Annotated in this window: 222 protein-coding genes, 3 pseudogenes and 1 other annotated feature (1 of these 226 cut by a window edge); of the genes and pseudogenes, 111 read left to right on the forward strand and 114 right to left on the reverse strand. The window is 59.7% G+C overall.

The window, feature by feature from the left end; translation table 11 throughout:
- Positions 1 to 651: 651 nt before the first annotated feature.
- The 3 genes from A4A58_RS28080 to A4A58_RS28090 all read right to left on the reverse strand — a co-directional run bounded on the left by A4A58_RS28080 (position 652) and on the right by A4A58_RS28090 (position 4213).
- A complete protein-coding gene (locus A4A58_RS28080) occupies positions 652 to 2238 on the reverse strand; it encodes an MFS transporter (protein ID WP_068738523.1) in 1587 nt (528 codons plus the stop codon).
- Positions 2225 to 3406: an HlyD family secretion protein gene (locus A4A58_RS28085; protein WP_068738524.1), complete on the reverse strand. Its 1182-nt coding sequence runs from the start codon at positions 3404 to 3406 to the stop codon at positions 2225 to 2227. Before A4A58_RS28085 ends, A4A58_RS28080 begins: the two co-directional genes overlap by 14 nt.
- A 126-nt stretch (positions 3407 to 3532) precedes the next feature.
- Positions 3533 to 4213 carry a MarR family winged helix-turn-helix transcriptional regulator gene (locus tag A4A58_RS28090; protein WP_068738527.1) on the reverse strand — a complete coding sequence of 227 codons (681 nt, stop codon included), beginning with the start codon at positions 4211 to 4213 and terminating at the stop codon, positions 3533 to 3535.
- 142 nt (positions 4214 to 4355) lie between these two features.
- Here A4A58_RS28090 and A4A58_RS28095 point away from each other — a divergent pair, with 142 nt between their 5' ends.
- Positions 4356 to 4937 carry an amino acid synthesis family protein gene (locus A4A58_RS28095; RefSeq protein ID WP_068738529.1) on the forward strand — a complete coding sequence of 194 codons (582 nt, stop codon included), beginning with the start codon at positions 4356 to 4358 and terminating at the stop codon, positions 4935 to 4937.
- A 49-nt stretch (positions 4938 to 4986) separates the two neighbouring features.
- Positions 4987 to 6186, forward strand: a complete 1200-nt coding sequence (locus tag A4A58_RS28100; RefSeq protein ID WP_068738531.1) for an amidohydrolase family protein — start codon at positions 4987 to 4989, stop codon at positions 6184 to 6186.
- Between the two features lie 264 nt (positions 6187 to 6450).
- On the opposite strand, the gene A4A58_RS28105 is transcribed toward A4A58_RS28100, so the two are convergent.
- Complete coding sequence (locus tag A4A58_RS28105; RefSeq protein ID WP_068738533.1) at positions 6451 to 7956, reverse strand: 4-hydroxyphenylacetate 3-hydroxylase family protein; 1506 nt, start codon at positions 7954 to 7956, stop codon at positions 6451 to 6453.
- Positions 7957 to 8143: 187 nt separating this feature from the next.
- Between A4A58_RS28105 and A4A58_RS28110 the strand changes: the two genes are divergently transcribed.
- The 6 genes from A4A58_RS28110 to A4A58_RS28135 all read left to right on the forward strand — a co-directional run bounded on the left by A4A58_RS28110 (position 8144) and on the right by A4A58_RS28135 (position 13765).
- A complete protein-coding gene (locus tag A4A58_RS28110; RefSeq protein WP_068738535.1) occupies positions 8144 to 8830 on the forward strand; it encodes a MarR family winged helix-turn-helix transcriptional regulator in 687 nt (228 codons plus the stop codon).
- Positions 8831 to 9278: 448 nt separating this feature from the next.
- Positions 9279 to 10505, forward strand: coding sequence for an ABC transporter substrate-binding protein (locus A4A58_RS28115; protein WP_158005754.1), 1227 nt, complete (start codon positions 9279 to 9281; stop codon positions 10503 to 10505).
- A gap of 89 nt (positions 10506 to 10594) precedes the next feature.
- Positions 10595 to 11473, forward strand: a complete 879-nt coding sequence (locus A4A58_RS28120) for a branched-chain amino acid ABC transporter permease (protein WP_068738539.1) — start codon at positions 10595 to 10597, stop codon at positions 11471 to 11473.
- Entirely contained in the window at positions 11473 to 12309 is an 837-nt protein-coding gene (locus tag A4A58_RS28125; protein WP_068738541.1) for a branched-chain amino acid ABC transporter permease, read from the forward strand. Before A4A58_RS28120 ends, A4A58_RS28125 begins: the two co-directional genes overlap by 1 nt.
- Positions 12306 to 13058, forward strand: coding sequence for an ABC transporter ATP-binding protein (locus A4A58_RS28130; RefSeq protein ID WP_068738543.1), 753 nt, complete (start codon positions 12306 to 12308; stop codon positions 13056 to 13058). Before A4A58_RS28125 ends, A4A58_RS28130 begins: the two co-directional genes overlap by 4 nt.
- Positions 13058 to 13765: an ABC transporter ATP-binding protein gene (locus A4A58_RS28135; RefSeq protein WP_068738545.1), complete on the forward strand. Its 708-nt coding sequence runs from the start codon at positions 13058 to 13060 to the stop codon at positions 13763 to 13765. The genes A4A58_RS28130 and A4A58_RS28135 overlap by 1 nt, the downstream gene beginning before the upstream one ends.
- Positions 13766 to 13906: 141 nt before the next feature.
- Here the strand turns inward: A4A58_RS28135 and A4A58_RS28140 are convergent, their stop codons facing one another.
- Both A4A58_RS28140 and hydA read right to left on the reverse strand, forming a co-directional pair.
- Positions 13907 to 15022 carry a DSD1 family PLP-dependent enzyme gene (locus A4A58_RS28140; protein WP_068738547.1) on the reverse strand — a complete coding sequence of 372 codons (1116 nt, stop codon included), beginning with the start codon at positions 15020 to 15022 and terminating at the stop codon, positions 13907 to 13909.
- A complete protein-coding gene (hydA, locus tag A4A58_RS28145; RefSeq protein ID WP_068738549.1) occupies positions 15022 to 16488 on the reverse strand; it encodes a dihydropyrimidinase in 1467 nt (488 codons plus the stop codon). The genes A4A58_RS28140 and hydA overlap by 1 nt, the downstream gene beginning before the upstream one ends.
- Positions 16489 to 16587: 99 nt before the next feature.
- Between hydA and A4A58_RS28150 the strand changes: the two genes are divergently transcribed.
- The gene (locus A4A58_RS28150; protein WP_192855947.1) at positions 16588 to 17247 is read left to right on the forward strand and encodes an aspartate/glutamate racemase family protein; all 660 of its coding nucleotides are present in this window, start codon (positions 16588 to 16590) and stop codon (positions 17245 to 17247) included.
- A 250-nt stretch (positions 17248 to 17497) separates the two neighbouring features.
- Here A4A58_RS28150 and A4A58_RS28155 read toward each other — a convergent pair whose 3' ends face one another.
- Positions 17498 to 18427, reverse strand: coding sequence for an N-carbamoyl-D-amino-acid hydrolase (locus A4A58_RS28155; RefSeq protein WP_068738551.1), 930 nt, complete (start codon positions 18425 to 18427; stop codon positions 17498 to 17500).
- Between the two features lie 311 nt (positions 18428 to 18738).
- Here A4A58_RS28155 and A4A58_RS28160 point away from each other — a divergent pair, with 311 nt between their 5' ends.
- Genes A4A58_RS28160 through A4A58_RS28175 form a run of 4 tightly spaced genes read left to right on the forward strand, consistent with a single transcriptional unit; the run spans position 18739 to position 23820 of the window.
- Positions 18739 to 20352, forward strand: coding sequence for an ABC transporter substrate-binding protein (locus A4A58_RS28160; RefSeq protein WP_068738553.1), 1614 nt, complete (start codon positions 18739 to 18741; stop codon positions 20350 to 20352).
- Positions 20353 to 20376: 24 nt separating this feature from the next.
- Positions 20377 to 21354, forward strand: a complete 978-nt coding sequence (locus tag A4A58_RS28165) for an ABC transporter permease (protein WP_068738555.1) — start codon at positions 20377 to 20379, stop codon at positions 21352 to 21354.
- 4 nt (positions 21355 to 21358) lie between these two features.
- Entirely contained in the window at positions 21359 to 22189 is an 831-nt protein-coding gene (locus tag A4A58_RS28170; protein ID WP_068738869.1) for an ABC transporter permease, read from the forward strand.
- Positions 22186 to 23820 (forward strand): ABC transporter ATP-binding protein, encoded by a 1635-nt coding sequence (locus A4A58_RS28175; protein WP_068738557.1) that lies wholly within the window; start codon positions 22186 to 22188, stop codon positions 23818 to 23820. The genes A4A58_RS28170 and A4A58_RS28175 overlap by 4 nt, the downstream gene beginning before the upstream one ends.
- Positions 23821 to 24017: 197 nt before the next feature.
- Here A4A58_RS28175 and A4A58_RS28180 read toward each other — a convergent pair whose 3' ends face one another.
- On the reverse strand, positions 24018 to 25322 hold the full coding sequence (locus tag A4A58_RS28180; protein ID WP_068738870.1) for an NAD(P)/FAD-dependent oxidoreductase: 1305 nt from the start codon (positions 25320 to 25322) through the stop codon (positions 24018 to 24020).
- A gap of 123 nt (positions 25323 to 25445) precedes the next feature.
- On the opposite strand from A4A58_RS28180, the gene A4A58_RS28185 reads away from it, so the two are divergent.
- The gene (locus tag A4A58_RS28185) at positions 25446 to 26303 is read left to right on the forward strand and encodes a VOC family protein (protein ID WP_068738559.1); all 858 of its coding nucleotides are present in this window, start codon (positions 25446 to 25448) and stop codon (positions 26301 to 26303) included.
- Positions 26304 to 26461: 158 nt separating this feature from the next.
- Here the strand turns inward: A4A58_RS28185 and A4A58_RS28190 are convergent, their stop codons facing one another.
- From A4A58_RS28190 to A4A58_RS28210, 6 genes are all read right to left on the reverse strand, one after another.
- Complete coding sequence (locus A4A58_RS28190) at positions 26462 to 27847, reverse strand: M20 family metallopeptidase (RefSeq protein WP_068738561.1); 1386 nt, start codon at positions 27845 to 27847, stop codon at positions 26462 to 26464.
- Position 27848: 1 nt separating this feature from the next.
- On the reverse strand, positions 27849 to 29192 hold the full coding sequence (locus A4A58_RS28195; RefSeq protein WP_244499895.1) for an aspartate aminotransferase family protein: 1344 nt from the start codon (positions 29190 to 29192) through the stop codon (positions 27849 to 27851).
- Between the two features lie 40 nt (positions 29193 to 29232).
- Entirely contained in the window at positions 29233 to 30231 is a 999-nt protein-coding gene (locus A4A58_RS28200) for a phosphotransferase (RefSeq protein WP_204378217.1), read from the reverse strand.
- 345 nt (positions 30232 to 30576) lie between these two features.
- Positions 30577 to 30816 (reverse strand): DUF6719 family protein, encoded by a 240-nt coding sequence (locus A4A58_RS28205; RefSeq protein ID WP_068738564.1) that lies wholly within the window; start codon positions 30814 to 30816, stop codon positions 30577 to 30579.
- 5 nt (positions 30817 to 30821) lie between these two features.
- Positions 30822 to 30962 (reverse strand): hypothetical protein, encoded by a 141-nt coding sequence (locus A4A58_RS30990; protein ID WP_158005755.1) that lies wholly within the window; start codon positions 30960 to 30962, stop codon positions 30822 to 30824.
- A gap of 161 nt (positions 30963 to 31123) precedes the next feature.
- Entirely contained in the window at positions 31124 to 31492 is a 369-nt protein-coding gene (locus tag A4A58_RS28210) for a hypothetical protein (RefSeq protein ID WP_139069968.1), read from the reverse strand.
- A 297-nt stretch (positions 31493 to 31789) separates the two neighbouring features.
- Here A4A58_RS28210 and A4A58_RS30570 point away from each other — a divergent pair, with 297 nt between their 5' ends.
- Complete coding sequence (locus tag A4A58_RS30570; RefSeq protein WP_158005756.1) at positions 31790 to 32101, forward strand: hypothetical protein; 312 nt, start codon at positions 31790 to 31792, stop codon at positions 32099 to 32101.
- A gap of 32 nt (positions 32102 to 32133) precedes the next feature.
- On the opposite strand, the gene A4A58_RS28220 is transcribed toward A4A58_RS30570, so the two are convergent.
- From A4A58_RS28220 to A4A58_RS28230, 3 genes are all read right to left on the reverse strand, one after another.
- Positions 32134 to 33453 (reverse strand): UDP-glucose dehydrogenase family protein, encoded by a 1320-nt coding sequence (locus A4A58_RS28220; protein ID WP_068738570.1) that lies wholly within the window; start codon positions 33451 to 33453, stop codon positions 32134 to 32136.
- Positions 33454 to 33524: 71 nt separating this feature from the next.
- Positions 33525 to 34316, reverse strand: coding sequence for an FkbM family methyltransferase (locus A4A58_RS28225; RefSeq protein ID WP_068738872.1), 792 nt, complete (start codon positions 34314 to 34316; stop codon positions 33525 to 33527).
- Between the two features lie 125 nt (positions 34317 to 34441).
- Positions 34442 to 35209, reverse strand: coding sequence for a sugar transferase (locus tag A4A58_RS28230; protein ID WP_068738572.1), 768 nt, complete (start codon positions 35207 to 35209; stop codon positions 34442 to 34444).
- 460 nt (positions 35210 to 35669) lie between these two features.
- Here A4A58_RS28230 and A4A58_RS30995 point away from each other — a divergent pair, with 460 nt between their 5' ends.
- The 10 genes from A4A58_RS30995 to A4A58_RS28280 all read left to right on the forward strand — a co-directional run bounded on the left by A4A58_RS30995 (position 35670) and on the right by A4A58_RS28280 (position 47681).
- Positions 35670 to 35933 carry a hypothetical protein gene (locus A4A58_RS30995; RefSeq protein ID WP_068738574.1) on the forward strand — a complete coding sequence of 88 codons (264 nt, stop codon included), beginning with the start codon at positions 35670 to 35672 and terminating at the stop codon, positions 35931 to 35933.
- A gap of 94 nt (positions 35934 to 36027) precedes the next feature.
- A complete protein-coding gene (locus A4A58_RS28240) occupies positions 36028 to 36756 on the forward strand; it encodes a metallophosphoesterase (RefSeq protein ID WP_068738577.1) in 729 nt (242 codons plus the stop codon).
- Positions 36757 to 36905: 149 nt separating this feature from the next.
- Positions 36906 to 37487 carry a polysaccharide biosynthesis/export family protein gene (locus tag A4A58_RS28245; RefSeq protein WP_068738578.1) on the forward strand — a complete coding sequence of 194 codons (582 nt, stop codon included), beginning with the start codon at positions 36906 to 36908 and terminating at the stop codon, positions 37485 to 37487.
- A 309-nt stretch (positions 37488 to 37796) separates the two neighbouring features.
- Positions 37797 to 39221, forward strand: coding sequence for an outer membrane beta-barrel protein (locus tag A4A58_RS28250; RefSeq protein ID WP_068738581.1), 1425 nt, complete (start codon positions 37797 to 37799; stop codon positions 39219 to 39221).
- Positions 39202 to 41514, forward strand: coding sequence for a GumC family protein (locus A4A58_RS28255; protein WP_068738583.1), 2313 nt, complete (start codon positions 39202 to 39204; stop codon positions 41512 to 41514). The genes A4A58_RS28250 and A4A58_RS28255 overlap by 20 nt, the downstream gene beginning before the upstream one ends.
- Positions 41511 to 42932: a VpsF family polysaccharide biosynthesis protein gene (locus A4A58_RS28260; RefSeq protein ID WP_192855948.1), complete on the forward strand. Its 1422-nt coding sequence runs from the start codon at positions 41511 to 41513 to the stop codon at positions 42930 to 42932. The genes A4A58_RS28255 and A4A58_RS28260 overlap by 4 nt, the downstream gene beginning before the upstream one ends.
- Positions 42929 to 44011 (forward strand): glycosyltransferase family 4 protein, encoded by a 1083-nt coding sequence (locus tag A4A58_RS28265; RefSeq protein WP_068738587.1) that lies wholly within the window; start codon positions 42929 to 42931, stop codon positions 44009 to 44011. Before A4A58_RS28260 ends, A4A58_RS28265 begins: the two co-directional genes overlap by 4 nt.
- A 64-nt stretch (positions 44012 to 44075) precedes the next feature.
- Positions 44076 to 45182: an acyltransferase family protein gene (locus A4A58_RS28270; protein WP_068738589.1), complete on the forward strand. Its 1107-nt coding sequence runs from the start codon at positions 44076 to 44078 to the stop codon at positions 45180 to 45182.
- Positions 45183 to 45258: 76 nt separating this feature from the next.
- Positions 45259 to 46239, forward strand: a complete 981-nt coding sequence (locus A4A58_RS28275; protein WP_244499896.1) for an acyltransferase family protein — start codon at positions 45259 to 45261, stop codon at positions 46237 to 46239.
- Between the two features lie 2 nt (positions 46240 to 46241).
- Complete coding sequence (locus A4A58_RS28280; RefSeq protein ID WP_068738873.1) at positions 46242 to 47681, forward strand: polysaccharide biosynthesis C-terminal domain-containing protein; 1440 nt, start codon at positions 46242 to 46244, stop codon at positions 47679 to 47681.
- Positions 47682 to 47694: 13 nt separating this feature from the next.
- Here the strand turns inward: A4A58_RS28280 and A4A58_RS28285 are convergent, their stop codons facing one another.
- Positions 47695 to 48891 (reverse strand): endo-1,4-beta-xylanase, encoded by a 1197-nt coding sequence (locus A4A58_RS28285; protein ID WP_244499897.1) that lies wholly within the window; start codon positions 48889 to 48891, stop codon positions 47695 to 47697.
- 108 nt (positions 48892 to 48999) lie between these two features.
- Between A4A58_RS28285 and A4A58_RS28290 the strand changes: the two genes are divergently transcribed.
- The 6 genes from A4A58_RS28290 to A4A58_RS28315 all read left to right on the forward strand — a co-directional run bounded on the left by A4A58_RS28290 (position 49000) and on the right by A4A58_RS28315 (position 54517).
- The gene (locus tag A4A58_RS28290; RefSeq protein ID WP_068738592.1) at positions 49000 to 49794 is read left to right on the forward strand and encodes a WecB/TagA/CpsF family glycosyltransferase; all 795 of its coding nucleotides are present in this window, start codon (positions 49000 to 49002) and stop codon (positions 49792 to 49794) included.
- Positions 49791 to 51071, forward strand: a complete 1281-nt coding sequence (locus A4A58_RS28295) for a glycosyltransferase (RefSeq protein WP_068738594.1) — start codon at positions 49791 to 49793, stop codon at positions 51069 to 51071. The genes A4A58_RS28290 and A4A58_RS28295 overlap by 4 nt, the downstream gene beginning before the upstream one ends.
- Before the next feature lie 8 nt (positions 51072 to 51079).
- Positions 51080 to 52270: a glycosyltransferase family 4 protein gene (locus A4A58_RS28300; RefSeq protein ID WP_081422120.1), complete on the forward strand. Its 1191-nt coding sequence runs from the start codon at positions 51080 to 51082 to the stop codon at positions 52268 to 52270.
- Complete coding sequence (locus tag A4A58_RS28305; protein WP_192855949.1) at positions 52267 to 52674, forward strand: hypothetical protein; 408 nt, start codon at positions 52267 to 52269, stop codon at positions 52672 to 52674. Before A4A58_RS28300 ends, A4A58_RS28305 begins: the two co-directional genes overlap by 4 nt.
- A gap of 19 nt (positions 52675 to 52693) precedes the next feature.
- Positions 52694 to 53089 carry a hypothetical protein gene (locus A4A58_RS28310; RefSeq protein ID WP_068738599.1) on the forward strand — a complete coding sequence of 132 codons (396 nt, stop codon included), beginning with the start codon at positions 52694 to 52696 and terminating at the stop codon, positions 53087 to 53089.
- Positions 53090 to 53341: 252 nt separating this feature from the next.
- Positions 53342 to 54517 (forward strand): acyl-CoA dehydrogenase family protein, encoded by a 1176-nt coding sequence (locus A4A58_RS28315; protein ID WP_068738600.1) that lies wholly within the window; start codon positions 53342 to 53344, stop codon positions 54515 to 54517.
- Here the strand turns inward: A4A58_RS28315 and A4A58_RS28320 are convergent.
- From A4A58_RS28320 to A4A58_RS28345, 6 genes are all read right to left on the reverse strand, one after another.
- On the reverse strand, positions 54514 to 54972 hold the full coding sequence (locus A4A58_RS28320; protein ID WP_244499898.1) for a carboxymuconolactone decarboxylase family protein: 459 nt from the start codon (positions 54970 to 54972) through the stop codon (positions 54514 to 54516). The genes A4A58_RS28315 and A4A58_RS28320 overlap by 4 nt on opposite strands.
- Before the next feature lie 82 nt (positions 54973 to 55054).
- The gene (locus A4A58_RS28325) at positions 55055 to 55969 is read right to left on the reverse strand and encodes a branched-chain amino acid ABC transporter permease (RefSeq protein WP_068738604.1); all 915 of its coding nucleotides are present in this window, start codon (positions 55967 to 55969) and stop codon (positions 55055 to 55057) included.
- The gene (locus A4A58_RS28330; protein ID WP_068738606.1) at positions 55966 to 56826 is read right to left on the reverse strand and encodes a branched-chain amino acid ABC transporter permease; all 861 of its coding nucleotides are present in this window, start codon (positions 56824 to 56826) and stop codon (positions 55966 to 55968) included. The genes A4A58_RS28325 and A4A58_RS28330 overlap by 4 nt, the downstream gene beginning before the upstream one ends.
- The gene (locus A4A58_RS28335) at positions 56826 to 57521 is read right to left on the reverse strand and encodes an ABC transporter ATP-binding protein (RefSeq protein ID WP_244499911.1); all 696 of its coding nucleotides are present in this window, start codon (positions 57519 to 57521) and stop codon (positions 56826 to 56828) included. Before A4A58_RS28335 ends, A4A58_RS28330 begins: the two co-directional genes overlap by 1 nt.
- Positions 57522 to 57553: 32 nt before the next feature.
- Entirely contained in the window at positions 57554 to 58312 is a 759-nt protein-coding gene (locus tag A4A58_RS28340; protein WP_068738610.1) for an ABC transporter ATP-binding protein, read from the reverse strand.
- Positions 58313 to 58316: 4 nt separating this feature from the next.
- Positions 58317 to 59537, reverse strand: a complete 1221-nt coding sequence (locus tag A4A58_RS28345; RefSeq protein WP_204378219.1) for an ABC transporter substrate-binding protein — start codon at positions 59535 to 59537, stop codon at positions 58317 to 58319.
- 560 nt (positions 59538 to 60097) lie between these two features.
- On the opposite strand from A4A58_RS28345, the gene A4A58_RS28350 reads away from it, so the two are divergent.
- From A4A58_RS28350 to A4A58_RS28380, 7 genes are all read left to right on the forward strand, one after another.
- Complete coding sequence (locus A4A58_RS28350) at positions 60098 to 61105, forward strand: ABC transporter substrate-binding protein (protein WP_068738876.1); 1008 nt, start codon at positions 60098 to 60100, stop codon at positions 61103 to 61105.
- Position 61106: 1 nt separating this feature from the next.
- Entirely contained in the window at positions 61107 to 61922 is an 816-nt protein-coding gene (locus A4A58_RS28355) for an ABC transporter ATP-binding protein (protein WP_068738614.1), read from the forward strand.
- Positions 61915 to 62739: an ABC transporter permease gene (locus A4A58_RS28360; RefSeq protein ID WP_068738616.1), complete on the forward strand. Its 825-nt coding sequence runs from the start codon at positions 61915 to 61917 to the stop codon at positions 62737 to 62739. The genes A4A58_RS28355 and A4A58_RS28360 overlap by 8 nt, the downstream gene beginning before the upstream one ends.
- A 174-nt stretch (positions 62740 to 62913) precedes the next feature.
- Positions 62914 to 63885 carry a sulfonate ABC transporter substrate-binding protein gene (locus A4A58_RS28365; RefSeq protein WP_068738618.1) on the forward strand — a complete coding sequence of 324 codons (972 nt, stop codon included), beginning with the start codon at positions 62914 to 62916 and terminating at the stop codon, positions 63883 to 63885.
- The gene (gene ssuD / locus A4A58_RS28370) at positions 63882 to 65042 is read left to right on the forward strand and encodes an FMNH2-dependent alkanesulfonate monooxygenase (protein ID WP_068738620.1); all 1161 of its coding nucleotides are present in this window, start codon (positions 63882 to 63884) and stop codon (positions 65040 to 65042) included. The genes A4A58_RS28365 and ssuD overlap by 4 nt, the downstream gene beginning before the upstream one ends.
- Positions 65043 to 65101: 59 nt before the next feature.
- A complete protein-coding gene (locus A4A58_RS28375) occupies positions 65102 to 66493 on the forward strand; it encodes an LLM class flavin-dependent oxidoreductase (RefSeq protein WP_068738621.1) in 1392 nt (463 codons plus the stop codon).
- Positions 66494 to 66549: 56 nt separating this feature from the next.
- Positions 66550 to 67152: an RBBP9/YdeN family alpha/beta hydrolase gene (locus tag A4A58_RS28380; RefSeq protein WP_068738623.1), complete on the forward strand. Its 603-nt coding sequence runs from the start codon at positions 66550 to 66552 to the stop codon at positions 67150 to 67152.
- Positions 67153 to 67180: 28 nt separating this feature from the next.
- On the opposite strand, the gene A4A58_RS28385 is transcribed toward A4A58_RS28380, so the two are convergent.
- From A4A58_RS28385 to A4A58_RS28400, 4 genes are read right to left on the reverse strand one after another with little or no spacing between them, the layout of a single operon-like run.
- Positions 67181 to 68950 carry a dipeptide ABC transporter ATP-binding protein gene (locus A4A58_RS28385; RefSeq protein ID WP_068738626.1) on the reverse strand — a complete coding sequence of 590 codons (1770 nt, stop codon included), beginning with the start codon at positions 68948 to 68950 and terminating at the stop codon, positions 67181 to 67183.
- The gene (locus tag A4A58_RS28390) at positions 68947 to 69861 is read right to left on the reverse strand and encodes an ABC transporter permease (protein ID WP_081422122.1); all 915 of its coding nucleotides are present in this window, start codon (positions 69859 to 69861) and stop codon (positions 68947 to 68949) included. The genes A4A58_RS28385 and A4A58_RS28390 overlap by 4 nt, the downstream gene beginning before the upstream one ends.
- Positions 69858 to 70775: an ABC transporter permease gene (locus A4A58_RS28395; protein ID WP_068738628.1), complete on the reverse strand. Its 918-nt coding sequence runs from the start codon at positions 70773 to 70775 to the stop codon at positions 69858 to 69860. The genes A4A58_RS28390 and A4A58_RS28395 overlap by 4 nt, the downstream gene beginning before the upstream one ends.
- Before the next feature lie 8 nt (positions 70776 to 70783).
- On the reverse strand, positions 70784 to 72403 hold the full coding sequence (locus A4A58_RS28400; protein WP_068738630.1) for an ABC transporter substrate-binding protein: 1620 nt from the start codon (positions 72401 to 72403) through the stop codon (positions 70784 to 70786).
- 296 nt (positions 72404 to 72699) lie between these two features.
- Here A4A58_RS28400 and A4A58_RS28405 point away from each other — a divergent pair, with 296 nt between their 5' ends.
- Positions 72700 to 74037 (forward strand): LLM class flavin-dependent oxidoreductase, encoded by a 1338-nt coding sequence (locus tag A4A58_RS28405; protein WP_068738878.1) that lies wholly within the window; start codon positions 72700 to 72702, stop codon positions 74035 to 74037.
- Positions 74038 to 74101: 64 nt separating this feature from the next.
- Here the strand turns inward: A4A58_RS28405 and A4A58_RS28410 are convergent, their stop codons facing one another.
- On the reverse strand, positions 74102 to 74944 hold the full coding sequence (locus tag A4A58_RS28410) for a CmcJ/NvfI family oxidoreductase (protein WP_068738631.1): 843 nt from the start codon (positions 74942 to 74944) through the stop codon (positions 74102 to 74104).
- A 367-nt stretch (positions 74945 to 75311) separates the two neighbouring features.
- Between A4A58_RS28410 and A4A58_RS28415 the strand changes: the two genes are divergently transcribed.
- A complete protein-coding gene (locus A4A58_RS28415) occupies positions 75312 to 75515 on the forward strand; it encodes a hypothetical protein (protein ID WP_068738633.1) in 204 nt (67 codons plus the stop codon).
- 141 nt (positions 75516 to 75656) lie between these two features.
- Here the strand turns inward: A4A58_RS28415 and A4A58_RS28420 are convergent, their stop codons facing one another.
- Both A4A58_RS28420 and A4A58_RS31300 read right to left on the reverse strand, forming a co-directional pair.
- On the reverse strand, positions 75657 to 76730 hold the full coding sequence (locus A4A58_RS28420; RefSeq protein WP_068738879.1) for an LLM class flavin-dependent oxidoreductase: 1074 nt from the start codon (positions 76728 to 76730) through the stop codon (positions 75657 to 75659).
- A gap of 28 nt (positions 76731 to 76758) precedes the next feature.
- Positions 76759 to 76929 carry a hypothetical protein gene (locus A4A58_RS31300; RefSeq protein WP_204378220.1) on the reverse strand — a complete coding sequence of 57 codons (171 nt, stop codon included), beginning with the start codon at positions 76927 to 76929 and terminating at the stop codon, positions 76759 to 76761.
- Between the two features lie 251 nt (positions 76930 to 77180).
- Between A4A58_RS31300 and A4A58_RS28425 the strand changes: the two genes are divergently transcribed.
- The 6 genes from A4A58_RS28425 to A4A58_RS28450 all read left to right on the forward strand — a co-directional run bounded on the left by A4A58_RS28425 (position 77181) and on the right by A4A58_RS28450 (position 83590).
- A complete protein-coding gene (locus A4A58_RS28425; protein ID WP_068738880.1) occupies positions 77181 to 77969 on the forward strand; it encodes an ABC transporter permease subunit in 789 nt (262 codons plus the stop codon).
- Positions 77966 to 78679 (forward strand): ABC transporter ATP-binding protein, encoded by a 714-nt coding sequence (locus A4A58_RS28430; protein WP_068738636.1) that lies wholly within the window; start codon positions 77966 to 77968, stop codon positions 78677 to 78679. Before A4A58_RS28425 ends, A4A58_RS28430 begins: the two co-directional genes overlap by 4 nt.
- A 24-nt stretch (positions 78680 to 78703) precedes the next feature.
- On the forward strand, positions 78704 to 79714 hold the full coding sequence (locus A4A58_RS28435) for an NrtA/SsuA/CpmA family ABC transporter substrate-binding protein (protein WP_068738638.1): 1011 nt from the start codon (positions 78704 to 78706) through the stop codon (positions 79712 to 79714).
- A gap of 50 nt (positions 79715 to 79764) precedes the next feature.
- Entirely contained in the window at positions 79765 to 80985 is a 1221-nt protein-coding gene (locus A4A58_RS28440; RefSeq protein WP_068738640.1) for an acyl-CoA dehydrogenase family protein, read from the forward strand.
- 171 nt (positions 80986 to 81156) lie between these two features.
- On the forward strand, positions 81157 to 82524 hold the full coding sequence (locus A4A58_RS28445) for an LLM class flavin-dependent oxidoreductase (RefSeq protein ID WP_068738642.1): 1368 nt from the start codon (positions 81157 to 81159) through the stop codon (positions 82522 to 82524).
- 256 nt (positions 82525 to 82780) lie between these two features.
- A complete protein-coding gene (locus tag A4A58_RS28450) occupies positions 82781 to 83590 on the forward strand; it encodes a MetQ/NlpA family ABC transporter substrate-binding protein (protein ID WP_068738644.1) in 810 nt (269 codons plus the stop codon).
- A gap of 113 nt (positions 83591 to 83703) precedes the next feature.
- Here A4A58_RS28450 and A4A58_RS31770 read toward each other — a convergent pair whose 3' ends face one another.
- Both A4A58_RS31770 and A4A58_RS31775 read right to left on the reverse strand, forming a co-directional pair.
- Complete coding sequence (locus A4A58_RS31770; protein WP_349509594.1) at positions 83704 to 84156, reverse strand: serine O-acetyltransferase; 453 nt, start codon at positions 84154 to 84156, stop codon at positions 83704 to 83706.
- 14 nt (positions 84157 to 84170) lie between these two features.
- A complete protein-coding gene (locus A4A58_RS31775; RefSeq protein ID WP_349509595.1) occupies positions 84171 to 84647 on the reverse strand; it encodes a hypothetical protein in 477 nt (158 codons plus the stop codon).
- Positions 84648 to 85205: 558 nt separating this feature from the next.
- Between A4A58_RS31775 and A4A58_RS28465 the strand changes: the two genes are divergently transcribed.
- The 5 genes from A4A58_RS28465 (at position 85206) to A4A58_RS28475 (ending at position 89233) form a co-directional block, all read left to right on the forward strand.
- Positions 85206 to 85421, forward strand: coding sequence for a hypothetical protein (locus A4A58_RS28465; RefSeq protein ID WP_068738647.1), 216 nt, complete (start codon positions 85206 to 85208; stop codon positions 85419 to 85421).
- Between the two features lie 194 nt (positions 85422 to 85615).
- The gene (locus tag A4A58_RS31215; protein WP_086937164.1) at positions 85616 to 85768 is read left to right on the forward strand and encodes a hypothetical protein; all 153 of its coding nucleotides are present in this window, start codon (positions 85616 to 85618) and stop codon (positions 85766 to 85768) included.
- 58 nt (positions 85769 to 85826) lie between these two features.
- The gene (locus A4A58_RS28470) at positions 85827 to 86897 is read left to right on the forward strand and encodes an LLM class flavin-dependent oxidoreductase (protein WP_068738649.1); all 1071 of its coding nucleotides are present in this window, start codon (positions 85827 to 85829) and stop codon (positions 86895 to 86897) included.
- Positions 86898 to 87306: 409 nt separating this feature from the next.
- Positions 87307 to 87465 carry a hypothetical protein gene (locus A4A58_RS31000; protein ID WP_158005757.1) on the forward strand — a complete coding sequence of 53 codons (159 nt, stop codon included), beginning with the start codon at positions 87307 to 87309 and terminating at the stop codon, positions 87463 to 87465.
- 178 nt (positions 87466 to 87643) lie between these two features.
- The gene (locus tag A4A58_RS28475) at positions 87644 to 89233 is read left to right on the forward strand and encodes a CYTH and CHAD domain-containing protein (protein WP_158005758.1); all 1590 of its coding nucleotides are present in this window, start codon (positions 87644 to 87646) and stop codon (positions 89231 to 89233) included.
- A gap of 211 nt (positions 89234 to 89444) precedes the next feature.
- On the opposite strand, the gene A4A58_RS28480 is transcribed toward A4A58_RS28475, so the two are convergent.
- Together A4A58_RS28480 and A4A58_RS30575 are read right to left on the reverse strand one after the other, a co-directional pair.
- Positions 89445 to 91835, reverse strand: a complete 2391-nt coding sequence (locus A4A58_RS28480) for an Ig-like domain repeat protein (RefSeq protein ID WP_244499899.1) — start codon at positions 91833 to 91835, stop codon at positions 89445 to 89447.
- Between the two features lie 817 nt (positions 91836 to 92652).
- Positions 92653 to 92865: a hypothetical protein gene (locus tag A4A58_RS30575; protein ID WP_139069971.1), complete on the reverse strand. Its 213-nt coding sequence runs from the start codon at positions 92863 to 92865 to the stop codon at positions 92653 to 92655.
- A gap of 126 nt (positions 92866 to 92991) precedes the next feature.
- Between A4A58_RS30575 and A4A58_RS28485 the strand changes: the two genes are divergently transcribed.
- Positions 92992 to 93321, forward strand: coding sequence for a hypothetical protein (locus A4A58_RS28485; RefSeq protein WP_068738654.1), 330 nt, complete (start codon positions 92992 to 92994; stop codon positions 93319 to 93321).
- A gap of 1863 nt (positions 93322 to 95184) precedes the next feature.
- On the opposite strand, the gene A4A58_RS28495 is transcribed toward A4A58_RS28485, so the two are convergent.
- Positions 95185 to 95457: a hypothetical protein gene (locus A4A58_RS28495; RefSeq protein ID WP_068738658.1), complete on the reverse strand. Its 273-nt coding sequence runs from the start codon at positions 95455 to 95457 to the stop codon at positions 95185 to 95187.
- A 294-nt stretch (positions 95458 to 95751) separates the two neighbouring features.
- Here A4A58_RS28495 and A4A58_RS28505 point away from each other — a divergent pair, with 294 nt between their 5' ends.
- From A4A58_RS28505 to A4A58_RS28520, 4 genes are all read left to right on the forward strand, one after another.
- Positions 95752 to 96081, forward strand: a complete 330-nt coding sequence (locus tag A4A58_RS28505) for a hypothetical protein (RefSeq protein ID WP_068738662.1) — start codon at positions 95752 to 95754, stop codon at positions 96079 to 96081.
- 636 nt (positions 96082 to 96717) lie between these two features.
- A complete protein-coding gene (locus A4A58_RS28510; protein WP_192855950.1) occupies positions 96718 to 97101 on the forward strand; it encodes a hypothetical protein in 384 nt (127 codons plus the stop codon).
- Positions 97098 to 97292: a hypothetical protein gene (locus A4A58_RS28515; protein ID WP_068738664.1), complete on the forward strand. Its 195-nt coding sequence runs from the start codon at positions 97098 to 97100 to the stop codon at positions 97290 to 97292. The genes A4A58_RS28510 and A4A58_RS28515 overlap by 4 nt, the downstream gene beginning before the upstream one ends.
- A gap of 142 nt (positions 97293 to 97434) precedes the next feature.
- Complete coding sequence (locus tag A4A58_RS28520; RefSeq protein ID WP_068738667.1) at positions 97435 to 97674, forward strand: hypothetical protein; 240 nt, start codon at positions 97435 to 97437, stop codon at positions 97672 to 97674.
- Between the two features lie 817 nt (positions 97675 to 98491).
- Here the strand turns inward: A4A58_RS28520 and A4A58_RS28525 are convergent.
- The 4 genes from A4A58_RS28525 to A4A58_RS28535 all read right to left on the reverse strand — a co-directional run bounded on the left by A4A58_RS28525 (position 98492) and on the right by A4A58_RS28535 (position 100396).
- Complete coding sequence (locus A4A58_RS28525) at positions 98492 to 98713, reverse strand: hypothetical protein (RefSeq protein ID WP_068738669.1); 222 nt, start codon at positions 98711 to 98713, stop codon at positions 98492 to 98494.
- A gap of 376 nt (positions 98714 to 99089) precedes the next feature.
- A complete protein-coding gene (locus A4A58_RS28530) occupies positions 99090 to 99593 on the reverse strand; it encodes a ferritin-like domain-containing protein (protein WP_068738671.1) in 504 nt (167 codons plus the stop codon).
- Between the two features lie 215 nt (positions 99594 to 99808).
- A complete protein-coding gene (locus A4A58_RS31305; protein ID WP_139069972.1) occupies positions 99809 to 100021 on the reverse strand; it encodes a hypothetical protein in 213 nt (70 codons plus the stop codon).
- 99 nt (positions 100022 to 100120) lie between these two features.
- Positions 100121 to 100396, reverse strand: coding sequence for a hypothetical protein (locus A4A58_RS28535; RefSeq protein WP_139069973.1), 276 nt, complete (start codon positions 100394 to 100396; stop codon positions 100121 to 100123).
- Between the two features lie 427 nt (positions 100397 to 100823).
- Between A4A58_RS28535 and A4A58_RS28540 the strand changes: the two genes are divergently transcribed.
- A complete protein-coding gene (locus A4A58_RS28540; protein WP_068738675.1) occupies positions 100824 to 101003 on the forward strand; it encodes a hypothetical protein in 180 nt (59 codons plus the stop codon).
- Positions 101004 to 101070: 67 nt separating this feature from the next.
- Positions 101071 to 101334, forward strand: a complete 264-nt coding sequence (locus A4A58_RS28545) for a PepSY domain-containing protein (protein WP_068738676.1) — start codon at positions 101071 to 101073, stop codon at positions 101332 to 101334.
- 26 nt (positions 101335 to 101360) lie between these two features.
- Here the strand turns inward: A4A58_RS28545 and A4A58_RS31220 are convergent, their stop codons facing one another.
- Complete coding sequence (locus A4A58_RS31220; protein WP_192855951.1) at positions 101361 to 101528, reverse strand: hypothetical protein; 168 nt, start codon at positions 101526 to 101528, stop codon at positions 101361 to 101363.
- A gap of 85 nt (positions 101529 to 101613) precedes the next feature.
- On the opposite strand from A4A58_RS31220, the gene A4A58_RS28550 reads away from it, so the two are divergent.
- The 5 genes from A4A58_RS28550 to A4A58_RS28570 all read left to right on the forward strand — a co-directional run bounded on the left by A4A58_RS28550 (position 101614) and on the right by A4A58_RS28570 (position 107209).
- The gene (locus A4A58_RS28550; RefSeq protein WP_068738678.1) at positions 101614 to 101823 is read left to right on the forward strand and encodes a hypothetical protein; all 210 of its coding nucleotides are present in this window, start codon (positions 101614 to 101616) and stop codon (positions 101821 to 101823) included.
- Between the two features lie 777 nt (positions 101824 to 102600).
- Positions 102601 to 102816, forward strand: coding sequence for a hypothetical protein (locus A4A58_RS31010; protein ID WP_158005760.1), 216 nt, complete (start codon positions 102601 to 102603; stop codon positions 102814 to 102816).
- 258 nt (positions 102817 to 103074) lie between these two features.
- Positions 103075 to 103752: a Crp/Fnr family transcriptional regulator gene (locus tag A4A58_RS28560; protein WP_349509599.1), complete on the forward strand. Its 678-nt coding sequence runs from the start codon at positions 103075 to 103077 to the stop codon at positions 103750 to 103752.
- Between the two features lie 532 nt (positions 103753 to 104284).
- Positions 104285 to 106396, forward strand: a complete 2112-nt coding sequence (locus A4A58_RS28565) for a catalase (RefSeq protein ID WP_068738684.1) — start codon at positions 104285 to 104287, stop codon at positions 106394 to 106396.
- A 276-nt stretch (positions 106397 to 106672) separates the two neighbouring features.
- On the forward strand, positions 106673 to 107209 hold the full coding sequence (locus A4A58_RS28570) for a DUF4142 domain-containing protein (protein ID WP_192855952.1): 537 nt from the start codon (positions 106673 to 106675) through the stop codon (positions 107207 to 107209).
- 129 nt (positions 107210 to 107338) lie between these two features.
- On the opposite strand, the gene A4A58_RS28575 is transcribed toward A4A58_RS28570, so the two are convergent.
- From A4A58_RS28575 to A4A58_RS28580, 3 genes are all read right to left on the reverse strand, one after another.
- Positions 107339 to 107542, reverse strand: coding sequence for a CsbD family protein (locus A4A58_RS28575; protein WP_068738686.1), 204 nt, complete (start codon positions 107540 to 107542; stop codon positions 107339 to 107341).
- Between the two features lie 648 nt (positions 107543 to 108190).
- Positions 108191 to 108352: a hypothetical protein gene (locus A4A58_RS31225; protein ID WP_192855953.1), complete on the reverse strand. Its 162-nt coding sequence runs from the start codon at positions 108350 to 108352 to the stop codon at positions 108191 to 108193.
- A gap of 15 nt (positions 108353 to 108367) precedes the next feature.
- A complete protein-coding gene (locus tag A4A58_RS28580) occupies positions 108368 to 108619 on the reverse strand; it encodes a hypothetical protein (RefSeq protein WP_068738688.1) in 252 nt (83 codons plus the stop codon).
- Between the two features lie 150 nt (positions 108620 to 108769).
- On the opposite strand from A4A58_RS28580, the gene A4A58_RS28585 reads away from it, so the two are divergent.
- On the forward strand, positions 108770 to 109006 hold the full coding sequence (locus A4A58_RS28585) for a hypothetical protein (protein WP_068738690.1): 237 nt from the start codon (positions 108770 to 108772) through the stop codon (positions 109004 to 109006).
- 280 nt (positions 109007 to 109286) lie between these two features.
- Positions 109287 to 109342: a sequence feature (sul1 is cis-regulatory element that is thought to sense ions involved in sulfur or methionine metabolism; They are found in Alphaproteobacteria), on the forward strand.
- 67 nt (positions 109343 to 109409) lie between these two features.
- Positions 109410 to 110900 (forward strand): SulP family inorganic anion transporter, encoded by a 1491-nt coding sequence (locus A4A58_RS28590; protein WP_068738692.1) that lies wholly within the window; start codon positions 109410 to 109412, stop codon positions 110898 to 110900.
- 208 nt (positions 110901 to 111108) lie between these two features.
- Here A4A58_RS28590 and A4A58_RS28595 read toward each other — a convergent pair whose 3' ends face one another.
- The 13 genes from A4A58_RS28595 to A4A58_RS30585 form a co-directional block, all read right to left on the reverse strand.
- Complete coding sequence (locus A4A58_RS28595; RefSeq protein WP_349509596.1) at positions 111109 to 111849, reverse strand: hypothetical protein; 741 nt, start codon at positions 111847 to 111849, stop codon at positions 111109 to 111111.
- 647 nt (positions 111850 to 112496) lie between these two features.
- A complete protein-coding gene (xth, locus tag A4A58_RS28600) occupies positions 112497 to 113267 on the reverse strand; it encodes an exodeoxyribonuclease III (RefSeq protein ID WP_068738696.1) in 771 nt (256 codons plus the stop codon).
- A 109-nt stretch (positions 113268 to 113376) separates the two neighbouring features.
- Entirely contained in the window at positions 113377 to 115632 is a 2256-nt protein-coding gene (locus A4A58_RS28605) for a xanthine dehydrogenase family protein molybdopterin-binding subunit (protein WP_068738698.1), read from the reverse strand.
- Between the two features lie 20 nt (positions 115633 to 115652).
- Entirely contained in the window at positions 115653 to 116666 is a 1014-nt protein-coding gene (locus A4A58_RS28610; protein ID WP_068738701.1) for an FAD binding domain-containing protein, read from the reverse strand.
- A complete protein-coding gene (locus A4A58_RS28615; protein ID WP_068738703.1) occupies positions 116663 to 117172 on the reverse strand; it encodes a (2Fe-2S)-binding protein in 510 nt (169 codons plus the stop codon). The genes A4A58_RS28610 and A4A58_RS28615 overlap by 4 nt, the downstream gene beginning before the upstream one ends.
- Positions 117173 to 117926: 754 nt before the next feature.
- Complete coding sequence (locus tag A4A58_RS28620; protein WP_068738705.1) at positions 117927 to 118535, reverse strand: cysteine hydrolase family protein; 609 nt, start codon at positions 118533 to 118535, stop codon at positions 117927 to 117929.
- 433 nt (positions 118536 to 118968) lie between these two features.
- Positions 118969 to 119307 (reverse strand): DUF3147 family protein, encoded by a 339-nt coding sequence (locus A4A58_RS28630; RefSeq protein WP_068738709.1) that lies wholly within the window; start codon positions 119305 to 119307, stop codon positions 118969 to 118971.
- Positions 119304 to 119783, reverse strand: coding sequence for a phosphatase PAP2 family protein (locus A4A58_RS28635; RefSeq protein WP_244499900.1), 480 nt, complete (start codon positions 119781 to 119783; stop codon positions 119304 to 119306). Before A4A58_RS28635 ends, A4A58_RS28630 begins: the two co-directional genes overlap by 4 nt.
- A 154-nt stretch (positions 119784 to 119937) precedes the next feature.
- Positions 119938 to 120213, reverse strand: a complete 276-nt coding sequence (locus A4A58_RS28640) for a SemiSWEET family sugar transporter (protein ID WP_068738714.1) — start codon at positions 120211 to 120213, stop codon at positions 119938 to 119940.
- A 41-nt stretch (positions 120214 to 120254) separates the two neighbouring features.
- On the reverse strand, positions 120255 to 121115 hold the full coding sequence (locus A4A58_RS28645; RefSeq protein WP_068738716.1) for an SDR family oxidoreductase: 861 nt from the start codon (positions 121113 to 121115) through the stop codon (positions 120255 to 120257).
- 111 nt (positions 121116 to 121226) lie between these two features.
- Positions 121227 to 121388 carry a DUF2934 domain-containing protein gene (locus A4A58_RS29980; protein ID WP_081422126.1) on the reverse strand — a complete coding sequence of 54 codons (162 nt, stop codon included), beginning with the start codon at positions 121386 to 121388 and terminating at the stop codon, positions 121227 to 121229.
- A gap of 693 nt (positions 121389 to 122081) precedes the next feature.
- Positions 122082 to 122297, reverse strand: a complete 216-nt coding sequence (locus A4A58_RS29985; RefSeq protein ID WP_081422127.1) for a hypothetical protein — start codon at positions 122295 to 122297, stop codon at positions 122082 to 122084.
- A 96-nt stretch (positions 122298 to 122393) separates the two neighbouring features.
- Positions 122394 to 122618, reverse strand: a complete 225-nt coding sequence (locus A4A58_RS30585) for a hypothetical protein (protein ID WP_081422128.1) — start codon at positions 122616 to 122618, stop codon at positions 122394 to 122396.
- 683 nt (positions 122619 to 123301) lie between these two features.
- Between A4A58_RS30585 and A4A58_RS28650 the strand changes: the two genes are divergently transcribed.
- Together A4A58_RS28650 and A4A58_RS28660 are read left to right on the forward strand one after the other, a co-directional pair.
- Positions 123302 to 125224 carry a hybrid sensor histidine kinase/response regulator gene (locus A4A58_RS28650; RefSeq protein ID WP_244499901.1) on the forward strand — a complete coding sequence of 641 codons (1923 nt, stop codon included), beginning with the start codon at positions 123302 to 123304 and terminating at the stop codon, positions 125222 to 125224.
- Positions 125225 to 126190: 966 nt separating this feature from the next.
- A complete protein-coding gene (locus tag A4A58_RS28660) occupies positions 126191 to 126400 on the forward strand; it encodes a hypothetical protein (protein ID WP_068738720.1) in 210 nt (69 codons plus the stop codon).
- 145 nt (positions 126401 to 126545) lie between these two features.
- Here the strand turns inward: A4A58_RS28660 and A4A58_RS28665 are convergent, their stop codons facing one another.
- Entirely contained in the window at positions 126546 to 126773 is a 228-nt protein-coding gene (locus tag A4A58_RS28665; protein ID WP_068738721.1) for a hypothetical protein, read from the reverse strand.
- Between the two features lie 93 nt (positions 126774 to 126866).
- Between A4A58_RS28665 and A4A58_RS28670 the strand changes: the two genes are divergently transcribed.
- Genes A4A58_RS28670 through A4A58_RS29995 form a run of 3 tightly spaced genes read left to right on the forward strand, consistent with a single transcriptional unit; the run spans position 126867 to position 129315 of the window.
- Positions 126867 to 128006: an acyl-CoA dehydrogenase family protein gene (locus A4A58_RS28670; RefSeq protein WP_081422130.1), complete on the forward strand. Its 1140-nt coding sequence runs from the start codon at positions 126867 to 126869 to the stop codon at positions 128004 to 128006.
- Positions 128006 to 128743: a PIG-L deacetylase family protein gene (locus A4A58_RS28675; RefSeq protein WP_068738723.1), complete on the forward strand. Its 738-nt coding sequence runs from the start codon at positions 128006 to 128008 to the stop codon at positions 128741 to 128743. Before A4A58_RS28670 ends, A4A58_RS28675 begins: the two co-directional genes overlap by 1 nt.
- A 17-nt stretch (positions 128744 to 128760) precedes the next feature.
- A complete protein-coding gene (locus tag A4A58_RS29995; RefSeq protein ID WP_244499902.1) occupies positions 128761 to 129315 on the forward strand; it encodes a class I SAM-dependent methyltransferase in 555 nt (184 codons plus the stop codon).
- On the opposite strand, the gene A4A58_RS28685 is transcribed toward A4A58_RS29995, so the two are convergent.
- Positions 129248 to 130414, reverse strand: coding sequence for a glycosyltransferase (locus A4A58_RS28685; protein WP_081422156.1), 1167 nt, complete (start codon positions 130412 to 130414; stop codon positions 129248 to 129250). The two genes, A4A58_RS29995 and A4A58_RS28685, sit on opposite strands and share 68 nt — an antisense overlap.
- A gap of 233 nt (positions 130415 to 130647) precedes the next feature.
- Positions 130648 to 132339, reverse strand: a complete 1692-nt coding sequence (locus A4A58_RS28690) for an alpha-amylase family protein (protein ID WP_068738729.1) — start codon at positions 132337 to 132339, stop codon at positions 130648 to 130650.
- Positions 132340 to 133533: 1194 nt separating this feature from the next.
- Between A4A58_RS28690 and A4A58_RS31720 the strand changes: the two genes are divergently transcribed.
- Entirely contained in the window at positions 133534 to 133656 is a 123-nt protein-coding gene (locus tag A4A58_RS31720) for a hypothetical protein (RefSeq protein ID WP_283804914.1), read from the forward strand.
- Here A4A58_RS31720 and A4A58_RS30000 read toward each other — a convergent pair.
- Positions 133617 to 133859: a ribbon-helix-helix domain-containing protein gene (locus A4A58_RS30000; protein ID WP_081422132.1), complete on the reverse strand. Its 243-nt coding sequence runs from the start codon at positions 133857 to 133859 to the stop codon at positions 133617 to 133619. The two genes, A4A58_RS31720 and A4A58_RS30000, sit on opposite strands and share 40 nt — an antisense overlap.
- 355 nt (positions 133860 to 134214) lie before the next feature.
- Between A4A58_RS30000 and A4A58_RS31230 the strand changes: the two genes are divergently transcribed.
- The gene (locus tag A4A58_RS31230) at positions 134215 to 134526 is read left to right on the forward strand and encodes a hypothetical protein (RefSeq protein ID WP_192855954.1); all 312 of its coding nucleotides are present in this window, start codon (positions 134215 to 134217) and stop codon (positions 134524 to 134526) included.
- A gap of 78 nt (positions 134527 to 134604) precedes the next feature.
- Here the strand turns inward: A4A58_RS31230 and A4A58_RS30005 are convergent, their stop codons facing one another.
- Positions 134605 to 134832 carry a hypothetical protein gene (locus tag A4A58_RS30005; RefSeq protein WP_081422133.1) on the reverse strand — a complete coding sequence of 76 codons (228 nt, stop codon included), beginning with the start codon at positions 134830 to 134832 and terminating at the stop codon, positions 134605 to 134607.
- 831 nt (positions 134833 to 135663) lie between these two features.
- Here A4A58_RS30005 and A4A58_RS30600 point away from each other — a divergent pair.
- Both A4A58_RS30600 and A4A58_RS30010 read left to right on the forward strand, forming a co-directional pair.
- Positions 135664 to 135861 (forward strand): hypothetical protein, encoded by a 198-nt coding sequence (locus tag A4A58_RS30600; protein ID WP_139069974.1) that lies wholly within the window; start codon positions 135664 to 135666, stop codon positions 135859 to 135861.
- A 328-nt stretch (positions 135862 to 136189) separates the two neighbouring features.
- Entirely contained in the window at positions 136190 to 136516 is a 327-nt protein-coding gene (locus tag A4A58_RS30010) for a nuclear transport factor 2 family protein (protein ID WP_081422157.1), read from the forward strand.
- Between the two features lie 109 nt (positions 136517 to 136625).
- On the opposite strand, the gene A4A58_RS28710 is transcribed toward A4A58_RS30010, so the two are convergent.
- The 3 genes and pseudogenes from A4A58_RS28710 to A4A58_RS28715 all read right to left on the reverse strand — a co-directional run bounded on the left by A4A58_RS28710 (position 136626) and on the right by A4A58_RS28715 (position 139178).
- Positions 136626 to 136922, reverse strand: coding sequence for a hypothetical protein (locus A4A58_RS28710; RefSeq protein ID WP_068738735.1), 297 nt, complete (start codon positions 136920 to 136922; stop codon positions 136626 to 136628).
- A 36-nt stretch (positions 136923 to 136958) separates the two neighbouring features.
- Positions 136959 to 137261, reverse strand: a pseudogene (locus A4A58_RS31885) (RlpA-like double-psi beta-barrel domain-containing protein); the annotation flags it as partial.
- A 1740-nt stretch (positions 137262 to 139001) separates the two neighbouring features.
- Complete coding sequence (locus A4A58_RS28715; RefSeq protein ID WP_081422158.1) at positions 139002 to 139178, reverse strand: DUF3606 domain-containing protein; 177 nt, start codon at positions 139176 to 139178, stop codon at positions 139002 to 139004.
- Positions 139179 to 140035: 857 nt separating this feature from the next.
- On the opposite strand from A4A58_RS28715, the gene A4A58_RS28720 reads away from it, so the two are divergent.
- Entirely contained in the window at positions 140036 to 141046 is a 1011-nt protein-coding gene (locus A4A58_RS28720) for a DUF1236 domain-containing protein (protein WP_068738885.1), read from the forward strand.
- A 140-nt stretch (positions 141047 to 141186) separates the two neighbouring features.
- On the opposite strand, the gene mdoH is transcribed toward A4A58_RS28720, so the two are convergent.
- The 4 genes from mdoH to A4A58_RS28740 all read right to left on the reverse strand — a co-directional run bounded on the left by mdoH (position 141187) and on the right by A4A58_RS28740 (position 146345).
- The gene (gene mdoH / locus A4A58_RS28725) at positions 141187 to 143346 is read right to left on the reverse strand and encodes a glucans biosynthesis glucosyltransferase MdoH (protein ID WP_068738887.1); all 2160 of its coding nucleotides are present in this window, start codon (positions 143344 to 143346) and stop codon (positions 141187 to 141189) included.
- A 14-nt stretch (positions 143347 to 143360) separates the two neighbouring features.
- On the reverse strand, positions 143361 to 144824 hold the full coding sequence (locus tag A4A58_RS28730) for a glucan biosynthesis protein (protein ID WP_081422135.1): 1464 nt from the start codon (positions 144822 to 144824) through the stop codon (positions 143361 to 143363).
- Between the two features lie 579 nt (positions 144825 to 145403).
- Entirely contained in the window at positions 145404 to 146015 is a 612-nt protein-coding gene (locus tag A4A58_RS28735; RefSeq protein WP_068738739.1) for a hypothetical protein, read from the reverse strand.
- Positions 146016 to 146030: 15 nt separating this feature from the next.
- The gene (locus A4A58_RS28740) at positions 146031 to 146345 is read right to left on the reverse strand and encodes a hypothetical protein (RefSeq protein ID WP_068738741.1); all 315 of its coding nucleotides are present in this window, start codon (positions 146343 to 146345) and stop codon (positions 146031 to 146033) included.
- 263 nt (positions 146346 to 146608) lie between these two features.
- Between A4A58_RS28740 and A4A58_RS28745 the strand changes: the two genes are divergently transcribed.
- The 4 genes from A4A58_RS28745 (at position 146609) to A4A58_RS28760 (ending at position 148957) form a co-directional block, all read left to right on the forward strand.
- The gene (locus A4A58_RS28745; protein ID WP_068738743.1) at positions 146609 to 146848 is read left to right on the forward strand and encodes a hypothetical protein; all 240 of its coding nucleotides are present in this window, start codon (positions 146609 to 146611) and stop codon (positions 146846 to 146848) included.
- Positions 146849 to 148003: 1155 nt separating this feature from the next.
- Positions 148004 to 148408, forward strand: a complete 405-nt coding sequence (locus tag A4A58_RS28755) for a DUF1236 domain-containing protein (RefSeq protein ID WP_068738747.1) — start codon at positions 148004 to 148006, stop codon at positions 148406 to 148408.
- A 69-nt stretch (positions 148409 to 148477) separates the two neighbouring features.
- Positions 148478 to 148681, forward strand: a complete 204-nt coding sequence (locus A4A58_RS31015; RefSeq protein ID WP_158005761.1) for a hypothetical protein — start codon at positions 148478 to 148480, stop codon at positions 148679 to 148681.
- Positions 148682 to 148768: 87 nt separating this feature from the next.
- Positions 148769 to 148957, forward strand: a complete 189-nt coding sequence (locus tag A4A58_RS28760; RefSeq protein ID WP_139069975.1) for a hypothetical protein — start codon at positions 148769 to 148771, stop codon at positions 148955 to 148957.
- On the opposite strand, the gene A4A58_RS28765 is transcribed toward A4A58_RS28760, so the two are convergent.
- Entirely contained in the window at positions 148954 to 150294 is a 1341-nt protein-coding gene (locus tag A4A58_RS28765) for an ATP-binding protein (protein WP_204378221.1), read from the reverse strand. The two genes, A4A58_RS28760 and A4A58_RS28765, sit on opposite strands and share 4 nt — an antisense overlap.
- A 71-nt stretch (positions 150295 to 150365) precedes the next feature.
- Here A4A58_RS28765 and A4A58_RS28770 point away from each other — a divergent pair, with 71 nt between their 5' ends.
- A complete protein-coding gene (locus A4A58_RS28770; protein ID WP_081422136.1) occupies positions 150366 to 150998 on the forward strand; it encodes a response regulator transcription factor in 633 nt (210 codons plus the stop codon).
- Between the two features lie 259 nt (positions 150999 to 151257).
- Here A4A58_RS28770 and A4A58_RS31725 read toward each other — a convergent pair whose 3' ends face one another.
- Positions 151258 to 151392 (reverse strand): hypothetical protein, encoded by a 135-nt coding sequence (locus A4A58_RS31725; RefSeq protein WP_283804912.1) that lies wholly within the window; start codon positions 151390 to 151392, stop codon positions 151258 to 151260.
- Between the two features lie 247 nt (positions 151393 to 151639).
- Between A4A58_RS31725 and A4A58_RS28775 the strand changes: the two genes are divergently transcribed.
- From A4A58_RS28775 to A4A58_RS28790, 5 genes are all read left to right on the forward strand, one after another.
- Positions 151640 to 152479: a DUF1236 domain-containing protein gene (locus tag A4A58_RS28775; protein WP_244499903.1), complete on the forward strand. Its 840-nt coding sequence runs from the start codon at positions 151640 to 151642 to the stop codon at positions 152477 to 152479.
- 167 nt (positions 152480 to 152646) lie between these two features.
- The gene (locus A4A58_RS30020) at positions 152647 to 152886 is read left to right on the forward strand and encodes a hypothetical protein (RefSeq protein WP_081422159.1); all 240 of its coding nucleotides are present in this window, start codon (positions 152647 to 152649) and stop codon (positions 152884 to 152886) included.
- A gap of 205 nt (positions 152887 to 153091) precedes the next feature.
- A complete protein-coding gene (locus tag A4A58_RS31020; protein ID WP_158005763.1) occupies positions 153092 to 153430 on the forward strand; it encodes a hypothetical protein in 339 nt (112 codons plus the stop codon).
- A 159-nt stretch (positions 153431 to 153589) separates the two neighbouring features.
- Complete coding sequence (locus A4A58_RS28785) at positions 153590 to 154051, forward strand: low affinity iron permease family protein (protein WP_068738758.1); 462 nt, start codon at positions 153590 to 153592, stop codon at positions 154049 to 154051.
- Between the two features lie 1204 nt (positions 154052 to 155255).
- Positions 155256 to 156119 carry a hypothetical protein gene (locus A4A58_RS28790; protein WP_068738760.1) on the forward strand — a complete coding sequence of 288 codons (864 nt, stop codon included), beginning with the start codon at positions 155256 to 155258 and terminating at the stop codon, positions 156117 to 156119.
- Positions 156120 to 156724: 605 nt separating this feature from the next.
- On the opposite strand, the gene A4A58_RS28795 is transcribed toward A4A58_RS28790, so the two are convergent.
- Positions 156725 to 157741: an AI-2E family transporter gene (locus A4A58_RS28795; RefSeq protein WP_244499904.1), complete on the reverse strand. Its 1017-nt coding sequence runs from the start codon at positions 157739 to 157741 to the stop codon at positions 156725 to 156727.
- Between the two features lie 669 nt (positions 157742 to 158410).
- Between A4A58_RS28795 and A4A58_RS31025 the strand changes: the two genes are divergently transcribed.
- A complete protein-coding gene (locus A4A58_RS31025; protein ID WP_158005764.1) occupies positions 158411 to 158563 on the forward strand; it encodes a hypothetical protein in 153 nt (50 codons plus the stop codon).
- 64 nt (positions 158564 to 158627) lie between these two features.
- Here the strand turns inward: A4A58_RS31025 and A4A58_RS28800 are convergent, their stop codons facing one another.
- The 5 genes from A4A58_RS28800 to A4A58_RS28820 all read right to left on the reverse strand — a co-directional run bounded on the left by A4A58_RS28800 (position 158628) and on the right by A4A58_RS28820 (position 160406).
- Positions 158628 to 158831, reverse strand: a complete 204-nt coding sequence (locus tag A4A58_RS28800) for a cold-shock protein (protein ID WP_068738889.1) — start codon at positions 158829 to 158831, stop codon at positions 158628 to 158630.
- 73 nt (positions 158832 to 158904) lie between these two features.
- Positions 158905 to 159114, reverse strand: a complete 210-nt coding sequence (locus A4A58_RS28805) for a hypothetical protein (RefSeq protein WP_086937168.1) — start codon at positions 159112 to 159114, stop codon at positions 158905 to 158907.
- A 387-nt stretch (positions 159115 to 159501) separates the two neighbouring features.
- The gene (locus A4A58_RS28810) at positions 159502 to 159765 is read right to left on the reverse strand and encodes a hypothetical protein (RefSeq protein WP_068738765.1); all 264 of its coding nucleotides are present in this window, start codon (positions 159763 to 159765) and stop codon (positions 159502 to 159504) included.
- A 59-nt stretch (positions 159766 to 159824) separates the two neighbouring features.
- Complete coding sequence (locus tag A4A58_RS28815) at positions 159825 to 160097, reverse strand: hypothetical protein (protein ID WP_068738767.1); 273 nt, start codon at positions 160095 to 160097, stop codon at positions 159825 to 159827.
- Positions 160098 to 160178: 81 nt separating this feature from the next.
- On the reverse strand, positions 160179 to 160406 hold the full coding sequence (locus A4A58_RS28820) for a hypothetical protein (RefSeq protein ID WP_068738890.1): 228 nt from the start codon (positions 160404 to 160406) through the stop codon (positions 160179 to 160181).
- 1309 nt (positions 160407 to 161715) lie between these two features.
- Here A4A58_RS28820 and A4A58_RS28830 point away from each other — a divergent pair.
- Positions 161716 to 161901: a hypothetical protein gene (locus A4A58_RS28830; RefSeq protein WP_068738891.1), complete on the forward strand. Its 186-nt coding sequence runs from the start codon at positions 161716 to 161718 to the stop codon at positions 161899 to 161901.
- Here the strand turns inward: A4A58_RS28830 and A4A58_RS31890 are convergent.
- The 3 genes from A4A58_RS31890 to A4A58_RS28840 all read right to left on the reverse strand — a co-directional run bounded on the left by A4A58_RS31890 (position 161886) and on the right by A4A58_RS28840 (position 164316).
- Positions 161886 to 162215: a ribbon-helix-helix domain-containing protein gene (locus A4A58_RS31890; RefSeq protein WP_081422138.1), complete on the reverse strand. Its 330-nt coding sequence runs from the start codon at positions 162213 to 162215 to the stop codon at positions 161886 to 161888. The two genes, A4A58_RS28830 and A4A58_RS31890, sit on opposite strands and share 16 nt — an antisense overlap.
- A gap of 107 nt (positions 162216 to 162322) precedes the next feature.
- Positions 162323 to 163018: a helix-turn-helix transcriptional regulator gene (locus A4A58_RS30610; RefSeq protein WP_139069976.1), complete on the reverse strand. Its 696-nt coding sequence runs from the start codon at positions 163016 to 163018 to the stop codon at positions 162323 to 162325.
- A gap of 923 nt (positions 163019 to 163941) precedes the next feature.
- Positions 163942 to 164316, reverse strand: coding sequence for a septal ring lytic transglycosylase RlpA family protein (locus A4A58_RS28840; RefSeq protein WP_244499905.1), 375 nt, complete (start codon positions 164314 to 164316; stop codon positions 163942 to 163944).
- 231 nt (positions 164317 to 164547) lie between these two features.
- Between A4A58_RS28840 and A4A58_RS28845 the strand changes: the two genes are divergently transcribed.
- From A4A58_RS28845 to A4A58_RS28865, 7 genes are all read left to right on the forward strand, one after another.
- On the forward strand, positions 164548 to 164805 hold the full coding sequence (locus A4A58_RS28845; protein WP_139069977.1) for a hypothetical protein: 258 nt from the start codon (positions 164548 to 164550) through the stop codon (positions 164803 to 164805).
- A 162-nt stretch (positions 164806 to 164967) separates the two neighbouring features.
- Positions 164968 to 165135: a hypothetical protein gene (locus tag A4A58_RS31030; RefSeq protein WP_158005765.1), complete on the forward strand. Its 168-nt coding sequence runs from the start codon at positions 164968 to 164970 to the stop codon at positions 165133 to 165135.
- A 190-nt stretch (positions 165136 to 165325) separates the two neighbouring features.
- Positions 165326 to 165976, forward strand: a complete 651-nt coding sequence (locus A4A58_RS28850) for an outer membrane protein (RefSeq protein WP_068738774.1) — start codon at positions 165326 to 165328, stop codon at positions 165974 to 165976.
- Between the two features lie 27 nt (positions 165977 to 166003).
- Entirely contained in the window at positions 166004 to 166288 is a 285-nt protein-coding gene (locus A4A58_RS30615; RefSeq protein WP_139069978.1) for a hypothetical protein, read from the forward strand.
- 65 nt (positions 166289 to 166353) lie between these two features.
- Positions 166354 to 166593 carry a hypothetical protein gene (locus A4A58_RS30620; RefSeq protein WP_139069979.1) on the forward strand — a complete coding sequence of 80 codons (240 nt, stop codon included), beginning with the start codon at positions 166354 to 166356 and terminating at the stop codon, positions 166591 to 166593.
- 48 nt (positions 166594 to 166641) lie between these two features.
- On the forward strand, positions 166642 to 166866 hold the full coding sequence (locus A4A58_RS28860; protein ID WP_068738776.1) for a hypothetical protein: 225 nt from the start codon (positions 166642 to 166644) through the stop codon (positions 166864 to 166866).
- Positions 166867 to 166935: 69 nt separating this feature from the next.
- On the forward strand, positions 166936 to 167286 hold the full coding sequence (locus tag A4A58_RS28865; RefSeq protein WP_068738777.1) for a hypothetical protein: 351 nt from the start codon (positions 166936 to 166938) through the stop codon (positions 167284 to 167286).
- 391 nt (positions 167287 to 167677) lie between these two features.
- Here A4A58_RS28865 and A4A58_RS28870 read toward each other — a convergent pair whose 3' ends face one another.
- Both A4A58_RS28870 and A4A58_RS28875 read right to left on the reverse strand, forming a co-directional pair.
- On the reverse strand, positions 167678 to 168016 hold the full coding sequence (locus tag A4A58_RS28870) for an integration host factor subunit beta (RefSeq protein WP_068738778.1): 339 nt from the start codon (positions 168014 to 168016) through the stop codon (positions 167678 to 167680).
- Positions 168017 to 168368: 352 nt separating this feature from the next.
- Positions 168369 to 171551, reverse strand: a complete 3183-nt coding sequence (locus tag A4A58_RS28875) for a GAF domain-containing protein (RefSeq protein WP_068738779.1) — start codon at positions 171549 to 171551, stop codon at positions 168369 to 168371.
- Positions 171552 to 172212: 661 nt separating this feature from the next.
- Between A4A58_RS28875 and A4A58_RS28880 the strand changes: the two genes are divergently transcribed.
- Both A4A58_RS28880 and rpoH read left to right on the forward strand, forming a co-directional pair.
- Positions 172213 to 172665 (forward strand): Hsp20 family protein, encoded by a 453-nt coding sequence (locus A4A58_RS28880; protein WP_068738780.1) that lies wholly within the window; start codon positions 172213 to 172215, stop codon positions 172663 to 172665.
- A gap of 117 nt (positions 172666 to 172782) precedes the next feature.
- Positions 172783 to 173655 carry an RNA polymerase sigma factor RpoH gene (gene rpoH, locus A4A58_RS28885; protein ID WP_433993661.1) on the forward strand — a complete coding sequence of 291 codons (873 nt, stop codon included), beginning with the start codon at positions 172783 to 172785 and terminating at the stop codon, positions 173653 to 173655.
- Positions 173656 to 173687: 32 nt separating this feature from the next.
- Here rpoH and A4A58_RS28890 read toward each other — a convergent pair whose 3' ends face one another.
- From A4A58_RS28890 to A4A58_RS28930, 8 genes are all read right to left on the reverse strand, one after another.
- On the reverse strand, positions 173688 to 174377 hold the full coding sequence (locus A4A58_RS28890; RefSeq protein ID WP_068738781.1) for an alpha/beta hydrolase family protein: 690 nt from the start codon (positions 174375 to 174377) through the stop codon (positions 173688 to 173690).
- Complete coding sequence (locus tag A4A58_RS28895; RefSeq protein ID WP_068738782.1) at positions 174374 to 175618, reverse strand: DUF763 domain-containing protein; 1245 nt, start codon at positions 175616 to 175618, stop codon at positions 174374 to 174376. Before A4A58_RS28895 ends, A4A58_RS28890 begins: the two co-directional genes overlap by 4 nt.
- A gap of 28 nt (positions 175619 to 175646) precedes the next feature.
- Positions 175647 to 176204 carry an alpha-ketoglutarate-dependent dioxygenase AlkB gene (locus tag A4A58_RS28900; RefSeq protein WP_068738783.1) on the reverse strand — a complete coding sequence of 186 codons (558 nt, stop codon included), beginning with the start codon at positions 176202 to 176204 and terminating at the stop codon, positions 175647 to 175649.
- Positions 176205 to 176451: 247 nt separating this feature from the next.
- Positions 176452 to 177066, reverse strand: coding sequence for a cell envelope biogenesis protein TolA (locus tag A4A58_RS28905; protein ID WP_068738784.1), 615 nt, complete (start codon positions 177064 to 177066; stop codon positions 176452 to 176454).
- Positions 177066 to 177590, reverse strand: a complete 525-nt coding sequence (locus tag A4A58_RS30625; protein WP_139069980.1) for an autotransporter outer membrane beta-barrel domain-containing protein — start codon at positions 177588 to 177590, stop codon at positions 177066 to 177068. The genes A4A58_RS28905 and A4A58_RS30625 overlap by 1 nt, the downstream gene beginning before the upstream one ends.
- A gap of 1133 nt (positions 177591 to 178723) precedes the next feature.
- Positions 178724 to 179095 (reverse strand): response regulator, encoded by a 372-nt coding sequence (locus A4A58_RS28920; RefSeq protein ID WP_433993660.1) that lies wholly within the window; start codon positions 179093 to 179095, stop codon positions 178724 to 178726.
- A gap of 102 nt (positions 179096 to 179197) precedes the next feature.
- Positions 179198 to 180310: a PAS domain-containing sensor histidine kinase gene (locus A4A58_RS28925; protein ID WP_068738788.1), complete on the reverse strand. Its 1113-nt coding sequence runs from the start codon at positions 180308 to 180310 to the stop codon at positions 179198 to 179200.
- A complete protein-coding gene (locus A4A58_RS28930; protein WP_068738892.1) occupies positions 180303 to 181091 on the reverse strand; it encodes an alpha/beta fold hydrolase in 789 nt (262 codons plus the stop codon). The genes A4A58_RS28925 and A4A58_RS28930 overlap by 8 nt, the downstream gene beginning before the upstream one ends.
- Before the next feature lie 334 nt (positions 181092 to 181425).
- Here A4A58_RS28930 and A4A58_RS28935 point away from each other — a divergent pair, with 334 nt between their 5' ends.
- Positions 181426 to 182970 (forward strand): MEDS domain-containing protein, encoded by a 1545-nt coding sequence (locus tag A4A58_RS28935; RefSeq protein WP_068738789.1) that lies wholly within the window; start codon positions 181426 to 181428, stop codon positions 182968 to 182970.
- Positions 182971 to 183920: 950 nt separating this feature from the next.
- On the opposite strand, the gene A4A58_RS28940 is transcribed toward A4A58_RS28935, so the two are convergent.
- The gene (locus tag A4A58_RS28940) at positions 183921 to 184214 is read right to left on the reverse strand and encodes a hypothetical protein (RefSeq protein WP_068738790.1); all 294 of its coding nucleotides are present in this window, start codon (positions 184212 to 184214) and stop codon (positions 183921 to 183923) included.
- Positions 184215 to 184866: 652 nt separating this feature from the next.
- On the opposite strand from A4A58_RS28940, the gene A4A58_RS28945 reads away from it, so the two are divergent.
- Complete coding sequence (locus A4A58_RS28945) at positions 184867 to 185709, forward strand: universal stress protein (protein ID WP_068738893.1); 843 nt, start codon at positions 184867 to 184869, stop codon at positions 185707 to 185709.
- Positions 185710 to 186018: 309 nt separating this feature from the next.
- On the opposite strand, the gene A4A58_RS28950 is transcribed toward A4A58_RS28945, so the two are convergent.
- The 4 genes from A4A58_RS28950 to A4A58_RS28965 all read right to left on the reverse strand — a co-directional run bounded on the left by A4A58_RS28950 (position 186019) and on the right by A4A58_RS28965 (position 198924).
- Positions 186019 to 187377, reverse strand: coding sequence for an HlyD family type I secretion periplasmic adaptor subunit (locus A4A58_RS28950; RefSeq protein ID WP_068738791.1), 1359 nt, complete (start codon positions 187375 to 187377; stop codon positions 186019 to 186021).
- A gap of 18 nt (positions 187378 to 187395) precedes the next feature.
- On the reverse strand, positions 187396 to 189720 hold the full coding sequence (locus A4A58_RS28955; protein ID WP_068738792.1) for a calcium-binding protein: 2325 nt from the start codon (positions 189718 to 189720) through the stop codon (positions 187396 to 187398).
- The gene (locus A4A58_RS28960) at positions 189717 to 191492 is read right to left on the reverse strand and encodes a type I secretion system permease/ATPase (protein ID WP_068738793.1); all 1776 of its coding nucleotides are present in this window, start codon (positions 191490 to 191492) and stop codon (positions 189717 to 189719) included. The genes A4A58_RS28955 and A4A58_RS28960 overlap by 4 nt, the downstream gene beginning before the upstream one ends.
- 76 nt (positions 191493 to 191568) lie before the next feature.
- A complete protein-coding gene (locus tag A4A58_RS28965) occupies positions 191569 to 198924 on the reverse strand; it encodes a peroxidase family protein (RefSeq protein WP_068738794.1) in 7356 nt (2451 codons plus the stop codon).
- Between the two features lie 507 nt (positions 198925 to 199431).
- Here A4A58_RS28965 and A4A58_RS28970 point away from each other — a divergent pair.
- The 3 genes from A4A58_RS28970 to A4A58_RS28980 all read left to right on the forward strand — a co-directional run bounded on the left by A4A58_RS28970 (position 199432) and on the right by A4A58_RS28980 (position 202353).
- On the forward strand, positions 199432 to 200103 hold the full coding sequence (locus A4A58_RS28970) for a response regulator (protein WP_068738795.1): 672 nt from the start codon (positions 199432 to 199434) through the stop codon (positions 200101 to 200103).
- Between the two features lie 48 nt (positions 200104 to 200151).
- Positions 200152 to 201534 carry a sensor histidine kinase gene (locus A4A58_RS28975; protein WP_086937169.1) on the forward strand — a complete coding sequence of 461 codons (1383 nt, stop codon included), beginning with the start codon at positions 200152 to 200154 and terminating at the stop codon, positions 201532 to 201534.
- A gap of 159 nt (positions 201535 to 201693) precedes the next feature.
- Positions 201694 to 202353: a response regulator gene (locus tag A4A58_RS28980; protein ID WP_081422140.1), complete on the forward strand. Its 660-nt coding sequence runs from the start codon at positions 201694 to 201696 to the stop codon at positions 202351 to 202353.
- A 1649-nt stretch (positions 202354 to 204002) separates the two neighbouring features.
- On the opposite strand, the gene A4A58_RS30040 is transcribed toward A4A58_RS28980, so the two are convergent.
- The 5 genes from A4A58_RS30040 to A4A58_RS29010 all read right to left on the reverse strand — a co-directional run bounded on the left by A4A58_RS30040 (position 204003) and on the right by A4A58_RS29010 (position 208380).
- Positions 204003 to 204455 (reverse strand): 2Fe-2S iron-sulfur cluster-binding protein, encoded by a 453-nt coding sequence (locus tag A4A58_RS30040; RefSeq protein ID WP_081422141.1) that lies wholly within the window; start codon positions 204453 to 204455, stop codon positions 204003 to 204005.
- A gap of 521 nt (positions 204456 to 204976) precedes the next feature.
- The gene (locus A4A58_RS30640) at positions 204977 to 205399 is read right to left on the reverse strand and encodes a hypothetical protein (RefSeq protein WP_139069982.1); all 423 of its coding nucleotides are present in this window, start codon (positions 205397 to 205399) and stop codon (positions 204977 to 204979) included.
- Positions 205400 to 205534: 135 nt separating this feature from the next.
- The gene (locus A4A58_RS30045; protein ID WP_081422142.1) at positions 205535 to 205834 is read right to left on the reverse strand and encodes a hypothetical protein; all 300 of its coding nucleotides are present in this window, start codon (positions 205832 to 205834) and stop codon (positions 205535 to 205537) included.
- A 567-nt stretch (positions 205835 to 206401) separates the two neighbouring features.
- Complete coding sequence (locus tag A4A58_RS29005; protein ID WP_158005766.1) at positions 206402 to 207514, reverse strand: M20 family metallopeptidase; 1113 nt, start codon at positions 207512 to 207514, stop codon at positions 206402 to 206404.
- A gap of 41 nt (positions 207515 to 207555) precedes the next feature.
- Entirely contained in the window at positions 207556 to 208380 is an 825-nt protein-coding gene (locus A4A58_RS29010; RefSeq protein WP_081422162.1) for an IclR family transcriptional regulator, read from the reverse strand.
- 79 nt (positions 208381 to 208459) lie between these two features.
- Between A4A58_RS29010 and A4A58_RS29015 the strand changes: the two genes are divergently transcribed.
- Complete coding sequence (locus A4A58_RS29015; protein WP_068738803.1) at positions 208460 to 209752, forward strand: ArgE/DapE family deacylase; 1293 nt, start codon at positions 208460 to 208462, stop codon at positions 209750 to 209752.
- A 148-nt stretch (positions 209753 to 209900) separates the two neighbouring features.
- On the opposite strand, the gene A4A58_RS29020 is transcribed toward A4A58_RS29015, so the two are convergent.
- Both A4A58_RS29020 and A4A58_RS29025 read right to left on the reverse strand, forming a co-directional pair.
- The gene (locus A4A58_RS29020) at positions 209901 to 210377 is read right to left on the reverse strand and encodes an AtaL-like protein (protein WP_068738804.1); all 477 of its coding nucleotides are present in this window, start codon (positions 210375 to 210377) and stop codon (positions 209901 to 209903) included.
- Positions 210378 to 210416: 39 nt separating this feature from the next.
- Positions 210417 to 211280 (reverse strand): SDR family oxidoreductase, encoded by an 864-nt coding sequence (locus A4A58_RS29025; RefSeq protein ID WP_068738805.1) that lies wholly within the window; start codon positions 211278 to 211280, stop codon positions 210417 to 210419.
- A gap of 99 nt (positions 211281 to 211379) precedes the next feature.
- Between A4A58_RS29025 and A4A58_RS29030 the strand changes: the two genes are divergently transcribed.
- The gene (locus tag A4A58_RS29030) at positions 211380 to 212264 is read left to right on the forward strand and encodes a LysR family transcriptional regulator (RefSeq protein WP_068738895.1); all 885 of its coding nucleotides are present in this window, start codon (positions 211380 to 211382) and stop codon (positions 212262 to 212264) included.
- Between the two features lie 1057 nt (positions 212265 to 213321).
- Here A4A58_RS29030 and A4A58_RS29035 read toward each other — a convergent pair.
- Positions 213322 to 213843, reverse strand: a complete 522-nt coding sequence (locus A4A58_RS29035) for a host attachment family protein (protein WP_349509597.1) — start codon at positions 213841 to 213843, stop codon at positions 213322 to 213324.
- Positions 213844 to 214076: 233 nt separating this feature from the next.
- On the opposite strand from A4A58_RS29035, the gene A4A58_RS29040 reads away from it, so the two are divergent.
- Positions 214077 to 214307, forward strand: a complete 231-nt coding sequence (locus tag A4A58_RS29040; protein WP_068738807.1) for a hypothetical protein — start codon at positions 214077 to 214079, stop codon at positions 214305 to 214307.
- Positions 214308 to 214997: 690 nt separating this feature from the next.
- Here the strand turns inward: A4A58_RS29040 and A4A58_RS29050 are convergent.
- Complete coding sequence (locus A4A58_RS29050; protein ID WP_068738809.1) at positions 214998 to 215969, reverse strand: sensor histidine kinase; 972 nt, start codon at positions 215967 to 215969, stop codon at positions 214998 to 215000.
- A gap of 292 nt (positions 215970 to 216261) precedes the next feature.
- Complete coding sequence (locus A4A58_RS29055) at positions 216262 to 217266, reverse strand: alpha/beta fold hydrolase (RefSeq protein WP_081422163.1); 1005 nt, start codon at positions 217264 to 217266, stop codon at positions 216262 to 216264.
- Positions 217267 to 217537: 271 nt separating this feature from the next.
- On the opposite strand from A4A58_RS29055, the gene A4A58_RS30050 reads away from it, so the two are divergent.
- The 3 genes from A4A58_RS30050 to A4A58_RS29070 all read left to right on the forward strand — a co-directional run bounded on the left by A4A58_RS30050 (position 217538) and on the right by A4A58_RS29070 (position 218519).
- A complete protein-coding gene (locus A4A58_RS30050; protein WP_081422143.1) occupies positions 217538 to 217768 on the forward strand; it encodes a hypothetical protein in 231 nt (76 codons plus the stop codon).
- A gap of 261 nt (positions 217769 to 218029) precedes the next feature.
- Positions 218030 to 218212, forward strand: a complete 183-nt coding sequence (locus A4A58_RS29065) for a hypothetical protein (protein ID WP_068738811.1) — start codon at positions 218030 to 218032, stop codon at positions 218210 to 218212.
- A gap of 67 nt (positions 218213 to 218279) precedes the next feature.
- Positions 218280 to 218519: a hypothetical protein gene (locus A4A58_RS29070; protein ID WP_068738812.1), complete on the forward strand. Its 240-nt coding sequence runs from the start codon at positions 218280 to 218282 to the stop codon at positions 218517 to 218519.
- 223 nt (positions 218520 to 218742) lie between these two features.
- Here the strand turns inward: A4A58_RS29070 and A4A58_RS29075 are convergent, their stop codons facing one another.
- Complete coding sequence (locus tag A4A58_RS29075) at positions 218743 to 219471, reverse strand: PRC-barrel domain-containing protein (RefSeq protein WP_068738813.1); 729 nt, start codon at positions 219469 to 219471, stop codon at positions 218743 to 218745.
- 73 nt (positions 219472 to 219544) lie between these two features.
- Positions 219545 to 219898 (reverse strand): response regulator, encoded by a 354-nt coding sequence (locus A4A58_RS29080; protein WP_068738814.1) that lies wholly within the window; start codon positions 219896 to 219898, stop codon positions 219545 to 219547.
- Between the two features lie 156 nt (positions 219899 to 220054).
- Between A4A58_RS29080 and A4A58_RS29085 the strand changes: the two genes are divergently transcribed.
- Positions 220055 to 220471 (forward strand): hypothetical protein, encoded by a 417-nt coding sequence (locus A4A58_RS29085; RefSeq protein ID WP_139069983.1) that lies wholly within the window; start codon positions 220055 to 220057, stop codon positions 220469 to 220471.
- A 267-nt stretch (positions 220472 to 220738) separates the two neighbouring features.
- Positions 220739 to 220966, forward strand: a complete 228-nt coding sequence (locus tag A4A58_RS29090; protein ID WP_068738816.1) for a hypothetical protein — start codon at positions 220739 to 220741, stop codon at positions 220964 to 220966.
- A 245-nt stretch (positions 220967 to 221211) separates the two neighbouring features.
- Here the strand turns inward: A4A58_RS29090 and A4A58_RS31895 are convergent.
- The 7 genes and pseudogenes from A4A58_RS31895 to A4A58_RS29120 all read right to left on the reverse strand — a co-directional run.
- Positions 221212 to 221295: pseudogene (locus tag A4A58_RS31895) on the reverse strand (hypothetical protein); the annotation flags it as partial.
- 705 nt (positions 221296 to 222000) lie between these two features.
- Complete coding sequence (locus tag A4A58_RS29095; protein WP_068738817.1) at positions 222001 to 222294, reverse strand: hypothetical protein; 294 nt, start codon at positions 222292 to 222294, stop codon at positions 222001 to 222003.
- Positions 222291 to 223226, reverse strand: coding sequence for a WD40 repeat domain-containing protein (locus A4A58_RS29100; protein WP_139069984.1), 936 nt, complete (start codon positions 223224 to 223226; stop codon positions 222291 to 222293). Before A4A58_RS29100 ends, A4A58_RS29095 begins: the two co-directional genes overlap by 4 nt.
- A 65-nt stretch (positions 223227 to 223291) precedes the next feature.
- Positions 223292 to 224254 carry a CobW family GTP-binding protein gene (locus A4A58_RS29105; protein WP_068738897.1) on the reverse strand — a complete coding sequence of 321 codons (963 nt, stop codon included), beginning with the start codon at positions 224252 to 224254 and terminating at the stop codon, positions 223292 to 223294.
- Between the two features lie 102 nt (positions 224255 to 224356).
- On the reverse strand, positions 224357 to 225541 hold the full coding sequence (locus tag A4A58_RS29110) for a CobW family GTP-binding protein (RefSeq protein WP_068738819.1): 1185 nt from the start codon (positions 225539 to 225541) through the stop codon (positions 224357 to 224359).
- A complete protein-coding gene (locus A4A58_RS29115; protein ID WP_158005767.1) occupies positions 225538 to 225900 on the reverse strand; it encodes a Fur family transcriptional regulator in 363 nt (120 codons plus the stop codon). The genes A4A58_RS29110 and A4A58_RS29115 overlap by 4 nt, the downstream gene beginning before the upstream one ends.
- A 255-nt stretch (positions 225901 to 226155) precedes the next feature.
- Positions 226156 to 226596 (reverse strand): annotated as a pseudogene (locus tag A4A58_RS29120) (GTP-binding protein); the annotation flags it as partial.
- Between the two features lie 602 nt (positions 226597 to 227198).
- Between A4A58_RS29120 and A4A58_RS29130 the strand changes: the two are divergent.
- On the forward strand, positions 227199 to 227384 hold the full coding sequence (locus A4A58_RS29130) for a TonB-dependent receptor (protein WP_068738822.1): 186 nt from the start codon (positions 227199 to 227201) through the stop codon (positions 227382 to 227384).
- Positions 227385 to 227772: 388 nt separating this feature from the next.
- Positions 227773 to 228043, forward strand: partial view of a CobW family GTP-binding protein gene (locus A4A58_RS29135; RefSeq protein ID WP_068738823.1) — the beginning only. It continues 707 nt past the right edge of the window; the window shows 271 of its 978 coding nt (coding positions 1-271); the start codon lies at positions 227773 to 227775; the stop codon falls past the right edge of the window.

Consider the following 228043-nt stretch of genomic DNA (forward strand, 5'->3'; position numbering starts at 1 on the left):
TGCACCCTTGGGCCTGATGCGAATGCGGTCTTCCGCAAGGATAATGCATCAGGACTTTCGGAGGCGCCGAGCGATTGCCCGACGTTCCGCATACGGTGTTTTTTCGGTTGCTTGCGCGTTGCCATGGCGAACGATCCGATCACCAAAATTACAGTCCCAAGGCGAAGGGACAGGGTGCCTCAAGCGAGTAAGCCGAACGCGTTTTGACCTGGTCGTCCGTCACTTGATCTGCAGGGTCTTGCCATCCGAAGGCGAACCGTGCCGCCTGTCCCAGTGGTATCCTGACCACAGACGATCCGGCCTGCCCGAAGACAGCCCTCACCCACATCTCCCGTGACGCCGCATCTCCGGCGTCCACCGCATCCCACCCCGCGAACGTGACGATCGCGATCGCCCCTCTCGGTGGGGCAGGACGAAAGGGAATATAAACCTGACGGAGATATTGTCAACGGGAGATAGGAAAAAATGTTTGGCGCTGTGTCCCGCCGCTCCATCGTCATTCCGGGGCGCGGGCGCGCCTTCGCGTACGCGAACCCGGAATCTCGATATGGGAGTTTCTGATCGTGCAAAACACTTCGAGATTCCGGGTTCGCATTGCAGCGGCTGCGCCGCTTTCATGCGCCCCGGAATGACGAGAGAGAAGCTGTCCCCTCACCCCCGCGGCTTCGGCGTGAACGGTCCCTTCGGCGCATTTCCGATCAGCGACACGACGATCAGCGCCGCCATCGCGAACCAGAAAGTGAGCCAGAAGCCGTCGATATAGGCCAGCGTATTGGCCTCGCGCTGCACGAGACTTGCGAGCGTGCCGATGCCGCGCGCTTGTGCGAGACCCTCACCATGGCTGGCGAAGCGCCCGGTGAGTTTGGCAAGAATGCCAACGACATCGGCATCGCCGCTGGCGACATGCTGGCCGAGCAGATTGGAATGGATCTGCTCGCGCACGCGCAGCCAGGTGCCCATCAGCGCGATGCCGATCTCGGCGCCGCCGAGCCGGAAGACCTGGATATAGGCCGCAAAAGCCGTCGCGCGCGACGGATCGGAATTCGACAGCGCGATGATCACGATGGGCAGTAATGTGAAGCTTTGCCCGAGCGAATGCAGCAACACCATCGGGATGAAATCGCCGAGCGCCCATTCATGGGTAAGCTGCGTGCCGAGCAAGCCCGCAGCGGCAAAGGCGGCAAGGCCGATGATCAGCGTCAGCTTCACGTCGTAGTAGCGAATGAGCCAGATCGATAGCGGCACCAGCACAATCATCGGCACGACGGCATAGAGCAGAAACAACATGCCGGACTGTTCCGGCCGCAACAGCGCGATGTTGGTCAGGAAATTCGGCGCCAGCGACGAATTGGACAGGCTGGTCATGGTGTAGAGAATGATCGTCAGCAGCGCGAGGCCGATATTGCGCGACAGCAGCACTTCGGCATGGGCCCATGGCCGCTTGACCAGCGACTCATTGATGAAGAAGCCGACCGTCAGGACCGTACCGCCTGACAGCAGCGCCACCACGGTGCCCGAGCCGAGCCAGTCCAGCCGGTTGCCCTGATCGAGCCCGGCATAGATCATCGCCATACCAGTGCCGAGCAAGAGCATGCCGCCCCAATCGGCCTCGCATAGAACGAACCGGTTAATCGGCTCGCGCGGTGTGCCGAGCCAGACGAACAGCGCGAGCAGCGGCGCGATGATGACGTCCTGCCAGAACATCCACTGCCAGCCCAGATGATCGACATAGAAGCCGACCAGCGCGGTGCCGGAATTGAGCGAGAAGCCGACGCGAATGGAATAGATCGCAATGGCCGGTAGCCACCACTTCATCGGCAGATTGCGAAAGATGATCAGCAGCGTTGCCGGCACGAAGGTGCCGAGCAGCATGCCGTGCACGATGTTCAGCACCAGCAGCAGATTGTAGTCACGCACCAGCGGGATCATCAGCGAGATCGCCGCATAGACCAGAGCGGGAATGCCGAGCACGCGGCGCAGCCCGAACACGGTAGCCATCCAGGCCACCGCCGGCGCGATGAAGATCTGCGACGCGGTGCCGGCGGTGGAGAGCCACGCGCCTTCGTCGAAACTCAGCCCCAGCGCCCCGCGCAGATCGGCGAGGCCGATAGAGAAGATACGCGTATCGAAATTGGCGAGGAACGCGCCGAGCAGCACCGCGCCGACCGCAAAGATCGGATGGTGCGAAACGCCCCCGGTCGAGACCGGGCCGCTTTCGATGACCTTACTTTCCGCCATTGCCGGCCGCCGGCGCGTCGGTGTTGATGCTGGCGGTTACCGACATGCCCGGCAGCAACCTGTCCAACAAGGGTTGCCCCTTGTCGAGCGTGATGCGGACCGGCACGCGCTGAACGACCTTGGTGAAGTTGCCGGTGGCGTTATCCGGCGGCAGCAAGGCGAATTGCGATCCCGACGCCGGCGAAACCCGCTCGACGCGGCCGCGCAGGGTCTCCGCCGAGAACGTGTCGACCACGATATCGACGGGCTGACCGGGCTTGACGCGCGTGAGCTGCGTTTCCTTGAAATTCGCGATCACATAGACGTCGGGCAGCGGCACGATGCTGATCAGGCTGGAGCCGATATTCACATAATCGCCCGGCTGCACCTGACGCTCGCTGACCACGCCATCGAAGGGCGCTACGATCTTCGTGTAACCAAGGCGCAGCCTGGCGGCATCCAGCGTCGCCTTGGCGCCGAGCAGATCGGCAGCGCGCTGCTTGCGTGTACCGGCAAGCACTTCGAGCTGATGTTTCTGCGCGGCGATGACCGCGCCGCTCGCCTTCACATCGGCCTGCGCCTTGGCATAGGCGGCGGTGGCCTGTTCGAAGCGCTGCCGCGTGCCGGCTTCGGTCTGCGTCAGCGAAGCCTGACGTTCCCGCTCCTGCTGCGCCTGCACTTCCATCGCTTGCGCAGACACGCGCTGCGCCTCGGCCTGCGCGATGGTCGCGTATTGCAGTTCGACCTGGTTGGCGAGATTGTCCAGCGCCGCCTGCGCACCGGCCACGCCGGCTTCGGCCTGCGCCACTTGCGCCTCGTAATCCGCCGGATCGATCTGGATCAGGAGATCACCGGCTTTGACGTGCTGGAAGTCGCTGACGGCAACGGCCTTCACCGCACCGGCCACTCGACTCGACAGCCGCGTCGTCTGCGCGCGGATATAGGCATCGTTGGTGGTTTGCACCGCGCGGTTGCCCATCCAGATGTCCCAGCGCGTGGTGGCCAGAATGATGAAGACAAGCGCGGCAACAACGGCCAGCAAGGGAATCGCAAGACGACGCCAAGCCTGCTGCGCTGGCGTCAGCGCCGCAGGCTGCGCGGGCGGTTGCGCAGCCGGTTGTGCCGGTGTCGGCGCAACCGGTTGCGGTGGTGCCGGCTGTGGCGTTGGGGATGCATCAAGCTGGGACATGTCTTCCTCGCAGCGACCTGAGTGACATTATGTCTCATGTCGTCGCACGCGATTCAATCGCCCGATATTGGCATTCCATACCGGTGCCGCAGCATTCGGGTTCGATTCGTACCAAAGACCGCAGATTTATATCTTTTTGCGGCGTGGGGGCCTGTCGCCGTCACGAGATGGCGCCGGAGTATCCAGACCGCGCGGCTGCAGATAGCGTTGCAGCGCAATGGCGCGCTCGCTGGATTCGACCAGGCGTTCGACGCTCCCCAGCAATTGATGAAATTCGTCCGCGTTGAGACAATCGAACTGCACGTCGTTGACCTGACGCTGCGTCGGATTGAGGCTTGTCAGCAGCGCATCCCCCGCCTGTGTCACCGTAAGACGCAGACGCCTGCGATCGGCGGGATCCACGAGCTTGTCGAGCAGGCCCATCTGCTGCAGCTTGTTGGAGACGGTGGTGACGAAAGCGCCGCTGAGATGCAGATGCGCCGCGAGTTCGCGCACGCTGACATGGCCTTCAGCGGCCAGATATTTCACCGAGATCAGCACGGTGTATTCGATCCCGGCCAGGCCGATCGCGGCAGCGTGCCCCTCACGCACGGTCTCGTGTCGCGCCAGAAAGGCCAGCAGCGTATGCACGAGTTGCCGGAATGCATGATCGGAGCCATCGACCAGCAGCGCCTTGCGCGACGTGGTCAGTGCCGGCGCCGGAAGTTTTGCCTTGAGCGCGGTTTTGGCTCCCGCCTTCACCGCGGGCTTTTCGGATTTACGCAGTGCCGGCGTCCTGGAGAGCGGCGCAACCTTGGAACGAGACATACCGCTTCCCAGTGAACGATCGCTACAGGATTGGCTGGCGCTCCCTGCTTCGTCAAGCGATTCCGCATACCTTCTTAATGAAGCTATTGATCAAATGCATTTACTGGGTCAGGATCGGCGCCAAATCTGACGGGAGAACATCATGAAACTCGATATCAGGCGCCTGCTCTGCTTCACCGACCACAAGGAGGTCGAGGCCGGCCATCGGCACGACCAGCCGCTGCGCCGCGTCGCCGCCGTGGCCATCGTCGCCAACCCCTATGCCGGACGCTATGTCGAAGACCTCTCCGAGGCAATTGCTGCCAGCGTCGAGGTCGGCGCCGTGCTGGCGAAGCTCGCCGTCGAGGCGATGGGATCGTACAAGGTCGAGAGCTACGGCAAGGGCGGCGTTGTCGGCCTCGGCGGCGAACTCGAACACGCCAATGCGATGCTGACCACGACTTTCGCCACGCCGCTGCGCGAGGCCGTGGGCGGCGCCGAAGCCTGGATCCCCTCCTTCACCAAACTCGCCGCCCCCGGCTGCCTGATCGACGTTCCCCTGGCGCACAAGGACGCGCTCTATGTCCGCTCGCATTACGACGGCGTCTCGGTGACACTGCCGCCCGACGCGCCGGCGGCCGATGAAGTTGCGCTGATCGTCTGTCTCGCCAATCGCGGGCGCCTCAATGCGCGGGTCGGCGGGTTGAATGCCAGGGATATCGGCGGCAAGGACGGCTTGCGCTAGGCTGCGGTTTTGTGCGGCCTTGGACGGCCTTGAGATTGCGGAGACGGGTATGAAAACGGCCATCGTCAATATCGGCACCATCGTCACCGGTGATCTCAAAGCGCCATTCGCCGACGGCGATGGCATCCTGATGCAGGACGGGCGCATCAGCGCGATCGGCACGCTGTCATCGGACCAGGTCTCATCGGCCGATGTGGTGATCGATGCCGCCGGCACCACGGCGATCCCCGGCCTGATCGACAGCCACGTCCACATCACCTTCGGCGATTACACGCCAAGGCAGCGCGTGGTCGGTTATCTCGAAAGCTACGTGCATGGCGGCACGACGACGTCGATCACGGCGTCCGAGGTGCACACGCCGGGCCGCCCGAAGGATCCGGCCGGGGTGAAGGCGCTGGCGCTGGCGGCGCGAGCCTGTTTCCTCGACTATCGCCCCGGCGGCATGCGCGTGCATGCCGGCTCGATTATCCTTGAGCCGGGACTGACAGAGGCCGATCTGGAAGAACTGGTGAAGGCCGGTCTATGGCTCGCCAAGGCCGGCTTCGGCGCATTCGAGACACCGTTCGACTATGCGCCCTTGATGCTCGCCGCACGCAAGCTCGGCATGGTCACCACCATGCATACGGGCGGCTCATCGATCCCCGGCTCGTCGGGCATCTGGGCCGAACATGTGCTGAAATCGAATCCGAACGTCTCATTCCACGTCAATGGCGGACCGGTGGCGATGCCGGAAGCCGGCTTCGCGCGGCTGGTCAACGAAAGCGACATCGCGCTGCAGCTCTGCACTGCCGGCAATCTGCGCACCGCGCTGCTGACGGCGAAACTGCTCGACGACGCCAAACAGCCGGAGCGCCTGCTGATCGCGACCGACACGCCGACCGGCAGCGGGATCATGCCGCTCGGCATGTTCTACACCATCAGCCATCTCGCCAGCCTAGGCGGCATGCCGCCCGAACAGGCGATCGCGGCGGCGACGGGCAACAATGCAACGGTCTATCGGCTGAACAGCGGTTTCCTGAAACCCGGCAAGGATGCCGATGTGGTGCTGATCGACGCGTGTGCGGGTGGTTCGCAGGACAATGCGCTGTCAGCGCTTGTGAATGGCGACGTACCGGCGGTCAGCGCCGTGATCACCGACAGCGTGCCGCGCTTCGTCGGCCGCAGCCGCAACACGCCGGCGGGTATGCGGAATGTCTGCGTGGCGGAGACGAAGCTGCCGCGGGATTTCTCGGGTGCTGCGGCGCATTGATCGGGATTGCAGGGAAGCAGCGGCACGCACCGTAGGCTCCCTCTCCCCGTTCCCAGCGAAGCGAAGCTTCGCAAGGCGGGGAGAGGGTTGGGGTGAGGGGCGAGGCAACATATCCGCCGCATTTGATCCCCCACAGATCGGCACGTTCTCCGAACTGCACATACTGCGCTTGCGTTGAACACCGAGAATGCCCCTCACCCGCCGCGAAGAGGCGGCGACCTCTCCCCGCAAAGCGCGGGGAGAGGTTAAGGAAGTGGCCGTGTCCTACTTCGCGCCAAACTCCGGCAAATCATACTTCGCCGTCATCTTCTCGGCCATGCCGCCCGCCCGCTCCCAGTCATAGGTGCGGTAGCTGTGGCCGCGGGTGACGAACTGGGCGCCGGCATAGAACATCTCATATTGCAGATGGCGCGAGGCGAATTCGGAGCCGACGGCGTCCCAGGTCAGCTTCAAGAGCTTGACGCGGTCCTGCCCCGACATCGCCGGCGAGATCTGCGTCAGCGCAATGATGTCCGCGATCTCGGGATTTGAGAAATCATCCACCGACGATGGCAGCATCAACAGTGCACCGCCGGCGAGTTCACGGATGGCGCTGATGATCTGCGGATACATCTCCTGCGATTGTACCTGCGCCGCATAGAGCAGATGCTTGTTCGGCAGGAAGTAATCGCCGCGCATCGCGCCGCCGGCTTCCATGCCGAGCACCATGCCCTCGATCAGCGCCGCCTGCGAGGCGAGCTTGCCGAGCACATCCACCACCGGCGGGAAATTGATGGTACCGATGGTCTTTGCGATGCCGCGGGCAAGGCCGACCAGGAAGCGCAGCTTCACCGAGAGGCGGATCTGCGCCTGATAGTTCTGATAGACGTGAGCCGGAGTATCATGGAGCTGGGCGCGGCACATGTCGGTGTTGCGGAGCAGGAACACGCGCTCCCACGGCACCTTCACGTCGTCGAAGAACACCAGCGCGTCGTTCTCGTCATAGCGATAGGCCAGCGGGTTGTCGTACTCGTTCGGTGCATGCGCTTCGAAACTCTTGCGTGACAGCATCTTGAGGCCCGGCGTATTCATCGGCAGCGCGCAGGAGAAAGCCAGATGCTCCTCGCCCAGCCGCAGCGGCTGGCCGGAGCCGACGAAGATCTCGTTGGCCATGATGGCTGACGTGGCGAACAGTTTGGCGCCGCGGATGGTGACGCCCGACGCATCCTCGTCGACGATGCGCGCGACCATGTCCTGCGCATTCTTGCCCTGATCGCCGAACGCCTTGGAGCGATCGCCCTGCACATTGTTGATCACATAGGTCAGGAACAGGTCGCTCTTGCGGGCGTAGTCGTACCAGTCGCGGAACGCCTGCGCGCGTTTCGGATCGTAATTGTCGAACACCTCGATGCCCATCATCATGCCGGACATGGATGAGGCGACGTGATCGGGCGAGCGGCCGAGGAAGCCGCCAGACAGTTCGGCCCATTCCACCAGCGCCTTGCGGCGCTCGACCAGTTCCGCGTAGCTGGTCGGCAATTGCCAGGCGCGATTGACGCGGCGGCCGCCACCGATATCGAAGGTCATGCGTTCGATATTGGCGGGGTCGGCCTGATAGTCATACAACGCGCCGGCCGAGGCGACTGCATGGCGATAGGCCGGATGGGTCGAGACGTCGTCGACCTTCTTGCCGTCGAGATAGACCGCACGACCGTCGCGCACAGCGGCGACATGCTGGGCGCCGTTCTTGACGCCGGCAACTGTCGCCCCGGATCCAAATGCCTTGTTCATCACTCTTCTCCGTCACTTGCTGCCGGCCGCGTGCCGGTCATCACTATTAATAGCTATCATCCGAAGCTATTTTGAAACCGTTGTCAAGCGGACCTGTAGCATTCGGGGTCCTGCGTCGTTTGTCGTGATTGCAATTGCGCTGCGAAGCCGCCAAGCTCGGGCAAGTTTTAATACATGGGATCATCACGTGGCCAAATCCGCAGCGCGCTCCACTTCGATCGGCAAATCAGTAACTAGCAAGTCAGTTGGCAAGGAGATCAGCAAGAAGCCTGCCACAGGCCGGCCGGCGTCCCGCGCTGCATTGACGGTCTCCCGTCCGGAGCTGCTGGTGGACGGCTCGGACGCCCAGTTCCGCCGCCTCGTCCACAGCCTGTTCGGCTTTCTGGTCCGCCATCAGACCTTGCGCGAAGGTCACGCCGCCGTCATCGGCCTCGCCGGCATCGAATACACGACCTTGATCTCGATCCGGCATCTGTCGGCGCAAGGCGACGTCCATGTGCGCGCCGTCGCCGATCACCTGCATCTGAGCGGCGCCTTCGTCACCACCGTGACCAACAAGCTCGAAACCAAAGGGCTGATCACCAAGACCTCGCACACCGGCGACCGCCGCCGCATCAGCCTCGTGGTGACACCGCATGGCGCCGAGCTGCTGGAGCGACTGGCGCCCACGCAGGCCCAGGTGAACGACGTCCAGTTCGGTTGCCTCGGCACCCGGGAATTCCACCAGTTGCTGGACATGGTGCAGCGGCTCGTCGATTCCAGCGACCGCGCCATTGCGTTGCAGCGTTATCTGGCCGACACCAATGTGAAGCAGCTCTCCCCCGAAGCGCAATCGATCGCCGTCGCCAAGCGCGGCAAGCCGCGCAAGGGCTGAATCCTGCCTGCAATCTGACCCGTGTCAGGACCGGCGGTTGCACCCGGCCAAGGCCCCCGAGATAGCCACAGCCCGCGTCGCCATTGCTGCGACAAAACGGCACCGGGGAGCGCAGCCCCCGCCCGCCCAAGGGCGACGCGGGAATCAGCCGCGACGCGCCCGCAACATTCAAACACCCGTGAAACAGGCAGTTGCGCGCATTCCCGCCAGCTTCGAATTGCTGCATTTCCGGGCCGCACTGCCGCATAAATTAGCTTCTTAAGAGAACTATTTTATAAAGATACTCAGAATGACGATTGTCAAAGCCTGAAATTTATTGGACGATCCGACCAACGCTGTCATTCCGCTGTCACAGCTGGCGATGGCACATGGCGTGCATAGAAATCTTTATCTGGATTGTGCTGCGGATGACCGCAGCAAAAGCATCAGCAGAAGAGGACGATCGTCGATGTCACGGATCAAATCGAATTTGCCGCGCGTATTGGGTACAGTTGCCGCCGTCACGCTTTCCGCCATGGTTGGCGGTCAGGCATGGGCGCAGGAGATCGCCATCGGCGCGGTGGTGCCGAGCTCCGGTCCGTTCGCCGAGTGGGGCCGCAGCAACACCGTGACGCTGAAGATGCTGGAACAGCAGACCAACGATGCCGGCGGCATCAATGGCGCGAAGCTGAAGATCACCATTCTCGACGACGCTGCCAAGCCGGCGCAAGCCGCAAGCTCGCTGCGCAAACTGGCCGGCGACGAAAAGGTTCTTGCCGTGGCCGGCCCGCTGACCTCGAGCGCCGCCGAAGTGACCTTCCCGGTCGCCAATGAAATGAAGGTGGTCTCCACCTCGCAGGCCTCCTCGAAGCCGGGCGTGGCGAAGCTCAACCGTCCCTGGGCATTCCGCAACACCATCGACGAAGGCGTTCTCGCCAAGACCACCGTGCCTTTCTACAAGAAGGCCTTCAACATCAAGACCGTCGCCGTGATCTTCGACGCCAAGGACGCCACGGCTTCCACCGTCGGCAAGGTGATCATGCCGGCTGTGCTGAAGGCCAATGACATCATCGTCGCCAACGAGAACGATCTGCTGTCGTTCAACACCGGCGACCTCGACGTGTCCGCACAGGTCACCAAGCTGAAGGCCCTCAACCCCGACGGCGTCGTTGTCAGCGCCGATTACAGCCAGGCCATCACCGTGCTGCGCGAGATGAAGCGCCAGGGTCTGATCAAACCGGTCGTCGGTGCCACCCAGCTGATCTCGTCAGCGATTCTCAAGGCTGCCCCGGAAATCCCGGTGATCGCACCCGCGACCTTCTACGCCACCATGACAGGCCCGGCACCCGAGAAATTCACGGCCACCCTGACACCGCTGCTGCGCAAGGAATCCGGCCTGCCGAAGGACATCGAGCCCAGCATGTATGACGCCAACATCTACGAGATCGTCTCGATGTATATCGACGCGATCAAGAAGACCGGCGTCACCGGCAAGCCGGCCGATCTCGAAGCCGACCGCACCAAGATCCGCGATCATCTCGCCAAGCTCGAAGGCTTCGCCGGTCTCGGCGGCCCGATCGGCTTCAATGACGATGGCGACGCGATCAAGGCCTTCTATGTGCTGCAGGGCCAGAACGGCGCCTGGAACACCAAGGTCAAGGGTTGCAGCTCGGCGCCCGGCCACCCGGCCTGCTGATCTCTCACATTATCCACGCCGCTGCGGCCGGGAAGTCCTCCCGGCCGCAGTCATGATGACGACCACCTGATTTAACGATTGCGATTCCCATGCTGATACAGCAACTCGTCAACGGCCTGACGCTCGGAGCGGTCTATACGCTGCTGGCGCTGTCGTTCTCGCTCGTGATGGGCATTCTCGGCATTCTCAATCTCGCGATTGCCGAACTCTTCATGATCGGCGGCTATCTCGGCTTCACGCTGATCACCGCAGGCTTCCCGCTTCCGGTCGCCGTGCTCGGCGGCATGCTCGGCGCAGCCGTGATCGCCATCGCCATCGAGAAGATCGGCTACCAGCCGCTGCGCGACGCGCCGCTGGTGACGCCGATGCTGTCGACGCTGGGTTTCTCGATCATCCTGCAGAACGTCGCCACCAACATCTGGGGCTCGGATCCTGCCCAGCTCCCCGACGAGTATTTCGGCAAGCAATATGCGCTCGGCCCGGTCAATATCGGCGAGATGCAGCTGATCGTTCTCGTCGCCACCGTCGTGCTGGTCGCACTGGTTGCTTATATCGTGCAGAAGACCCCGATGGGCCGCGCGCTGCGCGCCGTAGCCGAGAACCGCGAAGTCGCAAGAATCCTGGGCGTCTCCGCTGACCGCCTGACCATGCTGGCCTTCATCCTGTCGGGCTCGCTCGCCGGCGTTGCCGGCGTGTTGATCGCGCTGCATTACGGCACCATCACGCCCTATCTCGGCGTCGAGATCGGCCTCAAGGCCATCGCCGTGATGGTGATCGGCGGCACCCGCCAGATCTGGGGCGCGCTGGTCGCAGGTCCCTTGATCGGCATCGCCGAAGTGCTGACTGTCGCTTACGGCGGCTCTCAGGTCCGCGACTTCGTCGTCTACGGCTTCATGATTTTGATTTTGTTGCTGCGTCCGCAAGGCCTGCTCGGCGGCGCACGATCCGATCAGGGGCAGCGCGTCTGATGTCGACCTATTATGCAAGCCTGCTCGCCGAGTCCGGCATTCTCCTGCTCGGCGCGCTCAGCGTCTATATCATCCTCGCCACGGGCCAGCTCTCGCTCGGCAATGGCGCCTTCATGGGAATCGGCGCTTACCTGTCATCTTACCTCACCGTCGCGCTGAACGTGCCGCTGACACTCGCCTTGCTGATCTCGGCGATCGCCGCCGGCATCATCGGCGCCATCGTCGCCTTCCCTGCTTTGAGGTTAAAAGGCATCTATCTCGCCATGGCCACCGTCGGCTTCGGCGAAATGGTGCGCAGCTTCTTCCTCAATTTCGACGCCATGGGCGGCTCCGGCGGCTATCGCGGCATGCAGCACATTTCGGTTGGCTATGTCTGGCTGTGGGCCGGCGGCATCCTGATCGCCGTGATGCTGCTGGAGCGCTCGCGCGTCTGGCTGGAAATGCAGGCTGTCCATGATGACGAGACCGCAGCGGGCCTGATCGGACTCAACACCACCGTGACCAAGATCGGCGCCTTCGGTGTCGGCGCCGCGGTGGCCGCCATCTCCGGCGGATTGTTCGCGCATCACAACGTCTATATCGAGCCGGCGAATTTCGGCTTCGATCGCTCGATCGAATTCGTGCTGGCCGTGATCCTCGGCGGATCCACTGTCGGACCGGGCTCGCTGGTCGGCTCATTGCTGCTGGTGTTCCTGCCTGAATTCCTGCGTCCGATCGCCGACTGGCGCCTCGCCGCCTTCGGCACGCTACTGATTGTTGTGCTGCTGGTACGGCGTCAGGGCATTCTCGATCGTTCGCTGATCCGAACGCTCACCTTCCGGAGGGCCGCGGCATGAGCAACGCGCTGCTTCAACTCACCGGCGTCACCAAGACGTTCGGCGGCATCCATGCGCTGTCCGGCATGGTCTGCGAAGTGCCGGAAGGCAAGATCGTCGGCGTGATCGGGCCCAACGGCGCCGGCAAGACGACACTGTTCAACACCATCACCGGCGCCTATCGCGCCGATGCCGGCGAAGTCAAACTCAAGGGCGTCGACGTCACGCAGTGGCCATCCTATCGCATCGTCCGCGAAGGCATCGCCCGCACCTTCCAGAATATCCGGCTGTTCGGCAGCATGACGGTGTGGGAACATCTGCTGGTGGCGCAGCCGCACAGCGAAAGCGCATGGCGGCGTCTGCTGCCGATCTCCTGGGCCAATCCGGCGGCGCAGGCCCGCGCCGAGGAAGTGATGGCGTTCTTCGGTCTCACCGAACTGCGCGACCGCCCCGCGAAATCCCTGCCCTACGGCATCCAGCGCAAGGTGGAAATGGCGCGCGCCGTCACCGCGAAGCCGAAGCTGCTGCTGCTCGATGAGCCCGTCGCCGGCATGAACCATGACGAGGCCGAGGAGATCCGCGCGCTGATGATCCGCTTGCGCGACACCGGCCTCACCATTCTCCTGATCGAACACGACATGAATTTCGTGATGCGGCTCTGCGACTATCTCTATGTCCTCGATTTCGGCGTGCTGATCGCCGAAGGCAAGCCCGAGGAAGTCCGCGCCAACCCGGTCGTCCTCGACGCCTATCTCGGAAAGGACAACTGATGCTCACGATCCGTGGTCTGCAGGTCCGCTACGGCGCCATCACGGCCTTGCGCGGCGTCGATCTCGACATCAAGCAGGGCGAGATCGTAGCGCTGCTGGGCGCCAATGGCGCCGGCAAGAGCACGATTGCACGGTCCATCGCCGGGCTTCTGCCGTTCCAGGGCGACATCACCTATCAGGGCGAGAAGCTCGTGCCGAATGCCGCCGAGAAGAATCTCCGCCGCGGCATCGCGCTGGTGCCGGAAGGCCGCGGCATTCTCGCCCGCATGACGGTCTATGAAAATCTGCTGATGGGTATCTACACCCGATCGGACAAATCCGAAGCGATGGCCGATGTCGCCAAGATGCTGGAACGCTTCCCGATCCTCGGCAAGCGCCGCGACGGTCTCGCCAGCCTGTTGTCGGGCGGCGAACAGCAGATGCTGGCCATCGGACGTGCACTGCTGTCGAAGCCGAAGCTGCTGCTGCTGGACGAGCCGTCGCTCGGTCTCGCGCCTCTGATGACCGACACGCTGTTCAAGATGATCGCCCAGTTCCGTGACGAAGGACTCACCGTGCTGCTGGTCGAGCAGAAGGCACGGCAGACGCTGAAGATCGTCGACCGGGCCTATCTGCTGGAAACTGGCCGCGTCGTGACCTCAGGCACGGCGCAGGCGCTGATCGACGATCCGACGGTGTCCGATGCGTTTTTGGGTGGGACGCATTAACTCGTCATTCCGGGGCGCGTGCGGCGCCAGCCGCATGCGAACCCGGAACCTCAAACTAGTTGAAACTCCGGGGAGCCAAGCCACTCTGAGGTTCCGGGTTCGCTCACCTGCGGTGAGCGCCCCGGAATGACGAGCGCGTGGCTACGCCCCATACCGCGCCAGCACCGGCCAGGTCTCCACGCCATTATTATGCCCGACCACATGATACGCCGCGTGCAAATTCACCGTCGGATCGCAATGCGTCGTCAGCAGCAGCACGCGGCTGCCGAGCTTCGGCGCCTCAGCACCATCAGGCATGGTGATCATGCCATGCTCGTCGCCGCCGAAGCGATAGGTCGAACCTTCCGGCACACCTAACATCAGCGACGGCACCGGCCCGTTGAAGGCCATCGCCTTGACGCCGGCATCGACGGTGAATTCGCCGGCACGATTCACCGACGTGACCGTCGCAAGAATGAACAAACTTGGATCGTAAGGCAGCGCACCACCCTCGTGCTCCAACTTGCCGTAGTCGGAATCCATGAACACGTAGGAACCGACCTGCAGCTCCGTAAAGGTGCCCGTGACATCATAGGCGCAAGCGCCCGTGCCGCTGCCGGTGACGATCTCCGCCTTGACGCCGGCTTCCGCCAGCACGTGCAGATGCTCATCGAGCATGGCGCGCACGCGCGCAGCACCCGCCCTGCGTTCCTGGGCATCGATCATGTGCTGCACATGACCGGCAAAGCCCTGGATGCCGCCGAATGTCATGCCCGGCGTGGCGTCGATCAGTTGCGCCAGCGCAAGTGTCGATGCTGTGTCAACGATACCGGTGCGGCGCTGGCCGACATCGATATCGATCAGCACCTGTAGCGGACGGCTGCCGGCATCGAGCAATTCATGCAGCACGTGAATCTGGTCGGCGTGATCGACGACGATACTGATATCGGATTGGTCGGCGACAGCGGCCAGACGCGCGAGCTTCGGTCGGTCGGCCACCGGCGTGGTCAGCAGCAGCCCTGTGATACCGGCCTGCGCAAAGGCCTCGATCTCGGCGACCGTCGCACAGGAGATACCCACCGCTCCCGCTTCGATCTGCAACTGCGCAATGCGCGTCGACTTGTGGGTCTTGGCATGCGGGCGAAGCGCAACGCCATTCGCTTTGGCGAACTCTGCCATGGCAGTGATGTTGCGCTGAAGGGCCGAGGCATCCAGCACCAGCGCAGGCGTCTGGATATCCGCGAAGGCCGGCAGATTGGGATCGAGCATGTTTGGCATCACAGCAGCTTCGCGCCAAAGTTCTTCGCCGGGTCCATTTCGGCAGCGAGCTTGCCTGACGGCGTCGCGGCCTTGCCGCCCTCGCGCAGCATCAGGCGTCCCTCGCCCGGCTTGCTGTTGAACGTATCGCCGTCGACAAGCACGCGGCCGCGCAACAACACCTTCTCGGGCCAGCCGGTGACGGTGCGGCCGGAGAACGGCGAGAAGCCGGTGAGATCGTGCATCATCTCGTCCGAGAGCGTGACCTTGCGCGCGGGATCCCAGATCGCAATATCGGCATCGTTGCCGATGGCGATGGAGCCCTTCTTTGGCAGATTGTAGATCTGCGCCGGCGCGGTCGATGTGAGTTCGACGAATTTCGACAGGCCCAGGCGACCTTTCGACACCATGGCGTCGAACAGCAATGGCAGGCGCACTTCGAGGCCCGGCAGGCCGTTGGCGACCTGCTTGAATGTCGGGTTCGGCCCCGCGCGCAGCTTGCCGGTCTCGTCATAGCGATACGGTGCGTGATCCGACGAGATCAGTTGCAGATCGCCCAGCGCCAGCGCGTGCCACAGCGCTTCCTGATCGTCCGGAGTACGCGCCGGGGGACTGCACATCCACTTCGCGCCTTCGGCGCCGGGCTTGTCCATGTCCTCGGCGGTGAGGAACAGATATTGCGGACAGGTCTCGGCGAAAATCTTGACGCCGCGGCCCCGCGCCTCGCGGATCACCGCGGCACCTTCGCGGGTTGAGACGTGGAAGATCATCACCGGCTGGTCGAGCAATTCGCTGAACGCGATCAGCCGCGTGAAGGCTTCGGATTCCGAGACGCGCGCATGGCTGATGGCGTGATATTTCGGCGCGGTGTAGCCCTTGTCGATCAGCCGCTTCACCATCCAGGCGATGACGCCGTGGTTCTCCGCGTGAACGCAGACCAGCGCCTTGGCTTCGCGCGCGGCGGCGAGAATATCCAGCAGCTTCTCGTCATCGACCTTGAGACGATCATAGGTCATGAAAATCTTGATCGAGGAATGGCCCTGTCTCACCAGCGCCGGAATATCCTCGGCAATGACCTTGTCGGTGACATCGGAGACGATGATGTGGAAGGCGTAGTCAATCATCGCGCCTTTCTTCGCCAACGCCGTGTAATCGGTCACGACCTCCTGCACATCCATGCCGACATGCTGGGCGGCAAAGGAGATCACGCTGGTGGTGCCGCCAAAGGCCGCGGACCGCGTCGCGCTCTCGAAAGTGTCGGCATTCATGATGCCGGCGGCGGAGAGCTGTTCGATATGGGCATGGGCATCGACGCCGCCCGGCAGAACCAGCTTGCCTGTTGCATTGATTTCCGTCTTGCCGGCTGCAAGCCCGCTGCCCAGCGCCACGATGGTCTCGCCGGTAATGCCGACATCGGCGGCAAATACATCGCTCGATGTGGCGACGGTGCCACCGCGGATCATGAGGTCGTAGACGGGATCGGACAAGGGCAAAACTCCAGGGACTAGATCGGATATGCGAACATTTTACAGGCTTTGATGACGCGCACTTTCCGGTAATACTGCTGTCCTGACAAGGAGCCGAATATGCAGCCCCGCAAGAAGATTCTGGTGGTCAATCCGAACAGCAACCCGCAGGTGACGCGCAACCTCGCCGAAGCACTGCAACCGGTGATGTTCGAGGCCGGGCCCGAGATCGAATGCGTCACGCTGGCGGAAGGACCATTGGGCGTGCAGACGCAGGCCGATCTCGAAAGCGTCACGATACCGCTGAGCCGGCTGGTGGCCGCGGACAATTCGGCCCATGCCTTCGTCATCGCCTGCTATTCCGATCCCGGCCTGCATGTCTGCCGCGAGGCGACGCAGCGCCCGGTCTTCGGCATCGCCGAATCCGGCGTGCTGACAGCGCTGTCACGCGGCGACCGCTTCGGCGTCATCGCAGTGGCGCAGGGCTCGATCGGCCGGCACCTGCGTTATCTCCGCCAGATGTGCCTGATGGATCGCTTCGCCGGCGAACGTCCGCTCAACATGAGCGTGGCGGAAGCGGCCTCCGGCGATGACACGCTGGCGCGTATGATCAAGGTCGGCCGCCAGTTGAAGGACGAAGACGGCGCCAACGCCGTGGTGATGGGCTGCGCCGGCATGTCGCGTCATCGCAGCGCGCTCGAGGATGCGCTGGGCATTCCAGTGATCGATCCGACGCAGGCTGCGGTGAGCATGGCGATCGGCACGGTGATGTTTCAGTAGGTCTTTCACTCCGGCGGGAATGCGCTCCCTCTCCCGCTCCGCGCGGGGAGAGGGTTGGGGTGAGGGGCGAGGCACAAGGCTCAACCGAAATTCTGCAGCAATGCACTGCGCAACGGTCGACATGATAGCGCGGCAATGACGCAATTGCGGTGAACCGCCCCTCACCCGCCGCGAAGGCGCGGCGACCTCTCCCCGTGCAGAACGGGGAGAGGTTAGGTCTGCGCTTCACTTAAGCCAAAGAGCGATTCACTTACTCCGGCGGCAACACCACACCCGTCTGGCTGGTGATCCGCCCATAGTGCTCGATCCGCCGATGGCGCTTGAAGTCGAAGATGGTGTCCTTGCCGAACTTCGTGTCGTCGAGATCGACAGTCGCCACCAGCAGCTCATCGCCTTCGGTCTTGGCTTCGGCGAGAATGACGCCGTTGGGATCGACGATCAGCGAACCGCCGATCAGGGGATGACCGTCTTCATCGCCGGCCTTGGCGACGGCGACGACGAAGGTCGAGTTCTGATAGGCGCCGGCCTGCACCGACAGGCGATTGTGGAACAGGCGCTGCTCCGGACCCTCGACCGACTTCTGCGAATTCACCGACGGCGTGTTGTAGCCGAGCACGATCATCTCGACGCCCTGCAGGCCCATCACGCGATAGGATTCCGGCCAGCGGCGATCGTTGCAGACCATCATGCCGAAGATGCCGCCCAGCGCGCGGAACACGGGAAAGCCGAGGTCGCCCGGTTCGAAATAACGCTTTTCCAGATGCTGGAAGGCACGCTCGGTATCGAATTCGACATGGCCGGGCAGATGCACCTTGCGATATTTGCCGACGATCTTGCCGGTCTTGTCGGTGAGAATCTGGGTGTTGAAGTGATGGCCGTCGGGCGTCAGTTCGGCATAGCCGATCGACAGCGCGATATTGGCCTTGGCGGCGGCGTCGAACAGCGGCTGCGTCGCAGCGTTCGGCATTTCGGATTCGAACCAGGTATCCACTTCGGTCTGGTCGGTCATGTACCAGCGCGGGAAAAATGTCGTCAGCGCCAACTCCGGATAGACGACGAGATCGGCGCCCTTCCCCCTGGCGTCGTCCAGCAGCGCCAGCATACGCTTGACCACAACCTCGCGGCTTTCGGCTTTCTGGATCGGGCCCAATTGGGCGGCGGCGACGGTGAGTTTGCGCATGGGATCATCCGGATTGGAGTGGTCAAGACATCTGCGAGAAATGCATCAGGGCTTGTATCAGGTCCGGCCGCTCGCTTCGAGCCGAATGGGCAGGCGTTCCAAGCCCCGATAAACCCGGAATTTGCTTAGCCGAATAGCTTGCCTGCCTAACAATCGGGCGCAGCATTCATGCCAGGGAACACCTTGGTTCTGCAAGAATTCTCCCTCCCCCACTGGATTAGAGAATGACTCCCTCCGGCCTTGTGCCGTAGGTTGCGCGGAACCTCGCGCCCTACGGTGCGCGCAGGCACGACGCAGGAGACTTCGACACCATGACCCGCCTGGAAATGACCCGCCGCACGGCGCTGCTGACCTCCGCCGCCATTGCTGCCAATGTCGCGAACCCGTTGCGCGCCTTCGCGCAGGAAACGCCCCGCAAGGGCGGCGTGTTCAATGTCCATTACGGTGCAGAACAGCGTCAGCTCAACCCCAGCATTCAGGCCTCCACCGGTGTCTACATCATCGGCGGCAAGATCCAGGAAGCACTGGTCGATCTCGACGCCAATGGCCAGCCGGTCGGCGTGCTCGCGGAGAGCTGGGAATCCACGCCCGACGGCAAGACTATCACCTTCAAGTTGCGCAAGGGCGTGACCTGGCACGACGGCAAGCCGTTCACCTCGGCCGACGTCCAATTCACCGCCATGAACATGTGGAAGAAGATCCTGAATTACGGATCGACCCTGCAGCTGTTCCTCACCGCGGTGGAAACGCCCGACGCGCAAACCGCGATCTTCAAATATGAGCGCCCGATGCCGCTCGGCCTGCTGCTGCGCGCGCTGCCGGACCTCGGCTACATCTCCGCCAAGCACCTCTATGAGAGCAGCAGCGACATCCGCCAGAACCCCACCAACCTCGCTCCCGTCGGCACCGGCCCCTTCAAGTTCGTCAAATATGAGCGCGGCCAATACATCATCGCCGAGCGCAACGAGAACTACTGGCGCCCGAACGCACCCTATCTCGATCGCATCGTCTGGAAGGTCGTGACCGACCGCGCAGCCGCCGCCGCCCAGATGGAAGCCGGCGACATCCAGTACAGCCCGTTCACGGGTCTCACGATTTCCGATACGGCACGCCTGAGCAAGGACAAGCGCTTCATCGTCTCCACCAAGGGCAATGAAGGCAACGCGCGCACCAACACCATAGAGTTCAACTTCCGCCGCAAGGAGCTGGCGGATATCCGCGTTCGCCGCGCCATTGCGCATGCGATCAATGTGCCGTTCTTCATCGAGAATTTCCTCGGCGATTTCGCCAAGCTCGGCACCGGCCCGATCCCCTCGGTCTCCACTGACTTCTATCCGGGTCCGGACACGCCGCAATATCCCTACGACAAGAAGAAGGCGATCGCGCTGCTCGACGAGGCCGGCTTCAAGCCGGGTGCTGGCGGCACCCGCTTCTCGCTGCGCCTGCTGCCCGCTCCCTGGGGCGAGGACATCTCGCTATGGGCGACCTTCATCCAGCAGTCGCTGGGCGAAGTCGGCATTCCCGTCGAGATCGTCCGCAACGACGGCGGCGGCTTCCTGAAGCAGGTCTATGACGATCACGCCTTCGACCTCTCAACCGGCTGGCACCAGTATCGCAACGATCCCGCCGTCTCGACCACGGTCTGGTATCGCTCGGGCCAGCCGAAGGGCGCGCCGTGGACCAACCAGTGGGACTGGAAGAACGAGGCCATCGACAAGGTGATCGACGACGCGGCCACCGAAATCGATCCGGTCAAGCGCAAGGCGCTCTATGCGACCTTCGTCAAGGAAGCCAACACCGAACTGCCGGTGTGGATGCCGATCGAGCAGATCTTCGTCACCGTGATCAATGCGAAGGCGCGTAACCATTCCAACACGCCGCGCTGGGGATCGTCGAGCTGGCACGATCTTTGGCTTTCCGCCTGAGCCAAACTTCGCCACAATAGCCAGATGCGCATCCTGAGCCTTGCGGGGCGGCGGCTCGCCGCCTCGATACCCACACTATTCCTGATCCTGATCGGCGTATTCCTGCTGCTGCAATTCGCACCGGGAGACACCGTCGATGCCATGATGGCGCAGATGGGCGGCGGCGATGCCGCGACCGCGCGCGAGCTGCGGAAGTTCTATGGGCTCGACCTCTCGATCCCGATGCAACTCGGCAACTATCTGTGGCGGCTGATCCGGCTCGATCTCGGTTTCTCCTCGATCTACGGCAAGCCGGTCGCCACCGTCATCCTCGAGCGGCTGCCGCCGACGATCCTGCTGATGACCGCGTCGCTGTCCTTTGCGTTTTTCTTCGGTCTGCTGCTCGGCGTCATCGCCGCGCGCGGCGTCAACAAATGGCCGGATACGCTGATCTCCACCCTCGGCCTCGTCTTCTATGCCACCCCGTCGTTCTGGTTCGGCCTGATGGCCATCGTGGTGTTCTCGATCTATCTGCAATGGCTGCCGGCCGGCGGTTTCGAGGATATCGGTGCCGCACAGACCGGATTTGGCCGCACCATCGATATCGCGCTGCATCTGATCCTGCCGACGCTGACGCTGGGCCTGATCTTCCTCGCCATCTATCTGCGCATCATGCGTGCCTCGATGCTGGAAGTGCTCAATCTCGATTTCGTCCGCACCGCGCGCGCCAAGGGTCTCGACGAGACCCGCGTGGTGGTGAAACACGTGCTACGCAACGCCCTGCTGCCGATGGTAACGCTGATCGGCCTGCAGGCCGGCACCATGCTCGGCGGTTCGGTCGTGGTGGAGAGCGTGTTCTCCCTGCCGGGCCTCGGACGTCTCGCCTACGAGTCCGTCGTGCAGCGCGATCTCAACACGCTGCTCGGCATCGTCTTCGTCTCGGCGCTGCTGGTGATCCTGGTCAATTTTCTCGTCGACCTTCTCTATGCCCGGCTCGATCCGCGCATCCAGGCGGAGGCATGAGATGATGGACGCGGTCAAACGCTATTTCCGCAGCCCGGCCGCCGTCGTCGGCCTGTTGCTGTTGCTGGTGGTCATCGTCATGGCGATCACCGCGAGCTGGATCTATCCGCGCGATCCGCTCGCGCTCGCGGGACGGCCGCTGATCTGGCCGTTCTCCAATCCACGCTTCCTATTGGGCACCGACAATTCCGGCCGCGATATCGCCGCGCAGATTTTCTACGGCGCGCGCATCTCGCTGCTGATCGGCGGTGTCGCGACTGTCATCGCCGTGGTCATCGGCGTGCTGATCGGCGCCTTTGCCGGCTATTATGGTGGCTGGGTCGACACGGTCTTGATGCGCATCACCGAAGCGTTCCAGACGCTGCCGAATTTCGTGCTGCTGCTGGTGCTCGTCGCCGTGTTCGGCTCGACCATCACCACCGTGACCATCGCGGTCGGCATCGTGTCATGGCCGGCACCGGCGCGATTGACGCGCGCAGAATTTATGTCGCTGCGCAGCCGTGAATTCGTGCAGGCCGGACGCACGCTCGGGATGAAGGACATTCAGCTTATTCTGGGTGAGATCCTGCCCAATGCGCTACCGCCGGTCATCGTCTATGCCAGCGTGGTGATGGCCCTATCGATCCTGCTGGAAAGCGCGCTGGCCTTCCTGCGGCTGTCCGATCCCAATGTGGCGTCATGGGGCAACCTCATCGGTCTCGGCCGCGACGTGCTACGCGTGCAGTGGTACGTCTCCGCGATCCCCGGCATCGCGATCCTGCTCACGGTGCTCGCGGTGTCGCTGGTCGGCCAGGGGCTCAACGATGCGCTCAATCCGAGACTGAAGAGCCGATGAGCGCCGTGGACAATCCGATCCTCACCATCGACGGGCTCAGCGTGAAGCTGCCGAAAGGCGCCGATCGCTCACACGCGCTTGGCGGCGTCTCCATGGCGATTTCCGCCAACGAGATCGTCTGCGTGGTCGGCGAGTCCGGCTCCGGAAAATCTGTCATGGCCAATGCCATCATGCGGCTGCTGCCCGGCGAAGTCGCGATCGATGGCGGCCGCGTGCTGTTCGAGGGCAAGGATCTCGCCAGCGCCAGCAATGCCGAGATGCGCAAGGTGCGCGGCGCCGGGATCGCGATGATCTTCCAGGAGCCGATGACGGCGCTCAATCCGCTGCGCACCATCGGCGACCAGATCGGCGAGATGTTCGAGATCCATACCGAACTCTCCAAGACCGAGATCAAGGCGCGCGTGCTGGCGTTGCTGCAAGACGTGCACATTCCCGATCCCGCGCAGGCCGCGCGTGCCTATCCGCACGAACTCTCCGGCGGCCAGCGTCAGCGCGCGATGATCGCCATGGCGCTGGCGCTCGATCCGCGCCTGCTGATCGCGGATGAGCCGACCACCGCGCTCGACGTCACCACGCAGGCGCAGATCCTCAAGCTGATCAAGGAACTGCAGAGCCGCAGGAATACCGCAGTGCTGTTCATCACCCACGATTTCGGCGTGGTCGCCGAGATCGCCGACCGTGTCGTGGTGATGCAGCACGGCAATGTCGTCGAACAGGGCGCGGTGAAGGATGTGCTGAGCAATCCGCAGCATCCCTATACGCAGCAACTGATCGCCGCGGTGCCACCGCTGACGGCGCCACCGCCGCGCGCACTGTCCGACGACATCATCCTGACGCTCGACAACGTGTCGAAGACCTATCGCAATGGCGGCTTTCTCGGACGCGGCGTGCGTGTGACCCATGCCGTGAAGTCCGTCTCGCTGAAACTGCCGCGTGGTGCGACGCTGGGCATTGTCGGCGAGTCAGGTTCGGGCAAATCGACGCTGGCCCGCTGCATCATCAGGCTGATCGATCCCGATGGGGGATCGATCGTGCTGGAAGGCAAGGACTGGGCAAAGCTCACGCGCGACGAGGTTCGCCGCGAGACCAAGCACATCCAGATGGTGTTTCAGGACCCGTTCGCCTCGCTGAACCCGCGCCGCAAGGCTGGCGATCTCGTCGCGCAGGGGCCGATCGTGCACGGTACGCCGCGTGCGCAGGCAGTGGCACAGGCGAAGGAGCTGTTTCGGCTGGTCGGCCTCGATCCCTCAGCCATCGATCGCTTCCCGCACGAATTCTCCGGCGGCCAGCGCCAGCGCATCGGCCTCGCGCGTGCGCTCGCGCTGAAGCCCGACGTGCTGGTGGCAGATGAAGCCGTATCCGCGCTCGACGTCTCCGTGCAGGCGCAGGTGCTGAAGATGCTGCACGAATTGCGCGAGCGGCTTGGGCTCTCGATCGTCTTCATCACGCACGATCTGCGCGTTGCCGCGCAGATCTGTGATCTCGTCGCTGTGATGAAGGACGGCGAAGTCGTCGAGCACGGACTGGCCGGCGAGGTGTTCGGCAATCCGCAGCACGCTTATACCAAGGCGCTGCTGGCCTCGATTCCCGGCGGCGACTTTGCGCGCAGCCGGAAGCCGGTGACGGTGTAGCTTTTATTTGAGCGTTGCTGAAATCGCGCGCCGGCCGTGCGCTCCCTCGCCCCGCTCTTGCGGGGAGAGGGGTGGGGTGATGGGCTCTTCGATCCGCGCGCGCCGGTGATGAGATTAGCATTGTGCCCCGCCCCTCACCCGCCGCGAAGGCGCGGCGACCTCTCCCCGCGCAGAGCGGGGAGAGGTAAGAAAGAGCGCTACGCCATCTCCTTCGCATCGCGCCGCCGATAGACCAGCAGCATGAACGGCGCTAGCAGGCGCATCAGCCCGTGGGCTGCGATCGGCACCGGCTCGGAAAACGGCAGCGCCAGTTCGCTCTCCGGCAAGCCGCGCACCACCTTCGAGAATTCATCGCCAAGCGCCACCGACAGTGCGACACCGCGGCCGTTGCAGCCGGTCCAGCCATAGGCATTGGGCCCGAGTCTGTGCATGCGCGGCAGGAAGTCCGTGGTCATGCCGACATAGCCGTTCCAGACATAATCGAACTTGATATCGCCGATCTGTGGCCACAGCCGCTTCAGCCGTTCGGCGACCATGACTTTCAGCCGCTCCGTCTTGTCGCCGAGCCCGACCACATTGCCGCCAGTGACCAGACGATTGCGCGCGTCGTAGCGCGCGAAATACAGTTCGCCATGCGTATCCGACATCGACTGCCGACCGGGGATGATGGTCTTGCGTGCCTCGTCCGACAGCGGCTGCGTCGCCATCTGCCAGGACAGCACCGGCATCACTTCGCTGGCGATGCCTGGGGAGAGTTGCTTGGAGAATTCACCGGTATAGGCATTGGTGGCGACGATCAGGCTGCGCGCGCTGATCTCACCATTCTTCGTCCTGACGATCCAGCGATCGCCCTTGCGCTCGTAACTCTCCACCGGCGAGCGCGCATAGATGCGGCCGCCCTGCTCCAGCACCACGCGCGCAAGGCCACGCGCCAGCGCCAGCGGATTGATATGGCCGCCGGTCTTGTTCCAGAAGCCGCCGAACCATGCATCGGAGCCGAGCAGCGTGCGCATCTGTTCGCGCGACAACAACTCGACCGGCGCGCCATGTTTCGACCACTGCCGTACGCGGCGCTCCGCGATCTTGATGCGGCCCGGCGAATGCACCGGCTGGATCCAGCCATTTTGTTCGGCCTCGGCCTGGATCTGATAGCGGCGCGTGAGATCGAACAGGATCGAGGCGCTGTCGCGGATCAGCCCGACGAGGCGCTCGCCGGCGGCGCCATAGCGCTTGATGATGTCTTCGGGATCGGGCCGCGACAGCGTCGGAATGACCTGACCATTATTGCGCCCCGACGCGCCCCAGCCCGGCTCCATCGCCTCGATAACAGCAACATCCACACCCGCCTCGCGCAGATGCAGCGCCGTCGAGAGCCCCGTGAAGCCAGCGCCGATGACGACCACATCGGCCTCGACCGGGCCTGTCAGCTCCGGCAAGTCCGGACCCGGAGGCGTGACGCCGGCCCAGAGCGACTTCGGCCAGGGCACGTTTGCGGTATCCATCGTCACGCCTTTCTGCAGCATCAATCGTGCATTGCGCCGCGCAACCGAACATAACCGTTCTCTTGCGGCACCCCTGCATTCTGCATAGTTTACGCGCCTGATCCATTGCAAGGTAATGAGCACGTGACGCTGAAAAACATCGTTGGAATCGACCACGCCGTGGTCGTCGTCAAGGACCTCGACGCTGCTGCTGCGAACTGGAAGAGCCTCGGCTTTACGGTGTCGCCGCGCGGCACCCACAGCGCCAAGATGGGCTCCGGCAATTACACCATGATGCTCGGCCCGGACTATGTGGAGCTCTTGGGCGTGCTCAACGAGACCGAGCACAATGCGCCGACGCGGGCCTTCCTCGCCAAGCGCGGCGACGGCATCGAGCGCATCGCCTTCACCACCACCGACGCCGCCGTCGGCGCCGAGGAAATCCGCGCGCGCGGCTATACGCCGATCGGCCCGACCGATTTCGAACGCCCGGTGACGATGCCGGATGGCAGCCTGAGCGCGGCGAAATTCGCCACCTATCAGTGGCCCTATGAGGAAGCCCCCGGCGGCCTCCGCATCTTCGCCTGCCAGCACAAGACCCGCGAGACCGTCTGGATTCCGGAGCTGCAGGTGCATGCCAATACGGCGAAGCGCCTGAAGAAGGTGTTCATCGTCACGCCGGAGCCGGAGACAGACGCGCAGCATATGGCGAAGCTGATCGACGGATCGGCGAAGACGGAAGCCGATGGCGCTGTGACCGTGCCGTCAGGTGGCGATCGTGCGGACTTCGTGTTCGTCACCAAGGATGTGCTGGCTAAACACTTCCCCGGCACATCGCTGGCCGGCATTCCGGAGCGCGGCGGCATTTCGCTGGTGTTCGGCGTGGCCGATATTGCGGCAGCCGAGAAAGCCGCGGGTTCGGCGGACAGCCGCAGCGATGTCGGCGTCGTCGTGCCGCCGAGCAAGGGCAATGGCGTGCTGCTGGCATTTGTGAAGGATTGATCTTGACTTACCTCGCCCCGCTTGCGGGGAGAGGTCGACTTTCACTTGCGCGAGCAAGTGGAAGTCGGGTGAGGGGGAGCCAGTGTTTCACTCGCTGGCTCCCCCTCACCCGTCTCCCCGCCTAGCGAAGCTTCGCTTCGCCGGGCGGGGCGAGGGACCTACGACGCCCGGCTCTTCACTTCACCCAGATCCCAGAACAGCCCTGCCATGATGTTCAACGCTTCCTCCGTCACCGGCAGGAGAATGTGCTCATCGGGCGCATGCTGCGAGCAGCCGGGATAGGAATGCGGCACCCACACGGTGGGCAGGCCGAGAATATCCGTGAATACGTCATTCGGCAGCGAGCCGCCGAAATTCGGCAGCAACGCCGGCGCGCTACCCGTGGTCTTGCGGACGGACTCGACGGCCCAGCCGACCCAGGGATTGTCGATATCCGTACGCGAGGCCGAAAAATATTGCGACTGGCTCACCTTGATATCAGCGAAGCCGTTTTCAGCGAGATGCTTCTGAATGGCCGGTACGACATTCTCGATATCGGTGCCGACGACGAAGCGAAGCTGCAGCACCGCATTCGCCTTGCCGGGAATGGCATTGGCGGGATTGTTGATATTGCCGGCATTGATCGCCAGCACTTCCAGCGTATTCCACGCATAGAGCCGCTCAGCCGGCGATAATCCGTCTTCGCCCCAATTGTCGGAGATTGCGGGTTCATCTGCGGTGGGCTCGACCACCACATCGGCCAAGGCTGCACGGATCTGATTGGTGATCCGTGGCGGCTTCAGTGCATCGAGCAGGATGCGGCCATTCTTGTCGACCAACGTCGCGATCGCCGAAGCAAGGATCGTCGCGGGATTGGCGAGCAGCCCGCCCCAATTGCCGGAATGATGCGCGCCCTCGCGCAATTCAATGTCCAGATGAATACGCCGGCCGCCGCGGCAGCCGAGGAAGATCGTGGGCCGCTCGGCGGAGAGCCGCGGCCCGTCGGAGGCGAGGAACAGATCGGCCTTGAGCGCATCGCGATGGGCTTCGCAGACCTTCGGCAGATCCGGCGAGCCGATCTCCTCACCCATTTCGATGATGAACTTCGCATTGAAGCCGAGCTTGCCGCCACGCGCTTCATGCACCGCGCGGAGCGCCGCGATATTGATGGCGTGCTGCCCCTTGTTGTCCGCCGTGCCCCGGCCATAGACGCGCTCGCCAACGGTTGTGCAGCGCCATGGATCGAGCCCATCGCGCCACTCGCCTTCCATGCCCGGCACAACATCGCCATGGCCATACATCAGCACCGTCGGCAGATCCGCGCTCTCGCGATAGTCGGCGAGCAGACACGGCCCCTTGCCGCTCGGTGACCGGACCAGCTTTGTCGTGAAGCCGAGCGCCGTGAAGGCCGGCGTCAGTTCCTGCTCGAGATAGGCGCGCAGATCGTCGGCGCGCTTGTCGCTCTGGCTCTCGGTCTTGTAGCCGACCATGCGATCGAGCGTGGCGAGGAAATCACCTGACGTGAATTGCGCGTTGACCCGCGCGATGGCATCGGTCCGCGTCATCTCAGAGCGACGCCATCACGGCTTCGGCCTCGGTCAGCAACCGATCAGCATTGGCTTCGGTGAAGACCAGCGGCGGGCGCACCTTCAGAACATTGGCATGGGGACCAGTCGCCGAAATCAATACGCGGCGTGCACGCAGACCATTGACCACGGCCGATGCAGCCGCAGCATCCGGTTCCTTGGTGCTGCGATCCTTCACGAGTTCGACGCCGACATACAGCCCCGAGCCACGCACATCGCCGATCTGCTCATATTTCTTCGCCAGCGTGTGGAAGCCGTCGCGCAGGATCTTGCCGACGCGGAGCGAATTCTCGACCAGTTTCTCGTCGCGAATGACGCTCAGCACGGCCTGTGCGGCCGCCATCGCCACCGTATTGCCGCCGAACGTATTGAAATAGCGGTTATCGCGGCCGAATTTCTCAACGATCTCCGGCAGCATCACGGCGGCAGCAACGGGGTAGCCGTTGCCCATCGGCTTGCCCATGGTGATGATATCCGGCGTGATGCCGTGGCGCTGATAGCCCCACAATTTCTCGCCGCTGCGGCCGAAGCCGGACTGCACTTCGTCGGCGATGAACACGCCGCCCGCCTTGTGCACGACATCAATCACCGGCTTCAGTACATCGGTCGGATGCGAGAAGATACCATCGGACGAGAACATCGAGTCCGCGATGAAGGCAGCGACTCCGACGCCGCGGCGTTGCAGATCAACGATCTGCTCCGACACTTTCTCGGCCATCCACGCACCGATCTTCTCCGGCGCGATGCGATAGGAATCCGGCGCGGGCACGCGGCGCACATAGGTGCCGAGCGGCGAATACGGCCCGAGCGATGGCGAGAAGCCCGCGGTCAGCTCCGAATTGCCGTGATAGGCCTCTTCGGTGATGATGATACCCTGATTGCCGGTGTGATGCTTGGCCATGCGGACGGCCAGATCGTTCGCTTCCGAACCGGTGCAGGTGAACATCGCATGGCGCTTCGGCCCATCGAAGGTGCCGAGCAGATCCTCGGCGTAATCGAGAATGCCCTTCTGGATGTAGCGCGTGTGGGTGCAGATGGTCTGCGCCTGCTGCGTGATCGCGTCGACCACGCGCGGATGGCAGTGGCCGACCGAGACCACGTTATTATAGGCGTCGAGATATTCGTTGCCTTCCGAGTCATAGAGCAGCACGCCTTTGGCACGCGCGACCTCGACGGGGTTGCTGTAGAACAGCCGGTAGGCCGGGCCGAGCAGATCGCTGCGGCGCTTCACGAGCTCGCGGCTCTCCTCAGTGAGGCCGGTCGCCGTTGCGGGGTCGAAGCCGTTGACCATCTTGCCGCGCGGCGCGCTGGTGACTGCGGTCATATTGTTGTTTCCTCTGGAAGCAGGGTCGGATGTGGCGGAGTTATTTAGCAAAGCTCATGAGTTGATCGGAGATCTCGTCCATCGAACGAGCGATGAACCAGTCCATCTGGACCCAGGTCTGCTCATTGTTGCGCAGGACATAAGCCGCAACGGACGGCACGCGGTTGGCCATGGCCGTGGACAGCAGCAGGCGCGTCGCCAGACGGGAGAAGATCAGATGCGGAATGAGGCTGAGTTCTTCAGCGGTCAGATCGGCGATGGAGAGATAGCCACCCAGGAGATCGCGGCCATCGGCAAAGACATCGCCGTCCATCGCGACAGGGAGCTGGTTAAGCATCGCCGTCGACGCATCGATGGCGATGGCGGTGCGGACCGTATCGCCGAAATCGATGATGCCGCTGACGAAACCCGGCAGCGACTCATCGACGACGACATTGGAGCGGGTGAAATCATTATGCAGCACCTGCGTACGGCACTGCTTGAGCCGGGTTTCGATCGCCGCGAAGCGCTCCAGCGCAGCCTCGACCTTGCGGCGCCGTGCAGCATCGGTGATTTCCGCCAGCAGATCGCGCAGCGTCAGCAGATTCTTCACGTCCCACGCGACAACCCGGGAATCCGACGGATGGCTGAAATCCGCCAGTGCGAGGCGGAGCCGCGCCAGCAACTTGCCGATCTCGGCCCGCCCCGATGCTGTGGACGGCACCTCACTCAAAGGCTGGCCTTCGAGATAGGACATCATCCGCACCTGCCGGCGCTGGCCGGCACGATCCAGATAATTGAAATGCCGCTCGCCCTTGTCGTTGGGGATGACACGCGGCACCGGCAGATCGGGCGCACGCGCCGCGACGTGATCGAGAACCTGCACCTGCAGATCAATCTCGGGGATGTCCTCGATGGGGTTCGCAACCTTCAGGATAAAGCGCGGCCCGCTTGCCGGCGCGATTCGGAAGGTGTCGTCCTTCTCGGTGGCAAAGCGCGTGGGACGGCCTTCGATGCCAAAACGCTCGCGGGCGAGATCGACGGCCTCATCATCCGTCATATTTATATACGATGCCGCGAGTCCGCCCTGCATTGCACCCGGACGCGCGGAAGGCTCAAATGTCACCTGAACTGATCCATCTCGATTCGGAACCCGGCACGTCGCGACCGGTACGCGCGACCATAGCAACGCTGTTCCCGCTTGTCAGGGCGTCCGCGCGGATGCGGGCATTTTCGACGAATTAAGCCCGTATTTTCTGCCTTTGCTGCCCATTTGGGCATGGATGCCACGAAAGCCACATCGCATACGCGCGGCCTCGATCCGCCGGGCGCCATCAACGCCCAAGGCGCTGGCCGACCGGCGATATAGCAGGCAACGGCGTAAGCGCCGTTGCGGTGCCCTTGACTATTTGCCTCTGATGGCACCGGGGCCGCGAACATCGCTGATCGGCACACAGCTCTTCTTGCGACGCTGGTTGTTCGGCGCACCTTGCACCTTCAGTACCTTGCCCGCCGAACACGACCCGTTGTCGACGAACACGGTCGCATACGGATCCATCATCAGAGGTTCGAAGGAGAGAAATTTTTGCGCGAAACACGGCTGGGCGACGGCCGTCAGGAACAGTCCAAGCAGAATAGTACGCACGACGATTATCTCACATAGATGACAAGACCGCCGATGATCACCAGGGCCGCGATCGCAAGAATATGGGCGCATGCGATCGAAACCGCCTCAACGGCGGAACCGACCTTCTGCCTGAGCTTCGACTCCTTGAATCGGAGCATAGGCATGCGAGACGCCACTTGCGCCTTGAAACGAGAGTCAGTCAATGAGCAGTCCCCAAATGCCGGCGCAAGATGTGTCCCACTTTGCCGACAAGCAAAGACTTGCGGTCAAATGAGGCGACAGTGAGTCAGGGCAACAGCCGCCAATGATCGCCGGGATTCGCCGGTCAGTTGGATTCCAGAATCCATGCCCTGCCCGCTTGCGCGACGGACGGCGCTACATCGCGGCCGCAGAACTCCGCAGCGCGCTCGAATTGTTCCTGAATTTCCGATGTTACCACCCCATTGGCGGCATCGAGTTCCCGCAGTGAGATGGTCGATGTAAAGGTTCCGGCAAAACAGCTGCAGAACTTTTTGGAATCGCTCGAAGGTTTGTTCGGCCGCTTGCGAAAGTGGTTCGAACAGCTTGTTTCCAGATTGTTCGCCATCTGATCGATTTCGTTCGCATAGGCCGGCGATGCGATGACGGCGGCAAGCGCCAATGCAAGTGCAGTCTGTTTCATGGTGCAATAATAACCTCGGTACTCCAGCAACACATCGTCACTCTGTCGTCATCCTCAGGTTCCACGGGAGAAGCTGGTGCTCACGCGCCTGTGTTCGGTATTCCGACATTCTGGGTTGAATTGTTGCAATTGTGACGGTTGAACAAATGAGCCGCATTGGCGATGTTCGCGAATGGGGCGGATGCCGAAAGTGATTGTGATTCTGCGATCAGCGGTCTGAGCGCCGCATTATTCGCTTATTCGATCGGTTCTCTGCTACGCGACGATCTCGGCATTTCCAGCAGACATGTCAGGTCGACAACGCTACACTGTCCGGGATTGATTGCGCTGTTGCTTGCGCTCGAATTCCTGAGCACCAACTGGACCACGCCGTTGCAGGATAGCGGCATGCCCCACAGGGACGCCTTCATGGACAAGATCGCTCCGCATAAAGTCACGAAGGCCGATATCGTCTTCTCAGTCGGCCGCGGCCTCGTGATGGCCGCAGCTATCATCGGCGCCACATATTTCCTCGGAAGCTGGTATCTCGGCGGCAGCGACCTGGAATCGATCTATCAGACCGAAAGCTATAACGACGCCTCCACGACGCCGCGAATCGAACATGCGACTGCGCCCGGAACAACGGAGGAAGCGACGCAGTAAGACACTGCGCGCCTCCCCCGCATTCGCGTAGACTAGTAGGCCACCGCTTGTGGCCGCCCGACGCCGCTATACAGAAAACCGTTCCGCGTCACTTCATCCGGCGAATAGATGTTGCGGAGATCGATGATCACCGGACAGGCCATGATCGCCGCCATCTCCTTGAGATCGAGCGCGCGGAACTGCTCCCATTCGGTGACAATGACCATGGCATGGCACCCGCGGGCACATTCATATGGGCCTTCGCAAAAGGTGACGTTTTCAAACACCTTCTTCGCCTGCTCCATGCCAACGGGATCGTAGACCCGCACCTCTGCGCCCATATCCTGCAAGGCCGTGATCAACGGGATCGACGGCGCGTCGCGCATGTCATCGGTGTTCGGCTTGAAGGTCACGCCGAGAATGGCAATGGACTTGCCGCGCAGATTGCCGCCGAAGGCATGCGCGACCTTGCGCGCCATCGCGCGCTTGCGCTGGTCGTTGACGGCAACCACGGTCTCGACGATGCGCAGCGGCGCTTCGTAATCCTGGCCCGTCTTGATCAGTGCCAGCGTGTCCTTCGGAAAACACGAGCCGCCATAGCCCGGTCCGGCGTGCAGGAACTTCAGGCCGATCCGGTTGTCGAGGCCGATGCCCCGCGCGACTTCCTGTACATTGGCACCAACCTTCTCGGCGAGGTCGGCGATCTCGTTGATGAAGGCGACCTTGGTCGCCAGGAACGAGTTGGCGGCGTATTTGGTCAGTTCGGCCGTGCGGCGATCCGTATACATGATCGGCGACGAGTTCAGATGCAGCGGCCGGTAGACTTCCGCCATGACATCCTTGGCGCGCTGATCGCTGGAACCGATGACGATACGATCGGGATGTTTGAAGTCTCTGATAGCAGCGCCTTCGCGCAGGAATTCCGGATTCGAGACCACGGCGAATTCGGCATCCGGATTCTCCTCGCGAATGATGCGCTCGACCTCGTCGCCGGAACCGACCGGCACCGTCGACTTGTTGACCACCACGGTGAACTTCTTGATGGCCTTCGCGATCTCGAGCGCCGCTGCATAGACATAGGACAGGTCCGCATGACCGTCACCGCGCCGCGACGGCGTGCCGACGGCGATGAACACCACCTCAGCCGCACCGACAGCAGATGCGACATCGGTGACGAATTTCAGCCGTCCCTGCTTGACGTTGCTCGCGACCAGCGCATCGAGACCGGGCTCATGGATCGGGATCTCACCGTTGTTCAGCGCATCGATCTTTCCCTGATCGGTATCGACGCAGGTGACGTGATGGCCGAAGTCCGAAAAGCACGCCCCCGACACGAGCCCCACATAGCCAGCGCCAATCATGGCAATTCGCATTGCATGTCCTGTCTTGTAAACAGTCCGCGGTCAGAACGACCCGGACATCCCCCGAGAATTCCGCATGCGCCTCAGCTGTTGAGGATCAACTCGCCGTCGAGATGCTGCGGAAAGAAAAAGAAGTTGTTGACGTAAGCTTGCCCGGGTTTACGGCCACCATTGGGCAGCAGCGCATCGGCGTCCTGCATTTCCCCAGCGTTGAAATGATCGATGGAGATCACCTCGTCGTCCTGAAGGAAGAAGCCGCGATAGGATTTGTCGCGAAAGAAATCGAACACCGAGCGCGTCGCCTCGGCACGGTGGCGATCCTCTGCCTCGACAAGGAAGACCGGCTGGCACCGGTCGATCAGGCCGACGGCTCCATGCAAGACGCTCAACTCGTGCCCCTCGACGTCCACCTTCACGAAGGACACGTCCTCGCGCACGACACCATCGAGACGCGCCAATGGAACATGCGTCGTGATCAGTTGCTTCACCGACGGCTCATATTGCTGTTCAAGCGATGCCCGCCCGTAAACAAGGCCATCCTCGCCTTGCGGCGTGTAAAGCTCGGCATCGCCTTCATGATCCGATAGTGCAACTTCATGGATGAGGACATTGGACGCCGAGGTGCGCCGGAGCAGATCGGCCATCTCATGCGACGGCTCGAACGCATGGACCTGACCGGACAGCCGCGCCAGTTGCTGGGTATAGAGACCGCAATTAGCGCCGACATCCACCGTGACAGCACCCTGCGGCACGATCTTGTCGAGATAGGCCAGTTCACGCTCCGCCGACTTGGGACGCTTCAGGAAGCGCCAGCGCAAATACATCGACGGGAAAGCGTCTTTCAGGAGCTGCTTGGTCCGTTGCGTCGCCGTCATGGCTGTCACCCTTGTTCGAGGCTGGTTTCAAGGCAAAACAATTCCGGGCGCCGGACGGAGGTCCGCCAGCGCAATGTCTGCAATGTGTGGTGTGATCGATGCCGCCGCTCAATCGGTCGTGGGCATCAGAAGGCATTACCGGAGAGGAATTCGCGCCGGACGGTTTGCACGATGATCATGATGTCCATACGCATCGACCATTTCTCGATATATTCGAGGTCGTAATCGATGCGCGAGATCGCCCGGGGCGCCTCGACAGTGCTGCCGCGGCAGCCGCTCACCTGGGCCAGGCCGGTGATGCCGGGCCGTGCGCTGTGACGCGTAAAGTAATACGGCACGAGATCTTCATAAAGCACGTTGGCGGCCAGCATGCCCGGTACATGGGGCCGCGGCCCAACCAGAGACATATCGCCCTTGAGCACGTTGATAAGCTGCGGAATTTCGTCGAGGCTGGTCTTGCGCAGCAGCTTGCCGATCCGCGTCACCCGGGCGTCGCCTTCGACCGTCTGCTGAATGCCGCGCTTGTCGCCGGCATCGGTGCGCATCGAGCGAAACTTGTAGATCTTGAAGAAGCGGTTGCGGTAGCCGTAGCGATACTGGGTGAAGAACACCGGTCCCGGCGAGGTCGCCTTGATGATGATTGCGATGGTGATCAGCAGCGGCGCGAGAAACAGCAGGGCCGAGCCTGCGGCTGCAATGTCGAACAATCGCTTGGCAATCGACTCCGACGGCTCGCACCGGGCAACCTGGTTCGTCCGGCGGCTGCGATAGGCGCTGTTCCGATAGGACCCGTGGCCGGCAAACTCGACCGGTCGCACTGAAATGAACTGCCGCTCCTTCCAGAGCGGCGTCACCTTGTTGCGATCAAAACCAACTGAAACTGTAGAGGCCATGCTCTCGCTCCCTGCTGGAACTTTGGTGCGCGAAAATCGAACAGAAACATGCCTATGTGGCAGGCATGCGAATTCAGAACCCTTCCCTTCGACGAACATTCGCAATTGCGAAACCATCTTCGTCGATCAGCAAGAACCTTCATCCCTGAAGATTTCTTAACTGTGCGAACGAATTAGGGCGGCAAAACGGTATTGGCGTGTAACATTACGCAGTCGCAATATTGATATAATTGTGCGGCGCGCAAAATTCTTTGTGCACGGAAGCGCTTAGATCGTTTTATCTGTTTGCTGCACTGCATCCAGCTCACGGCAGCCATGCAAAATAATTGCGCTACGCAGAGCGATGAATTGCATCGCGTCGTTGCGAGATCGGGTGCATGATCTTCGCAATTAACAAATCGCCACCAAGCGGCAATCGATTCGAGCTTGATTTTTCACTCGATACTAAAGCGCGCCCATTATGTTGCGCACTGAGAATGCTCACTCCGCAGATATTTTCGGCATCGCCATGGTCGCTCGACGAACACCTCAGATGACTACAGGGGACATTTCATTTCCCCCGCGCGCGATCGCCGTGGATAAGGCGGCGATCTCCAGCCCTGTGGATAGTTCTACCTGCGACGTTCACAACGCATCCGGCCGCAAACTGCGAAACAGACTTCTTCTTATCAATGCGGCCGTCTGGGTCGCTGTGATCGTGGCCTGCCGCATCATTTTCTTCTGAGCTCTTCGCTATCCCCAAAGCTTTATGAGTCCCAAGGCGTTGCGCGGTCGATTGAATTTGACCGCGACGGTTCCCTGATCGTAGTTTGCGCGAAATGCCGCGCTCCCCCTCCAGGTCAAGTTCGAACAAGGCGGCACTGCCGCCCGATACGCGTATCTATGCTATCGGCGACATTCACGGGCGCGCCGACCTGCTGCAGGAGACCATCGCGCGTATCGATGAGGACATCCAACGTCGCCCGATCACCTATGCGGCGGAAGTCTATATCGGCGATTACATCGATCGTGGCGCGGATTCGAAAGGTGTGATCGATTTGCTGGCAGTCCGTATGGTGCACAACCATGCAATCTGCCTACGGGGCAATCACGAAGCCATCATGGAAGACTTCCTGGAGGATGCCAGCGTGCTTGAGCACTGGCGCCAACTGGGCGGACTTCAGACTCTCGCGTCCTATGGCGTTTCTCCATCGCGCACGGCAACGGCGAGCGACGTGCAGAATGCCTTTCACGCCGCATTCCCCCCGGCGCATGGCGCTTTCTTGCGTTGCCTGCGGAACAATATCAGATGTGGCGACTTCCTGTTCGTTCACGCGGGCATTCGTCCCAATGTTCCGCTGTCGTCTCAAGATCCGCATGATCTGATGTGGATTAGGGACGAGTTTCTGGATTCAAAGCGCGATCATGGCGTCTATGTGGTGCACGGACACACGCCGGTTCCCCATGCGGATATTAGAGATAACCGTGTGAATATTGACACAGGTGCGTGGCGCAGCGGCATTCTCACGTGCATTGCCATCGAAGGCACCGAGATTCTGGTTCTCTAAGAAGACATTAGTACGCAATCTGCGCACTCTCTGAGTACGCCACATTCTTTCGCCGTTTTTTGCCGGACACTCTCGCGCAATTGTCGTCTGCATCAATTGTCATCGAATTGATGCAGATGATCACATTGATGTTGTGTTGGGGGTCTACCATGTTGCGAACGAACCGATGCGCCGGCATTTTGATAGTACCGGTGCTTTCATTTTTCCTTGCTGGCGTCGCTCCGTCGATCGCGCTCGCACAGGACCAGCGGGTTTCTGCGGCTTCGCCGTCAGGCACCTATCTTCTTGGACCAACTGACAGGATTCGTCTGAAGGTCTATGGCGAAGCTGATATCACCGGTGAATATGAAGTCGACAGCAACGGATTTGTATCGATTCCCCTTGCGGGCCACGTGAAGGCCGTTGGACTGACCACGCGGCAATTAGAGAAGGGCATCTCCTCCGCGTTGGCCAAGGGAATCGTGCGAGACCCACGCGTGAATGTGGAAATCGCGCTGTATCGACCCTTCTATATCCTCGGCGAAGTGAAGAAGAGTGGCGAGTATCCTTATCGCATGGGCCTGACCGTGATGGATGCCGTCGCGACCGCAGGCGGGTTCACCTACCGTGCCAATGAGAACAAAGTGTATTTGCGGCGGTCGGGCTCAACCGTCGAAGAGATCTATGCGCTCGATTCGCCAGTCCTGGTATTTCCCGGCGACAATGTGCGTGTCCCAGAACGATACTTCTGAACTCATCATTTTTGATTTTGTCTGATGTGTAGTGACCGATGCGCGCCTTCATGTCGCGCGTCGCCATAGTCTCGACTTTTTGCGGTGCGTATTCTTGTGCAGTGCGACGAACTTTACTTCGTACTTCGCATTGTGGGCAGCAAAGAGAAGGGCGTTTCATCAGACGAGTGTTGAGTGCGCTAGTGGGGGCGCGACATTCATCACGGGCTTGCTGAGTTTGTAAGCGCCGGGATGAATTTCTAAGCGGCAATCAAGTCTCGACGACAATTCGATAGCGGAGGAATGCATGTCCTTCGCAAGGGATGAGTGATGAAATGTACGTTTGTATCAGCAGGATCGGATGCGATCGGCGAAGGACCGGAGGGGCTGCGGCCGATTCCCGTCACGCGCCGCGTTCTCCGTATCGCGCCATGGCCGGTGACGGCGATTCTGCTTGGTATTGCATCACCCGCCAATGCCCAGGCGATCCCGGCAACCAGCGACGAGCTCGCGCCGCCCTGGAATGCGCAACGGATTTTCGAACCGTCCGCGCTGCCCGATCTGGTCGACCGGGATAACCGCGAAGCAGTAGCGCCAGAGGACATGCCAGTAAAAAAGCGACAGCAACCTGGTTATGAACCCGTCGGCATCCGCCAGGGATCCTGGATGTTCAACCCGTCGCTGATGACGGGCGCGCTCTATGACAGCAATGTGTTTGCCTCGAACACCCAGAAGCGCGGCGACGTTGCAGCGGTGATCGAACCCAGCCTGCGTGCGCACACGCTGTGGGAACGACACGGCATCGACATCAAGCTCAATTCACGAACCACGGCCTATAATGAAAACTCGAGCCTCGACCAGACCGATGTGAGCCTGAAGGGCGCCGGCTGGATCGATATCGCCAACGACATGGTCGTGCTGGGCAGTTTCCAGATCGCGCATCTCAATGAGGGTGTGGGTTCGCTGAGCTCGCCCTCCAATGCCGTGACACCGACTCCTTATAATCTGATGTCCGGCGACCTGACCGTCCGCAAGGAATTTAACCGGCTGGCGACATCGATCGGCGCACGCGTCGACTCCTACGATTACGGCACGGCGCGCGCACAGGATGGCAGTCTGATCGACCAGAGCAGCCGCGACGGCCAGATCTATGCGCTTCATGGGCGTGTCGATTATGCGTTCTCGCCTGTGCTCGGCTGGTTCGGCGGCGTCGAAGGCAACCAGCGCAACATCCGCGGCGTACCCGGCCAGACGCTGGACTCCACCGGCTATCGCGCGTTGTCCGGCTTGACCGTCGGTTTCGGCAATCTGCTCCGCGGCGAATTCGGCGGCGGCTATGTCGAGCAGCGTTTCGACAATCCTCTGATTGGCACCGTCGACGGGCCATCCTATCGCGCCAAGCTCACATGGAGCCCGACGCGATTGATGGACATCCACGTCAAGGCCGAACAACTGGTCACGCAGACATCCGATACCAGCTCGACCGGCGTGCTGGCCAATGCGGTGCAGGTCGGCGTCGACTACGAACTGCGTCGCAACGTCATCCTGTCGCTGGCGGGCGCCTATGAGATCGATCGCTTCTTCGGCCAGGCCCGCAAGGACCGCGTGACCACGACCAATGCCAGCGTGAAGTATTTGATGAACCGCTTCAGCGCGATCTCGGCCTATCACCGCTACACATCGCGCGACAGCGATATACCCACCTTCAGTTACGACAAACACCAGGTAGGGCTCAATGTTACAGCGCAATTTTGATCAGCCTTATCCGGCGGCACCGGAACCGGTTCCGACCGCCGTTGCCGGTTGGCAGGCGCCGACCGTCGATCTCCGGGAAATGGCGCGCATCCTGCGCCGGCGCTGGCGCGCGGTCGTGCTGCCCGCCGCTGTGCTCGGCGGTATCGCCCTCGCCTATGTGGCGACGGCGACCACACTCTATACTGCGAACTCCACCGTACTGGTCGATCCCCGGCGCGCCAATGTGGTCGAAACCAATCAATCGGTGCTGACCAATTTCGGCACGGACGATGCGACCATCGAGAGCCAGACGCTGCTGATCCAGTCGCTCTCGATCCTGCAGCGCGTGGTCGACAAGTTGAAGCTGACGCAGGATCTCGAGTTCATGCCAAAGCCCGGCCTGCTCGATCCGATCCGCAATCTGTTCCGCAGCAGCAGCCCGGTCGATGGCGTGAGCCCCGAAGACGCCGCGCGTGCATACTCTATATATCTGCTCCAGCGCCGCATGAAGGTGACACGACAAGGCACGACATTCCTGGTCGATATCGCCGTCAGCTCGGAATCGCCGCAGAAAGCCGCGACCATCGCCAATGCGGTGGCTGACGCCTATTTCGAGGAACAGGTCCGCGCCAAATTCGACGCGACGCGCATCGCAGCCAAATGGCTCGGCGGCCAGATCGATGCGCTGAAGAACCGCGTCGTCACCTCCGAACAGGCCGTCGCGGACTATCGTTCCGCTAATAACCTCGCGGTCTCGCAGGGCGTGACCGTCAACGACCAGCAGATCACCGATCTCAACAGCAAGCTGATTGCTGCCCGGGTGCAGACCGCCGAGGCGCGCGCCAAGTTCGATCAGGTGCAGCAATTGGCGAAAACCGGCGGCGATGCCGGCGGACTCAATGCCGCCGTCTCCTCGGAAATGGTCACCAAGCTGCGCGCGCAATATGCCGATATCGCCAAGAACGAAGCCGACCTGACCAGCAAATATGGTCCGCGGCATCCGCAGGTGGCCAATGTGCGGGCGCAGCTCAAGGACACGCAGCGGCTGATCAACGAGGAAATCGGGCGCATCGTGCAGGGCACGGCGCATGATTATGACGTTGCGAAATCGCGCGAGGCGTCGCTGCAGGACAGTTTCGACAAGCTGCAGGGCGTGTCCAGCACGTCCGGTCAGGCCGTGGTCCGGTTGCATGAGCTGCAGCGCGAGGCCGAGGCCAACCGCACGCTCTATGAGTCATATCTGGCGCGCTCGAAGGAGACGACGGCGCAGGAGAGCCTGGAGATGCCGGACTCCCGCATCGTCAGCTTTGCCAGCATCCCGCTCAAGCCCTCCGCGCCGAAGACCATGCTTATTCTCGGCTTCGCCATCCTGCTCGGCCTCGGCGGCGGCACGGTGCTGGCATTCCTGACCGACTATCTCGACGGACGGATCAAGACCCTCGAACAGGCCGAAGAGATTTCGGGCGTTCCCGCCCTGGCAGCCCTGCCGTCAATCAGCAGCCGCGAACTCGCCGGGCGCGCCAAACGCGGCCGCACCGAACTCGGCAATTACGATCCGCGCACCATGCGGCTGCTGCCGGCTGCATTGCAGCCACCACTGATGCGCTATGCCATCGAGGAGCCCGGCACATTCTTCGCCGAAGCGATTCGTGCCGTGCGTCTGGCGATCCAGCGTGCGCGCAAGATCGACACGGTCAAGGTCGTGCTGGTGACGTCGGGCCTCGAAAGTGAAGGCAAGACGACCTTCGCCGGCAATCTCGCATTGTCCTTCGCCACGCTGGGCATCAAGACGCTGCTGATCGACGGCGATCTGCGCAATCCCGGCCTGACCCGCGCCGTCAGCCCCAATGCCGATGCCGGTCTCCTGCAGGTGGCAACCGGCGAAGTGACGCTGGAGCGCGCCATCCTGCTCGATCGCAGCACCGGCCTCTCGATCCTGCCCTCGCCTGCCATCAAGGACGTCGATGCCATCACCGAGCTGATGTTCTCCGAGCAGATCGTCGAAATCCTCGACCGCCTGAAGTCGCATTATGAACTGATCATCATCGACTCGCCGCCGCTGATTCCGCTGGTCGACGGCCCGGCACTGGCCGAACTCGCCGATCGTATCCTGCTGGCCATGGCCTGGAATCAGACACCGCGCGAAGTCGTCGCCCACACGATGGAGCTGCTGGCTCCGGTGCATGATCGCATCCTCGGTACCGTGCTGACCCAGGTCGATCTCAGCAAGATCCGCTTCTACGACTATTATCGCAGCTCGGCCTATCTGAAGCCCTATGGCGTCGCCGCCGCCAGTGCGGGAGCTGCGCGTTGACATTGGCCCGGACCGCGCCGCTCAGGCTGCATCGCAACGGCGCCCTCGCCGCGGCGGGCTCGCGTGCACGCGTTCCGCAACGACGTCAGATCGTCAATACGGCCCAGCTCATCAATTTCATGATAATGGGCGTCCTGCTGGGCGCCGTCGTCGCGATCTTCACGCTGTCCGGCGGCGTTCTGACCAATCTCAAAATTCACTATCTGACACCCGGCGGCAATTTTCTGGAGAAGCTCCACCCCGGCACCTATGCGACTTTCATCGCGACGCTTCTGCTGCTGATGCGCGACGGTGATCCGATCGGCGAGATCAACCGCGCCTTCACCGACGCCAAGCTTTTGCTGGTGCATCTGTTCTGCTGGTTCGTCCTGCTGATCCAGATGTTCGTGCTGGAACGCCCGTTTACGGTCATCATCGACACGTTCCTGCTGCCGGTCCTGCTGTGCCTGCTGATCTGGCGGCTGACGCCAGCGCAGCGGCGGCCGCTGGTCTGGGCCATCCATGCGACACTGCTGCTCAACATCCTGATTGGTTATTACGAATATTTTTCCGGCCATCGCATCATTCCGCTGACGCTCGGCAGCGTGCTGGTGGTCGGTGAATGGCGCTCGGCTGCGCTTCTCGGCCATCCGCTGACGGCCTCGGGCATCGTCGGCGCCTATATCATGGCGCTGGTGCTGCGACCGGCCATCTGCCCGCCGATCATGATCCGCGTGCCATTGATCGCCTTCAGTCTGGGCTCACTGATGGCCTTCGGCGGCCGTACCGCGCTGATGACGGTATTGTTCGTACTGGCTTGCCTCGGTCTGCTTGAGACGATCCGGCTAATCCGCGGCAAGCGCGTGCCGCTGCTGTTCGCTGTCGGCGCAATCTGCTTTCTTTTTGCGGCGGCAGGCGTCGTGTTTGCTGCGCTCTATCTCGGCATCTTCGACAAGATGCTGCTGCGCTTCTCGTCGGACAAAGGCAGCGCCCTGGCGCGCTTTGCGACCTTCGACATGCTCAATCATTTCCAGTGGAGCGAATTGATTCTCGGACCCAATCCGGTTCGCGTGAACGCGCTGCAGTCGCAGCTCGGTTTGAATTATGGCATCGAGAACTTCTGGGTGTCCTGCATCGTGCAATTTGGCCTGATCCACACCATCCTGATCACGCTCGGCCTGACCTGCTTCTTCATCGAATTGCTGCGCCGGTCGGACCGCGCAGCCTTCGCCATCTTGCTGCTGATCCTGATGATTGCGGCAAGCTCGGTGAGCTTCTCGTCGAAGAACATCCAGCTCGCGCAGCTCGTTCTACTCATCGCGCTGCTGTTGCCGCGCGAACGCGCGCCGGCCGTGGCGCCACCCCGCCATGTCCATCAGCGGCCGCCGATGGCGGCCCCGCATGTCCGCGCCGTCCCCCGGGATCAGGAGTTTGCATGACCATCTATGTCGATCACACCCATCTCGGACGCCATGTGACCGGGCTCGAACGGATCACACTAGAGCTGTTTTCGCAGCAGGCGCTGGCGCCGCTCGATGTCGTGCCCATCACCTCGCGCGGCACCGGCCAGATGGTAGCGACGCAGACTTTCGGTCTGCCGATGCGCCTGGCATCTCCCTCGTCGTTCCTGCTGTGCCCCGGCTTTCCGCCAAGCCCGCTGCTGCGGATGTTTTCATCACGTGTGCTGCCCTATATGCACGACGACTTCCTGCTGACGCGACAGGCCGATCTCAATGCCCGCGCGCGACTCTATATGGCGACGCCTTTCAAGATCGCGCTCAAGAACTATCCACGCTTCCTGACCAATTCGCACGACACCCAGCGCAAGCTCGCCGAGCATTGCCGCCCGGACGCCGAGATCACGCTGTATCGCCCGCCAGTGCGCAACGTGTTCAAGCTGGAATCCGCCGAGCGCACCGAGCGCGAGCCCGAGACGTCGCCGCTGCGCGTCGTGGCGCTCGGCACCGTGGAGCCACGCAAGAACTTCATCGCCGCGGCCAATATCGTACGTGAATTGCGCCAGCACGGTTTTCCCGGCGCCACCCTCGACATCGTTGGCCGCAAGGGCTGGGGCGATGACTGGAAGACGCTGGAACGCATGTCGTGCGTGACCCTGCATGGCTATCAATCGTCCGAGAACGTGGCGCGCATTCTCAATGAGGCCGATATTTTCCTTTGCACCTCGCATGATGAAGGTCTCGGCCTGCCACTACTCGAAGCCCAATATGCCGGCCTGCCGATCGTGGCGCCGAATGCGCCCGTCTTCCATGAAGTACTGGGCACATCCGGCATCTTCATCGATCCGTCGGACCACGGCACCGCAGCGTCGCAGATCGGCGGGGCTATCGCGGCTTCGCAGTGGCGTCGACATTATGTTGCGGCAGCTACCGAGAACCTCGCGCGCTGGAACGCGCTGGCAGCGAGCGACCACGACATCGTCATCGACCTGATCGCCGAACTCGCCGGCGGGCAGTTGGCCGGCCGTCGTTCGGCAGCGAAGCCCAACGTCGCGCATTAAGATCGTGACGCCGGCGTCCATGCCGGATCGGGGCCACACCTGGTCCGTTCAACAGGGGACACTCTTGCAGGATATCGACACCAGCACACGACATCTGGACGGGCTGCGCATCGTTGCGGCCAGCGCCGTCGTGGTCCTGCATTATTCCGATTACATCAAGGAACTGCCAATTGGTCGCTTCATGGTGGACCACACCTGGCACTTCAATCTGTTCGTCGACCTGTTCTTCGTCATCTCCGGCTTCGTCATTGCCAGCCAGTATCTGGCGAAAGTTGACTCACCCGCCGCGGTCGGCCGCTTCCTGTGGCGGCGCCTCGCGCGGATCTATCCCCTGCATCTAGCAACGCTGGCTTTCTATATAGTGATCGCACTGGCGCTTCATGCCGGCATCGCCAAGACCGACAACCCGGCGCGCTATCCATTCTCCGATCTGCCGGCGCAGTTCCTGCTGCTGCACGCCATCGATGGCGACCGGCTGACCTTCAATTTTCCGAGCTGGTCGCTGTCGGCAGAATTCTTCTGCTACGTGCTGTTTCCACTGATGGTGCTGGCGATCGCGCGGAGCAGGACGGTGATTGTGGCCCTCGTCGTGCTGCCGCTGCTGGCCAACAGCATCTATGCCGTTGCCATGGGCACCGAGCCCTGGCCGGACTGGATCAACAAGGGCGGCGCCTTCCGCGCTTTGCCTGCCTTCAATCTCGGCATCGCCTGCTGGCTGTTTCGCGACCGGATTGCGCGGCTTCCGGCAATACCAGGCCTGCTGACCACGGCCCTCGTCCTGTTCCTGATCTTCGGCGCGCAGCTTCCGATCATGGCAGCACTGGCAGTCATCTATCTCATCGCCGCACTCGCCATCCATCACGACCTCTCCGGCCAGACCACCCTGTTCTCGCGCCTTGGCTTGGAGCGCTGGTCGTCGCTGACCTATTCCTCCTACATGCTGCATATTCCGGTCGCGACCGTCGTCCTCACGCTGGCGGCTCGCTTCCTTGCCCCCGTCATTCCCGGCGGCAAGCTCGCCCTGGTGCCGCTGGCCATCGCCGTTCTTGCCGCCGCCAGTATTCTGTCCCTGCGCTATTTCGAGACGCCCATGCGGCGCGCTCTCAATGAGGCTTATGATCGCCATTTCAGCACGCGAATTGCCGCGGCGACGGTGCCAAGGCAGACGTGACCTGATGGTGGATGCAACGCAGACAATGTCCGGGACGGCGCGGCCGCTGACTCAAACGAGGACGGCCAGCCGGGATGTGGCCATCGACAGCATGCGCGGCCTCGCCATTCTGATGGTGATCGGCATCCATTCGCTGCAGCAACCGCTCGATGCATCGTGGAAGACCATGCTCGATGCGGCGTTGCGTCCCTGTGTGCCGATCTTCCTGTTCGCATCCGGCTATCTGACCGCCCTGTCGGGCCGCGTTCCACTCGGCAAGCGCGTCATGGCCGCATTGATCCCCTACGCCATCGCTTTCGCTGCGGCCTATCTCTACATGGCGCTGCAGAACCCGGCGATGGACCACCGCCCGACGACAACGGCTGCCCGCTTCGTGCTCGCTTACGTGTTCGTGTATTATTATGTCTTCGTCTATCTCGGTTGTACGCTCATGCTCTGGCTGACCCTGTGGTTTGCCCATCGTGTACCCGCGCAATCCAACGAGCGACTGCGCGTCGCCCTGATGCTCGCCCTCATCTTCGGCCTGATCATCGGCAGCTATGTCGATCCCCTGCTGATCCAGCGCGGGCTGTCCGAAGGGCTGATCGAGGAAGTGCGCATGCGCGATATCCCGTTCTGGTTCAGCTTCGTGGCGCTGGGGATGTTCGTTGGCGGATCTTCGGTGAGGCCTGTCCTTCGCCAGATGCGCCTGACGCTAACCGCTGCGGCACTGCTGGCCTATGTGATCTATGCGGCAGCGAGACTGCTCAAGATCGGCGACGCAGCCGATTATGATTCGATGGCGTTCTTCGGCTATGCTGCGGCGCTCTGCGTCCTGTTGCTCGCACTCGGCATCCGCGCGCCGGTCCTGGCCATGCTTGGATCCGGCAGCTACTTCATCTATCTCTGGCATATTTTCATTGTCATGGCCTTGCGCGATCATGGCGGACTGCGCCAGTTCGGCCCGGTTGCGGGGACATTTCTGATGTATGCGATCACCGTCGCCTTGAGCCTTGTCGCGTTGCTCGCCGTGCAACGATGGGCGCCGCCGCGCGCGGCCCGCTGGCTCGGAGCCTGATCATGCTGCTGAAGCGCACGATCCTTTATCTTCCCGCCCAGATCGTCGGGCCGATGTTCCAGCTGGTCGCAATGATCGTGTGGACCCATGTGGTCAACGAGCATACGCTGGGTGTGATCACGCTGATCACTGCAACGCATGAACTGCTGCAGATCGCGTTCCTCGCGTGGTGGTCGCAATATGCGCTGCGCTTCTTCGGTCGCTATCAGGACGGCGAGCAGGCCGAACGATTCTATCGCACCGAGAATGTCGTCATTCTTGTTTCGCTGGTGCTGCAGAGCGCCGCCGTCATCGGCGTTCTCTATACAGTCATTGCCACGGACACCAACCCGGCACTGCTCGGCGCGACCGTCGCTTATGTCATCAGCCGCTCCCTGAATCTCTATATCGCCGAACGCGCCCGGGTCCGGCACCAGATCGGCGTCTACTCGATCCAGCAGATCGTCGGGCCGTCGATCGGCTTCATTCTCGGCCTGGTGCTCATCAAGCTGATCGGCCCGTCGCCGGAATGGCCGCTGCTGGGCTATGCCGCCGCGCAGTTCTTTGCCGCTTTGGTCGTCCTGCCCCATATCGGCTACAGCCGCCGTTTGTGGCCGATCGATCGCGAGATCATTCGCCATGCGGTGAGCTACGGCATTCCGCTGATCATCGGCGGCGCGCTGGGCTGGGTCGGCCTCAATGCCTCGCGCTTCATCGTCAACGACATGCTCGGCGTCGCCGCCGCCGGCCTCTTTGCCGTTGGTTATGGTCTGGGCCAGCGCGCCGCGGCAGTGGCCGCGATGCTGGTGACGGCAGCGGCTTTCCCCCTGGCGGTCAAGAGCATGGAGCAAGGCGGCAGCAAGGCTGCGATGCGCCAGCTTGCCGATAACAGTGCACTGCTTATCGGCATTCTGGCGCCAAGCATTGCGGGCATCTTCCTGCTACGAGCCGAGATCGTGCACCTGCTGATCGCCACGCCGTTCCAACAGGTGACGCTGGCAATTCTGCCTCTCTCGGCCCTGGCGGGTTCGATCCGCAACATCCGTGCCCATTTCGGTGATCAGGTGTTTCTCCTGCACAGCAAGACCCAGCTGATGATCGTCGTCTCGAGCATCGACGCACTGGTCACGATCGTGGCGAGCTTCATCTGCATCCACTATTGGGGACTCGTTGGCGCAGCCGGCGCAACAGTGCTGTCCGCCATTGCCGCAGCGCTGGTCAGTTTCATCATCGGCTTTTCCAAATTCGGCCTGACCCTGCCCTGGGCGCATCTCGCCCGCATCGTCCTCGCAACCGGGGCCATGGCGGCACTGCTGACGCAACTGCCCGAAGCGCCGAACCATGTCTTACTGGCAGCACATGTCGCCGCGGGTGCGGCGATCTACGTGTTGGTCCTTGCCATCCTTTACGGGCCGACATTGCTTCGGATGCTGCGCCGTCAACCGCAACTCTCCGAGCTCTGATGTCGCAAAATCGTCACGACCGTTTGGCGGTCTCCAGTGCACGGGCCATTGCGTACCACAGCGGCTTTTTCTGCATGTTCTCATCGAACGGGAGCGGCCGTGGCAGTCGCTCTGCGAGAGGATTCTTCTTTCTCGCGGCGTCCGTATAGAATGAATAGTGATCGGACAGCTGCCACGCAATCACGGCCTTGACAGCCGGGACCTGCAGCACCGTTTCGAGGAATTTCCCGCCGGTCTCCGCGATCATCTTGTCGCGCGTGGCCACGTCATCCGGGAACGTGTCGTCGCGGACATCGAATTCGGTGATGTAGATGTCGACCTTGCGTTCGGCGAGCGCGTGGACGAATTCCAGAAACCGCTGGGGATCATGCGGATAGCGCGGCTGCAAGTGGCCCTGCAGGCCGACGACATCAAGCCGGACGCCGGCATGCTGCAACTCGTCGACCAGACGCAACAATCCCGCGCGCACCGCAAGACCGACATCGTCATCGCGTTCCGCCTGTGCCTCATTGAGCACAAGTTTAGTCTTCTTATCCACAGCACCGGCCCGCGCGAAGGCGCGCCTGATATAATCAGTGCCAAAGGCATCGTACCACGGGCCGAGGCGATAGCCCCCGGGTGCCTTGTGACCGGGCCAGAACGGCTCATTCACGACGTCCCATGACTGCAATTGGCCGGCATAACGTCCTGCGACTTCATCGATATAACTATCGAAGAAGGCCTGACGCTCTGTATTGCTCATGGACTTGATCCACTGCGGAACCCATTCGTTCCAGATCAGACAATGACCGCGCATGGGAATGCGATTGCTCGCACAAAATTGTAGCAATCGATCAGCGCTCTCGAATCGTTTCGGACCAGCCATCGGCGCAAGCGTGCCCATTTTCAGAGCGATGTCCGTCGTTATAATTTTCGTCTGTGTTGTGTAAAGCTCACGATATCCCACATCCTTGTCGATCACCGGTCCCGCAGCCGCGCCAAACATCAAGCCATTTTTTGCCGCAATTGTACCAAGGCTCTGCGTTTGAGTCGCGCCGACTGCATGTCCTTGCATAGCAACTGTCGCGCCGGCGATGACTGCGAACGACTTTCTCCTTGAACATTCGAACATATCCACTCTCCATCGATTCAAAATCGTGACTGCTATCTTTTCCATGTTGCGCAACAGCATCGCCATCGTTGCGTCGCAATAGTTCGTTTTGATGTCCATGACGTCGAGGAGATGATTTTCGACTCACTTTTCTTCGCTGCATCGGCAGCAAGCAGGTGTGCACTTCGTTCAAGCGTACCTCGGCTACATCGTCATCAGGGGACCGACATGTCGAAGACGCAGGCGCCACACGCCAAAAATCTCACCGTTGACGGAGTCACCGTGAACGTTTCATCGCTCGACGAAGCCGTTTCATCGATCGTGGAAGCCGCCGAACGCGGCGATAACTTCAGTGTATGCACGCTCAATCTCGATCATGTCGTTCATCTGCAACAAAAGCCCGACTTTCGCGCGGCCTATCGGCGCGCACGCTTCGTGACTGCGGATGGCTTTCCGATCGTCATTCTCAGCCATCTGCTCGGCAGGCCTATTTCACGAACAACCGGTGCCGATCTTGCTGCTCCCTTGTGCGAAGCTGCAGGCAAGAAGGGGCTTCCCATCTTTCTGTTCGGTTCCGACAGGCCGACGCTGGACAAGACTGCAGCGGAATTGCGCAAACGATATCAGGGCTTGCAGATCGTCGGCACCTTCGCGCCTGGTCGCAACTTCGACGCCTATTCAGCGGAGGCCGATACAGCGATTGCACAGATCCGCGCATCCGGTGCAAAGCTCTGCTTCCTTGCACTGGGCGCACCGCGACAGGAAGTGTTTGCGTCGCGCTGTATCGATGAGTTGGACGGGACGGGCTGCCTGTGTTTCGGCGCGGCGCTGGACTTCATTGCAGGTACACAGGTTCGCGCACCGATGTTCACCCAGCGTGCCGGTCTTGAATGGGCCTGGCGCATGTTGCGGGATCCACGCCGCCTTGCGCCCCGTTACGCCCGCTGCGCTGCCGCCGTGCCACGTTTGATCGCCGGTACGCTTCCACAAATCCTGAATGCTCGCATGAGGAAAGCCGCATGACCTCGACACTTACTCTGGGCCTTCGCGCCCGGAACGCAGCGCCGGCCAAGCAACGCTATCAGATCTGTCTCATCCACCCGTTCGATCCGCGCGGCCAGAAGGTGGGTGGGTTGGAGACCTATATCCGCGACTTCATCACGTTCCATCCCACGGACACGGACATCCTATTCGTCGGCGTGGATTCGATCGGCGACCTCAAGCTCGGCGAAGTGCGACGGCTGACTTTCCGCGGGCGCGACTTCGACTTTCTCCCGATCCTGCACTATTCCGACCAGCAGGCCCGAGAAGCCGCGCGCACCATCCGCTCGTCACTCACCGGCCAGTTCTTCATGGCGTTGCTGCGCTATTTCGGCCCGGTGTCGCGGTTAATTCGCGAGCGCGGCTGCACGGTCGATCTGCGCCGCGTCGAGTTTTCCTGGTTGCCGACGCTGTTGCGTCGCCCGTTCATCCAGATGCTGCATGGCGAGGGTGCGCCGAAGCTGCAGATGGATTCGCTGCTACGCAAATATTCGTTCGTGCACAATATCGGCGAGCGTTTCGCGGTCACGACCAGCGCAAAATTTCTGTGCGTGAATCCGTTCATCACCGAACGGCTGCAAAAGACCTATCCCGGTCAGAGCGGCAAGATCGACACGCTGTGGACCTGGGTTAATACCGACATCTTCAAGCCACAGCCGTTTCCGGCGATGACCGAGCCGTTCCGAATCATCTTCGCGGGACGCCTTGACGAGTTCAAGGATCCGCCGTTGATGTTCAGCACCATCGCCCGCCTGCGCGAGCGGCTGCATGGCCATCTCGAATTCCATTATATCGGGACCAGCGATCCGCATCGCTTTGCCGAATTCGCTGCGATCGAAGACATCACGATCCGGCACGGCTTCAAGGACGCTGTCGGCATGGCCGCAACACTGGCCAATGCCCATGCAGGCATCCTGACGTCGGAATTCGAGGGCATGCCACGCTGCGTACTCGAGACGCTTGCCGTCGGCCGCCCGGTCGTCGCCGTGCACCTGCCGCAGCTGGAATCGGTGATCCATGATGGCGAGAGTGGCTATCTCATTTCCCGCAGCTCATCTCGCGACGAGATGATCGAGAACCTGGCCCAACGTTTCCTCGATACCCGCGATGCGATCGGCACCGGCGAGATCAACCCGACGCAGGTTGCCAGCGCGATCGATAATTTCACACCAGCGACACAGCTGGCGCGCGTCTTTACCTATCATCAGGATATCCAGAATGCGCGCAACATGACGATGACGCCCTCCGCGGCACACTGAGGTTATCTGTGAATATCCTGTTGCTATCGAGCGAATATGCTCCCGCACGCGGCGGGATAGGTACCTACGCCCACGAGATTGCATTGGCTGCAACACAGCTCGGCGCGCGGGTGACGCTGGTCGCTCCCGATTACGCACAGGATATGTCAGTCGACGATCGCGCCATGCCCTTCGCAATCCACCGCTTCAGCGGCGGATTGCATTCGGCCCGCGATTTGCCCGCCAAGATCATGCTGGCGCGCAGCCGCATCGGTACGGCTCCGTTCGATGTGGTGCATGCCGCCGACTGGCCCTTCTTCATTCCGGTCGCACTCGCGCGCGGCCGCACGCCGGCCCGGATGCTGATGACCGTGCACGGCACAGAGATCAATGAGACGCAGACGCCACTGAAGCGGCTGGCGATCCGCTTCAGTGGCGTGTTCGGGCCACGCACCGAGGTCGCTGCCAATAGCAACTTTACACGTGACCTGTTCCGCAAAAGATTCGCGATCGACGAACGCCGCATCCATGCCATTCGCCTTGGCGTCTCCGATTTCTGGTCCGGCCGGCGCAGCGACCGCGCTGCCACGCGCGCGATCTATGACATTGCGCCAGACCGGATCGTCATGGTCACCGTGGCGCGGCTCACGCGCCGCAAGGGACACCACCTCACGCTCGCCGCGCTCGCGCAGCTCCCTGACGAATTACGTCAGCGCGTCACCTGGCTGGTCATCGGTCCGCAGGGGGAAGCGGATTATGTCGATGAGCTTCGCGGCATGATCACGGCGTCGGACTGCGACATCAGGCTACTTGGCGCGCTATCGAATGAAGAAATTCGCGACATCTACGGTGCGGCGGACTTCTTTTGTCTAACCGGTGTGCCGGATTCGTCCGGCCGCGTCGAAGGCTTCGGTCTCGTCTATCTCGAGGCCGGTGCCACAGGCCTGCCGAGCGTCGCGAGCAACATCGGAGGCGTGCCCGATGCGGTGCTCGCCGGCCAGTCTGGCCTTCTGGTCGCTCCCCGCGTCGATATGATCACCCATGTGATCCGGCAATTGGCCGAGGACGACGCTCTGCGGGCGCGCCTCGGCGCTGGTGCCGCCGCACATGCGCGTGATCTGTCGTGGGAGCGCTGCGCCGCAGAAACCTATGGTTTGAAGCGGCCATCACCGTCGGAGGATGCCTTGCAGACCAGATCGGAGTTGAGGGCATCGGCATGAAACAGCTCGCTGCCATCGTCACACTGCTCGTGCTCACCGCAGGTGCCGCGCAGGCCGACAATTGCAACAAGAGCCGGGAGTATCTGCTCGGCGGCCTTGCAGGCGATCTCACCATGCCGCCACAGGCCTATGAAGGCCTGTTCAAGGTCTGCACCGCGACGGCGACGATGCCGAACGTCAAAGATGCCTACATCCTGAAGGATGGGGGCATCGCGGTGATTCCGAAACAGGACACGGTGGCCGCCACCGCCGCGACGCTATCGCGATTCTGCGACGCCAACCCCAGAGCCACGCTACGCTTCATCTCCGCCAAGGAGCTCGTGCTAACGAAATCGACATCGGGCATTGTGCAGATGTCGTCAGGCTCCGCAACATCGTGTAAGAAGATCAAGGGTCTCACCTGAGCCAGAGGGAAATGCCGCCATGCTGAAGCGCATCTTTCGCTCCTCGTCCGAGACATTCCGGACGCGCTCACCGGAGCGCGACCGCATCACCGATGAACGCCTGGTTCTTGCCATTGCGGCGACCATCGACTCCGGCCTGCGCAGCGCAGAATATGAGCATGACGGCCTGAAGCGTCGGCTGGAAGACGTCATCTCCATCGCCGCAATTGTCGGCGGTAACGAGATCGAGGACGTCAACAGCCAGTCGGACCCGCGGGCGGAACTCCTGCAGAAATCAGACGACGAGATCCGCATCGGCGAAGCACGGCTGCGGACGCTCGAAAACAATATCGAGAATTTCAGATCGCTGAAGCGGGACCTGAGACGGCGTTTCCCGGGCATCAATCTCGATGCCGCCGAGCCGGCACCGAAATAGCGGTTTTCCACCGGTCAAGACCAGCCGATCAAGATTCGGCCGATCAGCACGCCATGCGCGGGTCAGCGACGCCACGACACCCTTCAGGGTGATCGATGCCTCGTAGCCGAGTTCGATACGATCAGGCATACTGATCGTGTAAATGCTATCCCTCACCTCGTCGCTGGCCGCCACCCGTATTGTGATCGGCTGCGCATGACTGAATCCCGCCCCAAGGCTTCGCCAAGGGGATCGACCGGAGTATCCGCATCCATGACTGATCGCGCCGACGCCATTGCCGCCAGGATCGAGACCTTCATTCGCGCCGAAGTCATTCCCTATGAGAAAGATCCGCGGACAGGTGCTCACGGCCCGAGCGACGAACTGGTGCAAGAGCTGCGCGACAAGGCCCGCAAGGCCGGCGTTTTGACCCCGCACATTCTCGCGGACGGGTCGCATCTGACGCAGCGCGAAACGGCAAAGGCCCTGATCAAATCCGGTCTTTCGCCGCTGGGTCCGCTTGCCTGCAACACGATGGCGCCCGATGAGGGCAATATGTACCTGCTCGGCAAGGTCGGCACTGCCGAACAGAAGACGCGTTTTCTCGAACCGCTGGTGTCAGGGAAAGCGCGTTCGGCATTCTTCATGACCGAGCCGGCCGACGCCGGCGGCGCAGGCTCCGATCCGTCGATGATGCAGACCACCTGCAGGCTCGATGGCAATCATTGGGTCATCAACGGGCGGAAGAAGTTCATCACCGGCGCGGAAGGCGCCAAGGTCGGCATCGTCATGGCGAAGTCCGAGGACGGCGCCTGCATGTTCCTCGTCGATCTGCCCGATCCTGCGATCCGCACCCTGCGCGTGCTGGATACGATCGACAACTCGATGCCCGGAGGCCATGCAGAGATCGAGATCGACAACCTGCGTGTCCCCGCAGACCAGATGCTTGGCGCGTCAGGCGACGGTTTCAAATACGCGCAGATCCGCCTCAGCCCGGCGCGCCTGTCGCATTGCATGCGTTGGCTGGGTCTTGCGATCCGCGCCAACGAGATCGCGACCGACTATGCCTGTCGTCGCCATGCATTCGGAAAGGCCCTGATCGATCACGAAGGCGTCGGCTTCATGCTGGCGGAAAACCTGATCGATCTCAAACAGTCGGAATTGATGATCGATTGGTGCGCCGACGTGCTCGACACCGGCTCGCTCGGCACGGCCGAAAGTTCGATGGCCAAGGTGGCCGTGTCGGAAGCGCTGATGCGGATTGCCGACCGTTGCGTGCAGGTGATGGGCGGCACCGGCGTTTCCGGCGAAACCATCGTCGAACAGGCCTTCCGCGAGATCCGCGCGTTCCGCATCTATGACGGCCCAACCGAAGTCCACAAATGGTCGCTCGCCAAGAAGATCAAGCGCGACTGGAAGACTGATCAGCCAAGCATACCGGCCGCCTAGACGTCCACTTCGACTTGCAGGACGTCGTTGAAGCGATTGAACGCGCCGCACAGCGCGATCCGCCAGGTCAGTTCGACGATCTGTGCATCGTTGAAATGCGCGCGCAGGCGCTCGAACATCGCGTCGCGGATTCGATGCCAGTTGCTGGTGACCGCGATCGCGTATTCGACCACGAGCCGATCGACTTCGGTGAGTTCGGGATGCTTCTCCCAGTCGAGCAGGTTTGCCGCACCTTCCGTCGTGATACCTTCGACCGCGAGCTTCGGCGTGTGCTGCGCAACGCAGAAGTCGCATTGATTGACCAGCGAGACAGCGACAATGGCGAGTTCGAGATATCGCTTGGGCAACACGCCCTCATCGGCCAGTTGGGTGAGAAGGCGCCACATGTGCTCGAACACCGGCAGCCGGTTGGCCATCGCCGCGGCCTGCCCTTCGAACGGTCCATATGTGGTCATGCGATCCCACAAAGCCCTCAGGTGTTCGGGCAGTTGATCTCTTTTTTGCAGGGCGACGCGGGCCATATCGAAACTCCGGTTATCAGAAACGAGAGGATGTCTTGTCCGCGAGCGCAGAGCGCGGCTCACGGCCAAAACCATCCGGCTTGAAGATCAGCAGTGCCACCAGCCCCACGCCAACGAGGAACAGGCGAATGGCGGCAAGTTCTGACGCCCCAAGACCAGGAACGAGGTCTATCAGAAACCGGCTGCCTTCCAGAAGGAAGATCAGCGTGAAGGCGCTGGCAACGACGCCGCGGTTGCTGCCACGCCCGCCCACCACCACGGCCATGAAGGCATAGGCGGTGATGATCGGGCCGAATTGCGTAGGGTCGATGTAACTGTAATAGAACGCGTGCAAGCTGCCTGCGAGACCGAGGATCGCGCCACCGATGGCAAACACCCGCACGCGTACGCCGAGCACGGACTTTCCGAGCGCTTCCACGACGCCGGGGTCGTCGCGCGTCGCACGCACAAGGCGCCCGAAGGGGGAGCGAGCCAGCGCCTGCAGGACGGTGTAGACGATCAGCACAGCCAGCAACGCCAGAAGTAAAAAGCCTGTATCGCCCCAACCGCGGGGCCACCATGCCTGGAGCGGTCGTTCGATCCCGGAAACACCGAGCATGCCGCGGGTCAGCCAGCCTTCGTAGCTGATGACGAGGCGTAGGCATTCAGCAAAACCAAGCGTCACGATCGCTAGATAGTCTTCGGACAATCGCACGGAGATGAGCGCGCTGAGCGCACTCAGCGCTGCCACGCCGAGCATGGCCACCCCAAGAGCGACCAGAGGCGGCAACCCCTGCACGGTCAGCAGGCCGGCGATATAGGCGCCGAGCATGTAGAAGCCGAACAGGCCGAAATTGACCAGACCGCCCATTCCCCATTGCAGATTGAGCGCGAGCCCTGCCAGCGCCGCGATCGCAACAAGCGTCAGAGTGGCGATGAGATAGACCGTCATTTGGTAACCCACCGCGTTCCAAACAGGCCCCATGGCCGCACGAGCAGAAGCGCGACCATCACAAGGAATGTCACGATCATCCGGTAGTGCACGGGCATCACCAGCGTCGCCAGCTCCTCCGCGAGGCCAAGCGTCAGCGCACCAGCGACGGCAGCCATCGGATTGGCAATGCCGCCGAGAATGGCCGCCGTGAATACGGGCAGCAGATAAGTCCAGCCCATCTGCGGCTCGACATTGGCATCCAGCCCGACGAGCACGCCGGACAGCGTTGTCAACATTCCAGCGATCAGCCAGACATACGCGACGACGCGTGACCGCGAGATGCCGCGCACTGCTGCAAGGTCCGGGTTATCCGCCACGGCGCGCATCATTCGGCCAAGCCGCGTAAAGCGAAAAATGATCCACACCACAGCGAGCGCCGCGAAGACCGCAACGAGAATGGTGAGCTGTTCGTGGTTCAGCCGGATATCGCCAAAACGCATCGGTCGCGCCACGGGCACGTTATAGGCCCGCGGCAAATTGCCGGCAAAGAAACGGATCACGTTCTCCAGCGCGATGGCGACTCCCATCGAGGCCACCAGCAGCGTCACGCCCCCTCGATCGCGAAGCGGGCGATAGGCAAGCCAGTCGATACCGACAGCAATCACCGCAAAGAGTGCCGCGCCGGCACTAGCCGCAAGCCACAGCGGCATGCCCAGTACGACATTGCCGATATAGACGAGATAAGCGCCGCAGGAGAGATAGGATCCGACCGCATAATTGGCAAAGCGCAACACGCTGAAGGTCAGCGACAGCGCAAGCGCCGGTAATGCGAGCAGCAGACCGGCGACAATGCCGTTGACGAGAAGCTGACCCATCATGCCCCTCCGAGATAGAGGCGACGGATATCCGGATCGGCGAGCACCTCGGCGGCGGGCGCGGCAAGGCGTATCCGCCCACCCACCAGAACCACGCCGTGATCCGCAGCGCCGAGCCCGAGGCGCGTGTTCTGCTCGACGATCAGCAGCGTCACTCCCGAGGCGGCCACCCGGCCGATCACCTCGAACAAAATCTCCGCATTGCGCGGTGACAATCCGGCGGAAGGTTCGTCCAGCGCAAGGACGGACGGTTCAGGCATCAGCGCCGCTGCCATGGCCACCATCTGCCGCTGGCCACCACTGAGATACCCGGCCGTGCTACGCAGCTTGGCGCGAATTTCCGGAAACAGGTCCAGCACGGCATCGAGCCGCTTGCCGAACGATGGCGCCGAATGCGATGCCACGAACTCATAGCCGACCTGCAAGTTCTCCAGAACCGTCATGTTGCGGAAGATGTTAGCCTCCTGGGGCACGTTAGCGAGGCCCCGTGCGGCACGCGCAGGCGCACCGAGCGTCGTGACGTTCGCTTCACCGAACAGGACTTGGCCTGAGATCGGACGCAACAGGCCAACGGCCGTCTTCATCAGTGTCGATTTGCCGGAGCCATTGGGGCCGACCACGACAAGTGTTTCACCTGCGCGAACCGAGAAGCTCACACCATGCAGGATCGGGTGGCCGCCATAGCCAGCCACCACGTCGCGCAATTCCAGTCCTGTTGCGGAGGTCGTTATGACTGCGCCCCCAGATAGGCCGATGCGACCTCCGTATTGGCGATGACATCATCAAACCGGCCTTCGGTCAGCACCTGCCCCTCGGCCAGAACATAGACGTGGTCGCACAGCAAACGGACCATGCCCATATTGTGCTCCACCAGACCGAAAGTGGTGCCTTCCGCGCGCAGCGCCTGAACGAATTCCACGATCTCGCCGATCCGCGTCGGGTTCACGCCCGCACTCGGCTCATCCATCAACACGATACGCGGATCGAGCATCAGCGCGCGGCAGATTTCCAGCAGCTTCTTCTGCCCGCCCGACAGTGTGCCGGCAGGCGCGTCTGCAAGTTTCCAGAGATCAACGCGCTGCAGCAGTGCGCGGGCCTTGTCGATGGCTGCGTCCTCCTCGTCACGCACCGCGCGGCGGGACCAGAGCAGCGACAGGACATTTTCTCCGCGCATATGAGGCTGCGCGACAAGGACGTTCTCAAGCACCGTGAGGCTTGCTAGTTCGCGCGAAAGCTGAAACGTCCGCGCCAGCCCGCGACGCGCCCGCCATGCCGGGCCATGCTGCGTCACGATCTCGCCGCCGAGCCGCACCTCACCGGCAACAGGCCGCACCGCGCCGGCCAGCACCCCGAACAGTGTCGACTTGCCGGCGCCGTTGGGACCGATAAGTCCCGTGACGGTGCCCGCAGCGAGCTGCACCGACGCGCCATTCAGCGCCTTGAAGCCGCCTTCGTAGATCACACTGACGTTGACGGCCTCGAGCATCGGTTCAGCGGATCTCGCCAACCAGCTTGCTGTCGCCTGCCTTGATCAGGAAGTGCCCGAAAGTCAGGTCGGTCTGGTCGCCATTGGGGGCGAAGCGGAAATCCGACGCTGCGCCCGCATAACGGAACGGCTTGCCTGCACGCAGCGCCTTGAGCGCTTCGGCCGGATCGCCGATCGAGGGGGCGTCGGCATTCACCAGTGCAGGAACTTCCACGCCGAAACGGACACCATCAGTGCTCTTGGCCTTCTCGATGGCCAGTGCCGTCAGCACGATCTGGTCGAACACCTGCGCACCGAAGGTCATGATGGTGCCGTCCGGCTTGCCGATTTCCTTCAGATAGCGGCTATAGGCGGCGGATTTTCCGACAGGCACCTGCTGGGTGTGATGTACGCCTTCGGCGACTTCGGCCCCGACATTCTTGACGAACTGACCGTTGCTACCGGCAGCGTTGCCAAACGCATAGATCTTGCTGTCATAGCCCGAGCGGAAAGCTTCCTTGGCGATGGCACTGAGCTCGTTGATGTAGGCAGCAACGAACACGGCGTCCGGCTTCTTGCCGAAGATGCGCTCCACCTCGACCCGATAGGACGGCTGGCCAGCGTTGAAGCTGACTTCGTCCAGCACCTTGCCGCCGGCGTCCGTGAAGCTCTTGCGGAACGGCTGAATGGTGCTCTGCGTAAAGGGCGTCTGCAGCACGAGAATCGAGGCGGTCTTGATGCCGTCCTTGGCCATCGCCTTGCTGAAGGCCTCGCCCCAGCTCTTGCCATTGGTCTGGAAACGCCAGACCAGATTCTTGTTGTCGCCGTCGGTGATTTCATCGGCTGAGCCGTTGACGGTGAGAAGCACGCCCTTCTCAAGCGTGATCGGCTTGACCGCCAGTGCGACGGCACTGCTCCATACGCCTGCGATCGATGCGACCTTGTCCACGTCAATCAGCTTGCGTGCGGCAGCGACACCGGCGGTCGGCTGCGTCTCGTCATCCGCCACGATCAGTTCCAGCGAGCGACCGAGAACCCCACCGGCGTCGTTGATAATTTTCACGGCGGCGCGAGCCGCTTGCTCTTCCTCCTGGCCGTAAGGTCCGCCGATCCCTGTCAACGGAGCGAGCAATCCGATACGAATCGGTGATTGCTGAGCGAGCGACATTGGCGGTGAAGCGAGGCTCGCTGCGAGCGCAACCGATGTAGCCAAAAGAGCGCGGCGGGACAGATACGTGGTAAGCACGATGATCTCCAGGATGCGTCACGGGCGAGCCCATGGAACAGATCTCTGCCCATGCCGGCCGTCGAACGCTGCAAGCCGTGAAACAGCCATGACGTACATGTCAATGCTGCCCACGAAAGAAGCGCTTTTAGCCTCGTTTGTACCGCTATGGAACCTCGCGCGAACCGGGTCACAGCCGGGAAAGAGATTTTTATTCCCGCACTCATAAGACGCATAGTACTTGCAATAACCTGAATGGGTGTATCGATTTCGCGTCTCCAATCCGCCCGTATCGCGGGACGTCAGCACAACTTCCGGCATGGAAGGAGCCGCGGGCAGGCCTCGTCAAACAGACAAGCTGGCTCTTCATTCGGTCGCCTATCGAGAGCAAACCGCCTTCTCTCTTCGCAACGATTTCGAGAAAAACCGTCTCACATCGATCGTTGCGCCAGTGGGCTTGTTCTGAAGATGGTGCCATCGCATCTGCACGCTGGACGCGTTGCCTGATTTCCTGAAGTGTAGTTGCAACTTCTCCAAAGCGCACACTTATGCCGTATCAGCGGGCACCGAAGAGACATATCATGAAGACAGCAAGATTTCTGCACGTCGGCGCGCTCGCATTGGGCTTTGTCGCGGCGACCATGCAAGGCGTTCGAGCCGAGACGGCCCAACTCCGCATCGCGCAGCAGTTCGGGATCGCCTATCTCCCGCTCATCGTCGCGAGCGAACGAGGCTTGATCGAGGACGAAGCCAAGGCGCTTGGCATCACGCCGCCGAAGATCGAATGGCTGCGACTCTCGGGTGCCGCATCGATGAATGAAGCACTGATTTCCGGCGGTCTCGATTTTGCGACCGCCGGCATCACACCGATGATCCTGACCTGGGACAAGACGCGGACCACCGCGAAGATCATCGGCGTCGCCGCCTTGGGATCGATGGCCAATATCCTGACCACCAACAACCCGAACATCAAGACACTCGCTGACTTCACCGAGAAGGACCGCATCGCGCTGCCGTCAGTCAAGGTCGGCTTCCAGCCGATCGTGCTGCAGATGGCGGCCGACAAGGCGTTCGGCAAATTCGACAAGCTGGATGAACTCACCGTCAGCATGCCGCATCCAGATGCAACGGCGCAGATCCTGTCGGGTCGCTCCGAGATCACCGCGCATTTCACGTCGCCACCGTTCTCGCAACAGCAACTGGCCAGCGGAAAAGTGCACCAGGTGCTGAACAGCTACGACGTGCTCGGCGGCCCGCATACTTTCAACGTGGTCTATGCCACCACCAAATTCGTCAACGACAATCCGAAGACGATCCAGGCTTTCGTACGCGGCCTCGACCGCGCCAATGACTGGATCAAGGCCAATCCGAAGGAAGCCACTGCGCTTTACATCAAGGCGGAAAACTCGAAGCTTGCGCCGGATTTCGTCGAGAGCATCATCCGCGACAAGAACATCAACTTCACGACAATTCCCGAAGGCGCGCAGAAATTCGCCGACTTCGAGGCCAAGGTCGGCCTGATCAAGCAGGCACCGGCGTCGTGGCGGGATCTGTTCTGGTCCGGCCTCGGGGAAAAGCCGGGAAGCTGAAGTGAACGTCGCGCCGCGATCGGCTGACTTCGTCGGCGACGCCGTAACGGCGCCGCTGCTGGCGCTCGACCATGTCAGCATCAGCTATCCCACGCGCGACGGCATCCTCACCGCTGTCGAGGATGTCAGCTTCACGCTCTCGGCCGGCGAACGGCTGGTCCTGCTCGGCCCGTCGGGCTGCGGCAAGTCCACGCTGCTGCGCGCAGTCGGCGGTTTTCTGAAGCCAAGCACCGGCGAGATCCGGCTACACGGGCGGCGCATCGATGCGCCCGGCCCCGATCGTATGACGGTGTTTCAGGAATTCGACCAGTTGCTGCCGTGGCGCACGGTGCTGGGCAATGTCCGCTACGCGCTGCAACGCGGCAAGTCGCTGCCGCGCCCGCAGGCGGAAGAGGTGGCGCGCCACTGGCTCAGCCGCGTCGGGCTGAAGAATTTCGTCGATGCCTATCCGCATACGCTGTCCGGCGGCATGAAGCAGCGCGTCGCCATTGCCCGCGCCTTCGCGCTGGAGCCGGCGTTGCTGCTGATGGACGAGCCGTTTGCGGCACTGGATGCGCTGACGCGCCGGCAAATGCAGGACGAACTGCTGAAGCTTTGCGAGGAGACCGGCAGCACGACCCTGTTCGTCACCCATGGCATCGACGAGGCAATCCGCGTCGGCACCCGCATCCTCGCACTGACGCCGCATCCCGGCCGGCTGGCCGCGACATTCGACGTGCCGCCCGACACCCGCATCCGCGGCACCGCGCGCTTCGCCGAGCTGGAACGACAGATCCAGCAGAGCGTTTTCGCCGATCCGGAAACCGAACATGTCTGATATTGCTGCGCCGAAACTGGTGCGCGCGCCCGCTTTGCGGCGCGTGTTCGATGGTACGCCGTGGCGCCGCGCCGTGATCCTCGCGGGCTTTGCACTGATCTGGGAGCTTTATGCGCGCTGGCTCGACAACGCGCTGCTGCTGCCGACCATGGGCGCGACTTTGTCGGCGCTGTGGGCGGCTATCGTCTCCGGTGAACTGCCGGACCGCACCCTGACGTCGCTGCGCGTCCTGATCACCGGCTATGCGCTGGGCGTCGCCGTCGCCGCAGCGCTCACCACCCTCGCCGCGCTGTCGCGCTGGGGCAACGAGGCGCTCGGCCTGCTGACATCCATGTTCAATCCGCTTCCGGCCATCGCGCTGCTGCCGGTTGCGCTGCTGTGGTTCGGCATCGGCACGCCGAGCCTGATCTTCGTCCTCGTCCATTCGGTGCTGTGGCCGGTGGCGCTGGCCTGCTATGGCGGCTTCCTCGCCGTGCCGTCGACGCTGCGGATGGCTGGCCGCAATCTCGGCCTGTCCGGTGGCCGGTTCGTGGTGGAGATCCTGGTGCCTGCGGCATTCCCGCAAATACTGTCGGGCCTGCGGATCGGCTGGGCCTTCGCATGGCGGACCTTGATCGCTGCCGAACTCGTGTTCGGCGTCAGCGCGCGCTCCGGCGGCCTCGGATGGTTCATCTACACCAGCCGCGCACAGTTGGAGACCGCCAGCGTATTCGCGGGACTGCTCACGGTCATCCTGATCGGGCTAATCGTCGAAGGGGTGATCTTTCGCACCCTGACTCGCATCACAGTTCAGCGCTGGGGCCAGGAGCAAGCCTGAGCGAGCAATCTGCGGCGGCAATGCCAGGGGCACAACGTTCTCCGGATAGCGGCATTGTGCAGAGCGATCAACCCATGATCGTCCTGGTTTTTGGAATTCCCCAGATCGCCTGCTTGGGACTCTAATGCGTCATCAGTGATGGTGCCTTTCACGCCCCAATGCAGGACAACGACAATGCATGCCAGACGAATGATCTTGAAAGCCGCCATCGCCATGGGTCTCGGCGTGGCTGTCGTCTCCGCTCCCGCGCTGATCGGTTCCGCATCAGCGCAAGCGCAGGAAAAAACCGTCCGGATCGGCTTCCAGAAATACGGCAAGCTGGTTCTGCTGAAGAGCAAAGGCAGTTTGGAGCCGCGCCTGAGGGCGCTTGGCTGGAACATCAAGTGGACGGAGTTTTCGGCAGGCCCCGCGCTGCTGGAAGCGATCAATGTCGGTGCGCTCGATTTCGGCAACACCGGCGAGGCGCCGCCGATCTTCGCGCAAGCTGCTGGCGCACCGATCCGCTATGTCGCCTATGAGCCGCCAGCGCCCAAGGGCGAAGCGATCTTGGTGCCGAAAGGCAGTCCGATCAAATCGGTCACTGAGTTGAAGGGCAAGAAGGTCGCACTCAACAAGGGCTCAAACGTTCACTATCTCCTCGTCAAGGCGCTGGAGAAAGCGAACGTCAAATATTCCGACATCACGCCGGTGTTCTTGGCGCCGGCCGACGCGCGGGCAGCGTTCGAGCGCGGCGCGGTCGATGCCTGGGTGATCTGGGACCCGTTCCAGGCGGCCGCTGAAGCCGCGATCGAGGCGACGGTTCTCGCCGACGGCACCGATACGGTTTCGAACTATCAGTTCTATCTGTCATCGCAGAAATTCCTGGAATCCGATCCCAAGGTGGTCGATGCGATTCTCGAAGGCCTGCGGGAAGTCGACGACTGGGCCAAGACAGACATCAAGGCCGTGGCCGAACAGTTGAGCCCGTCGGTCGGCCTGCCGGTTCCTGTACTGGAGGTCGCGCTCAAGCGGCAGGCCTACGGGATCAAGCCGATTGATCGCAAGGTCATCACCGAGCAGCAGCAACTGGCCGATACGTTTCTCGCGCTCGGACTGATCCCGAAAGCCATTGCCGTAGCCGACGCCGCCGGGACACCCGCACCATGACCGCTGTCGACGACGCTCTCAAGATTCTCTGGTTCCTGCCGACCAGCGGCGACGGCCACTATCTCGGAACCACGGCCGGTGCGCGCGAGGTCGATTTCGACTATCTGCGGCAGATTGCGCGTGCCGCGGACAAGCTCGGCTATTACGGGGCTCTGCTCCCGACCGGGCGCAATTGCGAAGACTCCTGGGTCATCGCATCGGCCATCGCGCCGTGGACGGAACGATTGCGCTATCTCGTCGCCGTGCGACCCGGACTGCAGTCGCCCACGGTCGCAGCGCGCATGACTGCCACGCTGGATCGCCTGACCAACGGACGGTTACTCATCAACATCGTGACGGGCGGCGATGCCGTCGAGAACAAGGGCGATGGCGTCTTCCTCGATCACGACGAACGCTATGAGGTCACCCGTGAGTTTCTGAATGTTTACGCGCGGGAGCTCGCCGGCGAAGCCGTCACTGTCGCGGGCAAGCACATCACGGTCGAAGACGGTCGCATCCTCTATCCGCCGATCCAGACGCCTCATCCACCGTTCTATTTTGGCGGCTCGTCCGATGCCGGCATCGACGTCGCCGTCGATACCGTCGACAAATACCTGACCTGGGGCGAGCCCCCGGCGCAGGTCGCGGAGAAGATCGCACGCGTGCGCAGGATCGCCGAGCAGCGCGGCCGCAAGATCACGTTCGGCATTCGGCTGCATGTCATCGTCCGCCATACCAACGAGGCGGCATGGAAGGCCGCCGACGAACTGATCGAGCATCTCACCGACGACACGATCGCATCCGCGCAGCAAATTCTCGGGCGAATGGATTCCGTCGGCCAGCAGCGCATGTCGCAATTACACGGCGGCCGGCGCGACCGGCTCGAGGTCAGCCCGAACCTGTGGGCCGGCGTCGGCCTGGTGCGTGGCGGCGCCGGCACGGCACTGGTGGGCGATCCCGCCACCGTCGCCGCGCGTATCCGCGAATATCAGGAACTCGGCATCGATACGTTCATCCTGTCCGGCTATCCGCATCTCGAAGAGGCCTATCGGTTTGCCGAACTGGTATTCCCGCTGCTGTCGTTGCAACGGACCGACAATGTCCGGCAGTTCCGCGCCAATACCGGGCCGTTCGGAGAGCCACTCGCCGATCACCGCCGGACGACCGCAAAAGTTTGATGCGTCGCCAGGCTTGATCCCAGCGGCGCAATGACGCCGCGGCATCTGGAGGACACCACGTGACCAAGCAGATTCGCCTCAACGCATTCGCCATGAACTGCGTGGCCCACCAGTCGCCCGGCCTGTGGACGCATCCCGAGGATCGCTCCAGCGATTATAATCGCCTGCCCTACTGGCTCGATCTCGCGCGAACGCTGGAACGCGGACGGTTCGACGGCCTCTTCCTTGCAGATGTGCTCGGCGTCTACGACGTGTTCGGCGGAAATCCGGACGCGGCATTGCGCAATGCCGCGCAGGTCCCGGTCAACGACCCGCTGCTGCTGGTGTCGGCGATGGCCGCCGTCACCGAGAATCTCGGTTTCGGCGTGACCTGTACGCTGTCCTACGAGCCGCCCTATCCATTCGCCCGCCGGATGTCGACCCTCGATCACCTCACGGATGGCCGCATCGGCTGGAACATCGTCACAGGCTATCTCGACAGCGCCGCCAAGGGCATGGGCAAGGCCAGCCAGAACGCCCATGACGACCGCTACAACGTCGCCGAAGAATATATGGAGGTCGTCTACAAACTGTGGGAAGGTAGCTGGGAAGACGACGCCGTGCAGCGCGACAAGGCGCGCGGCATCTTCACCGAGCCGTCGCGTGTTCACCGCGTCCAGCATTATGGCGAGAACTACACGCTCGACGCCATCCATCTCTCCGAGCCGTCACCGCAACGAACGCCGGTGCTGTATCAGGCCGGAACGTCGCTGCGCGGAAAACTGTTCGCTGCGCAACACGCCGAATGCGTGTTCATGTCCGGTCCGTCCGCAAAGGTGATCGCGCCGCGCGTCGCTGCGATCCGCGCACTTACGGCAGAGACAGGGCGCGACCCGTCGGAAATCCTGATGTTCAGCATGATGACGGTGATCCTCGGCCGCACCGAGGAGGAAGCCGCCGCGAAACATGCGGAGTATCGCCGCTACATCAACCATGAGGGCGCCCTGACGCTGATGTCCGGCTGGACCGGCGTCGATTTCTCGACCTATGACCTCGACCAGAAGGTGGAGCACGTCCACAACGAGGCCGGCCGCACCGCGATGGACAACATCACCCACGCCGATCCCGATCGCACCTGGACGGTGCGCGAGGTTGCCGAGCATGTCGGCATCGGGGGCATCGGGCCAATCGTGGTCGGAACGCCCGAACAGGTGGCTAACGCTATCGAGGACTGGGTCGCGCAGACCGACGTCGATGGCCTGAACCTCGCCTTCGCGATCTCGCCGGGCAGCTTCGAGGACATCGTCGATCTCCTGGTTCCGGAACTGACCCGGCGCGGCATCTACAAGAGTGCCTACGCGCACGGCACGCTTCGCGAAAAGCTGTTCGGTGCCGGCCGCGCACGGCTGCAGGCGCCGCATCCAGCCTCCTCGTTCCGCCCCGCGCTGCCATCCGCTATCGCCGCGGAGTAACGACGCGACGTCGGCCTTCCGCTCGGGCTGGCACCAAACAGCAGAGGGATCGACGCATGCGGGGCGCTCTGATCATTCCGGGCCTTCACGGCTCACCGGACGGCCACTGGCAGACTCTGTTGCAGAGCCATACGCCGTTTGCGCGCCGCGTCGAGCAGGACGACTGGGACGCACCTGTGCTCGATCGCTGGATGGAGCGACTTCTGTCGAGCGCGGATGCCAATCCCGGCGCGATCGCAGTCGCCCATAGTCTCGGCTGTATCCTCATAGCCCATGCAGCGCTGCGGATGCCGGACATCAAAATCGGCGGCGCACTTCTGGTCGCACCGGCCGATGTGGAAACGAACACCGATGCATTCCCGCAATTGCGCAACTTTGCGCCGATGCCAACGACATCCCTACCGTTTCCGAGCATCGTCGTCGCCAGCAGCAACGATCCCTTCATGTCGCTGCAGCGGGCGCGCATGCTGGCCACGAGCTGGGGCTCGGACTTCGTCAACATGGGCAATGCCGGCCACATCAATATCGCGTCGGGCTATGGCTGGTGGCCGGCCGCGCACCACCTGGTCGATACGCTGGCAGCGAAAGCCGAGACGGCACAGCACCCACCACGGCCACTCCGAAACCGGACGACCGGCAAACGGGTGCCGGCGTCGTAGAGTATGTCAAGCCGTCTGGTCGTTCCGTTCAAACCGATCGTGCCGTCGAAAGGCCAGCTATCGCCGCATTTGCCGACGAACGCACGAAGGCACTCTCGATGGCGGGGATCGATGACAACAAGGCCCTGGTGTAGTCATCGGCCGGGTTGGAAAACACCTGATCGACCGGTCCGGATTCGACGATCCGCCCGCGGTGAAACACCAGCACTCGATCGGCGATATGCTGGACGACGCCCAGATCGTGAGAAATGAAAAGCAGCGCGGTACCGAGCCGCGCCTGCAGCTCGCTCAGCAGATCCAGCACCTGCGCCTGGATCGAAACATCCAGCGCCGACACCGGCTCGTCGCACACGATGATGTCCGGCTCCGCCGCCAGTGCACGTGCAATGGAAACACGCTGCCGCTGGCCGCCCGACAGCGACCGTGGATAGCGGCCGAGATGACCGGCGTTCAGACCGACCTGCTCGAGTAGCGCGACGATGCGGTCGCGCTTTGTGCGCGCATCGCCGGTCAGGTTTTCGGCGATCACATCGGCGACCCGGTAGCGCGGATCGAAACTGCTGAGCGCATCCTGCGGGATATATTGCAGCCTTGCGCGCAGGGCGCGCCGCTCGGCCTCCGCAACCCCGGACCAGCGCTGCCCGAGCAGGCGCACCTCGCCCTCATCCGGCGCGAGCAGTCCGAGCACTATCTTTGCGCATGTCGACTTGCCCGAACCGGACTCGCCGACAATACCGACAACCTCCCCGGCCTTTACAGCAAAACTGACCTCATCCAATGCCGGAAGAGACGGTTCGCGGCCCGCCGTCCGCCGCTGGACATAACGTTTAGAAATGCCCTCAACCTCGAGCACCAAAGCTTCGTCCGACGACTTTCGGACCGGAAGGCGCTCGCGGACGATGACAGACCCGACGGCGCCGTCCCCTTCGACGCTTGCAACGTCAAATCGGGCAGACGCGAGCAGATGTCCTTTTGAATCAGCGGATGGGATCGCAGCGAGAAGCTGTCGCGTATAGGGGTGGCGCGGACGGCGCAAGACATCCGCCGTGGCTCCGCTGTCCACGATGCGGCCGTCGCGCATCACGATCACCCGATCGGCGATTCCAGCCACGACAGCGAGATCGTGGCTAATCAACAGCAGCCCGGCGCCTTCCCGCACGCGCTCGGCCAATACGGCGAGCACCTGCGCCTGGACGGTGACGTCCAGCGATGTGGTCGGTTCGTCTGCGATGATGAGATCCGGGTCGGCCGCGATCGCCGATGCGATCAGCGCGCGCTGACGCAGGCCACCCGATAGCTGGTGCGCATATTGTGTAGCCCGGTGTTCGGGATCGGGAATGCCGACCTTGCGGAGCACATCGATAACGCGCGCGGCGACCGCATGACGGCCGCGCAGCGTCCGATGCTCCGTCAGTACCTCGCCGACTTCTTGCCCGATGGTGCGCAGCGGATCCAGTGACACCAGCGCGTCCTGCATCACCAGCCCGGTCATCGTCCCCCGCAGCCTGCGCCAGTCGGACTGGCGAAACCGCAGCGCGTCGTGGCCCCTGATCAGGAAGCGATCAGCGTCGACCTCGGCCCCATCGCCGGACAGGTTGAGCAGGCTGCGTGCCGTAATGCTCTTGCCCGATCCGGACTCACCGACCAGCGCCACGCATTCGCCGCGGCGGATCGTCAGGTCGAAGTTCCGGACGATCGGTGCGCCGCCATTGGCGCCGGCAAAACCGATCGAGAGCCCCTCGATGTCGATCAGAAGATCATCGGGCTGTGGAACGACTAAATATGGTTTGTCCGTCATGCCAGCCGTCCTTCAAACCGTTTCTGGATGGCATTGCCGACCAGCGTGAAGGCGATCACCGTCAGCGTGATGGCGAGGCCGGGAAATACGCCGGGCCACCACGCCACGCGCAGCACATCGCGGCTCTCCGCCAGCATCACGCCCCATTCCGGCGTCGGAGGCTGCGGGCCGAGCCCCAGAAAGCTGAGGCCTGACACCGCGAGGATGGTATTGCCGATATAGACCGTCGCGATCACCGGCACCGCGACCAAGACATTCGGCAGCACGTGGCGGAAGAAGATCTGCCAGCGGCCGAGGCCATAAACGACGGCATGCGTCACGTAATCGGCATCGCGCACCAGCTGCGTCTGCGCGCGAATGACGCGACCGAATTTCGGAATGCCGGCAATACCGACCGCGATGGCGATGTTGAGCATACCCTGTCCCAGAAAGGTGACCACCAGCATCGCAAGCAGCACGCCGGGGAATGACGATAGGACGTCGAACACGCGCGACGTCCCCTCATCGAGGAAGCGGTTGCGCTGTCCGGCGAGAATGCCAAGCACGATGCCGAAGGCCAGACTGATCGCCATGCCGCCGAGCCCGATCAACAGTGAATAGCGCGTGCCGTGGATGGTCCGCGCGAACACGTCGCGGCCAAGCCGGTCGGTGCCGAACAGATGCTCCCAGCTCGGCGGCTTCAGCCCCAGCGCATAATCGCCGATCAGCGGATCGAACTGGGTGAAGGCGCGCGGGAATGCCGCGGTCAGAAGCAGCACGAACAGAAACGCCAGAGAGATCGCAAGGCCCGGCGACAGCAATCGCGGCGCGATCACGGCGGCCGTCGTTACCGGTTCCACCGCACCGGGCGGGTTAACCTGCGGGTCAAGCGCGATGGACAGGTCCGCGAGCGGACGGGTTTGCACGTTCATTGCGCCCTCAGTCTCGGATCGATCAGCAGATACAGGATGTCGAGCACGGTCGAAGCTGCGACATGGATGAAAGCGGCCAGCAGCACCACGGCCAGCACCACCGGCACGTCATGGGTCAGCACGGCGCCGAGCGTCACGGTGCCGAGACCCGGACGCCCGAAGACTTTCTCCGTGATCACAGCGCCGCCGAGCAGTCCGCCGATCAGCCAGCCGCCGAGCGTCACCGCCGGCAGCAAGGCATGCCGCAATACATGGCGCGCGCGGATCACGAGCTCGCCGACGCCGCGCGAACGCACCGTGGTGACGAAGGGCTGATCGAGCGTCTTCTCCATCGCCTCACGCAGCACCTGCGCCAAGAGGCCCGCCGTCGGCAGTGCCAGTGTCAAGGACGGCAGCACAATCGACTTCCAGCCGCTGGCCCCGGACACCGGAAACCAGCGCAGCGTGAAGGAGAACGCCATCAGCAGCAGAATGCCGAGCCAGAACACCGGCGTCGATGCGAATACCAGTTCCAGAAAGGATGCGATCTGGCGCGAGATGCGCCCACGACCCGCCGTGAGCAGCGCGAGCGCGACTGCGATCACGATGGCCAGAAGCCCGCCGAGCAGCGCAAGCTGCACGGTCGGCATCAGTTGCGATCCCACGACCTCGGTGACGGGCTGACGCAGCACATAGGACGTGCCGAAATCGCCCTGCAGGATGCGCAGAAGAAAATCCAGGTACTGCGCGGGCAGACTGCGATCGAGCCCCCACTCCGCCGCAATCGCCTCGCGCAGCCCTGGATATTCCAGATCGCCCGCCAGGATATCCTGGATGCGCCCCGGCAAGGCGTGCAGCGCCAAGAATGCCGCCGTCACACTCGCCCAGGCCACCACGAGACTGGTGAGCAATCTGGAAATGATACGAGACCACATGATCTGGTCTACTTCGACAGCCAGAAGTCGTAGGCACTCGATGGCGAGTCCAGACCAGCCTCGAAGCTCAGCCCGTTGACGTTGTTCTTCGCCGCCAGAAACCAGCTCGGGGCGAACATCGGCACGATGAAGGCCTGATCGACGCCGAGCTTCTGGATCTCATCCGTGATGGCACGCTTCTTCGCCACATCGGTCGAGCGCAGCGCTTCATCGATCAGACCCGTGATCTGCAGATCCGGATTGGCGATGTTGGAGTACAGAAAGCCCTTGGAGCCGAGCATGTCCCACAACTCCCGCGCGGGATCCGATGGATTGTCGGTGTTTGGATAGATCGTCCAGGTGCCATTGGCATTGTTCTTGGCATATTCGCCGGCGGTGATGATGCGCAGGTTAAGATCGAAGCCGATATTCTTGCGCAGCGCGGCCTGGATGCCCTGGATCAGCACTTCGCGGTTGTCGCGGACGTAGGGCTGCGGATAACCGACGTCGATCTTCAGGCGTACGCCGTTCTTGGTGCGAAAGCCCTCAGAATCGCGGCCGGTCCAGCCGGCTTCATCGAGCAGCTTGTTGGCGCCTGCGATATTGTTGCCCCACGCACCGACCAGCGCCTTGTTATAGGCCGGGTTGGCCGGGCCGATGATGGACCATGCACGCGGCACCGTACCGAGATAGACCTGCTTGACCAGCGGTTCGAGATCGAAGCCATCACGTAGCGCGCGCCGGACCCGCACGTCATCCGCAGGCGGAATGGTGTAGTTGATGTTGAACGTGAACGACGTGCTGGCACCGGACGGGCCGGTCAGCAATTTGAACTCGGCCTGATCCGCGAACAGCGCCACGTCGGTCGGCTGCACGCCTTCGATCAGATCGACCTGTCCAGACGTGAGCGCACCGGCACGCACCGCAGCCTCCGGCAGGAAGCGCAAGGTCACGCGATCGAGATAGGCCGGACCGGTATGCACGGCATAACCCGGTCCCCATTTGTAATCCTTGTTGCGCACGAACGCCGCCGACTGGCCGCGACTGTAGCGCTCGAACACGAACGGCCCGGTGCCCGCCAGCAGCGGCCCACCGCCGCACAGGTCGCCCTTGGCAAGGGCCTTTGGCGAGATGATCCCGAGCTTGACGTTGGACGTGGACTCCAGGAACGTCGAATCCGGTTGCGTCAGGATGAGTTTGACGACATAGGGCGACACGACTTCGGCGCGATCGAAATATTGCAACAGCGCGACTGCATTGGTGGCGTTTTCCGGCTTCTTGACGAAATCGTAATTCGCCTTCACCGCCGCCGCGTCGAACTTTTCGCCGTCGTGGAAGACGACGTCCTCGCGCAGCTTGTAAGTATACTCCTTGCCATCCGGCGAGACCGACCACTCAGTCGCCAGCCATGGCGCGAAGGTGCCATCGGCCTTCTTGCCGACCAGCGAGTCGATATAGTTGCGCGCCACGAAAAACGCGGCCTGCTGCGACGCGCGATGCGGATCGAAGCAGCTCGGCTCTGTCGCAACGCCCCATGTGATGGCGCCGCCCGAAATCGGCTTGCCTTCCTGCGCCTGCGCAAGCTGTCCGCCCAGCATGACCGACGCGATGACGATCGCAGTGCGTGACGAAATACTAATCTTCCTCATTCGGGACCGTCCGTTGGTGTTTTTCACTACCAACCACAGCTGCAACGTCTCGCATTTTCTGAAGTGATCAATGGCATGGTGTTGCCACTTCATCTGAGCGCTGCAACGCGGTAGCAATTTGTAGCGCGATCTAAATCTGCAATTCGCGCAAAGACAATGCACATCACGCGATCTCACCGTCGCGACATCAAGTTTGAAAGATCATTCGCGATGCGATGCGATCAGTGGGCGAATGTCATACGCGCAAGCCCAAATACAACTGGATCGCTCTCCGCCTCGCCCATCAGGAATGCTCCATGAGTGAACGCAAACTGCATCTCAACGTGAACCTGCTCCATTCCGGGGTCTATGCATCGGCATGGCGGCTGCCGGACAGCGATCCCGGCGCATTCTACGACGTGCAGCATTATGTGAATGTCGCGAAGATCGCCGAGCGCGGAAAGTTCGACGCGATCTTTCTCGCCGACACGCCGGCCATCACCGACCGCATCGACCTGCGGCCTTTTCAATCCATGGAGCCGACCATCGTTCTGGCAAGCGTGGCTGCCGCGACCACGCATATCGGCCTGATCGCCACCGCATCCACAACCTATAACGAGCCGTATAACATCGCGCGGCGCTTCGCGACGCTGGACCATGCAAGCGGCGGCCGCGTCGGCTGGAATGCAGTGACCACGGCGGACGCGTCTGCGAGCCGCAATTTCGGTCTGTCGAACGTGCTCGAACACGGCTTGCGCTATGAGCGCGCGAAAGAGTTCGCCGAAGTCGTGCATGCGCTGTGGGACAGCTGGGAAGACGACGCCTTTGTCGGCGACAAGGCGACGGCGCGCTTCGTCGATACGTCGAAGGTCCACGCCATCGATCATCGCGGCACGCATTACACCGTTGCCGGTGCACTGACTGTGCCACGCTCGCCGCAGGGACGGCCGATCACCGTGCAGGCCGGCGGTTCAAGCGACGGCCGCGACCTCGCCGCGGCGCAGGCCGATGCGGTGTTCACGCTGTCGCAATCGATCGAGGATGGCGTCGCCTATGCGCGTGATCTGCGGGCGCGGGCCGTCGCCTATGGCCGCCCGTCGGATTCCATCGTGATCCTGCCGGGCCTCGCGACCATCATCGGCAGCACCGAGGCCGAAGCGCAGCGACGGCAAGACGAGTTGTGGGACCTGGTGCCGATCCAGTACAGCCTGTCGCGACTGGCAGGAACACTGCATGTCTCGCCCGACATCCTCGAACTCGACAAGCCACTGCCGGACATCCCACTGCCAGCCAATGCCAACCAGACGATGTTCAAGGGCACCGTCGCCATGGCTCGCAAGGATAATCTGACGGTGCGGCAATTGCTCAAGGCGCTGGGCGGCGGGGTCGGCCATCGGATCATTGTCGGAACGCCGGAGGCAATCGCGGACGATATCGAGACCTGGTTCAGGGCCGGCGCCGCCGATGGCTTCAACCTGATGCCTGACGTCTTGCCGACCGGTCTGGCCGCGTTCGTCGACGAAGTCGTCCCCCTGCTGCAAAAGCGCGGCATCTTCCGCCGCGACTACGAGGGAACTACGCTGCGCGACCACTTCGGACTCGAACGTCCGCCCAGCCGCTATGCAAAGCGTCCCGCAGCGGCCGTCACGGCGTGATATCACCATAGATGAATGCTCCCGCCGCGATCGACGGGAGCAGTCATGGTCGCGCTAACCTGCCCTATGGCGCGTGGAACACCAGCGCGCGCAGCTCGATGCTCTCGCGCGGCGGCGCATCCGCAGGCGCGGTCGGATCGGCGAAGGCCGTGTGCGGAGCGAAACGTGCGACGCCGTCTTTGGTCGAATCATAGCACTTCAGCAGCAATATCTCGTCGGGCGTCATATCCGGTACGTAGTACCAGCGATGCTGCGGATTGAATTTCACCGCGTAGGTTTCACCGACCCGGTGCTGATAGACCAGATCCGATCCGACGAGTTCGTCGAAGCGAACGGTACGTGCATCGGCGACCGCCAGTGGTGAATCCTTCAACGGGCCGCGGATCGGACGCCACAGATTGATGATCTGCACGCGCCCCTTGAGCAATTCCTCTGCGTCCTCCGGGATCAGATCGCGGACACGTTGCGGACCCGATCTATCGGTGTGATCGACATGCACCCGGGCGACAGGCTGGCGCGAGCCGTCGCCACGGTCATTGACGCCATCGACGCGCTTGCGCACGGTGTGATCGAAAATGAAGACACGGCTCGCGCCGGTGATATCTTTCAGCAGCTTCTCGGCTTCGGGATAGTAGACGTCCTTGACGTTCTCATCATCGTAGAAGTCGGAAACCGCGCTGTGCTGGTGCGCCACCGCAAAGCCGTGTTCATCGAGCGACCACTGATCGATGCTCGGTCGCGCATCATGGATCGCAACCGCATGCGGCTCCGGCTCCGCTGTGGAGCGCGGCTCGCCGGCCGGAGGATCAAATGTATAGGTACGAGGGCGGCCATAGATCGGTGCCAGGTAGTTCAGATCAGCGGTGACGAATGCACCGGCCGTGATCTTCTCGTTGAGCAGTCCCATGATGGTTCTCCCGATTGACATGGGCTCATCACATTTCATGCGGCCCATTTTCTTCAATCTGATCCCGGAGACCCGCCGCGCCAATGGGGCGCTTCAAATAAGAACGTCATTTCCCGGCAGCGTGAAAACGGATGATACGATTTCAGCATCGACATCGATTGAAGATATTTAATGTTGTGATCACGACCATCGTGAACAACGTTCGGCATCGATGTTCCCGCGTAAAGCAAGACGTTGCTCGCACGCGCAAGCATTTACGCCTCGTGACCGACGCTCCGAAAGAAGGATTGGGAGCCATTCGGCCCAACTTTGGAATTCCCAAGTGCGCTGTGTGGAGCGTTAATGGGCGCCTTCAGGAGCCGAATTGATGCCACATCCGCCACTTCTCGCCGTCGCCATCGCAGGCGCTCTCGCGCTTGCGACGGCCGTCGAGACCTATCACGCCGCCCATCAGCCCAAGCCTGACATGTCCCGGAATGCTGCGGCCACAGTGACGCCAGCCCAGCAACTCGATCGCGCCCTGCAGGCACTCCGCCTCGATGCTGTCAGAGACAACGCATCAGCCATGTAGACAGGAGAAGGGACCAAGGCATGTATCTCGGAAAGATGATCGCTTTGGTACTGGGACACGTGACGTTCCTCAGCCTGTTCGTGTGGTGGTTTCGCTAAGCGGGGCTCTCGCCTTCCGGCAAGACCGCTTCGCGGCGTCAACTCAACCGCGCGAGGCCTTCAGCAAAGCTGCCTCCCCCTTCACCCGTGGAAAGATTTGCTCGGCAAAACGCTGCATCTCACTCTCCAATGGCTGGAATTGCAGCATGAACAGCTCGATGCCGGCGGCATGGAACTCGCGGATACGGGCGGCGACCGTATCGTAGCTTCCCACCAGACCCGCAGCGGTGCCGCCATTGGTGCCCACCCGCGACGACTTCTGCATCGTCTGCATCATCACGACCTTGGGATCGGTATTAGCACGCTGGATGGCCTTCATCGGCGCGTCCTGCAGGGCGAGCGCCAGCAGACGCTGATGTGCCTGCTCGGCTTCTGCGTCAGTCTCACGCGCGATCACGAAGGCCGACAGGCCGAAACGCAGCGGTGCGCCGGCCCGCGGTCGTGACGCCACATTGGCGATCAGTGCAGCGACATCGGCCAGCGGCTGGCCGTTGATGAACCAGACATCACCATGTGACGCGACCAGTTCGCGCGCCGGTTCGGACTCGCCGCCGACATAGATCGCGGGCCGCGCGCGGTACAGGTCCTTCGGCCGCAGCGCGTAGTCTCGGACGTCGAAATTTTCGCCCTTGTGCGTCAGCCGCTCCCCGCTCGCCAGTCGCGCAACGATCGAGATCCATTCCTTGCCATAGGCATAGCGATCGTCATGCTCGGCAAAGCCGATACCGGCTTTCTCCAACTCGGGCTTGTTCCAGGCATTGACCAGATTGAGCGCAAAGCGGCCGCGGCTGATATTCTCGATCTGCAGTGCCATCTTGGCGAGTACGACCGGATGGAAGAGATAAGGCTTGATCGCCGCGATGATCTCGATCCGGCTGGTCAGCGCAGCCAGCGCCGCTGCAGAACTCCAGGTCTCAAGTTGATCGAGATCTTCCTGATGCGGATTGATGGTGTGCTGCGCGATCAGGGTCGAATCGTAACCTAGTGCCTCGGCCTGCAGGACCAGCGCCTTGTTGCGCTCCCATGATGCATGATACGGCTCTTCGGGATCCTGATGCGCCGCCCGTGGCCCATGCACCGGTGCCCAGACGCCAAATCGAAGAGGATTCGTACTCATTGTCTGCCTCATATTCACGTCGCTCTCGCTATAAGACGACCCGCGCATGACAATGCAAGCGCCGCCATACGCTCATGACATCGGCGGCAAAATAGCGCGGATCGAACGAGAAACTTCTTCTTCGCATGACGCGTAGCACCACAAGAAAATTCCACTGCGCTTCGCGCCGATTAAATTTCAAGGCAGCACGCAGCTTCATTTTCCAAAAACAAGCACTGCAAAAGATCGTTCGCCTCTCAATCGCGTCGCTCGGATATCAAACTGATCTAATATCGCATGGAGAATGGTTTCGCCGAAGAAACTGAAGACGCTGCGCTTTTCGTTGCTCTATCATCGCCGCTAAATTTCAGAACTGCAGCAATGGATGGCAGGGTGAGCAACGTCGACTACGTCATTCAACAGGAGTATCGCGCGCCCACAACGCCGGCACCCACGCGCCACACTTCCGCCATTGCCAAACCCGGCGTGAAGCCAAATCTGATCGTCCTGTCCTGGATCACGCCAGTCGTCCTCATCGTTGTATGGGAAGCACTGGCGCAGGCCGGTTGGCTGTCGCCGCAAGTGCTTCCTGCACCCTCGAAGGTGCTACGCACGGCATGGAAGCTGACTTTATCCGGCTCGCTGCTGAACGATCTCGGCGTCAGCCTGCTGCGCGCGGCCGCGGGCTTTGCAATCGGCGGCAGCATCGGCTTCATCCTCGGCACGCTGGTGGGTTTCTCGCGCATCGCCGAAGCATTGATCGATCGCAGCGTGCAGATGATCCGCGCGATCCCGTTCCTCGCCCTCGTACCGCTCGTCATCGTCTGGTTCGGCGTCGGTGAAGGACAGAAGATCTTTCTGGTCTCGCTCGGCGTCGCCTTCCCGATCTATATCAACACCACCCTCGGCATTCGGCAGATCGATCCGAAGCTGGTCGAGCTTGGTCGCGTCCAGGGGCTGTCCACGCTGCAATTGATCCGGCGCATCATCCTGCCCGGCGCGCTGCCGTCGATCCTCACCGGTGTCCGTTATTCGCTGGCAACGGCATGGCTGGCGCTTGTGGTGGCCGAGACCGTCGGCGCGCAATCCGGCCTCGGGTTCCTCGCCATGGACGCCCGCGAATTCCTCCGCACTGACGTGATCGTACTCACCATCGTGATCTACGCGCTGATCGGGGTTGCCGCCGACTCCATCGCCCGGCTGCTCGAACGCAAATTGCTCGCCTGGCATCCAAACTACGGCAAGGGCGCACGATCATGAGCCCGACATCCGTGACATCAAGCGAAAGTGCCGTAACCGTGAGCGGCCTGACGCGGGCCTATGGCCCGCGGGTGGTGATCGACAGGCTGGATCTTCGTATCGGGCGCGGTGAATTCGTCGCACTTCTCGGTGAGAGCGGCTGCGGCAAGACGACGTTGCTGCGCGCCCTCGCCGGTCTCGACCCGATCCAGGGCGGACATATCGATGCGCCCGGGCGACCTGCCGTGGTATTTCAGGAACACCGGCTACTGCCCTGGGACACACTCTGGCAGAATGTCTCGCTCGGCCTTCCCGGCGCGGATCCGCGCAAGCGCGCCGCCGCTGCTCTGGTCGAGGTCGGACTCGGCGACCGGCTGGACGACTGGCCGCGAAATCTGTCTGGCGGACAGGCGCAGCGCGTCGCGCTCGCCCGCGCGCTGGTGCAGGAGCCTCGGCTGCTGTTGCTCGACGAGCCCTTCGCCGCACTGGACGCGCTGACGCGAATTCGCATGCACGTGCTGGTCAAGGAGCTGGTCGCCCGCCACCAGCCAGGCGTTCTTCTCGTTACACATGACGTCGATGAAGCAATTGCTCTGGCCGACCGAATTCTGGTGATGCGCAACGGGGTGATCGCGTCCGAGCACCGCGCCGATACTCACGGCGGGCCGGCTGCATCCCGCGATCAACTGCTTCGCGAACTCGGCGTCGCCACCAATCTCCAGGTCGCCTGATTCCACCTCACAGGAAGCTTTCTCATGTCAAAACCGTTCGTCACATCGTCACGCCGGGATTTTCTCAGCCTCGCGATGGCTGGTGTCAGCGCCTATGCCGGCATTCATCTCGCCAGCCATGACGACGCCATCGCGCAAAGCGCCGGGCGAAAGACCGACAAGGTCCGTCTCACCTGGGGCTATCACGGCCTCACGCTGATCGCCAAGGAACGCGGCGAGTTCGAGAAGGCCCTAGCCCAGCATGACATCAAGGTGGAATGGCTCGGCCCATTCCCGAACCACGCGCCGACTTTGCAGGCGGTAACTGGTGACAGTGCTGATTTTGGCTTTGGCGGTAGCACCACGCCCGCGCTGGCGGCCATCATCGCCGGCTCGCCGCTCGTCTTCACCCAATTCGTGCTCTACGAGCCGCGCACGACGGCGATCATCGCCAAGGATGATTCCGGCATCAACAAGGTCGAGGATCTGGTCGGCAAGTCGGTCGCGGTCAATCGGTCCGGACTTGGCGAGTTCCTGCTCATCGCAGCGCTCGAGAAACACAAGGTCGACCGCTCCAAGGTGAAATTCGTCTATCTCAACCCGCCGGACGCAGCGCCGGCGCTCGCATCCGGCAAGGTGGATGCCTGGTCGATGTGGTCGCCGGGCGTCGATATCGCGCGGCTGGACTACAAGGCTCACGACGTTTTCCTTGAGGGACGCGACCTGCCGTTCCAGATCGACTTCTCCTCTTACGTGACGTCACGCAAGTTCGCGAAGGACAATCCGGCCATCGTACGGGCGCTCAACGCGGCCTACGAGAAGGAAGCGCAGTGGGTCAACAAGAACACGACCGACGCCGAGCATCTCATCCAGAAGGTCGCGAAATATGACGACCGGATTCGCGACCAGTTCATCGAGCGCAAGCGCAACTACACGCTCATCCCCGTGTCGGACAAGAAATTCGTCGGAGAGCTGCAAACCGCAGCGAACTGGCTGACCGAGCGAAAGGTCCTGCCCGAGTCTGTCACCGTCTCGGATCATCTGGCCAGTCTTTAAGCTTCTATCGCCGCTCGATCCTTCCCCTGGAATCGCCGAGAAAGAATCCCATGAACAAGCCCACACCGCATCACGCGTTCGACGTGTCGCAGCCGATCCGGATCGGCTCGTCCGATCTGCAACAATTGTTTGATCACATCGCGCAGGGCGAGGCAGAGCGCGAGCACGACCGTGTTCTGCCTTACGACATCATCGCGCTGATCCGCCGATCGCGGATCGGCGCGCTCCGCATTCCCAAAGCCGACGGCGGCGGCGGCAGTACCGTGCGAGAACTGCTCACTGCAGTCATCAGGCTGGCGGAAGCCGACGCCAATGTCGCGCATATCCTGCGCAATCACTATAGCGTGGTCGAGCGTCTGCTGGCCTCGCCGCCAAGCGCGCAGAATCGCAAGTGGCGCGACGACGTCGCGGCTGGCGCCATCATCGGCCTCGCCACCACGGAGCTGGGCAGTTCGCAGGTGGGAGACATCGCTCCCGCCACCACCGTCACGCCGGATGGCGACGGCTACCGCCTTAACGGCACCAAATATTACAGCACCGGCACGCTCTATGCGGACTACGTGCTGGTGCGCGTCGCGGACGGCAATGAAGCGCTCGCGACGACGATCATTCCGGTCAAGCGCGAAGGCATCGAGCTGGTCGATGACTGGGATGGCTCGGGTCAGCGCCTGACCGGAAGCGGCACCACGCATTTCCGCAACGTCCGGGTCGAGGCCGCCGAACTCATTTTCGATCAGCCCAATATCGGCTATGGGGCCGCCTATCAGAACACGTTCGCGCAACTCTATCTGACGGCCATCAATGCTGGCATCGCTGCAGCCATCCTGCGTGACGCCAGCGACCTGGTCAGGCGGCGTGCGCGCAGTTTCTATTACGCGCCGACTCTTCGCCCGCGCGAGGATCCCATCCTGCAGCAGACCGTTGGCCAGATCGCAAGCAATGCGTTTGCAGCAGAAGCAACCGTGCTGGCCGCGGCCGAAGCGCTTGACGTGTCGAGCAACGCCCCAAATCGAGAAGATACCAAGCCGGCGCTGGATTCCGCCCTCGCATCGTCCAAAGCCAAGATCGTCGTCGACGAACTGGCCATCCGCAGTGGCAGCCTGCTGTTCGATGCCGGCGGCGCATCCGCGACCAAGAAGTCCGATAACCTCGACCGCCACTGGCGCAATGCGCGAACGCTGTCGTCGCACAATCCGGTGACTTACAAGGCGCAGGCGATCGGTGCGTATGAGGTCAATGGCACGCCGCTGCCGGCCAAGGGCTTCTTCTAGGCCATCCGGAACGCTGCGGGGTCGTAGAACCGGCCCCGCTACGGACGCACCGGACTCGGAGGACTTCGCGGAGAGACGCTGGCCTTTATTCCAGCCGGATTGGGTAGCTAGTCTGGAGCCGGTAGAGTACGGGGTGTTCCCCCGCTCGCTTCCCTCCCGATCAGGAATTCCATGTCTCCTCGCCGTCAGCTCCGTTTCAACGCCTTCAACATGACCGCGCCGAGCCACAACTGGGCCGGTCTATGGTCGCACCCACGCGATGCCTCCATCAACTATAACAGCCTCGACTATTGGGTGGACTACGCTCGCATCGCGGAACGCGGTCTATTCGACGGCATCTTTCTGGCCGATGTGTTCGGCGTCTACGACGTGTTCGGCGACAGTGCCGATACCGCCGTCCGACATGGCGTCCAGCTGCCCAATGCTGATCCCACACTTCTGGTGTCTGCGATGGCGCTGGTGACGCAACATCTCGGTTTCGGCATCACGACCAACCTGTCGCTCGAGCATCCGTATCAGTTCGCCCGGCGCTTTTCGACGCTGGACCACCTGACGCGCGGCCGCATCGGCTGGAACATCGTCACCGGCTATCTCGACAGTGGCGCGCGCGGCATGGGCTTTGCGGCCGGCCGCGCCCATGATGATCGCTACGACGTCGCCGAGGACTTCCTGACGGCGACATACAAACTGTGGGAAGGCAGCTGGGAGCAAGATGCCGTGCTTCGTGACCGCACGACCGGCACGTTTAGCGATCCTGCGAAAGTGCACGCCATACGTCACGATGGCCCGCATTATCGCGTCGATGGCATCCATCTGTCGGAGCCATCGCCGCAGCGGACGCCGTTGCTGTATCAGGCCGGCGCCTCGAAGCGCGGACGCGCCTTCGCCGCCAAACATGCCGAGGCGATCTTCCTTAACGGCCAGACCAAACCGATTCTGGCCAAAGCTGTGCGCGAGATCCGGACGGCCACGAAAGACTTTGGCCGCGATCCCTACGATATCCGGCTGTTCGCCGGCCTGACGGTGATCGTCGCGCCGACCCGCGCAGAGGCCAAGGATCTGCATGCGGAATACAGCCGCTATGTCGACCAGCGCGGTCAACTCGCTTTGCTCTCAGGATGGACCGGTATCGATTTTTCCACTTACAGCCCGGATCAGGCGCTGCAATATGTCGAGAGCAACGCCATCCAGTCGATGGTCGAGAACCTGACCCTGCGGAGCGAGCAGCCCGTGAAAATCGGAGATCTGGCCAGCCTCAGCCACATCGGCACACGCGCGCCCTTTGTGGTCGGCTCGCCGCAGGACGTTGCAGACGAGCTCGCCGACTGGGCCGAGCAGACCGACATCGACGGTTTCAATCTGGTACGTCTCGTGGCGCCGGAATCGCTGGAGGCCTTCGTCGATCTCGTTGTGCCGGAGTTGCAGTCACGCGGACTCTACAAGTCCGAGTACAGTTCAGGCACGCTGCGTGAAAAGCTGTTTTCGGGCCGAAGCGCGCTCCTCCATGAGACGCATCCCGGCGCGCAGTTCCGCCGCTGACTCTCGCCGTCTCCGCCCGGCCGGCACTGTCGCGTTCTTCTGCGGAACGATCTGCATGGCGAACGCGGTACATTCACTCATCATGCGACGGCAGCCATCGAGACAATCTCCAAACGCATGGATATTGGAAATCCCATTTCATTGACGCGCTCGGTCTCGCCGGCCGATCATTCGAGCACACGTCAGCAGCTTCCCTGCAATTGCTGACACTGGCCTCGCCTTCCTTGCATTTGAACATTCCCAACCTGGACACATCATGAAAGCTGCATCTCGATTTCTCATTCTCTCCCTTTCAGCGCTTGCACTAGCGTTACCCGCCCTGCAGGTCAACGCCGCCGACAAGCCGATCAAGGTCGGCGTTTCGGCAGGGCCTTATGGTGACATTCTTCGCGAGGCCGCGCGGCTTTCCGAGAAAGAGGGACTGAAGGCGGAGATCATCGAGTTCAGCGACTGGAACCAGCCCAATGCAGCGCTGCAGGCAGGCGACATCGACCTCAACAACTTCCAGCACCGCTTCTATCTCGCCAATCAATCGAAGGCGCGCGGTTACAAGCTCTCCGCCCTCGATGAATCGATCCTGGTGCCGGCCGGCGTCTTCTCCAAGAAATACACCAAGGCCTCCGACATTCCCGACGGGGCTAAGATCGCCATCCCCAACGACCCCACCAATGCAGCGCGCGCATTGTTGCTGTTTCAGACCGCGGGACTGCTCAAGTTGAAGACCGATGCCGGCCTCTCGGCGAGCATTCTCGATGTGACTGAAAATCCGAAGAAGCTGCAGATCGTTGAAATCGACGCGGCCCAGTTGCCGCGGTCTCTCGATGACGTGGCAGCCGCCTTTGTGTCATCCAACTACGCCTATCTCGCTGGCCTGGACCTCAACAAGGCGCTTGCGGCCGAGACCAGCGTCGTCGAAGCCAAGCCATATTATACCCTCGTCTTCGCCGCACGTGACGATCGCAAGGACGATCCGCAGATCAAGAAATTCATCTCGATCTATCGTTCGCAGCCGGTGAAGGATTTCATCCGTACCAAGTTCAACGGCTCGATCCTCGCCGCCTGGTAATCCCAACGGGAGGGCAGCTCGCCTATCCTCCCTGATGCGATGTGGCATGGCCCGACCACGGGCCGTGCCTGTTGGGACAGCGGCAGTGTGCCAACGCAACGGCTATCCAACTGTCATCGCGGGCTGATCTTGCTGCGCACCGATGCCTGCGTCACGAAACTGTTGGGCGGTACGTCTTCGGTCAACCAAACATTGCCACCGATGGTGGAGCCACTTCCGACCACGATGCGTCCCAGAATGGTTGCGCCCGCATAGATGATGACATCGTCCTCGATGATCGGATGGCGCGCATTACCCTTGATGGCCTTGCCCTCGTGATCGGTCGGGAAGTGCCGGGCTCCAAGCGTTACCGCCTGATAGATTCGGACGCGATCGCCGACGATGGCGGTTTCGCCGATCACGACGCCGGTGCCATGGTCGATGAAGATGCTGGCGCCAAGACGCGCGCCCGGGTGAATGTCGATTCCCGTTGCGCTATGTGCCAGCTCGGCGATCAACCGCGCCACCATCGTCGCCCTGAGATTGTAAAGCAGGTGCGCGACGCGGGGATGGATGATCGCCACCATGCCGGGATAGCCAATCAGGATTTCGGGGAAGCTCGTCGCAGCAGGTCTCCCACGAAGGCAGCTCTGAGATCGCTGACCAGCCTGCCTCGGATCTCCGGCAGCCGGGCGGCGAAGTCGCGCGTCAACGCAACGGCATCCTCGAAATGTCGCTCGGTCGGCGCGCCGTCGGAAACGAAAGTCTGCCCGCGGTAGACTTGTTCGAGCAAGCCATCCAGCGCAGCGCCCAGTTTGCCTTCGACAAACGCGTCGATGCTTTCGGTACCGAAATCGGAACGGCCGTAATGCCGGGGAAACAATGCCTCGGTGAGGCTCTTGAGCACCTCCGCGAGGGCTTCGCGCGACGGCGCCCGTCTGCTCGGCCCACGCTGCCAGATATTATGGGCAACGTCGCGGGACTCGCGCAGCCCGGCAACAATCGTACCCAGGTCCCAAAGTGGCGCCGGACCGTCCCGATCTGTGTCTTGCTTGACGTCCTCGGCAACCCTCGACATCGCGGCTCCCCTGTTGCGATCTCACGCAGCTGCAACTGTGACTCATGAGCCGAGGACAAGGAATTCCAAAAGTGCAGCATTTTCGATACGTCCATGCTTCCTTCTCACGCGCCGACCTCACGTCACGTGCCCTTCGCTTCGGATACGATCGCGGTCGGGCACTGAACCAGCGTGCGCGCAGCTCCCAAGTCTGTGCACGCTGCGTGGCGGAACGATTTCACCGTGATCGGATGGCTGCTGCCGTCGCTAACAGTCGTTCATTCGCCGCACATGCCTGCGCGCAGCATCGTCGTCATTGCGGTGCCGATAAATTTGGATGGCCATTTCATTGACGAACGAACGCCGACGTCGGATATTCCTCACACAGATTATGCACTTCGGAATGCCTGCAATGACCGCATATGAGACAACAGTAGTGAGCCAGTCGCGCAAGCGCGTGACCTGCCGCTGCGTGTCCGCGGCCACCGGCGCGTGTTGTTGATTCCGGCGTAACGACTCACACCGAACATCCCATCACTCATTGATAGGATCGCTGCCTCGGCGGCGAACAGAACGCGCATGTCGAATGCCTATGTCATCGAAGTCTTCAATCGCACTGCCGGAATCGTCGTCGCCGAAGAGCGCGGATTTCGTTTCTTTTCATCAGAACCTGCCTTCGACACGCTCGAAGGCGACCATTTCGGATCGGCCCGTGCAGCGGAACGCGCAGCGAAGGCACTCATGGACCAGCGAAGTCATAAGGCTAGCCAATCCCGTATCGCCACGGCTCGCTGAGTTCGAGACTGTCCTCGCCGGACCGGAACGACAATCAGCGTCGAACGAACAAAATTGCCCGGCGCAGACGGCATGGAGAATATTACTCCACGCCGGAACGCCCCGGCGTGCTGATCATCATTATTTCTGGCACGCGCTTGCGTTGACCGGATTTATCGCCTTGTTATTTGCAAATGTTGCGTTGGAGAAAGATGATGCGTGAACTATCGGCGGAAGCCCGGTTGCATAACCGTGCGCGCGCGTCGTCGAACCGCACAGCGGTGCGCCTGCACACGGCCGCCGTTTACGGCGCATTTGCGTTGATCGCAGCCATCGTGTTCGGCGCGACATCGGTGCGCCCATTTTGATAACGGCACGGGACGGTGAGTTGCACGCAAAAATGCGGTCCCATCGTCAGGGGACATCATGAGCGATCGTTCGGAGTTTCTTTGGTACATCCCGAATGACGTGAAGGCAGGTCACCGTGGCGATGTCGTCGATCCAAACCACAACAGCGTTGAGACGCTTGCCGACCAGGCGCAAGCGTTGGAACGTCATGGGTGGAAAGGCGCGCTGATCGGAACAGGCTGGGGAAGGCCGGACACATTCACCGTCGCGTCAGTGCTGGCGGCCCGAACGACGAGTTTCGAGCCGCTTATAGCCATCCGCCCGGGCTATTGGCAACCGGCGCATTTTGCATCTGCCGCGGCCACACTGGATCAATTGAGCGGCGGCCGGGTTCGCATCAATATCGTCTCCGGCAAGGACAATCTGGCGGCTTATGGGGATGACGAAGCCGACTCGTCGCAGCGATATGCGCGGACCAAGGAATTCATGCGCATCGTCCGGCGGCTGTGGACCGAAGAAAACGTCACCTATTCCGGCGCACATTTTCGCGTGTCTGACTCGACCGCGGCGCCGCGACTAGTCCAACGCGGCAACCGCCGACATCCGAAGCTGTATTTCGGCGGGGCGTCGGACGCGGCCGAGCATGTCGCCGCAACCGAAGCCGATGTTCAGCTTTTCTGGGGCGAACCGCTTGGTGACGTAGAGCAGCGGATCGAGCGGCTCAATATCCTGAGTCAGCGCCTCGATCGGGATCTCCCGCCTTTGGAGTTTGGTCTCAGGATCACAACGCTTGTCCGGGAGAGCTCGGCCGAGGCCTGGGCTGCGGCGGAAGCCAAGGTTGCCGACATGGCGAGGAAAGCAGGCGCGGGCTGGAACGACCACGGCCCTGCAATCGCAATCGGCCAACGGCGACTGCTCGACCTGCAGGCCCGCGGCGACGTCCTCGACGACAATCTCTATACGGCACCAGGAAAATTCGGCGCAGCCGGCGCCGGCACCACCTGGCTGGTCGGTTCGGCATCCGAAGTGGCCAGCTCGCTGCAGAAATACCGCGATCTCGGAATCAAGTATTTTATCCTGTCCGACACGCCCTATCTGGCGGAGATCGAGCGGCAAGGCAAAATACTCCTGCCTTTGCTTCGAGATTGATTTGCACGGCACCATCTGTCCTGATCCGGATTGGCACCATCATTCTCTGTCCTGTTTGAACCAGCCTGTTGCTATCTCGATCTTGCGCTCGATACGTCTGAAGAAGACGCGCATTATATAATTGAGATCATTATGTAATTTCTGGGAACGCCTTCAGGCTCAATCGTGCCAAGGTCGGCTTTGCGGCCCATTCCCGCTTCCAGAAGGACGATGTAACCCGTCCGGAATGCAGCGCCAGCTTCCGCCGGGTCGCTTTCGCCCCGACGAGGTAAACCAGGCGGATATCGCTGCCCCGTTCGCGATACTCTGGCCCGCGAATTTAATTGCGGCGGCCTGCCGTAAGTGATTGAATTTTCAGCAACTCGACTCAACTAATGATGGAGATACTTTCGCCAGCGAGGTTACTGCCATGCTTGCCGAGAAGTTTTTTCTGGTGCTCGAGACAATCAGAAGTCACGCCTCCGATGATAAGCCATCCGGTGGTAGATCATCTCCAGTCGTGACCGGTCCCGTACCGCAGATCCCGATCAAGCCGCCAGGCGAAAAGCAAATCAAAACCGCCAACTGAGGCAGCGTTTTGCTTTTCACGAATGTGGGCGTTCGTACCATTCGAACAGCCCTGAGTCCCGCTGGTCCCGATCGATCCGGAAATTGCCGTCGTAATTTGCCGCGTCATGCCAACGCCAACTTGGACATGTCTTGTCGTTGTCATAGAATATTCACACGGCCTTCCGATGGAGTTACCGTTGAACGCCCAGCAGCCAATCTTGCCCGATTTCGGCGCGCCAATTGCCGTGCGACCGGGCGAACAGGCGGAAATCGAACTTAAGCTGCTGGCGCCGCAAGGTATCCTCGAAAAACTGCGCGAGATGCCCGTCATCGTGCAGCATGCGCGCAATCGCGGCGTGGTCCGCCGGCTGGAGACAATTTATTACGACACACCGGAGGGGGCGCTGTTTCAACGCGGCATGTCGCTGCGCGTGCGGCGCAGCGGCAAGCATTTCATTCAGACATTGAAGCTTCTGCCTGACATCGGGCGGCCGTTGGCGCGACGACAGTGGGAAACACCGGTTGACGGCATGACTCCCGATCTGGCGCGACTTCCTGTCGCCGAGATCGGCGATCCGCTGACGACGCTTACGCCCGATGCGCTCGTGCCAGCGTTTGCGACAAGAGTTCGCCGGCATGCACGGCAGCTCGATCTGCCTGATGCGTCAGTTGAGATCGCCTTCGACGTGGGGACTATCGAGGCCGGTACGCGTCAAGAAGTCCTGTCCGAGATCGAGCTCGAATTGAAGAGCGGCAACGCCGGTGCGCTGTTTGATCTCGGAACGCAGTTGCTCGACGCGGCGCCGCTGCAGGTCGGCACACGGAGCAAGGCGGAACGCGGCTATGCGCTGGCGTTCGACGTCGTGCAGCCGGCGACGAAAGCCGAACCCGTCAGCATCACTGCCGAGCACGCGGTTGACGACGTCATTGCGCTGCTGGGGGGCGCCTGCTGGCATCATCTCCTGCGCAATCATGCGGTGGCAAAGGAAGGATCCGATCCTGAAGGGGTGCACCAGATGCGCATCGCTCTGCGCCGTCTGCGCACGATCTGTGCGCTGTTCCGGCGCGAGATCCCGTCGCCCTCGTTCGAGGCGATCAACAGCGAAGCGAGGTGGCTGATGCGACAGCTCGGCCAGACCCGTGATTGGGACGTTTTCGCGACCACGATCGTTTCTCGCGTGGCGACGACCACGCCGGAGGTCGACTTCGGCGGCTTGCGCCAGACAATCGAGCGGCAGCGCAAATCGAGCTACCGCAGCCTGCAGGCGGTTCTCGACGATCCGCGCTACAGCCGTTTTCTGCTTTCGCTCGGGCACTGGGTCGAGCGCCGCCGCTGGCGCAACGATATCGACAGCGATGCGCTGGCTGTCCTGTCACAGCCGATGCCGGCGCTTGCCGACAAAATTCTGGCGCGACAGCAGCGGAAGGTGCGCAAGCGTGGCACGCACTTCCGGCAGCTCGACACCGCTGCACGGCACAGTCTCAGGATCCAGCTCAAGAGGCTGCGCTATGCGGCGGAATTCTTCTTGCCACTTTACACCGGCCATGCGCCCGCCAAGCGCTACGTGGCTCGGCTCGCCAGGCTCCAGAAGAGTCTGGGACGCGTGTGCGACATCGCAAGTATCCGCGGATTGCTCGGTTCCGTCAGGCAGGACGATCAGGCCGCGCTTCACCTCGCCATCGGCACAGTCACCGGCTGGCAGGCCCGCGACGACATTGCGGCCGCGAAAACGCTGCGCAAGAAATGGCGGCGCTTCAAGGCGACGCCGGCATTCTGGGGCCGGTAAAATTCGTCGCGCTCATCTACGGACGTGACAGCGCGCACCTAAAATTGTGCGACAAACGGCGGTCTTCGATCGAAACCAGAACCGCAGCAGTCAACGCCACCGCTGCTGGGATTCGTGGTTTTGCTCTGAATTGGTTGAAAAATGGCGCGCCATTCAGGATAAAACTGCGAACTCTTATGTTCCTGACATCAATGTGTAGTTCTACGTCGCCTCAAAATGGAAGCGATGCCCTTCCACGGAACGTCCAGATTTGCACGTTGCTGCCGATGCCGCCGAGCTCAGCGCCAAGAGCGACAGTGGCTTCGTTGCCGAGGCGCGCCGCCACCCCTCCCGTTGCCCGCGCGGACCAGCCATCGAGCAGCGGGACGGAAGCCAGCGGCACGGTCCCGGCCAACGCCAGGGCAGCGGCATCGTCGCCGGTGAAGTAGTAATCCGCATAGAAGCCGGCATAAGGCGCGAGCATCACGGTGGCGCTGGTGAGCCAGGGATAACTAAGCTTGACGCCGGCCGAGGCCCGCCCGGTGAAAAAAGTACGATCCGCCTGCAGAGCGCCAAGCGAATCCGTATAGGCGTTCTCGCGTTCCCACAGCGCATAGAACTTCGCCGAAGGCTCGATATCGAAGCCGTGAGTCTTGTAGTTGCCGGTCAGCCCGCTCGACACCAGCCAGCGATGACCGCTGAAGCTGCCTGTGGCGGTGCCTGCAGTGCCGTCATAGCCGATTCCGGAATACGCCGCGGCTGCATCGAAGCGCAGTCCTGGCGCGAACCTCCAGCCGAGATACGAACCGAGCGTCCAGCCGTCGCCCTTGAGATGCCCGTTCAAGGCGTCGGATCGGTAGTCGAAGGTCTCATAGCCGCCGAATGCCCCGACCAGAAAATTCGGTGTGACCCTGCGTGTAAGGCCCATGAGAGCATTAACCTGACTGCCGTACAGAATGGGTGCCGATGTCGATGACCCCCAGCGATCGATGCCGCTGCCTTTGACATCCGCCCACAATAGCCAGTCCTTCGGCGCGACGGTGCGCAACCCGGGCGCCTTGGCAGGCATCGCACTGCGATTGATCGCCGCGAAGGCATCATCGACACGAGATGCGCCCTGCGGCAATTGCGATTGCGCATAGCCATTGGCGCTACCCGGCAGGCCGCTGCCGCTTCGCCCATACAATCCATTCCATCGATCCGGCACGTCCGCACCGGCGGTTGCGGCCTGCGGTTGATCGGGATCGGCGGAGAAGTTGAAACGGATGCCGCCTCCACTCGGCGTAACCAGGTTGCCGCCATCGCTAAAGCCTTCGGAGATCGCGGTATCGATCGCGCCGGTAATGGCGGCGCCCGAATTTTGCGCCACGACCTTGGTTGCGATGACCTGCAAGGCCCGCAGTTTCAGACTGTCCTGCGGCGCATTCACCGCCTGCAGTAGCGCCGCCGACGTACTGGCCTTGAAGGTGCCGTTGCCGGCATAGACCGCGGTGATGGTGTGGGTGCCGGCCGTCAGCGCCGAGGTCGTCAGGGTGGCGATCCCGCCAGCCAAAGTCGCGCTGCCGATTGCAGCACCGCCGTCGTTGAAGCTCACCGTGCCGGCCGGCGTGATGCCCCCACTTGTCACGGTTGCCGTGAAGGTCACCGCCTGACCGGGAGCGCTTGGATTGACGGATGAGACAAGGACTGTCGTCGTCACCGCCGGGTTCACGATCTGGGGCCCAATAAACGTAACGGACGTGTTGTTGGTATCGCCGCCATAGATCGCGGAGATCGCATGGGTTCCGGCCGTCAGCGCCGACGTGCTCAATGTCGCCACTCCGCCGCTGAGGGTGCCGGTGCCCAGCGTCGTCGCGCCGTCCATGAACGTCACCGTGCCGGTGGGCGACGAGCCCGATATGGTGACGGTGAAAGTGACGGCCTGTCCCGGAAGGCTCGGATTGGGCGACGCGGCCAACGCAATACCGCTGGCCACCTGGGCGATAACGACGTTTTGGGTGACCTGGCTGGCGGCCGCGTAAATGCCGCCGCCAGCCTGATCGGCGGCCAGCGTGCAGGTGCCGGCGCTGATCATGGTCACGATACCGCCGGTAACCGTGCAGACGCCCGTGGTCAGCGAGGAATAGGCCACCGCCAGGCCGCTGCTTGTCGTGGCCAGCGGATTGACCACAAACGTGCCGCCGCTGACATAGGTCCGTCCTGCCTGGGCACCGAAGGTGATGGTCTGGCTGTTGACCGGTCCGACTGTATAATTATTCGAAACGGCAGTGCCGACCCCGGCTTCGCTGCCGACGTTCGTCACCCCGGTCAGGTTCAGAACGACCTGATTGGTTGCGGCCAACACGCCCGAAGCTGCAGTAAGGGTGACGGTGTAGGTGATGTTGTCCGTGGTTCCGAGAGTCGACAGAATAGCGTTGGTGGCGCTCAAAGCGGTGAGATTAAAGCCGGTCACAGCTTCGGAGAACACGATCGTCACGGTCGCCGTTTGACCGTAGGCGAGTTGATTTGGGCTGACGACGACGGTCGCCGTCGGGGGCGACGCATTGGCTGCTGTCGAAACGGCAAGACATGCGAACACGATAAGTGTGGCCAGCTTGATGCTGCCGACAATGCGACGAAACACTCCGACAAATTCCACCTGCACCACCTCGCGAGATCGCTTCAAGCCCTTAGCAGACCAGCCACCCGGCTGGTAACATAGAACGTCTCAGGTGCAGATTTCGGCGGAAACTGATGCATGCAGGCCACACGCCGAACTCGCACGGGGCGACCGGCACATGACCGTTGCCTGAATCTGCGGCAGCCGCTGCCACCCAACCTCGGAGTGATTTTCGGATGGCTACAAGCCGGCCCCGGTGTTGGCGCTCCGCCGGCCCTTCGAAATCGAGCCCGCCTGGTCTTGCCTCGCCGCGTGACGATGCGTACCGGGGCCCATGAACGAGAGCATGCCGGCGAACGACATTGAACGCGGCGGCCCGCGCGCTGCGGCGGCAGCAGGCGGCCACCGCAGACATCTGCGATGTCATCCCTTGACCACGGAGGCCACAGTGTTCGGCGCTGCCAAGGCGGGAATGAGCGGAGAACAACGAGGTCAACGCGCGACAGGACCTGCATGCTGGATCGCGGCACAAACCTCGATCGCTATTCCCGGGAATTGCACCAGGCGTCAACGGGATGCGAGGGCGCTGACCTGTTCTGAATGGCGCTCCGTAAGGGATACCAGCGGCCGGATAGAGACCAATTTCGCTAATAGAATCAATAGGCAAGGCTGCCGCATGGCGGGCGTGTAGGACGTCATGTAGGACGCCTGAAAAACCGCTTTGTTCTGCCCCCGTTTACGGTCTGGGACAGTGTCTCAGTTTGAAAACTGAACTTTTACTTGGGACTTGGAGGTATTGACCTGCTTCCGGCTTTTGAGAATGTCAGCTAACTAAGTCGCCTTAACCAGAACTGGCTTTTTGCCTAATGTCGCGCCGCCTGTCGCCGCGTCCGCTCGATCCCGTTGTTGATTTCGCCATGGAGGCTTCGACGGCCAGCTCCCGCGAGCGAAACTTCACCGGCCCCCGCACCGTGCGGTTGCCAGGATAGATGTTCCAGCGCCAAAGGCCCGGCTCGACCTCTTTGACATCATACTCGACCGTTCGATGCAGCATTCCGCGCGCCCAGTTCCCTAGCGAAGTATAGTACCGTCAAGGACTGCATTGGCTCTGCTTTGATCGGTCCGCTACACGACGCAGGCCTCTGAGGCTCAGGCCCTTCTGTTCGAGCCAGAGCAATGCATGCGCGATCTGTCGAAGCTCGTTACGGTCCGGACCTACCGGAAGTCTTCTCGCCCGCCGAAGTACTTCCGCGGCCTGGCGACGCATAGGCGAAGCGGAGCTCCCCGACCTATCGAGCTCTTCTTCTATCTCCAATACGAGCTGGCGAACCTTGGCAACTTCTATCTGATTCAGCGCCTCGCAGATCAGACGTTGGTAGTTGAGAACTACTTGTTCGACGTCGATCTCGTCTTCGACAATTGTCGCTCTTTCCAGCATCCGCGCCTCCTTGTGCACGAGGACGGTAAGAAAAATACAATTGAAGAGTTTGCGCAATCTCCAAAGTTATAAGACGGCTGATAAAAATGCTCAGCCTAATAAGAAAGTTCCTCATTCCCGTTTCTTCTTAAACGGCACCACCTGCCCCGGCCCCGGACGCTGTGGCAGCACTGGCTGTTTGGGCTTCGGCGGATCGTCAGGAAAGGAGCGCTTCCAGCGATAGGCAGCGTATCCGTAAAAGTAGTCCCACCAAGTTTCAGTAACGCTGGTGCCCACGGCATAGGATCTGGCTCTCCGTCATCGTCGTCCTCAGGGATCGCGATCGGGATCGGTATGGCCGGGCTCGCCCACATGATTCCACCAGGGCCCATGCGCGTATACTCGCATTCATCGGGCTCGGTGCATTCGTCAACGATGTCGATGAGCTGAACGATATTATCGGCAGAGAAGACCCCGACGAGATCGCGGGTCTCGATTATTCGAACGAGATAGGTTGGCATGCCATCTTACCGGCCCGGTAAGTTGTCCCCAGAGGCAGCTTAAGACAAGAATCTTCGCAGGTCACGCGCGGTCCAATCTCAGTCATGAAAGCTGACCCACTAAGCTCTCACCCAATGAGAAAACGGTCTCGGAATTTAGTAGATCGCGACATATGTGATCTGCTCATTCTACCGGAGGGGAAAGGTTTTTTAGTACCAATCAATTTTGAGTAGTTCCGGTAACCGCCGTGCGAAAATGCCGGCGGTTTTTTATGCGCGAACTCCGCGGCGATTTCGGACAAGCGAACGAGAACGCGGCGCCCATCCCCCGTGACGCCATGCTCCGCCTTTAACCCTGAGCCTCGCGAGGCGTTTCATTCTCATTGGCGATGGCGTCTCTAATCATTCGGTTCACAGCAGGGCTCTTAACCCCAAGCCGTTCTGCGATCAGGGACGAAAGAACCCCCGACCGATGTAACTCAAGAGCCTTGCGGCAGCGTGCCTGATAGTCTTTCACGTCGTATTCCCAGTCTCGTTGGAGCGGTCACGGCCGCCCCTCAGATGGGGGAATACTCTATAAGCTTGCCCGGGAAAGTCCTGTGCACTTTGTGCCAAAAACAGGCGCGCTCAAATACTACCTACTGCCCAATAAACCAGTAGGAGGACCAAAACCACGAATGTTGTAATCAGCCCGGCTATGCCGAACGAGAGAAGGACTCGGTAGAGCCTGTCTTCCCTTGTGCTCCCACGCCAATTCGCGCCTATTGTTCCGCCTGCCATGCGAGAGCCGATGGAGCAAGTAAAGGCGAAGGCATGAGTTCGCGATCAATCGGCCCATTCCATCAGGGGCGAAAAACATCCTGTACCCTTCGCTCAGGATGTAGGTCGGTCTTGTCTTTCGTCATTTTCTCGATCAGCCCGGTGATTGCGTTCCGGGCAAGCTGATCCGTGAGGACTACTGACATCCGCCGATAGTTTGCAATCTTGAAATCTAGCTCGGTACACTTTTCACACATGGCTCACCGCGAGATCAGGCGGGAGCGTAGAGCACTCTCAGTCACCGATGATTGCCGAGGAACGGGCGATGATTAGAAGACTTTACACCTGTCGCCCGGTTCCAGATATAGGAACGCATGGGCTGCTACCATTTTCGCACAGACACTACTTGGGCGGCTGCAACTCACCCTTTAACCAACCTACCACTTGATCTGTTTTAAGCGGGTCAGGTCGGTCGCAATTGAAGCATTGAAACGCGCGCGGCCCTTTGCCGCCCGGCGGCAGCGCCAAAATCAGATGAGCCCCGCATTGGGGACAGGCCGGTCGTTCCGCTTGACCCATGGACAGATTTTGCCGCCGGTTGGGAACTTCGTCAATTTCAAATTAGGTCCCGCCGAAGCCAACCAGATCACTGCGGCCGGAAACAAGCCACTACCCTGAGGCGGCCTTACTTCGCATTTCAATCTTTCGGCGATTCACGGAATCCAACGCAAAGACTATGAGGCTTCGCGTGAAAATATTGCGCGTCACCGGTGATCGTGCCGGCCATTTCGTCGATTGCTTTTTGCAAAGCGCGAGCAGAAACCGAGCGCGGGTTGTCATAGATCGCACCATATGTGTGCGGTCGAAGTTGGCGCATCAACTCCAGCATTATTACGTCGTGCGGATGTGGCTTGGCCGCTTCTTCCTCTCGGCGGCGCCGGCGCTTGTCCCGCGACCACTGCGAAATCATTTCGTCTCTCTATAATTCTCTGGTCGCCAAAGATGCGTGTGCACCCACCTACCCATGAACGCATTACGCAGCGTTTCTGCATCTCGATGATAGGTGAAGCAGAAAACAACCCATCGCGTGCCTTCATGCATCACGCTCGCGCCAAGCACACGCAGCGACAAGTGCTTCCGTGAACAGAAGCTCGTCGCCTCGATGTAAGTCTCGTCATCGTCAGGAATAGCGACCTGAAACGGCCAATTGCCGTGGATCTCCACCATGTCCCAAATAAGAACATTTAGAGAACATCGTCAAGTCTTGACCGACGAGTTTGGAATCGGATCGAACGGCAGCATGAGCAAGCCGTCCGAGAAATACGCCCAAGATCGTCCCTACGCAAAGCCTGAAGCTGCAGCAGCCAGACTGCTTGAGATCGCCAAGACGCTCCGCATCGACGAAGGCCGGATGTCGATCGGGGAATGGAACGGCACGTTCCTGCGCGGCGGAGGAAACGTCGCCGAATACACCATAGGCCGTGACAAGCTGGTCGCCGACGGCATCATCCAGATTCACGAGTGCGGAGGATTTATTATGTGGAAGACGGCGCCTGTAGCCGGCGAGCGGTCGGGAACCCAACCGATACCTTGAGAGTTTTAACGATACTCTGTGCCTTGTTGCGTAACAGCTCTAGTACGAGTATCGGCCATGCGACGCACCCGAACCCTACCCTGTCCAAATTGCGGAGCCGCCACCTATTGGATCAGATGCTCCCTCCCCGAAAATGGCTTCGTTACGCACACCTACGAGTGCCCAAAGTGCAGCTTCATCCATGCCGCTGTTGAGCCAGATTCAGTGGTTCAAGCAAAGGGCTGGTTGAAGGGCGAACTGCGACCGCCGGAGAATTAGCCGTGGTCAGGCGCCTGCTTGCGAAACGATGGGACACAGAAGACGTCGCCAGGCTGAAAGACCTGGCCGACAACGGAGCGTCTGCTCTGCGAGCAGCAGCCGCGCTCGGGCGACCTGTCCTGGCAGTAAAACGGAAGGCGCACGATCTTGGCATTCCATTGGCTAGCGTCCGCAAGCTAAGAGCGGAGTTGCGGCGCGATCGAGGAACGTCGACGCCGATAGGCGACTGAGAGCTTTGCGAAAGGTCGAAGCTACGGCCACGAATGCGCCAATGATGATGAGGCCAAGGATCACGGCAGCTTCATTCCGCGCTGGGTCCGGAACGAATCACGCGCACCAGTTTTGAATCCCAGTGATCAGTTGCGTTGGGAGTTACCTATGGGACAGGCGTGGACACCGTTGATCGCGCCACATGGTTTCGATGAAACGGTCTACCTTGTGGTGGACTGCTTCGGTCGCCGGGGTTGTGTATGGCGCGAAGCTGAGGTTCAGCACACCGATCTGGAAGCCGTCATTACCGACCTCATGGCCGGTCAGTATAGCGATCCGCAGCACGTGATAGCGCTCAACACTGCAGAAGGCTGGGCCCGCGATGTCTCGGTTGATGTCGCTCGAGAGATCCAGGAACGCGCCGATCTCGCCTATGAGGACATACCATCGTCGCTTGAGGAGTTCGTTAGCTATTATGTTGCGCCGCGCGGGAGAGGCGAACGTGAGCCCGCGGTGCTGCCTGATGATGCCAAGCTGGTGAGGGATCGATGAACACGCCTGACGTCGATACTGCATTACGCGCGCTTGAAGATGCCAGGCGCATTCTCGGGCAGTACATTAATCCCGGCCCACGAGATCCGGAGGGCACATTGGAGCGCTTAATGTCCGTTCTCGATCGCGACGATTTGGTGAAAGCCCTTGACCGCATCAATCGAAGGCGAGTGATCAGGCTGGTGGAGTAAAGTAAGCCCGATATCATTACAGGTGGGGCTTTATAATACCAATATTTGAACAAGTAGACGACGGCAGATACCCAAACGGAACCTTTCAACAATTCCGCCTATTATCCGAGCGTTCTGCATCATATGCGAACAGGAGGGTATTATGAAAAAATTTCTGATAGCAACCGCAGTATCCACTTTCGCCGCGACTTCGGCATTTGGCCAAGCAGCCGTCGTTTCGACCGAGTATTATGTTGTCCGTGATGCGACTACCAAGAAGTGCACCATCGTCGACAAGAAGCCGACCACAACCACCACGACGATCGTTGACAACGGTATCTTCAAGACCAGGGCTGAAGCCGAGACCGGCATGAAGACCATCAAGGTGTGCACTGAGAACTAACTTGCTCTGCGCTTCTGCCGCCCAACTCTAGCGGCAGAAGCTCGACCTGCCCGGCATTCGAGGAACATTGCTCACGCGATTTAGTTATTTAAAAAGCCGGATACCGTTCCCCCAAGATCACATCAAAATCCGGTCAGGCCCGACGGCATTGCCCCCGATGACGTCGGGCCGTCTGCTGGAAAAGAAGACCTGATCGACGCGTCTCCCGCCCCCTTCTTTTCCGGGCTGAATATATCGTCGCAGCACCAGAACGTTTGGACGTTGGTTACGGTTAACTCCGTCATCGAGTCATCGTAGCAACATTCTAGACATTTCGTCTCTGACCGCTTGCCGCAGAGGCAATACCCTGACTATGTCAGCTATCAGGTCCATCATTTCAACCGGTGATCAGCACTACGAAGGCGCAACACGCCACCTCGCGCTTCGCACGAACGATGGAATTTTCGTTCAAGAAACAAAATATAAAGCGCTGGCATTCGCACACGCAGAGCGCGAAAGTTCATAGCTGAAAAACTACAAGAAAATCACAGGTAAGACTTGATGAACTCTCTCGACCAAGCGTCTTTACTTCGAACCGACGCTCGCATCATCGCCGAAGACGACACGCACGCGGCCAAGCGCACACGGACATCAGCCCCTATGGACCTTCCCAGTCGGAATCCTGCTCGCAGATGATGCCGACAATGCCGATGGCCGGAAATTCCAAGACCGGCCCATTTCGTCTGGTCAAGAAATCGGCGAGCGACAAGGAGCGTGCTCACTCTGCGAAAGCGACGCTCCGTAAATCATTGCAGAAGCAGCGAGCTATGCAGCGCGGCTAGCTGTTGCGCTGAAGATCGTTCTGCCGAAGGAACGAGAGGCCATGCACCGTAAGACGGTGATGATCGGTCTCCCCCTCACTGTGTAGTTGGTCAAGATGCTGGGAAAGCTGGGCGCGGACGCCCGGTGCTTCCGAATGTCCTGAGAGGGCGCCATAAATATCGATGGCGCGGTCGACGGCCGGGATGTTCATGGCGAGCTTTCTGATGGCCACAGCCACCGTTCACCGTCGCCATGTGCGACAGTTGTCGGATTCAAGTCCCGTACTTTCGATCGTTCCCGACGTTTCTCAATTCTCGGTCGTATCCAGGAGATCTCACCGGATGATGGATCGAGTTGGCATTCAGCCAGTCCTCGTTGTCTGCAGCCGAGATCCAGTAGTGTGCCATCTGTAAAAGCCGGAGAGCTTCAGCCTGGTCCGTGGCTTCTTTTGCCTGTCTCGCTGCATCGGATGCCATCAACCGAAACGACGTACCTTGGCGCATTCTCGCTCTCCATTTCAGCGAAAACATAAGCCACTGTTGCGCTAAAGGTTTCTTCGACGGGTGGGAGGACTTACGTAGTCCGGCTCCGGTGACGGAGCCGGACATATAGTCTTAGAGATCTTGCTCTGCTTCGACGTTGACGACAGATTTGGCCAGCGCGGTCAACGCAACGTCGGTGGCCTTCTCTTCCTTCAGCGTGGCATCGAGAAGCGAGACAGCTTCAGGCATCCCAAGCTCCTTCGCCCAGGTCGCCAACGTGCCGTAGCGGGAGATCTCATAGTGCTCCACCGCCTGTGCCGCGGCAGCAAGACCGGCGTCGAGAGCAGGCATGCCCTTGTATTCGGTCATGATCTCTGCGCCTTCCTTGGTAATGCCCATGATGGCTTCACACTTCTTGGCGGTCGGCTTCTTGCCGAAAATCTTGAACACGCCTTCGAGCCGCTTGATCTGACCGGCGGTCTCTTTCTGGTGCTTCAGAAAGGCGGCCTTGAGTTCTTTCGATTGTGCGGCCTTCGCCATCTTCGGCAGCGTGGCCAGAATCTTCTTCTCGGCGAAATAGACATCCTTGAGGGTGTCATGGAAAAGGTCGGCGAGAAGCTTTGGCTTTTTGGCCATGGGAAATTTCCTCCAGTGGCCCCGGTGAGCTGGGGCAGCTTATTCACGCGACCCCAACAGACCGATGGAACTTAAGTTCCGATGAGGAGCTGCACTGCGCTCTTCTTTCCAAAGCGCGATGGCCGCATTCACCCAGCGCTAAGGTTCAGTTGCCCTTTATTGCGCCAACGAAAAAGGCCCCCATGAGGGGAGCCTTTTGATGAAGAGCAATGGGCTCAGCGGTGGCCGTGGTGGATTCCACGATGCATGTGACCATGACCGCGCTTCACAATAACAACCTTGTTGGCACGATGCCCGCGATGGTAGCCGCCGTGATGGCCGCCGCCGTGCCGCACCACTACGGTCTGAGCATCAGCCTGTGAAGTAGCGGCTGGAACGGCAATGCCGATGGTAGCGAAGGCAGCGAGAGCCAAAAGAACTTTGCGCATTATCTTCTCCTTTGAATGAGCGGAGATTGAATGCGCGACGGTACGGCCCGTTCCGTAATCTAAGGATAAATTTCCTGAACGATTGTTCAGGAAACGCCGTCAAACCTGCTCTTGCTTTCGCCGTAGCGCCTCTACTGCCGCCATACCCGCAGACACCATGCCGCCGAACGTGCGCTCACCCGCATTCACGCGCTTCAGTATTTTCTTGGCGACGAAACAGCGGTTCTTGTGGCTGTCCAACTCGCGCGGCAAGACCTCGCAGGCTTTAGTAAGGGCTATCTCCATCTCGAGAATTGTTCGCTTGTCGACTGTCTGTGCGACCAATCGCGGTGCGCTGGCGACTGGCCGTCCGGCAATTCCATCTTCCATCAACATGACGACCTCCCTTATTTTCTCCTATATCGCGCGTTCGGTGTTTTGGTTCCTTCAATGGGGCCTGCGGTGCTTGCGGCACCTACCGACCTTGGCAGCCCATTGATCACGCGCCACGCTGCAGCGCACCATCAATTCATTCTGGACCCTGCGAGCTACCGTCGCTACGCTTTGCACAAGTTCGCCTCGAGATGCGAGCGCCGACGATAGAGATTACAGGGAGAGACCATTGAACGTTCTTCAGAAGACGAATCGGAATACCCCAGATGAAGCCACTATTATTGCGTGGGGGCTTTTTTGCTTCATCTTAGTATCGGCCATTACCATGATTGGTCTCTACGTTGGCTTTCGGCATTAGATAGTGAAAGCCCCCGCGGACGATCCGGCGGGCTTTTAATTTTTCAACCTCTGCCGGCAACGGCTCAACTAGATGAAATACTGGAGAGATGATTTCGAGCTCCACTGGACGCTCCGCGATATCGGTGGCGGCCGGCTGAAGCTGTCCCCGATCACGGAAGACCAACTCAGCGAACTCCTGGAGATGGGCCTCGTCGAAATCGTGGACGACCAGGTCAAACTGACGGAGGCCGGAAATCGGAAGATCCAGTGAAGCCTTCCTACCGAAGGACGATCTTCCGGTGTTCTGATTTGGCTCACACAGAACAAGGGAGGTTGCGATGAACAGGCTTGCTGCAGTTGTTCTCTGTGGAGTCATACTAATCGGCGCATCGACTATGGCGCGAGCTGATCAGCCTGGACCGGATTGGATGCCCATGGAGCAAGTAAAGGCGAAAGTCCTGCAGTCCGGCTACTCGCAGGTTACCAAGCTCGAGGCTGATGATGGCCGATGGGAAGGTGAGGGCATCAAGAATGGTCGAAGGATGGACTTTCACGCAGATCCGAAGACTGGCGTGATCGTCTCTGAGAAGCTTGATGACTAGCCTTCGCGGTCTGCGGTGAAGGGGAGCTACTTCCTCACCTTCCCTTTTTTCTTTTCAGCTTTCAGAGCCTCGGCTTGCGCGCGGAATGCTTCAGCCAGGTTGTGCATCCGCTCAGCATGCTCGGTGTCTTCCGTGCGATAAGCGGCGGCCTCGGCTTTCCCAGCCTGCTTCCTGAGCGACTTGGTTGGTTTCATACGGAAGTTATGCCGCAAGCCGGGAAGTAGTTCCACCTGCTGGGCGGTCCTATCGCACGCCCTCCGGACAGCGTAGGCTTCCGGAATGAAACAGTCCGACACTTACCGCGCGAACGCACACAACTGCGCCGAGATGGCTGCGGCAGCCGACAACGAGCCGGCCAGGAATCGGTTCAAGCGCATGGAAACGGCATGGCTCGCATTGGCCGAAGAAGAGGACTGGCTCGATGGCGAGGCTTCGCCGAAAACTGATCTGCCGCGCAGCATGCCCGATCCCGATCCAGAAAAGAACTGAAACTTTCTTGCGCCCGTGTCGTATCCGGATTGATCATACCGCGAGGAGCACGTTTTTGACTTATGACAATCAGATCGAAACAGCGATTGCAGATCAGGACATCGATAGATTGATAAAATTTGCATACGGCGACACATGCAGGTGCACTACCGTCAAAGGCGAACCGATGTGCGTCTGCAAGATGTTGGCGACGGCACTTCGCTCCAAAGTTGTTCCACGTTCACTTTTCGAGAACAGGATTGAGCGAGTTTCCTCAATCTAACGGCTGATGGATTTACGATTGGAGTTAACGCAGGATGACAGCGACCGAATCTTGACCCCAGAAGCCTCGCTTCTGGTCGGCACGGCGGTGGAGCGACCCACTCGCCGGGCCTTTAAATAACGATGTTCCTTAACGTTGCTGTTCGAGCAACCGGACAGCATCCTCCAGTGTCGATGAGCCGGTCAGGCCCGACGCGCCCTGCCTAGCTCCCAAGGACGTCACTCTTCGATCGCAAGCTTCTGCTGATAGTCAATGGTTCTGGACAACGCAGCCTCAACTTGAGCCTCGGTCGAAGACGCTACCGATCACATGCAGAAGTCTGACACGGAAGGCACCAGGCGCAATTACATCGCCAGCATCGTGGAGACGACGCCGCGGGTGTCAAGGATCCGGGTGGCAAAACGGGCGAAAGGTGCACCAACATCGAGATCCGCTCTCCAGTAATTCGTCTCAAATGAGACGACGTCGCCTCCTGGCTTGTGGTTCCCTCCCGAGGAACCGTTGGAGGAACCGACATGAATGAGCGTCAGCTGATAACCCGCGCATGGCAAGATGCGGACTTGGAGAAGCTCAAACAGTTGCATGCAGAGGGGGCTACGCTTCTGCGAGCATGTGCGGCTATGAAGCGACCAATGGCTTCCGTCAAAAAGCGTGCTCGTGAGCTTGGCCTGCATTTCGCAAGTGTTCGAGAGGTTCGGCGCGAGATCAGCGCTCGCGAGCAAACCCAATGACAGTTATTGGGTCCGCAGCGCCGAAGTGCCCGAAGTGCAATCGCAAGATGACGTCATTTGAAAAGGGAGATTCGGAGTTTAGATGCGCGAGGTGCGAGGTCGATCCGATGGAGCGCAACAAGGGTTGGCTTTCGAGCGAGTTGAAGCCACCGTCAAGATGACTAGGATGCTGAGCGCAGCCGAACAGGTTCGGCGACGTGGGAGGCTACAATCGACCCTCTAGCCGTCCTTATAAAAAAACTGAAGGAACATTCGTCCCTGAGCCAAGAGGACCTTTTGGAGATCCGCCGGCTGCCGTGCTCTGTCCGCGAATTGGATAGTCATGAGGACTTCATTCGGCAAGGCGATCGACCCAAGGTGTCCGCAATCGTCGTCGAAGGAATGCTGGCTCGCTATCATCTCCTGCCGAACGGCGCACGCCAGTATTTGTCCTTTCATCTCGCTGGCGACATGCCGGATTCACAGTGTCTTTTCATCGAGGTGATGGATCATGCCGTCTGCGCGATCGGCAAGGCCTTCGTCGCCTCGGTCCCGCATCGGGACTTGATGAAGTTATTCGATAGTAGACCAAAGGTTGGCGCTGCAATCTGGCGTGAAACCCTGATCGACGCAGCCATCTTCCGTGAAGCGATCACGAACAATAGCGCGCGGTCCGCCCCTGCCCGCATGGCTCATCTCTTCTGCGAACTCTTCTACCGATCGCGGGCTTCCGGCTTGACGCGTGACGATACGTGTATTCTGCCGATAGGTCTTAATCAGCTGGGAGAGGCTCTCGGGCTGTCGCTAGCTACCGTAAACCGCGCTTTGGCCAACCTTCGAGACACCGATCTTGCCGACTTCAAGAGCGGGTCTCTCACCATCAGAAATTGGGCGGGTCTGGCGGACTGCGGCGAGTTCAATCCTCGCTACTTGCATCTGCGACGCGAGCCGTTCTGACATCGCGAATGTCAACGAATAGCACAATGGCGGCACCTATGCCAATCTCCAGACCGCTGTCGAGTTTGTAGAGAGGCTGCACAACGCGATCACGGTTCTTAGCATCTCGGCGGTCGTCGCGGCCTGGCCGACTCTAGTCTCTGACCGAATCCCGGTAACGCCTTCCCGGCGCTGGCGGAGATTATGCGTAGGCAGGGAAAAGGCCCGGCGTTCGCCGGGCTCCGGTCTTCTGAATTCAGTGTTCGGATTTACAAGTTTTGGCCGTCCCAATTGAAGTGATAGTTGATGCCGCCCTTCACAGTGCCGTTTTCGGCAGTACTGTTTTTTTGCCCAGCTGTTCCCGTCCCGACCGACGTCGGGAGATTGAGGGCGCTAGAATAACAAGCGCGCTCAAATTGCCCGCGACGCAAACATCTTCCTCCACATCGACTGAACTGACACCTCGCATAGCTTGCGGCGATCGGCGGAACTGAACCGGTTGGCTTCCGTTGGCAGTTTACAAGTTCGACCCCTTCAATGAGGCAGGTAACAAATGGCCAAAACAGCAAAACGAACCAGCGGTGGCGTGAAGATCCATGACCAAATGCTGATCCGGGGTGAAGGTGGAGAGCTTCACCAGATCACCGATACCGGCGACGAGGTGTTGACGACTGCACAAGGTGGCCCGGTGCTAGACGACCAGAACACTTTGAAGATTGGTTCCAACGGACCTACCCTTATCGAGGATTTCCACTTCCGCGAGAAGATCTTCCACTTCGACCACGAACGAATCCCAGAACGGGTCGTCCACGCACGCGGATACGCAGCTCACGGCTATTTCGAGAACTACAAACCGTTGGCTAAATTCACTCGCGCTGACCTCTTCGCGCGCGCTGGCGAGAAGACGCCGGCATTTGTTCGCTTTTCGACCGTTGCTGGAAGCAAAGGATCGTTCGACCTTGCAAGGGACGTGCGCGGATTCGCCGTCAAACTCTATACGCAAGAAGGAAATTGGGACTTGGTCGGCAACAACATCCCAGTCTTCTTCATCCAGGATGCAATCAAATTTCCCGACCTCATCCACGCGGTCAAAGAGGAGCCCGACAGGGCGTTTCCGCAAGCCCAGTCGGCGCATGACAATTTTTGGGATTTCATCTCACTGACGCCCGAAAGCATGCACATGATCATGTGGGTCATGTCCGACCGTGCCATACCGCGTTCGTTCCGTTTCATGGAGGGCTTCGGGGTTCATACATTCCGCTTCGTGAACGCCAAGGACGAGTCGACGTTTGTGAAGTTCCTCTGGAAGCCGAAGCTTGGTCTGCAATCGGTCCTATGGAACGAGGCCGTGAAAATCAACGGCGCGGATCCCGATTTTCATCGGCGCGATCTGTGGACCGCTATCCAATCGGGCAACTATCCGGAATGGGAGCTCCAGGTTCAACTATTCGATCAAGAGTTCGCCGACGAATTCGAGTTCGACGTTCTGGATCCGACGAAGATTATTCCGGAAGAGATCTTGGCGCCGATCCCAGTCGGGCGCCTCGTTCTGGACCGCATGCCCGAAAATTTCTTCGCGGAGACCGAGCAAGTCGCCTTCATGACGCAAAATGTCCCGCCGGGCATCGACTTCTCCAATGATCCCCTCCTGCAAGGCCGCAATTTCTCTTACCTCGATACCCAACTAAAGCGCCTCGGAAGCCCGAACTTTACCCATATTCCGATCAACGCGCCAAAGTGCCCCTTCGCCCATTTCCAGCAAGACGGCCACATGGCGATGCGCAATCCGGTCGGCCGGGCGAACTATCAGCCCAATTCCCACGGGATCGGGCCGCGGGAATCGATTGCAAAGGGCTTTAGGAGCTTCGCCGAAGCGGAGGAAGGTCAGAAGGCTAGATTGCGGCCAGAAAGCTTCGCCGATCACTATAGCCAGGCACGGCAGTTCTTCGTCAGTCAGACGGTTGGCGAACAGCAGCATATCGCTGCCGCGCTCACATTCGAACTCAGTAAGGTGAAGCTCCCGGAAATCCGCGAGCGCGTGGTGGCACATCTCCTCAACATCGACACCGACCTGGCCGGCAAAGTTGGACAGAAACTCGGTCTAGCGAAGATGCCGAAGCCGGCCGACGCGGCCGTACCGACAAGGCAGGACCTCGATGAATCGCCTGCCCTCAGCATCGTCAAAAACGGGCCGCAGCGGTTCGAGGGGCGCAAGCTCGGCATCCTGGTCACCGACGGCGTCGATGCCAACCTGCTGGCCGCTCTGAAAGCGGCGATCGTGAAGGAAGGAGCCGTGTGCGAAGTTGTGGCCCCAAAGGTAACGGGCGCGAAGGCTGACGACGGAAGCCTCGTCGAAGCGGATGAGATGATAGATGGCGGCCCATCGGTGCTTTACGATGCAGTCGCGCTGCTGCCGGGCGCAGCGGGAATGGCGGATCTGCTCCAGGAGTCGACGGCGCGCGATTTCCTTGCCGATGCATTCTCGCACTGCAAGTTCATCGCCTATGTCGAAGCAGCGATGCCCCTGTTCGCCAAAGCTGGGATTGCGGACGCGCTCGACGATGGCGTGATCCCGTTGGCTGCCAAGAAGGACATCGCGACGTTCGTGGGGCGATTGACTGAACTTAGATTTTGGGAGCGCGAAGCTAAGGTTAAGATGGGTTAGCTTGGCACCTTCAAGATCGCAATTGCGGAGCGGAGTCCCACCTCCGCTCTCGATGCGACGCGGACAGTCTCGTCAATCAAACTCGTAGAAGGACGCGCGAAAGTTGGCGCTCAGAAGTGGTGTAATGCGAGCTGATTGGAACGAGCGGTCGCCTTTGCGGTGATCTCCAATGGCGCAAGAGCTCCCATAAAAATATGGACGTGGAACTCGCTCCTCAATTCGGCATTGCACGTTCCAGCGAGCGCGATCCCGCGCCAGATAATGTTAGGAATCGACATGATCAGAATTGCAATGGTAGCCACCGCCATGACGATAGCTTTCGGGCCAGCCGCATTCGCTCAATCGGTGGGCGAGAAGACCGGCGTTAACTCAGTCCTGGGTGTCGCTCCGAGCACAGCAGATTTCGTCAGACAGGCCGCTATCAGCGACATGACCGAAATTGCCGCTAGCAAGATCGGCCAGGAACGTGGAAACGCGGCGGAGAAAACGTTTTCCGCACAGATGATCGCTGACCATACAAAGACGTCCACCGAGCTCAAGGCGCTTGTCGCAGGTGGGATAAAGGCCGACGTTCCGGCCGGACTGGATGAGGCTTCGCAGAAAAAGGTCGATAAGCTGAAAAGTGTGAAGGCGGAAGATTTCTCGTCCGACTTCGATTCTATGCAGGTTAACGCACATAAGGATGCGGTCTCACTCTTCGAGCGCTATGCCAAGGGCGGCGAGGATCCGAAGCTGAAGGACTGGGCGGGCAAAACGCTCCCGCACTTGCAGCACCATCTCGAAATGGCGCAGAATCTAAGTAAGAAGAGGTAACAATCATCAAGAACAAAAGCCCGCCCCTCCCGGTGGTACCGGCTGCTCGAACGAGCCTGCCGCCACCGGCCAACACAACCAGCCGCCCGGGCATTACACCGGACGGCTTTCGTCATTTAGACGTGCTGATTACCAACTCTGACGTCCATACCAGTCGTCGACTTCCTTCGTAGTCTGGTCCTTGGCGTAGCCATAACGCTCTTGAAGACGACCCTCGAGTTGCTCCCGTTTGCCGTTGATGACGTCGAGGTCATCGTCAGTGAGCTTGCCCCACTGTTCCTTGACCTTGCCCTTCATCTGTTTCCAATTTCCTTCGACCCTGTTCCAATCCATTTTTTCTCTCCCTTGTTAGTGGGATGAACGTCGTGATCGGGTCTTTGTTTCCCGTGCGACACTAAGACAGCGCCCGGCAGTCTAAGAAGCGCCCCGAAAATTTTTAGCGTCACCCCTTGACCGAAAGCAGCGAAAATCTACATCGCTAATCGCCTTTAAACGAAAGGAGTTAGGAGGCCCAGCATGACAAGCGCTGCCATCTCGATGAATGAAATCCACGCAAATTCTCTCCTCGCCAGCACCTTCACGCACCCGCGGGAGGTTCTTGCGAATCCCTTCTTAGGCACCCTGCAAAAGCGATGCATCCTAGCCGCTTGGGCATCGGATGCGTTTACTGTCGAAGGGAAGCCGTGGCTACGCCAAATTCCAGGCTCCCATGAGATTGTTAGGATCGGTGATATTCTCGCAGCTCTCCGATCCCTTGATGAGGATGGTCCCCCACCGAAGACGTCGCGAATGCCGTTGCCGGAAGCACCGATACGTGTCCGAGCCGTGGGCCAGACCGCAGGAGAGGATCGACGCCGCCGTTTAGCGGACATCCATCCATAAGGCGCGAAACCATTTTCGCAAAGAAGCCGCCCGAGCATATTGCTCGGACGGCTCAATCGCCGACCCATCGAACAGATCGATGCAAGTCCGTCGCAATCGTCAATGAGTGTCGGTCTTGTGCCATTTTTCAAGGTCCGGCTTTGCCCGATCTTGAACAAACTGTTCCTTTTCCGGCACGCCTTTCCAGGGCTTGTCGGTCTGTTTCGTCGGAGCCCAATCTGACTCCGTGCGGGGATCATCTTTGGGAGTTTCTTTGCTCATGGTCCCTCCGTAATGTTACTTGCCCGCGCCGATGTTGCCGCCCTTGATGTTGCCCAGCGAGTTGTCCCCTTGCCCCGAATTGCCGCTGTTCCCCTTCAGAGCGGCATTGCCGCCAGTGTATGTGCGGCCGGTACCGGTGGTCATGCCCTGACCGGAGGTGACGCCCTGCTGAGTGTGGTGTCGGCGGGACTTTTCGGCGGATGCCGGCGACATCGTGGCACCGGCGAGGAGAAGCGCCGTAGCGCTGATCGTTATAATCTTTTGCATTGAACCAAAGCCAATCTGTTCATGAAGCCCTTGTCAGTCGAACGTGGCGCTGGCTGACTCGTTCCGCATCGGGGATCCCCGAATCGACCGGCCAAGCACTTCTGCTAGAACAAAGCCACTGATGTTGTTTCAATCGTGCTAGAGGTAGGCATGCGCACGGGCACGACAGCTTTAATCGGAGCATTGGTGGCCATACTCGGCGCCGCTGGCTGGTACGCATACCAGGGTCTCATTGTACCCGGCGAGCCCATGCCTCGCGACGGCTATATCGCCCTGACGATCGGCGTAGTTCTTTCCATTATCGTCGGCGCCGGCTTGATGGCCCTGCTCTTCTTCAGTAGCCGGCGCGGGTACGATGAGCCCCCGACTTTCAAGAATGAGGATTAAACTTAGTGCACGCTGAGGTTACGCTATCAAGCTGCTGCCGGCGCGATGGACGCGCTGAACGCCACGAGCCATTGCCGGTATATCGAGCTTGACCGGTCGAAGAACTGATGGCGTGGGCTTCGCCCGTGAAGGAACCGACCCCACATTATCGGATATAGCTTCGGCGCAGCTGAACAGAGTACGCCTAGCCGTAGCGCCAAAGGCAAGCGTTGGCGCCGTATGATCGCGATCTTCGCTCGCTTGCCTTAATTATTGTATGTCGCTAGTAGTTTGTCATCGCTCTGGACCCGGTGAAACCCCGGGTGGCTCTTCCGGCCGCCGATCCGCCGGACCACGCACGCCGGCCCGCAGTCGTCCATCGCATCCTGCGGTGCACTGTTAGGCGCCACTGCGGAAACTATCCATGAAATCCTCGTCCTTTCCCCGCTACCACGCCGAGTGGGTTGGCGGCGCCATCAACATTCGCCGCGATGTTCTCGCCGGCATGGTCGGCACCTTTGCTTTGATCCCCGAAGTCATCGCATTTTCCTTCGTCGCCGGCGTCGATCCGGAAGTCGGATTGTTTGCGTCCTTCGTTATTGGCATCGTCATCGCCTTCGCCGGGGGGCGCCCGGCGATGATCTCCGGTGCCGCAGGATCAGTGGCGCTTGTCGCCGCGGCGTTGGTGGGCAGCCATGGCTTAAAATACCTGCTGGCGGCCACGCTGCTCGCCGGGCTGCTTCAGATCGTGTTCGGCCTGCTCAAGCTCGACGTGTTAATGCGCTTCGTGTCGCGCTCGGTGCGCACCGGCTTCGTCAATGCGCTGGCAATCCTGATTTTTTCGGCGCAGGTGCCGCAGATGCTCGGCGCCACCTGGCACACCTATGCGATGATCGGGCTCGGCCTCGCCATCATCTATCTGGCGCCACGCCTGACCACTGCCATTCCCTCGCCACTGATCTGCATCGTCGTGCTCACGGTGGTTGCCGTCGCCTTCCCGATGTCGATCCACAGCGTCGCCGATCTCGGCCGCCTGCCGAATGCGCTGCCCACCTTCAGCTTTCCGGGCGTACCGCTGACATGGGCAACGCTCAGCATCATCGCGCCCTATGCACTGGCAATGGCCGCGGTGGGGCTGCTGGAGTCTATGATGACCGCCAGCGTCGTCGACGACTTGACGGAGACCACCAGCTCCAAGGCCCGCGAATGCACAGGGCTTGGCCTTGCCAACATGGCTGCCGGCCTGTTCGGCGGAATCGCCGGCTGCGGCATGATCGGCCAGACCGTCGGCAATGTGCGCTATGGCGGCCGCGGCCGGCTGTCGACGCTGGTGGCTGGTGTCTTCCTGCTGATCGTCATGGTGCCACTGCGGCCGTGGGTGGCGCAGGTACCCGTCGCCGCCCTCGTCGCGATCATGATCATGGTCTCGATCAGCACCTTCTCCTGGGGCTCGATCCGAGACCTTGCCCGCCATCCGAAGGTCTCGGGCATCGTCATGCTGGCCACCGTAGCGGTGACGGTGGCGACCCACGATCTGGCGATAGGCGTGGGCGTTGGCGTGCTGCTCAGCGGCGTGTTCTTCGCCTTCAAGGTGACACGGTTGATGGAAGTGCAGGTCAGCCATGACGCTAAGGGGGACACCCGAATCTACGCCGTATCAGGCCAGATCTTCTTCGCCAGCGCCGACATCTTTGCCGATCGCTTCGATCTGCGCGACACTGTCGGCACCGTCCGCATCGACCTGACCGCGGCTCACCTTTGGGACATCACCTCCATCGCCGCGCTCGATGAAGTCGTCGGCAAGATGCGGCGGCACGGTATAGCGGTCGAGGTAATCGGCCTGAACCAGGCGAGCGCCGTGCTCGTGGATCGCCACGCGCCGCTGGTGCGAAACACCACTGCATCATCTGGATGAGTGCACTTTTCGATCCTTTAGACGCTCCCGGTCCTGACCCAATGATCCACGTCCATTCCAAAAGAATAACGGCGGTGCTTAAGCAAGAGGGGCAATGAACAAAGGCCCCGATTGCCGGGGCCTTTGATTTCATCGAAGCAGCAGAACCAGAATGATCAGTGGAAGCGGAATTCCAAGTAGCCATAGCAGAATAGGCATTGTTCTCTCCTTATCGCGTGCGACGCGTTTTCCAAGTTCCGTCTCGAAGCCCACCACCCTCGGTCGCCGCCAAGCTGGCAGAGAAAGCGCCGATCAGTAGTGAAGCCGTGAGCCAAAAGGCGAGCTGCATTGCAGCCTTGCGAGCAGTATCGGCTGCAGCCTTGGCATCATTGATGACTTCGGTAACGCGCTTATCCGCGTCGGGTTCGCTCAAACCGGTGCGAGCGGCCACGACTTTATGGACGTAAGCGCGATCAGCAGGCTTCAACTCACCGGTTCGGAGGCTAGAGGCCATTATGCGGGACAGTTCACCGCGCGCGTCAGCACTGTTGCCATCGCTAGAGGGTGTCGATGGACGCAATAGCGCGTCGATGTAGCCTTCGGCCGGCCCCGCCTGCGCCGCAGACGCGGTCGCACCGGCAGCAACTCCCGACGTCGCGCCGCTCAAAACGGTCGTCGCCGGTGAAGCGAGCAGTACTGCACCGAGCACCGTTGCAAACGCCCATGCCAGAAACCCATGCGCGGTGTCGCGGAAATAGACTTCATCTGAATGAACGCCAATCCAGCGCGACCGCAGGCGGCCGGCGAGATATCCGCCGATCGACGACGAGATCATGGCAATGACGATCAGATAAATTCCCGTCGTGATTTTGAAAGTCGTAGCGGATACGCTGGATGACCACGGTGACACGACTGACAAACCAAGCCCCGTCCCGAACGCGATAAGGACGAGTGTCAACGCGAGCGACACGACGGCGCCGGCCGCGACTGCAGCCCACGAGACACCCGCAACCGAAGGCTCGTCCAGACCAGTGGCAGCCGGCTGTACGACAACAGTATCAATCATTTTGAAATTCCCATTGGAGCGGCTCCGGAATAGATACCGATGCCCACACAATGTGCATTCAATAGTATGGTTCCGCCCACGAAGGCGAATTCGCATCTATTCAGCGAGTTCGGTCAAAGCAAGACTCGAAAATAATGCTGCCTGCCACGATCGCCTTTGCGCAAAGCATGTTTCGCGAAATGTCCTTCTGGGACTTGGGCTAGGGGCGAGCCTTGGCTGGCAGTGTTCTATCTGTGTGCTTCGCTATTCTGATAGCGGGTATTGTGGTGGAGAAATATTGGGATTGCCCCCTCCGGACCAAGCTCTCCCAAAGCGAGTGCCTTTGTGCTATGGGACCACTCCGAACTGGGCCTTACCGTCAAACGTCTCGCAGAAACAACGTCGCTCACGAAGCACGTGCCAGCGAGATAGCTGCCGGCACGATCGACAAGATGACGGACAAGGATGCAAGTGCGGACGATCAGGCTAGTCGTAAGCGGCGCCTGCTCAAAGGACCCGAGGAATTCCGCGACGTCCGGGTCGATCGGAAAGCCAAAAAGCAAGGAGTAGCGCTACTTCAGCACTATCCACGCCGGAGCATGGTCGCTTGGATCTGGCTTGCCGCGCACCTTTCGGTCGACGCCGGCCTGCTCAAGCCGCGGACTCAGCGCAGGACTGAGAAGCAGATGGTCAATGCGAAGGCCAGCGTCGCGCTCGTAGCGGTTCCGCCAATACGACCAGAACGTATACATTGGCTCATCCGGATGCTGCTTGCGCAGCGCATCGATCCAACCCTTCTTGAGGAGATTGCCGAACGCCGCCCTGCTTTCGGGCTGCACGAGCGCATCCTTGTCCCACGACTTGGTCGGGTAGATGTCGAAGGACGTTGGCACGATGTTGAAGTCGCCGGCGATAACGGTTGGAGCACCGGACTTGACCAGCTTGCCGGCGTGCGCGTTCAGACGCTTCAGCCAAGCGAGCTTGTAATCGAACTTCGGTCCCGGCTGCGGATTGCCATTGGGTGCGTAGACGCAGCCAACGAGGACGCCGTCGACGGCAGCCTCGATGTATCGGCTTTGGACGTCGCTCTCGTCACCAGGCAACCGCCTGCGCGTTACCACGATCTCGGATTCTCTAGCGAGGATTGCGACGCCATTCCAAGTCTTCTGCCCAACCCACTCGGCAGAATAGCCGGCCTTACGCAGCGCACGATCCGGGAATTCGGACTTGGCAGCCTTCAACTCCTGAAGACATGCCACGTCCGGCTTCGACGACTTCAACCACGCCAGCAGATTGGGCAGCCGCTTGTTAATGTTGTTCACGTTGAAGGTCGCAATCTTCACGCGCTCTCCTGATCCGAGGTCTACGGACATTTAGCTCAGTATGCGGCGGCCCCGGGCTCCAGTGGAACTCCATCGGCGTAAACCACCGTTGGGTCTGTACGAGATGAACTCAGGAGGGTCGTGGCGAGTTCAAAATCTTGTCTATCGTGATGGGGAAATCACGCACCCGCACACCAGTTGCGTGAAAGATCGCATTGGCGACGGCAGACGCGGTTCCCACGATGCCGATCTCGCCCAGGCCCTTGACGCCAAGCGGGCTAACCTTGTCGTCCTTTTCATCGACGAAGATCACTTCAATATCCTCGATGTCGGCATGGGCCGGAAAGTGATATTCGCCGAGATTGGCATTCATAATCTTGCCGAGGCGATGATCCGTCATGGCTTCCTCGTGAAGCGCCATGCCGATTCCCATCACCACACCGCCTAGGATCTGGCTGCGGGCCGTCTTGGGATTGAGGATCTTGCCCGCCGCCGCAGCGCACACGACGCGCGTCACGCGAACGACACCCAGATCTTCATCCACGCGCACTTCCGCGAACACGGCGGAATTCGTGTAGCTGATATATTTCAGCATCTGCCGCAGGTTCGGGCTGACTTTGCCCTGCTCGGTGATTTCCGTGAGCTCGGCGGCGTGCATGACTTCGAAAATGGAAAGCCCGCGCGCCGGATCATCCTTCCGGAAGATGCGTCGATCCCGAACCTCGACGTCTTTGAAACTGGCATCCGCAAGCGGCGAGTTGGCCATCTTCCTGGCTTGCTTGAACAGAGAATGCTTGACCGCATCACATGCGGCCTGAACCGCCGAGCCGTTTGACGCTGCGGTCCACGAACCTCCTTCGACCGGCGACATCGGCAGAGTCGAATCGCCGATCCTGGCCTGAACGTCTTCGAGTGGTAATCCGAACGCTTCGGCGCCGATCTGCGTCAGGATTGTCCAGGTCCCAGTGCCAATATCGGACGCCGCCGTTGCCACCTCGAGCGTCCCGTCCACCTTGAGAGTCGCAGTGGCCTGGGCCTTTTGCAGGAAGGCGTCCCACATTCCCGTTGAGACGCCCCATCCAATCAGCTCGCGACCCTCCTTCATGGCACGCGGCCTGGGGCTTCGCTTCTCCCATCCAAATGCCGCAGCGCCCTCGCTGTAGCATTCCAGAAGCGCCTTGGACGTGAACTGCTTGTTGGTGTTTTCGTCCTTCGAGGCGAAATTGATCCGCCGAATTTCGAGCGGACCGATACCGAGTTCGTATGAAAGTTCATCGAGCGCGCATTCGAGCGCTGTCACGCCGATGGCTGCGCCGGGTGCGCGCATGTCACACGGCGTGGCCGTATCGAGCTTGGCAAGCTGATAGGTCAGCTTGACGTTGTCGCAGTGATACATCATGCCCGACCAATTGACGACAGCCTCCTGATAATCCTCGTAATGGGAGGTCGAGGCAACGGCATCATGCATGATCGACTGCAGCCGCCCATCGCGATCGGCGGCGAGCGAGACGGTGTGGTAACTGTCCGGCCGGTAGCCGATATGAAACATCTGAGCACGCGTCAGCGACACCCGCACCGAGCGTTCGAGTTCGAGACTGGCCATGACGGCGAAGAACAATTGGTGCTGCGGCCGCAAGCCGGCGCCGAATGCCCCGCCCACATATTGATTGACCAGGCGGACATCCTTGCTGCGCAGGCCGAACACTGAGGTGACATAGCCCTGCGCATTCTGGGAGCCCTGCGTCTTGTCATAGATCGTCAGCTTGCCGTCGCCCTCGAACACGCAGGTGGTGGCGAACATCTCCATCGGATTGTGGTGCTCGGCATTGATCCGGTAATCGCGGCTGATCTTGACGGGCGCATTTTGAAACGCCTGCTCGGCATCGCCGCGCGGGTCCGGTGGCGGCGGAATACCGCTACGCTTCTTCGGAGGCGCATAGGCCTCTGCCCGCTTCGCCTCAAGCTCGGTACAATGCGCATCGACATCATAGGCAATGCGAACCAGGGAGGCCGCATCGCGCGCGGCCTCGAACGTTTCGGCGACAATCAACGCGACCGGCTGACCGTCAAACAGGATACGGTCCGAATTCAGCGGCCGGAACGGATGGCCAGGAGGCGCGACTTCGTCCCGCCAGCTACGATCAAGCCATGCCGCCTTGCTGCGATTTTCGTGCGTGAAGATTTCGACGACGCCTGGAAACTGCCTTGCTGCATCCAAGTCCATCGCCGCGATCCGTCCAGCGGCGGTCGTACTACCAACGATGTAGCCATAGAGCAGATCGTCAGCAGGATACTCCGCCGCGTAGTGCGCTTGGCCGGTCACCTTCAGTTTACCGTCGACCCGGTTGGTCGGACGTCCGATATGCGTGATTTCACCAACTGACATGCGATGGTCCCGTTAACTTTCTAGTGGATCGATTTGTCGGCCTGATCCTGCGGTGTGCCCGCAGCCGCCTGCTCCAGCGCACGAACGATAGCGCGGCGAGCAAGCTCGATCTTGAAGTCGTTGTCGCCCTGCCCCTTCGCATCACGAAGAATGAAATCAGCGACCTGCTTAAAGCTCTGGGTCCCGACTCGCTCGCCTTTCAGCGATCTTTCTGCGTCAAAATCCCGCCACGGCTTATGCGCGACCCCGCCGAGCGCGATCCGGACGTCCTGGATGATGCCCTCCTCCACACGTAGCGCGGCGGCGACGGAGATCAGCGCGAAGGCATAGGAGAGCCGGTCCCGGATCTTGAGATAGGTGTGATGGGCACCGAAGTCGGGCTTGGGGATAATGATCGATGTAATGAGCTCGCCGACCTTCAGCGTGTTGTCGCGTTCGGGCTCTCCGCCGGGGAGGCGGTGGAAACCAGACATCGGAATCGATCGCTTGCCGTCCGGCCCCTCGACTTCGACGGATGCATCGAGTGCAGCCATCGCGACGCACATGTCCGACGGATGGACTGCAATGCAGCTATCGCTGGCGCCGAGAATGGCGTGAATGCGATTGACGCCGCCAATGGCGGAGCAGCCACTTCCGGGCTGTCGCTTGTTGCAGGCTGTCGACGGATCATAAAAATAATAACAGCGGGTTCGCTGCATCAGGTTTCCCCCGGCTGTAGCTGCGTTTCGCAATTGCGGCGATGCGCCGGCAAGAATGGCGCTTGACAGTATCGGCCACTTTTCCCGAACGTCTCGATGCCACGCCAGATCGGTATTGGTGACCAGCGCGCCGATGCGCAGCGCTCCACTGGGAGTGATTTCGATCGATTTGAGCGGAAGCCGGTTGATATCGACCAGCCGCGACGGCTGCGCCACATCATATTTCATGAGGTCGACGAGATTGGTGCCACCCGCCAGCGCGCGCGCTGCAGGTTCATTCAGCGCCGCGATGGCATCGGCCACTGTGGCCGGGCGGATATATTCGAACCGGTTCATTCGGCGGCCTCCTTCGCCGCGATGCGCGGCATCAGCACGTCCTCGACCGCGTCGGCGATATTGGTATAGGCGCCGCAGCGGCACAGATTGCCGCTCATATGCTCGCGTATCTCGGCCCGACTAGGGGTGTGGCCTTCCGCCAGCAGACCCGCCGCTGAGCAAATTTGGCCAGGCGTACAGTAGCCGCATTGAAACGCGTCGCGCTCGATGAAGGCGACCTGCAGCGGATGCAGTTCGCCATTCTCGGCCAGCCCTTCGATAGTGGTGATCTCGGCGCCGTCGCGCGACACCGCGAGTGCCAGGCACGAATTGACGCGTTTGCCATCGACGAGCACGGTACAGGCGCCGCATTGTCCCTGATCGCATCCCTTCTTAGTCCCGGTGAGCGAGAGGCGCTCGCGCAACAGGTCCAGCAGCGTCACCCACGGCTCTACTTTGAGTTCGTGCAACGTTCCGTTGATCGTCAGGAAAATTGGGATCTGTGGGTGATGTGGGATTTGGTTCACGGGGCGCCTCGCTATGCGTTCGCCATCAGAACCATTCTAATCGTAGGATGTTCCGTTTTCTTCCGCCCTCAGGATCGGCTTGCCCGCACCGATCGGCGAGGCCAACCTTCCCGCTTCTGGCGTCTCACGCGCGCCGTCGGAAGGCCGCCAGGATGATGTCGGGGAACCGCCTCGGGCAAATGGGTGAAGGAGAAGCGAGTGTTGTTCCACTGTTGCGCGATTTCCCGCCAGGAACAACAAGCGAGCAAGTTAATTCATCCAGCTCGGGGCATGACAACGAACGAGGACGATATGAAGAAGACGTTGATAGCAGTTGCGGCAGCGGCACTGATGACTGCTCCTGCCGCATTCGCACAGAGCGGTGCAAATCCGAGCGCGCCTCAGGTCAATTCCGCAGGCAATGGCGTTACACAGCCCGGCACTACCAGTACGGGGACGGCAGTCGATCGCCCGACCTCGAGCACTCCACACGCGGCGCCGCACGCTGCAGGATCGCAGACTGGCAACAATGCCAGCTCCCTTAGTGGATCGAATGCAGCGACTGGAACTACCGGGTCTAACAGCTCTGCCGAAGGTCGCACTTCGGGCAGCGGTGCTGGTGGCGCAGGTGGTGGTGCCGGCGGCGGCAACTAGCGCGTGATGCCAACCAGAGGAGACCCCGATGATCGGGGTCTCCTCTTTGTGGGTCTTGGTCGCCCGCGCCGGTGGCGCGCGCGCCAAACACTTCGCCCGCCCAGCCTAGCCCTGACTGCATTCAAGCCTGCGACCATCTTTCAAGGATTTCGGCACAATCTGCCAGTTCGATCTGTAGGTCGAAACGCCGGGCGTACAAGCCAAGTAAGGCATCGTGAGTTTCGTCAGCTGAGCTGCACATCGCATCTTGCGCAACGACGATGCGATAGCCCAGATCAACAGCACTCAAGATGGTTGAGAGAACGCAGACGTCAGTCTCCGCGCCGCTCACAATCAAGGTATTGACGTTACCGTCTTGCAGAATATCGTGAAGCCTTCCGTTCGAGAACGCAGAATACGCAGACTTGTCGAAGACAATCGCCGGTGGGACATGTCGCTGCAAAGGCGGCATAAGCTCGAGGAGGTGCGGGTCCAGACGTTCGCGCGTGACCAACCGCCATTTTCGGAAGTAGCTCTGCCACATCCCATTTGCATGCTCGGGCGACGCCGGGGGAATAAAGCGCGTAAAGACAGTCCGTGCCGGGTCACGTTGGACGAGGCTTTCCACCGCCGGCATGACACGTTCGAGCCAAGGTGTCGGCCAAGGCCCTTCGGGACCGAACAGCCTCTGCATGTCCAGACACAAGTGCACTGCCCGACTTGTGTCTATTCTTGATCGGAGCTCGCCCATCTCAGGTCCACGTCCTGCGAAGTCTCTTGTAAGTCCACCAGCAAGAACCTGCGGTCGCCGCCCATACCAGAGATGCCAGCGCCAAGCTGCTCCAGGGAGCCGCGGCATTTACGAGGAAGACTGTGAGAGCGAACGCAACGAGGCCCATGCTTCCCAGAGCCGCTCCAGCGGCCTCGAGCGCAGCGGCGTCTTCACCACGTCTCTTGCCCTGCAGGCCAATTTCCCTTTTGCGGCGCCTTTCGTGCGCCTCGACCAGCGTGGCACTGGCGCAGAGCATGGCTGGAAATGCCAGGAACAGACCTCCGACGCCCGGACCCCAACGTGTGCCGATCAGGCCAGTTATTGCAGTCGATGCTCCGCCCAGCAGGAACCGGACGATGTATTCGTACCAGCGACCATCGCTCAACGACGAGAATGAGGCTCGAACAAGCATTCAGCCCACCATCCCATAGAGGCCAAACGCGACTACCAGCCACAGGGGAAACCCGAGCAGGGTAACAGATAGAACTGACAACCCCGTGCGTTTGAGTAAACGGCACGTCACGAAGCAGAACACGAGAAGAGCGGTCGCGCCGGCCATCATCGAAGCAGCCAGCGTAGAGACGTAGTCCGGTCCGTGCCTGGAGATTGCGAGCGCGAGCGAAACCAGGGCCACCGATGGCGCGGCGCCGAAGAGTCCCGCGAAGGACTTAGGCCGTAACACGTCTCCGAGCAGCGCGAATATCGAGACGACTGCCCCTCCAACGAAAAATCGGACAGCGTAATCCGTCATGGCGTCGTCGTCCCATTGCCGTAGCCGGTCCAGCGTCTCAATAGCCGATCAATCAGATATCCGCTGGCGAAGCCCGCGACCACATCGCTCGTCCAGTGCGCGAGAACATAGATCCTCGTCAGCGAGATACCGACCGCAGCCGTCCAGGTCAGCTCGCGATACGGCCGATCGAATGAGGATGCTGCGCTCGCGAGAGCCCCCATATGCATCGCGTGCCCCGAGGGGAACGCATCATTCGGGCGGCCTGAGATCGGTACTCCGTGTAGATGGCCAAGAATGGTGAGCCTATCCGGTCGACGTTGATTGAAAACATGCTTCAGTGCATGCGGCACAACGGCCGTGGCCACCGAGGCCGCCAGAAAATGCGTACCGACAGTTCGCTTCCGGGGGGAGCCGCTACGCGACAGGAGCCAGAAGGCCGCTGCAGCAACAACGAGAACATGCTCGTCCGCGCCCCACGTCAGAGCTTCGGCCACTTGTTCGCTTGCGGCATGTGCGTGCCGAACGGCGGTTGCTGCGACCTCGCGATCAAGGAGAGTGGGTGGTACCATTATTGGCCGCATGGCATCTCCGTATGACACCTAGATAACAGGCACTCTAAACCCTGATCATGCAGCCAGGTTCCGCTCCCTATGCAGAGTCCTCCCCGCGAATGTCTCGTATTTTACAGCCGAGCACGGTTGCTGTCAGCGCACAGCCGATACTGTTCGCCAGAACGATGATCCAGTCGCCCTTGAGTAGACCGTAGCCGATCCAGAGACCCAGGCCTGATGTCAGCACCACAAGCATCTTGAGCGACAGATCTTTGGTTGAGCTCCGGGGCAATGCTTTCCGGACCTGTGGAATGTACGACAGCGAAGTCAGGACAGCGGCGAACCCTCCCACCCACGGCAAAATGCTGGACACCGATGAGACCCCACTGCTTTGCCGCGAAACGCTCGATACGATTAGATGAAAGGTTTGCCGCCTGTAACGGCGATCGTGGCCCCGGAAACGTAGCTTGAGAGTGGATCTGCGAGCATCACGTAGGCGGTTGCAAGCTCTGCGGGCTGTCCGGGACGTTGCATCGGCGTCTGCTTGCCGAAATTTCTAACGGCTTCGTCTGGCATAGTGGATGGAATGAGCGGCGTCCAGATCGGTCCCGGTGCCACCGCGTTTGCGCGGATGCCCTTATCGGCCAACATCTGCGCCAAGCCGCCGGTGAAATTCTGAATGGCCCCCTTCGTCGTTGCATAGGCCAGCAAGGTGGGGTTCGGCATATCCGAATTGACCGACGCGGTATTGATGATCGCACTTCCGGGCTTCATGTGAGGCACGGCGGCCCTTGTCAGGTAGAACATTGCATAGATATTTGTCCTAAACGTCAAATCCCACTCGTCATCGGAAATGTCGCCGATGTCCTTGAAGGTCGCTTGATGCGCGGCGTTGTTAACGAGGATGTCGATCCCGCCCAATTCCCTTACCGCCTTATCGATAATCACGTCGCAATGGCGCCGATGCTGGATGTCACCTGGGACCATTATGGCCTTGCGGCCTTCGCGCTCGATTAAAGCTTTAGCTTCGAGGGCATCCTCGGTCTCATCGAGATAAGAAATCAAGACGTCGGCACCTTCGCGTGCGTAGGCCAACGCGACAGCGCGGCCGATCCCGCTGTCGCCACCGGTAATTACCGCTCTCATGCCCTGCAATCGACCACCCCCCTTGTAGCTGCTCTCGCCATGATCGGGACGAGGCTGCATGGCCTCCGTTCGGCCGGGCATCGGTTGTTTCTGGGAAGCAAACGGAGGCGCGGGATAAGAATGGGGCATGAACCAGCTCCTAGATAAGTGCCAATCGAAAACGCTTGATTGGATGCAGCGTTCCGCCGGTGGCGACATCGCCCGCCCAATGACGAAGGGGCGCTTGGGCAGCGCTTTTTCCTACTCTGGCATCGGTTTCGGGTCTTCGTCGCCAGGCGCATCGCTTTCGAGCTCGCTTTTGGCCTGGTGCCAGAAGTCATCGGCCTTACCTTCCGGGCGACCTTCCCTTTCCCAAAGTTTGTGAGCGTACTCTCGGATCTGTTCTTCAGAGTATCGGGGCATCGGCCTCTCCTCAAAAACGGATAATTGCGGCGGCGAATCGCTTTGGTACAGTCATGCAGGCGAGCGCATCGATCGCTATAATTGCTTGTGCGCTTAAGACGCCACTATGTGACCAGTTCCCCGTCCAAGAATATTCCGTTAGGACTGTCGCTCCCGAATGAACCTTTCTCTCGTCCGCGCAGCAAAGCGCTGCCACGAAAAAAGGGGACTCGCATGGCTTTTCGCGAATCCATCAGCCGGCTTTTTGGCCGCACCCTCACACCGGAAGCTGCCGAGCGTACCAATAGTTAATGCCTCGATGGACGAGTTCATCCGGCTACTGCATACCAACGGCTATGACAGCAAAAGCTCCGCCACGTTTGGAGCGATGGCAGGGCCATCGGAACGGCCACCATGCGAACAGGACGCTCAACCTCAAAAGAGGAAGGAATGTAAGTCGTTTCTAAGTAACAGGCGGCAACCTGATCGGCGTCTCCAAGCGGGTACGTCGCCACCAGCTGACGGTCGGCTAGGTTTTGAAAAACAGGAAATATACAACGGCAAAGGCGGCCACAACTAAGCCAAGGCTCCAAATTAAAACGTTGCGAACCGACGGCCCTGGCTCGGCGCCGCGTGCTTTGCGCGCTGACTTTACTTCGGCGCCATCATCATCTCGTCCCAATTTCATATCCTTTCACGCAGCTTGAGCCCCCGTCAATTTGTTGGACCGCCAAGCGCTGTCTTGTTTCCGGCTTCGCTGCTCGGGGCGCTGACATGGACTTCGTGTCCCTGGCGGATCGCAAGAGACGCTGCAGCCACGGCTGCTTCGAAAGCAGACTCTTTGGTCAGGAATTTCCCTTCCACGTCTCCATCGTGCAGAACGCCCCAGCCATCGTTAGATTCGATGACGGCATAAGTTGCTAACCCCATAGTGTCCTCCGGAATAACTGTCGGTCACAAGCCACTGCTAGATTCATGTTTCCCAAAAGCGTCACGCTCGACGATCTCAAAAGGCAACCGGCCTAATCATTGCCGCCGTGCCAGTGCCCGGCCAATGAGAAATGCTGCCAACAACATACCGAGCGGAGCTTCACGCGTAAGCTTGCTTAGTATGTCGAGCGGCTTGCCGGGCTTTTTGCCTTCCTCGATTGCTTCTCCTATTGTTGATGCGACGGCCTTGACACCATCCGCCACGGTGGCCTTCAGATCAGACCATTGGTCACTTACACATGGCGTCTCTTGATCGGTCATGGCGCGTCCTCATCGGGTCGTTGCACAAGCACTCACCATGAGTATTGTTCCGGGCAAGACGGTTCTTCCCGGTCCAAGATCATTCCCGTTGCGCTTTGAAAACCTGGTCGGGCGGTTCGCGCGAGCCGGCGTCACGCAGAATAAGCGCTCTGCCGGGTAGCAACGGCAGGGCTACAGCGCCGAGAATGTTGGGCCTAGGGAGCATCGCCTTACTTCTTCACGACTGGCGGAGAAGATCGCAACCGACGCGTGGCATTTAAAACCAAGTCAGCGATTATCGACGGCGAATCGTCCCGTTGGGGACGGCACAACAGATTTGTCCGTGCAGCAAAAGGCACTGCGAGCGGGCCGCCCTTCAGACCAACTAGCTGAACTGAGCGCCGTTCTCAGACCCAAGCCTGATCCTCATCGACAGAGCCCGCGCCCGCACAAGGTCGCGGCTTAGGCGATCCTCCGGCCGGCCGCCTTGCCCTCTTCTAGAAATTTGAATTTATCGCCGTAACGAGCGGCTAATCTGAGAAGGCAGAGACAATCCTTAAAGCAAACTTTGGTTCCAAATCTGACGGTAAAAGTGTTCTTGTGCCGCGTATGTGGGGGAGCCTACTCTGACCTGCGACTCCCGTGCCGCTAAACGATGGCAGTTATCGCCTCTACCAGAGGGATTGGTTCGCGGAAAGTGAATGATGCCAAAAACAAAAAACGACCGCAATCTTTTAGAAAGCGAACGCGCCTTCCGACTTCTCGTTCAAGGCGTCACAGATTATGCGATCTATCTGCTCGACCCCAACGGCATCGTATCAAACTGGAATGCAGGCGCCGAGACGATCAAAGGGTATGGCGCCGACGAAATCGTGGGCCAGCACTTCTCGGTGTTCTATCCGCCGGAGGATCGCGAAGCCGGACTTCCCGCCACCGCATTGGAGGCCGCACGCCGGAATAAGCGCTTCGAAGCGGAAGGCTGGCGGATGCGGAAAGACGGTACGCGGTTTTTCGCGTCCGTGGTTATCGACGCCATCTATGAAAACGATGTCCTTGTCGGCTTTGCCAAGATCACGCGGGACATCACCGAACGGATGCAAGCCCGCTCCGCATTGAGCGAAAGCGAAAATCTTTTTCGCCTGTTGGTGAGCAATGTCACGGACTATGCGTTATACATGCTTGATCCGGAAGGTCATGTCACCAGCTGGAACCTCGGCGGTCAGCGGATCAAAGGCTATCTTCCTGACGAGATTATCGGTCAGCACTTTTCGCGCTTTTATACCCCCGGCGACCGGGACGCTGGAAAACCAGCGCGTGCTCTCAGCATTGCACGTGAAAAGGGCCGTTACGAAGAAGAAGGCTTGCGCGTCCGCAAAGACGGCACGTTCTTTTGGGCGAATGTGGTCATTGATCCCGTCCGCAATGACGCAGGCGAGCTGATCGGGTTTGCCAAGATCACGCGCGACATCACAGAGCGACGTCAAGCAACGCAGCAACTTGAACGTATGCAAAAGCAGCTGGCGGAAGCGCAGAAAATGGATGCGCTCGGTCAGCTGACCGGCGGAGTGGCTCATGACTTCAACAACCTCCTTATGGCAATCACGGGTAACGTTCGGCTGATCAAACGGCATGCCATTGTCCCCCGCGTGATCGAGGCAGCAGGAGCGATTGAGGCAAGCGTTCGTCGCGGCGCGGCACTTACTCGTCAGTTGCTGACGTTTGCGCGGCGTCAGCAAGTCGCTCCGACGCTGCTCAATCTTGAAGAGACCGTGCAAGCTGTACGCGAGGTCTTGGCTACCGTTCTGGGTAGCGCGATCAAGCTCGAAATCTCCGTACCGGCCGGAGTTTGGCCAATCTTCGCGGATCCAACCGAGCTCGAAACTGCACTCATCAATCTCAGCATCAACTCTCGTGACGCCATGCCCGACGGGGGCACCTTGACGATTACGGCAGCAAATTACCGGGTCAGGGATGGAGAGGATAAAGGCGAGTACGTGCAGATCAAGGTGGCTGATACCGGCGCAGGTATTCCCGAGGACGTCATTGCGAAGGTGTTCGATCCGTTTTTCACGACCAAACCCGTCGGCAAAGGAACAGGATTGGGACTCTCACAGGTGCATGGCTTTGCCAACCAGGCCGGCGGTCGTGTCGAAATCCAAAGCAAGCTCGGCGCTGGTACGGAAATCACCATTCGGCTTCCGCGTGGCGAAGGCCATGCAGGTGCGCACGAAGCAGAGGTTCTGGCCAAAGGCGCCGGCAATGTCCTTCTTGTTGAAGACAATCCGGATGTTGCCACCGCCAGCGCCGTATTTCTGGAAGAGTTGGGATATCGCGTGAAATGCGTACCGGACGCGGAGTCCGCATTGCGCGAGATCGAGCACGACGGCATCGACCTCGTTTTCAGCGATGTCGTGATGCCTGGAAAAATGGATGGTCTCGGCCTGGCCCGACATCTTAGGCAGAATTACCCGAACATCCCCGTCGTTCTCGCAACGGGCTACAGTGAGGCAGCGCGGAAACTGGGCTCTGAATTTTTGCTGTTGCGAAAACCTTACGAGCTTCATGAGCTGAGTAGTGCCTTACAGACAGCCCTTCACCAAAGATCGAAGGGCGCTCTATTAAATTGAACCACAAACAATGCACCGGATCTTACGCCCACCTGTCTTGACTAGCGTCAGCCTCATCGGCTCATGACACTTTGCCTGCCATGGCGAGAGCCGATGGAGCAAGGCGAAGGTCCCTCATGGGTTCGCGATGCGACGATGCCTTCGATTGCGTGGCCGTAATTTTATCTAAATGCAGAGTGTTGAGAACGCAGTTTAGATTGGAACGCATCTGCGAAATGAACGTAGTAAGGGCGCCATGTCCCTTCTGTCAGACTCCACGTTGCAGATCGTCTTGCTTGCCGCCTTGTTCGTTGTCCTTGAGGGCCGCGGCGCCGTTTCGCGCCAGCTTTGGAACGTGCTTTTGAAGATCAAACTGTTTTCGCGTTCATCAGCGTGGAAGTGTTTGCCATGGTCACAAGGGACGGAACCACAATCCCCGGGATAGACGCCGAGCAGGTGGCCAAGCTTGAAATTGCACGTCGGATTTTGGAGCAGGCACGGGCTATCCTAGCAAAGGCGGCGAAGGACTAGGCCTCGCTCCCTCCTTCACGGCCTGCCCGGTTGCGCTCATCTTGCGGCCGGCGGTCGGCAACGGGACGCCAGTGGGCCCAGCGGATCGCCTTAATGGGGCGGGACTTCGGATCTTGGTGACGTTGACGCTGTCGGCCTGATTGCCGCCGCGGCAGTAGTAATAATTTGCATGGCAGGCGGCTCTGCTCGGTGGATGGACCAATGTCAGCGGTACATCTTGGGAACAACGCTAACAATTTTCACTTGGTCATACAGTGAAGTCGCCGGACGCTTGAACTCGCTTTCGCAGTCTCAACGATCAAGGTCGCCTAGCTCTCCGCCACTTGAGCCTTGGCTATCTAACGACCTTTTCCGGCGTGCTTGCGCCTGGGCGATGACTCTCTTGGATCTCTTTGGAGGCAGCGTCTTTGCCCACGATTCACCAGCAAAGGCCGTTAAGCGGCCGCGGAGCGTTTCATGAAGACTGCACTAGGAAGTGATCCGAGACTTAACGGCGATGGTCTCGTCGATTGTTTCAAAGATCAGTTGCTGATCGTTATGCTGAAGCGGCTTGGCGGCGGTCCATTACGGATTCCAATCGAGGAAATGGACCGGACTGGAACGGACCTAGCGTCGTTTCGCCTTGTCGGCGACGACTTCGTCGTAAGTTTATTCAAACCGCATTAGGATGGCCGCGGCCCGCTGGCGCCTACGGCCCTTCGCATGTGCGGTTGGTCCTTCGAACGATCGACTAGATAATGCTTAAAAAGAAAGGCCGCATCGCCCATGACGACGTGGCCTTTGTCCTATCTGCTTATTGTAGGACAGTGCCCTACCGGTTTCCGAAATACGCCTGAGCCTGCTTCAGAGCCTCGGACGGGTCGTCGAACTTGTCGCCGGCGAAACTCTTCATGGGGCTCCAGTGCGGTCCGTGAGCGGTGATATGGAACCACCCATCCTCCCCCCGTCGGACGCGTCCGACGATCTCCTGACGCTCGGCCCAGACGAGCAGCCACGTCTGGGAGTTCTCGTTGTGTGGCTGCAGCTCGATGGTCGCCATATAGTTCGTCCAAAAGGAGTGCCCGAGGACAACGCCAAGATTAGGAGTCGTTCCAGCAGATCGGAACTATCGGTGCGCTGCGGACTTCATCGCATGCTCGCCAACTGTCGTGAGGACACCGTCATTCTCGCCCCTTCCGAATGTCATAAGCTGCTGGAGAATGCGCAGGCCTTCGCCGCGAAGCTCTCAAGCCGCGCCTTTGATACGGACAGAACTGCTCACATCGCACCGGACGTCTGGACGGACTTCCGCTTCAGCGGATTGGCCATGAGCCCACTGCCTCACGAGCTCGGCGGCAGCAGTCTCTGGGACCCGCGGTTCGGCGCCGAACTCTGCACCATCCTGCGTCTGCTCGGCGCAGCGGACCTCTCGCTTGCCCGTATATTTGAGGGCCACGTCAACGCGGTGGGGCTGGTCTGCCGTTACGGAACACAAGCGCAGATCGAAGGTCTCGCGGGAAGCGTGCGTGATGGTGCGCTGTCCGCAGTATGGGGCGCCGACGACGCGCAGGGCCTGAGGATCACCCCGGAGCGGGATGGCAACGTCCTCAAAGGCCGCAAGATCCTGGCGTCGGGCGCCGGGTTCGTGACGCGTCCCCTGGTTACCGCATCAGCACCGGAGGGGCAGCAGATGTGCCTGCTCGACCTCGAGATCGGATATGCGCACGACACGTCCAGCTGGCAGGCGCAAGGCATGCGCGCGACGGCGACCGGGACGGTCGACTTCACCGGGCGACGCATCACGGATCGTGAGCGGATCGGCGCTCCCGGCGACTTCATGCGACAGCCGCACTTCTCGGGCGGCGCATGGCGCTTCTGCGCCGTCCATACCGGCGCAACGGAACGGCTAGTCGACCTGTTCCGAGAGCACCTTAATTCCTCAGCAAGGGGCGAAGACGCGTATCAGCTCGAGCGCCTTGCGACTTGTGTCGCCGACGCGACGACGGCGCGTTTTTGGGTGGAGGACGCCGCGCGCCGTCTGGCGGTCGAAGATGATCCAGAGAGCATCGTGGCTTTCGCCAACCTCACCCGGATGGTTGTCGAACGATCCGCCCTGACTGTCATGGAGACCGTCCAGAGGGGCATCGGGCTTCGGGCGTTTGTGCGTCCTCACGACGTTGAGCGCATCTGCCGCGACCTGGCGACGTATCTGCGGCAACCGGTGCCGGACCGCGCCATGAGCGATGGGGCTCAGGTCTTTCTGAGTTCGTCGCGGTCGGCAGGAGACTTTTAGTGAAGGTTTCGGGATATCTCGAAGTGACGAAGGCGCTTCCTATCATCTCGCGCGAGGCGCTGACGGAGGGTGCGCCCTTCTTAATTCTCTCGCCGCACCCGGACGACGAGACGTTAGGTCTTGGCGGTCTGATCGCTCAGGCCTGCCAAGCAGGCCAGAAGGTTCACGTCGTGGTTTTGACCGATGGTGCGGGTTCGCACCCCCGGTCGGTCCAGTACCCTCCGGAACGGCTGGTCGATCTCCGGAAGGCGGAAGTCAGGGCGGCAGGCGAAATTCTGGGCCTCCATCCGGCGTTCGTACGCCATCTCGACCTCCCCGACACGCAAGCCCCTCTGGAGGGACCCCAGTTCGACGCGGCGGTCCGCGCCGTGTCCGACCTTCTTCAGGAGACGGGCGCAAAGGCCTTGTTTGTGACGTGGGATCGGGATCCGCATTGCGATCATCAGGCGGCCGCTGCCATCGCCAAGGCGGCCGGAGTCGCCAACCCAGCTGTCAGGCTCTGGGCCTACCCCATCTGGGGGTGGCACCTCGATCAGGACGACGATGTCCCAGGCTTCCCGCGGGGCCACCGGCTGGATATCGCTGGAGAACGTGATCTCAAGCACCGTGCTATCGCGGCCCACGCTTCGCAGATGTCCACGCTTATCGAAGACGATCCAACGGGCTTCCGGTTCACCGAAGAGACGTTGGCGCCGTTCCTTGGCGAGCACGAGTACGTTTACGAGGTCTCCCGATGAGGAGGCACATAGAGAGTTTGCCCGCTTCATACTTCGAGGAACGGTACCGGCAGGATATCGACCCCTGGGGATTCCGAACCAGCGCCTACGAGCGGGAGAAATATGACCGCACTCTGTCGGCTCTTACGCGCGCCCATTACGATCGTATCCTCGAAGTTGGCTGCTCGATCGGGGTCCTGACGGCAAGGCTCGCGCAGCGCGGCGGAGAACTGCTGGCGATCGACGCGTCCCGCACGGCGCTGGAAGCTGCGCGAAAGGACGCGCCGCCGAACGTCGCCTTCGAGGAATGTGTGCTGCCGACCGAATTCCCGGACGGCGCCTTCGACCTCATCGTGCTGTCTGAAGTGTTGTACTACTTCAGCCGGGCCGATCTCCTTTCGGTGGCCGAAAACTGCTGCAGGGTCCTCGCTCCCGACGGAGAGATCGTCCTCTGCCACTGGCTGGGCGAGACTGACTATCCGCTGAGGGGAACGGAGGCCAGCGACGCTTTCGCCGACGCCGTCGTCAAGCGAGTTCCGGCTCGCCGGATCCTTCGCGATGAAGTCTACCGCCTGGAGCGGCTGTCCGCGTGATTGCGGCGGCCCTCAGGCTTGCGACGATCATTCTGGCGATCGCGATCTGCCGAGGCAGCTCCGAGGGGCGTAGCGTCCGGTGAACCGTGAGAACAGGACTTCTGCCCGATACGGCTTCCCATGCCTCACGAAGCGTCGCCTCCTCGGCACGGAGGTGACGAACGAAGTCGGAGGGAATGCACAACCGGGCGGACATCGGACCGTCTTCGAGCGCACTCTGCCACGCCCGGCGGAAAAGCGATCGGTACATGGCGCGACGGGCGATCTGCAAGGCGGGCTCAAGATCGTCGTCGCAAGGAGCATTCAAATCGGCGAGCCGGCGTTGCATGGTGTCGGCCGCTCCGCCATGCGCCCGCCCCAAGATCCGACAGGACGTCTGGACGACGACGTCGAGCGAGTGACGAACCTTGAATCCCGCCTCGTCCAACGCAGCCGTAAGGGCGGCGTCTTCGCCGAGAGCGCGTGCAGGAAGTCCTCCGATGGCCCGATAGGCCGCCACGGTTACGGCCAGGCTCGCGCCCGAAGAGACACGATGGTTCGGCCAGGGATCATGGGCTCGCGGATCACAGCGCGCGATGATTTCCGCGGCAAGGCTGAGGTAAGTATCTTCGAGCCTACCGCGGGACAGGAAATCCCGTCCAAGCGAAACGATCTCGAGCGGTTCTGCATCGATGTAGCCTGCCACGCACTCCACACCGTTCGCCAACTCATGGAGGTTAGACGAAAACCACGCGGGGCCGACGCAGCTATCGGCATCCGTGCTCATAATTACACCGCCCGGGCCGAGCGCATCGAGGCGGTCGGCCGCAAGGTCCATTGCACGCTTCCGCGCCCAGCCGGCGTTGGCCATCTCCGACGGCAATTCCTCCTCTATGACCACCACCCTCTGCGGGACCGAGTCGGCGAAACGTCTGGCGACTCCCGAGGTACCGTCAGTGCAATTGTTGGCGAACACCAGGATCTCGAACGCGTCCGCGGCAAGGGGCGCGCCGAAACGGTCGCGCTGGACGGCCAGCGCAGCGATACACCGCTCGATCCGGTCGGCTTCGTTGCATGCCGGAATGGTGACGATCGCGAAAGTCTCGATGTTCGTATTCATAAGGCGGAGCGTCCTGGCGTAGGTGCGCCTGCTAATCGCCAGGTTCGATGCATGTTCCCTCAGCTGGGCCGCAGCGGCTACTCTATCAAGAGACTGGCGCGAAGGCCTGTCCATGTTCCAGGTCGTATCGCTCTCCAGGTTTTAGAGCGAAGCTTCTTCATCTGCCTTCCGCTGATGTCGGCGTACTTGCTGATGGCCGCAGGCTTGGTCCCGCGATCCGGGCGCAGGCACCCTCACGCCGGATGCGCATCCGTATCACTGTCGATGTCACTGCGCCGGAGCAGATAATCTAGACCGCCGACGCGGTACCAGCGATAGGCATATGCTTCCAGCATCAGGTGGTGCTTGCCCTGGGCATCGGCGCGGTTATGGTCTTCCGTCAGAAGATTGATCAGGTGGTCGCCCTGCTTGCCATCGAGGCCGAGTGCAAATGACACTTCGCGTGGCTGTTCGTCGAGATTATGCACGAACAGCACGGAGTTGTTGCGCCAGTCGTAGCGGATCGCCAGCACGGCAGGGTTGCGCGTGGCGATGATGGTGAAGTCGCCCCAGCCAATTTCGGGGACCTCCTTGCGCATCCGGATCATGCGCTCGGTCCAGTTCAGCATCGAATTGGGATCGCGGCGCTGCTTGGCGACATTGACGTGATTGTAGCCGTAGGGGCCCTTGTCGATCACAGGATTCTTTGACTTCTCGCTCTTGGTGAAGCCGGCACGGGGTTCGTTCGACCATTGCATCGGCGTCCGCGCGCAGTTGCGTTCAGGCAGCGTGAGATCATCACCCATGGCGATCTCGTCGCCATAGCGCAGCACCGGCGTACCCGGCAGCGTGTACATCAGACTGTAAGCAAGCTCGAGCCTGCGTCGGTCGCCGCCGAGCATTGGCGCCAGCCGACGTCGGATGCCGCGATCGTAAAGCTGCATGTCCTTGTCCGGGCCGAATTTCGCGAACACCGTCTGGCGTTGCTCCTCGGTCAGCCGGCCGAGATCGAGCTCGTCATGATTGCGCAGGAACAGGCCCCATTGCGCCGTCGCCGGGCGTGGCTTGGTCACCTTCATCGCCGCAGCCAGTGGGCGCACGTCGCCGGAGGCCAGCGCATAGAACAGGTTCTGGTTGACGTGAAAGTTGAACATCATCTGCATGCGGTCGCCGTCGCTGCCGAAATATTCCATGTCGGTTTCCGGCAGCACATTGGCTTCGGCGAGAATGATGGCGTCGCCCTTGCGCCATTGCAGGAATTCGCGGAAGGCGCGCAGCATGTCGTATTGTTCGGTGGGCTTGTTGACCTTCGGTCCCTTGGTGGCGATCACGAAGGGCACCGCATCCATGCGGAAGCCGGAGACGCCAAGCTGCAGCCAGAACCCCATGATCTTCAGGATCTCGGCCTGCACATAGGGATTGGATGTGTTGAGGTCCGGCTGGAAGTCATAGAACCGGTGGAAGAACCAGGACTTCGAGGTCGTGTCATGCGTCCAGGTCGATTTCTGCACGCCGGGAAACACCATACCCTTGTTGGCATTGGGCGGCTTCTTGTCCGACCACACATACCAGTCGCGATAGCGCGAATCCCTGGCGCTGCGCGCGTCCTTGAACCAGGCGTGCTGGTCCGAGGTGTGATTGACCACAAGGTCGATGATGACGCGGATGCCGCGCTGGTGGCAGCCATGGGTGAATTCGACGAAGTCGCCTAGCGTGCCGTAGCGCGGATCAACGCCGTAGTAGTCGGAGATGTCGTAGCCGTCGTCCTTGCCGGGCGAGGGCTGGAAGGGCATCAGCCAGATCGCGGTGATGCCGAGGCCGTGAATGTAGTCGAGCCGCCGCGTCAGGCCCTTAAAGTCGCCGCAACCGTCGCCATCAGCATCCATGAAACTGCCTACGGAGAGGCAGTAGAAGACGGCGTTCTTGTACCAGAGGTCGTCGATCATGCGGCCCTTTGGTCCGTGGTTGTGTCGCGACCGGGTCGCGTCGATCAGCCGGGACTCACTCGGAATCGTTGGAGCTTGCGGACGGCGCACACGTCCAAAATCGCACCGCCATTTTCAGTCCTGAACCATGAGAGCTCGACGCGAAGGAAAGATCCATCGACTACACGAGCCGCAATTACTTTGGCCGTGCGGATGAAGTCGATTAAACTGCTGGTGCTATCAATGGTTCCCGTCAACACAGCGATCCTTATACTAACGGGGACGCAGAACGCGGCGCCCATCAGCCGTGACGCCCTCCCCGCCATCGGGTAAAATGGGGATATGCAGGACCGTATTTTCGATCTTCTAACGTTGGGCATCTTACTCTTTGGCATAGCGCTGATCCTTCAGACACACCAGGAGCCCAATGACGGCTCGTTCTGATGCGCGAGGGCGACACCCACCGGCCATCGTCTAAAGAGGTAGGAGCCGCGTTTTGATTTGGCGCGATCCGCAGACGTCACATCGAGTCACCATGAAAGAGGCCGCCAACTGAGGCGGCCGCTCAAATACTACCTACTGCCCAATAAAGCAGTAGGAGGACCAAAACCACGAATGCAGTAATCAGCCCGGCTATGCCTAACGCGAGAAGGACTCGGTAGAGCCTGTCTTCCATTGTGTTGCAATGCCAATTCGCGCCTATTGTTCCGCTTGCCCATCCCGACGCTCATCGAAATCGTCGCCGCCCGGACGGCGGCACGCCACGAAGGCGCTGTGATGCCCGCCCGAACTCTCCCGCCATCGCTCTCCCGCCCTGCTCGAGACATGGACATCCGGTACGGCGACGTAGACGTCGGCACCATCGCTCAGCAAGACTGGAATGCGAACCCGAAAAGGTCTGGCATCTGAAAATGGACCTGCGGCTTCTATGGGACTACATCGAGCCTAGGCGTCGCCACCCGCAGTCGGTTCTCCAGCGCATGCCTGAAATACCTGACCGTGACGATGCAAATCGCCGCTCTGGAGAGTTTGCAGAAGGGCTATGGCCAGTTGAGGATCGTAAACGAAGCCCCGGTCGTTGAGCGAACGGCTTCGATCACGACGTGAAAAGCTTCGACTTAACAGTGGGTCCGTCCCCGAGACATTTACCCGGCCCGTCTTGCCGCCAGACAACGAGCGCGCGCTTATTTCGCGGATTTTCCAGCGGAGGCATACATGACGATGGTTGAGCATTACCGGCCGGTTGCTGATGACCGCATTGAATTTCACAATGCGAACGTTGCCAACAGCCGGCTAAGTTACGCGGGAGACCCGTCCTTTATTTTGGCTTTGAAATGATGCAAGACGAACAGACGGACGGCCGAGGTTAAGTTCACCTGCGGCCCATTGCGGTCAACCAGTCTGACAAGGGCCGCTGGGCTCGTCCCTCGTTCACTGGCAATTTCCTTTAAAGCGCTCCAAAACTCAGGCTCAAGGCTGACGCTCGACTTCGATCCGTCGGCTTTAACGAGTCCCTGCTTTCTCCTTTTCGGCTGAGGCACGCTATTTCACCGTTTTGGTTTGCTGATCGACAGGTGCCTTACCTTCGTTTCTGATGACCGAGACCGCGGCTCCAATGAGACCCAGCAACAAGATGAAGCCGAGCGCGTAGCCGTAAATCGGTCGGATGGATCGTCGCGGACTCTTCAACATAGAGGCTACTTTCAAGGGTCCCCCGGCGCTCGGGGCGCCGCGGCGAGGCAACCAGAAAATTGAACGCCTTACGAAGACACACTCATGCGAGGCATTCTGAGAAATGCGAGAACCAGAAATTGTTCCCATCTAAAAGTGAAGTCGTTCGGGAACAGGTTTTGTTAGTTTGCATTTCTCGGTTGGGGCGTCACGAGAGGAAACGACATGCGAAAACTTCTTATTGCAAGTGCAGCACTGACACTTATTGCAGCGCCGGCGCTCGCCCAGACGACGCCGAGCTCGCCCACTGCACCAACAACGTCGGACCGGACGACCGGCGCAGTTGGCTCGGAACGCGGCAACAACGCCAGCTCTCTCAGCGGTTCAAACGCAGCTGCAGGAAAAGCCGGTGGCGCCAACTCAATGAACAACGTTGACCAAGGCCGCACTAGCGGCGGCGGCGCGGGCGGTGGTGCAGGCGGCGCAGGTGGTGGCGCAGGCGGCGGTGCCGGGGGTGGCGCGGGCGGCGGGAACTAACTGTCCAGTTGGACGGATGTACTCTACTGGACAGCTAGGGCCCCGGAGCAAGTGCCGGGGCCCTTCACCTGAGCACGCCTATTGGCCATGCTTCAATAACACTTGCCGACATGCCTTCGAAATGCGCGGCCTATTCTGCTGAAGGCAGGAAAGCACCATCATATCCCCGCCCTGAATCGCTTGTGCGCAATAGCGCTTCACGCTGGCACGGCACGCAGCCTGCTCCTCCAGCGTTCCGCTGCTTTGCGCGAGGGCTGTGCCGGAAAATACGATTGCCGCGGCTATTAAAAGGATCGAACGTGTCATCAGTAACTCCTATCTGCCCTTGATAACAGCTCTTCGCCTTGCTCTGTTCCTCCACGGCTCACCAATTGGAAACATCATCTGGCTGGCCACTTGGTCGGATCGCACCGCACCATCGAGCGCGATGGGATTGGAAACACCATTCGCACGTGCGAGTTGGACGGGCCCCCTGCTCGTGAAGAACATGAAACGTATTGCATCGATGAGCGTCTTCGCTCTCTACTTTCTAAGGAGCCCGCCTGGCAGAAAAGCGGCTGGACTGGCTACGATCCGGCGAGCAAACCTTCGATGCGGACGAGATGCGCAGAGAGCGCCAGCTGTATGGTTCTCTCTGACTGAGAAAAGGCCCGCTTCGGCGGGCTTTTTTTGTTAGCGTATACTTCGTCAGCAATCTGCCTCGCCTGTCGATCGGCCAGCCCGGAACGAATTATTCGGCCGGCTCTTAAAATCCCGGTCCGTGCGTGTGTCAGCGATGAATGCGGAGGCGAGAATGTTCCTGATGGGCCTTGGCGCGCTGCTAGTCCTAGGCGGCGTCTTGTACATGGCACGCGCCGCTATTTGGCGGGGATCGCTTAGCGGCCCAGATTCCTCCCGGCCAGTTCGCGACACTCTGGAGCCACCGCGGCGGGGCATGAGATTCTTGGGGCTCGGAACCAACTGGCCGGGCATTCTCCTAATGGTAATCGGCGCGGTTCTGTTGGTGTCGGGGGCCAGTTTCTAGACCGCAAATGTTCGCTCGGCTTGGCTCGATGCAAACCTTTTCCGATGGATGAACCCGTCTATCACTAGGGCAAGAAGGAGCCGGCGTGGCGCGACCAAGCTGGCGAGGGACCAATGAGTGAGCGAGATGAGATCGATCATCTGATACGTTCTGTGACCGCGGCGAGAAATCTTTTGAAAGACTACATCGGGCCGGGCTCGCGAAGTGCCGTTGATCCAGTCGATCGGCTGATCGACGTGCTCGACGATCGGGACTTCGTTGCCACGCTGGATCGGCTCTATCGGCGCAAAGTGATCCGATTGATCGAATGACGAAAAAGCCGCCCGGGCATGACACCGGCCGGCATCCTGATGCGGCTGCCGGCTCCCCGTCCGGTGCCGCAGCATTCTTGGATAGGTTGATCGAGCTTGGTTAGCGCATCGTTAAAGCGCTCGCTCGTGCTGTCGATCCGACCATCGGAGCAATCCCCAGATTTCAAAGTGCTAAGAGGACGGCGATCACCAAACACCACTAAACATACTGGTATACCGTCCACGGTGGGTTTCAGGCCACTTCCCTGAATAAACCATTCAGGACGCATTCATTAGACTACTTCTAAATCGCTTGTTAGACGCATACGTTTGGCAAGTAGGTGAGAAAATGTCCTTTGACCCGATGGCCGCGGTAGTTGATTGGCTAGATGCTTATCGCTCAGGCGACCTTGAAAGTATTCTCGGCCTTTATGCCGAAGCCGCTACGATCGAATGTGGTTGCGGCGGCGCCACGACGATAAATGGTCGCGAGGCTTTACGTGCATATTGGGAGCAGCGCCTAAGAGATTCTCCGGCCGCGGACTTGGACAATCTCGAACCGGCCCGTGATGGCGTTGCCATTACTTACGTTTGCCACGGCTCAAATATCCGGGCTGACTTTGAATTTGATGCTGCTGGCCAGATCACCTTCCAAAAATGTGGGCCGCCAAATTAGGGCCACTTGACCGCGCAAACGCGCTGAGGGTCATCAGGCTAGTCGAATAAAAAGCCCGGTCACCATCGCCGGCGCCGAGCAAGAGCGGCCGCAGGCTAATCGCGGGTACCTACCCGACTTCATCATCTGGCGGTTTTTTTTCGCTGCGCCAATCGGTGTTTGCCGTGTCGTCGTAGCCGCTTCTATTACTGTAGAACATCAAGGCCATCAGGCCGCATCCAATAACGAGTGAGAAAACCGTCCCGAGCGCCAAGGCGATCCAACCATGGATCGACATCTCAGCGTTCTCAGCTGACGTCCATGCCATCATCGACCAGACAATTGCGAAGAGCAGCATGGCGAACAGAACGATTAAAACGATGGCCTGACCAAAGTTAATCGTCCGGGATGGATTTTGCTCGCGCATTGCAACCTCCCTGTCGGCACCGTGCCTGTCCGGCTATTAGACACTCCATCGCAACGGATTACAAAAAGCCCGGCCTCCGTTCGACAGCCGGACAAGTTCCGGAGGCAAACACGACCGGGTCACCCGCTCCCGGACGGTGACGCGCGCGATACCACCCACGCCGATTGCATTGGCTGCTGCTCGAGACAGATCGATGCAACGACCCTTGATAAACGGGCCGCGATCCGTGATCCGAACTTTTACCGACCGATCATTGGCTTTATCATCCTGACGTGGCTGCCGAAGCGCGTGGTGCGGTGTGCGGCCGCCAGGGCGTAAGTTGAACCGTTCGCCCGAGGCCGTCCTGCGGCCGTGATAGCCATCTCCTACGCCATATGGCTAGCGATGCAGGTTTCCTCCTTGGTCATGGTGAGGTTGAGGGATACGACGCCTTCGAGGAAGTTCTAAGCAGCAGCAAGCCTGACGGAGAGCACGCACAGCCAGGCTGCCGCTAAAAGGTGGATTGAGTTTCCATTTGTGTTGATGCTAGATTTTCCCGGCCGGAGCGATCCCAAGAAGCACACGCGACGGTCGGCCCGCCGCTCAAGGATTCGGCTGAGCGTCGGGCCATTTCAATGGCTGCTATTTGATGGAACGAAATCTATTATTGCCGCTTTTTCCTGCGGTCGGCAGTTGTGTGGTGCTGTCGGCCGGGCTCGGCGGCTTCCCCACCCCCAAAACCCAACGCCGCCGAGCCTCCTATGATTGTACTCAGCTGATGTGCCCTGCGCCGCCGGTGACAGGCGATGGCGAAATCCGCTCCGCAAGCCGCGAGAAGCAGCTAACGAATTTCGCCGGTAAGGTTGAGTAGTTAGGTTAAGGAGCGGCTTGTGTTGTGCACATAAACGAAGGGCTTAGCGTCAAAAGTGTCGCGTGACGTTGCCGGACTTGTCGTTCGTATCGGCAACATTTCAATTGCGTGGCACGGGGTCGCTCAATTGCAATATGAGCGGCCCCACTAAGCTAGGCGGATGTTGACCGGAACGTTGTCGATCAGATCTGATTTTTGAGGAGCCGATGGTCGTTCTTCCAAGGTCATACAATCCGGTTTCCGTCGGCCCAGGACGGATTCCAAGAATTCTGTTCTTTCCGGCGGCTGGCAGATGATCCCTTAAGCTGTCGCCGGGCTCGGCGGCTCACCATGTCCCTCAACCTCAGGCGGCCGGGCCTTCCATTATGTTATTGGGGGCTTGATGAAGCGCCGCCGGAACGAAACCATTTGATCCCAATTGTCACGAGCCGGCAGCTTTTGCAGAAGTTGTTGGCCGAGCTCAGCGGCGTTCCCTGCCACCCAACTCAACCGTCGCGGAGCGTCTCCAGTTTCAATCGCTGGGCTCGGGATCATTCCGCACCGAGTTGAGGCGGCCGGCGGCGAAATCCATCCGCCGCCGGGCCGATCCTTCCCGAGGAACGAATTAGTTTGTGCTGATTTTTCACGGAGCCGGAAGCTTTCCTCGGCCCGTCGTCGAACGGCATTCCCATCTCATCTGGGCGAGAGGATTCCGGATACTGCGGTACAAAAGCGTCGCCGCTCTCCATTTCGGTTAGGACGCTATAATCCCGAGGAGCGCCGAGACACATTCGGTTCGGTTGAGCCAGCCCGAGCGTTACGTGAGCTTGGCCTCGACGTTGAATGAGGGCCCATCCAACGAGCATTGCGGCCAGAATGAGCGCAGACTTAGACCTGAGGACTTAGCCGGGGATCTCCCAGTTGGCGAAGGCCAAGTCGGCGTCAGACCTCCAACCTTCGGCGACGCGCGAAGGTTGGACCGGTAAGACTCCACGCTAGCCTGCTGAGCGCTTGACATCCCTTGGCGGGCCATTGGCCGCTCGAGATCGATATGCTGCGATGGCCCGATTGGATAACAGAAGGCGGCTCGTGATGCCCCCTCGCATCAGTCTGGCTACGTGAAATGTGAGGAACTGGTTAGCCTCACGAACATCGTCCAGGTCTCCAGAGCGCCGCAGAAAATCGAAAGCGATATCGACGGACTCATCAAGAAGCGCAGCGAGCGAGACAGTAGTCAGGGTCGCCTCCCATTATGAAATTGCGAGCTCTTTACGCACGGTCGCGGCAGAGTTGCCAACTTTTTCGACAACGCTTTGCAACTCCTCCTTCGTAACCTTGAGGTGCTTGGTCCAGTATCGAACTTCATGCTCTTCGTGCATGTTGATCTTGCTGCGATCTTGCCGAGTTTTCTTTTTAAGATCGTCCATAGCAGCCTCGATTCGCCTGTTAGAACAGCGGACAGCGGCATCAAGTTCCCGCCAAGACCGCTTCAAAGCCATCTGGCACGGTCAGCGAATTGCTGCCGCCAGTCGCGCAGGTTAGCGCTCTGTAAAAGCCTTACGATCACATAAAGGAGCCGCGCCAACCCAAAGGTCCGCGCGGCGAGTTCGTCTATGCAAGAGTTTGCGTGCATGCAAGGACGTGGGATCAAGAACTCTAATTGAGCGTTGTTCCCAGCGACTCACGTTTCGATGGCCCACATTTGAAAACGCTTATTTGACCTTCTACGTTGAACTCCAGCGTGGCCAGTACGAGTCCGTCGCGGGAAAGGTATGCAATTGCGACCCCGCTGCGGACCGGCTGAAGGTGGTCTAATTCCGAGGCCGGGCAGTCGTTGAGACTGCCGTTCCCAGTAGGCCCGCAATGCGTCCCGCCTACAAATATTTTTGGTCCCGCTAAAACACCATAATACGGTTCCCGTCACGTCATTGTCGGGCGATTGAGCCCTTTGCGAGCGTCGCCGGTGCACCACGAGCGTGTGTCTGCCTTGACGTACTCCCCAATTACAATGGTTGCTTGATTGCCGGAGCAGTCCGGCGGATTTTGCGAGAATACAAGGAGTGAGCCGGTTAGCAGGCTTGAACTCGCAGGGACGGTGATGATCAGCAGGCGCCGTGCAATTGCGGCAGGCCCTCGCTCTCCGGCTCTGCCACGCGGCCATCAATGCATACGCGACCGAGAAGAGACCCTTGTCATTAGAATTTGCCACTTATTCCCGATTTCCATCGGAACTGCCGTGTGTCTTCCTCGTTCACGATGACTACAAAAAATGGAGGAATTGATCATGAAGGCGCGTTTCTTATTTAGCACGGCGGTCGGCTTGGTGTTCGCCACCGCAGCAATTGCTCAGTCGCCAAGCGCGACAGCAACCTCCCCTAGCACACAACAAACGCAGTCCCCGAGCACCTCTTCGCCTACGACTCAGAAGGCACCCGATACGACCAACGATCGGTCCACGTCCACCTCACCAAGCACATCCACCAGCTCTTCGCAGGCGCAGACGACTGCTCCATCGTCGGCAGCCGGGTCTTCGACATCGCAGCCCCCGCAGGCGCGGACCAACACGGCGCCCGCAACGGCCGGCGGCCAGATGCAGGCTCCGACCAGCGGCGGTGCTAACGCTGCAGCGCAGCCAACGACAACGAATAATACGGCGCAGTCTCCTTCTAACAACGCGGCGCAAGCTCCCTCGACGAACAACAATGCGCAGTCGCAATCGACCAGCGTCAATGCTTCCGTCAATATCAACGACCAGCAGCGCACGCGTGTTACCCAGTCGATTTCTCGGCTCAACGTGCAGCCTCTTAACAACGTTAATTTTTCCCTGAGCGTGGGCACCTCTGTTCCTCGCGACACCCGTCTGCAGACGCTTCCCTCTGAGGTCGTCGAAGTCGTACCGCAGTATCGAGGCTACAGCTTCTTTGTGGTGCGCGACGAAATCGTCATCGTTGAACCTTCGACCTTGCAGATCGTAACTGTGCTGCCGCGCTCCGGTGGATCAACGGCCGCCGCGCCTGCACCGGCCCGCCCCAAGGTCTCGTTTACCGACAAGGACCGGGACGTTGTGCGCAAGCACGTCAAGACGAGGACAACTGAGCGCCAAACGACCGGCAGCACGGCCAAGACGGTTATCCGCCGCGGCGAGCGTCTACCGGAAACGGTCGAGATTGAAGAATTTCCCGACGTCGTTTACCGAGAAGCTCCTTCACTGCGCGACTACCGCTACATCCACCGCGAAAATCGCACCTATCTGGTCGACCCCGGAGAGCGCGTGGTGATCGACGAAATTGACTGACACGACTTCACAAAGTGAATCGAGGCGGCCAGTGTGCCGCCTTTTTTCGCAATGTCATTACAAAGGCCGAAACCTCGGGTGCGATGGCTGTCATATGGGGGCTCGCGCACTTTTCGGTATTATATTTTGGCAGGTCTTACTCAGATTGACTTCGTGGCGTGTGCCTTATCGGGCAGTGCAGCCAATTGCTGAAGCGCGATCCGACTGTTCAGCGCCGCAAAAGTCTCGCGCGTACTGAAGAAACTGACGGCCTCGTCAAAATCCTCAGCTTCTACAATTTTTGCTCGCGCGATGGCGAGGTCGGAATCGATCTGGCCACGGCTGCGTGGCTCATCAACCAGCGATCTCAAATGGGCCGCGCACAGATCCATGTCCTTACGCAGTTCGTGCAGCGAGCTTGCGCCGTAGATCGGTGCCGCCAAGGCCAACTCTTTTGCGCGAATCAGTACTTTCGGCGGTAGATTCTGTTCGGGAGTTCCGAATAAGCCGGCGTGCTGGCCTGGCTGCAGAGCGCGCGACGACACGATGGCCAGCGGCATCGACAGCCACAGACCTACGATTACCGGCGTCATCCACAGGAATAGCGGTAGCGACACCGCATAAGCGCTAATCGCCATCAGTACACCGAACACGGTCGGTACCGCGTACTTTCTGACCACTTCGCGGATCGGGACGACGCCGTCGTCGCGGCGCTGGACCTGCCAGCCGGCATCCCGACCAAGCAGAATCTCACCGACCGCCGACGATTGGAAGATCATCATCACTGGCGCGATCAGGCCGGACAGCAAAGTCTCGACGATGATGCCGGACAAAGCAAGAAAGCCGCCGCCGAACCGCGCTCGATTTTCGACCTGGGTGAGCAGCAAAACGTAGGCAAGCAGTTTTGGTACGATCAGAAGACCCATCGTGCCTGCGAAGACCCAGGCAGCGCGAACCGGATCTTGGGCTGGCCACTGCGGAAACAGCGAAAATCCCTTTGCGAAATATTCCGGACGCACGAACTGGGCCTGCAGCGAGATGAGAATCCCGAGCACCAGAAACATAAGCCACAGCGGCGCAGTTAAATAAGAACCGATGCCGGTCAGGAGATGCAACCGCGAGACCCAATGAAGCCGCGGCGCTGCCAGCACAGCCAGGTGCTGCAGATTGCCCTGACACCATCGGCGGTCGCGCGCTGCAAAATCGAGGAGCGACGGCGGACATTCCTCGAAACTGCCGCCCAGTTTCGGTGCCATGTGGATCGCCCATCCGGCGCGCCGCATGAAAGCTGCTTCAATGAAGTCATGGCTGAGAATATGGCCGCCGAACGGCTTGCGCCCGGGAAGTTTGGGCAGGCTGGCATGTTCTGCAAAGGCGCGCACGCGGATGATGGCGTTGTGTCCCCAGTAATTGCCTTCCGAGCCGTGCCACCAAGCGATTCCGGAGGCGATTACCGGGCCGTAAAGCCTGCCAGCGAATTGCTGCATCCGTGCGAATAGCGACCGCGCATTGACAACGATAGGCAGCGTCTGGATCAGACCGACGCCGGGATGCTGCTCCATGCCGGCGACCAGGCGCACGATCGTGTCACCAGTCATGAGGCTGTCGGCGTCCAGGATGATCATGTGATCATACCCAGCGCCGAACCGCTTGACCCAATCCTCAATATTTCCCGATTTGCGCGCGGTGTTGCGCATCCTATGGCGATAAAAGATGCGATCGCTGGCAGTCTCGCGGCGCAGTTTCAAAATGGCTTTTTCCTCGGCCACCCAGATTGCGGGGTCAGTGCTGTCACTCAGCACGTACCAGTCGAACTGCGCGGCGTAACCGGTCTCCGATATAGATTCCCACATCGCCCGCAACCGCGCCGTGATCTGATGGGGATCTTCGTTATAGGTCGGTAACAGCATCGCGTTGCGGCTTGAGATCATCGCAAGTGGCGTAAGCGGTTCTATGGCGAGCGGATCCCGTGCGCGCATCAACAGTAGGACGAAGCCGGCCAGCGCCGACATGAACGAGAACGCGACCCAGGCGAACAGCAGCACGAAGAGCGCCAGTACCATGCCTTCGAGGATGGTCACGCCGCCGACCTTCAGCACCTCGAACATCTCGTAGCCGCCGGCCGCGGTCAGGGCCACGGTGCCGAGGAGGATGTAAGCGCGCCGCAGAACAGTCGGCATGGGCCTGAACTGCGCGCGTCGTTGGGAGGAAGCTGGCCCTGCGAGCCCATCCGATATCATCGTCAGCGGCATCTCTGGCGGTAGAAACCTCTCGCCCGCGCCGGCCGGCAACGTAGCCGCAGGCACGGTAACCAACGGCATTTGGTTCTTCACATTCATGGTGTCCATCGATAGACCCAAACTTCGGAGATCGCCTGATCGTCCTGCATCAAAGAAGCGCGCAATTCGACCGGCGCCTTACTCTTGACCGGCATCTCGAAACTCAGGCGCCAGCCGCCGTTTTGCGGATTCCGCTGTGTTACGATATTGCGGATTTCAGCCTTTTCGGCCGTGACAACACCTTTGATCTTGGTGGGATCGATGGATTTGAGCTTGTCGCCAATCAGATCGAGCACAAATAGCTTGGTATCGTCCCCGCGCGCACCGATGCCGCTGCGTGAAAAGATCGCCAGCGCCGACGGCTTCGGTTGATCGGGCCCCCAATGCAGGCGGTAGGTAAACGCGAGTTCGCCCTTTGCTGGAAGCGGGTTTTTCGGACGCCAAAAGGTACCGATATTGTCGTGAATCTCTTCCTTGGTCGGAATTTCCAGCAGTTGCACCGATCCCTCGCCCCAATCGCCAATCGGCTCCACCCAGAGACTGGGGCGCCGTTCGAAACTTGATTCGAGATCCTGGTAGTCGGAGAAGTCCTTCTGCCGTTGCATCAGTCCAAAGCCGCGCGGATTTCGGTCTCCGAAAGAGCTGATCTGCAGATCGCGCGGGTTATGCAGGGGTCGCCAGAGCTGCTCGCCTCGCCCGTTGAAAATTGCCAGACCGTCGGAATCGTGCACGGCAGGGCGGAAATCGTCCACTTCCTTGCGGTCGTTCGGACCGAAGAAGAACATGCTCGTGATCGCCGCGAGGCCAGTGTTTTTTATTTCCACCCGCGGGTAAATGACCATTTCTACATCGAAAATGGTCGTATCGCCTGGCCGGATGGTGAACCGATAGGCGGCCGCGGCACTTTCACTGTCGAGCAACGCATGCACTACGATCGAGTTGGCGTTGGACGCCGGCTTCTCGATCCAGAAGGACTTGAACTGTGGGAATTCCTCGCCGGCCGCCTCGCCGGTGTTGATGGACAGGCCCCGCGCGGACAAGCCGTATACTTGGCCTTTGGCCACCGCGCGGAAATAGCTGGCGCCGAGAAAAACGCAGACCTCGTCATAGTAATCGGGCTTGTTGATCGGGGCATGCAGCCGGAAGCCGCCGAAGCCTAAGTCGGCGCCGGCCGGCGGGGGCGGCGTAGCGCCAAAGGAGAAATGCTCAGGTTGATAAGGGACTTGGGTCGCCTGGCCATTGGCCACTTCATAGATATCGACGCGATTGGTGTAGAACGAGCCACGATGAAAGAACTGCACCTCGAAGGGCAGCTTCTCGCCGCGCCACAAAGCCTTCTCCGGATTAAAGCGCAGCGCGCGGTATCGGTCGTAGTCCAGATCCTTGAGGGAGTCTGGCAGCTTGTTGTCTGGCGCCTTGAACGCCTTGGCGGCGGCTTCCCGCGCCATTTGCCGCACCACGGCGGCGGCGAACGGCACAGGCCCGGGAGCTGCGCGGGCGCTGCGCGGGATAATCGTCATCAATGGCAAAGCGGCCGAAGCGCCGAGAAGTTGTCTGCGGTTCAAGGTGTCTCCAAACGCCAGAGTGATATGCAATAACACGCGCTGCACCATCGAGTTCCGCGAGCTGGAACATTCAGCGCTCTGCGCTTGCCTTGATTGCCGGTGTTTCCCGACTCTACCTCACTAAACGCTGGCGTTTCCCAACCCGCGCTCGGCCGCTGTCAAATGCCAGTCGACGGCGCGCGAACTGACCATAGACGAGTAAAAATAGCGCTGTCCGGTTGTCGATAGACGTTGAATCACTCGGTCCACGCCGTGCGACGGCGCTAAGTCACCATTCAATGCGGCAGCCAATACGCCCCCTGCCGATGACTCACGAAAACCCTCAAGATCAGCTTTCAACGACGGACGCAGCGCTTCGACGATGCTGCATTGATCCGCATTGGTGCTGCCAATTTATCCCGCCGGTTGTTCATAATTCCCCGTCGCGTAGCCCGGTTTCTCGCATCGGCCGCCTGACACGCCACACCACTCCGCCCTGACTGCTGAGCTTGACCTCCGATGAAAAAAATGGCCCGCCGAAGCGGGCCATCGTTGTTATCGGGAACGACCGTACAATTCTCGCTCCTTGCGCACCTGCCCCGCATCGTAGGGCGGGCTTGCCGGGTCATACCCGCTCCAGCCCGACTTCTCCCAGGCCACACGGCGATCATTGAGATTGACTGACGATGGGCTCATCAGCGCCTCGAGGCGCGCGCGATCGGCCTCGTTGACCTTTGCCGAGACCAACGTGCCGCCGCGGCGAACGCCTTCCGCGTAAAGCGGTGCATCTTCCTTGGAGACGCCAGCCTCGGTCAGAGCACCAACAATGCCGCCGGTTGCTGCTCCGGCGGCAGCGCCGACTGCCGTGGCGGCAAGCCATCCTGCCGCGACAACTGGTCCAAGGCCAGGAATTGCAAGCAGCCCTAGTCCGGCTAGAAGGCCCGCAGCGCCGCCGATCCCTGCACCGATTCCGGCACCGGTGCCGGCTGCTTCGGCGCGATCATCGACGCCATCACCGTCGCGGTCCTTCTTGCCGTCGAACCAGCCCTCGGAGTTGTTGGCCACGATACTGATGTCCCCATGAGGAACGCCGGCGGCCTCAAGGCTTCCGACAGCTTTCTGCGCTTCCGTATACGAGTCGTACAAACGTGAAATGGTCACGGTCATGAGATTACCTTCCGGTTACTTTGCTGCGTTGACGTTGCCCTGGAAATCGACGCTGATCGCACTGGTCGAGCCACCCTTGGTCGCTTTGCCGCGCCATACGCCGTTGTCGTCTTTTTTCAGTTCGGTGACGTTCGTGTAGCCAGCCTTTTCGATGGCACTCTTGGCCTGCCCCTCGGTGAAGGAGTTGCGTCCGGCGACCGGCGCATTGGAGTTCTTCTGCTCGCTGTTGACGGCATTGTTGCCCGGACGATCTTTTGCCGCCGGGCTCTGGGCATGGGCTACTCCCGAGATCAAGAGAGCGGCGACACAGATAGTCGAAACGCGTTTCATAGGTCCCTCATAGGTTGGTGTTTGGGATCCTCCAACAAGCTGTTAGCTGACGCGTTCCATTGATTGCCGAAAAAAGGCCTGGACCTACGATAGCGGCGCGACATCCCTTGCTTATGCCATTCTTTCCCGTAACGGCGGATCATATGGCCGGCTTGCGTGCCTGTGTTTGACTCACCGCCACACCATGATCGGGAACTTTCGGCAATTGCGCGGATTGATTGACGCGTTTGCGTCTCGCAAATTTTGCAATTGGAGGATACACCATGAAAACACTTTATCTCGCCGGAACGCTAGCTGCTTTCGCTTGTACCTCGGCCTTCGCTCAAACGACGACGGTTTCCAGCGACTACTACGTGGTGCGCGATGCCACCACCAAGAAGTGCACAATCGTTGATAAGAAGCCAACGACCACGACAACGACGATTGTCGACAACGGAACGTTCAAGACCAGAACGGAAGCCGAAACCGGCATGAAGACCATGAAGGTCTGCACAGAGAACTGACGCGCGTCAGCACCCGTCACTTCGATCGGTGACGGGTGCTTGTGCCGACCGGTCACGGTATCGCGGTTCCGATTAGCGAGAGTCGACGCGACTAATCGCAAGGATGCGCAATCGCATGTCCAGCGCTCCACGACGTCTCGCGCTTGCAGCACATGTCGGCGCGGCTCGAGCCTTAGCGAATGGCAGTGCCCAGCCGCCTTCGCGCGTAGCGGAAAGCGGGACACGCATGAATCGATCACTCAATGGGTCCCGTTGCCGAAGTGCTAATCGAGTGGGCATCACGCCTCTGTTGCAATTTCAGGAGCACATCGATCGATTAAGGGAACCTCCGTCCGCGTGACACATCCCTCGCAGCGAGCGCCAACGCTAAGCGTCGTTCTAAGTTAAGCCTGCGATTTTCTATTGGCGGCTTGAAAATATTATCGCGAGCGACCACGCCTCGATGCTCGTCGGCTTGGATTGCATCGATGTTGCAATCTTCGAACGTGCAGTACGTGAAAGCGACGCTGGTGGTCCCCTCATCGAGCAGTATCTGGCATTTGACGAACTCACAGCAGTCGTATCTCAGGAAAACGGGACGCCCGCGGAAATCCAGTACCCTTCCCTGAAATCTCGTTTGGTAGATGACGTGTTCGTCCGCACCATTGTCTGTGTTCATTTCGCGCCTAGGATTTCTGTTTATAGTTCGGTCATGCATTAGTCGGCTATCGATCCCACTATTTTCTAACGTCAGAAAATCTGACCTTCCACCAGCTCATAGCGGTCGATCCCGGCATGGAGCGTCAGCCGCCTCGGCGATGTCGACAAACAATTCCTCCGACGCCGGATGCGCGTCCAAATCCCCGCGCTCTATATGCAGCTGTCTTCCTCCTCGGCAGCAATCGAGATACCAGGATTTCCCGCTCGTCTATTTTCGCCAGGGCTCATAATAGTCAGCACCACGCTTTCTGAATCACATCCAATAGTTATGATAGGTCATATAAGTCAATGTACTAACGGGTACAAACGTGGCGCGCGGTCCTCGATCACTCGGTTAGAAACCGTTTCCCCGCCTTCCACACGGTCGATGGAAAATGTCGGGATAAAGCGGCAATTCGACGGAACGACCTTAAGCGTTGGCAGTTTTCACTCCGCCAACACACCAGGAGGACGATCATGAAATTCATTTCCACGGCTGCCATTGCAATCGCTTCGCTGGCCTACTTCTCGCCTGCCCTCGCTCAGAATGGAGCGGCGGGCGGAGCCGTCGGCGGCGCAATCGTCGGTGGCGCCGTCGGCGGCCCTGTCGGTGCCGCCGTTGGCGCTGCCGCCGGCGCCACGGCAGGCGGCATTTCCGAGGCCAACCGTCCCCGCTTCCACAGCTACGTCACCGAGCGTCGTCACCCGTCATACCGGTATGACCGCGAGCTACGCGTCGGTGCCGTATTGCCCGACAGCGGCGTCACCTATTATGAAGTTCCGCGAGAGTACGGTTCCACTGCCTATCGCTATACGGTGGTCAACGATCGGACCGTACTGGTCGACCCGGGCACCCATCGTATTGTCGAAGTGATCGACTAAGCGCGCTTTTCGAGGCGGGCCGAAAGGGCCGCCTCGACCAGTTCGATGCGTCTTTGTGGGAGGATCATCTTGCCCATATTTCAATATTTCGTGTGGGTCGGCGCCGTACTGCTGGGAGTTCTATTTGCCATCGGCGAAAGCGACAGCTCTCCGACAAAAAGCTCCTCCGCAAAGGGCTGGAGGCCCACCGATTCACTGCGCAGCATGGCGCATCATCGTCAGCCGGAAGACCCGCCACGTGCCCGGGACGCGGCGTTTCGCATCGTCAAATAATAGATCGGAGGCCCCAAGCCCTGTCTATTCAACGTGCCGTTCCTAGAGACTTAAGCAGGTCGTTGCTTTGTTCAGGAGTTGCTAGAGGTGGATGACTTCCAGCTAATGACGATCATAGCCGAGGCTATTAGCACTTGTGCTATCGAGAACCGCAACGGAGAAAAATTGCCGATAACGAGCGAGCAAGCGACCTGCGTTGCAAAGGTAGTGATCACGGCTCTCTCGCTGGCCGGTTTTGAGATCACGCCGATGGCAAAGACGGCCGGTCCAACCTAATCCGGCGCTGCCAGCGGTAGGCTGCACCGGATTGTTGTCCATCCGTCGGCACGGATGTAGTCAAACTTTCCTTCTAAGGCGCGGAGGCGCTCCTGCATCCCCGTCAGGCCCCGGCCGAATTTCGGCTCTAGGGGCGCCCTCGCACCATTATCGGCAACCTCGACCAGAATAGCTTCGTTCGTCACCTCGGTCTTCACGCTCATCTTAGACGCACCGGCATGTTTCAGGACGTTGGTGATGCCTTCCTGCAGCAAACGGTATACGGTCTGAGCGACCACACTGTCCGCCGTGACGATCCGGGGATCGATCTCGAATGTCACGGCCATTTCAGGCACCTGCGTGTGTACGTCACGCAAAAGCTTTTGGATGCTAGCATCGAGACCCAGCTCTTCGATGAGCATTGGTCGCAGCCGCTCAAGAATGCGGCGGTTGGCGATTTGCAAAGCCTCCACCGCCTGCAGCACGCGCTCCTCTCCCATGGACCGGTTGGTGCCGCTGCCGCGGTCGTCGATCATAGCAGTAACGTTAGCCCGGATAGCAAACAGAAGTGGACCCAGTTCATCGTGCAACTCACGCGAGATGTCACGTCGCTCCTCATCTTGGATGGAGATTATCTTTCGTAATAGACTTCGGTTCTCTGAACTGAGGCGACCGAGAGTCAAAGCAAGCTCGTTCACGGACAAGCAGCTTTCCCGAACTTCAGGGGGGCCGGAACAATCGACTTTCTTCGAGAAGTCACCAGTGCGGAGCCGTGCCAGCCCCTCAGCGAGATCGCGTAAGGGCTGCAGCGCTGCGCCAATCGTCACAAACGACAAGAGGCCGGCAAGCAATGCCATGCCGACGAGTGACCCGAGAAGCGAGAGAAAGCCGATCCATTTCTCGTAGATCTGCGCAGAGAGATCTGGTTCGAAAATAAGATCGCCGACCCGGCGACCTTGGACCAGGACGGGAATATGCTGCGCAAGGTCAGGCACGAACAGCGCTTTCACGAACCATTCCGGGACCCTGCCGGAAGTCTTGCCCTGCTCCGGTGCATGCACCTCGCCATCACGGCGAAACCGGATCGCATCCGCAGGTGTCGAACCGAGCTGATCGACGAACGCCGCGAGGATTGCGTCGGGTCTTGTGGAGGCCGCGAGAGCGGCGTTCAAACCCGCCGCGACGGTGATCGCCGACCGCGCCGATGGCTCGTTTTCCTCCAAAATTTGATCCGAGGAGAAAATCCATAGCAAAGCGAGGCCGGCAATCAGGGCGCTCAGAAACATGCCGCCCAGCAGCACGCAAATGCGTGCACGCAGCGACAAAGTCGTCCACATTGGAATCATTAAATTGGTCAACCCGGCACCATTCCTCTGGTCAAAGCGTTGAAATCCAATATGCATAGCATAATTGCGAGATTGTCCCGCCGATGGCACAGCCTGTGAAGCTCCTGATTGTCGATGACCACCCCGTCGTGGTGTCGGGCTGCCGTTCGCTGTTTGCGTCGGACCCTACAATATCCATCGATGAGGCGGTCGATGAGAAATCGGGGCACCGCGCCTATCTATCTAAACGGCCCGACGTGACGATCATCGACATCAATCTGCCGGATCTTTCCGGCTTCGAGTTGATGCGTCGTATCCGCAAGGATGATCCCGACGCGCGTATTATCATGTTCAGCATGAATGACGATCCAGCCTTTGTGGTCCGAGCCATCGAGCTCGGTGCCCAAGGCTATGTCTCTAAGGGCGACGATCCGCGCCTGCTCATCAAGGCAGTACGCAAAGTGGCTGCGGGTGAGAACTTCATTTCTCCGCATCTCGCAAAGACAGTAACGTTCTCAGGCGCTGCTATCCGGGCAAATCCGGCCACCAGCATGTCGGCCCGGGAACTGGAAATTCTTCGGCTCCTCGGCCGGGGCGACAAGATCGTTGAGGTCGCCGACGCGCTCGGCATCTCTTACAAGACGGTAGCAAATACCACGTCCCTACTGAAGCAGAAGCTGGGCGCACGGAACCACTCCGATCTTATCCGTATAGCCGTCGAGATGGGCTTAAATTAGAGTTCTTCACGATCAAGTCTTGGCCACTTCTTTCGGCACAGCTCCCATCAGCCGCAGGCTTAAAGCCTAAGGACGTGGATCGACAAGTGGCTAGCGTTCCTATGACATGGGAGAAAGTGCCGCCACAGTCTTAGGGAGGCGCGACGCCTGTCGCCGGATCCGCGCGAAATTCACTGCGGAAACGCTGCTGCATTGCGTGCGTGAGCGCAGCGCAGCGCAGCGCAACAACAGCGCCAGGCGCGGAACGAGTGGCGGACGCTTAATCGCGTCCGCCGGAATTATCACCAATGATGACGATGACCGCGGCCGCGGCTCCAGCCGTAATGATGCCCGCGCCCGCGGGACCAGCCGTAATGATGTCCGAGTCCACCACGATGCATGTGGCCATGACCATGACCGTGGCCGCCCTTTATCTCGATCGCATCGCCCGAAGCTGTCATCGGCGCTAGCGGCATAGCGGCCACGGCCGCTCCACTTCCCGCCGTCAGCAAAAGGGCCGCGACCCCGGCGATCATCATCCGTTTCATATTGCTCTCCTTTGACCGCACCATGCGGCCGTTGACACAAATTCCCGGGCTGCGATGGGTTCCTGAGCTCGGCGTTACGAAGACAACTGCTGGCATCAGCGCGTCTTTTGGAATATGGCGCCGCCCGTATTGCTTCTTTTACCCGGAATCGTCATCCAAGAACGGAACCAAGAAACTGCTTTCGCTGTTGTTGCGCAAGACCGAATGAGCGGTCTCGACAGTGGAGGTCATAAAATGAATAGGAGATTGATGGGATCGGCTGCGGCCATTGCCTTGATTGCCACGACTGCTTTCGCTCTGGCGCAGGGCGGCGGCGCGAGCGGATCAAAGGGCGGCGATGCACCTGCCGCATCAGCACCGCGGGCCGGCGAGGCTCCTTCGACCAACATGCCCGCTGCAAAGGGGACGGCAAGTGACGGCAAGTCGATGACCGATACCAGGTCTGCACCTGATGCCAAGGCCGCCTCCGACCAGAAGGCCGCGCCTGCCAAACCAGCAACGACCGCCCAGGATAAGCCTGCCGTCGCTCCGTCGGATAAAGCCGAGACCTCTGCGCAAGAGCGCACCGACACCAAGGGCGCGAAGTCCGCGACGGACACCAAGTCGACAACTGATACCAAGGCTGCCACTGACGCGAAGACCGGCGACGGCAAGGCTGGCTCCGCGTCTACGACGGGCAATGCCGCGACGTCTGCAACCGTTGCCCTTCCTGCTGAAAAGCGCACGCAGATCACTAGTGCGATCCGGCAAGAAAAGGTCGAGGAAGTTCGCAATGTGAACTTCAACATCTCAGTAGGCGTGACGGTACCGTCTACAGTGCGCGTGCACCCGCTCCCAACGCGAGTGATCGAAATCTATCCAGAATGGCGCGGATACGACTTCATTCTGGTCAATGGTCGTTACGTTATCCTTCGACCGCAGACGCATGAGATCGTCTACATCATCGAAGGTTAGGCCCGGCGCCGCCTTGTGGCGCTAGACACTCGTTCCTCGTTCACTCTACTGCCCCGGGTCCACATCCGCGGGCAGTTTTTTTTGGCCTTGTGCGGATCAATGCAGCTACAGCGGAACGATTGCCACTTTATCCCGTTGGCGTCTCGGTTGAACAAGGGAGCTTGAAGATGAAGTTATCAACTTACGCATTTGCCGCTGCCGTCGTGGCGACCATAACTACCCCGACCTTTGCAAGTGCGCAGGACGTGCGCGTTCGCATCGGCGAGGATCACGGAATGTCCCGCGACTATGACCGCGGCTACCGCGGCCCTCGCGCGGAATATCGCCGCGATCATGGATGGCACCGCGGCTGGCGCAATCGCGACCGGGTGGTAGTGATTAAGCAGCGCCGTCATCGTTGGGATTGATCCTAGGAAGTGGCCCGCATGGGCCACCTCCTCCTTTTCTGACAAGGTTATCCGCATGACTTTTCTAAAGACATTCGATCGACGTGCAGCTGGCTTAATCATCTTCGCTGGTTTCATCACGTTAGCATTTGCGACCCAGGGCTCCGCGGTGCCTAATGCCCCCGCAGGAGCTTCTGACGCGCTAATCGCATCAGGCAGAGCGCCTATGGACCAAGACGCCGCACGGGTTTCGCAAACTGCTGCCGATAGCGTGTGCGAAAAGCAAAACTGGCCATACTACTCCGAAGAATGCCTGCGCGGCGAAGGCGGCGGATCCGCTCCGCGTCAAGTTCACCTACAACCGGCTGCTGTCGAGCCGGCGAAGCCGACACCTATCCTCGCCTCTACAAACACCGCCGAGCGCAAGCCAACTGAGTTCCGCCAAGTCACAGAAACGCCCCGCCGGCGTAAGATGCGCCAGACGCCGCACTATGCAAGCCGGCGCATTTCAAGGCCACAAGTGATGCAACGTGAGGATTCCAAGCAACTACCCTTGACCTGGTGAGCTTGCTACAGCGTTTGCGCGTAATGATTGTTGGGCTATTGAGCGTCAAATCATCCATGGGTGCCAAGAAATGTCGCGCCTGGCGTGCCCAAGCGCTCGAGCAATAAATTACCATCGCCTTGAATTTGCACGGCATGTTATGGAAGGTCGCACCGGAAAATGGATTCAATAGTGTCAAACAACGAACGCCGCAGCGGATTTTCCCGCTTTTTTGGAGACCTTGCTAACAAGACTTCTCAACTCGCGGGTCGAGCCACGACGTTCATCGTCGCAGCCGCCGTCGTGATCATCTGGGCCGTGACCGGTCCTCTGTTCGGTTACTCGGACACGTGGCAGCTTGTCATCAACACTGGGACGACGATTGTGACATTCTTGATGGTCTTTCTCATCCAGAACTCTCAGAACCGAGACAGCGCCGCCATTCAGGTGAAGCTAGACGAACTCATCCGAACGAGTGCCGCTCATAACTCATTCGTCGGCATCGAGCATCTGACCGACGAGGAATTAGAGGATATCCGGACCAAGTGCGAGGCACGCGCTGCTGCCGAGAAGGTCGGTGAAAGGACTGTGCAACGCATGGGCGAGAAAGCTCGCGAAGCCGCGGACGCCGCTGGGTCCTGATGGACGGATGATGCGGGTTCCGTCCTGGCTTCGCAAATCCCTTCATCGTAACTTTCGTCGTCGCCATGTCCATGCGCCGGCTCAGGACTAGACGACGCTCGGCATTCTGCCGACCCGTCACGGGCCGGGGTGTCAAGTTCGCCGCGACCTACAACGAAGCAAGTTGGTCAATCCGCATCGGCTAGCCTCCGAACACGAACCGCAGGACTGTCACGATGGTCGCGGAAATGAGGAATGAAATCGCGAGCAGTGTCCAATTCGGCCTTGTGCTTCCTTGAGCCCATCCAGCGAGCATTTTCATGCCCGTCAACATTCGTCTTGGGGAAGCCGGCGCAGGTGCGCTATGCCGAAGCTGGCGAGTTCTTCGGTATCGCTTTCTCGCGCTTCACGCCTCCTGTGCAGATAGCGCTCCAGCAGGCAGCGGCGGCTGTCCTGTGTATCGACGTCGGGATGCGCCGCCCTCTACACCGTCCAGGCTGTCTCTGCCGCCCTTCTCACCGCCACTTCGTCAACCATTCTCGCTCCGGCGATTGCTTACAGTCGGTGCCAACTCAGCACGACGGCGAAAGTTGCCAGTTCTTCCCGAAACGTCGGCCATAGCGGAGAAGCGCGCGGTATGTCGCCGTAAATTGACGTTCAATAGATCAGTACATTTTTGTCCCGCAGCCCGAACTGGGCATCCATTTGAAAGATGGTAGCTCATCGTTTTGCTCCTCGACGGCCCGGAAGCGCCGCCGTGGCGCTGGAGGCTAAGGACCGCCGCGAACGATCAATCAAGGAGCGAGCAGGCCGATTCGCCGTTTGGACGCGAGGTCGTTTTTACCGCCCGAAGACCATCCCGACGGGCGCCTTCGGCCACAATCATCTTTTTCCCAGTTGGGGAATACGTTGGAGGCCGAGAAGAGACAAGCGAGCGATGAGGATGCGCCGCAGCCCCTGGCGGCAGGTAGAGCCACCGTCACTTAAGGCCTCGAGCCTCAACGCGTCGGGAACAATAAGCAGTATTCGAGAGTTTGAAAACGCAGGGCAAAAAAAGTCGATTCATGCAGCAGACGGCCGAGCGATTGCTTTTGAAGTACTGCGGTGAGAACTGCAGGCTCTGACGGTAACAAAACGAGGAGAAGAACGATGAATGGTTTGATTTATCTGGTGGGATTAATCGTCGTCATCTTGGCCGTGTTGTCATTCTTCGGGCTGCGCTGAGATGGTTAAATCGATTGAACCTGCCGCAGCTTCCATTGCAGTCCCCTCAAGGTATTTGAGCTGGACGCCCGTAATCCTCGGTGCCCTCATAGCGACCGCGCTTTCGTCAATTCTGCTGGCCTTTGGCGTAACGATCGGACTTGGCGTTTCATCGACGGCTCCGACTTGGCGGGACGCCTCCGCTGCGCTTTGGATATTGTCGGGACTTTATCTCATTCTCCAAGCCGCGCTGAGTTTCGGAGTGGGAGGCTATATTGCAGGGCGGACAAATGTCGGTCTGGCTGCTTTGGATACCGCCGAAATTGAACAGCGCGATGGTCTACATGGACTCGCTGCGTGGGCGCTTGCCGTTGTTCTTGGCGTAGCGCTTGCGGCCTTCATTGGAAGCGCGACACTAACGCGGCCGAACAGTAACTCATCGTCAGCACGCACCAGCGCTGCGGAGCCTTTGCTAAGCTACGAGATCGACCGCCTGTTCAGGCCCTTGCGTCGCGCCGCAAACGTAGACCTTCTGCAGGAACGTGCGGAGGCGGGAAGAATTCTCTTGACCTCGTCGAGCCACTCGGGAATGAGCAGCGAGGATCGATCTTATCTTGCTCAACTCGTTGCCGCGAACACCGGTCTCGCCGGCGCAGAGGCGGAAAAACGGGTCGATGCCGCGATTGCAACCTCTCAAGCGTCGATAGCCAAATCTCGACGGAGTTCAGTGATACTGGCCTTCTCCGTAGCGGCGGCCATATTGCTGGGCGCGGTGATTGCGGTGACCGCCGGCAGCGTCGGCGGCAGCCACCGCGACGGTGCAGCGATGCCGCATTGGATGGGTGCTCGCGGATCTGGAGCTGCCTATCGACGTGAGGTCGCGTGAGTTAGGTGGAACGTAGTAGATCGAATTGAATGCGCCGATCTTCTCGCTAACCTTGGCTGCCGCAAGTCTTGTACTGAACAGCGGCTAAGGCGGACGACGGGGGCTTTAGATTTCGCTTGGATTTATTAGGCCAAGCCGTTCGATGGCGCGTATGACGCCTGTGGGCGAAACCTGAAGCAAGCCGTCTACGCGAGCCACATGCGGGCTGGAGGTCACTCACAGCAAGGCACTCAACCTCACAATGTGCCTTTCGTTGCCGCGTGGATTCGCCACTGCTGAGGGGCGCAATCTGGTGAACCCTCTAATCGAGTAATTCTTGCTTGGACGCGGCTCAACTCATTATTTCGTCGCCTGCGCGCGAGCTTCGCGGCGCTGAAGGTGAACTACATCAATGCCGGGGATTGGCTTGAGAAGTTAATTAACTCCAGCGCAGAACACCTTGACTTAAAGCTGATTCCTGCCGTGTTGGCCCCTCCCGCGGACCACGATCTTTGGACCATTACTGATGTTGTGACGGCAAAGGCACCTCCTCGGTTTGTTAGTAGCTAGCGTAGTCCATATGGAAATCTTTCATTTTGCGGAGCTCTTCAAGAAGGATCACAAAGTTACTGCGGCACTGGCCGGAAGATCCACTCGCGCCACACGGTCAGTAGTGCTGCCATAATGACAGGCCCTAGGAATAAGCCGAACAGGCCAAACGCAGCAATACCTCCGAAGATACCAACAAATGCTAGAAGAAAGGGAAGTCGCGCCGAACCACCGACCAGAGTGGGCCATACGAAGTGATCGCCAGCAAGCATAACGATCGCACCCCATAGAAACACCCCAGCGGCCGCAAACCCACTGCCTTCGCCGGAGACCAAAACTAATGCCGCCGCGGTGAAAGCCAACCAGGCCCCGAACGGTAACATCGCGAATGCTATGGTTATTATAGTAAACATCACGGGGGTCGGTACGCCGGCGACCAAGAATCCGACACCAATAAGCAATCCTTCGCCCACAGCGACGAGAATTGTACCGTTGACCGTGCCGCGCGTCGCTTCGACCATTTTCTCGACGAGTCCCTCTCCTGGATCGCCGATAAGGCGGTCGCACGTCTCGAGGAAACGGCTCGTGACAGCGCGACCATTACGGAGGAGGAAATACAAGGTCAGAAGCGAGAACAGCAACAGAAAAAGACGATGAAGCAGCTGTGAGCCGAATGTTTTAAACAACTCCGACGCATTATCCGCGTTAACAGTTTGAAGCCATGCCGCTGCAGCTTTTGGATCCGAAAGGTTGGCGCGCCACCAAGTTTGCAGAGTTTCCGCAACGAGCGGTAGACGCGCGACCCAATCCGGCACCTCAACACCACTCTCGCGGGCTTGCTTTAGCCACCTCACAAGAACGTCGCCTTGCTGCGCGATTTGGTAGATGGCAAGTGACAGCGGGGTGAACAGCACCAAAGCCACGATTGCGGTGAAGATGAACGCTGCCAGACTTGAATGACCTGACGAAAAGCGCCCCGCAAACTTAAGGTACAGCGGCCACAGGGCAACTGCGAGAATGGTGGCCCATATCAGGGCCGGCAGAAAAGCTGAGGCGGTCCATGTCCCGAGGCCGAAAAGGACCAGGGCAAGCACGACCCGGGAGTTCCTACGCGCGTCAGCTCCTAAAGGTAGCGGCTTTCGCTCTGCTTTGGGTGACGCTTGTTCGATGTGCACCATCCGTCGCTTGCGCAACGCTTCCGTTCCGGCCTTTTCTACCATCCATCACGCCCCCGTTTATCGGGGAAGAACAAAAAAGACTGTCGTTCAGTTCCAATCGGGAAAATGTTGCAATGCCATGAACGAGCACCGGATTTCGATTCTGAGGGTCGGACGTTCGAATCGCTCCGAGGCCAACATGAATTGCCCAACAAAATTCAGCTACTTCGCTCGGTATCGGCTTCGTTCTTTTGCGGATTTACGTACTGCATCTCGTATTTGCTAAACCCCTTCGATTTCGGGCTTTCCCTTTTAGTCACGATGAGTGCACGCAACACGGTATTCGCGAATCGCTCTATGCGCGGTAACGCCGTCGATGCGGCAAAATGCTGTGACGACACCTCCCGAAAACCAATCCATCCTGAGGTTCGCCGAACGGCCCGATGCCCCCCAGGGCTAAGGTTCGAGCGCGTGGCGGGGCCGTCTTCGTGGTCGTCGACGGTCCCGCTGTTCGTGCGCGGCCGCTATCGTCTCGTCAGCAAAATAGAACTGAACCTCTGCGACAGCTCGCCGCACCTATGAAGGCCAGCAACACAGGAGGCCATCATGCCAATCGCACTGAAGCAGCCAACGCCCTCGATCGTCACAGCACCCACAACGTCGCCTTGGATGCATCTTGTCTGGTTCGGGGCGGCCGGACTGTTCGTATCGATCCTTGCAATGACCTACGGCTTGGATCTCAGCCCGGGTTTCTTCTGAGCAAAGGAGAACCGCCGGGGGACTGGGAAACCGGCGGATCGATATTTCAGTCAGTTCGCCGCAATCAGCCGACGCGCAGGTTTTCTGCCGACGTCTTTCCGCGGTTTTCCTGCTCTTCATAGCTGACCTTGGCACCCTCGTTGAGCGTGCTCAGCCCCGCCCGTTCCACGGCCGAAATATGCACAAACACGTCCTTGCCACCTGTGTCCGGCTGAATGAAGCCGAAGCCCTTGGTCGCATTAAACCACTTTACGGTACCAGTCGCCACATCGCTCTCCCTGCTGCTATCGGCACAACGTCGCATGAAGCCACCGAGAGTCAAGAAGAGCACGCACGAGATACTAGGACGGCGAGTTATCGAATGTGGCCACGCCTGCCTCTATGACCTCGATTTCATTCTCGACAGCATCCAGCGGCACGCGAAAATCGAAACCGGTCCGGCTTCGCAGGTCCTTAGCGATGCGCTTTCGATGATCCAGCAGACCGACCAGCGCCGCCCGATCACCAACCTGGATGTATGCGCTGACAATAAGCTCGATTGCTGATGCCACTGCCGCCTCCAAAGAAAACCCGCCGGGTCGCTCCGGCGGGTCTGTCGTTTCGTCTACCAGCTAGCGGTAGGCATTACAGTGCCGCTGAGATGAAGCTATCGGAGGAACCTTAAAGAAGGATCCCGACCGCAGTGCGGTGATGATGCGGTCGATGGTTTGGACCGCGCGTTTCGCGACACAGGCCGGCTGTGGTATTCGCCATCCGCTACCATGCAGTTGTCCTGATCGACGGCACCTTCTTGCATCGGCAGGAATTGCTGGAGTGACGCCCGGCCCAAGCAACGGAAGCCGAGAGGCTTCCGCGCTCCTGACCAAAAGGTGCTGAGTTCACGATGCCTACTATCGTCGGAGCACTTGTTTTCTGGAACACGGCATTGCTCATAGGGCTTAATGCCGCTCGGAGAGCCGATCGTAGTTTTCTTTCACTATCGCTCTGAGGTCAGAGTAGACGTCTGATCGGGATGACCCAGCCGCAAGATCAAGGAACGCCTGACTGAAGGCTTTCGTCTTTTCACGGACCATCAGATCAGCCTCATTCCATGCGGCCGTCCCGCCCAGCATAAAAACTTGCATACGCAATGCGACGACCCGGCTTGCTTCGAAGTCGAGAAGGGAAGCTTCGGTCATTGCGACGAGAGTAGATGCAAACATGTTGGCTCCCAGCTTATGAGCTCCCGTTCAAACGGGACGGGACTACGTTGGAACATCTCCTATTCAGCATCGTTCCCTGCAGTTGCACCGGTGGTCGTGCGGCCGGCGCCGCGCGCCGCATTCAGCGCTGTGACGGCGATTTCTCGAAGTCGATCCCGGGGAAAGTTCAGCCGAAGCATAGCCTGGAAGCCGAGTTCGTAGTTGCCAAGGATCTCCCGCTCGAGCGCTAGCGCAATCGCTTCAATCTGAGCGGGGGAAGGCGGCGGATCTGGAACGTCATCGGCTGGCAACGTTTTGGTGGAACCACCCGCAGCGAGGAGCGCCTCAGCCATCAAGACACCTATCTGGACGCCAGCGCGCCTAGTTTCAACAAACCGTCGACAATATTGCGAGCAGGATCGTAACTCATCTGTCTACCAATGGCGCCGCCGCGCCATTGCTGCTCCGAAAAGAAAAGCAACTAAGAGGGCCCCCAATGGCGCGTCCCGTGTGACCTTTGCCAGAATGTCTAACGGTCTGCCGGGCTTGCGACCCTCGTCGATCGCTGTGCTGACCCGGTCGGCGGCGTCTTTGACGCCGTCGATGACGACATCTTTCAAATCTTCGGCCGGCTCTGCAGGTGGTAGCGTTTTGTCAGTCATGTCGTGATCTCCTCGCTGCAGCAGCACAAGCTTGCGATCCGGCATATCGTTCCAAACAGTCTCGGAACTGTTCTCCAACATTCGCTTTGAACCGGCTCAACAGGGAGCTCGATCATGTCATCCACAGCCGTCGCGATATTAATCTCGGCAATTGTCGCAATTTCAGCGCCTGCTTTCGCCCAAGGTGGTGGAGGTGGCGGCGGGGGAGGATCTAGCGGCGGCTCGGCGGGTGGCAGCGCGTCTTCAGCTGGCGGCGCAGGATCGTCTGGCGCTGGTGCCGGCGGAGCTACGGGCGCTGCCAACTCCGGCAACATCGGGACCGGCAACATCAACAGCGTCACCGCGGCGCCATCGTCCTCAGCCAGCTCGCAAACCTACGGACAGTCGCCGGCTGGCGCGGCTGCGACGAACTCGCTGAGCAGCACCAACACGGGCGTGATGGCCAATCCGAACGCTGGGCCGCCTTCTTTGAGAAATAGCGGCGCCAGCGTCGCTCCGGCCGGCCGGGTTGGGGACAAAACTCCGAGCCAAGATGCGAAGTGAGGCCGCGCACCAGCAGCCGCCTGTTTCCGAAGTTTCAGTTCAGACCATGCGCGGTAGCAGTCATACCCAGCGCTTAATCGACGTGGTGATTGCAGTCGGCCGCTAGCAGGCAAAATTCCCAGCGCCGAACAGGATTCACCAGCAAACATTCACGGGCACAATCCGCCAACCCCAACGGGTCCAAACCTGTCGATGACGAATACACGGGTCACGCCAACCCGGACCCCAACCGCCAATGCCCCAGCCAGCGCTCGCCAGGCCCAGACCAAATCCCGCGCCGACGAACGCCGGTCCCCCCCAGCCGCCGCGCCATCCACCGCCGCGCCACCCACCTCCATGCCATCCACCTCCGTGCCAGCCGCCGCCACCATGAAACCCACCGCCGCCGAAACCGCCGCGAGCCGAAGCATCGGTTAGTGGAAGCAGGCTCATGGCGGCAACAGCAACTGCAAGGATTACAGTTTTCCGTAACATCGCTTGTCCTTTCCCGGTCATGGTCGCTCCCGGGACGATGACGCAGTTCGGGCCGTTTTGTTTCAGGTGACGGCGGAAGCGATGGCCTGGTTTCCAAGGGCGGCGGTAGCAGAAAGAGCCGGTGAATGTGATCGCTTCTCCCCGGTCCTGCACCGGGCGCTCGGCTGTGTCGGTGACAATTGCGGACTGGTTCGGCGTCGGTGCCTACCCGGCGTCTCGCGGAAGATCGCTTTGCGACGGATCAAAACTGCCCCAGCTGAGTTTTTTATGGCTAACAGCACAGGAGATGAATATGAGCGTGGAAGGTAAAATCAAAGAAGGTGCCGGCTTCGTCAAGGAAGAGCTGAACGAACACGGCAAGGACGCGGAGAGCAAGAAGAAGGCCCAGCAAGGTCGCGACCTCCGCAACGAAGGCCGTGTCGAAGATGGCAAGGCTCCGAAGACGACACCGCCCGGCTCCGGTCATCCGGAAAAGTAATGTCGGCAATATCGAGAAAGCCCGCCCTCTCCGGGGCCGGCTTTCTGCTGCCTATCCGCATCGGCGCCAGTTGCCGAGCGGTATTTGGCAATAAAACGCTCCACAACAGAAACTCGGATAGCTGACGTAAGGTTGGAGTGGACTCGGTCGCGATCTATCCGCCTAGTCAGTGTTAACCGAGAGATACCTTCTTCGCTCGCAATCTCTGTCAACGCGTCCCAAAAGGCATCCTCGAGGCTAACGCTCGTTGACGTCCCGTTAGTTCGGGTGAAAGTTTGCTTTCGTGGCTTTATAGGTTTCCCCAGGTTAGCCATAGCGATTGATCCCCTTAGTGCGCGCAAAGCGGAGCTACGCCCTTCAGCTCCAACATCTCTCCATCGATCGCACTTCACTCCGGCTTTCTGGCTGCCTATCGCCGACCTCAATTGCCATGAGACGGGAGGACGGCGACACGCCCGAGTAATGCAACCAGCTCCGCCTGCCGCCTTGTTTGAGTTTTGACGAACAGAGAGGCCAGGTGTGAGCGGATTGTCGTCCGGCTCAGACGCCGGGAGCGAGAAATATCAAGCAAATTATGACCACGCGCCAATTCGACTGCAAGCTGGCTTTCCGCGGCTGTAAGGCCGAACAAGCGCCGCAGCGCCTCAGGCGTCGGCTCTGGATGAGCGTCAAGATCGAGCAGAATGATGGTGCTGGTTTCATCGGTCCAAACATTGATCATCTGGCTTACAAGCCTGGTGACGCCTTCCCTGAAGGAAGTCGCGAGCCATGATGTCGAGCCAACGGGAATTTGCGCTCCCGCGCGATTCACGAGTTGCTTGACGGCGCGATAGAGTGTTTCCCCGCTCGCGGCGCCACATTCGCGTTCCAATATCGCACGACCGATTGCGCTCACGTCAAGCAAACCGTCTCGTTTGAGTAGAACTTGCCCGCAGCCAATTCGCGCCAGGACCGCGTGTAGTACGTCACGTTGTCCAGCTAGGTCAGGCTTCTTGTCTGGATCAGCATCCGACCTGACGAGGGATGCGCGATTGGAAATGTTGAAGATTGATTCCCTGCATGGATGAAGGGATGCAATCGCGGCAGGCAATGCGGCACTCTGGGTCAAGTTCAACATTGCGGCTTTCCCTTTGCCTTTACGCCGTTTGAATGACAAGGCTTGATCGAGCCAAGAGCATTCCGACGTCAACGAGCCGTGTAAATGCTCCGCACGGAGTAATCCGACTGCACACCTCCCCGAGGCCTCGCAATCTAGTGCTCCGACTGACACAGAAAAATAGGAAGAGCGATGCAGAACCTTGCTCCCTTCTGCGCTAGCCCTCGGGCTAGAAGGCTCATGAACACTCGTACCCCATTGTGGCTACCCCCTGTGCCACGGGCGGTGCGACGTTTTCGCAAAGCGAACTAAATCTCAATAGAAGTATTGTACGCGGTTATTGGATGATGGGATGTGACGGCTGCACGACTGAGAGCGATATCTCGAAGGTGCGAAGAGTTTGCGAAATTCGGCGGGTATCGATCAGTGTCCGACCGGCTAAATGCTCTGGCGGTGAAATACCAGGAACGAGCGCGGAGAGTTGAGGAGCGCGCCGGAGTGTACTTAAATGGGGGCACGCCTGACGACAGGCCGTCGTTCAGTTTGCGGAGAAGGCGCCGCCGTTGTCCTGAATGACTGCCGACTGACCTTCTGCGATCGGCCACCGTCTGTCCAACAACTCTCGCACCTCTTGCCGGACCACTTCCGTACCCGAGTAGTAACCAAGGCAGAGGCCCGCATATCCGCCGATCAGAAAACAAGCGAAGCAAGCCATTAATGTTATCCACATCGCAGGGCCTCCATGCTTCATGGACCTTAGCTCTTCGCCGCATGTACACGAGCTTCGACGTCGAAACGGTATTCTCCCCGCCCGCAACCGGCGACGTCAATGATAACCGGATTTCTGTCTCAAGTCGCTTAGTTTCTCGCCGGCTGAGAATCGCTCCGTAAACAAGACCGGGTCATCCGGGTCACCCTCTCGGGCCTCGTGGGCTACTGAACGGTTACGCGCGCGATCCCGCCCATGCCGATTGCGTTGGCTGCTGCTCGAGACGGGTCGATGCAGCCCCTCGATAAACGGGCCGGTCCGTGATGCGGACCCGCACCGATCTGCCGTTGTTCTTGTTCGTGACCGTGACGTGGCTACCGAAGCGCCGGCTCTTGTGCGCGGCCATCAGGGCGTAGGCGTTGAACCGTTCGCCCGAAGCCGTCCTACGGCCGTGGTAGCCATCCCCAACGCCGTACTGGCTGGCGACGCACGTTTCTTCCTTGGTCAACTTGACGCCAATCGAGACAACGCCTTCGAGAAAATTCTGGGCAAACGCCGGTGAATTGAAAAATGCGCACAGCAAAACGCACGCGGAGAACAGGCGGATCAATGAGTTTCCTTGGGTTGCGATGCTATATGCGTTTGCGACACAGCCATCACGCTGTGGACTACGCTCTGTCGCTGGCAGAACACCGAACATTCTCGGGCAAAAAGGAGCGGATCGCGGCGGTCGAGAGCGTGCTCGATGGGCTGAGTGATGAGTGTCCCGCATGCTGACACCCAGCTTGCCAGATCTCATCGACTTTCCAAATGTCGTACTGCGCTCGGGTAAGCTCAAAGCATGACAAAGAAACCAGCGGCTTCCCTGCATGACAAACCACTCAACATGCCCGCCGAGGATGACCTCGAAGCGCTGCTGGCCCTCGACGTGGGCGTGATGTCGATACACGATTCCCCGCTCCTTGGTACTCTGACGTTAGTCACCCGAGATTGGCACTACGATTTTCTGATCAACGAACAGATCGCCAACGAACTGATCCAAGAAGCACGAGCTCTTCTCCGAGGCGATAGCCCGTCTCTGGTCGAACGTAACGAATAGTCAGATTGCCATTGGTCAGTAGAGCTTGTTGCCCACATTCCGAAGAACGGACTTCGAGTGCATCCAGGTGCGGATCGCCGACACTCGCAACAACAGTACATGATCGATGCAGCGCGAAAATCGAGGACGATAGACAGAAGAACGAGAGTACGGGTTAGAAAAATGCTGCGCAACGACATCACTAGCCCATTGAATGCGAAACCCGCCTCGCTCCGGGTGCAGCGGGCGGACAGCTTCAATACCGAAGTCTGGATACCGGCGGTGTCCGCCTCGATCCGTGCCCATGATCAGGCCTGTCACGCCGGCATGCTGCCATCAAGGCTTGCTTGATCAGCTGGATGCTCAGCGTCGCTCTTCCTGCGTATGGAACCAGACGGTAGCGGGTGCCGCACGCTTTAATTTGTTCCCGCCTGCAGCTCACAACTTCGGCGCGATCGTCCCCGTGTGTGCCTTTTGAGAGACGGTAGTGGGGCGGATTAGTTCATACGATCTCGCTACAGATTTAAAAATGGAGCGACACATGAAAAAGTACTTACTCGCAACGGCCGCGCTACTTTTCGCTGCAACGTCGGCCTCGGCTGCCGACATGGCTGCACGTCCCTACACCAAGGCGCCCGCAATGGCGCCCGCGATAATCTACAATTGGACCGGCTTCTATATCGGCGGTCACGTCGGCGGCGCCTTCCGCGGCAATTCGAACAACGTTCTCGGCGGCGGTGACGACGGTCGCTTCATGGGCGGCGGTCAGATCGGTTGGGACACGCAGTTCGCGCCTAACTGGGTGTTTGGTTTGGAAGCGAACTACAGCTTCATCGACACCAGCAGCAGCTTTGCAAACCGCGGTCTCGGTTCGGTTACCGGCCGTCTCGGTTACACATGGGGCCCGTCCCTTCTTTACGTAAAGGGCGGTTACGCCTGGGCCGACTCGCGCTTCACCAACGGCTTCACCGGTGATGGTGGCCGGGATGGCTACACAGTTGGCGGCGGTCTCGAATATCTGTTCAGCCAGAATTGGTCGGGCAAGGTGGAATATCAGTACTACGATTTCGGGACGACCAGTTTCGTCACTCCGACGTTTGCTATCGGCGGCTTCCGAAACGACGAGCACACGATCAAAGCGGGCCTGAACTACCGCTTCAATCTGGGCAACTTCGGCACCGGCACCTTCTAAACACTGACGTCAGTGAGAGGCCGGCAAATGAATGCCGGCCTTTTCTATTTGCCAGACGATTGGCGAGACAATCAGAACAATTACGGCCGCCGCGGACATCTCCGGGGCGGGCGCATTTCTTCACTCAAGGTGAGAGTTGTCAGTCAATATACCCTGAGCCAGCGCACATCGTTGATCGCCCTATCCAGACCTGCCCTGGTTCTGACACCTCATCTCGGAGTCGCCGAGCGCATCGAGCACGATGATTGCACGTTTGATGACCACCTTAAGGGCGGCGTGAAACATGGCGACAGAGTGATCATTCATTGCTGAACCTTCGCGACCGGGAACGATCCGCCACAGCGGCTGTTTTCTGGAAAACTCGCCGGAGCCAATCGATGAAAGTGATACTTTCTAAAAAGGAGCTGGAGCGCGAAGCCCTCGCGGAGATGAGAAAACGCCCAGGTTGCGAAACGCTGAAGGCAGTCGACGTCCAATACAGTGACCTTCGAGCCGATACGAATTGGACTCTGTATGCCTTCACAGAAGGTCGAATTGATCCAGGTGCTTTGCATAGCGCGCTGGAAATGACCGTAAACAAACTGCGCCATCAATATGAATTGCGCGCCCCGGAGTGATCCCTTACAGGAAGTCAGACTCCCACCTCGTTCTGAAGTCTGACCTCCATGCTTAAAAAGAAAGCGACCGCCAACGAGCTGATCTGGCTCTTTCACGAGAAGCTTGCAGGCTCCAACTTTCCCAATGCCGGGATTGCGATTATTCCAATCGGTAACGGCAATTGGTCCGCGCTGACGAATGCCACCGAACGCCGGCACTATCCCGATCTGGCAAAGACTGTGGTGCGAATAGAGAAGCAGCTCCGCGCTCGCTACCTCCTGAAAGAGGTTTGATCTGCCTTCACGGGCGGGAACTAAGCCGGCGATTGCCTGTTCTATGGTCCCATCGACCAAGGCTGCATCTTGAACAAGACCAACCAGTTTGACCTTCCTACGCTGCCACATGCCCAAGCCGCCGAGCGCTCTCGAATGAGCGACGACCAAAGCCTGATCAAGGCCCGTTACTGCAGATCGATCCTGAAGGTCGCCGCGATCAGCACCGAGCAGGAAGCCCGCATTTTGCTGAACGGCCTGGCCACCGAGCAGGTTACCACGAACACCTCTCCCGCGATGGCCGAGGCTGAACGAGTAGCTTTGACTGCGATCCGCGATCTGGCTGGATATCAGCACAGCCGAAGCGTCCCCCAAAGCTCCAGCGAGTGGATGCGTGCCGCGCGAGCAATCCAGTTGTGGCTAAACGTTCACGATCAATAGGCATCGTGCGCGCGGAATGCGGAGAAATGGACGCGTCCGATAGCAAACAGCAAAAGACATCTCGTGAGCTGTAGCTTCTGTATCGGAACGGCCTATTTTCGAAGCCCGTCTCAAAAACTTCATTAAAGGCACGCACCGCTAAGGCATCCGGCACCAGACCTTTGCCCTACGGTACGCAGTACGCAGGTGCCCCGTACCAGTGCTGCGTACCTCGCCGTCCATGAAATAGCTCAAGTGGCGGATGTCGTTGAGGTTTCCGCCTACTCGTTTTGTGATACGCAGTATGCATTTTCCCCAGACAGGAAAAATCTGCGCGTGAGGAGAGCGCCGGTCCTTAGCGATTGCGCCTAAAATGCTTTCAGACTTCCCCCTACGGTTAGACAAAGCTGGTTTAGCTCCCCGAAAAACCGGCGGCCGGTCTTGAGGCAGCGCTCATTTCCGGCGCAGCATTTTCGCGATTCAGGCGCTCGCGCATTTCCTTTCCGGCCTTGAAGAACGGAAGGCACTTTTGGTGCACGGTAACATGTTTTCCAGTACGTGGGTTGCGGCCTGCACGAGCGGGGCGATGCCTTACCGAGAATGCGCCGAAACCGCGAAGCTCAGCCCGGTCACCGCGTGCCAGCGCAGCGACGATCTCATCGAGAATCGCGTTCACGATGTTCTCAAGGTCCCGCTGGTAGAGGCGTGGGTTATGTTTAGCGATGCGTTGAACAAGTTCGGATTTGACCATCGTGACGTCGGAAATTTGGCGGGAGGCCGCATTTCCTCGATCTGGCTTGCACTGTCAAGATGCAATAAATTGGGGCATCGTCGAAAAAGCTGACGCGGCGAGACCTGTTGATCTGCACTCACCAGTCTTGGAGCGGAACCAAATCATCCACTTCTGTTTACATAATCCAAGTGCGATATCCCAATCGATTTCCTGTCTGTTCCCGATGTTGAGGCCTCCGTGCACCTTCGATCTGGCCGATGGGCATTAGCCGAGGAGCGTCAATTGATCGCGTTGATCGAGGGAATACGTCGGCAGCCAGAGCTCCTGTATCTGTTGTTTTCGTTCAGCTTAAGGCGCCGCAGCTTTGGTTTTAGAGGCCGTCAAGCAACGCCCTGACCTTTTCTGCAAGATCGTTGATTGTATAAGGCTTTGAGATGAGATGCGTACCCGCATCCAGAACGCCATTATGGACTATGGCGTTTCGCGTATAGCCCGTGGTGAACAAAATCTTGGCGTCGGGCAACAGCGGTTGGAGGACTTTTGCGAGCTCACTGCCTGTCATTTCGGGCATCACAACGTCCGTGAAAACCAAATCGGGCCGTGAGCCGTTCTCAATGAGGTGAATGGCTTCTCGCGCGCTTGCAGCTTCTATGACCGAATAGCCAAGTTCTCGAAGCGTCTCGACAGAGATCGCTCGCACGCGTTCTTCGTCCTCAACCACCAGGACCAGCTCTTGATGCTGCCCCACGTCTGCGCGCACCGCGCCAGTCGAAGCATCGGTCGTAACCTCGCCGTAGAAACGCGGCAGGTAGATTTTTACGGTGGTGCCAACATCAAGTTCCGAATAAATCTTCACATGACCGCCCGACTGACGCACGAAGCCGTATACTTGACTAAGGCCAAGGCCCGTGCCTTTTCCGACTTCTTTGGTCGTGTAGAACGGATCAAAAACTTTGCTCAGCACATCGCTGTTGATACCGGTACCGCTGTCGGTCACTGCGATGAGAACGAACTGTCCCGGTTCAATTGAGTATTGTCGGGCATACGCCGCATCCACAGACGCGTTCATCGTTTCGATCGTGAGTTTTCCTCCTTGAGGCATCGCGTCCCGCGCATTGACCGCGAGGTTGAGTAAAGCGCTCTCAAGTTGAGCCGGATCGGCTTGGACGTTCCACACCCCCGCTGCGAGCACTGTCTCGATTGCAATGGTCTCGCCCAGCGACCGATCGAGAAGCTCGCTCATACCCGCGATCATACGATTCACTACGATGACTTCTGGAGCTAAGGGCTGCAGGCGGGAGAAAGCCAACAAGCGCTGGGTTAAGGTAGCGGCCCGGTTAGCGCCGTCCAAGGCTCCGTCAATGAAGCGGGTGATGTCAATGTCACCCTTTGCCAGCTTCCGGCGGGCTAGATTCAAGCCTCCGATGATCACGGCGAGCATGTTGTTAAAGTCGTGAGCTATCCCGCCAGTCAATTGGCCAACCGCCTCCATCTTTTGGGCCTGTCGCAGCTGCTCCTCCGCCTTCGAACGTTCGCCAATCTCCGTGGCCACACGCTGCTCGAGATCGATATTGAGCGCCTGCAGCTCCGCCTCGGCCCGTTTCCGCTCGGCGAGCTCCCTTTCGACAGCCGCAAACAGCCTCGCATTGTCGATGGCCGTCGCCGCGTGTCCCGCAATTCCCAAGAGAGCAGCCTCATGCTCTTCTTGGAACTTGCCGGTTTCCTGATGGCCGAAGAACAGCCCTCCCAAAACGTCACCGGTGCGTGAGATGACCGGTACCGCAAGGTACGAGCGCACCGGAAGGTGGCCTTCGGGCATTCCTTTGCGGGGAGCGTTCTTGCCGTATCGCGGGTCGGCGAGGATGTTTTCTGATCGTACAACCGCCGTGCCAAGAAACGTCGGCTCAAACACTGCTGTATTCCGCGGCATCGGAAAATTCGCGAATGCAGACCGGGGCGCGCCGGAGAGCGCGTAGAGCATGTAGCTCTCGCCCTCGGGCGAGAGAACATTGTAGAAGAACGCGCCAAATTCCGCACCGCAGAGCTCCAGGCCGGCATCCGTAACGGTCTGGACGATGGTCTCGAGATTGCGTTCCCTGGCGACGGTTGCCCCCGTGTCATTCAAGATCCTGAGATGTCGTTCGGATTTCTTGCGCGCCGTGATATCGATGACAGTGCCAACAAAGCGCACTGCGTTGTGATTGACGAATATTGCGTCACCCGTTGCGGCGAGCCATCGTTCGATCCGGTCCTCGATTCCAATCGTCCGATACTCGATGCGATATGCAGCCGAGGAGGAGGGGTCCAAGGCGTTGGTCACCGCGCGATGAACGCGTTCGCGATCGTCAGGATGCAGCCCCGCAAGAAACGATTTTTCATATGAAATCTCGGCTTCGGATGAAAGGCCAAACAGAGCTTTGCATCTCGCGTCCCAGCGAAGGACGTTATTTACCGGGTCAAAGTCCCACGTTCCGATACCGGCTGCGTTGTTAGCTAGGCTGAGGCGTTCTGCGGCTTCTCGCGCGGCTTCTTCTGAACGGACTCGCTCGATATGAGCCCACGACCTTTCGGTAACCTCCGCAAGCAGGGCCAGCTCGCCAGCCGCCCAGCGATGGGCGGCCTGATGATGTATTGCCATCAATGCCGTTAAGCGGTCCTCTTTCACGAAGGGCATGCAAATAGTGGATCCGATCCCAATATCTTGGAAGGTTCGGGCTTCTTCCGGCTCCAATTCTTCAAGATTGTCATTGATGATCAGCGGTCGGCCGTTACCCAGCTCCTGAACAGCTTTTCTGCCGAAGTCAGCAAGGCTGTAGTGACCTAAGATGTGTTTCGCGCCAGGTGCTGCCCAGTCGCCGCGAATAGTAAAGCCATCCTGATCTTCATCCATGTCGGCATAGGCGCAGTTAGACACGTTGAGGTGCTGGCCTAGCATCCGGGTCGTGACTGATAGAATCTCGTCGGCCCTCCGGCACTTCGCAGTTTCTTTGCCGAGGTCATCCAGAAAGACAAGACGGGCTTCATTTGCCCGAATAGTTGCCTCTGCCCTACGCCGTTCTACCGCAGTCCGGGTCCGGTCAGCGACCTCCCGCATGAGGTCAAGTTCGGCGTCTGACCATTCTCGTGCTTCGGCATTGTTGAGATAGAGCAATGCCACCACGCCGTTTGGCTCAAGGATGGGCATGTTCACCAAGGCGCGTGCCGAAATAAGCTCAAGGGCCTTCGCCTGATCTCCTACCCGACCATCTTTTTCGGCGTCGGCGAACACCACGGTTACGCCGCGCTTCAAGTCCTCAATGTAGCTGCCGTAATCCCGGAATTGCAAAACCCCAGCAAGGCTTTTTATGCCCGGCGCATTCCAGTCCCGGCTTATCGTAATGGTTTCAGCGGAAAGGTCGATCGTGCCGTAACCCGCGCGGCTGACACCGAGAGCCCGCCCCAAGGTCTCCGCGGCGGCGTACGCAAGATCGTCAGGGTCTGATATCTGGCGGATATGATCGCCCAATGCGGATAGCACATCACTGCGCAGCCCCGAAGCCATCATTGCCGTCATGCGAAGGCCTCAGCTGGCGGCAGCTGTACAAGGTCGCGACGACTCGAAGCGTTTCGAACGGGACTGAGAAAAAGGCTCACGTGACCCCATAAATTCAATAAAATTCGGAATTTGGTCAATTCGTTGCCGGCCGTCAGGTTCCAATTATCCGTTTGGCCAGGTTAGCTGACCGCCGCGATTGCCAAATATTCAGCTGATAGGGTTTGCGGCTGTCAGAGAGTTGAGGAGTCCGTTCATCCCAGACAAGGAATGCGTTCATACCGCTTGGGCATCGGATGGCATTGCCGTCGAAGAAGGAAAGCCAGTGGTGAAACGCCCCCGTCGGCGCTAGGAGCCCGCCGCATCTGGCGGGATCAGTCGTCTCGACCGCGATCGGCTAATCGCCCCTTACTGGGCGTCATGGATCGACGTAAGCTTAGTGGTCGCCTCCTTCACTCCTTTCTGTTTGAGACGGCGATCAGCGATGTAGAGCGGTCGACTGGGCGGTCAAGAATTCGCCCGCGCGGAAGCCAAAAAAATTTGCCCCACCCCCCTTGAAACTTTCCGCCAGTTTTTTTTATTTTAGGTGCGCTGGACGCCAGAGGTTGGGTCCAGCGTGAGGCGGACGCCGGGGGTGTCCGGCGCCCGCTCATACCCATCTTGCTCATTGGAGGATTTGGCTATGAAGACTTACGACTTTGCTCCGCTTTGGCGCTCAAGCATTGGCTTCGACCGCCTGTTTGACCTCGTGGATGCCGCTCAGCGCGCGAACGAGGACAGTTTTCCCCCATACAATATCGAACGTGTCGGGGATGACCGATACCTCATCTCGCTTGCTCTGGCGGGTTTTTCGCCGGACGAGATCAGCTTGACGGCAGAGCAGAACGTTCTGACGGTCGAGGGCCGCAAAGGCGAACAGAAGCGTGACTTCCTGTTCCAGGGCATTTCTGGTCGCGCGTTCAAGCGGCAATTCAACCTCGCCGACCATGTCCAGGTAACCAGCGCGACTTTCGAGAACGGCCTTCTGCAGATCAACCTGATCCGCGAGATTCCCGAGGCCATGAAGCCGCGAAGGATCGCCATCAACGCAGGCCCGCGCTCAAACGTCGAGCAACTTGAAGCCAAGGCGGCCTGACGCCTATTCGATCACTTCGTGCAATCGTTCCGCGATGGCTTCGGCCGTCGCGGATACGCGCGATATTCGAATGGCGCGCTGATCGTCGTGAAGTCAACAGGAGGCAGTGATGACCCAATTCGCACTTCCAGCCTTGGCCGCTGGAGAAGGCCTTACAAACATCTCACCGCGATCAAGCAGTTTCCTCTCCTCAAACCTGAAGAGGAGTTCGCCTACGCCAAGCGCTTACGCGAAGGGGGCGACAGGGAGGCTGCCTATCATCTTGTGACCAGCCATCTCCGGCTGGTCGCTAAATTGGCTATGCGCTATCGCGGCTATGGGCTGCCCATCGCTGATGTCATTTCGGAAGGCAACATCGGCCTGATGCAAGCCGTGAAGCGATTTGATCCGTCTAAAGGTTTCAAGCTTGCGACCTACGCCACCTGGTGGATCAAGGCAACGATCCAAGATTACATCCTGCGGTCGTGGTCGATCGTCCAGATTAGCGCCAAGTCCACCCAAAAGCGGCTGTTCTTTAACCTGCGTCGCTTGAAGAGCAAGATCGCAGCGCTCGAAGAAGGCGATATGCAGCCCGACCACGTAGCAACGATAGCGCGTCGCTTGAATGTGCCCGAACGCGAGGTCATCGAGATGAACCGGCGGTTCCTCGGAGACATGTCGCTCAATGCGGCTTCACGAGTGGACGAAGAAGAAGGCGCTGAGTGGCAGGAGCGCTTGGCCGACCCAACGTCGAATTTTGAAGACGACGTCGCGGAACGCAGCGAACTTAACTGGAGGCGGCAGATCCTCGGGCAAGCGCTCGCCCATCTGAAACCGAGAGAGCAGCGTATCATCGAAGCACGATGGCTGTCGGATACCCCTCTTACACTTGACGACCTGGCCGCAGAACTGGGCGTGTCACGCGAGCGTGTGCGGCAGGTGGAAGTCAGGGCACTCGAAAAGGCCCGGGCGTATGCAGCTTTGCTCGCCGGAGACATGGGCGCGAAGTAATTCGATCCGAGCGGGCTCGACGGGGGGCGACATTAGCTTTCCAAGCGCTCCACCCATTGGGAGATGGTGAGCGCAATTTCCGCCACTACGTTCTGGTCGGTCCGTCCGCTGCGGGCCGGGATATGAAAGCCGTGATCGGCGCCATCGATTAGGTGAGAGGTTGCCCTCGATCTCAATCCCTTGCAAACTTGGCGAAGGAGCACGGGCTCCGCCAACTTATCACGCGTTCCCTGGATGAAGAGCATGGGGATCCGAATGCCTGCAAGGTGTTCGGCCCTTGTGATCGAAGGTTTACCGGTCGGATGCAGGGGGAAACCGACAAAGGCCAGCCCGCGTACATCTTCGATCGGATCTTCTGCTTGCGCCTGCGAGGTCATGCGCCCGCCGAATGACTTGCCACCCGCGATAATAGGCATGCCGCGGCATCGACGGCGGGCGTCCGCCACGGCCAATCGTATGGCCGCATGCGCAACAGCCGGGGTGTCGGGGCGTTTGCTGCCCTTCTCCATGAACGGGAACTGGAAGCGCAAGGTCGCGATGCCATGGCCATAAAGCTTTGCAGCGACATCTTCCATGAACGGATGCGTCATGCCTGCGCCTGCACCGTGGGCGAAGACGAAACAGGCTTGCGCGTTCCGCGGCTTCATCAGGAGGGCTGAAAGCGCGAGCGCGTCCTTGCTCTTCAGCGTCAGGGGCGTTACGCGCGGCAGCCGGGTGTTCATTTCGCTGCCGACCGCTCGCCGAATCGCTCCTCCTCCAAGCCGAAGACCGAGCGACCGCCGAGCGCGGAGGATGCCTGTAATTCGCCATCCACGAAATCCTCGAAGGACGGACCGCTTGCCGTTTGTTCGAGGCGGCGAGCCTGGTCGTCGAGCCGTTTCAGAGTCTGCATCTCCTCGTCTCGGCCGAGCTTGGCGTTCTGGACGGCTGTCTTCAGCACGCGGATGGTCTCGTCGTAGACCTTGATCGGCACCGGGTACGGGTGACGATCCTTGCCTCCATGGGCGAGTGAAAACCGCGCCGGGTCGCGGAAGCGGTACGGCGCGCCATGGACGACCTCGGCCACCATCGCAAGCGAGCGGACCGTCCGTGCGCCGACGCCCGGCGTGAGCAGTAGCTCGGGAAAGTCGAGCGGCCCGCGCTCGGCAGCCGCGGCGAGCGTGCCATGAAGGCGCCGGGTGAACACATCGCTCGAGCGGACATCGTGATGCGCCGGCATGACGAGATGCGGCAGGAGGGGCTGGGCAGGCGCGCTGCCAGTCAGCGCCGCGAACTCGTCGACGATGCCGTCGGGTCCCAAAGCCATCAGCAGGTCCAGTTGCGCTGTTCGGGAAGGCGCGGCGCGCCCATCCGTCAGATTGACGACGTTTCCTTGAAACGGACCATCGATGGCGCTGTGCGGTTCGTCGACGAAACTCGTCAGGTTCTCGGAATGCCAATGATAGCGACGGGCCTGTTTCTTGTCGCCGTTCATGCCCTGCTGGACCACCGTCCATTTGCCCTCGTCGGTGACGAAGAAGCCGTGCAGGTAGAGATCGAAGCCATCCTGGACCGCTGCGCTATCGACCTTGGCGACGAGACGGCTCGCGCGCGTCAGGGCGGCCCCGTCAAATCCGATGCGGTCGCCGAGCGCGTGAAGTTCGTCAGGAGTTTTCCGCGAATGCTGGCCCCGACCTCCGCAGACGTGGATGCCGAGTTCGTCCTGCAGCGGACCCAGGCCGCGCTTGAGAGCACCGATGACGCTGGTCGTGATCCCCGACGAATGCCAGTCCATTCCCATCACGGCACCGAAGGATTGAAACCAGAACGGATGGGACAGCCGCCGCAAAAATTCGTCGCGACCGTAATGGTGGACGATCGCCTGGGTGACGATGGCACCGAGCGCTGACATGCGCGAGGCCAGCCATGGCGGAACCCGTCCACCATGCAAAGGAAGATCGGCGCTGCCGGTCCGTTTCGCCATTCGTCCTCGATATCCGATTCTTTGCCATTTAGGGGCTACGCTCGACCATCGTCCGGAAGGTGATGGAGTAGCGTTTGGCTTCGACGGCCGGAATGCTGTGTTCCCATACCGACCGCGCCTCGCCGGACATCATGTAGATCGAACGGGACTTCGCTTCGAGGGTGAAACGCTCGAACTTGGTCGAAGCGGGCCTGCGAAATCGGAACTTGCATATCGCGCCCAGCGACAGGCCGAAGATCCGGTCGAAGTGCGGCTTGTCCCTGTGCCAACCGATCCCGACGCCGACGTCGTATTCGGTGCAGAGGACTTGCTGTATTCGCGTACTGGGTCCACCGAAAGTCTCGACGCGATGTGAGACATCGGAGAGCCATTGAGGAATTGGCTCGGCTTCAACGAGGTGGCGTGCCGTATAGTCGTAGCTGAACCCGAAGGAGGCTACGCGACGCTTGCCCTCATACTGGCCGAACTGAAACGGCTGGAGGGGCAAGTCGGCCACTTGGGCTATAAGGTCGAGCGCTTCCGCTGCCGAAACGAAGTCTTCGGCATACCGGAGTCCATCGGGACCTGGCGTGTTTTCCGCAAACAAACTGAATTGGTCGGACAGTGGATTCTACCAAGGCTGTGGATCTACGACCTAGTTATGGAGCCGCAGCGCAAAGTCAAAGGTCAGGGGGATCCGGCACATCATAACCAACCAAATAAGAACGGGGGCGTACGCGATCGCGAGGAGAATAAGCGCCAGTGGAAAAGCGGTTGCAATGAAGATTGTATCCATGTTGCGAGGCTGCATGGTTACGAAACCGAACAATCGGAATTCCGTTCCAATTCCCGCCTCAGTCGCCGCCCTTCTTGGCCCGACGTAGCGCGGCGCCCAGCTTCTCCCGTTGCTGCTCCCAGCGCCGTCGTTCGGCCTCCGTGCGATTGTCGATTTCGTCGCGTTCCGCCTGTATCGCGGCATCTCTCGCGTCGTGCTCCTGTTCAGCGGCATCAAAGGCTACTTGTGCGCTTGCAACCTGCGCTGCTTTCCGTTCTCGCTCCTTGATCCTGGCTCGCTCTTCCTTGCGCTGGTCGGCTTCGCGTTTCCGCTGCTGTTTGTCGAAGATGGCCGCGGCTCTACGTGCTTCCGCGTTGTCGACTTTGGTCGCTTTGGCCTGAGGAGCCACCCGCTTCCGCGGAATTGACACTTTCTTGCCGGCCGCAAGGCCTTTCGGAAGTTCGCTCGTCTCCTTGAACGCGCCATTGGTGCCGACTGCTCTCCGCAAAACGATGCCGGAATGCGCGATTGTTGCCGAGACGATTGCAGGGTCGTCGGTCTCCTCGGCGAAGCCCTGGTGAAACAGGTTGCTGTCGGCGCCCCAGATCTCGAGCGCGGCCTTCATGGACGGCGCGGCAACGGCCAGGTCGAAAAAGCCGATCGATGTCTGGTAGGTCTTGAGCTTCCGGGCCATCACTCGCAGGCCGGATAGGTGTCCGCTAGGCCATCGAGTACTTTCTCGATGGCTTTCACCCGTTGCTCCTTGTTCTTACCGGAGAACTTTCGATGTTCGGCGATCGATCTTGCATAATCCACGGCATGGTGGCTGTGACGAAGGCGCAGATAGCCGTGATCCGGACAGGGCGCGATGGCGTGGGCCTCAAGGAGGATATCCGTCGCCCACATGGATAGAGTCTCGGCGTCGTTCGTGTTCTTCGACATAGTCACGTCTCTCCAGTAACCGCCGAGAGTGTAGCCCTTGACGTCACTTTCGCCGGTGATGCCGTCATAATGAGTCACTCGCCCGTAGGCCCCGCCGAGAGCAAAATACAAACCGAGATGATCCCGGCTGCCATTGCTGTGTTCGCGGCGCACAAAGTCTTGGCCAGCCTGAAGGCCAAGGAAATCATATGTGTATTGCGGACCGGTGCCGTAAATGCCGCGCGCGTCCCCGTCGCGCCGCCCGGTCGTGCCAATAAAGCGTCCCCAGCCCCCAATAAAGGGCGATCGCTGCGCGGATTGCTATTGGGGGAAACCCTGAATGCCGGTGGAACGCCAGACCAGTCCGGCGTAGCGGAGGAAATCATGACTGCCGGCCAACGGGCGCGATCTTGTTTCGATTTTTAGGTCGCACAAAATTGCTTAGGGTTTCTGCCGATGTCAGATTATCGAATATTACCATATAGTTTGTTGCACGTGAGGATTGCCGCGAGGAGGCAACAATGCCGGATATCCCTAACCGTCGGGCATTCCTTCGTTTAGCGAGCAATGCGCTCGCGGTCGCGGCAATCGGCGCGGCTGGCATTCGCTTCATTGATATCGCAGAGGCCATGCCTGTCGCACCTGTCTTGGGCGCGACTGAAATGCGAACCGATCTCATCACGCCAGCGCAATGGGGGCCGCCACACGGACCCGGCTGGCGAAGACGCTCCCGGCGCGGGCGCCGTTGGGTGTGCTGGTGGCATCGCGGGCGCCGTCATTGCGGATGGCGATGGTAGATTATTTGGCGTTGTTAGGCCGAGCCGCGGGACGTTTTCTATTCCGGGGATATTTACGCCTCGCCTCGCCTGCGAGTGCATCGCGCTCATCCAACAAGAGATCGAGCTTGCCTTGGAGTCGATCGAGCGAGCTCTGAGCTGGGCCGACGTCTATCCCAATTCGTTGAAGCTGGATAATGTCATTCCGAACGCGAGATTGGCCCTAAGGCAATGGCAGCGAGAACATCATCCTCGGTCATTCGATAGCTCCAATTAACCCGGAAGCATGCTTCCTTAGGTTGTCACCCTAAGGAAAACAACCGACGCAGACGAGTTGTTCACGCAGCCTTATTGTTTCGGTTAAAATTTTCTTAGCGAGGGTGGGCCAATGCCTGGTGAGGCAGTCGGCGCGGTTGCCTTCCAACGCACTGGCAGTCCAGATCAAGGTGAGTTCAGCGACGCTGAGATATCGAGAGGTGGGAGGACTCCAGACGATCTTTCCGCTCTGTAGTGCGGGCGAATATCCGCGTGTACGGAAACGTCTTAGTCCCGAGGCTAGAGCGCGTCGCAGGAGCCACACGTGAGGTGGCGTCAAATTAGCAAAACCGGTGCTTTTTTAAGAGAGCAAACGAGTTGCCTCCTTTGAGGGGTGCTCTAATTGGCTGCGCCGGTCAACTCGCGCAGCGCGGAGACGAGTGCCTGACCACGATACGGCTTTGGCAGAAACAAGCTCCCCGCCGGCAAATCGGTTTCGCCGGCCACCACGTGTCCGGACGTTGCAATGATCTTGATCGGCGGCCAGCGGTCGCGGACGAACAGGGCAAGCTTCAGCCCGTCCATCGAACCCGGCATCTGGATATCCGTGAAGACGACGCGAATTTCTGAATGTGCTTCGAGGAGTGCGATGGCCTCATCGGCATTGGCTGCCTGGATGACTTCAAATCCGGCGTGCTCGATCGTCTCGGCGGAATCCAGCCTCAACAAAAAATCGTCTTCTACGATCAGGATCACCGGCTCTCCTGGCACCACTTACTCCTCCATTCCTTCTCTCTGCCAAGCGGTTAGGCAAGGATTTGTTCCGCTAAGTTGAGGGCTCAGGATGGTGGTCGCACGTGTTCATCACGATACCTATGGAACGAGCGGCATCGTGAAAACGAACCGTGTTTCATCTGGCGTCGAGGTGACGTCGAGCCTCCCGCCATGAGCTTGGGCAATTTGCCAGCAAATATGCAAGCCGAGTCCGAGGCCCTGGCGGCTGTCGCGAACGTCGCCCCGAAAGAAGGGCTCGAACAGCCTTTCCATGGCTGCCGCTGGGATAGGTTCCCCGGCATTCGCGACCCAGAGTTTAAATTTGCCGCTGTCCGTTTTTGCGCCCACACGCACCGGCTGGTCCGCGGCCCCGTGGGTGAGGGCATTGCCGATCAAATTCGACAGCAGCTGTCCGATCCGCGTGCGGTCGCAGTTGACGCGTTCCGTCAATTCGAAGGTGGTCTCGATCACGCGCTGGGGCGAGGCCGTCCGCAATTCGTCGACGACCTGTTCGAGGACCGGCTCTAGCGGCTTGGCGTCGCGGCTCAAGGTGATGCCGCCCCCGAGCCGTCCGCGCGCGAAATCCAGGATGTGGTCGATGAGGTCTGACATGCGGGTGACGGTGGTATTGATCATGTCGAGGACGCGGAGGTGCTTGTGCTCCTGCAGCGCGCCCGAGCGCTGCAGGATCCGCGCGCCGGCGCTGATGGCCGCAAGTGGATTGCGCAGGTCATGACCGAGGACGGCTATGAACTGCTCGCGCAGTTTCGCAGTCTCTCGCTCCGTGGCCAGACCTTTCTGAAGCTCCGTTCTCGAATCAACCAATTGACGCTCATAGCGCCGCCGGTCGGTCGCCTTGATGACCACGACCGCTGTAAACAGCAAGGTGCCATCGCCATCGCGGCGTTCGGCGGCGTTGGCGATCACCGCCAGCCGCTCGCCGGCGGCGGTCTCGAAGTCGAGTGCAAACTCGTTGAAAAAGCCCTGCATCCGCAGCAGGGGCGCGATGTGGGTTTCGTAATAGATGCGGCCGGCGATATTCAGGAACTGATGGAGACGCCGGCCAGCGAACTTGTCCTTCTCGATACCCGTCCAGGCCGTCAACGTTGCGTTGACCTTCGTGATGCGCCCGTCAGATCCGATAGTGAGGTAGCCGCAAGGGGCGTTCTCGAATAAATCCCTGTACTCGTCTCTGGGTTCGAATTCAGACATATGCCCGGATGGCCGAGACGACCTCTGCGGGAGCGCTCAGGTTCGGACAGTGCCCGGTCGCCTTAAGGAATACGATCTCGCTGCCCGGGATCCGGCTCCTTACGAACTTTCCAACTTCTTCGGAGGCAATGATGTCCTCGCTGCACTGGAGGATCAGAGTCGGAACGGTGACCTCGGCGAGATCGTCTCTGTTGTCAGACGTGAAGGTCACGCGTGCAAACGCCTTGGCGATCTCGGGATCGGTCCGGCAGAAGCTGTTGGTCAGTTCCTCGCCGAGTTCGGGCCGGTCCGGGTTGCCCATGATCGAAGGCGCCATCGCGACGGACCAGCCCATGTGATTGTCTTCCAAAAACTCGAGAAGCTCTACGATCTGCTTTTCGCTGAATCCGCCCACGTAGTCGCCATCGTCAATGTATCTGGGCGACGGTCCAACCAGCACCATTCGTCCAAACAGTTCAGGTGCCTTTGATGAAGCAAGAAGCCCGATCATTGCGCTGACGGAATGACCGACGAACACTGCGTCCTTCAACCGCAACTCCCGCATGATCTCAACGACATCATCGGCATAGCCGTGAAGCGTCGAATACTTGTCCTTGTTGTAGGCGGACAAATCGGACCCGCCCGCGCCGACGTGGTCAAACAGCACAACCTTGAAATCGCCCTCGAACTCCGGCGCCACAAATCGCCACATGTTTTGGTCGCAGCCAAAGCCGTGCGCGAAAACGATGGCCCGGTCACCCCGCCCACTCACGTGGACGTTGTTTCTCGCTTCTACATCCATGATTGGTCCGTGCTGATCTTTCACGCCAGTAAACCCCATGCCCCCCGAAGGCAGGTGGGGTCGCAATGGCGAGACCCCTCGGATCCAAGCGCCGGCGATGGTGTTTTGTTCCTATTCGGTTCCCGAATTAAACTTTACTGCCTCATCGCACGTGAATGTGCCGGATTCGGCAAAACCTCTCTTCGGCGGACCGCCGAACATCTTCCAACCCGGCGGGACAAACGTTATCCTACACCGAAAGCCTTATCCGGGAACTGTAACTCAAGAGATTGCAATGCAACCCTGGTCTCCTTCCGGCCTACAGACCGTACCCCATCTTCGGTGGGGGAGTCATGTGGTCCAATTTTTTGGGTCAGGCGACGAGCTTCGCGACGTGCTGGTGCCGTATTTCAAGGCCGGGCTGGAGAATAATGAACGATGCCTCTGGGTGACTGGCAAGGCGTTCAATGCAGAACAGGCTCGTTCCGCCCTGCGCGCGGCAGTGTCCGATCTCGACAAGCGCGAACGCGATAAGCAGATCGAAATTGCCAACGGCGACGAATGGTACGCAGCGGGAGAGAAGCTTCAGCCTCATGAGCTTGTAAAGGGGCTCGAGCAGCGCGAGCGGGACGCACTCGAACTTGGTTACGTTGGTCTAAGAACCAACGGGAATTGCGCTTGGGTGTCCCAGGATCAATGGGCGGATTTTCAGGATTATGAATCGTTGGTTCAGAAGGCCGTTCGCGGCCGACGCATGATCTGCATGTGCAGTTACTGCACGGATCAGGTGCAGGGCGCGCATTTTGAGGTCATGGAACACCACGACTTGGCGGTACCGAGTGCACTATCCTCGCGGCGAGGGTCCATCCCGAAGGGCGCGTTCGTTGACGTGACTGATGCCGTCCACGCTGTGACTGACGCGACTGAAACGACCCAGTCTCGCGACCGCCAACAACGTACATTCGATCTCGCCATGATCGCCTCGGAGATGGGCACTTGGCGTTACACGGTGGCCGATAATATCTGTATCTACGATGCGAACGCGCAGCGCCTTTACGGACTGTCCGACGCGCGCTTCCACCACGATGAAGAGGGCGTGAAGGCCAAGTTTCACCCCGATGACCTGGAACTCATGTGGTCGCGGGTGGCGAAGGCCTTCGCCCCCGAGGGCGACGGGCATTACGACGTGGAATACCGGGTGAAGCAACTGGACGGCAGTTGGCGATGGCTCAGCGCGTGGGGTCTCGTCGAATTCGAAGGGGAGGGCCCGCAGAGAAAGCCGGTGGCGATTGCCGGGGCGAGCAGAGACCTCACCAAGCTAAAACAATCCGAGGAATTACAGCGCCTGCTGCTCAACGAGCTGAACCATCGCATCAAAAACACCTTGGCCACCATTCAGGCAATCACTTCACAAACCTTGCGGTCGGCACGCGATCTGCCCTCCGCCAGGGAGGCGCTGTCTCGTCGCATCTGCTCCTTGGCTGAAGTTCATGACCTGCTGACCGTGCGCGCCTGGACCGGCGCGAACTTGACGGACGTTGTCAGGCGCGCCTTGGACGCATTTACCCCGTCCCAAGTTGAAACTTCCGGCAGCCCGATCGAGATTTCGCCAAAGCACGCCCTTGCGCTGTCCCTGGCCCTGCATGAGCTCGCCACGAACGCAATCAAATACGGCGCACTGTCACGTCCGGAAGGCCGGGTAGGCGTGGGGTGGACCGTCAGCGAAGGAATTTTACATTTAGATTGGGAAGAAAGTGGTGGACCCCCGGTAGCGCCACCGACCAGAAAAGGCTTCGGAAGTCGGCTGCTCGAAGAGTTCGTTGTTCGCGACTTAGACGGATCCACACAACTAAATTTCGACGTTTCCGGCGTGCGATGCAACATCACGGCTAGGCTTTAGGCGGCGAGTTATTCACGGTGAAGGTCTAGCCACCTTCGCAACAGATCGGCCCGACGTCATCGGAGGCAATGCGCGTCGGGCCTGACCGGATTATCGACCTTGGAGGATGCTGTCCGGCTGCTCCAACAAGCGACGTCACGGAACATCGTTTCTTAAAGGCCCGGCGAGTAGGTCGCTCTACCGCCGGGCCGACCGAAGCGAGGCTTCTGGGGTCAAGCTTCGGCTATTTGCATAATGCTGCAATGGCTAAGTTTCGCAAGCAGCTGCTACGCCGCGCCGTCGGTCCAAAGACACCTCAAGTTGAGGACCGTGCGAGATGCCGTGTGAGATTGGTTCTGCAGAGTTAGCGGTTCAGCTAACGATAGTGATGCCCACGCAGGGCGAATCACATCGACTTCACCGCGCTATTAATCGATGGCGCGTTTTTTTTGATGCAGTCGTCAAAAGAGGCTTCCGCTATGAGGTGCCGGATGCTCAAATAGAGAAAGAAATAGCCAAGCGCAGGGTGGTGACGTGAGGCCCCCTCTCTCGGCACTGCGCACCCATTCGCTCTTTACCATCAGGCGGAAGCCGATCTAGCTCGTCGCAAATCCTGCGTGTTTCGAAATCTATGATCCTGAGTTCGTATGGCATCCAGTGTCAAATGCACAGGGCTGCGAGCTCGCAACAAAGCAACAGCAGCTTCGGTTGAAGTCTGGGGCTGGTGGTGCGAGGGACATGGTTCACCGCGCAAAATAAGGCGGGAGCATTCCGGCTCTCAGTCACCGATGGATGCCGTGGCAAGGCGGTGATGTGGGTACTGGATTCTTTTTATCTCCCCGAGTCGATGAGAAAAGTTCAGTACTCAAACTGAAGCACTAGCCAAGGTCGCTCACAAAAATCATCACTATCTTTGAGAATAAGCTGGGCCTCACACGGAGTGTAAAGTGTGAGCCCTTAGTCCGAGAGGTTCATCGATCCCTCACTGGCGTATAACGGTTGCGCCACTTCGGGTCTTTGTCGACCGAGTGGTAAACCGGAGTGCCTTTGGGAAAGAGTGCTTGCAGCATGCCGAGGCGCGCGAACTCGATTGGCCCGCCATACTCAGCGGCCTGGATCAAGACGTGCATCGCGTTCTGCCACGGGGGAGTGTCGTGCGTTTGCTTTGGCAGCCGGGTGATATACTCACCGGCATCCTGCAGGGTGGCCAGCTTACCGCCGGCAGGCAGGACGATCGGATTTGGAAATCGAGTTGACCAGGACACAACGCAACTCCGCAACTGACGGCAGATTCAAGCGCGTCAGATAAGATCCGTTCCTGGGGAGGCTCAGACCTTTCGATAGGCGGATCCAGCCGCCGGATGTCTTGTGTGAATCAAGAATTTATAACCACTCCGGTTGTGTTATCCTCCACTGGGGAACGGGGAGTACGCACATTGTTACATCGAACAATTCAATACGACGTGCAGGAGGTCCAGCCGGGGCTTTGGCGCTGGAACATTTATTCGGACAATCGTGCGGTACAGGGGCCGGTTAAGTTTCGCTCGCGCGAACTGGCCGTTGAAGCGTGCCAGGGCGAGATCAATGATGGCATCGAACGGACCCGGCGACGGTCAGCTGGTCGCTAGCCTAGGTTTTTACTCCATAATGTAAGTTATGCGACTCCGCTCTTGTTGCAGAGCTACCTAGGCATTGCACAGCGAATTTGCCCGCTATCCGCTATTCGTTCAGCCGCCGTTCAGTCCCGCCGGGCCATGCTGCTGCTCGTGCAAAATGTCAGCCGACGTCCTCTTCATATCGGCACAGGCCAAGCCGCGTCTTGCATGTGGACTGGCCCGCCAGCGCGATCCGGGCAGATCGTTTGCACTGCAACTGGCAAAGCAGGCGCGCGACGCGGAATCTGATCGGATAGGCACTATGGCCCTCAAGTCTCTGATCGTTTTCGTCGACCCTTCGCCAGGAGGCGCGGCCCGGACCCGCTATGCCGTCCGCCTTGCTGCTGAACACGACGCTCACCTGATCGGCGTGTTCATTGCGCCCACAGGCTGGCGGCGAAATCCCGCAGATGGCTTCGTCGCCGGAGCCGTTGCCGTGCGCGAAATGGTGGAGCGCCATAGCCTGTTCGAACGCGAAGCGGCCGCGGGGGCCATCAAAAATTTCGAGGCCCTAGCCGGTCGCGAGCGCGTGACGTTTGAATTCAGATCCATCGAGGCCAACAATTCCAACGAACTGGCACGCCTGCATTCGCTTCACAGCGACTTAGTCATCGTTGGCTATCCGTCGCCAGGCGGCCTGCCTGCCCAGGGAACTCCTGCGGCCATGTTGTTGGCGACTGGTGTTCCGTTCTTGATCGTGCCGGACAGCTGGGGCCGCGACGGCGTCGCTAACAGAATCCTGTTTGCTTGGAATGCGAGCCGCGAAGCGCGGCGGGCAATTAGCGATGCGCTGCCGCTAATGACGACCGCGCAAGCCGTTACCGTGCTAGTGATTGATCCGACGAAGAACGCGTCCCACGGCGAACAGCCAGGCGCCGATGTAGCGCACTATCTCTGCCGGCATGGTGTCATCGCTACCGTCGAGCAACGACAGTCCGAAGGCAAAGCCATCGCCGACGTAATTCGCGAGTTCGCGACTTACGATGGATCGGATTTGATCGTGCTCGGCGCTTACAGCCATGCCAGAACCAGGGAGTTCATTTTCGGCGGCGTGACACGGTCATTGCTCAGGAACATCACAGTGCCGACTTTGATCGCCCATTGATCATATTCTTTGCGATGCATTGTAAGTGCACCGACGCAATCAATCATGTCCTCGCAAAAGGTTGCTCCCCGGGCAGTAGGCAAGAACAAACTCCAGGGGCGACGTGTTGAGTTTCATTAGAAGCTTGCAGTTGCGATGATGGCGAAATCGCTGCAATCAGCGTTGACCACGGAGCGAAGCCGCTCGCAACGTCACAGGAGTCAGAATTATGGCACAGAAGTCTCGTCTAAAATCCGACGTGTAACGCCTAATGAATTGGGCTCGGCGGCAGTATTGACAGTAAGCGAAACGCGACGCCGAGGCTATGTCTCACCGCTCTCTAAACGCCCGGTTCATTTGGTCAGCAAATGGCTTGACAAGGTATGACATTGCACTCCTCTCCTGCGTTGTCACAAAGACCTCCGCGGGCATTCCGGGAACTAGCCTGATCCCTTTTAACTGATTTAGCGCGTCCTCAGTTTTCAGCAAATGGACGTAGGCAATGTAATGCTCCTGGCCCGTTGTGGGGTCTCGCGAGGAAGCAGGCGAGACCATGCCCAACAAACCCTTCATTTCCGGCGTCGTGGTACGGTTAAATGCCGTGAGACGAACACGCGCGGCCTGCCCTTCACGAACCTGGTCAATGTCATTGGGCGAGATCTTGATTTCAAGTTTTAGCTCCGCGCTTTCCGGAACCACAGTGGCAATGCGCGCGGCTGGCGTAATGACGCCTCCAATTGTAAATGCCGAGAGTTCATTGATATAGCCAGTCACCGGCGATTTGATTTCTGTTCGCGATAGCCGATCCTCGATCGCAAGCTTGCGCTCGCTCAGTTCTGAGATCCGCGCATCGACGGTACGCAAATCACGCTGAGCTTCGGTGCTCGCGTTCTGGTCGACAGCAATGACCTGCACCTTGATTTCGCTGGCGCGAACCTTCGCTCTGGCGATACTGGCAGATATCTCGCCCCTTTCACCAAGTATTCTGGCCCAATCCCGATGAACTGAGTAGACACGAGTATACTCAACGATCTTCTTTTCGAAGAGACCGTCCATTTTATCACGCTCGGCGCCTACTAGTACTATCTCGTGTTCCTTGGCCGCAAGGCGAGCCTCCATTCCTTTAATTTCCTCTCCAGTTTGACTAATGCTGAGCCCAAGTTGCTCCTTGTGACTATCCCGGCCGATCTTGTTGCCGGCGAACAATCGCGTTTCGCCATGAACTACGCTGTCGGCAGAGGCCGAAAGGCGGAAGAGATCCGTGGGAAATTCGATGCTGTCCAAATTATCGCGCTCCGCGATCAGGCGAGCTTGCCGGCCCAATGCCTCGCCAAGTTGTGAGCGCACTATGAGCAACTCCGCCTTAATCTGAACGTCGTCTAGCGTGGCAAGCACTTGCCCTTCTTGGACGAGATCACCTTGTCGGACCGCAAGCGACTTGACGATGCCGCCGTCCCGATGCTGTACCTCCTTGAGGTTTTGATCGACCTTCACAACCCCGGAAGCGACAATCGCACCCTCCAAGAGGGCGAGCGCCGCCCAGCCTCCCAGTCCCACGATCAAAGCTACAACAAGCACCAAGCCAACAACCATTCTGGGCCAAAGCCGAAAAGTCTTCTCGTCCGGGACTGTGGCCTTAGAGCCAGTTGAGGCTGCTCCAGAGAAATGATCTAGATTCTGATGCTTCATGATTAATTCCACACTGAATCAGGTGATAGCTGCAGAAAATTGGAGATGGTGATGTCCGAGCAATTCAATCGAATAAAAATCGTCCGCGTCAGGGCGATCATGAACGTCGACCAATGTGACATCGACGCCGGCGTCACGGTTCTCAAACCGAAAACGAATCGGACGATTGTCAACCTCGCCAGATAGGTAAATGTCGTCGAATAGGTCGGCTACGGATTCGGCACCAACTTCTCCAAAATAGCTGATTTCGTAGGTTGCGGCGACGATCCGATCGCCAACGGTGAAATCGGTAATCTTACGTACGGTCATGGGCGATTGATCGCCTTCGCTCCGCTGATAGAATTCAAAAGTGTCGTCGCCCGCTCCTCCGCTCATGGAGACATCACCTGCACCAGCGATAAGGCGATCGTCGCCCGCCCCGCCGATAACCTCCTCGAAGTCAGCGATGAGATCCTCGCCCACGTCGGCCCCGCTTGCGGTGCTGCGCCTTAGATCAATCGTCACGCTCAGCGTGGCGGATGAATAATCCAAGGTATCGTGCCCATCACCGCCGCTGTAGTCGTCACTGGATGCATCAGCAGCGGCAACCACCCGATCAGATCCCTCGCCGGCATGAACCATATCGCGCCCTGCTCCGTCAGCGAGCAGATCATCGCCGGATCCGCCATACAGCACGTCGTCTCCCGCGCCGCCATCCATCCAGACTGCCTCCAGCGCATCGGCGGAAATGCGGTCGCTGCCTGATCCTCCGATGATTCTCTCAATGCTAGAGATCTCGTCGTTGCCCACGTCGATGCCGGTCACGTTCTTGGCCGTCAGGTCGGCCACAATGCCCGCTGAAGATGCGGAATAATCGAGCGTGTCGGATCCTGTCTCGCCTGCATAAATATCGTCGGCCGCGTCCGCTGCAGCGATCAGGTAGTCGTCGCCCGCACCGCCCCGAACCGCGTCGGATCCGCCACCATCGGAAAGAACATCGTTATCGTCTCCGCCTTCCAACAGGTCGTTGCCAGCTTCTGCGACAATAACATCGCGACCTGCCCCACCTGAGAGCTTGTCATTGCCGGTGCCACCATAGAGTGTGTCGGTACCGTCACCTCCTTCGGCCTTATCGTCTCCTTCGCCCGCCAGCAGGAGATCGTTTCCTGCCCCGCCGAAGATGACGTCGTTGCCCTCATCGCCCATCAACGTGTCGTCGCCATCTTCGCCGAACAGCAAGTCGTTGCCCGATCCGCCGAACACGATGTCATTGCCGGCGCCAGCGAACACGATGTCCTCCCCCGCGCCCGCATAGACGATATCGTTGCCAGAACCCGACACGATGTGGTCATCGCCAGCATCACCAGTGATGCGATCAGCCGCCTCGCGTGAATCAATATTGTCGTCGCCATCCCCGCCAAGAATGGTGTCGGCGCAATGCGTGCCGAGCAGGCTGTCGTCGCCTGTAGTACCTAAAATAGGGGGCGCTTCGACTATACTGAAATATGCGGTCTGAACAACGGACACCTGACCATCGCTAATCGTGTAGGTGAGCGTCACATCGCCAGTCATGGCACCGTTGCGGACGAATTCCCATTCGACGTCTGACGTCCGGGTGAGCGTTCCCGATGAAGACGACAAACCGACTACTGTGAGGGAATCTCCGTCTGCGTCCGAAGCTCCGGAGAGCAACGCCAGCAGCGGTATCAGGAACGTCTGACAACCGACCATGTCTTGCAGACGCACTGGTCCTGTTACCCGCGGCGAGCGGTTACGGGCTTGATCCGCATCCGTCGGCCCGGGCTCAAGAGCAGGAGGCTTGTCGACCACACCAAGTCGCGGCAGCGGCTCAGGACTCTGGCCGCCACCTCCCCCGCCACCTCCTCCGCCACCGCCATTTCCCGGCGAAGACGGGCCAAGCGAGCGATGATCGGTCGCCGTCTTCATTTCGTCGGCGAATGAGCCTGTATCTACCCGAACCACCGCCGGTCTTACGGACTCCTTGGGAGCCCGGCTCTCATTTACCGGAAATGCGGCATCCAACGGCGCCGAAATGCGAAGCGGGCTCACGCTGTCTGACGATTTCGCAAGAACCGGGGTGGCATCCTCGCTATCTGCGCTACCGATAACGGTGTCCTGCTCGGGTGCGCCTTGCTCGGATTCGTCGTCCTCTCGCTCTCCCTTATCGTCCCGGGCTTCAAGCCGGATTGGCAAAAAGCTCTTTAGATATGCCGCGCATGCGGTAAGGAAGAGCAGAAAGGTAAGGGGAATGATGCTGCGCTTGTCATTCTGCTGCTCGACAAAATCCTGGCGCGACGTCTGCTTTGGATGCGCTTGCTGCGTGAGAGCCTTTACGGTGATCATGCTGGCCTCCGTGCCTCGACGTTGAATGCAGATTCGTTCGGGACAGGGACAGCCTCGGAAGCTGAGGTTGCGGCCGGCCGCAAACCCGGAGTCATGATGTCGTGCTTGTCGCCGAACGCGACCAGGCGTCCGTTCTGTACAATCGCGACCAGGCCGACTGCGACCAGCGCGCTCGGCCGATGGGCAATGACGATAGTGATCCCGCCGCGCGCGCTGATACCCTCGATCGCCTTTGTCAGGGCCTCCTCGCCTTCCCCATCCAGATTCGAATTGGGTTCATCCATGATGACGATGAACGGATTGCCATAAAGCGCACGCGCCAGAGCAACCCGCTGCCGCTGTCCCGCCGAGAGCGCCGCGCCCTGTGGCCCAAGCTCGGTGCGATAGCCGTCAGGCATCTTCACGATCATGTCGTGAACACCGGCGGCCCGGGCCGCGTCGACAACCTTGCGATAGTCCGGGGCCGGTTCAAACCGGCAGATGTTCTCCTCGATGGTAGCGTCCATCAGGCTGACTTCCTGTGGCAGATAGCCGATGTGCTGGCCGACTTCGTCTTCGCGCCATTGAGTGAGATCAGCGCCATCCAGCCGGACGTTGCCGCGTAGCACGGGCCAGATGCCGGTCAGGGCTCGCACCAGGGTGGTCTTGCCACCGGCGCTGGGACCAATGATGCCGAGCGCCTGCCCGGCCTCGAGTTCAAAGCTGATATCGCTCAGGATTACCTGGCCCGAGCCTGGGACCGCAACCGTCGCTTTTTCAACGCTAAGACGCCGGCTCGGCACGGGAAGCTGCATCGGTTGATCGACGGACGCTAATGCCACCACCGTATCGCGAAGCCGCTGATAGGCCATCCGCGCGGCGATGAAGGACTTCCAGTTGCCAATCGCCAGGTCCACCGGCGCCAGGGCACGCGCAGACGCTACCGAACAGGCGATGATCGCACCTGCCGAGAGTTCGTTCTTGATCGTCAGATACGCACCGAGACCAAGCACCGCTGACTGCAACAGCATACGCAGCACCCGGGACACGGCGGCGAATGTGCCGGTGATATCGTTGGCCTTGGTTTGCAGTTCCAGATGTTCGCCGTTGGCGTCGTTGAAGCGCCCCACGGCGCGGCCGGCGAATCCCATCGCCTTGAGGACGTCTGCATTGCGGGCGTTGCTGTCTGCGATCGTGTTGCGCACGATCGCCGCCTTGCGGGTGGAAAGGCTGAGCCGCTTTGTGAGAATTTCGCTGACAACCGTCAGAACTGTGAGCACGAAGGCGCCCGCGAAAGTCAGAGCACCCAATGACGGATGCAAGAAGTAGATGAACGCTAAGTAGATTGGCATCCACGGCAGATCAAACAGCGCCGCCGGTCCCTGACTTCCGAGGAAGCCACGCACCGTATCGACGTCGCGCCCGCGCTCAAGCGCCTCAGACGTCGAGAACCCGAATCGTGGCATATCGATCGCCACGCGGTGCGCGAGCGGCGCCACTTTCTTGTCCAGCCGTGCGCCGACGCGCACCAGAACCTGGGAGCGGATCACGTCGAAGGCTCCCTGGAACAGATACAGGCCAATTGCCAGTGTCGAGAGCACCAAGAGCGTTGGAATGCTGCCGCTGGTGAGCGCCCGGTCGTAGATCTGCATCATGTAAAGCGACCCGGTCAGGGCCAGCACGTTGATCATCCCCGAGATCAGGAAGAGGAAGATAACGATGCCGCGGAAGCCGCGTGTCAGCTCGGCGAGGTTCCGCCGCTTGCCTGGCGTCAGTTCTTTGGACTTGGCCATGCCTATGCGTCCTGATTAGGGAATTGGAGAGAAGACAGGCAGGCAGGCGGCGCGGGGCGCCGCCTGCCTGTTGGTCTCAGAGACCGACGTTCGTGGCAGTCAGGTTATGGTGACCTGCAACCTCGAACTTGAAGTCCGCATCGGTATTCCCGTCGATGTTACCCTGGACGACAGTGAACTCGCCGTCTTCGCGCGTCTCGAAGGTCACCGCGAGTTGGCCCGCCGCGGTGAAGGCGGCGCCGCCGACCAGCGTGAAGCTCTGGTCGCCCGCCGCGCCGATGCTGGCGTCGATGGCCGTCAGATCGAGCCGGTCACCGGGTTCGAAGCTGAGAATGGTGTCGCCCTCGGCGGCCGAAGCCGAAGTGAACCTGAACGTGTCGCCACCAGCTCCGCCATGCATCACGTTGACTGCATTGCTCGCGGTGATGGTGTCGCTGCCGGACCCAGTATTGACGTTTTCGATGCCCCAGATGGTGTCGTTGCCCGTCTGGGAACTGGACGCCGTTCCGTTCGACATGAGCCCGGATCCCAGGTTGACTGTAACGTTCACGGTCGCCGCGGACATGTCGAGCGTGTCGATGCCGTTGCCGCCGTCACTGTCGTCGCCGAAGTAGACGTCGTTGCCGTCGCCGATCTCGGCCACGATCAGATCGTTGCCGGCACCGCCGAACACGGAGTCATCTCCTGCACCGGCATTGATGAAGTCGTTGCCTGCCTCGCCCAGCATGCGATCCGCACCTGCATCACCGTAGATGATGTCGGCATGGCCACCACCGAACACCTGGTCGTCACCAATGCCGGCGAAGATGACATCCCTGCCGTCACCACCATTGACGAAATCCGCTCCGGCGCCTGCCGAAATCGCATCGGCTCCAGCGTGCCCCATCGCGACATCGTCTCCGTCGAAAGCGACGATGTTGTCGTCCTGTGCCGTTCCGACCAGTACGTCGGCCTGAGCCGTTCCGGCTCGAACACCACCGGTTCCTGAACCGGCAGTATCGGTGTCATCGTCGTCGTCACAGTCATCATCGCTATCGTCATTGCCAGCCGTATCGTCGTTATCCTCGTCATCGTCGTCGTCATGGCCGCCGAACTGCGGCAGGCCATTGGGACTGGTGAAGGAGATACTCTGGCTGGCGCTCGTCATCGTCGTCACGCCGTTCGCATCGGTCGTGACCTCGTAATCGTCTGGAACTGCCCCTTCCGGCAGCCGGATCACGTCCTGCGGCCGCAACGTCCCGATGATCGTATCGTTACCGCCGTTCGAGCGGAACACGATGCGGTGCGCCGAGGTTAGGGCCGAGATGTCGACAGTATCGTCACCGGCATTGCCGTCGATGGTGATGGTGCTGAAGTTCAGGCTGGTGAACGGCGCATTGAAATTGCCGATGACCTGGATCGTGTCGCCGTTACTCGTACCTCCATCCGGAGTTGTCGGATTGTTGCCGTTGTTGATAGTAGTATTGAGCGTATTGACCGAAATCTCCTCGATATTGTCGAGTTCAGCAATGACCGTCGTCGTGCCGGCGACCGTGCGAGTAATGACGATCTCGCTATCGGCTCCGGTTACCTGGACCCCAGCCGCCAGGGCTGCTGCCCTGGCATAGATTATGAAAGTCTCGGCAGTGCCGGCTCGTCCGTTGACCACGAAGGTGTCGGTTGCACCGGCCTCGCCGTTGACCATGTCGAAGCCGTCGGTATCGCCCGCTGCATTGGCATTCCAGTTAATGGTGTCGTTACCGGTGCCGGCGAGGATGATGTCGTTACCGGTGCCGCCGCTAACCGTGTCGCCGCCGTCGCCGGCATTGATGTGGTCATTGCCGGCACCGCCGATAATCGCATTGACGGCGGTGTTGCCGACGATGATGTCGTTAGCTCCGGTGCCGGTGATATTGGCCGTGGTAACGCGGTTGATCGTCACCGTGGCCGGGTCGGTCAAAGTCCCGTCGCTGCCGGTGTAGGTGAAGGAGCCGCCGGCTGTCGCATCATCGGAGAGGGTGATAACCCCCGCCCCCAGTGCCGGTCCCGCTGCAAGGCCGGTGGCACCGCCCACTGCAGCGATGGTGATCGGGGAACCCTCGGGGTCCGTATCGTTGGCGAGCAAAGCTGCCTGCAAAATGGAGAACGAGGTGTTCGCGGCCACGTTGGTGATGACCGTGTCGTTATTGGCGGCTGGTGCGTCGTTCGTGGCGGTAACATTCACTGTTGTCGTGGCGACCGCGCTATCGAGCAGGCCGTCATTGACAGTGACTTGAAGGGTGCGTGCGCCAACGGTCGGATTCTCCGAGTTGTTGGAGTAGCGGACCTGCCCGATCGCTGTCTGGTAGTTGGCGAGCGAGGTGCTGCCAGTCAGGGTCAAGGTGATCTGACCGGCAACGCTGGTGTCGACCGCCGATGTGATGCCGCCCGGCAGCCCACCAAGTACCGTCAGCAGATCGCCTGCACTGGCATTGGTGAGAATGACACGGGCCAAGGCCATGGTCGCGCCGTCATCGGTGATCCGAGAACCAGCGGCGATTGCGACGGCAGCGCCATTTTCCGCGTAGTTCGTCACATAGTTGTTGCCTGGCGTGCCGGGCGTAGTGGTGGTCGTGGTGGTTGTGGTCGCGATGTTGAAGTTGTTGATCAGGACATATTCGCCGGCGCTGATCGCACTGGAGACGAACCGGATCGCCGAGTTCGGACCTGCACCAGTGAGGTTCAGAGCGACGCTGAACGTATCCGCGCCGTCACCTCCTCCTGAGGTTTCGTTGATCGTCGTCAGGACCGTGAAACTTCCAGGCGCAAACGATCCGGACTGAGAGTATTGAACTACAATGGACTCGCCGGCATCGATGCTGCTGGTGCCGTTGTTCCGATCGTAATCGAATGAAAGCGTGGCAGTCGTCACGCCGCTGAGATTGACAGTGCGCGTGATCTGCGCGCCGTCGCCAGCGGTGAAGCGCAGCTCGTTGGTTCCATTGTCGAGCTGAATCTGGCCACCGGTGACCACATTGCCGGTCGTGGTATCGTTGGTCTCGACCCAGGGGGTCCCCCCCCAGGCTACGCTGCCGTTGCTGTTGTTATGAGCGGCGGTATCGAACGTGTCGCGATAGGCCTGCGCAGCTGTCGTGGTTGCCGTGGTGGTGACATCCCCGTTGAGATCCAGCATCGGGGCCAGCAGCGAGATGTCCTGGTCGGTAAAGTCCAGGACCTCGATGTTACGCAGCGTGTCCGTACCGTCGGTCGCCAGACCCCCGGTATGGGCTACGGTGATGGTGCCATTGGGATTGAAGGTGATGTCATATTCGGCCCGTGCGCCGGAGAAAACGGCCGTGTCGACGTCTGCGACGCCGTTGCTGTCGACGGTTTCGCCATTGGCTTCCTGCGTGGTGCTGTTCCGGATCGTGCGGACGATACCCAGCTGGCCCGGATTGATGGTGCCATTGAACATGCTGGCTGCAAGGGTGGTCATGGAATTATGCAGCGCGATCGGGATGCCCGTGTGCTCGGTATCGCCAACTGCGAAGACGCCGATCTGCACGTCGAGCCATTTATCGCCGTCGATGATGTCGTCGCCGGCCTGGCCGGTGATACGGTCGCTGCCGTCGCCGCCAAGAATGATGTCGCCGGCGCTATATTCAGTGACGCCAGCGCCCAGGACCGCCTGCAGACCGTCGATCAAGGCGATACTTTCGGCGTCGAGTGCACTGCCCTGGTAGCCTTCGGTCCCCCCCTGGAGAGTAGGGAGGCGATCGGCAGCAAGCAGGTTGGTGCCCGTCAGCACGTCATTGAACCGAGTGCCCGACAGGCCTTCGACCGACTCATACTCGTCGAGCGCAGCATTCTGGGGCAGCGTCGGGGCCTCGTCGAATATGATCGGGATCGACAGGTCGGCGTTCACGAAATTCGGATTGTCCTTGTAGGTTGCCCAGTCAAAGCCGGACATGCCCACCATCTTGCCACGGCCGGCGCTACCGACGAAAATTTCGTCGCCGCCCTCGCCGATGAACTCGTCGAACCCGCCGTCGCCCAGGAATACGTCGTGCCCGTCAATGGTGTCGTGCGAGAAGATCTCGTCGAAGTTATCGCCCGGCGCGCCGTCGAAGGTCCCGGTTTCGATCCAGTCATTGCCCTCGTTGCCGAGAATGCGTTCAGCGTTCTTGTTGCCGTAGATGAAGTCATTGCCGGTTCCGGCGAAGACCTCCGAGCCCATGTCGGTACCTAGGAAGATGAAGTCCTGACCGTCATTGCCCATGACGAGATCAAGGCCGGGTCCGGCATGAACCACGTCGTTGCCGGCGCCCGCCTTGATGTTGTCGTCGCCGCCGCTATCCTTGATGATGTCATCGCCCTCGCCACCGTTGATGATGTCGTTGCCGAAGCCACCTTCGAGCTTGTCGTTGCCACCGTCGCCGAACAGCGTGTCGTCACCGATACCGGCAATCAACGTGTCCGCGAGCTCAGTGCCGCCGAGAACCACGTGTTCGCCGCCGGTGTAGCGCAGGTAGTTTGTGTCTGTGCCGGGGGTCGTCGGGTCGTTGCGGACCACCAGGGGTGTCAGGATGCCGCCGCCCACCGGATCGGAGCTCTCAAGAATTCCGTCTCCGTTCAGGTCGTTGAACTGCCGGGTTGTATCCACTTCCAGGATGAGACCGGGAGTGGAGAACACATCCGACGGCAGGTGCGTCGCATCGGTATTGCGCATGATCAATGCGGCGAAGGAGTTGTTCTCCATTTCACCGAACAGATGCAGACCATCGAGGCGCTGCAGGTAGTAGAACCGGTCGCCGCTCTGCAGGTTCTCCATCTGGACTTCGAAGACGAAGTTAAAGGTCGAGCCAAGCATGCCACCGAAAGGCATAGTCGCTTCGGCAAGGCCGCCGATCCAGAGGTCGACGTTGTTAAGACCGCCAAGCGCCCCGGCTGCGCCATAGGCGCCCAGACCGTTGAGGAAGTCAGACGCGTCTGCCGGAACCGCAAGGCCGCCGACAGAAACGCCGCTGATGATGGTCAGCGCCGCGTCGCGCTTCCCCTCAAGTGTCGCCTGACTCGTGATCAGCGCATGGGTGCCGTAGGAGGCGATGAAGTTGATAATCGAGGCTTCGTTCTTGAGGTGACCGGCGAAATCGACCCAGCTTTCATAGGGCTTGAGCAGGGAATCTTCGTTGGTTGCCTCATAGAACTGCTGCCGGGCCTCGTTCAGAGTCGGCACGCCGGTGTCACGGCCGCGAGCGAGGTTGATGGTCGCGAGATCGAGCGGCAGACCCAGTAGATTGTTGCGCAAGGCGCTGGTGACGAACTCGTCGATCTGGTTGCCCGCCTGTCGCGTCATGCCGCGGATGATGGCGCCTGCCGCGATGTCGGCATCGACCGTCCCGGTGGTGCCGTTGTTCATGAACTGCAGCGGATTGAGGAAGCCCTCGATCAGGCCGATATGGTCGGCGTTGAAGGTTGGGTCGAAGCGATCAATCGTTTCGGTGAGCATAGAGTGACCGAAGCGATAAACCACATGAGCGAACTCGGCGACGATCGAGGGATCGAGCGTCACGTCATAACCGTCGGGAACCAGGAAGACGTTGATGTTGGGCTGGATCTTGCGGGCGAATTCCTCGAACACCAGATGCTGATACTGCATCTCGGTGCCGAACTTGGCCGCTTGGAACAGGCGTTCGCCATCCCAAATGAGGTCTGCCGGGCTGGCCGGCACGCTCGCCACGTCATCGATCAGCCATTCGTTCAGGAAAGCGACCGCCTCCGCCTGCGATGCACCACCGTCGAGCAGAGCTGTAGCGTCGGCCAATACGACGGCCTTGGTGTGTTCGGCGAGCCGGTTGTGCTCAGAGTGGAAAACATGGTGGACGGCGGTCAGGCCGATGTTCTCGTTGGCGCGGCCGTCACCGGCGACGAAATGCGCGTCGAGGAGTTCGTTGTCATAGAACCCGTCAGTCGCGCTGCCGTCACCATTGCCGAGCCCGATCTCGATATCGCCATCTTGGAGGCCTGTTGGAACCGCATTGTGAGCGATGTCGGCAAGGAAGGCGTGGCCGGTGCGGACTGCCAGATGGACCAGGTCAGGCAGCGCATCGGCGTCCGGACCATCCGGCACGGTATTCACGAGACTCAGCGGAGCGCCAGGGGTGCCCGAGGCCAAGAACTGTGGCGGCCCCGCCATCACGACCTGCGGGAAACCTGTAATAGGATCCGGGATGAAGTTGCCGTACTGGTCGGTAGCAAGCAGAGGCAGATTGCCGACATGAGCGTCGACCAGTTCGATTCCCAGGATGTTGCGTGCCTGAGCCTTCAGGTCGGCCCAGGTCGCCATCCCACCATTGGCGCCCTCGATGAGTCGGCCGGTTGCAACCGGCTCGCCACCGGCGTTAAGCTCATATTCCCGCAGGAACACCTGATGCGACGGGTGCGAGGTATAGGTCTGGTTCTGGTCAACGAACGAGGTGGTGGTGTTGACGGGACGGTCGGTATCGTCCGCAGTTCCCATCACGCCATCGGCGCCAGGTCCCGCCAAGGTGGCTCGGGTCAGCACCATGAAATTAGTCGTACCACCGGGAACGTATAGCGGATCGTCCGGCATCAGCGGGATGAATACCGTGCCGTTGCCGCCCTTGGCGACAAGGTCGAGCCCGTGATCGAAGAACTGGCCGAAGAGTGTGAACCATGAGTTGAAGGGCGCCGACAGGCCCTCGTCCGGGGCCGTGTTGGTGATCTTGACGTTGGCTCCTTCGAGCTCGATGCCGTTGGCGGTGAGCAGCGCCATCAGGTCATCATCAACAGTATCCAGCGCCGCCTGTGCTGCCGACAAGGCCGCCGCGGTGGCTGCCGCGGCAGCTTGAAGATCCGGATTGCCCGGGCTGGCGGATAATGCAGCCTGCGCTTCCGCGTCCGCCCGTTCGGCGTCGGACACAGCCTTGAACTCATCAGCGAGCGGCGCGTAAGCCGCCGAAATTTGCGCCGTGACAGCCATCTGGTCGGCCGGCGCCACGATCCCGGCGCGCTGCAGCCCGGTCAAAATGGCCGACGGGTTGCCCAGCGTCTGATCCACGATCAGGTTGGAGATCGTTCGGACATAGGGATCGAACACATCGCCGGGACCGGCGGATCCGGGGCCGTCATTATCGACACCCGGCGTATAGGTGATGGGCACCATCGGCGCGGGCCCCGGCCCGTCGGGATCGACCATGATGGTGCGGAATTGGGTGCCCAGCCCCTCGGGAAATTCATTGTCTGCGGCGCCCAGTTCCGGATTCAGCAAGTTATTGTATGTGCCATCGACCGTGCGCAGGCCCCAACTAAGATTGTAGGTCGGTATGGACCCGGTCGGTCCGAACAGGGGTTTGCCCTGAGCACCGCCCGTCCGTTCGAACAACGCATGGTCCTCAGCGATCTTGATCTGCGCGAGGATGAAATCGAGATCGCTTCTGATGTACGAGACCATAGTGCTCTCCTGTTGCTAGAGCCATGCCGTCATTGGCCACGGGTCTGGCCATTTTTCTGACGGTCGAGATGCTCTACAAGTTGCGCCTGCTCCGGCTTCGGAGAAACTGAGAAAGGTCTGAGCGTCGCTAAGTCAAAGGTCGCACTATCATCGGACCTTTGTCTGAGGATCGGTAAATTGATAGCGATCCGAGCTGCAGCGGGAGAATCTGGTGCACCGCGAAGTCAGGCGGGCATTGCCCGACACCCAGCAACTTGACCACAAGCAACCAGACGATAGAGAATGAGGAACAATCGTCCCCTGACATTCTTTCTAATGCGATCTTCACGAACATTGTCTCGCCGGCCGTGAAGTCACGTCAACTACATCGGCGGTGCCGGCACAGAATACACGGAACGTCCCCGACGGCGCGTTTTCTAAGCATGCAAATTGCCTGACACTCATCAATGCTCAGCGTTCTCGACAAGCTGATCGTCCTTCGTTGATTATTTAGCGAGGCCAAAAGCAATGAAAGTGGTGGATATTGCTGTGGTGGACGGCCATCCACTGATGATCGAGGCGGTCAGCGCTCTGGTCGGCCGAACGCCGGGCGTTAAAATCGTAGATACCGGGACAAACGCTAATGACGTAATTTGTGTCGCGTCCAGAAGCCGGCCGCGCGTTTTGATAACTGATGTCGATCTGCCAGGAAGCATTTTTAGCGCAATAAAGATTGTGACCCTCTTGTCGCCCGAAACGAAAGTACTGATTTTTACCGCCGCCTCCGGCGTAGCGCCTGCTGTGCGGGCACTAAACGCGGGCGCGATGGGTTATGTACTTAAACTCAACGCTACAGCGGACCTTCTGAGTGCCATCGTGGCTGTTGATCAAGGCCAAACATATATCACGAAAGCTTTTTCGGCTCAGGCTGCCTTTTATTTAAAAAATGAAACGCTTCGTCGAAGAGCTGCGGAAGCGGTAACGTTGAATATGCGCGACGAACAGATCATTCGATTACTTGTACGCGATCAGTCCAATGAGGAGATCAGCGACGCTCTGCGGATTTGCAAGACGGATGTTGAGCACCACGTGGCACGCCTGACGCAGAGAATGCACGCTAGAAATCGGCTCGAAGCATTAATCTCCGCCTGCCATCTGAAAAAGACGGCCAACAGAGTAAAAGCCCCGACAATCAACTGAAAATTTAAAATTGCCTAGCTCGCGACCATGCTGCGCAATGGAGGCCGAATGTTTTTGCAATCCGGCGGTCTTGGCAAACGACCAAGACTCCTTCGGCAGTTCTTGAGCGCAGCCGCCGCTACTATTTTCCTTTCGATGGCTCTCCTGTCCTTCTTCATCTCCCGCCAGCTTGAGTCCAGCCTGATGCAGACTGCTGCGGAGGAAGGCGCAATTGTAATCGACATACTCCTCGGCCCGTCCCTCCAAGAGCTTGCTACGTCCAAGACGCTTTCGCAGCCGCAGACAGAAAAACTGGACGAATTATTGAAAATAGCACTTGGCGACCGCACCAAGGCTGTAAAGATCTGGTTGCGGGACGGCACGCTGATATTTGCGACTGACAAACAGCTAGTTGGCCAGAAATTTCCGTCGCTTCAATTGGACACTGCCTTTCGTGGCAGCGCATTTGGCTCGCTGACCAATTTAGGAAAGGAAGAGAACCAAGCAGAACGACATCTGGAGCTGCCTCTTATAGAGATATACGCGCCAATTTATCGAAGCGGTACACGTGAAATCATTGCCGTAGGTGAAATTTATAATAGCGGCCTTCGCTTGCAGTCTGAATTGAAGTCGTTTCGCTGGGCTGCCATAGGTGTCGTAGGCGCGGTAACTGCCCCAATGATGCTGGCTCTTCTATTCCTGGTGTGGCGGGCTAGCGCCATTGTGACTGACCAGCGACGGGAACTTCAAAAAAGGGTAACCGAAGCCACGGCGCTGTCAATTCAGAACGTTGAGCTTCGACAAATCTCCGAGGCGCTTAAGGACGATGTATTTCACTCAAACGAGCGCTTGCTGAGTCAGATCGGTCAAGACCTGCATGATGGTCCAGTGCAACTAGTCAGCATTCTTGCTCTCAAGCTCAGCGAACTAAATTATCAAAATCACTCGGAGCTGGACATTGATAGATCAGAAAGCGAGCTAAAAACCAATGTCGAAGATCTTACAGCCACCATTCTCCGGGAACTGCGCGACATCTCAGTTGGCCTCGTGTTACCCGAACTCGATGGACTTAGCATCGCCGAAACCTTGAATTTTGCTATTGATCATCATGAGAAGATCACAGGCACATCGGTCAAACGCACAGTAGGCCCAATAGCTTTTGAAGCTTCCGCAGCACTTCGTGTATGCGTATTTCGCGTAGTTCAGCAGGGGCTGAATAATGCTTACATTCACGGAAAGGGCCAAGAGCAGCGTTTAGTCGCATACGAAACTAATCAGTGCATCACCATCACCATCACCAACCGTGCGCAATTTGCGTTTGAGAACAAGATGCGCATAGGCGGACTAGGGCTGCCCGGGCTGCGCCGCCGTGTCGAAGCCTTGGGTGGCAGCTTCAGTACAAATCGAACCGAGGAAACAATGTGCGTGAAAGTCACCTTTCCGCGGCATTAGCGGTCGACTCAAAATGGCCACCGACAATGCCCGAAAGGCGATGAGGTTGGCCGCAAGAATTTCTATTTACACATTGATCTTGGAGAGCTTAGTCTGTGTGCATATTTTTTATGCGCGTTTATTCATAGAGATCTCGGCCATATTGTGAGGCGTCCGGACATGATCTCCATTGCTTTGATAGACGACCATCCTTTGATGGTCGAAGCAGTTACCTCATTGCTCCTGCGAACAGGCGGGTTTCAAATTCTGGCCACCGGCGGTTCAGCGGACGATGTGCTTGAAATCTGCAGGACGACAAGACCACAGGTCATGGTGGTTGACCTAAATATGCCTGGAGACGTCTACGCGGCCATAACTTCAACAGTCACTTTGGAACCTTCGACTAAGGTTATTGCCTTCACAGCCGCAACAGGGGTTGAACCAGCAATTCGGGCGCTTGATTCAGGCGCAAGCGGCTACGTGTTAAAGGGCAGCAGCGCTCGCGAACTCATAGACGCTATAATGGCTTCCGTTGGTGGTGAGACTTACATTACTCAGCATTTTGCAAGCCGCGTTATTGCGGCACTGAGAGACACGTCATTGCGCCGACGGGCTGCGGAAGCGGTCAAGCTTAGCACGCGCGAACAGCAGATCGTCCGTCTCCTGTTGCATGGAAAAACAAACAAGGAGATTGCACTGACAATCCATATCAGTGAAAAAACCGTGAAGCATTACATGACACTCCTGATGCAAAAGCTTCAGGTCCGCAATCGCCTCGAAGTCGTAATCGCTGCGCAAAAGCTAGATGCACGTTCTGGAACCACGGCCCTGCACTCATAGAGCCGCTGTGCATTCACCAATGCCTGCAGCTCCAACATGAACCCAAGCTCTTTCTTAGCCGACGTTGGTCCTGGTCGCAACGCAGCACTAAACTAGGTGAATCGGGTTTTATCGGCGGCGGCCGAAAACGATCGTGTCCCAGGTGTTCGAAACTTGGTGGAACCTAGGCTTTCCTGTCCCTCGCCCGATGGGAGTTGGAGTTCCGATGGCGTACTAGCAAAGTGCAAATGTCACCTTCGCAAGAGTTGACCGCCGGCCGCATCGACCAAGCCTTGCAGGCTGGCCACCGAGCCCACGCTCTCAACAACATGCGAGACGACGTCCACCGTTTAACCATGCAGGCGCTGACACCAGGGGCTGCAGGACCGAAGCGCTGACGTATTATACTTGCTCGATGCCCGGCGCTGTCCTTGAAGTCGTCATATCGGTGCCGGTCGGATCTAGGTTGACGAGCGAATGTATAATTCGCCTGGACACGGCGTTCCGACGTCGTCTCGCGCAGGCCACAAAATAACAACAAAAGATGTGACGTCGGTCACAGTGGCCCCTCCAAACGCTTGCTATAACCATGGCAAGCCGTGGAGGAATTCCATGAAGCGCTTTCTACAAAATCTCTCGTCAGAGGACCGTCGTACGCACCGCAAGTGGGCCGTATCCGTAGTTGCGCTCTATACAGCGGCCGTTATCCTTGCACTCGTCATCGCATCGACGCTACCCCCGACTGATTACGCTCAACGTGAAGCCGCCAATCTCGTAAAGGCGCAGACGCCGTCTTTGCGCCAAGCCCGGTGAGATGACAAACGTATGAGATTTTGGCAAAAACGGCAGAGCGCTGCGGCTCTACTGCTCTGCTTTGCCACGACACCTTCGCTCGCCGCGACGACAACTGTTCCATCCCATCATCAGTTGTGCTGGGTCTTAGGAGCTTATGACCAAACAGTCTATTATGCGGAGATCGGAGATCGCCAAAATCGCGAAGAGAGCTTCGCGGTTCAGAGTACTTCGGAATAGAGCACACTGGCGTACAGTGTTACGATTACCTTGCAACAGTTTATGAAAACCGACGTGCTGCTATGTTCGAGTATTGGCGGTCAAAGAAGCTAGAGATCGTAAGTACGACGTTTCTATCGGATCTCGATTATTAAGCAGAAAAAGCCACTCGATGTCGTCGCTGGTGCTTATCGCAGACATCGCCATGGCGTGCCGTAAGCGGCAATTTTCTCAAACCGCGCCTTTCGCAGCCCTACCCACCTTAGCATCTAAGTCGGCTACCCGCTGAAGTCGGAGCGCATTCCATTCTCGCCTGGGCTCGTTGTCGACGCGCGGCGTTGCCCTGTACCGACCCACCAATGACTTAGAATCGCAGGACTGCGCGCGTCGCGCTAAGATTACGATGGTATCGGGATCGATTGCCACCAGCTCCGCGCGGTCCCGGTTTGTGCGACGGCCGTTAAGCGGACTCTGGCCGAAGTCTGTATAATGGACGCAATTCGCCCTGAATCTGCTCGACCGCCCGCTTGATGTCGAGAGCATCGTTGCGATGCTTTTCAAGGACGGATGCGCGCCAGTTACTGCTAGCTTCGGGATCGTTGATCTCAGAGATGCTGACGTCGGATACGGTTTCGAAACCCGGCCTTTGCCGCAAACGATCAAGAACTTCTTTTGCAAGCTCTTGCCGACCAACTTCGCGCCGCTGTTGCATTCGACGGCGATCCAAACTCGTCGTGGTCCATTTTTTCGTAGTGTGGCAGCACGCTACCTTCGTGCATCACGGCGAGCGTCAGACAGGAATTGATGCGCTGGCCGTCGACAATCACCGTGCAAGCGCCGCACTGGCCATGGTCGCACCCCTTCTTGGTGCCGATGAGATGCATATGCTCACGGAGAGCCTCCAGCAGCGACGTACGGGTGTCGAGCTCCAGGGTTTGGGCCGATCCATTCACCCTCATGGTGACATTAGCCGCTACCGGGGCAGGGGTGGCTGGGGAGGGGAAGCTCTGCTGCGCCTCCGCGGGACGGGATGTGGCACTGGCTGCGACGGAGGCGCCGGCGACGATCAGGAGATCGCGGCTGGAGATGTTGAGATGGGCCGGTCTGTCCATGATATGGCTCCTTCTGCAGCGGCGTTACGGCCGCCTTGAACGGATTTCCCTCAGGCGACGTCACGATCGCCACAATGGAAGTATTCCAGACTAGTTTAGTTGCAACCGACGGGGCCGATAACGCCTTTCAAACTGCATGGACCTATCTAATGAATTCATGAATTGTGCGCGCTTTTGCCGCCCCTTCAGAGTTTTATGGGCGTCGTTACTAGACCGCGATGCAGTACTGAGCACCATGAAGACACTGTTGTCGGTAGACATGGGATTTTGCGAGCTTGTTTTGATGCGCACGACAACGTTACGGCCAACGGCGGACATTCGCTATTCGGATGTTATGGAACACCGGGGGGCAATGAAGGCCTGCTATAAATTGGCGGAGCCATTTCACAAACTCATATTTTCCGTATAAGCGGCAAGTTGCGATTTACGCCGCTTTTTGCAGCACTTTTCGGACCGTTTTTTTGCGAGGTTTTCCGTATAGGCACGAGTAGGTCAGCGTGCTTACAGCATTCAAAGGGAGGCTAAAGTGCCTGATCCAAGCTGGCCCTGACGACCGAGGCGCACATGGTCTTCCACTGGCCCGGCCGGCAAACGTGGGCGCAGGCCTTTCCATAGGTTGCTTGCCTTAAGTTTGCGCGATTTGCCTGTTCTTTCCATCGAAAATTCAATGTTGACCGCTGCCGCAAAGGCGGATCGGAGACGCTCATCGGAAATCCGCGCCAGATGCTCTGCAGAACGACTGTGCGATGTTCATCGGCTTCGCTGACCACCGCCAGGCAAATTGCAACGCTGGTTCGCTGGAAGAAGTTGAAGCACTGTTCGAAACTTGGTCCGCTCGATCCTTGTCGGTTAAGCTCAGCAGCCACCGCAAGGAACACCAGCTTGTCTTCGCTCTGCAGCGTCACGGCAAATCGAAGGGAAGCAAGTAGCCAGGAGCGCAGCATAATCTGAAGCTCCTTCGTCGTCGAATGTTGCGGCTGACATTTCTCACCTAGCAAACCCTTGTTGAATCTAAGGCTGCGAGCGCTATTCATTCCAGTTCATGGACGAGAGCGTGAAGGCGTTCCGCCGTGGCGGGATCATTTACTCCAGCCACTAACCGTCGAGACTGGGCAAGCCGTCGATAAAGTTCTTCCTTGCATTTCCCAGCCAAGCACTATCTCCAATGCAGTACTAAAGACATTGAGCGTTTCACACAGTTCGCGGTTCTTTGCGAGCGAGGACGATGATCTTCGGTCGAGATGCCAAACTTCGACATCGTGACCATCGACAAGCTTTTTAGCCATTGCGATGGCCTCCTCGTCATCCTCAGCGATGATGGACTCAAATGTCTTGAAGTGGCCGTCGTGTCCGACGATGTAGGCTCTGTAATCGGTCATGACGCTACTCTATGGGGGGTGGCGAGCATTGCGGGCGCTCAGTCACGGCAGCCGATTTGATCGCCCCGGTCGGTGAGAGTAGTGCATGTTCTATTTTTCGTCGGTCCGCTGGATGACACAGGAAGCGCATGACTTTCGCCAGCGGAAGTTGTGGCGCGGATCAGTCCCAGGGACATAACAACAACTGAATAAGTCGTGTCGGGGTTAGCAGGGGGGGTGCCTTTACAATCTTCGCTGATCGAAAGACGAATTAGCCGCTCGCTCGTTAGAAATGTCGGCGGCAGATGCGGAAGCCAACGAGCGCGGTAAGTACTCCGATCAGGCGGCCGCCGGTTTGATAAATAATTGGCCGCTGTGGGCGCGAAGCGGACACGCCTATCGTTTGCGTTCTGTCCGAGCTACCGTCGGCGGTTCTGAGCCAGCAACAATGTATGCAGCCTTGCCTGCCCGCCTGGAGCATAGGACAATATTCCATACTGCATGTTATGCGATTCCGATTGCCTTGAAGCGCAGCGCGCCTCAAGGCGGGGTGCCGGCTTGAGAGGCCATTACCTCCCCACACAAGATTCACCTGCAGATACGATCTATAAGCTGAGTGTAGATGTGGAATGCCTCATCAATTCGCTCGACGTAGCAGAACTCATCGGTTTGGTGGCATTGCGCCGCTTCGCCGGGACCGATGACGACGGTTGGCACATTGTTAAACCCCGGCACCAAGGCAGAGGCATCTGTGAAGTAAGGAGCGCCGGCCGGCACAGCGGGAGCGCCCAGTCGAGCGGCCAGGATGTCCATCAATGGTTCAATCGCAGGCTCGTCGGGTGCAGTCGCGAACCCTTTGAAATCGGTGACCAGCTGTATCGATGCTTCAGCTCCCAATCGCTCTTGGATGTCAGCAATAAGCACCTGGTGATCATGTGCTGGCACTGTGCGGAAATCGACCGTAAAGCCTGCCGAATCAGGAACGGAGTTGATGTTTTGACCGCCGAAGATCGTGGTGACCGAGGCGGTCGTTCTCCCTAGCAACGGGTGTTCGTGCTCAGGAAACTTCAGAGCTTCGATAAGTCCGACCCAGCTCGCAACCTTATACACAGCGTTTTCGCCCAGCTCAGGCATCGAAGAATGCGCTGTCTTTCCTGTGGCCGTGATTCTCAGCCTGATCGAGCCTTTATGCGCAATGATAGGAAGATTCGACGTCGGCTCCGCAACGATCAATAGCTCTGCGCCCCCAAGGGCACCCTCGCGTGCAAGGTGGAACGCTCCTTCGCACCCCGTCTCCTCACCTGCGGTGATGACCAGCGTGATGCCGCGTTTCAAACGGCCTTTTTTGGCCGCTTCGACTGCAGCAACAATGAAAGCCGCGACGCCAGCTTTCATATCGCTGGCTCCGCGCCCGATGAGCTTGCCCTCACGGATTTCCGCCGCGAACGGCGGTGCCGACCACGGCTTTTCTCCAAGCGGCACCACATCAATGTGGCCTGTGAAGACAAGTGGCTTTAGTGCCTCCGTGCCAGACAACCTGGCGACGATCGACGGGCGTTCCGGCGCGAACTCGTAAGCTGTAACGGCAAGGCCGGCATCCCGCAGCAAATCGGCAATATAACCTGCGCAATCCTTTTCTCTGCCGGGCGGGTTGAGGGAATCAAATCGCACCAAGGCTTGTGCAAGTTCAACGCTGTTCATTCGATCCTCACTCAGCTTTACTAAAGGGCTATCTCGGTCGGTCATCGTGCGTCGCGGCTAAAAAGCTTCGCGCCAATCTCAGCACTGACCTTCTTGATGAGGTCAAGGTGACGTGGCTTTGCACCTTCGACCAGCTGCGCAGTCAATGTCGTGATGCTGATGCTTCCGGCTAGATGTCCCTGGCGATCGAAGACAGGCACGCCCAATGCCGCCAGGCCTACAACGAAATCATCAACGGCCAGCTCCCAGCCTTGCTTTTGAATTCGCACGGCCTCGGCATTCAGGGTTTTGATGTTGGTCTGGCTTTTCGGCGTGCGTTTCGCAAGCTCAAGCGAAAGTGCGACGGCTCGCTCCTCCGTTGAGATAAAGCTCAACAACGCGCGGGGCCCTGCCCCGCAGTTAAGCGGCGCCCTTGATCCGACAGTGAACCAGGCGGCATCGACATTTGGAATTGAGGCTCGCACGCGCTCGACACAGATGGCGCTGCCCTCATGATGAACCCAGAGATAGGCGGTGGTTCCAGTTGACTCGCTGAGCTCGCTCAGTAAGGGCGCTGCAATCTCTCGCAGCTCCCTCCCCTTTTCCACGGAGGATGCGAGCTCAAGCACGCCAACACCGAGCGAATACAGACCGCTTGAGGGATCGTGATCAATCAACCCGCTGCATTGAAGCGTGTGCAGCAGTCGTCGCGCAGTCCCTTTGTCCAAATCGGCCGCCGCCGACAGTTCGGTCAAGGTTTGACGAGGTCGTGCGATATGGAAGGCCTTGAGGAGCGCGATGCCCCGGTCCAGTGCTCTTACGATGGGAACGCCTGGCTTGTCTGCGATCGTTGCTGGCAGCCATCCGGCAAGTTGGTTCTGTGTCATGGTGTGACACCATACATCATCAGTTGACACGGACAAGGGCCCGGCACAAAGATGCTGCGTCTCGCACCGGATGGCAGCCATGGCTCTCGACGATACGCTCCGCAAAAAACTGATTGCTTCGGTCGAACACGGATTTGCCGAGCAGATCGCCTACACGCAGGATCTCATCAGGCTGCAATCCGTGCGCGGCGACGAATTCATTATTCAGGACCGCGTTTTCAATGAGTTGCGTAATCGCGGATACGCGATGGAGCGCTTCGACATGGACCGGGGAGCCATCGAGCGGCATCCCGGCGGCTCCCCGTTCTCAGACGATCATTCACGCGCCCCGATCGTTGTTGGAACACATCGCCCCCGCGACGAAGCCGGTCGGTCCCTCATCTTGCAGGCCCACGTTGACGTCGTCCCTCCGGGACCAGAGAGCCTGTGGACCCATCCACCTTTCGAACCGGTGATTGAGGGCGACTGGCTCTATGGCCGAGGTGGCGCAGACATGAAGGCGGGCCATGCGGCGAACCTTTACGCTCTCGATGCGCTGCGCAGGATCGGGCTGCAGCCGGCTGCGACCGTCTATATTCAATCCGTCGTCGAGGAAGAATCGACGGGTAACGGCGCATTGATGACGCATCTTCGCGGCTACAAAGCCGACGCCGTTCTCATTCCAGAACCAGAAGATGAGAAGCTGGTACGCGCGAACGTAGGTGTTGTGTGGTTTCAGGTGGAGGTGCGGGGTCTACCCGTCCACGTCCGTGAGATGGGCACGGGCGCCAACGCGATCGACGCGGCTTACCGCATCATAGGTGAGCTCCGCATACTGGAAGCAGAATGGAACGCTCGGAAAGCGGGGCGTCCAAACTTTGAAAACGAAGAACATCCTATTAATTTGAACGTCGGCAAGATCGAGGGCGGCGACTGGGAGTCGTCCGTTCCCGCATGGTGTCGAATCGGCTGCCGCGTTTCGATCTATCCTGGCGTCAGTGCCAAGGAGGCAGCTGCTGAGATTGAGCAGCGAATTGCAAAATTCGCGCGGGAAGACTCGTTCCTTTCAAACATTCCCCCGTTGGTGACTTTTCACGGCTTCCACACTGAAGGGTACGAACTGCCGCCTGGCTCGGAGGCAGAAAAGGTGCTCGCGGATGCTCATTTAGGGGCGACCGGCAAGAAGCTCGAAAGCTTCATGACTGCCGGTTATCTCGATACCAGGGTTTATGCGCTCTACGACAAGATTCCCGCGCTATGCTACGGCCCCTACTCCCAAAATATTCATGGCTTTGATGAGCGCGTCAGTATCGCGTCTCTCAAGCGCATCACTACTGCGATGACACTGTTCATCGTCGAATGGTGTGGCGTTGAGCTTGCCACACCTGAGTGAGCAATAGGCAGCCCAGTTGAAAGACAACGTTCGCCTAACTTTCTTAGAGGCATTTTCATATGAAGGTTACGCGAATTTAACTTGCCCGACCGTGCCTTCTCGAAAGGGGGCGCCTCTCTTAAGACAGCCCCCTTCATTTTGTGAACTCTCAGAGCCGTCCATCCGCGAGTAGCTCGCGGGTGCGCTTTAGTGTCGATAACAGGGCGGCTTTGTAGCCCTTATCTTCGCTGTCGAACTGCGCCTGCTCAGCTTGTTCCTCAGGGCCATGAGGCTTCTTCCCGCGTAAGCCGGTGTAGCAGTAGAAGCGGAGCTGGAGCGCTCCGGCCTCATCCACGAACAACTCATTGATAATTGCACCTTCGCGCGGACCACTAGCCTGGAAAAAGGTCACCTTGCTTCCTTTCTCAAGCACGATGATCTCCCGCAGGTCTGCTCCGGCAATCGTGGCCTCCCGCACGAAGTGGGTCGCGCTTTCCTCGACAACATGGCAGCGCGTGCACAGGCCCGGCGGCAGGAATTCACGGGCATCGCGGGCCTTGAGCTCCAGACCCTTCCAGGCCTCTTCGCGAGTAAGTTTGGTTTCCCCCTCCGGGTTTACCGGAACGGTGGCGGTCGAATAGATCATGATAGTTCTCCTTGGATTGTTAAATGACGTCGCGGCGAGCTATGCCGTGATCTGCGCGACGTGGTCGCGATACGAGCGGAGCGGGCGGCCGAGCAGCGCGGTCAGCCGCTCGACGTCGCCGACGTCCGGGACCATGCCTTCGGTCAGAAACCGCTCGGCCATCAGGCGCATGTCGAAGGCCATCCAGCTCGGCATGAACTGGCGCAGGTTCTGCTCGAACCGGGCGGTGTCGTTGCCGGGGAAGGTGATCGTACGCCCAAGGATATCCGACCAGATCGCCGCTGCGTCTGCGCCGGTGAGCGTGTCGGGCCCAACCACATTGATATAATCGAGCGGAAGGGACGTGGGCGATTGCTCACGGCGGATCAGTTCGATCGCGGCGACCTCACCGACGTCGCGTGCATCGATCATGGCGAGGCCCTTGTCGCCGATCGGCATCGGGTAGATGCCGTAGCCGGTGACTACGTCCTTGATGGTGATCTCGTTGTCCATGTAGTAGGCCGGGCGCAGGATGGTGGCGCCGAGCTTCATCTGTTCGATCATGCGCTCGACACCGAACTTGCCTGCGAAGTGCGGGACGTTCACGTAGCGGTCGCTGTGGATGACGGACAGGTAGACGAACCTATCGATCCCGGCTTCGCGGGCGACGTTCAGCGCAATCAGCGCCTGGGTATATTCGTCGGCCACGACACCGTTCAGTAGGAACAGCGTGGATACGCCCTTCATGGCTGACCGGGGGGAATCGACGTCGAGCAGGTCGCCCTGGACGACCTCCACACCGTCTGGAAATTTGGCCTTGGAGGGATCGCGGACGAGGGCGCGCACCGAGGCGCCACGCTTTGCGAGCTGTTCGACGACATTGCGGCCGATATTGCCGGTAGCGCCAGTTACGAGGATGGTCATGGGATATTCTCCTATTGGTTGATCACCCCTGAATATGAGTGGTTCACATATGGTCCGATAGACAGTATATTTGGACAGACAGTCTCATAGATGGAACAGATGGATCTACTCGCCCTCGCCGATTTCAACCTGGTCGCCCGCCATGGCGGGTTTGGCCGCGCGGCACGTGCGACGGGTCACCCGAAGGCAACCCTGTCGCGACGGGTGGCGGAACTGGAGAGCATCCTCGGCCTGCGCCTGTTTGAGCGCGGCGGGCGAGAATTGAAGCTTACTCAGGAGGGGCGATCACTTTACGAGCGGACAGGGACCCTGCTTACCGAGCTAGACGAAACGGTAGCCGCGATAGCTTCGCGCGGCGACAAACCGCGCGGCAAATTGCGGGTTAGTGCTCCCCTCCTGTTTTCACAGATTGCCATGGGCAAGCTGGCCGCTGGGTTCGCGCTCAAATATCCGGAGGTGCGGCTGGAGATCACGACCGAAGACCGCCCCGTCGACATGGTGGAAGAAGGTTACGACCTGGTCATCCGCATCAATCCAGATCCGGATGAAAGACTCGTCGGACTAGCCTTTCTGCGCGATCGGCTGGTAGTCGTTGCGAGTTCAAGTTTGGCTCGACCCGCCGACTCGCCTGTCCCAGCTGTTGTGCGTGGAGCAGGTGGGGAGACATCCTGGGATGTAACAACACCAACAGGAAAATCGCGCATCACGGTCGATCCGGTCCTCTCTCTTTCATCGATTGTCATGGTGCGCGACGCGGTCCGCGCGGGCGTTGGCGCAGCACGCCTTCCGATATCACTCGTAAGTCATGATCTGGCTGCTGGGACGTTAGTGCAGTGGGGCGACGTAGGCGGACCGGACATCGCTCTGTGGGCTCTTTATCCCTCTCGGCGGCTGCTGAGCGCTCGTGTTTCTGCCTTTCTGGACTACCTGAAAGAAGCTTTCCCGATGGGAACGCCGGACGAACTGGCCGCCTTCATGAAATAATGGAACGTCCTTTTGCGCGCTAATCACTAGACGCTTGGGAAGTTTACAACGATGCGGGGTATATATACGAAGCCCCACTCGCAGGCCTACTCTGTTGCACGGCCGCGGCTTTTAGAGCGAGTTCAGCGGGTAGAAGCGATGCAAGATCGCAAAAATTTTTGGTTCCCCTCTTGACCGAGGATTGTAGAAATCTGCATCGATTGTCGCCTTTAAACGAAAGGAGTTAGGAGGCCCACATGACGACATCTGCCATGTCGATGAATGGAATCCACGCAAATTCCCTCCTCGCCAGCACCTTCACGCATCCGCGGGAAGTTCTCGCGAATCCCTTCTTAGACACTCTGCAAAAGCGATGCGTTCTTGCGGCTTGGGCATCAGATGCTTTTACGGTGGAGGGGAAGCCATGGTTACGCCAGATCCCCGGCTCCAATGGGACGGTCAGGATCGGCGATATTCTCTTAGCGCTCAGCTCACTTGATGAGGACGACAGTCCCCCGCCGAAGATGTCGCGAACACCGTTGCCGAGAGCGCCGATACGTATCCGTGCCGTGGGTCAGACTGCACGAGAGGATAGACGCCGCCGATTAGCGGACCATCCATAAGGCCAACAGTTCACTAAATGCAAAAAGCCGCCCGAGCGATCACTCTGGCGGCTGCAAATTCAATCAGTGATTCCCTAGCCGGAGACAAGCGCCAGAGGCGGCCCTTCACGAAGTGCCCGCCATCTGGCGTCACGGGATTTTGCAGTGTCACCGTCGCGACCGACGATCGGTGGCGTCTTCAGGCCACCGCCTTCTTGTTGACGCCCTTACGAAGCGCGATGGTATTCAGTTTGGTGTTGGCCGCAAGCCGTGAAGAAACATGTCTTCCATGGTCTTAATGTCTTTAGTGAACAGACCCATCGCATCCTCCTGTTATCGATACCTGCCGTATCCGGCGGCGGATTGCGAACGCGGATTTCAACGGAGAGTTCCCCGCCGATCGGGCTCATCCTTCGCAATTCCTGGAACTCGCCAGATAAGGTGCCTGGTCCAAGTGGCTGGTCGAGGATCAAAAGCTACGCAGCAAGTATCGTCTTCTCGATATCCGCTATCGAGTGACCAGTCAGGTCCTTCGCGATTTCGCCGACCAGAGCCTCATCGAGCTTTTTGTGGTAATGTTTGCGCATCTCACCAAGCGTCTTCGGCGCGGCGATGATCACGATATTGCTGAACTTATTTGTTAGCACCTGAGCATTCAGCATTTCGATGATCCCAGATGCAAAACCGTCTTCTTCCGCCCGACTCTGATCAGGGTTGGCGGAGCTGCTATTCTGTCCACCACTGCCGCTGACCGACTCGACCTCCTCACCGGGAGCAGCGACCAAGCTCATTTCGGTTTCGGTGCCGACATTGCGGAAAAGGTTCAACTTTTCACCGTCGGCAACAGCAACGATGGTATCCGTTGGGAGGATCATTCTATTTCCTGACATGTTGAGTTTGGCGCCGTTGTCCAAGTTGGCCGCGAGCCAAAGAGCAATACTTCCGCCTTCGCGAAGTTCCCGACTCAATGAACCGCCGTGAACGCGCGCCGGATTCACCGCACTTGAAGAAATGGCCCGCTTAGCGGGCCATTTCAGTGTTAGCTGCCGTATAGGCAGCGCTCTTTGTTTTCCTCACTAGTCAGTGACAGGGCGCTTCTAACTGACCGAAGATGAACCTGTTCCGTTCGCGATCTGATTATCTAGACAAATGCCGGCTTGCTTCCCGCATGTGGTTCTGGTCGGGAACAACCTGCGATCCTATCGCTTGAACCGGCAACCAAAGGACCAACATGCTCAGATTATTTACCGCGGCTCTGACGACAATTGTTATCTTCTCCGGACATGCTCTCGCGCAGCAGGGAGGAACCGAACAGGAGCGGCAAGCTTGTGCACCTGACGTGAAAAAATACTGCGCTGCTGTCCTCGATCAGGGCGACCTTGTGATCCTCAGCTGCCTCCAGCAAAACCGCTCCAAAATCTCGCAGAGTTGCAACCGAGTCCTAGTTGATCATGGCCAATAGTCTTCGACGTGCAATTCTTATGGGTCGTTTCCTCGGACTTTATAGCCTTAGGATTCTGCTCGTTCCTGCCTGCAGACTGAAGAAGGAAAACACCATGCCCAAGACCCCGAAGAACGGACATGGGATCGAGCTTCACAGTCGTAACGAAGAGCCCCCCGAGGACATCGAGCGTGCACCGGACCTCACAGCTCAAAGGCGCAGGATGAAGAGGAAGGCAACAGTTCGGGTGGGCAGAGCAAGAAGCCCGACGACGGACAGAACTAAAGAAGATCACCGAATTGTGTGACGTATACGCCGAGTGTGAGATGGCCATCACGGGCGAACGTCGCGACTTTCTGGCTTGACGCGACAGAAAGCATGGTAAGCGCGGCAATCGAAACGTTCCAGGCCTCCCGACCGCTCCAGGAAATTGCAGGCGATCTCGTTCGCTTCTTCCAAAAGAACTGCGGGATTGAAACTCTAGTGAACTGAGGCTGAACGGCGCTAATGCTTGTGTTCCTTTACTGCGACGAGCAGCACGCAGCGTAAAGGGCGATCGTTACTGGCCGCCCTTCAATAGCACCTTGGAATGGTCGGAGTCTTACGCTCTGTGGATGCACATATAGGCTTCGTCAAACCCGGTCGATTGGGTACGGTCATTGGTACGCACACCGACGCTGACGATAATCGCAATATGCCTTACACGCTTGGTCACGTAGCGAGCCTCTCTCTATCCATCTTTATTGTTACAACGACTCCCTCTTCCTGCCACTGACGGTCTATCGATCCACCAAGCTGAGATGTCATGCTTCGCGCAACGAGTTTGCTTCCAAAGCCGCCAGCCCCAACTGGCGGGGAGACAGTAGGTCCGCCACGCTCCGTCCAGACGATGATGACTTCGCTGTCGGGGCTTGAACATGCGACGTCAAGCGTTCCCGTCGGGGCAGACAACGCACCGTACTTCAGTGAATTGGTAGCAAGTTCATGCACGACCATGGCCAGTGTTGTCGCGGACGCTTCTCCGACGCCCATACGTGGTACCGACACGCGAATTCGTCCGCTGAATGCACCGAGGTCGTCATAGGGTGCTAACAGCACAGTTAACAAGTCGCCGAGCAAAGCTGCTTTGCCTTCATGCCCTGGAATTGGACGGATAAGATCGTGGGCTCGTCCAAGGGCGGATAACCGCTGGGTCAACTCTTTCGCCATTTCGACGCTCGTTGTCGTCGACCGTGACGTGATCGCCGTCAGGCCCGACGCAATCGCCAGCAGGTTTTTAACTCGGTGACTCATTTCTCCGGCGAGTAGTTCATGCCCCTCCTCGGCCTGCTTACGTCCGGTGACATCGATAAAAATTCCAGACATTACGCGATCTCTAATGCCTGCGTCGTCGCCCTTCCCCCGGGCGGAGATCCACCTGATTTCTTCCTCTATGATGATACGGAAATCAATTTCATAGGGTCCAACAATCCCCCGTGTGGCGGCAAAAGCCGCCCTGACGCGGTCTCGGTCCGCAGGGTGTATATGAGCTGAAAGATCTTCGAAAGTTACGCTGTCGCTCCTTGGGACGCCCCAAAGGTCAAATGCTGCGTCATCCATCGTGAGTTCATCGGAGTCAACATTCCAGGTCCACAAGGTCACGCCTGCTGCGGCGATTGCTTCAAGAAGCTGTTCGAAATCCATCGCGTGCGCTTTACCAGGAGTTTTAGGCACGGCGGATCTCCTACGTGGTTGCGTACTTAAGCTAACAGTTTCCCGGCCTGTAGGGGAAACATTCACCGCTTGCAAATCGGCGACCACGCGTGCAACTTCGTCGTTATCGCCTTGTTGTTCTGTATGTTAAAGTTCTTTCTAATATTAATGCTGGCGGTTATCGCGGGTTTGATTGCATTAGCAGCGCTTATCGTCCTCCTGTGACGGTGCTGATATGGGACGTAGTCCCAAACCGATCTTCCAGATCCCGCCGTCAGTTGTTTTACGTGTTGACGGCAGAGGCTGGGGTGCTGACCTCACCAATCGCATCGACGACAGATTGAGTTGCCGTCTGGTGCACCATGTGCCCGGTCTCCGGGATCGAGTGAAACCTGCTTTGCGCGACATCCTGATGTAAACGTCCAGACTGTGAGACTGGATCGATGAGACGATCATTCTGGCCTACGATAATGGTCACAGGCATCAACAGCTCTTTATAATGACCCTCGGAGCGGGCAGCATTGAGCACGAGCAAACCAGATTCTTCGGCCGCAGCGTGGATTTGCGAAGGGCGAATTGCCATCTCTTTCGGAAACCGCCTAAATTTGGCTGGCACTGCAGCCGGGCCGAACAGCTTGGCGACGAGTGCTGGCCACATTAACCGACTGACTATCGGCGATACGGTCACACTCATCAGATTACCGATGACAGGTACAGCAGGCGCAGACATCGCGGCAAAATCCGGACGAAAGCTCGGGTAATAATAGCCGGACACGAGCACAAGCGCATGTACCGACGCAGGATGGCGTAATCCCATTGCGACCGCGACTGAGGCTCCCCACGAATGGCCAACAATAATTGCGTTCTGAATGCCGAGGCCTTCGAGAGCGATTTTAATCAGATCGGCCTGCTCGTTCGGACCCCACTTCACCGCGTTTCGAGGCCTGTTGGTGTGACCAAAGCCTGGTCGATCAAATACTACGACCCGATGATCGCGGGCGACCGCGTTGATCAATCCACTCGAGTCAAAGTCTTGGATCATGCTCCCATTGCCGTGCAGCAGTACGACAGCTGGTCCGACGCCGCGCTCGATATAGTGCAGATCGACGCCGTCGACGTTGATGAACCTGCCAGTTGGTGGGTTGTCGCGCTCCGCCTTCTTTGCGAGGAAGCGATTGATAATAGCGGAAGCCGCTAGGCCCGCTGCGCCGACGATTGCCGCCGTAAAATAGGGATTGGTTGACTCTCCACGCGGTCGATTAACTCGTTGTCTTTCTGCCAGAAACATCATTTCATTCTACAAATCGGAGGACCCACACGATAAGCGAATGCCGGCCTTTTCGTTCGCTTCTTGATCGATCTAATGCAAATAGGGTCGCGTTCCGATTGGACGCCCTGAAAGACAGCCATCTAGCAAACAGCAGCTCAATTGGAGTTAATCGATTGGAACCGACATCGAAGCAGTTCGTTGTCCATGATCACCGCACGTCTGTGGCATATATCGGTGACGAGACCGCCTGTAGCGCTCCCGCCTTCATAAGCAAGGAGCGTCGCGTCTCATGAAAGATTTTCTGGCTTCGATCGAAAAACTGCGGATAGATGCTACAGAGGCGGGTCTGGTGCGGGATCTCGCAACAGATCCTACCAAACGCGCAATGTATGCCCGGCTGCATGATCAACTGATGCGCCTGGCTGATGAAGTGCAAAAAGCATCCCTGCGATCTGCAATGCCGCCGATGCAGCTACCGCCTATCGAACCAGAACACCCAAAAACTAAAAGCCAGGCTTAGTTGCAGCACCCGAAACAGAACTATTTGCACCCTTTAGCGTATTGATTCCGCGGAGGGAAATGCAATGCATACGAGGCGTACTGTCAGGGACTGCGCGAGAAGGTCGAAAAGTATCGCGCTATGGCGCGTTTGGTTTCCGACCCGGAGGTCCAGCGAAACATTCTCCAGCTGACGGACGAATTGGAACAGCAGGCCCGCGACATTGAGCGCGGCAAGTAAGAACGCTGTGACCCGAAGAACGACGAGTTATAGGAGGATGAAATGAAGCTTGCAGACACCTTCCGTGAGAACGCCACGAATTGCTCCCAGCTAGCCGATGCAGCGACCAGCCGCCCGGCGATCGCACGCTACAGACGAATGGAAAAAGCGTGGTTGGATTTGGCCACCGAACAAGACTGGCTCGATGGCGAGACAGATCGGCCCCCTGCGCGCTACGTCGCATAGGATATGTCGCGGCTTTCGCTGCATCCGTCAGTGAATGAACTGCCTGCGGGCGTTGTCTGGAGTTTTAATGAGTATTGTTCAGCGCCACCTGGCCGAGCACGAAGAACGACTCGTTCTAATCGAGGAGATTTGCATCGATACCGGTGCTCTCGTTCTGGACACCGCCACCGACGAAATCTATTTCTCTGCTGACGAGGTCGCCCACAAGACTGCCTACGTGACGGTATTCCAAGCATGGGCAAAAGGAACGATCAAAGGCACTGCGGAACAGGTGTTTGTCGCTACAAAATCTATTCTTGAGGACTGAGCGTAGGCGGCATTCATGTGAAATCGGGCGGAAGATTTTCCGCACTCACGTCCGGTCGGCGGTCTGGTGCCAGAGTTTATCTCGCATTGGGCCGCCTGTCTGATGGAGTGTGGCGGACCGAATGCCTGCTTCCTGAACTCAGTTCACGGGAAAATTGTAGCTACTGTCTATTTCAAGCCCCGTGATAGCCGAGAGGCGTAGGATTTACCCATTCATCAAAACTTCAGTGCTTTTGGAAGAGGGCATCGTTGCGCGTGCGCCACGTCGGATCGGACAACCAGTTGTAGTCAGGATCAGGCATAAGCGGCACGGCTTTCATGGCCTCCTTAGTGATTGAAAGATAGAAGCTGCCGCGGTCCTGCGAAATCATCAGTGACCGAACCGGGACGACGATACTGTCCTTTCCGGTCGTAAAAAATCCGCCGGAAGCCACGACCGCATAATCGCGACCGTCTTTTGTGCCAAATACAATGTTCCTCACTTCGCCGACGATCTTGTCGTCGGAACTGCGGACCTCCGAGCCAATCATTTCGTCAGTCCTTAACCCCGGCGCAAGTTCGTCTATCCGCAGAAGGGGCTTCGCATCTTTTTTGTTGCGAGTACCGGTAGCAGCCCCGCGCTTCACCTTCGGCTCACTCGCGGCATTCTGCTTGTCCGCTTCCTCCTCGTCGTTGTCGCCCAGCAGTCCCATCGGCGGGCCTGCAATCAGTTCGCGGATATTTGCAAGAAGCCGCTCGCAATCCTCGTGACGTCCGTAAGATCGAAGCGTCAATGCGGCGTCCCGCAGATTGCGGAGATCGCGCACATACTGGCTGTTAGTAGGGCCACGAAAACGGGGATTTTGCTGGACCGCTTCTTCTAGCTTGGCATCACCAATCTCGCACTCTGCCGAAGCCGCCGTGATACCGCTAACCGCGATGAAGGCGCAAAGAATTGCTGTCCGCATGATCATCAGTCTTTCCGATCTCGGTTTCGAAACAATCGTCTTAAACGACGCGTGGCGGCGATCTACGCCGCCGAAGTAATCAGCGCATGTTGTCGAATGTCCGCATCGCGGACACCAAGGCTCTGGTAAGGTAGGGCTTGGGGATGAACAGCGCATTGGCTGGAATGGTCATCGGCCTTGCCTTACCGGTCGTGATGATGATGTGGACGGGTGGCCACCTGTCCCGCACTGCAGCAGCTAGCTTCAGGCCATCCATCGAACCGGGCATGTCGATGTCAGTGAACAGGAGGTGGATGTCCTGACGGGCCTCCAGCACGGCTATAGCTTGGCTGGCGTTGCCGACCTGCAGTACCTCAAATCCTGCGTCGCTTAGCTCTTCGCTGACCAAATCCCGGATAAGGGTTTCATCTTCGACCACGAGGACTGTCGGCATTCCCACCTCCGGTGGGCACGAACAGGCCACAACTGTATTGCGAAAAGTCCAGTCTCCTTTATTCGTTCCGCCCTTTGGGTCGATGGGCGACATTTCACGGTATTTATTTCACGAGACGCTTGAGCTGTGCATGAGGAGTCTGAGAGGATGTGATGTATGAGTTTCTGCGCACGTTTCCCGCTGATGGAATCATTGCTTAATAAACGCGGTGCCGATCGGAACGGGATGGCGCCAGTGCTGGCCGCGTTTAACATCCTGGTCCTTAGCGGGAGAACCGAGATGCGTAAGTCCTTGGTGTCCAAATATGCCCTTGAGCATGCGGCATTGGTCGAAATTCGCGCCCTGTATGGCTGCGAAAATGTGACAGGCGTAGAGATCGATTTCATCTACGACCCGCGATTTGAAACCAACTGGAAAATCGCCGCGCTGCGAAGGCCCAACGACACAGATGTCGAAGCATCGCCACTGAATCTGACGAGCACCATCCATGCCATCGAAGCCACACAAAGGAAGCTCCGAGAGCTCTACAATCTGGAGCCGAGTGGCCGCCGCGATCCTGGAACAGCGCGATAGCTTGCATCCCCACTCACCTTACACGAGGATCGCTCGTAGGATTTGCCCCGTATTTCCGGCTTGTAGCGCTCTAAACCGAAAATCCGAGCATCGCGATGGCGACTGGTCGGCGGTTCACTCTCGATCGGATGAATCTACGGGATGCTTAAGAGCGTCGACTGCACAAAACGCTCACCGATCTCGACTGGCTACCAACTCGATGGTTACATAGCCGTTCGACTCGGCTCCCACCTATCAGAGCAGGCGAACAATTCTGGGAGAAGTTGAATGGAACTGCCTGAGCGCGAAGAGACAAACGAATTGCTATGCGTGATCGTTCGCAAAAATGGAGCCGTCGAATGCTTGCCCAATGGCAAAATCAAGCAGGGTGACAAGCTTCCCATGAAGAACGACTGGTACTCTGTCGGCGGCATGGGCTGCCAGGTGGCCGGTCACGCGTATACTCCAAACCTGGGGTTTACCTGGCATCTGTTTCTTACGGAGATCGGCCCCTAGCAAAGTTCGCTCTTACGGGTTTTGAATCCACGGCAGGCCGCTCGGATATATTGGCGATTAAAAGGTCGTCTGGCTTCTACTGCACTATCAGAAAGTCCGAGGCCGAAACCTAGTCAAACTGGTCCAACTTAATACGGCTGTTTACGGCGACGTGCCCTTTGCAGCGGCCTGGTCAGATCAGGCGCATGGAAGCCCATCACCCAGTCCGGGAACAATCGGTATCCGCGGATATCCGATCAAAGGTTTTAACAACCTCGCGCGAGCGCTTGAAGGAACACGTCATTGGAGAAAACCAGCATGCCGGTCACGTCGGCGGGCCGATTGTTTGACCGAGCCGCGCTAGCAGGTCAATCAGAAGGAGCGGCGGGAATTCCTGCGCGGCAGTGCAGATGTAGATGATGCGAAACATGGTTTCCCCATCTTTGTGCGTCTTAAAGTTAGCAGGTGAAATCACTAGATCGCAGCCCCGCCGGTTCCTAGAGCCAAAAAGTTCCCTAAGGCTAGGTGGACGCAGGGTGATCTGGCTCTTTAGGAGGCCTCAGTGGCGTAGGCCTCCCGCCGAGGATGCCGTCCCGCTGCATTTCGATAGGGAATCCGGTCTTTGACCCGGAAGAGACTGGTCGGCTTCGTAGGGCTTGCGAGGCATGCGGCTTTCTCCGAAATTCAGCCAATGAGCCCACCCATTATTGATTGCAGACCTGCGAAATTCCAGGAACAACGATTGATTGTGCCGATTGATGGCACATGACACGATATTTCTTTCATCTCGCAGGCGCCATCAGCGCGCACGACCTATTAGGTCGGGAGTGCGCAACCATAAGGATGCGAAGCAACATGCGAGTGTCTTGGCCCACGGGTGATCCACAGGGAAACCAGCACCGCGCAACTGAGAAGACGGTGATAATGTTTGGCCAATAGATCGCACCATCGGCCGCCTTCAACCGGTGCCGCTACTGGCGACGCTGGTGCTGCTATTCGGCTTTCAAGGCGAGCAGATCATTGCCCAGCCGACGGTGATCGCCGGTCATCCGATGTCAATCAGGTGCTGGAAACCGTAATGCATCGATTGCATTGCTGAGATCGGTCGACGTGACCTCGGTGATCGTCTTGTGAACCCGGGATATCTGGGGCTTTCTGTCAGGCCGAAACACGGCGATGACCGTCTCCACGTCGGGGCAGCCGGGGTCGCTGCAGGAGAGCTCACTCACGGAAACCGTCGTGTCATCGTCAAGACGCAGCGCAGACCGCGTCTCGGCCTTGATCCAAGCGACGGCCTCGCGATAGCCCGACTTCGTCCTGCGCGGCGAGAGAAATAGGTTCGGTTTCATAACATGTTCCTCAAATGCGCCGAACCGACGGCGCCGCCTGCGGATCCATAGATCAGGCGCTCGCCCTCGGCATCGAATCTCAACGCGGTGATCTCGTCGTTGGTGGGCCCCCGGACCGGACGGACAATGCGCACCTTACGCCGTGCGAGCACCACGCTGCCGTCGCGGTAGCCGGCGGCAATGAGATCCGCGGAGGGATGACACGCCACGGTGCTGACGAGGGAACGGCTTGGCGCCAACATGACCGGCGCCTTTCCACCAAGCCCTCCTCTGGCCGACATGGGCCAAACGATTAGTCTCGTCTCGCCGGAAGTCGCAAGCCACTTCCCGCCGTCCGCCCAAGCCATCGAGTTAGGCTTCGCCGAGTATCCGCCCATCTTGCTGGGTGCGCGGTCGGAGAGACGCCAACAATTCAGGCTGCTGTCGAGCGCGGCCGTAACGAGAAACCGTCCATCCGGGCTCGCCGATATAGCGACATGGCCGCCCACCGAGGGCAAAAACTCCTCCGTGAGTATTGCATCTTCCACGGCGCCGACCAGCGTCACCCCGTCGCGATGCGCCACCGCGCAGCCGAGCTCCGTGGCGACGATGGCATGCACACTGCCCATCATCTGCAGGGAACGTCTTGCGCCGGTCGCCTCGACGATCGTCAGGACGCGGCCATGCGCAAAGGCGTAGGCTCCCGCGCGGCGCGAGGCGACGGCGTCGATCCATTTCGACCCTTGGAAGAGCGTTTCCGTACCATCCTGCCTCGTCAGACGAAGTCGGCCATCATCGCCGCCGGACAGGAGACCGGATTCTTCGGTCGCGGGGGCGGCGCACAGGATCGCCCCTGCGTGCGCTTCAACGGTCCTTCTCTGGCCGAGAAAGACGATCCTCCCATCGCCCAAAGTGGCGACCGGCTCGCCGTCCAGCAGTTCGATCGACGTCACGCAGGCGCTCAGTTTCCGCTCCCCTATGGAAGCCCGTCCGCTGGAGCCGTCCTCAAAAGAAGATTTTAAAGGCAGCATTTTTGGAAGCCGTCCCTGAGCAGTTCCTCCGGCAGGCGCCGTCCGATGAAGACGAGACGCGACTGCCGCGACTCATCCGTTTTCCAAGGTCTCTGATGGATTCCTTCGACGATCTGATGCACCGCCTGAACGACGAAACGATCCGCGTCGTCGCGCAGCGCGAGAATGCCCTTCATCCGTAGAATATCCGGCCCGAACCGTTCGATCATCTGCTGTATCCACGGGAAGAACTTGTCGGGATCGACTTCCCCGGGGTGGCCGATCGAGAGGCTTCCGATCCCGCCGTCGTGGTGATGATGATGGTCGCCGTCGAGGAAATCCGGCTCCGTCTCTAGAATGCGGTCCAGATCGAACGATCCCAGGTCTAGAACCTCGCGCAGATCGATGGCGCAGCGTTCGGCATGATGGACGCGCGCATACGGATTGAGCTTTCTGATGTGCCTATCCAGCGCGACAAGCTGAGAAGGGAGGATGAGATCGCACTTATTCACGATAATCACGTCGGCGAAGGCGACCTGTTCTTCCATCGTATGAGCGAGGCGGACCTCGTCCAGGAAGTGCATGGCGTCGACAACCGTGACGATCGCGTCGAGCTTGGTCTTCCTGCGGACGTCTTCGTCGATGAAGAAGGTCTGCGCGACGGGAGCGGGATCGGCCAATCCCGTTGTCTCGATGAGAATTCCGTCGAACCGATCCGGCCGCTTCATGAGGCCGCCGAGGATGCGGACGAGGTCGCCGCGGACGCTGCAGCAGACGCACCCGTTGTTGAGCTCGATGATCTCTTCGTCGGCATCGACGATCAGATCGTTGTCGATGCCGATTTCTCCGAATTCGTTGACGATCACCGCATACCGCTTTCCGGTGCTCGCAGTCAGCAGTCGGTTCAGCAACGTCGTTTTTCCTGCACCGAGATAACCGGTCAGCAACGTGACGGGAATCTGCGCCGGGATGGCCTCGTTCAGTTGGCTCATTTCTTTCGTCCGATGTTGTCGGTCAGGTCGATGCCGATTTCAGGTGAATTGAGAGGTGCGGTCCGGGCCGTTTCGCTTTCGTCAGGCCGCGTGAGACAGGAGGCGGGGCAGCACCAGGCAGAGGAGCGCTCCGATGCCGAGAAACAAGACGGCTACCGCCACGGCCAAGGCGAGCGTCTTTCCGCTCGGAGGACTCTTCCCTTCACCGCTCAGGGCATCGAACAGCTTCTCGACCGCGTTCGGATCGATGTCGTGACCGATCAGAACGAGCCGCGTCCGTCTATCGGCGGATGGCCACGCATCGAGCCTCAGGAGGGGGTGCATGTTGTGCTGCACGGCGTGCACGACCAGTGGGGTTTCGGTTTCGCCTTCGACGGATACGATGCCCTTCAGCCTCAGTAGCCGCGTTCCCGCGGCGTTCTTCAACAGTTCTAGGAACAACGAAAGCTGCGCGTAGGTGACGCTGGAATTGCGGATGAGGCTGAAAGATCGGATGCGCCCATGGCGAGGTGCATCGTTGCCGGCCGGGACGCGCCCCTCTTCCGCGAGAACCCGTTCCAATGCGAGCCAATCGTCGACATCCCCGCTCAAGTTCGATGGCGCGTAGATCCTCGGCTCGAAGACGTTCGCGACATCGAATCCGCGACCGTGACGGTCGACGATCGTGGCAACCGGATTGATCGCCCGCAACTGTCCGATGACATGCGATATGTCGCCGGCGAACAGGTCGCCCTTCGTGAGGACAAGGACGTCGGCGAAGGCGATCTGCTTGGCGCATTCGAAATGCTCGTCCAAAGTCCTTTCGACCGACGTCACATCGACGACACAGATGCATCCGGCCATGTGGAACCGGCGAGCGACGACGTGATCGCGCAGACCGAATGCGGGGGCGCCGCCCGGGATCAACTGATTCACGACCGGCGCCAGGTCGACAAGCCCGGTCGTCTCGACAACGACGCGCGCGAGACGCGCGCCGTTCATCCGGTTCTCGACGTCAAGGAGTTCGTGCAGCGACGATCGGATGTCGCTTCCGTAGGAGCAGCAGATGCATCCGCTGGTCGTTACCACCCGACCCTTTTGTCCAGACGCTTCGCTTCGTCCGATCGACACCAGGTCATGGTCGATTGGCACCTCGCCGAACTCGTTGATGACGAGAGCCGTTCGCTCGGCCTCCGGTGCCGTCAGAAGTTCGCTGAGCAGGGTGGATTTGCCCGCTCCTAGAAATCCGGAGAGGACGAGGACGGGGATCGACGGTCCTTCGTTCACGTCGGCGTCTCCGAGAAGCAGGCGCCGCAGCGCCCCTTCACCTCGATGATCGATTGCTCCACGTGGAAACCGATCTGGTCGATTTCCTGCTTCAGAGAAGACAGAGCGCCATCTTCAGGAAGTTCCTCGACGGATCCGCAATCGTCGCAGATTGCCAGCACGATCGCGACATCAGGCGTCGGATATTTGCAGACGATGTATGCGCCGATGGACTGGACACGTCGGACCTTCTTGCTTTCGATCAGCAGGGATAAAGCCCGATACACGGTCAATGGGGATCTGATACCCTCCTTGCGGACGGCCTCCAGCGCCTCGTATGCGGTCATCGGCTTTCCCGAAACCTTCAGCGCTTCGAGCACCAGCTCCGCATTCGCTGGACCTTGTACCGGTCTTCTCATCGCTGGTCTCCCGCCATCGAAAATGCCGTCGCTAAGCGTCGATTACGTGGCTACCGAATGGAGCGGTCGTCACGAGGCTTCGTCGGCCCGACGCCATTTCGGAAATGGACCGGACAACTTCGCCCAGGTCGCGATCTCCGTGCCCGGCTTCGCTTCCACCAAACATGCATCGAGGCGTCGCCGAAGATTCACTTCGTCCATGTCAGTACCGATGAACGACGAGTAGTCCTTCAGCAGATTCACTGCATCGACCACCGTGACCATCGTATCGAGCCGGGCGACGTCGGACAGACTGTCGCCGTCCGCGTCGCGAAAATCGAAGGTCGCCGCCACCGGCAGCGGCTCGGCGATGCCTGTCGACTCGATCAGAAGGTAGTCGTAGCGGCCGCCCTCGGCGAGCGCGCGGACCTCCTTCAGAAGATCGTCGCGCAACGTGCAGCAGATGCAGCCATTCGTCATCTCGACGAGCTTTTCGTCCGTGCGCGACAGATTCGCACCTCCGTCGCGGACGAGATCCGCATCGATGTTCACCTCGCTCATGTCATTGACGATCACCGCCACCTTCAGACCGTGGCGGTTGTCCAGGACGTGATTGAGCCGCGTTGTTTTTCCAGCTCCCAAAAAGCCGGACAGCACGGTGACCGGAAGTTTGCGCACTCAGAAACCTCTTGCTGAAACTAGAACCGATCGATATGTGTAATGTTATAACATTACGTTCGACCAGTCAATCGATCCATCCCATGATCCCTGTCGCGCCAACCCCAGAATCCGAGCCGCACTCAGAGGCCGCGCTGACGAGAGAAACATGTCTCAACGCGGCGAACGTCTATGCCCGCCTTGCCCACTCGGCTCCAGACGGCTTCGAGAGAGCGATCATGATCCAGATATCCCACCGGCTTAGACGGCTCGCCAATCACAAGAGAAAGGGGACAAACCGAAGCCAGCAGGCGGCGGTCGGTCCGGAGCCGCTACAGAAGCGTCGAACGACAAGCTCCTGAGTCGAACCTACGCGGGGTCACACCTCCCCCGGAAAATCATTCAAGTTCCAACAGGAATCCTATGCTCCTCGTCTCTGCAAACGCCGCGTCGCGACTTCGATGTCTACAGTCCTCGGGGTCCTGTTCATGACCCTCGACCATACAGTTGCTCATAGCGCTCGATGCACTTTTCGAGGCTTTCGGAGATGGCCATCAGATAGTGGCCGAGCGTGATGGGCTGAGCCTCCTTTCTGTGGGTTCAGCGCGGACAATCTCCAGCGCGTGCCGGACTGGGCGAGAGTCGATATCGGCGCACGCTACGTCACCGCATTGGCTGGTCACCCGACGACGTTCCGGGCAACCGTCACAAACCTGCTGGACAAGCGCTATTGGGTCGCCAATCCGAGCGGCTACGTGATCAGTGGCGCAGCGCGCACGGCGCTGCTGTCGATGACCATCGATTTCTGACGGAATGACCTCGCGACGCCCTCGATCCCCAAGCCGGATTGAGGGCGTCGTCTATGCGGTCGTCGGCATCGTGGCCGCGCGTTCCTCGTTCGGCGCGCGGTGACCGGTCGGTCGCAGGCGACCACCAGTGCGGTAAATGGCGTTAGCACCTGAGGCGACGCTTCATCTCCATCCGATGACAACCGGGATGGCCGAAGTACGGGCGACCGACCCTCTCCAGGCACCTGTCTACAGCGACAATTTCGATGATTGCGCGTGTGATCCGCTGCCACCTTGCTGGTCTGCCGTGTTGGACACCCCGAAATGATGATCGCCTAATCGCTCTTTTCTCAGGCTTCGTAATGTTATAACATTTCACCCAGATAAACTGCCTATTGGAAGGTGCCCGATGCAACAGGTTTTGGCGAAAACTCCCGTGACGGTGCTGACCGGTTATCTCGGCGCGGGGAAAACCACCCTTCTCAACCGCATTCTTACTGAAGATCACGGTAAAAAATATGCGGTCATAATCAATGAGTTCGGCGAGGTCGGAATCGATAACGAGTTGGTCGTCGACGCTGACGAAGAAGTCTTCGAAATGAACAATGGTTGCATCTGCTGCACAGTACGCGGAGACTTGATCCGCATCATCGAAGGGTTGATGCGTCGCAGAAACCGGT

The organism is Tardiphaga robiniae, from assembly GCF_001618955.1.
Classification (GTDB): domain Bacteria; phylum Pseudomonadota; class Alphaproteobacteria; order Rhizobiales; family Xanthobacteraceae; genus Tardiphaga; species Tardiphaga robiniae_A.

Excerpts from the sequence above, each read along its gene's own strand:
- A4A58_RS28080 (WP_068738523.1), bottom strand. The coding sequence starts at position 2,238 with ATGGCGGAAAGTAAGGTCATCGAAAGCGGCCCGGTCTCGACCGGGGGC.
- A4A58_RS28085 (WP_068738524.1), bottom strand. The coding sequence starts at position 3,406 with ATGTCCCAGCTTGATGCATCCCCAACGCCACAGCCGGCACCACCGCAA.
- A4A58_RS28090 (WP_068738527.1), bottom strand. The coding sequence starts at position 4,213 with ATGTCTCGTTCCAAGGTTGCGCCGCTCTCCAGGACGCCGGCACTGCGT.
- A4A58_RS28095 (WP_068738529.1), top strand. The coding sequence starts at position 4,356 with ATGAAACTCGATATCAGGCGCCTGCTCTGCTTCACCGACCACAAGGAG.
- A4A58_RS28100 (WP_068738531.1), top strand. The coding sequence starts at position 4,987 with ATGAAAACGGCCATCGTCAATATCGGCACCATCGTCACCGGTGATCTC.
- A4A58_RS28105 (WP_068738533.1), bottom strand. The coding sequence starts at position 7,956 with ATGAACAAGGCATTTGGATCCGGGGCGACAGTTGCCGGCGTCAAGAAC.
- A4A58_RS28115 (WP_158005754.1), top strand. The coding sequence starts at position 9,279 with ATGTCACGGATCAAATCGAATTTGCCGCGCGTATTGGGTACAGTTGCC.
- A4A58_RS28120 (WP_068738539.1), top strand. The coding sequence starts at position 10,595 with ATGCTGATACAGCAACTCGTCAACGGCCTGACGCTCGGAGCGGTCTAT.
- A4A58_RS28125 (WP_068738541.1), top strand. The coding sequence starts at position 11,473 with ATGTCGACCTATTATGCAAGCCTGCTCGCCGAGTCCGGCATTCTCCTG.
- A4A58_RS28130 (WP_068738543.1), top strand. The coding sequence starts at position 12,306 with ATGAGCAACGCGCTGCTTCAACTCACCGGCGTCACCAAGACGTTCGGC.
- A4A58_RS28135 (WP_068738545.1), top strand. The coding sequence starts at position 13,058 with ATGCTCACGATCCGTGGTCTGCAGGTCCGCTACGGCGCCATCACGGCC.
- A4A58_RS28140 (WP_068738547.1), bottom strand. The coding sequence starts at position 15,022 with ATGCCAAACATGCTCGATCCCAATCTGCCGGCCTTCGCGGATATCCAG.
- A4A58_RS28150 (WP_192855947.1), top strand. The coding sequence starts at position 16,588 with ATGCAGCCCCGCAAGAAGATTCTGGTGGTCAATCCGAACAGCAACCCG.
- A4A58_RS28155 (WP_068738551.1), bottom strand. The coding sequence starts at position 18,427 with ATGCGCAAACTCACCGTCGCCGCCGCCCAATTGGGCCCGATCCAGAAA.
- A4A58_RS28160 (WP_068738553.1), top strand. The coding sequence starts at position 18,739 with ATGACCCGCCTGGAAATGACCCGCCGCACGGCGCTGCTGACCTCCGCC.
- A4A58_RS28165 (WP_068738555.1), top strand. The coding sequence starts at position 20,377 with ATGCGCATCCTGAGCCTTGCGGGGCGGCGGCTCGCCGCCTCGATACCC.
- A4A58_RS28170 (WP_068738869.1), top strand. The coding sequence starts at position 21,359 with ATGGACGCGGTCAAACGCTATTTCCGCAGCCCGGCCGCCGTCGTCGGC.
- A4A58_RS28175 (WP_068738557.1), top strand. The coding sequence starts at position 22,186 with ATGAGCGCCGTGGACAATCCGATCCTCACCATCGACGGGCTCAGCGTG.
- A4A58_RS28180 (WP_068738870.1), bottom strand. The coding sequence starts at position 25,322 with ATGGATACCGCAAACGTGCCCTGGCCGAAGTCGCTCTGGGCCGGCGTC.
- A4A58_RS28190 (WP_068738561.1), bottom strand. The coding sequence starts at position 27,847 with ATGACGCGGACCGATGCCATCGCGCGGGTCAACGCGCAATTCACGTCA.
- A4A58_RS28195 (WP_244499895.1), bottom strand. The coding sequence starts at position 29,192 with ATGACCGCAGTCACCAGCGCGCCGCGCGGCAAGATGGTCAACGGCTTC.
- A4A58_RS28200 (WP_204378217.1), bottom strand. The coding sequence starts at position 30,231 with ATGACGGATGATGAGGCCGTCGATCTCGCCCGCGAGCGTTTTGGCATC.
- A4A58_RS30990 (WP_158005755.1), bottom strand. The coding sequence starts at position 30,962 with ATGCCTATGCTCCGATTCAAGGAGTCGAAGCTCAGGCAGAAGGTCGGT.
- A4A58_RS28220 (WP_068738570.1), bottom strand. The coding sequence starts at position 33,453 with ATGCGAATTGCCATGATTGGCGCTGGCTATGTGGGGCTCGTGTCGGGG.
- A4A58_RS28225 (WP_068738872.1), bottom strand. The coding sequence starts at position 34,316 with ATGACGGCGACGCAACGGACCAAGCAGCTCCTGAAAGACGCTTTCCCG.
- A4A58_RS28230 (WP_068738572.1), bottom strand. The coding sequence starts at position 35,209 with ATGGCCTCTACAGTTTCAGTTGGTTTTGATCGCAACAAGGTGACGCCG.
- A4A58_RS30995 (WP_068738574.1), top strand. The coding sequence starts at position 35,670 with ATGTTGCGCACTGAGAATGCTCACTCCGCAGATATTTTCGGCATCGCC.
- A4A58_RS28240 (WP_068738577.1), top strand. The coding sequence starts at position 36,028 with ATGCCGCGCTCCCCCTCCAGGTCAAGTTCGAACAAGGCGGCACTGCCG.
- A4A58_RS28245 (WP_068738578.1), top strand. The coding sequence starts at position 36,906 with ATGTTGCGAACGAACCGATGCGCCGGCATTTTGATAGTACCGGTGCTT.
- A4A58_RS28250 (WP_068738581.1), top strand. The coding sequence starts at position 37,797 with ATGAAATGTACGTTTGTATCAGCAGGATCGGATGCGATCGGCGAAGGA.
- A4A58_RS28255 (WP_068738583.1), top strand. The coding sequence starts at position 39,202 with ATGTTACAGCGCAATTTTGATCAGCCTTATCCGGCGGCACCGGAACCG.
- A4A58_RS28265 (WP_068738587.1), top strand. The coding sequence starts at position 42,929 with ATGACCATCTATGTCGATCACACCCATCTCGGACGCCATGTGACCGGG.
- A4A58_RS28280 (WP_068738873.1), top strand. The coding sequence starts at position 46,242 with ATGCTGCTGAAGCGCACGATCCTTTATCTTCCCGCCCAGATCGTCGGG.
- A4A58_RS28285 (WP_244499897.1), bottom strand. The coding sequence starts at position 48,891 with ATGGACATCAAAACGAACTATTGCGACGCAACGATGGCGATGCTGTTG.
- A4A58_RS28290 (WP_068738592.1), top strand. The coding sequence starts at position 49,000 with ATGTCGAAGACGCAGGCGCCACACGCCAAAAATCTCACCGTTGACGGA.
- A4A58_RS28295 (WP_068738594.1), top strand. The coding sequence starts at position 49,791 with ATGACCTCGACACTTACTCTGGGCCTTCGCGCCCGGAACGCAGCGCCG.
- A4A58_RS28305 (WP_192855949.1), top strand. The coding sequence starts at position 52,267 with ATGAAACAGCTCGCTGCCATCGTCACACTGCTCGTGCTCACCGCAGGT.
- A4A58_RS28310 (WP_068738599.1), top strand. The coding sequence starts at position 52,694 with ATGCTGAAGCGCATCTTTCGCTCCTCGTCCGAGACATTCCGGACGCGC.
- A4A58_RS28315 (WP_068738600.1), top strand. The coding sequence starts at position 53,342 with ATGACTGATCGCGCCGACGCCATTGCCGCCAGGATCGAGACCTTCATT.
- A4A58_RS28320 (WP_244499898.1), bottom strand. The coding sequence starts at position 54,972 with ATGACCACATATGGACCGTTCGAAGGGCAGGCCGCGGCGATGGCCAAC.
- A4A58_RS28325 (WP_068738604.1), bottom strand. The coding sequence starts at position 55,969 with ATGACGGTCTATCTCATCGCCACTCTGACGCTTGTTGCGATCGCGGCG.
- A4A58_RS28330 (WP_068738606.1), bottom strand. The coding sequence starts at position 56,826 with ATGGGTCAGCTTCTCGTCAACGGCATTGTCGCCGGTCTGCTGCTCGCA.
- A4A58_RS28340 (WP_068738610.1), bottom strand. The coding sequence starts at position 58,312 with ATGCTCGAGGCCGTCAACGTCAGTGTGATCTACGAAGGCGGCTTCAAG.
- A4A58_RS28350 (WP_068738876.1), top strand. The coding sequence starts at position 60,098 with ATGAAGACAGCAAGATTTCTGCACGTCGGCGCGCTCGCATTGGGCTTT.
- A4A58_RS28360 (WP_068738616.1), top strand. The coding sequence starts at position 61,915 with ATGTCTGATATTGCTGCGCCGAAACTGGTGCGCGCGCCCGCTTTGCGG.
- A4A58_RS28365 (WP_068738618.1), top strand. The coding sequence starts at position 62,914 with ATGCATGCCAGACGAATGATCTTGAAAGCCGCCATCGCCATGGGTCTC.
- ssuD (WP_068738620.1), top strand. The coding sequence starts at position 63,882 with ATGACCGCTGTCGACGACGCTCTCAAGATTCTCTGGTTCCTGCCGACC.
- A4A58_RS28380 (WP_068738623.1), top strand. The coding sequence starts at position 66,550 with ATGCGGGGCGCTCTGATCATTCCGGGCCTTCACGGCTCACCGGACGGC.
- A4A58_RS28385 (WP_068738626.1), bottom strand. The coding sequence starts at position 68,950 with ATGACGGACAAACCATATTTAGTCGTTCCACAGCCCGATGATCTTCTG.
- A4A58_RS28390 (WP_081422122.1), bottom strand. The coding sequence starts at position 69,861 with ATGAACGTGCAAACCCGTCCGCTCGCGGACCTGTCCATCGCGCTTGAC.
- A4A58_RS28395 (WP_068738628.1), bottom strand. The coding sequence starts at position 70,775 with ATGTGGTCTCGTATCATTTCCAGATTGCTCACCAGTCTCGTGGTGGCC.
- A4A58_RS28400 (WP_068738630.1), bottom strand. The coding sequence starts at position 72,403 with ATGAGGAAGATTAGTATTTCGTCACGCACTGCGATCGTCATCGCGTCG.
- A4A58_RS28405 (WP_068738878.1), top strand. The coding sequence starts at position 72,700 with ATGAGTGAACGCAAACTGCATCTCAACGTGAACCTGCTCCATTCCGGG.
- A4A58_RS28410 (WP_068738631.1), bottom strand. The coding sequence starts at position 74,944 with ATGGGACTGCTCAACGAGAAGATCACGGCCGGTGCATTCGTCACCGCT.
- A4A58_RS28415 (WP_068738633.1), top strand. The coding sequence starts at position 75,312 with ATGCCACATCCGCCACTTCTCGCCGTCGCCATCGCAGGCGCTCTCGCG.
- A4A58_RS28420 (WP_068738879.1), bottom strand. The coding sequence starts at position 76,730 with ATGAGTACGAATCCTCTTCGATTTGGCGTCTGGGCACCGGTGCATGGG.
- A4A58_RS31300 (WP_204378220.1), bottom strand. The coding sequence starts at position 76,929 with ATGAAGCTGCGTGCTGCCTTGAAATTTAATCGGCGCGAAGCGCAGTGG.
- A4A58_RS28430 (WP_068738636.1), top strand. The coding sequence starts at position 77,966 with ATGAGCCCGACATCCGTGACATCAAGCGAAAGTGCCGTAACCGTGAGC.
- A4A58_RS28435 (WP_068738638.1), top strand. The coding sequence starts at position 78,704 with ATGTCAAAACCGTTCGTCACATCGTCACGCCGGGATTTTCTCAGCCTC.
- A4A58_RS28440 (WP_068738640.1), top strand. The coding sequence starts at position 79,765 with ATGAACAAGCCCACACCGCATCACGCGTTCGACGTGTCGCAGCCGATC.
- A4A58_RS28445 (WP_068738642.1), top strand. The coding sequence starts at position 81,157 with ATGTCTCCTCGCCGTCAGCTCCGTTTCAACGCCTTCAACATGACCGCG.
- A4A58_RS28450 (WP_068738644.1), top strand. The coding sequence starts at position 82,781 with ATGAAAGCTGCATCTCGATTTCTCATTCTCTCCCTTTCAGCGCTTGCA.
- A4A58_RS31770 (WP_349509594.1), bottom strand. The coding sequence starts at position 84,156 with ATGGTGGCGATCATCCATCCCCGCGTCGCGCACCTGCTTTACAATCTC.
- A4A58_RS31775 (WP_349509595.1), bottom strand. The coding sequence starts at position 84,647 with ATGTCGAGGGTTGCCGAGGACGTCAAGCAAGACACAGATCGGGACGGT.
- A4A58_RS28465 (WP_068738647.1), top strand. The coding sequence starts at position 85,206 with ATGTCGAATGCCTATGTCATCGAAGTCTTCAATCGCACTGCCGGAATC.
- A4A58_RS31215 (WP_086937164.1), top strand. The coding sequence starts at position 85,616 with ATGCGTGAACTATCGGCGGAAGCCCGGTTGCATAACCGTGCGCGCGCG.
- A4A58_RS28470 (WP_068738649.1), top strand. The coding sequence starts at position 85,827 with ATGAGCGATCGTTCGGAGTTTCTTTGGTACATCCCGAATGACGTGAAG.
- A4A58_RS31000 (WP_158005757.1), top strand. The coding sequence starts at position 87,307 with ATGCTTGCCGAGAAGTTTTTTCTGGTGCTCGAGACAATCAGAAGTCAC.
- A4A58_RS30575 (WP_139069971.1), bottom strand. The coding sequence starts at position 92,865 with ATGCTGCATCGAACGGTCGAGTATGATGTCAAAGAGGTCGAGCCGGGC.
- A4A58_RS28485 (WP_068738654.1), top strand. The coding sequence starts at position 92,992 with ATGCGCGATCTGTCGAAGCTCGTTACGGTCCGGACCTACCGGAAGTCT.
- A4A58_RS28495 (WP_068738658.1), bottom strand. The coding sequence starts at position 95,457 with ATGATTTCGCAGTGGTCGCGGGACAAGCGCCGGCGCCGCCGAGAGGAA.
- A4A58_RS28510 (WP_192855950.1), top strand. The coding sequence starts at position 96,718 with ATGGGACAGGCGTGGACACCGTTGATCGCGCCACATGGTTTCGATGAA.
- A4A58_RS28515 (WP_068738664.1), top strand. The coding sequence starts at position 97,098 with ATGAACACGCCTGACGTCGATACTGCATTACGCGCGCTTGAAGATGCC.
- A4A58_RS28520 (WP_068738667.1), top strand. The coding sequence starts at position 97,435 with ATGAAAAAATTTCTGATAGCAACCGCAGTATCCACTTTCGCCGCGACT.
- A4A58_RS28530 (WP_068738671.1), bottom strand. The coding sequence starts at position 99,593 with ATGGCCAAAAAGCCAAAGCTTCTCGCCGACCTTTTCCATGACACCCTC.
- A4A58_RS31305 (WP_139069972.1), bottom strand. The coding sequence starts at position 100,021 with ATGCGCAAAGTTCTTTTGGCTCTCGCTGCCTTCGCTACCATCGGCATT.
- A4A58_RS28535 (WP_139069973.1), bottom strand. The coding sequence starts at position 100,396 with ATGTTGATGGAAGATGGAATTGCCGGACGGCCAGTCGCCAGCGCACCG.
- A4A58_RS28540 (WP_068738675.1), top strand. The coding sequence starts at position 100,824 with ATGAAATACTGGAGAGATGATTTCGAGCTCCACTGGACGCTCCGCGAT.
- A4A58_RS28545 (WP_068738676.1), top strand. The coding sequence starts at position 101,071 with ATGAACAGGCTTGCTGCAGTTGTTCTCTGTGGAGTCATACTAATCGGC.
- A4A58_RS31220 (WP_192855951.1), bottom strand. The coding sequence starts at position 101,528 with ATGAAACCAACCAAGTCGCTCAGGAAGCAGGCTGGGAAAGCCGAGGCC.
- A4A58_RS28550 (WP_068738678.1), top strand. The coding sequence starts at position 101,614 with ATGAAACAGTCCGACACTTACCGCGCGAACGCACACAACTGCGCCGAG.
- A4A58_RS31010 (WP_158005760.1), top strand. The coding sequence starts at position 102,601 with ATGAATGAGCGTCAGCTGATAACCCGCGCATGGCAAGATGCGGACTTG.
- A4A58_RS28565 (WP_068738684.1), top strand. The coding sequence starts at position 104,285 with ATGGCCAAAACAGCAAAACGAACCAGCGGTGGCGTGAAGATCCATGAC.
- A4A58_RS28570 (WP_192855952.1), top strand. The coding sequence starts at position 106,673 with ATGATCAGAATTGCAATGGTAGCCACCGCCATGACGATAGCTTTCGGG.
- A4A58_RS28575 (WP_068738686.1), bottom strand. The coding sequence starts at position 107,542 with ATGGATTGGAACAGGGTCGAAGGAAATTGGAAACAGATGAAGGGCAAG.
- A4A58_RS31225 (WP_192855953.1), bottom strand. The coding sequence starts at position 108,352 with ATGAGCAAAGAAACTCCCAAAGATGATCCCCGCACGGAGTCAGATTGG.
- A4A58_RS28580 (WP_068738688.1), bottom strand. The coding sequence starts at position 108,619 with ATGCAAAAGATTATAACGATCAGCGCTACGGCGCTTCTCCTCGCCGGT.
- A4A58_RS28585 (WP_068738690.1), top strand. The coding sequence starts at position 108,770 with ATGCGCACGGGCACGACAGCTTTAATCGGAGCATTGGTGGCCATACTC.
- A4A58_RS28590 (WP_068738692.1), top strand. The coding sequence starts at position 109,410 with ATGAAATCCTCGTCCTTTCCCCGCTACCACGCCGAGTGGGTTGGCGGC.
- A4A58_RS28605 (WP_068738698.1), bottom strand. The coding sequence starts at position 115,632 with ATGTCAGTTGGTGAAATCACGCATATCGGACGTCCGACCAACCGGGTC.
- A4A58_RS28610 (WP_068738701.1), bottom strand. The coding sequence starts at position 116,666 with ATGAACCGGTTCGAATATATCCGCCCGGCCACAGTGGCCGATGCCATC.
- A4A58_RS28620 (WP_068738705.1), bottom strand. The coding sequence starts at position 118,535 with ATGGGCGAGCTCCGATCAAGAATAGACACAAGTCGGGCAGTGCACTTG.
- A4A58_RS28630 (WP_068738709.1), bottom strand. The coding sequence starts at position 119,307 with ATGACGGATTACGCTGTCCGATTTTTCGTTGGAGGGGCAGTCGTCTCG.
- A4A58_RS28645 (WP_068738716.1), bottom strand. The coding sequence starts at position 121,115 with ATGCCCCATTCTTATCCCGCGCCTCCGTTTGCTTCCCAGAAACAACCG.
- A4A58_RS29980 (WP_081422126.1), bottom strand. The coding sequence starts at position 121,388 with ATGCCCCGATACTCTGAAGAACAGATCCGAGAGTACGCTCACAAACTT.
- A4A58_RS29985 (WP_081422127.1), bottom strand. The coding sequence starts at position 122,297 with ATGGGGTTAGCAACTTATGCCGTCATCGAATCTAACGATGGCTGGGGC.
- A4A58_RS30585 (WP_081422128.1), bottom strand. The coding sequence starts at position 122,618 with ATGACCGATCAAGAGACGCCATGTGTAAGTGACCAATGGTCTGATCTG.
- A4A58_RS28650 (WP_244499901.1), top strand. The coding sequence starts at position 123,302 with ATGCCAAAAACAAAAAACGACCGCAATCTTTTAGAAAGCGAACGCGCC.
- A4A58_RS28660 (WP_068738720.1), top strand. The coding sequence starts at position 126,191 with ATGAAGACTGCACTAGGAAGTGATCCGAGACTTAACGGCGATGGTCTC.
- A4A58_RS28665 (WP_068738721.1), bottom strand. The coding sequence starts at position 126,773 with ATGGCGACCATCGAGCTGCAGCCACACAACGAGAACTCCCAGACGTGG.
- A4A58_RS28670 (WP_081422130.1), top strand. The coding sequence starts at position 126,867 with ATGCTCGCCAACTGTCGTGAGGACACCGTCATTCTCGCCCCTTCCGAA.
- A4A58_RS28685 (WP_081422156.1), bottom strand. The coding sequence starts at position 130,414 with ATGAATACGAACATCGAGACTTTCGCGATCGTCACCATTCCGGCATGC.
- A4A58_RS28690 (WP_068738729.1), bottom strand. The coding sequence starts at position 132,339 with ATGATCGACGACCTCTGGTACAAGAACGCCGTCTTCTACTGCCTCTCC.
- A4A58_RS31720 (WP_283804914.1), top strand. The coding sequence starts at position 133,534 with ATGACGATGGTTGAGCATTACCGGCCGGTTGCTGATGACCGCATTGAA.
- A4A58_RS31230 (WP_192855954.1), top strand. The coding sequence starts at position 134,215 with ATGCGAAAACTTCTTATTGCAAGTGCAGCACTGACACTTATTGCAGCG.
- A4A58_RS30005 (WP_081422133.1), bottom strand. The coding sequence starts at position 134,832 with ATGACACGTTCGATCCTTTTAATAGCCGCGGCAATCGTATTTTCCGGC.
- A4A58_RS30600 (WP_139069974.1), top strand. The coding sequence starts at position 135,664 with ATGAGTGAGCGAGATGAGATCGATCATCTGATACGTTCTGTGACCGCG.
- A4A58_RS30010 (WP_081422157.1), top strand. The coding sequence starts at position 136,190 with ATGTCCTTTGACCCGATGGCCGCGGTAGTTGATTGGCTAGATGCTTAT.
- A4A58_RS28710 (WP_068738735.1), bottom strand. The coding sequence starts at position 136,922 with ATGCGCGAGCAAAATCCATCCCGGACGATTAACTTTGGTCAGGCCATC.
- A4A58_RS28715 (WP_081422158.1), bottom strand. The coding sequence starts at position 139,178 with ATGGACGATCTTAAAAAGAAAACTCGGCAAGATCGCAGCAAGATCAAC.
- A4A58_RS28720 (WP_068738885.1), top strand. The coding sequence starts at position 140,036 with ATGAAGGCGCGTTTCTTATTTAGCACGGCGGTCGGCTTGGTGTTCGCC.
- mdoH (WP_068738887.1), bottom strand. The coding sequence starts at position 143,346 with ATGCCGTTGGTTACCGTGCCTGCGGCTACGTTGCCGGCCGGCGCGGGC.
- A4A58_RS28730 (WP_081422135.1), bottom strand. The coding sequence starts at position 144,824 with ATGACGATTATCCCGCGCAGCGCCCGCGCAGCTCCCGGGCCTGTGCCG.
- A4A58_RS28735 (WP_068738739.1), bottom strand. The coding sequence starts at position 146,015 with ATGACCGTGACCATTTCACGTTTGTACGACTCGTATACGGAAGCGCAG.
- A4A58_RS28740 (WP_068738741.1), bottom strand. The coding sequence starts at position 146,345 with ATGAAACGCGTTTCGACTATCTGTGTCGCCGCTCTCTTGATCTCGGGA.
- A4A58_RS28745 (WP_068738743.1), top strand. The coding sequence starts at position 146,609 with ATGAAAACACTTTATCTCGCCGGAACGCTAGCTGCTTTCGCTTGTACC.
- A4A58_RS28755 (WP_068738747.1), top strand. The coding sequence starts at position 148,004 with ATGAAATTCATTTCCACGGCTGCCATTGCAATCGCTTCGCTGGCCTAC.
- A4A58_RS28770 (WP_081422136.1), top strand. The coding sequence starts at position 150,366 with ATGGCACAGCCTGTGAAGCTCCTGATTGTCGATGACCACCCCGTCGTG.
- A4A58_RS31725 (WP_283804912.1), bottom strand. The coding sequence starts at position 151,392 with ATGGTCATGGCCACATGCATCGTGGTGGACTCGGACATCATTACGGCT.
- A4A58_RS28775 (WP_244499903.1), top strand. The coding sequence starts at position 151,640 with ATGGCGCCGCCCGTATTGCTTCTTTTACCCGGAATCGTCATCCAAGAA.
- A4A58_RS30020 (WP_081422159.1), top strand. The coding sequence starts at position 152,647 with ATGAAGTTATCAACTTACGCATTTGCCGCTGCCGTCGTGGCGACCATA.
- A4A58_RS31020 (WP_158005763.1), top strand. The coding sequence starts at position 153,092 with ATGGACCAAGACGCCGCACGGGTTTCGCAAACTGCTGCCGATAGCGTG.
- A4A58_RS28785 (WP_068738758.1), top strand. The coding sequence starts at position 153,590 with ATGGATTCAATAGTGTCAAACAACGAACGCCGCAGCGGATTTTCCCGC.
- A4A58_RS28790 (WP_068738760.1), top strand. The coding sequence starts at position 155,256 with ATGGTTAAATCGATTGAACCTGCCGCAGCTTCCATTGCAGTCCCCTCA.
- A4A58_RS31025 (WP_158005764.1), top strand. The coding sequence starts at position 158,411 with ATGCCAATCGCACTGAAGCAGCCAACGCCCTCGATCGTCACAGCACCC.
- A4A58_RS28810 (WP_068738765.1), bottom strand. The coding sequence starts at position 159,765 with ATGTTTGCATCTACTCTCGTCGCAATGACCGAAGCTTCCCTTCTCGAC.
- A4A58_RS28815 (WP_068738767.1), bottom strand. The coding sequence starts at position 160,097 with ATGGCTGAGGCGCTCCTCGCTGCGGGTGGTTCCACCAAAACGTTGCCA.
- A4A58_RS28820 (WP_068738890.1), bottom strand. The coding sequence starts at position 160,406 with ATGACTGACAAAACGCTACCACCTGCAGAGCCGGCCGAAGATTTGAAA.
- A4A58_RS28830 (WP_068738891.1), top strand. The coding sequence starts at position 161,716 with ATGAGCGTGGAAGGTAAAATCAAAGAAGGTGCCGGCTTCGTCAAGGAA.
- A4A58_RS31890 (WP_081422138.1), bottom strand. The coding sequence starts at position 162,215 with ATGGCTAACCTGGGGAAACCTATAAAGCCACGAAAGCAAACTTTCACC.
- A4A58_RS30610 (WP_139069976.1), bottom strand. The coding sequence starts at position 163,018 with ATGTTGAACTTGACCCAGAGTGCCGCATTGCCTGCCGCGATTGCATCC.
- A4A58_RS28845 (WP_139069977.1), top strand. The coding sequence starts at position 164,548 with ATGACAAAGAAACCAGCGGCTTCCCTGCATGACAAACCACTCAACATG.
- A4A58_RS31030 (WP_158005765.1), top strand. The coding sequence starts at position 164,968 with ATGCTGCGCAACGACATCACTAGCCCATTGAATGCGAAACCCGCCTCG.
- A4A58_RS28850 (WP_068738774.1), top strand. The coding sequence starts at position 165,326 with ATGAAAAAGTACTTACTCGCAACGGCCGCGCTACTTTTCGCTGCAACG.
- A4A58_RS30615 (WP_139069978.1), top strand. The coding sequence starts at position 166,004 with ATGAATGCCGGCCTTTTCTATTTGCCAGACGATTGGCGAGACAATCAG.
- A4A58_RS30620 (WP_139069979.1), top strand. The coding sequence starts at position 166,354 with ATGAAAGTGATACTTTCTAAAAAGGAGCTGGAGCGCGAAGCCCTCGCG.
- A4A58_RS28860 (WP_068738776.1), top strand. The coding sequence starts at position 166,642 with ATGCTTAAAAAGAAAGCGACCGCCAACGAGCTGATCTGGCTCTTTCAC.
- A4A58_RS28870 (WP_068738778.1), bottom strand. The coding sequence starts at position 168,016 with ATGGTCAAATCCGAACTTGTTCAACGCATCGCTAAACATAACCCACGC.
- A4A58_RS28875 (WP_068738779.1), bottom strand. The coding sequence starts at position 171,551 with ATGACGGCAATGATGGCTTCGGGGCTGCGCAGTGATGTGCTATCCGCA.
- A4A58_RS28880 (WP_068738780.1), top strand. The coding sequence starts at position 172,213 with ATGAAGACTTACGACTTTGCTCCGCTTTGGCGCTCAAGCATTGGCTTC.
- A4A58_RS28890 (WP_068738781.1), bottom strand. The coding sequence starts at position 174,377 with ATGAACACCCGGCTGCCGCGCGTAACGCCCCTGACGCTGAAGAGCAAG.
- A4A58_RS28895 (WP_068738782.1), bottom strand. The coding sequence starts at position 175,618 with ATGGCGAAACGGACCGGCAGCGCCGATCTTCCTTTGCATGGTGGACGG.
- A4A58_RS28905 (WP_068738784.1), bottom strand. The coding sequence starts at position 177,066 with ATGGCCCGGAAGCTCAAGACCTACCAGACATCGATCGGCTTTTTCGAC.
- A4A58_RS28925 (WP_068738788.1), bottom strand. The coding sequence starts at position 180,310 with ATGTCTGAATTCGAACCCAGAGACGAGTACAGGGATTTATTCGAGAAC.
- A4A58_RS28930 (WP_068738892.1), bottom strand. The coding sequence starts at position 181,091 with ATGGATGTAGAAGCGAGAAACAACGTCCACGTGAGTGGGCGGGGTGAC.
- A4A58_RS28945 (WP_068738893.1), top strand. The coding sequence starts at position 184,867 with ATGGCCCTCAAGTCTCTGATCGTTTTCGTCGACCCTTCGCCAGGAGGC.
- A4A58_RS28950 (WP_068738791.1), bottom strand. The coding sequence starts at position 187,377 with ATGAAGCATCAGAATCTAGATCATTTCTCTGGAGCAGCCTCAACTGGC.
- A4A58_RS28955 (WP_068738792.1), bottom strand. The coding sequence starts at position 189,720 with ATGATCACCGTAAAGGCTCTCACGCAGCAAGCGCATCCAAAGCAGACG.
- A4A58_RS28960 (WP_068738793.1), bottom strand. The coding sequence starts at position 191,492 with ATGGCCAAGTCCAAAGAACTGACGCCAGGCAAGCGGCGGAACCTCGCC.
- A4A58_RS28965 (WP_068738794.1), bottom strand. The coding sequence starts at position 198,924 with ATGGTCTCGTACATCAGAAGCGATCTCGATTTCATCCTCGCGCAGATC.
- A4A58_RS28970 (WP_068738795.1), top strand. The coding sequence starts at position 199,432 with ATGAAAGTGGTGGATATTGCTGTGGTGGACGGCCATCCACTGATGATC.
- A4A58_RS28975 (WP_086937169.1), top strand. The coding sequence starts at position 200,152 with ATGTTTTTGCAATCCGGCGGTCTTGGCAAACGACCAAGACTCCTTCGG.
- A4A58_RS28980 (WP_081422140.1), top strand. The coding sequence starts at position 201,694 with ATGATCTCCATTGCTTTGATAGACGACCATCCTTTGATGGTCGAAGCA.
- A4A58_RS30040 (WP_081422141.1), bottom strand. The coding sequence starts at position 204,455 with ATGGACAGACCGGCCCATCTCAACATCTCCAGCCGCGATCTCCTGATC.
- A4A58_RS30640 (WP_139069982.1), bottom strand. The coding sequence starts at position 205,399 with ATGCTGCGCTCCTGGCTACTTGCTTCCCTTCGATTTGCCGTGACGCTG.
- A4A58_RS30045 (WP_081422142.1), bottom strand. The coding sequence starts at position 205,834 with ATGACCGATTACAGAGCCTACATCGTCGGACACGACGGCCACTTCAAG.
- A4A58_RS29005 (WP_158005766.1), bottom strand. The coding sequence starts at position 207,514 with ATGAACAGCGTTGAACTTGCACAAGCCTTGGTGCGATTTGATTCCCTC.
- A4A58_RS29010 (WP_081422162.1), bottom strand. The coding sequence starts at position 208,380 with ATGACACAGAACCAACTTGCCGGATGGCTGCCAGCAACGATCGCAGAC.
- A4A58_RS29015 (WP_068738803.1), top strand. The coding sequence starts at position 208,460 with ATGGCTCTCGACGATACGCTCCGCAAAAAACTGATTGCTTCGGTCGAA.
- A4A58_RS29020 (WP_068738804.1), bottom strand. The coding sequence starts at position 210,377 with ATGATCTATTCGACCGCCACCGTTCCGGTAAACCCGGAGGGGGAAACC.
- A4A58_RS29025 (WP_068738805.1), bottom strand. The coding sequence starts at position 211,280 with ATGACCATCCTCGTAACTGGCGCTACCGGCAATATCGGCCGCAATGTC.
- A4A58_RS29030 (WP_068738895.1), top strand. The coding sequence starts at position 211,380 with ATGGATCTACTCGCCCTCGCCGATTTCAACCTGGTCGCCCGCCATGGC.
- A4A58_RS29040 (WP_068738807.1), top strand. The coding sequence starts at position 214,077 with ATGCTCAGATTATTTACCGCGGCTCTGACGACAATTGTTATCTTCTCC.
- A4A58_RS29050 (WP_068738809.1), bottom strand. The coding sequence starts at position 215,969 with ATGGATTTCGAACAGCTTCTTGAAGCAATCGCCGCAGCAGGCGTGACC.
- A4A58_RS29055 (WP_081422163.1), bottom strand. The coding sequence starts at position 217,266 with ATGTTTCTGGCAGAAAGACAACGAGTTAATCGACCGCGTGGAGAGTCA.
- A4A58_RS30050 (WP_081422143.1), top strand. The coding sequence starts at position 217,538 with ATGAAAGATTTTCTGGCTTCGATCGAAAAACTGCGGATAGATGCTACA.
- A4A58_RS29065 (WP_068738811.1), top strand. The coding sequence starts at position 218,030 with ATGAAGCTTGCAGACACCTTCCGTGAGAACGCCACGAATTGCTCCCAG.
- A4A58_RS29070 (WP_068738812.1), top strand. The coding sequence starts at position 218,280 with ATGAGTATTGTTCAGCGCCACCTGGCCGAGCACGAAGAACGACTCGTT.
- A4A58_RS29075 (WP_068738813.1), bottom strand. The coding sequence starts at position 219,471 with ATGATCATGCGGACAGCAATTCTTTGCGCCTTCATCGCGGTTAGCGGT.
- A4A58_RS29080 (WP_068738814.1), bottom strand. The coding sequence starts at position 219,898 with ATGCCGACAGTCCTCGTGGTCGAAGATGAAACCCTTATCCGGGATTTG.
- A4A58_RS29085 (WP_139069983.1), top strand. The coding sequence starts at position 220,055 with ATGAGTTTCTGCGCACGTTTCCCGCTGATGGAATCATTGCTTAATAAA.
- A4A58_RS29090 (WP_068738816.1), top strand. The coding sequence starts at position 220,739 with ATGGAACTGCCTGAGCGCGAAGAGACAAACGAATTGCTATGCGTGATC.
- A4A58_RS29095 (WP_068738817.1), bottom strand. The coding sequence starts at position 222,294 with ATGAAACCGAACCTATTTCTCTCGCCGCGCAGGACGAAGTCGGGCTAT.